The sequence below is a fragment of the Sanguibacter sp. Leaf3 genome, from assembly GCF_001425965.1.
GTDB classification, from domain to species: Bacteria; Actinomycetota; Actinomycetes; order Actinomycetales; family Cellulomonadaceae; genus Sanguibacter; species Sanguibacter inulinus.
This window is the reverse complement of sequence record NZ_LMRH01000001.1, coordinates 1-228,708: the sequence shown is the minus strand read 5'-3', so window position 1 is coordinate 228,708 and position 228,708 is coordinate 1. Positions and strand designations below refer to the sequence as shown.

At 71.8% G+C, this 228,708-nt stretch carries 201 protein-coding genes, 1 tRNA gene and 1 rRNA gene (1 of these 203 only partly in view); 104 read left to right on the top strand and 99 right to left on the bottom strand.

The features are described from left to right. Positions 1-591, bottom strand: partial view of a TrmH family RNA methyltransferase gene (locus ASG53_RS01025; RefSeq protein ID WP_056127272.1) — the 5' portion only. It extends 87 nt beyond the left edge of the window; only the first 591 of its 678 coding nucleotides appear in the window; it begins with the start codon at positions 589-591; its stop codon lies off the left edge, out of view. Then, complete coding sequence (gene purT / locus ASG53_RS01020) at positions 588-1,916, bottom strand: formate-dependent phosphoribosylglycinamide formyltransferase (protein WP_082543692.1); 1,329 nt, start codon at positions 1,914-1,916, stop codon at positions 588-590. Before purT ends, ASG53_RS01025 begins: the two co-directional genes overlap by 4 nt. Positions 1,917-2,087: 171 nt before the next feature. On the opposite strand from purT, the gene ASG53_RS01015 reads away from it, so the two are divergent. Continuing rightward, positions 2,088-2,996, top strand: coding sequence for a VTT domain-containing protein (locus ASG53_RS01015; RefSeq protein ID WP_056127270.1), 909 nt, complete (start codon positions 2,088-2,090; stop codon positions 2,994-2,996). Then, positions 2,996-3,769 (top strand): HAD-IIA family hydrolase, encoded by a 774-nt coding sequence (locus ASG53_RS01010; RefSeq protein WP_056127267.1) that lies wholly within the window; start codon positions 2,996-2,998, stop codon positions 3,767-3,769. Before ASG53_RS01015 ends, ASG53_RS01010 begins: the two co-directional genes overlap by 1 nt. A 223-nt stretch (positions 3,770-3,992) precedes the next feature. Here ASG53_RS01010 and ASG53_RS20660 read toward each other — a convergent pair whose 3' ends face one another. The 4 genes from ASG53_RS20660 to ASG53_RS00985 all read right to left on the bottom strand — a co-directional run bounded on the left by ASG53_RS20660 (position 3,993) and on the right by ASG53_RS00985 (position 9,640). Next, entirely contained in the window at positions 3,993-5,564 is a 1,572-nt protein-coding gene (locus tag ASG53_RS20660; protein ID WP_200945439.1) for an HtaA domain-containing protein, read from the bottom strand. 1,131 nt (positions 5,565-6,695) lie between these two features. Next, the gene (locus tag ASG53_RS00995; protein ID WP_056127259.1) at positions 6,696-7,685 is read right to left on the bottom strand and encodes an HtaA domain-containing protein; all 990 of its coding nucleotides are present in this window, start codon (positions 7,683-7,685) and stop codon (positions 6,696-6,698) included. 358 nt (positions 7,686-8,043) lie between these two features. Then, positions 8,044-8,637: an orotate phosphoribosyltransferase gene (gene pyrE / locus ASG53_RS00990; RefSeq protein ID WP_056127256.1), complete on the bottom strand. Its 594-nt coding sequence runs from the start codon at positions 8,635-8,637 to the stop codon at positions 8,044-8,046. A gap of 253 nt (positions 8,638-8,890) precedes the next feature. Next, a complete protein-coding gene (locus ASG53_RS00985; RefSeq protein WP_056127252.1) occupies positions 8,891-9,640 on the bottom strand; it encodes an SDR family NAD(P)-dependent oxidoreductase in 750 nt (249 codons plus the stop codon). A 106-nt stretch (positions 9,641-9,746) separates the two neighbouring features. On the opposite strand from ASG53_RS00985, the gene ASG53_RS00980 reads away from it, so the two are divergent. Both ASG53_RS00980 and ASG53_RS00975 read left to right on the top strand, forming a co-directional pair. After that, on the top strand, positions 9,747-10,538 hold the full coding sequence (locus ASG53_RS00980) for an exodeoxyribonuclease III (RefSeq protein ID WP_056127249.1): 792 nt from the start codon (positions 9,747-9,749) through the stop codon (positions 10,536-10,538). Between the two features lie 334 nt (positions 10,539-10,872). Beyond that, positions 10,873-13,203 carry a glycoside hydrolase family 3 C-terminal domain-containing protein gene (locus ASG53_RS00975; RefSeq protein WP_056127247.1) on the top strand — a complete coding sequence of 777 codons (2,331 nt, stop codon included), beginning with the start codon at positions 10,873-10,875 and terminating at the stop codon, positions 13,201-13,203. Between the two features lie 217 nt (positions 13,204-13,420). Here the strand turns inward: ASG53_RS00975 and ASG53_RS00970 are convergent, their stop codons facing one another. Continuing rightward, on the bottom strand, positions 13,421-14,077 hold the full coding sequence (locus ASG53_RS00970) for a TetR/AcrR family transcriptional regulator (protein ID WP_056127242.1): 657 nt from the start codon (positions 14,075-14,077) through the stop codon (positions 13,421-13,423). Between the two features lie 166 nt (positions 14,078-14,243). On the opposite strand from ASG53_RS00970, the gene ASG53_RS00965 reads away from it, so the two are divergent. After that, a complete protein-coding gene (locus ASG53_RS00965; protein ID WP_056127240.1) occupies positions 14,244-15,335 on the top strand; it encodes a hypothetical protein in 1,092 nt (363 codons plus the stop codon). A gap of 188 nt (positions 15,336-15,523) precedes the next feature. Here ASG53_RS00965 and clpB read toward each other — a convergent pair whose 3' ends face one another. Next, positions 15,524-18,136, bottom strand: a complete 2,613-nt coding sequence (gene clpB / locus ASG53_RS00960) for an ATP-dependent chaperone ClpB (protein WP_056127237.1) — start codon at positions 18,134-18,136, stop codon at positions 15,524-15,526. 277 nt (positions 18,137-18,413) lie between these two features. On the opposite strand from clpB, the gene ASG53_RS20025 reads away from it, so the two are divergent. Next, positions 18,414-19,649 carry an LppM family (lipo)protein gene (locus ASG53_RS20025; RefSeq protein ID WP_056127234.1) on the top strand — a complete coding sequence of 412 codons (1,236 nt, stop codon included), beginning with the start codon at positions 18,414-18,416 and terminating at the stop codon, positions 19,647-19,649. A gap of 160 nt (positions 19,650-19,809) precedes the next feature. Further along, a complete protein-coding gene (locus tag ASG53_RS00950) occupies positions 19,810-20,832 on the top strand; it encodes an alpha/beta hydrolase (protein ID WP_056127231.1) in 1,023 nt (340 codons plus the stop codon). Between the two features lie 10 nt (positions 20,833-20,842). Here the strand turns inward: ASG53_RS00950 and mnhG are convergent, their stop codons facing one another. The 9 genes from mnhG to ASG53_RS20225 form a co-directional block, all read right to left on the bottom strand. Further along, positions 20,843-21,277 (bottom strand): monovalent cation/H(+) antiporter subunit G, encoded by a 435-nt coding sequence (gene mnhG / locus ASG53_RS00945; RefSeq protein WP_056127228.1) that lies wholly within the window; start codon positions 21,275-21,277, stop codon positions 20,843-20,845. Continuing rightward, positions 21,274-21,741 carry a monovalent cation/H+ antiporter complex subunit F gene (locus tag ASG53_RS19260; RefSeq protein ID WP_082543690.1) on the bottom strand — a complete coding sequence of 156 codons (468 nt, stop codon included), beginning with the start codon at positions 21,739-21,741 and terminating at the stop codon, positions 21,274-21,276. Before ASG53_RS19260 ends, mnhG begins: the two co-directional genes overlap by 4 nt. Next, on the bottom strand, positions 21,738-22,355 hold the full coding sequence (locus ASG53_RS00935) for a Na+/H+ antiporter subunit E (RefSeq protein WP_056127225.1): 618 nt from the start codon (positions 22,353-22,355) through the stop codon (positions 21,738-21,740). The genes ASG53_RS19260 and ASG53_RS00935 overlap by 4 nt, the downstream gene beginning before the upstream one ends. Continuing rightward, a complete protein-coding gene (locus ASG53_RS00930) occupies positions 22,352-23,974 on the bottom strand; it encodes a Na+/H+ antiporter subunit D (protein ID WP_056127222.1) in 1,623 nt (540 codons plus the stop codon). The genes ASG53_RS00935 and ASG53_RS00930 overlap by 4 nt, the downstream gene beginning before the upstream one ends. Beyond that, positions 23,971-24,447, bottom strand: a complete 477-nt coding sequence (locus tag ASG53_RS00925; RefSeq protein WP_056127220.1) for a Na(+)/H(+) antiporter subunit C — start codon at positions 24,445-24,447, stop codon at positions 23,971-23,973. Before ASG53_RS00925 ends, ASG53_RS00930 begins: the two co-directional genes overlap by 4 nt. Further along, positions 24,447-27,599, bottom strand: a complete 3,153-nt coding sequence (locus ASG53_RS00920; RefSeq protein WP_235533781.1) for a Na+/H+ antiporter subunit A — start codon at positions 27,597-27,599, stop codon at positions 24,447-24,449. Before ASG53_RS00920 ends, ASG53_RS00925 begins: the two co-directional genes overlap by 1 nt. Before the next feature lie 314 nt (positions 27,600-27,913). Then, positions 27,914-29,044, bottom strand: a complete 1,131-nt coding sequence (locus tag ASG53_RS00915) for a hypothetical protein (protein WP_056127218.1) — start codon at positions 29,042-29,044, stop codon at positions 27,914-27,916. A 2-nt stretch (positions 29,045-29,046) separates the two neighbouring features. Then, complete coding sequence (dcd, locus tag ASG53_RS00910; RefSeq protein ID WP_056127214.1) at positions 29,047-29,622, bottom strand: dCTP deaminase; 576 nt, start codon at positions 29,620-29,622, stop codon at positions 29,047-29,049. Positions 29,623-29,821: 199 nt separating this feature from the next. Beyond that, positions 29,822-30,469, bottom strand: coding sequence for a TM2 domain-containing protein (locus ASG53_RS20225; protein ID WP_056127212.1), 648 nt, complete (start codon positions 30,467-30,469; stop codon positions 29,822-29,824). A gap of 56 nt (positions 30,470-30,525) precedes the next feature. On the opposite strand from ASG53_RS20225, the gene ASG53_RS00900 reads away from it, so the two are divergent. Continuing rightward, a tRNA-Gly gene (locus ASG53_RS00900) sits at positions 30,526-30,599 on the top strand. Positions 30,600-30,618: 19 nt separating this feature from the next. Here ASG53_RS00900 and ASG53_RS00895 read toward each other — a convergent pair. The 5 genes from ASG53_RS00895 to ASG53_RS00875 form a co-directional block, all read right to left on the bottom strand. After that, positions 30,619-32,628 carry a TerD family protein gene (locus tag ASG53_RS00895; RefSeq protein ID WP_056127208.1) on the bottom strand — a complete coding sequence of 670 codons (2,010 nt, stop codon included), beginning with the start codon at positions 32,626-32,628 and terminating at the stop codon, positions 30,619-30,621. 112 nt (positions 32,629-32,740) lie between these two features. Then, the gene (locus ASG53_RS00890; RefSeq protein ID WP_056127205.1) at positions 32,741-33,334 is read right to left on the bottom strand and encodes a M15 family metallopeptidase; all 594 of its coding nucleotides are present in this window, start codon (positions 33,332-33,334) and stop codon (positions 32,741-32,743) included. A gap of 181 nt (positions 33,335-33,515) precedes the next feature. Beyond that, complete coding sequence (locus ASG53_RS00885; protein ID WP_268793415.1) at positions 33,516-34,640, bottom strand: acyltransferase family protein; 1,125 nt, start codon at positions 34,638-34,640, stop codon at positions 33,516-33,518. Positions 34,641-34,807: 167 nt separating this feature from the next. Continuing rightward, entirely contained in the window at positions 34,808-35,971 is a 1,164-nt protein-coding gene (locus tag ASG53_RS00880) for a pirin family protein (protein WP_056127199.1), read from the bottom strand. A gap of 198 nt (positions 35,972-36,169) precedes the next feature. Continuing rightward, a complete protein-coding gene (locus ASG53_RS00875) occupies positions 36,170-37,066 on the bottom strand; it encodes a hypothetical protein (RefSeq protein ID WP_056127198.1) in 897 nt (298 codons plus the stop codon). A gap of 201 nt (positions 37,067-37,267) precedes the next feature. Here ASG53_RS00875 and ASG53_RS00870 point away from each other — a divergent pair, with 201 nt between their 5' ends. From ASG53_RS00870 to ASG53_RS00860, 3 genes are all read left to right on the top strand, one after another. Next, positions 37,268-37,870 (top strand): TetR/AcrR family transcriptional regulator, encoded by a 603-nt coding sequence (locus tag ASG53_RS00870; protein WP_056127193.1) that lies wholly within the window; start codon positions 37,268-37,270, stop codon positions 37,868-37,870. A gap of 105 nt (positions 37,871-37,975) precedes the next feature. Continuing rightward, positions 37,976-39,100, top strand: coding sequence for a hypothetical protein (locus ASG53_RS00865; protein ID WP_056127190.1), 1,125 nt, complete (start codon positions 37,976-37,978; stop codon positions 39,098-39,100). 129 nt (positions 39,101-39,229) lie between these two features. After that, positions 39,230-39,880: a biliverdin-producing heme oxygenase gene (locus ASG53_RS00860; RefSeq protein WP_056127188.1), complete on the top strand. Its 651-nt coding sequence runs from the start codon at positions 39,230-39,232 to the stop codon at positions 39,878-39,880. A gap of 75 nt (positions 39,881-39,955) precedes the next feature. Here ASG53_RS00860 and ASG53_RS00855 read toward each other — a convergent pair whose 3' ends face one another. Then, a complete protein-coding gene (locus ASG53_RS00855) occupies positions 39,956-40,726 on the bottom strand; it encodes a MerR family transcriptional regulator (RefSeq protein ID WP_056127186.1) in 771 nt (256 codons plus the stop codon). 102 nt (positions 40,727-40,828) lie between these two features. Here ASG53_RS00855 and ASG53_RS00850 point away from each other — a divergent pair, with 102 nt between their 5' ends. Continuing rightward, complete coding sequence (locus ASG53_RS00850; RefSeq protein ID WP_056127183.1) at positions 40,829-41,596, top strand: phosphotransferase; 768 nt, start codon at positions 40,829-40,831, stop codon at positions 41,594-41,596. A gap of 43 nt (positions 41,597-41,639) precedes the next feature. Here the strand turns inward: ASG53_RS00850 and ASG53_RS00845 are convergent, their stop codons facing one another. From ASG53_RS00845 to ASG53_RS00835, 3 genes are all read right to left on the bottom strand, one after another. Continuing rightward, the gene (locus ASG53_RS00845; protein WP_056127181.1) at positions 41,640-42,302 is read right to left on the bottom strand and encodes an HAD hydrolase-like protein; all 663 of its coding nucleotides are present in this window, start codon (positions 42,300-42,302) and stop codon (positions 41,640-41,642) included. A 64-nt stretch (positions 42,303-42,366) separates the two neighbouring features. Next, on the bottom strand, positions 42,367-44,268 hold the full coding sequence (locus ASG53_RS00840; protein ID WP_056127179.1) for an NHL domain-containing thioredoxin family protein: 1,902 nt from the start codon (positions 44,266-44,268) through the stop codon (positions 42,367-42,369). Positions 44,269-44,282: 14 nt separating this feature from the next. Then, the gene (locus tag ASG53_RS00835; protein ID WP_056127175.1) at positions 44,283-45,068 is read right to left on the bottom strand and encodes a helix-turn-helix transcriptional regulator; all 786 of its coding nucleotides are present in this window, start codon (positions 45,066-45,068) and stop codon (positions 44,283-44,285) included. A gap of 83 nt (positions 45,069-45,151) precedes the next feature. Between ASG53_RS00835 and ASG53_RS00830 the strand changes: the two genes are divergently transcribed. The 5 genes from ASG53_RS00830 (at position 45,152) to ASG53_RS00810 (ending at position 48,484) form a co-directional block, all read left to right on the top strand. Beyond that, positions 45,152-45,925 (top strand): alpha/beta fold hydrolase, encoded by a 774-nt coding sequence (locus ASG53_RS00830; protein WP_056127173.1) that lies wholly within the window; start codon positions 45,152-45,154, stop codon positions 45,923-45,925. Between the two features lie 9 nt (positions 45,926-45,934). Next, positions 45,935-46,639 (top strand): DUF3800 domain-containing protein, encoded by a 705-nt coding sequence (locus tag ASG53_RS00825; RefSeq protein WP_056127171.1) that lies wholly within the window; start codon positions 45,935-45,937, stop codon positions 46,637-46,639. A 184-nt stretch (positions 46,640-46,823) separates the two neighbouring features. Then, entirely contained in the window at positions 46,824-47,231 is a 408-nt protein-coding gene (locus ASG53_RS00820; RefSeq protein WP_082543687.1) for a RidA family protein, read from the top strand. Positions 47,232-47,300: 69 nt separating this feature from the next. Next, complete coding sequence (locus tag ASG53_RS00815) at positions 47,301-47,906, top strand: GNAT family N-acetyltransferase (protein WP_056127167.1); 606 nt, start codon at positions 47,301-47,303, stop codon at positions 47,904-47,906. A 272-nt stretch (positions 47,907-48,178) separates the two neighbouring features. Then, complete coding sequence (locus ASG53_RS00810) at positions 48,179-48,484, top strand: hypothetical protein (protein WP_156382620.1); 306 nt, start codon at positions 48,179-48,181, stop codon at positions 48,482-48,484. Positions 48,485-48,558: 74 nt separating this feature from the next. On the opposite strand, the gene ASG53_RS00805 is transcribed toward ASG53_RS00810, so the two are convergent. Both ASG53_RS00805 and ASG53_RS00800 read right to left on the bottom strand, forming a co-directional pair. Then, on the bottom strand, positions 48,559-49,794 hold the full coding sequence (locus ASG53_RS00805) for a sensor histidine kinase (protein WP_056127163.1): 1,236 nt from the start codon (positions 49,792-49,794) through the stop codon (positions 48,559-48,561). Beyond that, on the bottom strand, positions 49,791-50,459 hold the full coding sequence (locus ASG53_RS00800) for a response regulator transcription factor (RefSeq protein ID WP_056127161.1): 669 nt from the start codon (positions 50,457-50,459) through the stop codon (positions 49,791-49,793). Before ASG53_RS00800 ends, ASG53_RS00805 begins: the two co-directional genes overlap by 4 nt. A gap of 254 nt (positions 50,460-50,713) precedes the next feature. On the opposite strand from ASG53_RS00800, the gene ASG53_RS00795 reads away from it, so the two are divergent. The 4 genes from ASG53_RS00795 to ASG53_RS00780 all read left to right on the top strand — a co-directional run bounded on the left by ASG53_RS00795 (position 50,714) and on the right by ASG53_RS00780 (position 54,244). Beyond that, positions 50,714-51,379 (top strand): hypothetical protein, encoded by a 666-nt coding sequence (locus tag ASG53_RS00795; protein ID WP_156382619.1) that lies wholly within the window; start codon positions 50,714-50,716, stop codon positions 51,377-51,379. 83 nt (positions 51,380-51,462) lie between these two features. Continuing rightward, positions 51,463-52,509: a peptidoglycan-binding domain-containing protein gene (locus tag ASG53_RS00790; protein WP_056127157.1), complete on the top strand. Its 1,047-nt coding sequence runs from the start codon at positions 51,463-51,465 to the stop codon at positions 52,507-52,509. After that, entirely contained in the window at positions 52,509-53,180 is a 672-nt protein-coding gene (locus ASG53_RS00785; RefSeq protein ID WP_156382618.1) for an ATP-binding cassette domain-containing protein, read from the top strand. Before ASG53_RS00790 ends, ASG53_RS00785 begins: the two co-directional genes overlap by 1 nt. Next, positions 53,177-54,244 (top strand): hypothetical protein, encoded by a 1,068-nt coding sequence (locus ASG53_RS00780; RefSeq protein ID WP_056127155.1) that lies wholly within the window; start codon positions 53,177-53,179, stop codon positions 54,242-54,244. Before ASG53_RS00785 ends, ASG53_RS00780 begins: the two co-directional genes overlap by 4 nt. Positions 54,245-54,369: 125 nt before the next feature. On the opposite strand, the gene ASG53_RS00775 is transcribed toward ASG53_RS00780, so the two are convergent. After that, the gene (locus ASG53_RS00775; protein ID WP_056127154.1) at positions 54,370-56,460 is read right to left on the bottom strand and encodes an alpha/beta fold hydrolase; all 2,091 of its coding nucleotides are present in this window, start codon (positions 56,458-56,460) and stop codon (positions 54,370-54,372) included. 141 nt (positions 56,461-56,601) lie between these two features. Here ASG53_RS00775 and ASG53_RS00770 point away from each other — a divergent pair, with 141 nt between their 5' ends. Together ASG53_RS00770 and ASG53_RS00765 are read left to right on the top strand one after the other, a co-directional pair. After that, entirely contained in the window at positions 56,602-58,332 is a 1,731-nt protein-coding gene (locus ASG53_RS00770; protein WP_056127152.1) for a sensor histidine kinase, read from the top strand. Beyond that, positions 58,329-59,204 (top strand): aminoglycoside phosphotransferase family protein, encoded by an 876-nt coding sequence (locus ASG53_RS00765; RefSeq protein WP_056127150.1) that lies wholly within the window; start codon positions 58,329-58,331, stop codon positions 59,202-59,204. Before ASG53_RS00770 ends, ASG53_RS00765 begins: the two co-directional genes overlap by 4 nt. A gap of 13 nt (positions 59,205-59,217) precedes the next feature. Here the strand turns inward: ASG53_RS00765 and ASG53_RS00760 are convergent, their stop codons facing one another. Beyond that, positions 59,218-61,344 (bottom strand): bifunctional copper resistance protein CopD/cytochrome c oxidase assembly protein, encoded by a 2,127-nt coding sequence (locus tag ASG53_RS00760; protein WP_056127148.1) that lies wholly within the window; start codon positions 61,342-61,344, stop codon positions 59,218-59,220. A gap of 195 nt (positions 61,345-61,539) precedes the next feature. On the opposite strand from ASG53_RS00760, the gene ASG53_RS00755 reads away from it, so the two are divergent. The 8 genes from ASG53_RS00755 (at position 61,540) to ASG53_RS00720 (ending at position 69,331) form a co-directional block, all read left to right on the top strand. Then, positions 61,540-62,538: an AAA family ATPase gene (locus tag ASG53_RS00755; RefSeq protein WP_056127146.1), complete on the top strand. Its 999-nt coding sequence runs from the start codon at positions 61,540-61,542 to the stop codon at positions 62,536-62,538. 8 nt (positions 62,539-62,546) lie between these two features. After that, positions 62,547-63,446: a DUF58 domain-containing protein gene (locus ASG53_RS00750; protein ID WP_056127145.1), complete on the top strand. Its 900-nt coding sequence runs from the start codon at positions 62,547-62,549 to the stop codon at positions 63,444-63,446. Next, on the top strand, positions 63,433-63,915 hold the full coding sequence (locus ASG53_RS00745; RefSeq protein WP_056127143.1) for a hypothetical protein: 483 nt from the start codon (positions 63,433-63,435) through the stop codon (positions 63,913-63,915). The genes ASG53_RS00750 and ASG53_RS00745 overlap by 14 nt, the downstream gene beginning before the upstream one ends. After that, the gene (locus ASG53_RS00740) at positions 63,912-65,039 is read left to right on the top strand and encodes a VWA domain-containing protein (protein ID WP_156382617.1); all 1,128 of its coding nucleotides are present in this window, start codon (positions 63,912-63,914) and stop codon (positions 65,037-65,039) included. The genes ASG53_RS00745 and ASG53_RS00740 overlap by 4 nt, the downstream gene beginning before the upstream one ends. Further along, the gene (locus ASG53_RS00735) at positions 65,036-66,055 is read left to right on the top strand and encodes a vWA domain-containing protein (RefSeq protein WP_056127139.1); all 1,020 of its coding nucleotides are present in this window, start codon (positions 65,036-65,038) and stop codon (positions 66,053-66,055) included. The genes ASG53_RS00740 and ASG53_RS00735 overlap by 4 nt, the downstream gene beginning before the upstream one ends. After that, the gene (locus ASG53_RS00730) at positions 66,048-67,193 is read left to right on the top strand and encodes a hypothetical protein (RefSeq protein WP_056127137.1); all 1,146 of its coding nucleotides are present in this window, start codon (positions 66,048-66,050) and stop codon (positions 67,191-67,193) included. The genes ASG53_RS00735 and ASG53_RS00730 overlap by 8 nt, the downstream gene beginning before the upstream one ends. Then, entirely contained in the window at positions 67,187-68,602 is a 1,416-nt protein-coding gene (locus ASG53_RS00725; RefSeq protein WP_056127135.1) for a D-arabinono-1,4-lactone oxidase, read from the top strand. Before ASG53_RS00730 ends, ASG53_RS00725 begins: the two co-directional genes overlap by 7 nt. An 87-nt stretch (positions 68,603-68,689) precedes the next feature. Continuing rightward, a complete protein-coding gene (locus tag ASG53_RS00720) occupies positions 68,690-69,331 on the top strand; it encodes an MBL fold metallo-hydrolase (protein ID WP_056127133.1) in 642 nt (213 codons plus the stop codon). Positions 69,332-69,404: 73 nt separating this feature from the next. On the opposite strand, the gene ASG53_RS00715 is transcribed toward ASG53_RS00720, so the two are convergent. Next, the gene (locus tag ASG53_RS00715) at positions 69,405-70,262 is read right to left on the bottom strand and encodes an SDR family oxidoreductase (RefSeq protein WP_056127130.1); all 858 of its coding nucleotides are present in this window, start codon (positions 70,260-70,262) and stop codon (positions 69,405-69,407) included. Between the two features lie 96 nt (positions 70,263-70,358). Continuing rightward, the gene (locus tag ASG53_RS00710) at positions 70,359-71,888 is read right to left on the bottom strand and encodes a SulP family inorganic anion transporter (RefSeq protein ID WP_200945437.1); all 1,530 of its coding nucleotides are present in this window, start codon (positions 71,886-71,888) and stop codon (positions 70,359-70,361) included. A gap of 242 nt (positions 71,889-72,130) precedes the next feature. Here ASG53_RS00710 and ASG53_RS00705 point away from each other — a divergent pair, with 242 nt between their 5' ends. From ASG53_RS00705 to ASG53_RS20485, 3 genes are all read left to right on the top strand, one after another. After that, positions 72,131-72,544, top strand: a complete 414-nt coding sequence (locus ASG53_RS00705; protein WP_056130409.1) for a MerR family transcriptional regulator — start codon at positions 72,131-72,133, stop codon at positions 72,542-72,544. Positions 72,545-72,853: 309 nt separating this feature from the next. Next, positions 72,854-74,356 carry a hypothetical protein gene (locus tag ASG53_RS00700; protein WP_056127128.1) on the top strand — a complete coding sequence of 501 codons (1,503 nt, stop codon included), beginning with the start codon at positions 72,854-72,856 and terminating at the stop codon, positions 74,354-74,356. 89 nt (positions 74,357-74,445) lie between these two features. Continuing rightward, positions 74,446-76,206 carry a hypothetical protein gene (locus tag ASG53_RS20485; protein ID WP_056127126.1) on the top strand — a complete coding sequence of 587 codons (1,761 nt, stop codon included), beginning with the start codon at positions 74,446-74,448 and terminating at the stop codon, positions 76,204-76,206. A 221-nt stretch (positions 76,207-76,427) separates the two neighbouring features. Here ASG53_RS20485 and ASG53_RS00690 read toward each other — a convergent pair whose 3' ends face one another. From ASG53_RS00690 to pdhA, 3 genes are all read right to left on the bottom strand, one after another. Beyond that, on the bottom strand, positions 76,428-77,960 hold the full coding sequence (locus ASG53_RS00690) for a dihydrolipoamide acetyltransferase family protein (RefSeq protein WP_056127125.1): 1,533 nt from the start codon (positions 77,958-77,960) through the stop codon (positions 76,428-76,430). Between the two features lie 125 nt (positions 77,961-78,085). Next, positions 78,086-79,306 carry an alpha-ketoacid dehydrogenase subunit beta gene (locus tag ASG53_RS00685; RefSeq protein ID WP_082543683.1) on the bottom strand — a complete coding sequence of 407 codons (1,221 nt, stop codon included), beginning with the start codon at positions 79,304-79,306 and terminating at the stop codon, positions 78,086-78,088. After that, positions 79,303-80,448, bottom strand: coding sequence for a pyruvate dehydrogenase (acetyl-transferring) E1 component subunit alpha (gene pdhA, locus ASG53_RS00680; protein WP_056130403.1), 1,146 nt, complete (start codon positions 80,446-80,448; stop codon positions 79,303-79,305). Before pdhA ends, ASG53_RS00685 begins: the two co-directional genes overlap by 4 nt. A gap of 460 nt (positions 80,449-80,908) precedes the next feature. Here pdhA and ASG53_RS00675 point away from each other — a divergent pair, with 460 nt between their 5' ends. From ASG53_RS00675 to ASG53_RS00665, 3 genes are read left to right on the top strand one after another with little or no spacing between them, the layout of a single operon-like run. Then, complete coding sequence (locus ASG53_RS00675; RefSeq protein ID WP_082543681.1) at positions 80,909-82,465, top strand: sensor histidine kinase; 1,557 nt, start codon at positions 80,909-80,911, stop codon at positions 82,463-82,465. After that, entirely contained in the window at positions 82,453-83,127 is a 675-nt protein-coding gene (locus tag ASG53_RS00670; RefSeq protein WP_056127122.1) for a response regulator transcription factor, read from the top strand. Before ASG53_RS00675 ends, ASG53_RS00670 begins: the two co-directional genes overlap by 13 nt. Continuing rightward, on the top strand, positions 83,124-84,056 hold the full coding sequence (locus ASG53_RS00665) for a DUF4097 family beta strand repeat-containing protein (RefSeq protein ID WP_056127121.1): 933 nt from the start codon (positions 83,124-83,126) through the stop codon (positions 84,054-84,056). The genes ASG53_RS00670 and ASG53_RS00665 overlap by 4 nt, the downstream gene beginning before the upstream one ends. A 92-nt stretch (positions 84,057-84,148) precedes the next feature. Here the strand turns inward: ASG53_RS00665 and ASG53_RS00660 are convergent, their stop codons facing one another. Beyond that, positions 84,149-84,745: a hypothetical protein gene (locus ASG53_RS00660; protein WP_056127119.1), complete on the bottom strand. Its 597-nt coding sequence runs from the start codon at positions 84,743-84,745 to the stop codon at positions 84,149-84,151. Positions 84,746-85,117: 372 nt separating this feature from the next. Here ASG53_RS00660 and ASG53_RS00655 point away from each other — a divergent pair, with 372 nt between their 5' ends. The 6 genes from ASG53_RS00655 (at position 85,118) to ASG53_RS00630 (ending at position 92,966) form a co-directional block, all read left to right on the top strand. Further along, on the top strand, positions 85,118-85,594 hold the full coding sequence (locus ASG53_RS00655) for an ASCH domain-containing protein (protein WP_056130396.1): 477 nt from the start codon (positions 85,118-85,120) through the stop codon (positions 85,592-85,594). A gap of 171 nt (positions 85,595-85,765) precedes the next feature. Continuing rightward, entirely contained in the window at positions 85,766-86,698 is a 933-nt protein-coding gene (locus ASG53_RS00650; protein WP_082543680.1) for a carbohydrate ABC transporter permease, read from the top strand. Continuing rightward, positions 86,695-87,621, top strand: coding sequence for a carbohydrate ABC transporter permease (locus ASG53_RS00645; RefSeq protein ID WP_056127117.1), 927 nt, complete (start codon positions 86,695-86,697; stop codon positions 87,619-87,621). The genes ASG53_RS00650 and ASG53_RS00645 overlap by 4 nt, the downstream gene beginning before the upstream one ends. A 223-nt stretch (positions 87,622-87,844) precedes the next feature. Then, complete coding sequence (locus ASG53_RS00640) at positions 87,845-89,188, top strand: sugar ABC transporter substrate-binding protein (protein WP_056127115.1); 1,344 nt, start codon at positions 87,845-87,847, stop codon at positions 89,186-89,188. Positions 89,189-89,381: 193 nt separating this feature from the next. Continuing rightward, entirely contained in the window at positions 89,382-92,009 is a 2,628-nt protein-coding gene (locus ASG53_RS20215; protein ID WP_056127113.1) for an FAD-dependent oxidoreductase, read from the top strand. Between the two features lie 12 nt (positions 92,010-92,021). Further along, positions 92,022-92,966 (top strand): LacI family DNA-binding transcriptional regulator, encoded by a 945-nt coding sequence (locus ASG53_RS00630; protein ID WP_235533779.1) that lies wholly within the window; start codon positions 92,022-92,024, stop codon positions 92,964-92,966. A 122-nt stretch (positions 92,967-93,088) separates the two neighbouring features. Here ASG53_RS00630 and ASG53_RS00625 read toward each other — a convergent pair whose 3' ends face one another. Then, positions 93,089-93,982, bottom strand: a complete 894-nt coding sequence (locus ASG53_RS00625) for a DeoR/GlpR family DNA-binding transcription regulator (RefSeq protein WP_056127111.1) — start codon at positions 93,980-93,982, stop codon at positions 93,089-93,091. A gap of 294 nt (positions 93,983-94,276) precedes the next feature. Beyond that, a complete protein-coding gene (gene hisC, locus ASG53_RS00615) occupies positions 94,277-95,380 on the bottom strand; it encodes a histidinol-phosphate transaminase (protein WP_056127107.1) in 1,104 nt (367 codons plus the stop codon). A 320-nt stretch (positions 95,381-95,700) separates the two neighbouring features. Here hisC and ASG53_RS00610 point away from each other — a divergent pair, with 320 nt between their 5' ends. After that, positions 95,701-96,093: a phage holin family protein gene (locus ASG53_RS00610; protein ID WP_056127105.1), complete on the top strand. Its 393-nt coding sequence runs from the start codon at positions 95,701-95,703 to the stop codon at positions 96,091-96,093. Positions 96,094-96,183: 90 nt separating this feature from the next. Here ASG53_RS00610 and ASG53_RS00605 read toward each other — a convergent pair whose 3' ends face one another. After that, complete coding sequence (locus ASG53_RS00605; protein WP_235533777.1) at positions 96,184-97,563, bottom strand: HNH endonuclease signature motif containing protein; 1,380 nt, start codon at positions 97,561-97,563, stop codon at positions 96,184-96,186. A gap of 919 nt (positions 97,564-98,482) precedes the next feature. Between ASG53_RS00605 and purB the strand changes: the two genes are divergently transcribed. The 5 genes from purB to ASG53_RS00580 all read left to right on the top strand — a co-directional run bounded on the left by purB (position 98,483) and on the right by ASG53_RS00580 (position 104,602). Next, positions 98,483-99,949 (top strand): adenylosuccinate lyase, encoded by a 1,467-nt coding sequence (gene purB / locus ASG53_RS00600; RefSeq protein WP_056127101.1) that lies wholly within the window; start codon positions 98,483-98,485, stop codon positions 99,947-99,949. 34 nt (positions 99,950-99,983) lie between these two features. Continuing rightward, positions 99,984-100,814 (top strand): NERD domain-containing protein, encoded by an 831-nt coding sequence (locus tag ASG53_RS00595; RefSeq protein WP_056127098.1) that lies wholly within the window; start codon positions 99,984-99,986, stop codon positions 100,812-100,814. Between the two features lie 514 nt (positions 100,815-101,328). Next, a complete protein-coding gene (locus ASG53_RS00590; protein WP_056127096.1) occupies positions 101,329-102,381 on the top strand; it encodes a trypsin-like serine peptidase in 1,053 nt (350 codons plus the stop codon). Continuing rightward, positions 102,378-103,463, top strand: coding sequence for a hypothetical protein (locus ASG53_RS00585; protein ID WP_056127094.1), 1,086 nt, complete (start codon positions 102,378-102,380; stop codon positions 103,461-103,463). Before ASG53_RS00590 ends, ASG53_RS00585 begins: the two co-directional genes overlap by 4 nt. Next, positions 103,463-104,602: a DUF4333 domain-containing protein gene (locus ASG53_RS00580; RefSeq protein ID WP_156382615.1), complete on the top strand. Its 1,140-nt coding sequence runs from the start codon at positions 103,463-103,465 to the stop codon at positions 104,600-104,602. Before ASG53_RS00585 ends, ASG53_RS00580 begins: the two co-directional genes overlap by 1 nt. A gap of 158 nt (positions 104,603-104,760) precedes the next feature. On the opposite strand, the gene ASG53_RS00575 is transcribed toward ASG53_RS00580, so the two are convergent. Continuing rightward, positions 104,761-106,230: a glutamyl-tRNA reductase gene (locus ASG53_RS00575; RefSeq protein WP_162246119.1), complete on the bottom strand. Its 1,470-nt coding sequence runs from the start codon at positions 106,228-106,230 to the stop codon at positions 104,761-104,763. Positions 106,231-106,292: 62 nt separating this feature from the next. Here ASG53_RS00575 and hemE point away from each other — a divergent pair, with 62 nt between their 5' ends. From hemE to ASG53_RS00525, 10 genes are all read left to right on the top strand, one after another. Continuing rightward, positions 106,293-107,354: a uroporphyrinogen decarboxylase gene (gene hemE / locus ASG53_RS00570; RefSeq protein WP_056127089.1), complete on the top strand. Its 1,062-nt coding sequence runs from the start codon at positions 106,293-106,295 to the stop codon at positions 107,352-107,354. A 22-nt stretch (positions 107,355-107,376) separates the two neighbouring features. Beyond that, positions 107,377-108,867, top strand: coding sequence for a protoporphyrinogen/coproporphyrinogen oxidase (locus ASG53_RS00565; protein WP_056127087.1), 1,491 nt, complete (start codon positions 107,377-107,379; stop codon positions 108,865-108,867). A 163-nt stretch (positions 108,868-109,030) separates the two neighbouring features. After that, complete coding sequence (hemC, locus tag ASG53_RS00560) at positions 109,031-109,969, top strand: hydroxymethylbilane synthase (protein WP_056127086.1); 939 nt, start codon at positions 109,031-109,033, stop codon at positions 109,967-109,969. A gap of 13 nt (positions 109,970-109,982) precedes the next feature. After that, a complete protein-coding gene (locus ASG53_RS00555; RefSeq protein WP_056127083.1) occupies positions 109,983-110,984 on the top strand; it encodes a uroporphyrinogen-III synthase in 1,002 nt (333 codons plus the stop codon). A 45-nt stretch (positions 110,985-111,029) separates the two neighbouring features. Then, on the top strand, positions 111,030-112,013 hold the full coding sequence (gene hemB / locus ASG53_RS00550) for a porphobilinogen synthase (RefSeq protein WP_056127082.1): 984 nt from the start codon (positions 111,030-111,032) through the stop codon (positions 112,011-112,013). A gap of 136 nt (positions 112,014-112,149) precedes the next feature. Continuing rightward, positions 112,150-113,727: a C2 family cysteine protease gene (locus ASG53_RS00545; protein WP_056127080.1), complete on the top strand. Its 1,578-nt coding sequence runs from the start codon at positions 112,150-112,152 to the stop codon at positions 113,725-113,727. Continuing rightward, positions 113,724-114,209 carry a hypothetical protein gene (locus ASG53_RS00540; protein WP_056127078.1) on the top strand — a complete coding sequence of 162 codons (486 nt, stop codon included), beginning with the start codon at positions 113,724-113,726 and terminating at the stop codon, positions 114,207-114,209. The genes ASG53_RS00545 and ASG53_RS00540 overlap by 4 nt, the downstream gene beginning before the upstream one ends. A gap of 161 nt (positions 114,210-114,370) precedes the next feature. After that, complete coding sequence (gene hemL / locus ASG53_RS00535; protein ID WP_056127076.1) at positions 114,371-115,699, top strand: glutamate-1-semialdehyde 2,1-aminomutase; 1,329 nt, start codon at positions 114,371-114,373, stop codon at positions 115,697-115,699. Between the two features lie 136 nt (positions 115,700-115,835). Continuing rightward, entirely contained in the window at positions 115,836-116,672 is an 837-nt protein-coding gene (locus tag ASG53_RS00530) for an ABC transporter ATP-binding protein (RefSeq protein WP_056127074.1), read from the top strand. Next, a complete protein-coding gene (locus ASG53_RS00525) occupies positions 116,654-118,219 on the top strand; it encodes a hypothetical protein (protein WP_056127073.1) in 1,566 nt (521 codons plus the stop codon). The genes ASG53_RS00530 and ASG53_RS00525 overlap by 19 nt, the downstream gene beginning before the upstream one ends. A gap of 174 nt (positions 118,220-118,393) precedes the next feature. On the opposite strand, the gene ASG53_RS00520 is transcribed toward ASG53_RS00525, so the two are convergent. Beyond that, the gene (locus ASG53_RS00520; RefSeq protein ID WP_056130387.1) at positions 118,394-119,200 is read right to left on the bottom strand and encodes an HdeD family acid-resistance protein; all 807 of its coding nucleotides are present in this window, start codon (positions 119,198-119,200) and stop codon (positions 118,394-118,396) included. Between the two features lie 140 nt (positions 119,201-119,340). Next, positions 119,341-119,580 (bottom strand): hypothetical protein, encoded by a 240-nt coding sequence (locus ASG53_RS00515; protein ID WP_056127071.1) that lies wholly within the window; start codon positions 119,578-119,580, stop codon positions 119,341-119,343. Between the two features lie 189 nt (positions 119,581-119,769). Between ASG53_RS00515 and ASG53_RS00510 the strand changes: the two genes are divergently transcribed. The 4 genes from ASG53_RS00510 to ASG53_RS00495 all read left to right on the top strand — a co-directional run bounded on the left by ASG53_RS00510 (position 119,770) and on the right by ASG53_RS00495 (position 125,647). Continuing rightward, the gene (locus ASG53_RS00510) at positions 119,770-120,051 is read left to right on the top strand and encodes a metal-sensitive transcriptional regulator (protein WP_056127069.1); all 282 of its coding nucleotides are present in this window, start codon (positions 119,770-119,772) and stop codon (positions 120,049-120,051) included. A gap of 122 nt (positions 120,052-120,173) precedes the next feature. Continuing rightward, positions 120,174-120,476 carry a heavy-metal-associated domain-containing protein gene (locus tag ASG53_RS00505; RefSeq protein ID WP_056127068.1) on the top strand — a complete coding sequence of 101 codons (303 nt, stop codon included), beginning with the start codon at positions 120,174-120,176 and terminating at the stop codon, positions 120,474-120,476. Between the two features lie 342 nt (positions 120,477-120,818). Further along, the gene (locus ASG53_RS00500; protein WP_056127065.1) at positions 120,819-122,957 is read left to right on the top strand and encodes an MSCRAMM family protein; all 2,139 of its coding nucleotides are present in this window, start codon (positions 120,819-120,821) and stop codon (positions 122,955-122,957) included. Positions 122,958-123,088: 131 nt separating this feature from the next. Then, positions 123,089-125,647, top strand: coding sequence for a heavy metal translocating P-type ATPase (locus ASG53_RS00495; RefSeq protein WP_056127063.1), 2,559 nt, complete (start codon positions 123,089-123,091; stop codon positions 125,645-125,647). A gap of 39 nt (positions 125,648-125,686) precedes the next feature. Here the strand turns inward: ASG53_RS00495 and ASG53_RS00490 are convergent, their stop codons facing one another. Genes ASG53_RS00490 through ASG53_RS00475 form a run of 4 tightly spaced genes read right to left on the bottom strand, consistent with a single transcriptional unit; the run spans position 125,687 to position 128,563 of the window. After that, a complete protein-coding gene (locus tag ASG53_RS00490; RefSeq protein ID WP_056127061.1) occupies positions 125,687-126,463 on the bottom strand; it encodes an ABC transporter permease in 777 nt (258 codons plus the stop codon). Next, entirely contained in the window at positions 126,460-127,542 is a 1,083-nt protein-coding gene (locus ASG53_RS00485; RefSeq protein ID WP_235533775.1) for an ABC transporter ATP-binding protein, read from the bottom strand. The genes ASG53_RS00490 and ASG53_RS00485 overlap by 4 nt, the downstream gene beginning before the upstream one ends. Next, a complete protein-coding gene (locus ASG53_RS00480; protein ID WP_056127059.1) occupies positions 127,539-127,844 on the bottom strand; it encodes a transcriptional regulator in 306 nt (101 codons plus the stop codon). The genes ASG53_RS00485 and ASG53_RS00480 overlap by 4 nt, the downstream gene beginning before the upstream one ends. Next, the gene (locus ASG53_RS00475; RefSeq protein ID WP_056127056.1) at positions 127,841-128,563 is read right to left on the bottom strand and encodes a hypothetical protein; all 723 of its coding nucleotides are present in this window, start codon (positions 128,561-128,563) and stop codon (positions 127,841-127,843) included. Before ASG53_RS00475 ends, ASG53_RS00480 begins: the two co-directional genes overlap by 4 nt. A gap of 189 nt (positions 128,564-128,752) precedes the next feature. On the opposite strand from ASG53_RS00475, the gene ASG53_RS00470 reads away from it, so the two are divergent. Both ASG53_RS00470 and ASG53_RS00465 read left to right on the top strand, forming a co-directional pair. Further along, a complete protein-coding gene (locus tag ASG53_RS00470; RefSeq protein ID WP_056127054.1) occupies positions 128,753-129,145 on the top strand; it encodes a hypothetical protein in 393 nt (130 codons plus the stop codon). 144 nt (positions 129,146-129,289) lie between these two features. Beyond that, positions 129,290-130,126, top strand: coding sequence for a CPBP family intramembrane glutamic endopeptidase (locus ASG53_RS00465; protein ID WP_082543678.1), 837 nt, complete (start codon positions 129,290-129,292; stop codon positions 130,124-130,126). On the opposite strand, the gene ASG53_RS00460 is transcribed toward ASG53_RS00465, so the two are convergent. Further along, positions 130,119-130,697, bottom strand: coding sequence for a TetR/AcrR family transcriptional regulator (locus ASG53_RS00460; RefSeq protein WP_056127052.1), 579 nt, complete (start codon positions 130,695-130,697; stop codon positions 130,119-130,121). The two genes, ASG53_RS00465 and ASG53_RS00460, sit on opposite strands and share 8 nt — an antisense overlap. 276 nt (positions 130,698-130,973) lie before the next feature. Here ASG53_RS00460 and ASG53_RS00455 point away from each other — a divergent pair, with 276 nt between their 5' ends. Next, complete coding sequence (locus ASG53_RS00455) at positions 130,974-131,696, top strand: RibD family protein (RefSeq protein ID WP_056127050.1); 723 nt, start codon at positions 130,974-130,976, stop codon at positions 131,694-131,696. Positions 131,697-131,834: 138 nt separating this feature from the next. On the opposite strand, the gene ASG53_RS00450 is transcribed toward ASG53_RS00455, so the two are convergent. Further along, the gene (locus ASG53_RS00450; RefSeq protein ID WP_056127048.1) at positions 131,835-133,055 is read right to left on the bottom strand and encodes an HdeD family acid-resistance protein; all 1,221 of its coding nucleotides are present in this window, start codon (positions 133,053-133,055) and stop codon (positions 131,835-131,837) included. A gap of 334 nt (positions 133,056-133,389) precedes the next feature. Between ASG53_RS00450 and ASG53_RS00445 the strand changes: the two genes are divergently transcribed. Next, positions 133,390-136,002 carry a lysylphosphatidylglycerol synthase transmembrane domain-containing protein gene (locus ASG53_RS00445; RefSeq protein WP_056127046.1) on the top strand — a complete coding sequence of 871 codons (2,613 nt, stop codon included), beginning with the start codon at positions 133,390-133,392 and terminating at the stop codon, positions 136,000-136,002. 92 nt (positions 136,003-136,094) lie between these two features. Here the strand turns inward: ASG53_RS00445 and ASG53_RS00440 are convergent, their stop codons facing one another. From ASG53_RS00440 to ASG53_RS00425, 4 genes are all read right to left on the bottom strand, one after another. Continuing rightward, positions 136,095-137,606, bottom strand: a complete 1,512-nt coding sequence (locus tag ASG53_RS00440) for a YibE/F family protein (protein ID WP_235533773.1) — start codon at positions 137,604-137,606, stop codon at positions 136,095-136,097. A gap of 136 nt (positions 137,607-137,742) precedes the next feature. Next, positions 137,743-139,200, bottom strand: a complete 1,458-nt coding sequence (locus ASG53_RS00435; RefSeq protein WP_056127044.1) for a sugar porter family MFS transporter — start codon at positions 139,198-139,200, stop codon at positions 137,743-137,745. Next, on the bottom strand, positions 139,197-140,579 hold the full coding sequence (locus ASG53_RS00430) for an anhydro-N-acetylmuramic acid kinase (RefSeq protein ID WP_200945436.1): 1,383 nt from the start codon (positions 140,577-140,579) through the stop codon (positions 139,197-139,199). Before ASG53_RS00430 ends, ASG53_RS00435 begins: the two co-directional genes overlap by 4 nt. A 198-nt stretch (positions 140,580-140,777) precedes the next feature. Then, positions 140,778-141,062 (bottom strand): HU family DNA-binding protein, encoded by a 285-nt coding sequence (locus ASG53_RS00425; protein WP_012868583.1) that lies wholly within the window; start codon positions 141,060-141,062, stop codon positions 140,778-140,780. A gap of 259 nt (positions 141,063-141,321) precedes the next feature. On the opposite strand from ASG53_RS00425, the gene ASG53_RS00420 reads away from it, so the two are divergent. Beyond that, entirely contained in the window at positions 141,322-142,539 is a 1,218-nt protein-coding gene (locus ASG53_RS00420; protein WP_056127042.1) for a class I SAM-dependent methyltransferase, read from the top strand. A gap of 88 nt (positions 142,540-142,627) precedes the next feature. Here the strand turns inward: ASG53_RS00420 and ASG53_RS00415 are convergent, their stop codons facing one another. The 3 genes from ASG53_RS00415 to ASG53_RS00405 are packed head-to-tail and all read right to left on the bottom strand — an operon-like array spanning position 142,628 to position 145,065. Further along, complete coding sequence (locus ASG53_RS00415; protein ID WP_082543676.1) at positions 142,628-143,944, bottom strand: heparan-alpha-glucosaminide N-acetyltransferase domain-containing protein; 1,317 nt, start codon at positions 143,942-143,944, stop codon at positions 142,628-142,630. Next, positions 143,944-144,519 (bottom strand): PIN domain-containing protein, encoded by a 576-nt coding sequence (locus tag ASG53_RS00410; protein ID WP_056127041.1) that lies wholly within the window; start codon positions 144,517-144,519, stop codon positions 143,944-143,946. Before ASG53_RS00410 ends, ASG53_RS00415 begins: the two co-directional genes overlap by 1 nt. 21 nt (positions 144,520-144,540) lie before the next feature. Next, positions 144,541-145,065, bottom strand: coding sequence for a helix-turn-helix domain-containing protein (locus ASG53_RS00405; RefSeq protein ID WP_056130379.1), 525 nt, complete (start codon positions 145,063-145,065; stop codon positions 144,541-144,543). A gap of 273 nt (positions 145,066-145,338) precedes the next feature. On the opposite strand from ASG53_RS00405, the gene ASG53_RS00400 reads away from it, so the two are divergent. After that, complete coding sequence (locus ASG53_RS00400; RefSeq protein ID WP_056127039.1) at positions 145,339-145,995, top strand: NADPH-dependent F420 reductase; 657 nt, start codon at positions 145,339-145,341, stop codon at positions 145,993-145,995. A gap of 35 nt (positions 145,996-146,030) precedes the next feature. Here the strand turns inward: ASG53_RS00400 and ASG53_RS00395 are convergent, their stop codons facing one another. From ASG53_RS00395 to ASG53_RS00375, 5 genes are read right to left on the bottom strand one after another with little or no spacing between them, the layout of a single operon-like run. Further along, a complete protein-coding gene (locus tag ASG53_RS00395) occupies positions 146,031-147,923 on the bottom strand; it encodes an ABC transporter ATP-binding protein (protein WP_056127037.1) in 1,893 nt (630 codons plus the stop codon). Further along, complete coding sequence (locus tag ASG53_RS00390; protein ID WP_056127035.1) at positions 147,916-149,724, bottom strand: ABC transporter transmembrane domain-containing protein; 1,809 nt, start codon at positions 149,722-149,724, stop codon at positions 147,916-147,918. The genes ASG53_RS00395 and ASG53_RS00390 overlap by 8 nt, the downstream gene beginning before the upstream one ends. Continuing rightward, a complete protein-coding gene (locus ASG53_RS00385) occupies positions 149,721-150,884 on the bottom strand; it encodes a FecCD family ABC transporter permease (RefSeq protein WP_082543675.1) in 1,164 nt (387 codons plus the stop codon). Before ASG53_RS00385 ends, ASG53_RS00390 begins: the two co-directional genes overlap by 4 nt. Next, positions 150,881-152,041: a FecCD family ABC transporter permease gene (locus ASG53_RS00380; RefSeq protein WP_235533771.1), complete on the bottom strand. Its 1,161-nt coding sequence runs from the start codon at positions 152,039-152,041 to the stop codon at positions 150,881-150,883. The genes ASG53_RS00385 and ASG53_RS00380 overlap by 4 nt, the downstream gene beginning before the upstream one ends. Then, positions 152,038-153,138, bottom strand: a complete 1,101-nt coding sequence (locus ASG53_RS00375; protein ID WP_056127032.1) for an ABC transporter substrate-binding protein — start codon at positions 153,136-153,138, stop codon at positions 152,038-152,040. The genes ASG53_RS00380 and ASG53_RS00375 overlap by 4 nt, the downstream gene beginning before the upstream one ends. A gap of 188 nt (positions 153,139-153,326) precedes the next feature. Between ASG53_RS00375 and ASG53_RS00370 the strand changes: the two genes are divergently transcribed. Further along, a complete protein-coding gene (locus ASG53_RS00370; protein WP_056127030.1) occupies positions 153,327-153,566 on the top strand; it encodes a hypothetical protein in 240 nt (79 codons plus the stop codon). 40 nt (positions 153,567-153,606) lie between these two features. Here ASG53_RS00370 and ASG53_RS00365 read toward each other — a convergent pair whose 3' ends face one another. From ASG53_RS00365 to ASG53_RS00350, 4 genes are all read right to left on the bottom strand, one after another. Next, positions 153,607-154,449 (bottom strand): AraC family transcriptional regulator, encoded by an 843-nt coding sequence (locus ASG53_RS00365; RefSeq protein ID WP_056127029.1) that lies wholly within the window; start codon positions 154,447-154,449, stop codon positions 153,607-153,609. 150 nt (positions 154,450-154,599) lie between these two features. Next, positions 154,600-155,067, bottom strand: coding sequence for an ATP-binding protein (locus ASG53_RS00360; protein WP_056127027.1), 468 nt, complete (start codon positions 155,065-155,067; stop codon positions 154,600-154,602). A 104-nt stretch (positions 155,068-155,171) separates the two neighbouring features. Then, on the bottom strand, positions 155,172-156,467 hold the full coding sequence (locus ASG53_RS00355; protein WP_056127025.1) for an MFS transporter: 1,296 nt from the start codon (positions 156,465-156,467) through the stop codon (positions 155,172-155,174). Then, a complete protein-coding gene (locus ASG53_RS00350; protein WP_235533769.1) occupies positions 156,464-156,733 on the bottom strand; it encodes a LacI family DNA-binding transcriptional regulator in 270 nt (89 codons plus the stop codon). The genes ASG53_RS00355 and ASG53_RS00350 overlap by 4 nt, the downstream gene beginning before the upstream one ends. 28 nt (positions 156,734-156,761) lie before the next feature. Between ASG53_RS00350 and ASG53_RS00345 the strand changes: the two genes are divergently transcribed. Then, entirely contained in the window at positions 156,762-157,799 is a 1,038-nt protein-coding gene (locus ASG53_RS00345; RefSeq protein WP_056127023.1) for a LacI family DNA-binding transcriptional regulator, read from the top strand. 107 nt (positions 157,800-157,906) lie between these two features. On the opposite strand, the gene ASG53_RS00340 is transcribed toward ASG53_RS00345, so the two are convergent. The 3 genes from ASG53_RS00340 to map form a co-directional block, all read right to left on the bottom strand. Further along, positions 157,907-158,644, bottom strand: coding sequence for a hypothetical protein (locus ASG53_RS00340; protein ID WP_056127021.1), 738 nt, complete (start codon positions 158,642-158,644; stop codon positions 157,907-157,909). 120 nt (positions 158,645-158,764) lie between these two features. Next, positions 158,765-159,262, bottom strand: a complete 498-nt coding sequence (locus ASG53_RS00335) for a DoxX family protein (protein ID WP_156382614.1) — start codon at positions 159,260-159,262, stop codon at positions 158,765-158,767. Between the two features lie 148 nt (positions 159,263-159,410). Further along, complete coding sequence (map, locus tag ASG53_RS00330) at positions 159,411-160,181, bottom strand: type I methionyl aminopeptidase (protein ID WP_056127018.1); 771 nt, start codon at positions 160,179-160,181, stop codon at positions 159,411-159,413. A gap of 79 nt (positions 160,182-160,260) precedes the next feature. On the opposite strand from map, the gene ASG53_RS00325 reads away from it, so the two are divergent. Next, a complete protein-coding gene (locus ASG53_RS00325; RefSeq protein ID WP_056127016.1) occupies positions 160,261-160,542 on the top strand; it encodes a helix-turn-helix domain-containing protein in 282 nt (93 codons plus the stop codon). 64 nt (positions 160,543-160,606) lie between these two features. Here ASG53_RS00325 and rpmF read toward each other — a convergent pair whose 3' ends face one another. The 6 genes from rpmF to rpmB are packed head-to-tail and all read right to left on the bottom strand — an operon-like array spanning position 160,607 to position 161,972. Further along, entirely contained in the window at positions 160,607-160,792 is a 186-nt protein-coding gene (rpmF, locus tag ASG53_RS00320; RefSeq protein WP_056127014.1) for a 50S ribosomal protein L32, read from the bottom strand. After that, positions 160,792-160,914: a type B 50S ribosomal protein L36 gene (gene ykgO, locus ASG53_RS00315; RefSeq protein ID WP_056127013.1), complete on the bottom strand. Its 123-nt coding sequence runs from the start codon at positions 160,912-160,914 to the stop codon at positions 160,792-160,794. The genes rpmF and ykgO overlap by 1 nt, the downstream gene beginning before the upstream one ends. Next, entirely contained in the window at positions 160,911-161,222 is a 312-nt protein-coding gene (locus ASG53_RS00310; RefSeq protein ID WP_056127011.1) for a type B 50S ribosomal protein L31, read from the bottom strand. The genes ykgO and ASG53_RS00310 overlap by 4 nt, the downstream gene beginning before the upstream one ends. A gap of 25 nt (positions 161,223-161,247) precedes the next feature. Beyond that, the gene (gene rpsN / locus ASG53_RS00305; protein WP_056127009.1) at positions 161,248-161,553 is read right to left on the bottom strand and encodes a 30S ribosomal protein S14; all 306 of its coding nucleotides are present in this window, start codon (positions 161,551-161,553) and stop codon (positions 161,248-161,250) included. Position 161,554: 1 nt separating this feature from the next. Continuing rightward, on the bottom strand, positions 161,555-161,725 hold the full coding sequence (gene rpmG / locus ASG53_RS00300) for a 50S ribosomal protein L33 (protein WP_056127007.1): 171 nt from the start codon (positions 161,723-161,725) through the stop codon (positions 161,555-161,557). A gap of 10 nt (positions 161,726-161,735) precedes the next feature. Further along, the gene (gene rpmB, locus ASG53_RS00295; RefSeq protein WP_056127005.1) at positions 161,736-161,972 is read right to left on the bottom strand and encodes a 50S ribosomal protein L28; all 237 of its coding nucleotides are present in this window, start codon (positions 161,970-161,972) and stop codon (positions 161,736-161,738) included. 115 nt (positions 161,973-162,087) lie between these two features. Here rpmB and ASG53_RS00290 point away from each other — a divergent pair, with 115 nt between their 5' ends. The 6 genes from ASG53_RS00290 (at position 162,088) to ASG53_RS00265 (ending at position 172,091) form a co-directional block, all read left to right on the top strand. Continuing rightward, a complete protein-coding gene (locus ASG53_RS00290) occupies positions 162,088-163,197 on the top strand; it encodes a CobW family GTP-binding protein (RefSeq protein WP_056127003.1) in 1,110 nt (369 codons plus the stop codon). Between the two features lie 128 nt (positions 163,198-163,325). Next, positions 163,326-164,030 carry a helix-turn-helix domain-containing protein gene (locus ASG53_RS00285; protein WP_056127001.1) on the top strand — a complete coding sequence of 235 codons (705 nt, stop codon included), beginning with the start codon at positions 163,326-163,328 and terminating at the stop codon, positions 164,028-164,030. Continuing rightward, a complete protein-coding gene (locus ASG53_RS00280) occupies positions 164,027-165,043 on the top strand; it encodes a hypothetical protein (RefSeq protein ID WP_056126999.1) in 1,017 nt (338 codons plus the stop codon). Before ASG53_RS00285 ends, ASG53_RS00280 begins: the two co-directional genes overlap by 4 nt. Before the next feature lie 236 nt (positions 165,044-165,279). Beyond that, entirely contained in the window at positions 165,280-168,132 is a 2,853-nt protein-coding gene (locus ASG53_RS00275) for a DUF7927 domain-containing protein (RefSeq protein WP_056126997.1), read from the top strand. A gap of 145 nt (positions 168,133-168,277) precedes the next feature. Next, positions 168,278-169,252: a glycoside hydrolase family 43 protein gene (locus tag ASG53_RS00270; protein ID WP_056130366.1), complete on the top strand. Its 975-nt coding sequence runs from the start codon at positions 168,278-168,280 to the stop codon at positions 169,250-169,252. A 244-nt stretch (positions 169,253-169,496) separates the two neighbouring features. Next, the gene (locus ASG53_RS00265; protein ID WP_156382613.1) at positions 169,497-172,091 is read left to right on the top strand and encodes a LuxR C-terminal-related transcriptional regulator; all 2,595 of its coding nucleotides are present in this window, start codon (positions 169,497-169,499) and stop codon (positions 172,089-172,091) included. A gap of 108 nt (positions 172,092-172,199) precedes the next feature. Here the strand turns inward: ASG53_RS00265 and ASG53_RS00260 are convergent, their stop codons facing one another. Continuing rightward, positions 172,200-173,198, bottom strand: a complete 999-nt coding sequence (locus ASG53_RS00260; protein ID WP_056126992.1) for a hypothetical protein — start codon at positions 173,196-173,198, stop codon at positions 172,200-172,202. A 209-nt stretch (positions 173,199-173,407) separates the two neighbouring features. Here ASG53_RS00260 and ASG53_RS00255 point away from each other — a divergent pair, with 209 nt between their 5' ends. Next, positions 173,408-179,215 carry a DUF5979 domain-containing protein gene (locus ASG53_RS00255; RefSeq protein WP_156382612.1) on the top strand — a complete coding sequence of 1,936 codons (5,808 nt, stop codon included), beginning with the start codon at positions 173,408-173,410 and terminating at the stop codon, positions 179,213-179,215. Positions 179,216-179,393: 178 nt separating this feature from the next. Further along, positions 179,394-180,236, top strand: a complete 843-nt coding sequence (locus ASG53_RS00250) for an SDR family oxidoreductase (RefSeq protein ID WP_056126987.1) — start codon at positions 179,394-179,396, stop codon at positions 180,234-180,236. A gap of 138 nt (positions 180,237-180,374) precedes the next feature. On the opposite strand, the gene ASG53_RS00245 is transcribed toward ASG53_RS00250, so the two are convergent. The 3 genes from ASG53_RS00245 to ASG53_RS00235 are packed head-to-tail and all read right to left on the bottom strand — an operon-like array spanning position 180,375 to position 185,154. Next, complete coding sequence (locus ASG53_RS00245; RefSeq protein WP_056126986.1) at positions 180,375-181,406, bottom strand: NAD-dependent epimerase/dehydratase family protein; 1,032 nt, start codon at positions 181,404-181,406, stop codon at positions 180,375-180,377. Next, complete coding sequence (locus tag ASG53_RS00240; protein WP_056126984.1) at positions 181,403-184,135, bottom strand: alpha/beta fold hydrolase; 2,733 nt, start codon at positions 184,133-184,135, stop codon at positions 181,403-181,405. The genes ASG53_RS00245 and ASG53_RS00240 overlap by 4 nt, the downstream gene beginning before the upstream one ends. After that, entirely contained in the window at positions 184,132-185,154 is a 1,023-nt protein-coding gene (locus ASG53_RS00235; RefSeq protein WP_056126981.1) for a 3-oxoacyl-ACP synthase III, read from the bottom strand. Before ASG53_RS00235 ends, ASG53_RS00240 begins: the two co-directional genes overlap by 4 nt. Positions 185,155-185,621: 467 nt before the next feature. Between ASG53_RS00235 and ASG53_RS00230 the strand changes: the two genes are divergently transcribed. From ASG53_RS00230 to ASG53_RS00210, 5 genes are all read left to right on the top strand, one after another. Continuing rightward, on the top strand, positions 185,622-187,262 hold the full coding sequence (locus ASG53_RS00230; RefSeq protein WP_056126980.1) for a methyl-accepting chemotaxis protein: 1,641 nt from the start codon (positions 185,622-185,624) through the stop codon (positions 187,260-187,262). 133 nt (positions 187,263-187,395) lie between these two features. After that, the gene (locus ASG53_RS00225; protein WP_056126978.1) at positions 187,396-188,157 is read left to right on the top strand and encodes a MarR family winged helix-turn-helix transcriptional regulator; all 762 of its coding nucleotides are present in this window, start codon (positions 187,396-187,398) and stop codon (positions 188,155-188,157) included. Positions 188,158-188,273: 116 nt separating this feature from the next. Next, positions 188,274-189,032 carry an SDR family NAD(P)-dependent oxidoreductase gene (locus tag ASG53_RS00220; RefSeq protein WP_056126977.1) on the top strand — a complete coding sequence of 253 codons (759 nt, stop codon included), beginning with the start codon at positions 188,274-188,276 and terminating at the stop codon, positions 189,030-189,032. A gap of 139 nt (positions 189,033-189,171) precedes the next feature. Next, entirely contained in the window at positions 189,172-189,438 is a 267-nt protein-coding gene (locus ASG53_RS00215) for a helix-turn-helix transcriptional regulator (RefSeq protein ID WP_056126976.1), read from the top strand. A 62-nt stretch (positions 189,439-189,500) separates the two neighbouring features. Continuing rightward, a complete protein-coding gene (locus ASG53_RS00210) occupies positions 189,501-189,989 on the top strand; it encodes a hypothetical protein (RefSeq protein WP_056126974.1) in 489 nt (162 codons plus the stop codon). Positions 189,990-190,030: 41 nt separating this feature from the next. Here the strand turns inward: ASG53_RS00210 and rsgA are convergent, their stop codons facing one another. Continuing rightward, positions 190,031-191,065: a ribosome small subunit-dependent GTPase A gene (gene rsgA, locus ASG53_RS00205; RefSeq protein ID WP_056126973.1), complete on the bottom strand. Its 1,035-nt coding sequence runs from the start codon at positions 191,063-191,065 to the stop codon at positions 190,031-190,033. A gap of 257 nt (positions 191,066-191,322) precedes the next feature. Here rsgA and ASG53_RS00200 point away from each other — a divergent pair, with 257 nt between their 5' ends. Together ASG53_RS00200 and ASG53_RS20540 are read left to right on the top strand one after the other, a co-directional pair. Next, entirely contained in the window at positions 191,323-191,544 is a 222-nt protein-coding gene (locus ASG53_RS00200) for a hypothetical protein (RefSeq protein ID WP_056126971.1), read from the top strand. Further along, positions 191,534-194,473: a helix-turn-helix transcriptional regulator gene (locus tag ASG53_RS20540; RefSeq protein WP_327286043.1), complete on the top strand. Its 2,940-nt coding sequence runs from the start codon at positions 191,534-191,536 to the stop codon at positions 194,471-194,473. Before ASG53_RS00200 ends, ASG53_RS20540 begins: the two co-directional genes overlap by 11 nt. Positions 194,474-194,583: 110 nt before the next feature. On the opposite strand, the gene ASG53_RS00190 is transcribed toward ASG53_RS20540, so the two are convergent. The 5 genes from ASG53_RS00190 to ASG53_RS00170 form a co-directional block, all read right to left on the bottom strand. Beyond that, entirely contained in the window at positions 194,584-195,522 is a 939-nt protein-coding gene (locus ASG53_RS00190) for a cation diffusion facilitator family transporter (protein ID WP_056126969.1), read from the bottom strand. Further along, positions 195,519-196,199, bottom strand: coding sequence for an ArsR/SmtB family transcription factor (locus ASG53_RS20655; protein ID WP_442983362.1), 681 nt, complete (start codon positions 196,197-196,199; stop codon positions 195,519-195,521). Before ASG53_RS20655 ends, ASG53_RS00190 begins: the two co-directional genes overlap by 4 nt. 42 nt (positions 196,200-196,241) lie before the next feature. Then, positions 196,242-197,528: an MFS transporter gene (locus ASG53_RS00180; protein WP_056126967.1), complete on the bottom strand. Its 1,287-nt coding sequence runs from the start codon at positions 197,526-197,528 to the stop codon at positions 196,242-196,244. Beyond that, positions 197,525-198,133 carry a winged helix-turn-helix domain-containing protein gene (locus tag ASG53_RS00175; protein WP_056126965.1) on the bottom strand — a complete coding sequence of 203 codons (609 nt, stop codon included), beginning with the start codon at positions 198,131-198,133 and terminating at the stop codon, positions 197,525-197,527. The genes ASG53_RS00180 and ASG53_RS00175 overlap by 4 nt, the downstream gene beginning before the upstream one ends. A gap of 85 nt (positions 198,134-198,218) precedes the next feature. Continuing rightward, positions 198,219-198,692, bottom strand: a complete 474-nt coding sequence (locus ASG53_RS00170) for a MarR family winged helix-turn-helix transcriptional regulator (protein ID WP_056126963.1) — start codon at positions 198,690-198,692, stop codon at positions 198,219-198,221. Between the two features lie 63 nt (positions 198,693-198,755). Between ASG53_RS00170 and ASG53_RS00165 the strand changes: the two genes are divergently transcribed. Then, entirely contained in the window at positions 198,756-199,535 is a 780-nt protein-coding gene (locus ASG53_RS00165; RefSeq protein ID WP_056126961.1) for an alpha/beta hydrolase, read from the top strand. A 283-nt stretch (positions 199,536-199,818) separates the two neighbouring features. After that, positions 199,819-200,271 (top strand): redox-sensitive transcriptional activator SoxR, encoded by a 453-nt coding sequence (gene soxR / locus ASG53_RS00160; RefSeq protein WP_056130360.1) that lies wholly within the window; start codon positions 199,819-199,821, stop codon positions 200,269-200,271. A 187-nt stretch (positions 200,272-200,458) separates the two neighbouring features. Here soxR and ASG53_RS00155 read toward each other — a convergent pair whose 3' ends face one another. Further along, positions 200,459-200,977, bottom strand: a complete 519-nt coding sequence (locus tag ASG53_RS00155; RefSeq protein WP_056126959.1) for a hypothetical protein — start codon at positions 200,975-200,977, stop codon at positions 200,459-200,461. Between the two features lie 203 nt (positions 200,978-201,180). Here ASG53_RS00155 and aztD point away from each other — a divergent pair, with 203 nt between their 5' ends. Together aztD and ASG53_RS00145 are read left to right on the top strand one after the other, a co-directional pair. Beyond that, entirely contained in the window at positions 201,181-202,632 is a 1,452-nt protein-coding gene (gene aztD, locus ASG53_RS00150; protein ID WP_056130357.1) for a zinc metallochaperone AztD, read from the top strand. Positions 202,633-202,905: 273 nt separating this feature from the next. Then, positions 202,906-203,784, top strand: coding sequence for a metal ABC transporter substrate-binding protein (locus tag ASG53_RS00145; RefSeq protein WP_056126957.1), 879 nt, complete (start codon positions 202,906-202,908; stop codon positions 203,782-203,784). A gap of 302 nt (positions 203,785-204,086) precedes the next feature. Here the strand turns inward: ASG53_RS00145 and ASG53_RS00140 are convergent, their stop codons facing one another. Together ASG53_RS00140 and ASG53_RS00135 are read right to left on the bottom strand one after the other, a co-directional pair. Next, on the bottom strand, positions 204,087-204,728 hold the full coding sequence (locus tag ASG53_RS00140) for a copper resistance CopC family protein (protein WP_056126955.1): 642 nt from the start codon (positions 204,726-204,728) through the stop codon (positions 204,087-204,089). A 135-nt stretch (positions 204,729-204,863) separates the two neighbouring features. Next, the gene (locus ASG53_RS00135) at positions 204,864-206,807 is read right to left on the bottom strand and encodes a penicillin-binding transpeptidase domain-containing protein (RefSeq protein ID WP_082543672.1); all 1,944 of its coding nucleotides are present in this window, start codon (positions 206,805-206,807) and stop codon (positions 204,864-204,866) included. 176 nt (positions 206,808-206,983) lie between these two features. Between ASG53_RS00135 and ASG53_RS00130 the strand changes: the two genes are divergently transcribed. The 3 genes from ASG53_RS00130 to pip are packed head-to-tail and all read left to right on the top strand — an operon-like array spanning position 206,984 to position 209,573. Further along, positions 206,984-208,144: an ImmA/IrrE family metallo-endopeptidase gene (locus tag ASG53_RS00130; RefSeq protein WP_056126953.1), complete on the top strand. Its 1,161-nt coding sequence runs from the start codon at positions 206,984-206,986 to the stop codon at positions 208,142-208,144. Beyond that, positions 208,144-208,638: a DUF4411 family protein gene (locus ASG53_RS00125; protein WP_082543671.1), complete on the top strand. Its 495-nt coding sequence runs from the start codon at positions 208,144-208,146 to the stop codon at positions 208,636-208,638. Before ASG53_RS00130 ends, ASG53_RS00125 begins: the two co-directional genes overlap by 1 nt. Beyond that, positions 208,635-209,573: a prolyl aminopeptidase gene (gene pip, locus ASG53_RS00120; RefSeq protein ID WP_056126949.1), complete on the top strand. Its 939-nt coding sequence runs from the start codon at positions 208,635-208,637 to the stop codon at positions 209,571-209,573. The genes ASG53_RS00125 and pip overlap by 4 nt, the downstream gene beginning before the upstream one ends. Before the next feature lie 260 nt (positions 209,574-209,833). Here pip and ASG53_RS00115 read toward each other — a convergent pair whose 3' ends face one another. From ASG53_RS00115 to ASG53_RS00095, 5 genes are all read right to left on the bottom strand, one after another. Then, positions 209,834-210,700, bottom strand: a complete 867-nt coding sequence (locus ASG53_RS00115; RefSeq protein WP_056126947.1) for an amino acid ABC transporter permease — start codon at positions 210,698-210,700, stop codon at positions 209,834-209,836. After that, positions 210,697-211,347, bottom strand: a complete 651-nt coding sequence (locus tag ASG53_RS00110) for an amino acid ABC transporter permease (protein WP_056126945.1) — start codon at positions 211,345-211,347, stop codon at positions 210,697-210,699. Before ASG53_RS00110 ends, ASG53_RS00115 begins: the two co-directional genes overlap by 4 nt. Positions 211,348-211,504: 157 nt before the next feature. Beyond that, positions 211,505-212,377, bottom strand: coding sequence for a glutamate ABC transporter substrate-binding protein (locus tag ASG53_RS00105; RefSeq protein WP_056126943.1), 873 nt, complete (start codon positions 212,375-212,377; stop codon positions 211,505-211,507). Positions 212,378-212,526: 149 nt separating this feature from the next. Next, complete coding sequence (locus ASG53_RS00100) at positions 212,527-213,300, bottom strand: amino acid ABC transporter ATP-binding protein (RefSeq protein ID WP_056126940.1); 774 nt, start codon at positions 213,298-213,300, stop codon at positions 212,527-212,529. A gap of 92 nt (positions 213,301-213,392) precedes the next feature. Continuing rightward, entirely contained in the window at positions 213,393-214,274 is an 882-nt protein-coding gene (locus tag ASG53_RS00095) for an NAD-dependent epimerase/dehydratase family protein (RefSeq protein ID WP_082543670.1), read from the bottom strand. A gap of 232 nt (positions 214,275-214,506) precedes the next feature. On the opposite strand from ASG53_RS00095, the gene ASG53_RS00090 reads away from it, so the two are divergent. The 4 genes from ASG53_RS00090 to ASG53_RS00075 all read left to right on the top strand — a co-directional run bounded on the left by ASG53_RS00090 (position 214,507) and on the right by ASG53_RS00075 (position 217,290). Further along, positions 214,507-214,995 (top strand): hypothetical protein, encoded by a 489-nt coding sequence (locus ASG53_RS00090; RefSeq protein ID WP_156382611.1) that lies wholly within the window; start codon positions 214,507-214,509, stop codon positions 214,993-214,995. Between the two features lie 81 nt (positions 214,996-215,076). Further along, complete coding sequence (locus ASG53_RS00085; RefSeq protein WP_056126936.1) at positions 215,077-215,919, top strand: SMP-30/gluconolactonase/LRE family protein; 843 nt, start codon at positions 215,077-215,079, stop codon at positions 215,917-215,919. 91 nt (positions 215,920-216,010) lie between these two features. Then, the gene (locus tag ASG53_RS00080; RefSeq protein ID WP_056126934.1) at positions 216,011-216,487 is read left to right on the top strand and encodes a pyridoxamine 5'-phosphate oxidase family protein; all 477 of its coding nucleotides are present in this window, start codon (positions 216,011-216,013) and stop codon (positions 216,485-216,487) included. A 260-nt stretch (positions 216,488-216,747) separates the two neighbouring features. Further along, positions 216,748-217,290 (top strand): AMP-binding protein, encoded by a 543-nt coding sequence (locus ASG53_RS00075; RefSeq protein WP_056126932.1) that lies wholly within the window; start codon positions 216,748-216,750, stop codon positions 217,288-217,290. A gap of 21 nt (positions 217,291-217,311) precedes the next feature. Here ASG53_RS00075 and ASG53_RS00070 read toward each other — a convergent pair whose 3' ends face one another. Both ASG53_RS00070 and ASG53_RS00065 read right to left on the bottom strand, forming a co-directional pair. Further along, complete coding sequence (locus ASG53_RS00070) at positions 217,312-217,980, bottom strand: response regulator transcription factor (RefSeq protein ID WP_056126930.1); 669 nt, start codon at positions 217,978-217,980, stop codon at positions 217,312-217,314. Further along, positions 217,977-219,320: a sensor histidine kinase gene (locus ASG53_RS00065; RefSeq protein WP_162246118.1), complete on the bottom strand. Its 1,344-nt coding sequence runs from the start codon at positions 219,318-219,320 to the stop codon at positions 217,977-217,979. Before ASG53_RS00065 ends, ASG53_RS00070 begins: the two co-directional genes overlap by 4 nt. A gap of 363 nt (positions 219,321-219,683) precedes the next feature. Between ASG53_RS00065 and ASG53_RS00060 the strand changes: the two genes are divergently transcribed. The 3 genes from ASG53_RS00060 to ASG53_RS00050 are packed head-to-tail and all read left to right on the top strand — an operon-like array spanning position 219,684 to position 221,925. Beyond that, positions 219,684-220,370, top strand: a complete 687-nt coding sequence (locus tag ASG53_RS00060) for a DedA family protein (protein WP_056126927.1) — start codon at positions 219,684-219,686, stop codon at positions 220,368-220,370. Then, on the top strand, positions 220,367-221,326 hold the full coding sequence (locus tag ASG53_RS00055; RefSeq protein ID WP_056126925.1) for a hypothetical protein: 960 nt from the start codon (positions 220,367-220,369) through the stop codon (positions 221,324-221,326). Before ASG53_RS00060 ends, ASG53_RS00055 begins: the two co-directional genes overlap by 4 nt. 44 nt (positions 221,327-221,370) lie before the next feature. Further along, positions 221,371-221,925, top strand: coding sequence for a HEAT repeat domain-containing protein (locus ASG53_RS00050; RefSeq protein ID WP_056126923.1), 555 nt, complete (start codon positions 221,371-221,373; stop codon positions 221,923-221,925). A 16-nt stretch (positions 221,926-221,941) separates the two neighbouring features. Here ASG53_RS00050 and ASG53_RS00045 read toward each other — a convergent pair whose 3' ends face one another. Further along, complete coding sequence (locus ASG53_RS00045) at positions 221,942-222,541, bottom strand: TetR/AcrR family transcriptional regulator (RefSeq protein WP_056126920.1); 600 nt, start codon at positions 222,539-222,541, stop codon at positions 221,942-221,944. Between the two features lie 188 nt (positions 222,542-222,729). Between ASG53_RS00045 and ASG53_RS00040 the strand changes: the two genes are divergently transcribed. Continuing rightward, entirely contained in the window at positions 222,730-223,464 is a 735-nt protein-coding gene (locus ASG53_RS00040; protein WP_056126917.1) for an SDR family oxidoreductase, read from the top strand. Between the two features lie 243 nt (positions 223,465-223,707). Here ASG53_RS00040 and ASG53_RS00035 read toward each other — a convergent pair whose 3' ends face one another. The 3 genes from ASG53_RS00035 to ASG53_RS19695 are packed head-to-tail and all read right to left on the bottom strand — an operon-like array spanning position 223,708 to position 225,951. After that, complete coding sequence (locus ASG53_RS00035; RefSeq protein WP_056126915.1) at positions 223,708-224,565, bottom strand: alpha/beta fold hydrolase; 858 nt, start codon at positions 224,563-224,565, stop codon at positions 223,708-223,710. Continuing rightward, positions 224,562-225,581, bottom strand: a complete 1,020-nt coding sequence (locus ASG53_RS00030; protein WP_056126913.1) for an NADP-dependent oxidoreductase — start codon at positions 225,579-225,581, stop codon at positions 224,562-224,564. The genes ASG53_RS00035 and ASG53_RS00030 overlap by 4 nt, the downstream gene beginning before the upstream one ends. A gap of 55 nt (positions 225,582-225,636) precedes the next feature. Then, positions 225,637-225,951, bottom strand: coding sequence for an alpha/beta fold hydrolase (locus tag ASG53_RS19695; protein WP_200945435.1), 315 nt, complete (start codon positions 225,949-225,951; stop codon positions 225,637-225,639). Between the two features lie 632 nt (positions 225,952-226,583). On the opposite strand from ASG53_RS19695, the gene atpC reads away from it, so the two are divergent. Further along, positions 226,584-226,874: an ATP synthase F1 subunit epsilon gene (gene atpC / locus ASG53_RS00020; RefSeq protein ID WP_056126910.1), complete on the top strand. Its 291-nt coding sequence runs from the start codon at positions 226,584-226,586 to the stop codon at positions 226,872-226,874. Positions 226,875-227,037: 163 nt separating this feature from the next. Beyond that, complete coding sequence (locus ASG53_RS00015; protein ID WP_056126908.1) at positions 227,038-227,391, top strand: TraR/DksA family transcriptional regulator; 354 nt, start codon at positions 227,038-227,040, stop codon at positions 227,389-227,391. A gap of 172 nt (positions 227,392-227,563) precedes the next feature. On the opposite strand, the gene ASG53_RS00010 is transcribed toward ASG53_RS00015, so the two are convergent. Then, entirely contained in the window at positions 227,564-228,385 is an 822-nt protein-coding gene (locus tag ASG53_RS00010; protein ID WP_056130349.1) for an alpha/beta fold hydrolase, read from the bottom strand. 247 nt (positions 228,386-228,632) lie between these two features. After that, positions 228,633-228,708 (bottom strand): 5S ribosomal RNA (gene rrf, locus ASG53_RS00005); the annotation flags it as partial.

Genomic DNA, 228,708 nt, shown 5'->3' with positions numbered 1-228,708 from the left:
CGTGATGTGCAAGATGTCCACGCTCGCCGCCCGCGCCTCGGGCGTGAGCCCAGTGCTCTCCTGGCCGAAGAGCATGACGCACCGCTCGGGGATCGCGTACCGCTCGATCGGGACGGAGCCGGGCACGTTGTCGATCCCGACCACGGGCAGGTCCTCGCTGCGGGCCCACGCGAGGAAGCTCTCGACGTCGGGGTGGTGGCGCACGTGCTGGTAGCGGTCGGTGACCATCGCACCCCGGCGGTTCCACCGGCGGCGCCCGACGATGTGCACCTCCGCGGCCCCGAAGGCGTTCGCCGTGCGGACCACCGACCCGATGTTCAGGTCGTGCCCCCAGTTCTCGATCGCCACGTGCAGCGGGTGGCGCCGGGTGTCGAGCTCGGCCACGACGGCCTCGACGGTCCAGTAGCGGAACTCGTCGACGACGTTGCGGCGGTCGCCCTCGGCGAGCAGCTCGGGGTCGTACCGGGGGTCGAGCCCGCCGTCGGCGGTGCGCGGCCAGGTCTCCGGCCCGCCGGGCCACGGTCCGACCCCGATCTCGTGCTCGGCGACGGCCTGCGGCTCAGCCGCGCCGTCCGACGCCGCACCGGTCACGGGCGGACCTCGACCTGCAGCGCAGCCGCAGCAGCGCGAGCGCGCGCCCTGGCCTCCGCCACGTCAGCCCCGCGGGCGAGCGTGACAGCGACACGACGACGCCCCGAGACGCTGGGCTTGCCGAAGACGCGCACCTGGGCCGTGGGCACGGCAAGAGCCTCGGCGAGCCCTCCGACGACAGGCACACCCTCCCCCTCGGCGAGCACCGCGCACGAGGCCGCGGCCCTCTCGGTGGGGCCACCGGTTCGCAGGACGTCCCCGACAGGCAGCCCGAGGACCGCGCGGGCGTGCAGGGCGAACTCGCTGAGGTCTTGCGAGACGAGGGTGACCAGACCTGTGTCGTGGGGCCTCGGGGACACCTCGGAGAACACCACCTCGTCACCGACCACGAAGAGCTCGACCCCGAAGACCCCGTAGCCGCCGAGGTCGTCGGTCACCGCGCGTGCGACGGCCTGGGCCCGTTCGAGGACGACCGCGGGGACGTCCTGCCCCTGCCAGGACTCGCGGTAGTCGCCGTCGACCTGGGTGTGGCCCACAGGCTCGAGGAAGGTGGTGCCGGCGACGTGGCGGACCGTGAGCAGCGTCAGCTCGTAGTCGAAGTCGACGAAGCCCTCGACGATCACGCGGGCGGCAGCCCCCTCGACGCCCGTCGCCCGACCACCGGTCTGCGCGTAGGCCCAGGCGGCGTCGACGTCGTCGGCCGTGCGGATGACGGACTGCCCCTTGCCCGACGAGCTCATCACCGGCTTGACGACGCACGGCAGCCCGAGCGTCTGCGTCGCGTCACGGAGGTCGTCGAGCGTGTCGACGAACCTGTAGGGCGAGGTGGGCAGCCCCAAGGCCTCTGCCGCGAGCCGCCTGATGCCCTCGCGGTCCATCGTCAGCCGCGTCGCGCGGGCCGTCGGGACCACGACCGTGCCGGCTGCCTCGACCTCGAGCAGCACCTCGGTCGCGATGGCCTCGATCTCCGGGATCACCACGTGCGGGCGGACCTCGGCGACGAGGTCGCGGAGCGCCTGGGGGTCGAGCATGTCGACGACCCTGCTGCTGTGCGCGACCTGCATCGCCGGGGCACCGGCGTAACGGTCGGCCGCGACGACCTCGACCCCGAGGCGCGCCAGCTCGATCGCGACCTCCTTGCCGAGCTCACCCGACCCGAGGAGCAGGACCCGGGTGGCGTCGGGGTGCCCGGCCGGGGCGATGCTCGGGGCGGAGCGCCCGCCGGGAGCCTGCTGCTCTGTCGGGGCCGTGAGGGGCTGAGCGGACTGCGGGCTCGGCGAGGACTGCGGGGACAGCGGGCTCTGCGGTGTCTGAGGTGTCGACATGCCGCCTATCTTGTCGCACCCGGTGCGACGGGTCGCGCCCGCACAGGTGACGACGACACCCCTGACGACGACAGCCCGGCGCGCCTGCCACCCAGCAGCACGATGTGACCATCGCGTGCGGGTCTGCGGCAGCCGGACCTCTCGAGAGGTCCACCCCGTACTCTGGTTCCCGTGATCTCAGCAGACATCCTCGCGTCCGCCGGCGAGCAGGTCGTGGCCCTCGGCCCCGACTGGCTCAACGCCGACAGCCTCATCGCCTCCTTCGGGGGCTATGCCCTCGTCGGGATCTGCCTGGTGATCTTCGTCGAGACCGGGCTCTTGTTCCCGTTCCTCCCCGGCGACTCTCTGCTGTTCACGGCAGGCATGCTCGTGGCGCAGGAGCAGCTCGACTTCCCGCTGTGGCTGCTCTGCATCATGCTGTTCCTCGCTGCCTTCGCCGGTGACCAGTGCTCGTACCTCATCGGCCGGAAGGTCGGGCCGAAGATCTTCAACAAGCCCGACTCGAGGTTCTTCAAGCAGTCGTACATCGAGCAGACGAACGCGTTCTTCGACAAGTACGGCGGCCGCGCGCTGATCCTCGCGCGCTTCGCGCCCTTCGTGCGCACCTACGCCCCCGTCGCCGCAGGCGTCGGCCGGATGCCGTACCGCCACTTCGTCAGCTACAACGTCATCGGCGCCTTCCTGTGGGGCGTCGGGATCACGGTCCTCGGGTACTTCCTCGGGCAGATCAGCTTTGTGCACGACAACATCGAGCTCATCCTCGTGGCCATCGTCTTCGTGTCGGTCCTGCCGATCGTCGTCGAGCTCGGCCGTGGGTGGCTGGGCAACCGCAAGGCCGCCGCGGCTGCTGCGGCGACGGGCCCGGCGACGGCTCCCGAAGGCCTCACCGCTGCGGCCACCGAGCCGACCGCAGACCCCGCTGCGCGGCCCTTCGCCAGCCCGGTGATCGACCCCGTCGCCGGCTCTGTCACCGACCCCGCCGCAGACGCAGCAGCAGGTCCCAGCAGCGGGGTCGTACGATCTGAGGCAGCAGCCTCCGACGCCGTCGAGGGCGCACCCCACGACGACAAGGACCGCTGATGACCCGCACCATCGAGTCCTGGCTGACCGACATGGACGGGGTCCTGGTCCACGAGGGCCACGCGATCCCCGGCGCCGCGGAGTTCATCAAGACCCTGCGCGACAAAGAACGTCCGTTCCTCATCCTCACCAACAACTCGATCTTCACGGCGCGCGACCTCCGTGCACGTCTGTACGCGTCGGGCATCGACGTGCCCGAGACGGCGATCTGGACCTCTGCGCTCGCGACGGCGCAGTTCTTGTCCGACCAGATCCCTGGCGGCAGCGCGTACGCGATCGGCGAGGCCGGGCTGACGACGGCCCTCTACGAGGCCGGCTACACGCTCACCGAGTCCGACCCCGACTACGTGGTCCTCGGCGAGACCCGCACGTACTCCTTCGAGGCGATCACCAAGGCCGTCAGGCTGATCCTCGGCGGGGCGCGCTTCATCTGCACGAACCCCGACGCGACGGGCCCGAGTGCCGAGGGTCCGCTGCCTGCGACAGGTGCTGTCGCCGCGATGATCACCCGCGCCACGGGGCGCGAGCCGTACTTCGTCGGCAAGCCGAACCCGATGATGTTCCGCTCGGCCCTCAACCGGATCGACGCGCACTCGGAGTCGACAGCGATGGTCGGCGACCGCATGGACACGGACGTCGTCGCCGGGATCGAGGCCGGCCTGCACACCTTCCTCGTGCTGACGGGGTCGACCTCGGTCAAGGACGTCGACAGGTATCCGTTCCGCCCGAGCACAGTCGTGGACTCGGTCGCGAACCTCATCGAGAGGGTCTGACCGCCCAGACCCCCAGCACGACCGAGCAGGCCCGCCACCGACGACCGTCGGTGGCGGGCCTGCCTCGTGACGGGCCTATCCCGGCTGGTGGTGGGTCCTGGCCTGACGGCACTGCCCTGGACGCCAGAGGGGCCCGGTCCGCGCTGCTGCGCGTCCCGGGCCCCTGGTCGTCAGCGACGACCGGTCCTGCTCATGGTGAGTGCTCGGCCTGTCAGGCCTCGGCTCAGCCGACCGTCCGTCGGCGGCGTGCGAGGCCGACGGCCCCGACACCCACGGTGAGGGCGAGGAGCGCGGCGAGGGCGGCCGAGACCGACCCGTCGGCTCCGGTGGTGGCGAGCGACCCGGCACCGTTGGCGCCGGACGAGGCGTCGCAGTCGACCTCGGAGCCCAGCGGGAAGCTGAAGCTCACGGGGTCCATGGCGTCACCGGCGACGTAGAAGCCGCCGAAGGCGCTCGCACCGGCCGAGGTGAGCGTCGCGCTCACGCCAGACCACGAGACCGTGCTGCCGGTGGTCGACTTCTTCCCCGCGAGGCCGAGGGACGCGATGGTCACGCCCTTCTGCTCGGAGGCGGTGCCGTTCATGTCCGTCGACGAGACGTCGGCGACGAGCGAGCCCGTCGAGGCGCTGCTCACCTGGACGCGGACGTTGGAGATGGTCAGGTCGAGGATCCCGCCGTGACCGGAGAAGTTCACCGACCCGGGGAAGGCGACGCGTCCCTGGTTCACCTCGGTGTTGAACTTGCCGCTGCCGCCGCCCCAGCCGAAGCTGCTGCCGCTGCTGGTCACGCCGGAGGGCGTGATGGAGCCCTTGGCGATCGGGCCGGTGATGTAGGTGCGGAAGGACTCCTTGACGCCCCAGCTGAGGGTCGCGCCCGAGACCGAGCGGGCGACGCACTGCTGCGCGGCCGTCGGGACGACGGGCGCCTCGACGGTGATCTGCACCTGCGACCTCACACCCGAGGGAGACTCGAGCGAGAGGGTGTGGACGCCGGGGGCGAGGTTCTTCGGGAGGGTGACGGTCGCCGTGGCGGCACCCGAGGCGTCGGCCGTGATGCCCGACGCGAGCAGCTGGCGCTCGGAGTAGACCGCGGCCTCGATGTTCTCGGTGCCGGAGCCGAAGCCCTGACCCGTGAAGGTGACCTCGCCGCCGGGGACGACGGTCGTGACGCTGGCGATCGCGTTGGCGTAGGTGCCGGGAGCGAGCGGGGTGACGACCACGGGAGCGCCGGGGTCGGTGCCGGGCCCGGTACCAGGGTTCTGCCCACCGGGGGTGCTGCCGACGTCCGAGCCGACGGTGAAGGTCACCGGGTCGATGGCGGCACCGGCCGGGTAGAAGTCGGAGAAGGCCGTGGCGCCGGCTGCGGTCAGTGTCGCCTGGGCGTCGGTCCAGGTGGTCGCTCCGCCCGCAGTGGTGGGCGTCGGGAGCGTGAGGGTCGCGAAGTCGACGGCCTGGAGGTCGAGGACCTCGCCGCTGATCTTCTTGCCCTTCGCGTCGACGACCAGGACACCCGAGGTCGGGCCGGTGACCCGGACCGTGGGGTTGCTCAGCGTGAGCTCGAGCGCACCAGCGTGGCCCGTGAAGTGCACGGCACCCGCGTAGCTCGCGGACCCTGTCGTGCGGGCGAGCGCCGACGACGACTGCGGGAAGACGTAGCGCGAGCCGTCAGCCGTGGCCGGCGCGAGGACCGAGATGCCGCCCTTGGCGATCGGGCCGGTGATGTAGCTGCGGAAGGACTCCTTGACGCCCCAGCTGAGCGAGCCCAGGACGACCGGGGTCTCAGGCGTGGTCGGCACCTCGGGGTCGGTCGGCACCGTGGGGACCTCAGGGTCCGTCGGGTCTGTGGGGACCTCGGGGTCGGTCGGGACCTCAGGGTCCGTCGGAGCGGTCGCGAGGGTGACGGGTGCGTAGAGCTCCTGGTCGGCGTTGGTCGTGCCACCGGCTGCGTAGGTGTAGACACCGAGGTTGCCCGACTCGGGCCACCCGGTCGCCTTCTCCTTGACCGTCAGCGTCGTGGTGAAGGTCCCGTCCGGGGCGATCACCGCACGCTGCCCGGCGATGGCCGGCTGGTAGGCCGGGTTGACCAGCGCGAAAGCAGCATCGCTCAGCGCCCACTTCTGGTCACCCGCGACACGCGTGCTCGACGCAGCACCAGCAGAGGGCTTCCACGTGTCGGCGAACTTGCCGAACACCNGCGTCATCCCTTCTCCTTGACCGTCAGCGTCGTGGTGAAGGTCCCGTCCGGGGCGATCACCGCACGCTGMCCGGCGATGGCCGGCTGGTAGGCCGGGTTGACCAGCGCGAARGCAGCATCGCTCAGCGCCCACTTCTGGTCACCCGCGACACGCGTGCTCGACGCAGCACCAGCAGAGGGCTTCCACGTGTCGGCGAACTTGCCGAACACCACGTAGGTCCCCGCAGGGTTGCCCGCCGAGATCGGCGGACGCGCACCCGCAGGAGCCAGGTTCCCGGCCGGGTCGAAGCCCGAACCCTTCACCACGATCGTGTCNGTCCCCGCAGGGTTGCCCGCCGAGATCGGCGGACGCGCACCCGCAGGAGCCAGGTTCCCGGCCGGGTCGAAGCCCGAACCCTTCACCACGATCGTGTCACCCAGCTTCACCGACGACGACGCGAGCGGCGTCGTGCCATCAGCAGCGAACAGGCTCACAGCAGGCTCGAAGACCGGAGCAGGAGGGGCGAGCGTGACGGGTGCGTAGAGCTCCTGGTCAGCGTTGGTCGTGCCACCGGCCGCGTAGGTGTAGACACCGAGGTTGCCCGACTCGGGCCAACCGGTCGCCTTCTCCTTGACCGTCAGCGTCGTGGTGAAGGTCCCGTCCGGGGCGATCACCGCACGCTGACCGGCGATGGCCGGCTGGTAGGCCGGGTTGACCAGCGCGAAGGCAGCATCGCTCAGCGCCCACTTCTGGTCACCCGCGACACGCGTGCTCGACGCAGCACCAGCAGAGGGCTTCCACGTGTCGGCGAACTTGCCGAACACCGGTCCCCGCAGGGTTGCCCGCCGAGATCGGCGGACGCGCACCCGCAGGAGCCAGGTTCCCGGCCGGGTCGAAGCCCGAACCCTTCACCACGATCGTGTCGCCCAGGGCGACCGACGACGACGCGAGCGGCGTCGTGCCGTCAGCAGCGAACAGGCTCACCGCAGGCTCGAAGGTCGCGACCGGAGGGTCGGTCGGCTCGGGCGTGGGCTCGGTGGTCGGCTCTGGGCTCGGCTCTTCGGTGGGCTCAGGCGAGGGCTCAGGCGTCGTCGGCTCAGGGTCTGGCGTCGTCGGCTCGGGCTCCGGCTCGGCCGGAGCCTCCGTGACGACCGAGAAGGTCACGGGGTCGAGCGCGCTGCCGGCAGCGTAGAACCCGGCGAAGGCCTGCGCGCCAGCCGCGGTCAGGGCCGCCGGTGCGGAAACCCACGTCGAGACGTCACCGTCGACCTGCGGAGCAGGGAGTGCGAGCGTGGCCAGCTCGACATCCAGCAGCTCATAGGCCCCACCTGTGTCGAAGCTCTTGCCCCGGGCGTCAGCGACGAGGACACCGGCGGTCGGGGAGTCGACCCGGACCCGGAGGTTCTCGAAGGTCGTGTCGAGGGCTCCGTCGTGCCCTGTGAAGTTCACCGATCCGGCGAAGGTGGTCAGTCCTGTCGAGCCGTCGAAGGTCGTCGCCGTCTGGGCGAAGCCGTAGCTGGTGCCGTTGTTCGTCGCCCCTCCGCCCACAGTCACGGAGCCCTTGGCGATGGGACTGGCGATGTACGAGCGGAAGCTCTCCTTGACCCCCCACGAGAGGGTACCGGCGGCGGGATCTGCCTGGGCCGGCGCGAGGACGCCGACGAGAGACAGCCCGGCGGTGAGCGCCAGCGCTGTCAGGGTGGCGAGTACGCGTCTGACGCGCTGCTCGAGGACGGTGGGCACCGTGGAGCCTCCTGGGGTCGGCGCCTCGCGGCGCGGGGGTACCGGCAAGGTCGCTCGACAGCGACGTGTGCACCCGTGTGGTCCGCACCTTATAAGGAGAGCCTTACCAAAGCAAGCAGAGGCATGCCTAAGTCAAAGGTCCCGGACGCCACCCCTCACCAGGGGCGACGCCGACGAGTGCCGACAAGTGCGGTCGCAAGAGAGAGCGGTACCGGACAGCACGACCCTCGCAGAGATATGAAAAACTCTCAACCACTGTCAGATACCCTGAAGATGACGGAACGTCATAAATCAACCCGTCGCGGCCCGGCCCGACCGCGCTCCTCAGCGCATGGCGCGGCCCGCGGTCGCGTCCGCCCTAGGCGAGACCGAGGTCAGCCAGACCGAAGAGCGAGTGGTAAGGCACCCCGAGCGCCTCGATCTTCTCGCGGGCGCCCGTCGCGCGGTCGACGATCGTCGCGACGCCAACGACCTCGGCCCCCGCTGCACGAGCCGCCTCGATCGCGGCGATGGGCGAGCCGCCCGTCGTGGTCGTGTCCTCGACGACGACCACACGACGGCCGCTGATGTCCGGTCCCTCGATCTGGCGCTGCATGCCGTGGGCCTTCGCGGCTTTGCGGACGACGAAGGCGTCGAGGTCGAGCCCGCGCGACGCCGCGGCGTGCAGCAGGGCTGTCGCGATCGGGTCGGCCCCGAGCGTGAGCCCGCCGACGGCGTCGACCTCGGACGTGCCGAGCCCGGCCTCTTCGAGGGCGTCGAGCATCACGTGCCCGATGAGCGGCGCGGCGCGGTGGTGCAGCGTCACCCGGCGGAGGTCGACGTAGTAGTCAGCCTCCTTGCCTGAGGACAGCGTGACCTTGCCGTGCACGACCGCGAGGGACGTGATGAGGTCGCGGAGCTGCTCGCGGGGGGTGGGGGCGCTGAAAGAGTCGGTGGTCGTCACGCCCGCCACCCTATCGCCAGCCCCAGACCCGGTCGCTCAGCCCGTGCAGCCGAGCACCTCCGGGGGCCGGTGATCAGGGCACAAGGAGGCGAGATCGATCCTTCGGAGCGAGATCGGGCCGCAGGAGGGTCGATCTCGCTCCGAAGCGCCGATCTCGACGGCAGGAGCGCCTAGGTGGTGGACGGACGCCGGGCCGGGCCGGGCTGGGCCGGGCCGGGTCGGGTCGGGCTGCCGCAGCGTCAGCTGGGGCTCCCGGGTCCGCTCAGCGGCCCTCGGCGGCGCGGACGACCGACCGTGGTGCGAGGCGGAGCAGGCCCGCAGCCACCCGGTACCTGATCGACGGCGTCGAGATCACGGCCCCGCGCCGCACGTCGCGCAGCGCGGCGCTCACCACGGCGCCGGCGTCGAGCCAGGCGACCTCCGGGAAGGCCGAGTAGTCGAGCTGGGCGCGCTCGTGGAACTCGGTCCGCGTGAGCCCAGGGCACAGCGCCGTCGCCGTGACGCCGGTCCCGCGCAGGTCGACCGCGAGCCCCTCGGTGAAGGTCCGCACCCACGCCTTGTGCGCCGAGTAGGTGCCGGAGGCCGTGAGCGCCGCGACGGACGAGACGTTGAGGATGGCCCCGCGGCCGCGCGAGCGCATGGACCCTGCCGCGGCCTGCGACAGGACGAGCACCGCACGGACCATGACGTCGAGCGACGCCTCCTGGGCAGCGACGTCCCCGCCGACGAAGGAGTCGTGGACCGCGTACCCCGCGTTGTTGACGAGCAGGCTGACCGGGCTGGTGGTGCTGCGCAGCCGCTCGGCGACCACCTCGGTCTGGTCCCGGTCGGAGAGGTCGGCCCCGAGGACCTCGACACTCACCCCGGCAGCTGACCGGATCTGGTGCGCGAGCGTCTCGAGGCGGTCGGTGTCGCGGGCGACGAGGACGAGGTCGTGGTGCCCTGTCGCGAGCTGCCAGGCGAACTCGACGCCGAGACCGGCGCTCGCGCCGGTGATGAGTGCAGTAGCCATGAGCGCCAGCCTACCGAGGGTGCCCCGAGGGCGTCGCGACCGCCGACCCCGCTCGAGCAGCTCGCCCCTTGCCCCTGTGTCGGCCCAGACGGCTAGCCTGGACCTCATGCGCCTCGCCACCTGGAACATCAACTCGATCCGCGCCCGCGTCGACCGTGCGGTCGCCTTCTTGGAGCGCAGCGGCACCGACGTGCTCGCGCTCCAGGAGACCAAGTGCAAGGACACGCAGTTCCCCTTCGCGGCCTTCGAGGCTGCCGGCTACGAGGTGGCGCACTTCGGCCTCTCGCAGTGGAACGGCGTCGCGATCATCAGCCGGGTGGGGCTCGAGGACGTCTCGCTCGGCTTCCCGGACCAGCCGCAGTTCGGCGAAGAGCCCGTGGTCGAGGCCCGTGCGATCGGAGCGACCTGCTGCGGCGTCCGCGTGTGGAGCCTGTACGTGCCGCACGGTCGGGCGCTCGACAACCCGCACTACGCCTACAAGCTCGACTGGTTGTCGACGCTGCGATCGCACGCTGCGGGCTGGGTCGAGGCAGACCCTGCGGCGAAGATCGCGCTCGTGGGCGACTGGAACGTCGCCCCGCGCGACACCGACGTGTGGGACATGGCGGTCTTCGAGGGTCAGACCCACGTGAGCCAGCCCGAGCGCGACGCCTTCGCGGCCTTCGAGACCGCGGGCTTCACCGAGGTGAGCCGCGAGTTCGTCCCCGAAGACCGCAAGTACACGTACTGGGACTACCAGCAGCTGCGGTTCCCCAAGAACCAGGGCCTGCGGATCGACTTCGCGTACACCTCCCCCGCGCTGACCTCTGCGGTCACGGCTGTCGAGATCGACCGCGACGAGCGCAAGGGCAAGGGCGCGTCCGACCACGTCCCGGTGATCGTCGACATCGCGGACTAGCGCGACCGGGACGAGGGGCGGGGTGCGAGCGCGCACCCCGCCCCTCGTCGTCTCGTCCGAGGCCACCGCCGCCCCCCTCCTTCCGGCGCACGGCGCGCGCACCCCTGCCCTGTCCTGTCTCCCAGCGACCCCAACCAGACGCTGAGATCGGCACCTCGGAGCGAGATCGATCCCCCTGCAGCACGATCTCGCTCCGAGGTATCGATCTCGCTGCTCCTGCCCCCGGCAGGCACACAACACTCCTCCACATCACCTACCAGCCGGTAGGTTTCAGCGCTAGGCTGGCCTGAGCACGCGCCGGAGCGTGCTCCGCCGACACCGAGGGAGTGCTCGCATGACTTCTGCACCAACCACCACCACGGCAGGCCCGCTCGACGTCGAGCGCCTGATCCAGGACCTCACGCTCGAGGAGAAGGCCTCGCTGACCTCAGGCCTGGACTTCTGGCACACCCAGCCCGTCGAGCGCCTCGGCATCGGCTCGGTCATGGTGACCGACGGCCCGCACGGCCTGCGCAAGCAGGACACCTCGGCCGACCACCTGGGCCTCGCCGAGTCCGTCCCGGCCACCTGCTTCCCGACGGCTGCCGCCCTGGGCTCCACCTGGGACGTCGACCTCTTGCGCCGCGTCGGCAGCGCGCTGGGCCGCGAGACCCGCGCGAACGACGTCGCCGTCCTGCTGGGCCCGGGGATCAACATCAAGCGCTCACCGCTGTGCGGCCGCAACTTCGAGTACTTCTCCGAAGACCCCGTCGTCTCGGGCGACCTCGGTGCCGCGCTCATCGAGGGCATCCAGTCCGAGGGTGTCGGCACCTCGCTCAAGCACTTCGCGGTCAACAACCAGGAGACCGACCGCATGCGCGTCTCGGCCGACGTGGACGAGCGCACCCTGCGCGAGATCTACCTCACCGGCTTCGAGCGTGCCGTGACCCGCGCGAAGCCCTGGACCGTCATGTGCGCCTACAACAAGGTGAACGGCACCTACGCCTCCGAGCACCCGTGGCTGCTCACCGAGGTGCTGCGCGACGAGTGGGGCTACGACGGGGTGGTCGTCTCCGACTGGGGCGCCGTCGCCGACCGTGTACCCTCCCTCGCCGCCGGCCTCGACCTGGAGATGCCGAACTCCGGGAACATCGGCGACGCCCAGGTCGTCGAGGCAGTCCGGTCGGGCGCGATGGACGAGGCCGTCCTCGACCAGGCCGTCCGCCGTCTGCTCACCCTGCTCTCCCGCGCGCTCCCGGCTGCCGCAGAACCGTCGTCCTACGACGCCGGCGCCCACCACGCCCTCGCCCGCGAGGCCGCGGCGGCCGGGTCCGTCCTGCTGAAGAACGAACCCGTCGACGGCGCTCCCCTGCTGCCGCTGCGGGCTGCTGACGCCGCTGGTGTGCTCGTCGTCGGCGAGTTCGCCAGGACTCCCCGCTACCAGGGGGCAGGATCGTCGCAGGTCAACCCGACCCGGCTCGACGACGCGCTGACGGCGATCGGCGAGCTCACAGGTGCGGACGTGAGCTTCGCCCCGGGCTTCACGATCGAGGGCGTGACCGAGGGCTCCGACGAGCAGCTGCGCGACGAGGCCGTCGAGGCCGCCAAGACTGCGACGACAGTCGTGGTCTTCCTCGGGCTGCCCGCCGCCGACGAGTCCGAGGGCTACGACCGCGACCACCTCGACCTGCCCGACAGCCAGGTCGCGCTGCTGCAGGCTCTCGCCGAGGTGACCCCGCGCCTCGTGGTGGTGCTCGCCAACGGCTCGGCCGTGGCGCTCTCCGGCTGGGAGCACCTCACCCCTGCCGTCCTCGAGACGTGGCTCGGCGGCCAGGCGGGCGGCGGCGCCGTCGCCGACCTGCTCTTCGGCGCGCAGAGCCCCTCGGGTCGCCTCACCGAGACGATCCCCGTCTCCCTGCGCGACACCCCCGCCTACGGCAGCTTCCCCGGCGAGCTCGGGCACGTGCGCTACGGCGAGGGCGTGCTGGTCGGCTACAGGTACTACGACGCCAAGGGCATGGCGGTCTCGTACCCCTTCGGTCACGGGCTGACCTACACGAGCTTCGAGCACTCGGACGTGACAGCCACGGTCTCCGGAGAGGGCGACGAGGTGACGGTGACGGTCCGCGCGCGGATCACCAACACCGGCGCCGTCCGTGGTGCCGAGGTAGTCCAGGTGTACGTCGGCGACCCCGAGTCTGTGGTCCTGCGGCCCGAGCGCGAGCTCAAGGGATTTGTCAAGGTGGCCCTCGAGCCCGGTGAGTCCCGCGAGGTCGAGGTGGTCCTCGACGCCCGCGACCTCTCGTACTGGCACCCGACGCTGCGCGCCTGGACCCTCGAGGGCGGCGAGTTCCTCGTCTCGGTCGGGGCGTCCTCGCGCGACCTGCGTGCCACGGTGTCCGTCGACGTCACGGCTCCCCCGCTCGCGGCCCCGCTCTCGGACGACTCGACCTTCGGCGAGTGGCTCGACCACCCCGTCGGCGGCGAGCTGCTGCGCGCCGAGCTCGCACGCCCGGAGACCGCTGGCGCCGACGACCAGGGCAACCTAGAGCTCGACGAGACGATGGCCAAGATGCTGCTCGACATGCCGGTGCGGGTGATCGCGAACTTCGCCGGGATGCTCTTCGACCGCGACGGCCTCGCCAGGCTCCTCGACCAGGCGCAGGAGCGCTCGGTCCGCGCCTGACACCCGAGCTCGTCCCCCGGGGCACACGCACCGGGGGACGTGCTGGTGGACGGCTGGGTCAGTCCGCCGAGGCCCACGCTCCCGGGGGACTCGCTGGGTCGGTCTGCCGGGGCACACGCTCCCGGGGGACGTGCTGGTTCGGTCTGCCGGGGCACACGCTCCTGGGGGCGTGCTACGTCAGTCTGCCGGGGCACAGGCTCCCGGGGGACTCGCTGGGTCAGTCACCCGCGCTCCCAGGCCTCTGCGGTTCCACGAGGGGCGGCTCCACGAGGTACAGGGCGAGCGCGTCCTGCATGACGGCGGCCATGTCGACCTGGTCCTCGGAGCCGCGCTCGAGCAGCCACTGGACCTGGAGCCCGTCCATGAGAGCCGTGAGCTGACGGGCGCCCGAGGCCGGGTCGACCGAGGGGCGAAGCGCCCCGGCGGCGCGGAGCGCCTCGAGCTCCCGCGTGAGCAGCGCGATCGTGGTGGTGTACCTGTCGCGGAAGTACCTGTGCGCGGGGTGGTCTGCGGCCGTGGCCTCGGCGGCGAGCGTGGTGAACAGCTCGACGATGCCGGGCCTCTCGGCGTTGCGGCGCACGAGCCTGACGACCGCGTCGAGCAGCGCCGTCCCCGACGCGAGGTCTGCGGCCAGCGCGGAGTCGTCGATCTCGTCCCGGTGCTCGAGGACCGCGGCCAGCAGCACCTCCTTGGTCGGGAAGTGGTGGATCAGGCCGGGGTGCGAGATCCCGACGCGCGACGCGATCTCGCGCAGCGACGCAGACCTGTACCCGACCTCGCCGAACAAGACCATCGCGGCCTCGACGATCTGCACGCGCGTGGCGCGCCCCTTGGCGTACCCCCGCTCGCGGCGCGGCTGTGCAGGTTCTGTCACGGTCTGACCCCATTCCTCGACGGGGCTGCAGTGCCCCCTCCGCGAGCAGGACTCTACAGTCGGACGTCCGACCTGCGATCTCACCTCCCCTGCGGCTCGACCGGCGGCTAGGCTGCCCGTGAGACGACTCCGGCGGTCCGACCGCCCTGAACCTAGGCGGTTGACCATGAGCCACGTTCCTCCTCCCCCACCCGGCGCGGGCGCTCCTGGTCCCGACGACGCCAAGACGCAGAAGCTCGGCGCGCAGCCGGGGTGGGGCGACCAGCAGGGCACGCAGGGCCCCTCGGCGTCCTACGGCCAGCCGGGCCCCGCAGGACAGCCTGGTCAGCAGCCGAGTCAGCCCGGTCAGCCGGGCCAGGCCCAGCAGGGCGAACCCTGGCAGCAGGGCCAGCAGTCTCAGCCCGGTCAGCCGTGGCAGCAGCCCACCCAGCAGTGGGGCCAGCCCGGCGGTCCGCAGCAGCATGGCAGCCCGCAGCAGCCCGCCGGTCCACAGCATGGCCAGCAGCCGGCACAGCAGCCGTGGCAGCAGCAGCCGGGCCAGCAGCCCCAGCAGCCCGGCCAGCAGTGGGGTCAGCCCGGTCAGCAGCCGGGCCAGCAGCAGCCCGCACAGCAGTGGGGTCAGCCTGGCGCACCCGCCCAGCAAGGACCTGGGCAGCACAGCCCCGGGCAGCAAGGCCCGTGGGGTCAGCAGCCCGCGCAGCAGCAGTGGGGCCCGGGCCAGCAGGGCGGCTACCCCGGCCAGCCCGGTCAGCAGAACCCGCAGTGGGGACAGCAGCCCCCGAAGAAGTCGTCGCGCGGCCTCATCATCGGGATCGTCGTCGCGGTGGTCGTGATCGGCCTCGCCGTCGCGGCGTTCTTCCTGTTCTTCTCCGACTCGACGCCCGAGGCCCTCGAGCCCGACGTGTCGTCGAGCACGAGCGCGTCGGTCAGCCAGCTCGTCGTCGGCAACTGCCTCGAAGACGTCTCGGGCAGCGGGTCCGTCGGCGAGGTCGACGTGGTGCCCTGCTCCGACGACCACGGCGCTCAGGTGGTCGGGAGCACGACCTTCACCGACGGTGACTTCCCCGGCCAGGACACGCTCGTCACCCAGACGACGGCGATCTGCTCCCCCGACCTCGTGACGAGCGGCGACGTCCCGGCCGACGACCTCAGCCTCGTCGTGTGGACCCCGAGCGAAGACTCGTGGGCTGACGACGACCGCACAGGTCTGTGCATCGCCGTCGTCGAGGGCGGGCTCTCCGGCAGCCTCCTCGACTGACCCCGCACCACCTCCAGCCGCCCGAGACCGGACGCGCGAGCACAGCAGCACAGCAGCCGCACCGGATGACCGGTGCGGCTGCTGTCGTCTGGCTGGCCCCGCTCCTCGCAGAGCGCTCTCGCAGGAACGCTCTGAGCGAGGCACTCCCGACGGAGCGCTCGTGGTGAGGCGCTCCTGCCGGAGCGCTCCTAGCGGAGCACCTCGACCACCAGGTTCCCCGCGCCGCCCTCGGGCGACTCGGGACGGTCGACGAGGATCCTGTCGCCGTCGGCGATCTCACCCGCGAGGAGCGTCCGTGCGAGCCTGTCGCCGATCTCCCGCTGCACGAGGCGGCGCAGCGGCCGCGCTCCGTAGGCGGGGTCGAAGCCCTCGATCGCGAGCCACTCCCGCGCAGCGTCCGTGACGACCAGCGTGATCCGCCGGTCGACCAGGCGCGCCGCCAGGGCCTCGACCTGGATGTCCACGATCTGCCCGAGCTCGTCGAGGTCGAGCGGGTCGAAGAGCACCACGTCGTCGAGCCTGTTGAGGAACTCCGGCTTGAAGGCGCTCTGCACGGCGGCCATGACCGACGCCCGCTTAGCCCCGTCGTCGAGCAGCGGGTCGACGAGGTACTGCGACCCGAGGTTCGACGTCATCACGAGGATCACGTTGCGGAAGTCCACGGTCCGGCCCTGACCGTCGGTGAGCCGCCCGTCGTCGAGCACCTGGAGCAAGATGTCGAAGACCTCGGGGTGGGCCTTCTCGACCTCGTCGAGGAGCACGACCGAGTACGGACGACGCCGCACGGCCTCGGTCAGCTGACCGCCCTCTTCGTAGCCGACGTAGCCCGGGGGTGCCCCGACGAGGCGCGCGACGGTGTGCTTCTCCGAGTACTCGGACATGTCGATGCGGACCATCGCCCGGGCGTCGTCGAAGAGGAAGTCGGCGAGAGCCTTGGCGAGCTCGGTCTTGCCGACACCCGTCGGGCCGAGGAACATGAACGACCCCGTCGGGCGGTCGGGGTCGGAGACCCCTGCCCGCGCGCGGCGCACAGCGTCGGAGACCGTCGCGACAGCCGCCTTCTGGCCGATGAGCCGCTGCCCGAGGACCTCCTCCATGGACAAGAGCTTCTGGCTCTCGCCCTGGAGCATGCGTCCGGCGGGGATGCCCGTCCAGGCGGAGACCACCTCGGCGATCTCGTCGGCGTCGACCTTGTCCCCGACGAGCGGGGCAGGGCGGTCGACGGTCTCCTCGGCGTGCTCGGCCTTCTCGGCCTCGGCGAGCTCGCGCTCGAGCTGGGGGATGTCGCCGTAGCGCAGCCGCGACGCGGTCTCGAGGTCGGCCTCGCGCTCGGCCTTCTCGGCCTGGGCGTCGAGCTGGGCGAGCCTCTCACGGAGCTCACCGACCCTGTTGAAGCCGCCCTTCTCAGCAGCCCAGCGGGCCGTGAGCGAGGCGAGCTCTTCCTTGCGGTCGGCGAGGGTCGCGCGCAGCACCGACAGACGCTGGCGGGAGGCCTCGTCGTCGGACTTCTCCAGGGCGAGCTCTTCCATCTCGAGGCGTGTCACGGCGCGCTGGAGCACGTCGATCTCGACCGGGGACGAGTCCATCTCCATACGCAGGCGCGCGGCGGCCTCGTCGACGAGGTCGATCGCCTTGTCGGGGAGCTGGCGACCGGTGATGTACCTGTCGGACAGCGCCGCGGCAGCCACGAGCGCGGCGTCGGAGATGGTCACGCGGTGGTGAGCCTCGTAGCGGGACTTGAGCCCGCGCAGGATCGCCACGGTGTCCTCGACCGTCGGCTCGCCGACGAACACCTGCTGGAAGCGGCGCTCGAGGGCGGGGTCCTTCTCGACGTGCTCGCGGTACTCGTCGAGCGTGGTCGCACCGACGAGGCGCAGCTCACCGCGGGCGAGCATGGGCTTGAGCATGTTGCCCGCGTCCATCGCACCCTCGGAGCCACCCCCGGCACCGACGACGGTGTGCAGCTCGTCGATGAAGGTGACGACCTCGCCGTCGGAGCCCTTGATCTCCTCGAGGACAGCCTTGAGGCGCTCTTCGAACTCACCGCGGTACTTGGCACCGGCGACCATCGCCGCGAGGTCGAGCGAGATGAGCCGCTTGCCCTTGAGCGAGTCGGGGACGTCGCCCGCGACGATGCGCTGGGCGAGCCCTTCGACGACCGCGGTCTTGCCGACGCCGGGCTCACCGATGAGCACAGGGTTGTTCTTGGTGCGGCGCGAGAGCACCTGGACCACGCGACGGATCTCGGAGTCGCGGCCGATGACAGGGTCGAGCCGGCCGTCGCGTGCGGCCTCGGTGAGGTCGACGCCGTACTTCTCGAGCGAGTCGTAGGTGCCCTCGGGGTTGGGGCTGGTGACCCGGCGTCCACCGCGGACCACGGGGATCGCTGCGGCGAGCGCCTCACGCGTGGCTCCGGCGCGCTGGAGGATGTCGGCGGCCGGCGAGGGCGCGGCGGCGAGACCGAGCAGCAGGTGCTCGGTCGAGATGTACTCGTCCTGCAGCTCGGCGGCCTCGGTGCGGGCGCGCTGGAGCACGGCGGACATGGCGCCCGAGAGCGTGGGCTCGGCGACCGAGGACCCCGAGAGGGTCGGCAGGGCGACGAGGGCCCGGCGGGCGGCGGCGCCGACGGCCTGGGCGTCCACGCCCGCCTGGGCGAGGAGGCCGGGGGTCGTGCCGGTCTGCTGGGCGAGCAGCGCGTCGAGCAGGTGGACAGGCTCGACCTGCGGGTTGCTGGCAGCCCCTGCGGACTGCACGGCGTTGCCGAGCGCGTCGCGGGAGAGGGTCGTGAGGTTGAGGTCCATGCAAGTCCTCCAAGGTCAGGGAACGGGTCTGTAGACGACAACGCCGCGAAAGTTGAGCGTATTCCACTCAACTCTGCTCCGCCACTGCCGGGAGCAGCTCCAGAACCCTCGAGCGGGTGAACCCGTCGTCCACAGCCCCTCTGCGCTGGGGAGAAGTCCCCGGAAGCCTCAGATCGTGGGGCAGAGAGGCACTCGGCATGCCAGAGTTGGCACCAGTCGAGATCCTCACCCGTCGTCACCCCCCGGTGCGCGACCTGTCCCAAGGAGCCCACCGGCCATGAAACGTCTCACAGCCCTAGCCGCAGGCGCGGTCCTCGCCGTCACACTGACCGGCTGCATGCGTGTGCAGACCGAGATCGTCCTCAACGACGACGACACCATGAACATCCAGATGCTCATGGCCGTCGAGGACGCCACGATCGAGCAGCTCGGCATGTCGGCCGACGACTTCCTCGAGCAGATGGAGACCGAGGCCGGCGACGACCTCATCATGCCGGGCATGGAGAGCGAGGCCTACAAGCAGGACGGCTACACCGGCTACCTCTACACGACCGAGGACGCGCCGCTCGCCGACTTCTCGGACGACGTGCTCTCCTTCACGCGCGAGGGCGACGAGTACGTGGTGACCGGGTCGCTCGACAACGCGGACATGGGCTTCACCGAGGACGACGTCGCGAACTTCGAGAGCCTGGGCATGGGCGAGCCCGACATCACCTTCTCGGTCGAGTTCCCGGGCGAGGTCACCGACTCCAACGGCGTCATCGACGGCAACACGGTCACCTGGACCTACGTCCTCGGCGAGACCCTCGACTTCGACGCGCGCGGCTCGGCCGGCGGCTCCGGCTCGGTCGTCGACCCGTCCGACGACGCCACGGACGACGCGACGGACCCCAGCACCGAGTCCACGCCCGACAGCTCGGACTCCGCGAGCGACGAGCCCGAGGCCGACAGCTCCAGCTCCGACGACGAGGGTGTCAGCTGGCTCCTCTGGGTGGGCATCGGCGTGGGCGTCCTCGCCCTCGCAGGGCTCGCCACGTGGCTGATCCTCCGCAACCGCAAGGGTGGCGGCCAGGGTGGCCCCGGCGGACCCGGTGCGTACGCCGCAGCAGGCGCTCCCGCCTGGGGCCAGCAGCAGGGCCAGCCCGGCCAGCAGCAGTGGGGCCAGCAGCCGCAGCAGCCCGGTCAGCAGGGTCAGCAGTGGGGCCAGCCCCAGCAGCCCGGTCAGCCTGGTCAGCAGCAGTGGGGCCAGCCCGGTCAGGGCCAGCAGCAGCCTGGCCAGCCCGGCCAGCAGTGGGGCCAGCCGGACCAGCAGCAGGGTCAGCAGGGTCAGCAGGGTCAGCCCGGACAGCAGCAGTGGGGTCAGCCCGGACAGGGTCAGCCCCAGCAGCCCGGTCAGCAGCAGTGGGGACAGCAGACGGGCCAGCCTGGCCAGGACCAGACCGGCCAGCAGTGGGGCCAGCCTGGGAAGCCTGGCGAGGAGCCTCCGGCACCCGGGCAGCAGCCCTGGCGCTGACGGCCGCGGTCGCTGACTGCCACCGCAGGCTGACAGCCACGGCCGGCTGACGGCTACAGTCGGCTGACAGCCGCACACAGACGCAGCACCCCCGACGGCGTGCGGCTCCCCTCGACCGAGGGCGAGCCGCACGCCGTCTCTCGTCGACGGAGATGACCCCATGACCGCAGACCTCACCTCGGACAGCCGCTGGGAACCCGACATGCTCGGCGGCTCCTGGCTCGCCCGGACCCTCCGGCTGCGCCCCGACGAGGAGGGCGAGGTGGTCGCCACGCTCGTCGCCGACGGCGCGCGACCGCGGACAGAGCGGGCGGTCCTCTACGTCCACGGCTACGTCGACTACTTCTTCCAGACGCACATGGCCGACGTCCTGGCCGATCACGGGTACACCTTCTACGCTCTCGACCTGCGTCGCTACGGACGCTCGCTGCGTCCGCACCAGACGCCCAACTACGTGACGCGGCTGTCCGACTACGCCGAAGAGCTCGACACCGCGGCACGGATCGTCCGCGACGAGCTCGGCCACGAGGAGCTGGTGGTCCTCGGGCACTCCACGGGCGGGCTCGTGACAGCCCTCTGGGCCGACGCCCGCACGCGCGCAGGTGCGGAGTCGGCGACGAGCACGGGCACGAGCACGACCTCAGCCTCAGCCGTCCAGATCGACGCCCTGGTCCTCAACTCCCCCTGGCTCGACCTCAACGAGCCGTGGTTCTCGCGCGTGGTGGCCACACGGCTGATCGACATGCTCGCTCCGCTCGCCCCGCGCACCCCCGTCGGCGGGCTGGGTCCGCACTACGGCCGGGCGCTGCACAAGGACACCGGCGGCGAGTGGGACTACGACCTCACGCTCAAGCCGCACGAGGGCTTCCCGGCCCGGGCCGGCTGGTTGCGGGCCGTCCGCCGCGGCCACGCGCAGGTGGCCCGGGGGCTCGACATCCGCTGCCCGGTGCTCGTGCTGACGCCGGACGCCTCGGGCGACCCGAAGCGCTGGCACGACGCGATCCTCACGACCGACAGCGTGCTGGACGTGCAGCAGACCGCACGGCTCGCCCCGGGCCTCGGGCGTGACGTCACGCTGGTCACCGTCCCGGGCGCTGCCCACGACCTCAGCCTCTCGCCCGAGCCTGCGCGCAGCCGGTTCTTCGATGAGGTCACCGCCTGGTTGTCCTCGAAGGGCCTCTGACGACCGCTGCTCAGGCCGGGGGTGCCTCGACGTCCCGCTTGTCCTTGCGGGCGGGGTTGTCGAGGCCGTGGTCGTCTTCGCAGCGGACGGGCTTCTCCGGGGCGCGGAAGTGGTCTTCGGTGAGCTCGTCGACGACCAGCAGGTCGTTGCGGACCTTGCCTGTGCGGTAGCCCGCCCGGCCGACCATGTGCGCCGCGACGGGGGCCGTGAGCAGCTGGAACACGATGATGAGCACGAGCATGCCGAGCACCTGCATGTTGCGCACGCGCAGCGCCTCGCCGGTGAGCAGCAGGATCAGCCCGAGGACCTGCGGCTTGGTGCCCGCGTGCATGCGGGCGAGGAGGTCGGGGAACCTCAGCACACCGACCCCGGCCGCGAGGGCGAGGAAGGAACCGGCGATGAGGCAGAAGCCTGCTGCGACGTCGGCGAGGGTCGTCCAGCTCATCGCTCCTCCTTCGGTCCGGTGATGTCTTGCACGGCCTTGGCCGCCTGCGGGATCGAGCCGATGGTCGTGGTGTGCTCGGACCCCTTCGGGTCCTTCGGCTCGATGAGGTCGCGCGGCTCGTCGAGGATCGGGTGGTCCGCGTCGGCCTCGACCCGTGCGGCCTCCTCCTGCGCGATCTCCTCGAGGGTCCGCACACGTCCTTCGCCCTCGGGCTCGACGGCGGCGAAGCGCGCGATGGTCACCGAGCCGACGAAGCCGACGAGCGAGAGGACGATGAGGATCGGCAGGGTGTCGAGCCGCCCGGAGAGGGCCGACTCGAGCACGATCCCTCCGACGAGGGTCGTGACGAACACGTCGAGGGCGACCGTGCGGTCGAGCATGCTCGGTCCGCGCTCGGCACGGATCAGCGCGAGGATCGCGGCTGTCACGAGCATGACACCGCAGATGATGGCGACGACGGTCATGAGGAGGCCTCCGTGGTCGAGCTGGTCTGTGCGGACCGCTCGGCGTCGAGCGCCGCCTGGCCGCGTCGGGTCGTGGCGACACCCGCGCGCGCGAGCTCGTCGTCGGAGGCGAGGGCACGCATGACCCGGGCCTCGAGCTCGAGCGTGTGCTCGCGGACCTTGTCCGCGCCACCGTAGGACTCGATGTCGAGGACGTGCAGGTACAGCATGCCGGTGTTGCGGTGCGCCTCGATGACCAGCGAGCCGGGGACCAGCGAGCTGATCTCCGCCACGAGGGTCAGGTAGAGGTCGGAGGAGCTGCGCAGCTTGACACCGACGACCGCCCCGCGCGGGACCTTCCCGAACCTGAAGGCGTAGAGGCTGACCTCGACCGACGCCACGACGAGCTCCCACAGGAAGCGCAGCAGCAGGACGAGGATGCCGAGCGGCCGGACACGGCCGTGGAAGTCGATGGTCGGCAGCGGCATGAGGACCGTGACGAGCAGCGCGATCCCGAGACCGGCCAAGACGTTGCCCCAGCTGAGCGTGCCCCAGAGCATCACCCAGACGACGGCGAGCCACAGGACCGTGGGCCACTGCTCGGCGATCTTGCGGCGCCTGCGGTGGATCGTCATGAGTCGCCTCCGTCCGTGGTCTCGCTCGAGTCGTCGGCCGGCGTCCCGCTCGGGGACGGGACCGGGGTGTTGTCGATGCCGGGGTTGGGCACCGAGTCTGTCGAGTCCCCCTCGCCGCGGCCGTCAGGGCCGAGGACGGCGTCGATGTACTGGCTGGTGTCCTGCATGGTCGCGGCGGCGCGGTCGGAATAGCTGTAGAGCGGACCGGCGACCACCGTGAGCAGGAGCCCCACACCGACGAGGGCGGCCGTCGGGCCGACCATCGAACCGGGCAGGGTCGCGTCGGGCAGCGGCTCGGGCGGTGTCTGCCAGAAGGCCTTGTTCCACGCCTTGACGATCGCGTAGAGGGTGAGCAGCGACGTGACGACGCTGCCGACCACGAGCGTGTAGGCGAGGGTGGTGCCCTGCGCGACACCGGCCTCGAGCAGCCCGACCTTGCCGAGGAACCCGGAGAGCGGCGGGATCCCCGCGAGGTTCATCGCCGGGATGAAGAAGAGGATCGCGAGGCCCGGCGCGATCTTCGCGAGACCGCCCAGCCTGTCGAGCGAGGTGGACCCGCCTCGGCGCTCGACGAGACCGACGACGAGGAACAGCGTCGTCTGCACGGTGATGTGGTGGGCGACGTAGAAGATCGACGCCCCGAGACCGGCCTGGCTGGCCAGCGCGATGCCGAAGAGCATGTACCCGATGTGGCTGACGAGCGTGAAGGACAGCAGTCGTTTGATGTCGCTCTGCGCCACGGCGCCGAGGATCCCGATGACCATCGTCGCCAGGGCGAGCCACATGAGCAGCGTGTCGAGGCGACCGTCGGTGAACAGCAGCGTCTGGGTGCGCATGATCGCGTAGACGCCCACCTTGGTGAGCAACCCGGCGAAGACCGCGGTGACGGGTGCGGGGGCCGTCGGGTAGGAGTCGGGCAGCCACGCGGACAGCGGGAAGATGGCCGCCTTGATCCCGAAGGCGAGCAGCAGCAGCAGCTGCAGCACGAGGGCCACCCCGGGGTCGATCTCGGGCAGGCGCTGCGCGAGCTGGGCCAGGTTGACCGTGCCCGTCGCGGCGTAGACGAGCGCGATCGCCACGAGGAAGATGATCGACGACAGCAGCGCGACGATCACGTAGATCGACCCGGCGCGGATGCGCTCGCCGGTCCCGCCGAGGGTCAGCAGCACGTAGCTGGCGGCCAGCAGGATCTCGAAGCCGACGTAGAGGTTGAAGAGGTCGCCCGCGAGGAAGGCGTTCGAGACGCCGGCCGCCAGGACCAGGTACGTCGGGTGGTAGATGGAGACCGGGGCGGCCTCGTCCCCGTCGGTGATGCCCTGCCCGAGGGAGTAGAGCAGGACGCACAGCATCACGGTGCTCGACACCGTGAGCATGAGCGAGGAGAGCCTGTCGGCGACGAGGTCGATGCCGACCGGCGCCGCCCAGCCGCCGATGTCGACGACCACGGGACCGGAGTCGGCGAGGAACAGCAGCCCCACCCCGACGGCGACCATGAGCGAGAGGGCGAGCACGGAGATGACCCGCTGCGCGCGGGGGTGCCTGTAGAGCGCGAGCGTCAGACCGGCCGCGAACAGGGGCATGACGACGGGGAGCGGCACGAGCCAGGTGTACTCACTCATGGTGTGCCCCTCTCGGTCTCGTCGCGTGCCTCAGCGGCCTGTTCATCGGCACTCTCGCTGTCTTCCTCGGAGTCGGTGTCGTTGTAGGTCGGGGCGTTCTTGGCGGCGATCCGGACGATGCGCTTGTCCTCGAGGTCGTCCTGCACCTCGTCGTGGCCGTGCAGCTGCCACGAGCGGTACGCCATGGCCAGCACGAAGGCCGTGAGGGCGAGGGTGATGACGATCGCGGTGAGGACCATCGCCTGCGGGAGCGGGTCGCTCATGTCGGCGGGGTCGGTGTCACCGATGATCGGTGCTCCCCCGGCGCGGCCACCGGCCACCAGGAACAGCAGGTTCGCACCGTTGCCGATGAGGATGAACCCGATGAGCACACGGGTGAGGCTGCGCTCGAGGAGCAGGTAGACCCCTGTCGTGAACAGCACGCCGATCGCGAGGACGAGGAGCAGGTTGGGGCTGGTGTCGATGAGGTCCATCAGATCCTCTCCTCGTGCTCGTTGGGACCGCGGGTCTCTGAGCCGTCTCCGGCCGAGCGGGTGACACCGCGCTCGTCGCGGACCCGGTCGGCCGCGCTCTCACGGGTGTGCTCCACGACGCTCGTGCCGGTCCCGACCGAGATGGCCTCGGCCGAGCTCTGCGCGGCGGGCATGGCCAGGTCGATCTGCCGGTCGATCTCGGCTCCCAGGGACCGCAGGACGTCGAGGATGAGACCGATGACCACGAGGAACACCCCGAGGTCGAAGAACAGGGCTGTGACGAGCTTGACGTGCCCGAAGAGCGGCAGCGTGAACTCGACGATCTCGCTCTGCAGCACCCCGCCGCCGAAGATCAGCGAACCGAGGCCGACCCCTGCCGAGAGGAACAGACCGAGGCCGAGCAGCAGACCGGGCTGGACCGGGAGGGCCTCGCCGAGCTCGTAGCGACCGCCGGCGAGGTACCTCACGACGAGCGCGATGCCGACGACGATCCCTGCCGCGAAGCCTCCACCCGGGGCGTTGTGCCCGGCGAAGAGCAGGTAGACCGCGTAGACGATCATCGAGTGGAACAGCAGGCGCGTGACGACCTCGAAGATCACCGAGCGCCGCACCGGCGCGAGGGTCTTGCCTGCCGGCAGCCACACCCGCTGGCGCATGGACTGCGCAGGCGCGGCGGGGGCACCCTTGGCGGGCATGAGGGCGGCGACCTGCGGGCTGGCCTCGGCCTCGGTCTGCGCGGCCCACACCCTGTAGGCGTTGGCGGTGTCTGTCGTGACGTTCTGCGCCCGGAAGATCTCGCCGCCGCGGCGGCTGAGGAACACGAGCGAGGCGACACCCGTCGCCGCCACCAGCAGGACCGAGATCTCGCCCATGGTGTCCCACGCACGGATGTCGACCAGGGTGACGTTGACGATGTTCTTGCCACCGCCGAACTCGTAGGCCTCGTCGGGGAACTTGGTCGAGACGGCCTCGTGGATGCGCGCGCCGGGCACGACGAGCGCGAAGCCCATGACGACGAGCCCGACAGCCACGGCGATGCCGAGGCGGACCCAGCGCGTGATGGCGAGCGGACGGTCGGAGAAGTACGCGGGCAGGCGTCGCAGCACGAGCACCATGACCACGAGGGTGACGGTCTCGACGAGCACCTGCGTGAGCGCGAGGTCCGGCGCGCCGTGCAGCATGAAGAGGAAGGCGACCGAGTAGCCGGCAAAACCGGCGAGCAGCACGGCCTTGAGGCGGCGCCTGGAGCGCGCGGCGAGGATCGACGAGACCACGATGACGAGCACGGGCGCGAGCTGCGCGGCGCTGTCCCAGATCCGTGTCTCGGCAGGCCAGGCGTTCTGCGTGAGCAGCACACCACCCGGTCCGACGACCAGCACGATGAGGATCGCGCCGAGGTAGAAGGGCAGCGAACCGCGCTGGGTCATCGCGGTGACGTCCGCGGCGAGGTCGTCGAGGGCGCGCATCGAGCGGCGGTACGCCTTGTCGGCCTCGAGGGTGCGGGGCATCGCGGCCTGGAACCACTCGACCTGGCGGCGACCCCAGAACATCAGCGCACCGACGCCGAGGATCGCGGCCGTCAGCCCGAAGGCCGGGGTGACGCCTGCCCAGAGGACCAGGTGACCGGCCTCGCCCGTCGGATACGTCTGGGCGTGGGGCTCGAGCAGGTGCTCACCGAAGGTCGGGTTGAGCGCGGTGACCAGACCCAGGACCGCGAGGGTCAGGGCGGGCAGCACGAGCAGGAGGGACTGGCGCTTGATGCTCGCGGGGTCGACCGGCGCGGTCTCGACGGGGTGGCCCTCCGCGTTGACGGGGACGATCGGGATGGCCGGTGCGGACTTCTTGGTCGCGAAGGCTCCCCAGAAGAAGCGCAGGCCGTAGGCGACGGTGAGCATCGAGCCGATCACGACGGCCGCGATGACGAGGATGCCGAGCCACGGCAGCCCCAGCGGCGCCTCGTCGTGCACGAGGGCCTCGAGGGCCGCCTCCTTGGCGACGTAGCCGGCGAAGGGCGGCAGGCCGATCATCGAGGCTGTCGCGAGACCGCCCGCGAGGGCCGTCAGCGGCATGGCTCGGCCGACGCCGGACAGGCGCCGCAGGTCACGGGTGCCCGTCGCGGCGTCGACGATCCCGACGGTGAGGAACAGCGTCGCCTTGAACATGGCGTGGGCGCCGATCATCGCGAGACCGGCGAGCGCGGCGGCGCGCGAGCCGATGCCGACCATGAGGACGATGAGCCCGAGCTGGCTCACGGTGCCGTAGGCGAGGACGAGCTTGAGGTCGTTCTGCCGCAGCGCGCGGTAACCACCGAGCAGCAGCGTGCCGCAGCCGAGCACGACGACGATGACGACCCACACGGTGAGGTGGGAGTACGCCGGCGCGAAGCGCGCGACGAGGTACACACCGGCCTTGACCATCGCTGCGGCGTGCAGGTAGGCGGAGACGGGTGTCGGGGCGGCCATGGCTGCGGGCAGCCAGAAGTGCGTGGGGATGAGGGCTGCCTTCGACGCCGCACCGACGAGCAGGCAGACGACTGCGGCGGTGACCGCTGTGCCCTCGGGCGGGTCGGCGAGCAGGCCCGAGAGGCTGTACCCGGTCGAGGCGCTGTTCCCGAGGATCACGATGCCGACCAGCATCGCGAGCCCACCTGCGGTCGTGACGATGATCGCCTGCATCGCGGCCCGACGGCTCGCCTTGCGGTCGTGGTAATGACCGATGAGCAGGTACGAGAAGACTGTCGTGAGCTCCCAGAACATGAAGAGCAGGAGCATGTCGTCGGCGGTGACGAGACCGACCATCGCACCGGCGAAGGCCGTGAGGACCCCGCCGAACTTGCGCAGGCCCGAGGCCGAGGCGGCGAAGTACGCCGAGCAGTAGACGAGCACCAGCGCACCCACACCGCCGACGAGCAGCAGCATGAGCCAGCCGAGGGTGTCGAGGCGGAACGACAGCTCGACGCCGAGCGCGGGGATCCACTGCACGACCTCGGTCGGGTGGTCGCCGTCCATGACGCGGCTGGTCTGGGTGAGCGCGTAGACAGCGGCCGACGCGGGGGCGAGCGCCATGACGAGGAAGGCCCGGCGGCCCAGCCAGGAGACCAGTGCGGGCGCGGCAAGTGCCATGACGACGTGGGCAACGAGCAAGAGCAGCACGTCCGCTCCGTCCTGTTGTGGGCGGGTGGTCGGTCGGCCCCACGACGCGGGCAGGGCTCGATGGCCAGCGCGCACCCAGGGCAAGGTGGAGTTGTGGGGATCAGTTTACCAAGGCATGGCCTCGAACCGAGCCACCCGTGGCTCCGGTGGACTCCATTCTGGGGTACACAGGGGCTCTGCGCCCGGGCTGGGCGCGGCACCTCGGCGCAGGCCCACCGCGAGACGAGACGAACGCCACGCCGCGGCCCTGAGGACAAGGCGCAGATCTCGACCAGAAGGCGCAGCGGTGCGGACGTTCTCGGGCTAGATGCCCCTCAGACGTCGTCGGGTTCGACGAGGAACTCGTCCTGGTCGACGATCTCGCCGCCGACGGCGACGTGGACCGCCCGGGTGAGGGCTGCGACCACCCCGGCCGCACGGGTCCTGGACACCCTGTGCTCGAAGGACGGGAGCTCGCGCTGCCAGTCCACGAGGTCGTCGGGGGTCCAGCGCACCTGGTAGGCGATCGCACCGTCGACGGCCCACTCGAGGCCGCGCAGGACGAGCGGGAGCTGCTCGACTCCGCTGACCTCGACCGAGACGAGCCCGTCGTCGCCCAGGTCGACCTCGACGGCGTAGGCGGACAGCGTCCGCGGGCCTGTCAGGGCAGCGATGTCTGCGTCTTCGGCGCGGGCGTGCAGGGCCGCGAGCTGCTCGGGCGTGAGTGGTCCGTCAGGCTCGACCGGGACCGTGCCGGCCGTCTGCGGCGGCCCCTGCCAGGGCGTGCCTGTGCTCGCGAGGCGGGCGCTGCCGTCGGCCTGGGCGCACACCGCGAGGGCCGCGTCGGGCGAGAGCCACACGTCGGAGTACACGGTGAGGTCGACCGAGACCGCAGGGTCGGGCACGACGAAGCGGGGCTCCGTGGCACCGAGGTCGAAGCGGACCGCGCCGCAGAGCCGCCGCGCGACCGCGACCAGCCAGGACGCGACCCGGGCCTCTTCACGGATCGGGAAGGCCTCGGAGTAGACGCGCGCCAGGCCGTCCCTGTCGCCGCCGCCCTGGAAGGGTGCAGCACCGCGCTCCCGCGGGCACAGCACCTCGTAGACCATGCCGACAGGTCCGTCGAAGCCGAGTGCCGTACCGTCGTCGCTCGCCGGGGCGTAGGGCCCGGAGATGGTCGTGTGCCGTGAGGTGCGCAGCGTCCCGGGCACGAGCCTGTCGTGCACCTCGCTGCCCCTGCTCCCGCGGCCGGCCTTCGTCTGGACCACCTCGGGCGGTGTCTCCCACCGGGTCGCGGGGAACCTCGACAGGGCGAGGGCCTCGATCTCGGAGGGGTCGACGTCCTCGTCGACCGCCAGCAGGTGACGGACGTAGAGATCGGCGATCGGGTGCTCGCTGCTCCCGGGCAACGGCACCAGCTCGGGTCGCGGGCCGTCCTCGGGGGGCAGGTCCTGCTCGTCGGTCACGCTCAGACCTCGGTGCGGTGGAAGCTCTGCCAGGACCGCGAGGCTGTCGGGCCGCGCTGCCCTTGGTAGCGCGAGCCGTACTGCTCGGAGCCGTAGGGGTGCTCGGCGGGCGAGGACAGCCTGAAGAAGCACAGCTGGCCGATCTTCATGCCGGGCCACAGCAGGATCGGCAGCGTCGCGACGTTGCTCAGCTCGAGGGTGACGTGCCCGGAGAACCCGGGGTCGATGAACCCGGCGGTCGAGTGCGTGAGCAGCCCGAGCCGTCCGAGGGACGACTTGCCCTCGAGGCGCGCCGCGACGTCGTCGGGCAGCGTGACGGCCTCGTAGGTCGAGCCGAGCACGAACTCGCCCGGGTGCAGGATGAAGGACTCACCCTGCTCGACCTCGACGGCACGCGTGAGGTCGGGCTGGTCGGCGGCCGGGTCGATGAAGGGGTACTTGTGGTTGTCGAACAACCTGAAGAACTTGTCGAGGCGGACATCGATGCTCGACGGCTGGATCATCTCCGCCGCGTAGGGGTCGAGCCTGACGCGTCCGAGGTCGAGCTCGGCGCGGATGTCACGGTCTGAGAGCAGCACCCTGCAACGGTAGCCGATCTGACCTGAGGGCTGGCGGCCGTGAGCAGCCCCGACGGCCGCGTCCTGACGAGGCCCGGGGACCGGGTGCTGAGCGACGGATGCCGAGGCCAGACCGGGCCCTGGTTCTGGCTCTCCAGGGCCAGGCCCCTCTGTGGAGTGGTGCTTCCGTGGAGTGGTGCCTCCGTGGTGCGGAAGCTCCTCAGCCGCGCAGCGGTCGACCGCTCGCGTCGCGCGAGTAGCTGCCGGTCTTCGAGACGAGATAGAGGATCCCCTCGATCAGTCCCCAGAGGCTCGTGACCGCCGCGAAGATGCCGAGCGAGAGCACGGTGACCAGCAGCATGATCATCCCGATGCCCGTGTGCCCCGTGTAGAAGCGGTGGATGCCGAAGGCCCCGAGGAAGATCCCGAGGAGCCCCGCGACCACCCGCGACTTCGCGTACGGGTCCTCCTGGACCCACTGCCCGGGGTACGGCTGCGCGGGGTGAGGCTGCGCAGCGTAGGGCTGAGCAGGGTAGGGCTGGCCAGCGGGCGGGTAGCCGCCGGGCGCCTGCGGGTAGCCCGGCTGGTTCTGCGTGTAGCCCGGCTGCTGCGGAGCCTGCGGGGGCGTGTACCCGGACCAGCCGCCACCCTGCTGCCCCTGCGCCCCCGTCTGCCCGGGGTACGGCGAGGCGTACGGCGTCGACGGTGCTGCGGGGGCCGACGGTTTGTCGAGGCTGTAGCCGTACTGCGCCGTCGGGGGCTCCTGCGACGACGGCCCGGAGGCGCCGGCAGGCCGCATCCACTCGGGTCGCTCGTGCTCGGGCACGGGCTCTGACGGGACCGACCCGTAGCCTGAAGAGCTGCTCACTTGTCGTTTGCTCCCGTCGTATGGGTATGATCGTCGTCGCGCGATGGTTGCGCAGTGCGGATGTAGTTCAATGGTAGAACTTCAGCTTCCCAAGCTGATAGCGCGGGTTCGATTCCCGTCATCCGCTCCACAGCAGGTCAAGGCGTGTCTCATCCGTCGACCTCCACCCCGAAGAGCCCGACCAGCTCAGCCAGCCCGGTCTCGTAGCCCTGTCCCACGGCGCGGAACCTCCACGTGTCCCCTCGCCGGTACAGGACGGCCAAGACCATCGACCGCTCGACGGTCCCGGCATCGAGCGTCGACCGGAGCTCCTGAGCCCCGTCGGAACCACGCAGCACGAGCTCGAGAGGGCCGATCTCCCCGAAGGTGACGTCCCCTGAGGTCGCCGCGGCGACGACGACGCGGGTCACCCCCTCCGGCAGCATCTCGAGGTCGACGTCGACGAGCGACTCGTCAGGGATCTCTGCCAGCACCGAGACCGACCCGCTCGGGTGGGACGGGGCGTTGAAGAACACCAGTCCCGAGTCGTCGAGGACCCGCTCGGAGTCGTCGGTGAGGAAGGCGACGACGTCGACCTCCGCTGGTCCGTCGCCGCGGCGGACGCTGAGCGACCACTGCTCGAGGTCAGGGAGGTCGACCACCCCACCTCGGGGAAGGACCGGGACCTCCACGGCTCTCGAGTCCCCGTGAGGCGCGGCGGGGGCCGTCGCGCTGGTCCCGTCGGTCTCGTCCGACGGGGTGACCACGCCGGGAGCGCTGGTCAGACCTCCGGGCACGGCGACGGGCGCTCCCCTGCCGCCCAGTGACGTCACCTCTGGCAGCCCCACCAGAGTCGTCCGCGGGTGCTCCCGTGCTGTCGCGCTCGTGGGGGCCTGTGGCTCGGAAGAGCTCCGAGGCTCTGTCGCCGTCAGCGTCGCCGGGTCGAGGTGGTCGATCGCCGCCATGCTCTCGATACGGGCCCACCGGGGGTCTGACGTCGCGCCCTGGAGCGCGACGACGTCGGTGACGGCGGCCGTGAGGTTCACCGCGGCACGACCGCCCGCTCCCACGACGCGTGCCCTGACGTCCGATGACTCGGCATGCGTCCCACCCACCACCAGGACCCGTCTGCCCGCGAGCAACCCGTCGGGCTCCGGCGTGGAGGTGGGTGCGACAGTTCCGGCGGGTGCAGCACCCGGTGCCACTGCCGGGCGAACTCGTGCTGCTGCGGGACGAGCCACCCTGTCGGCCACGCGGGTGCCGGGTGCGACGCGTGCGACGAGGTCCCGGAACCTGCGCTCGTCGATCACGGGGATCCCGTGCGCACGCGCCGCGGCCAGCTTGCGCGTCCCGGAGCCCGGCTCGTCGCAGACCACGACGGAGGTCCGCGAGCTGGCCGAGTTCATGACGTCCAGACCGGCGTCGCCCGCGATCCGCACGAGCGTCTCTCGTCCTGACGGGGAGGCCCCGGTGAAGACGACCTTCATGCCCTGGACCAACGAGGACGTACCGTCCCAGCGCCCGGGCCACACCCAGTCGCAGGGGGTCCGCGGTGCCGGCGCCGGGCGCACAGGCCCGCCTCCCGGTGCGTCGCCGTCGCAGGCCGTGAGTGGCAGAGGCATGCCCAGGCTGTCGGCCGCGACGAGCGAGTGGCGCAAGATCTCGACGAGCACGCGGACGTCGTCTTCGGCGTCGTGCGCCCGCAGCTGTGCCACACCCCAGTAGGCGGCGACGCTCGCGAGCGTGAGGTTGGGGAGCGGGAGATCGAGCCTGCGGCTCAGCACCAGGGTGCAGAGCCGCTGGGCGACCGAGAGGGGCGCACGTGCACGGTGGGACTCCGCCGACAGGAAGCCCCAGTCGAAGCGCGCGTTGTGCGCGACGAGCACACGACCGCGGACGAGATCGTCGAGCGCGTCGACCACCTCGGGGTACTGCGGTGCCCCGGCGAGCCGTTCCCGGGTGAGCCCGTGGACGTGGACGGGGCCGGGGTCGCACCCCGGGTCGAGGAGGCTGGACCAGGACCGCCCGACGGAGCCGTCAGGCTCGACCTGGGTCACCGCGACCTGGAGCACCCTGTGGTGGTTCGGGCTCAGGCCCGAGGTCTCGACGTCGACGACCGCGTACCCGTGCCTGTACCGGCTCGCGACGCTCGCGGGCAGCAGCCCTCGCTGTGCGGACACACTCATCCTGCATTCCCCCTGCTCGACCTCGGCCAGCACACCGCGCCACGGCCTGTCCGGCCTGGAGACGTCGGTTCGCGACACACCGTACCGTCTGCGCCGGGCACCGAGGCTACTTCCTGAACACCCAGTGCCACGGTTCGCGTGGGGTGTCCTCGACGAAGCCGTAGCGTCCGCCGTTGGCGCGCATCCAGGCCTGGCCTGCGGCGTCGAGGTCGAGGTCTGCGGCGATGCCCCAGCCGTGCGGGCTGGTCCCGGGCTCGGCTGCGAGGCCACCCTGGCTGTAGAGACCCTTGCGCTCGGCGACGTCGACCTGCGCGTCGTAGGAGCGGTACGAGTCGGTGACGCCGATGGTCACGCCGTCCTTGGCGGCGTCGGCGATCACCTGCTCGAGGGCCGTCGCCGCGGGTGCCCACAGCCTGTGCCCCGTCTGCCCGACGCTCGCGAGCGCCTCACGCGGGACGTTGCCGTTGCCGTACGGGAGCAGGTCGGAGGGGACGCCGGAGGTCCACGAGCCCGTCGAGGCCGCGGGGGTGCCCGTCGTCGCTGCCTCGGTCGCCGTGGTCTCGTCGACGGCCTGGGCGAGGACGTCGCCGAAGGTACCCGTGCCCATCGTCCCGGTCGCCGGCTGCGAGGCAGGCGCGAAGGAGCTCATGGTCGCCTGGATCGCAGCCATCCGCTGCGAGATCGCGACGATCCCGTCCACTGGTCTCCTCCTGCTGGTCGCTCGTGCGCACGTCCCGTCGGCTGGGAGTCGTGCGCACGACTCATCGGCCAGGGGTCCGCGGGCATGAGCGGTCTGACGGGAGTCGGCGCTGGCGGTCCGCGGTCTGGTCGCGGCTCCCACCGCGCTCGCGGCTCCCAGCGCGCTCGTGGCTTCCGCCGTCCTAGCGGCTCCCAGCGCGCTCGCGGGCCTCTCGGGGCCGGCTGCCGCTGCCTGCCCTGCGCCGGACCCTGTCCGTCCCCGCGAGCACACCCCACAGACTCAGCCCCAGGACGGCGTACCAGAGCGGCCGGGTGGCCCACCAGGCACCGCTGCCGGGGTCGGGGAAGGGCACGTGCAGGAGCAGCAGGACACCGGTGACGGCCACCATGACGGGCAGGTGCCACAAGAACGCCCGCATCGAGGCGCCGGAGGCGACGTCGAGCACCCGTGCCACCCGCGGCCGCTCGAGCAGCGGCGCGACGACGGGGCGCAGCAGCAGCGCGACGGGGATCTGCACGAGGGTGAGCAGCAGCGGGACCGTCCCGGGCGGGCTGAAGTTCGAGCGTTCCCCCGACAGCCCGATCATCGACTCGGGCCACATCGGCGAGGCGGTGACGGCGACGAGTGCCGCGAAGGCCAGCACGGCCCACCACACGACCGTGGACCTGCGCATCCGTTGGAGCGACCCGTCGGCGTAGGCGAAGCCGACCTGCTGGGCCGTCCCCCACACGAAGAGATAGTTGAAGGTACCGACAGCCGAGCTGTCGGTCGCGATCCGCACGAGCTCGACGACGACCACGGCGACCGACAGCGCGACGACGATCCACCACCCGTAGCGCGCGTGCAGGCGCAGCATCACCGGGGCGACAGCGGCGAGGGCCGCGAAGACGGCGACGAACCACAGCGGCATGACCACCACGACAGCGACGGTCCGGGTGAGCCCCGCCGGGGCACCGAGTGCGAGTGCGATCCCCACGGCGACGGCGACGAGCAGCACGAAGGGGATCAGCGGCAGGAACAGACCGCTGAGCCGCCGCCGCAGGAAGACGCCCCAGAGACGACCGAAGGACGGGGTGCGCCCTGTGCGCGCCGTCTCGCGCTCGACGACGCGCGACCAGCTGGTCGCGTTCGAGAAGCCCCCGACGAAGAAGAACAGCGGGATGAGCACCAAGACCCAGGTGAGGGGCCACATCCAGCGCTCGGTGTTGAGGATGTTGTCGACGGCGAGCCCGCCGTCGTCGTCCCGGCCGATCGCGGCCATCGTCCAGTGGCCGAAGATCACCGCCCCCAGCGCGAGGGTGCGCAGCAGGTCGGCGAAGCGGTCGCGAGGCGCGGGAGACGTCGGGGCGGAGGATGTCTGTGCGGAAGAGGTCAGCGCAGGAGAGCTCGCCGCCGGAGACGTCGGCGCGGGCTCGACCGGTGCTGGCGCAGCCGGGACAGCATCTCGTCCGTGGGGGGCTTCAGGCGTCGTGCTCAGCTCGGGTTCCTCCGGGGTGCGAGGCGCACGTTGGGCAGCACGGGCGCGGGGAGCGGTGCGCCGTCGTAGCCGACGACGGTCCCGAACCTAGCGTCCCGGCCGGTACCCGTCGATGGTGACTCCTGCCCGCCGGCCCCGCCTCGGGCCTCGAGCGTGTCGAGCGTGTCGAGCGTGTCGAGCGTGTCGAGCGTCTCGAGAGTGCCGAGCGTCTCGAGAGTGCCGAGCGTCTCGAGGGTGTCGCGGTCGGCGCGACCGATCTGCCGCTGCCAGTCCGCCCGGGCGGCGACGACCTCGTCGTGGCTGCGCCCGACGAAGTTCCACCACATGACGATCTCCTCGGTCGACGGCCGGCCCCCGACGAGCACGAGCCTGGCGCGACCCGTGGTCGTCAGCACGACCTCGTGCCGGCCGGGGGCGAGGTAGCCGAGGCTGTCGGCGGCGAGGGGGCTCCCGTCGACGGTGACCTCGTCGCCCGAGTCCACGAGGAAGGCGTGCTCGTGCTCGGGGTCGAGGGTGAGCGTGAGGCTGGTCCCCGGGTCGAGGTCGATCTGCGCGCCGACGATCTCGGAGTACGTCGTCGCCGGGGACTCCGTGCGCTCGACGACGCCGAGGCCCGGCTGCGCGGGGAGAGCGCCGAGGAACACCTGCAGCCGGACCCCGTCGACCTGCACGACGGGCAGGTCTTCGTGGTGCTCGAAGGCCGGGGCGACCCCCGCGCTCGCGTGCGGGAGCGCTGTCCACAGCTGGACCCCGTGGAGGGTCGTGGTGGTCCGGGCGTCGGGCGAGTGCTCGGAGTGCGAGATCCCGCGGCCTGCGGTCATGAGGTTGAGCTCGCCGGGCCGCACGAGGCAGGCAGAGCCGACGGAGTCGTGGTGCTCGATCTCGCCGCCGAACAGCCACGTCACGGTCTGCAGACCCGTGTGCGGGTGCGGGGGCACCTGCATCCCCGGGCCTGTGGTCACGTCGTCAGGTCCGAAGTGGTCGAGGAAGCACCAGGCACCGACGAGGCTCCGCGACCGCTGCGGGAGGGTCCGGCGGACGGTCATCGCCCGGGCTCCGCCGAGCGGCACCTCGCGCGGCTCGAGGACCTCGAGAGCCGTCGTCGGGCCAGGGAGGGCGACGCAGGTCTGCTCGTCGGGGGCGCTGTCGAGGTTGCTCACGCTGCGAGGGTATCGGGTGCCGCCCGCGAGGTGTCCTTGCCCAGGTGGAAGGGGTTTCCCACAAGGTTGTCCACAGCCTGTGCACCGCAAACCTCGCATCACCCACAAGCCTGTGGACGCATTCTGTGGATAACTCTCCGGCCTGCGACGACCTCGTCTGCGGGTGGTGCCAGCACCGACCCGGCCGGCACTCTCGCGCTAGACCCCGACGGCAAATCCCGCGTCGTCGAGCACAGTGCCGGCGACGGCCCGCTCGAAGACCGCAGCGACCTTCTCGACCACTGGCGCGATGCGGCTCCGGGCCACCACGTGCACCGAGGACGGGTGGTCCGAGGCCTCGTCCTCCGGGCTCCCGGACCTCCAGCGGACCGCGTAGGCGAAGGGCCCCGAGTCGCGCCACGGCAGCTGGAGCAGAGCCGGCGGGAGGGCGTCGGTGCGGCTGAGGCTGACCTCGACGGTGCCGTCGTAGGGCGTCTGCGTCGTGATCGTCCAGGCGACAGGCCCACCGTCCGTGGGCGCGGACTGCGCGGTGACGACGGCCTGGACCAGGACCGTGCGGACGAGCGCGAGGGCGTGCTGGGGCGGCAACGGGTGCGCGCTGTAGAGCGTGCGGTCGACCGACTGCCCGGCGTCGGGCACGACGGCCTGCGTGCGGCCGCTCTCGAGGACGGCGCCGTGGGCGTGACGCGCGGCGGCAGCCACCCAGGCGAGGACCCGGGCGGCCTCGCGCTCCTGCTCCTCGGGCGTCCCCTCACCCGTCGGCCGCACGACGTATCCCTCCACGTGCCGTGGTGGGAGCACGTAGGTGACGGTGTCTTCGGCGGTGAGCGGGTGGGGTCCTGTGAGCACGTGGCCCGGGGCGAGCCGGAGCGTCCCGGGGGTGGCCTCGGGCTGCGCGGCCATGCCGCGGAACCGGGCGCCGCGCAGCGGCACGACCCGCGAGGTCGCGGTGTCGAGGCTGACGGGCTCGACCAGCCAGTCGGCGTCCGGGAACCACGCCCGGACGAGCGTCATGACGTCGACGTGGGCGGGCACGGCGAGGAGGTGGTCTCCCGTGCGGCTGCCAGGGCCGAGCCTGTCGAGGAGTGCTGTCATGCCCGGACACTACGAGGCGCAGAATGCCGGGAGGTTTCCGGCGTGCAACGGGTCGCGAACGTCTGCCGCAGCTCGGCCGCAGCTCGGACGCAGCTCGGAGGCACGGCTGGCGCACGGACCGTCGTGCCACGTCAGGGGCTGCGCGCAGCCGCGGGATCCCGCCGATGTGCATGTTCTGACACGCCGTGGGATGCTGTCACAATGCCGAAGATCATCGGTGGGTCACTCCACGAGCACCGCGAACAGACACGCCAACGACTCTTCACGGCACTGTCCACCCTCATGTCGGAGCGTGGTTTCGACGCGATCTCCTTCGCCGACATCGCCGCAGCAGCCGGTGTCGGACGGACCGCCGTCTACAACCACTTCTCGGACAAAGAAGCCCTGCTCATGGGGTTCATCACCTTCGAGACCGAGCGCTACGTCGAGACGCTGCGCAGGTCCCTCGAGGACGTCGAGACCCCCGTGCTGCGCCTGCGGACCTACGTCCAGGCGCACGCCCGGCTCAAGCGTGTGTTCCACGTGGCACCAGGACCAGACCTGCGCACCGTGCTGTCCCGCGGCACCCAGCAGCGCCTGCGCGAGCACGCCGTCGTGGTCGAGGAGATCCTGCGGGAGATCCTCGTCGCCGGCATCGCCCGCGGTGACTTCCCCGAACAGGACATCGCGACGACGGTCGCGCTCATCAACGCGTGCCTGTCCGGCCGGCAGATCCCCGAGGAGCAGCCGGCCCGCGACCGCGCGATCCTGGCGACGGAGTCCTTCGTGCTGCGCGCCGTCGGCGTCGAGCCCGCGCACGCCTGAGGACACCGCCGCCCGTCAGCGGGCGCAGCCCGGGCAGGCATCGTCCCTCTCCGACCAGGTTTAATCCGTTGACCGCCGTCGGCGCCCCCGACGAGCATCGTCCGCATGACCTCTCGCCCCGGCTGGACCGTCCGCCCGATCTCGATCCCCGACTCCCTCGACTCCCCCGACGCCTGGGTGCTGCACGGGCTCGTCGCCGTCCAGCGTGAGGTCCACGAGGCGAGCTGGGGGCACGCGGACCTGCACCTCCCGGCCGAGATGCGGCTGGCCGTGATGCGCGACCAGATGCGCACCGAGCGCCTCGGCTTCGTCGCCGTCCGTGACCCTCTGCCCCAGACCCCGGGGCCTGAGGACGTCCTGGGCGTCTCGCTCGTCACCATGGAGCGCACGGGAAACACGCACGCGGCGAGCATGGGTGTCCTGGTCCGTCCGGAGCGGGTGCACGAGGGGATCGGTACGGCCCTCGCCGACGCGACCGAGGCGGCCGTCGCGGCCAAGGGACGCACGACGGTGATCCTCGACATCGAGCACCCGGGCGAGCCGCCCGCGGACGCACCCGACGTGGTCACGCCGCCGACTGGAGCCGGGCGGATCGCCGGAGACGCGGCCGGCGTCGCCTTCGCCCGTGGTCGTGGGTACTCGCTCGAGCAGGGCGAGAGGTTCAGCACGCTGCACCTGCCCCTCCCCGACGACAGCGTGGTCGACACATTCTTGACCGAGTCCCTCGCCGCAGCGGGTGACGACTACGAGACCGTGACGTGGCAGAACACCTGCCCGGAGGACCTCGTCGAGGAGATGGCCGCGCTCGCGACCCTCATGACGACCGCCGTCCCCGTGGCCGGGCTCGACCTGGTCGAGCACGTGTGGACCGTCGAGGAGCTCCGTCAGCAGGAGGCGACCAACCGTGAGGCCGGGCACGACACCCTCGTGACAGCCGTGCGGCACCGTCCGTCGGGCCGTCTCGTGGCGTACAGCGAGATCGCGATGCCCACGCTGTACCGCTGGCTCGCGTTCCAGGACGACACCCTCGTCGACCCGGCTCACCGGGGGCACAGGCTCGGCATGCTCATGAAGGCGAAGAACCTCGTCGAGCTCCGCACGCTGCGCCCCGAGCTCGCCCGGCTGCACACGTGGAACGCCGAGGAGAACCGGCACATGCTCTCGATCAACGAGGCTCTCGGCTTCGAGCCCACAGGCGTGGTCGCGCTGTGGCAGAAGAAGCTGGTCTGAGACGACAGGCTCAGAGGGTAGGCAACCCTAACCTCGATGGGGTACCGTTCCTGACAACGCGTCACCTCGGCCCGCTGGCCGTCGTCGACAGTGCCAGCGCATGCCCGCGTACCCGACCGAGGAGGACACGTGACGATTCTCGCCACCGACCGCCCCACCCTGTCCAGCCGGCTCCGCGAGGGCACCCGTGAAGAGCACGAGAGCGCCGAGAGCTCCGGGTTCATCAGCAGGCTCATGTCCGGCGGCCTGGGCGTCGACGCCTACGTGGGGCTCGCCTCGCAGCAGTTCTTCGTCTACTCGGCCCTCGAGGCGATCGCGGACGACGTGCGCGCCCTCCCGCAGGGCTCGTCGCTGCTCTTCGACGAGCTCACCCGTACCCCGTCGATCGCCCGCGACCTCGAGCACCTGGTCGGCCCCGACTGGCGCGCGATCGTCATGCCGCTGCCCGCCACGGTCCGCTACGTCGAGGCTCTCGAGGCGAGCGCCACCTCGCTCCCCCGCTACGCCGCGCACGCCTACACCCGGTACCTCGGCGACCTGTCCGGCGGGCAGATCATCAAGCGGATGCTCGAGCGCCACTACGGCCTGGGCCCCGAGGGCATCACGTTCTACTCCTTCGAGGAGATCCCGAAGTCCAAGCCCTTCAAGGACGTGTACCGCGAGCGCCTCGACGGCCTCGAGCTCGACGAGGAGCAGCTCGCCGAGGCCGTCGCCGAGGCGAAGGGCGCCTTCCGCCTCAACCAGGACCTCTTCGCAGACCTCGGCGCGCAGCACTGCTGAGGCACGCGTCCCCTGCGCGCTGTCCTCGTCGGAGCTCGTCCAGCCGGCCCTGCCTCTCCAGCCAGCGCCCTCTCGTCAGAGCACCTCGCGCGCGTACGCCGCCATCGCGTCGCGCACGAACACCGCCGTCCCCTCCCCCGCCCAGTCGTAGGCGGCCGTGAAGCGCGGGTCCGCGACGTACATCTCGCCGATCCCGGTGAAGTACTCGGCCGTGACCCCCGACTGACCGGTGGCCGTGGCCGACACCGCCAGCCAGGAGTGCTGGCGGCGGGTCACCGCGCGCACCTCGTCGCTGTCGGGGGCCAGGCCTGCCGCGCGGGCGTCGGCGTAGGCCTGGGCGATCGAGCGCTGCTCGGCGAGGAAAGCCGTCCTCTCGTCCTGGGTCATCCCGGACCACCACGCGTCCCCGGCGCGGTACGCGTCCTTGCCCCATCTCTGCTCGACCTCGCCGCGGTAGGCGGTGTGGTCGAAGCCTGCGAACATGCGTGAGGGCACGAGGGCCTCCTTCGTCGTGAGCGTGTCGATCGTGGTCCGGACGGACCCGATCTGGTCGGTGATCCTGCGCCTCTCGGACTCGAGCCAGGCGAGGTGGGCGCGCAGCGCGTGCGCCTCGTCCTGGTCGGAGTCGAGGGCCTCGGCGATCGCCTGGAGCCCGAGACCGAGGTCGCGGAGCATGAGGATGCGCTGGAGCCTGACGAGCCCCGCAGCGTCGTAGCAGCGGGCGCCGCCGTGCGCTGTCCTGCTCGGCGTAAGCAGACCGATCGCGTCGTAGTGCCGCAGCGTCCTGCTCGTGGTGCCGGTGAGGCGGGCCACCTCCTGGATCGGCCAGTCCCTCTGCGTCGTCATGCCCACGACGCTAGGGCTTGACGCTGCGTCAACGTCAAGCCCTCACCCGCGACACGTCTGCCGGACCCCCGCTGAACGGCGCGAGACTGGCAGACTGGAGCCATGCAGACATCGGGGCGGACGCGGTCACGGCGCCGCTCGCGCCGTGTCGAGTTCGTCGCCGACCCGGTCCTCGGACTGACCGTCCGCAAGCCCGCGACCCGCGCCACCTACGGGGTGCACGCGCTGCTCACCCACCTCACCAACGTCGGCTTCGCGGGTGCACCTCGGTCCTTCGGCGTCGACGAGCAAGAACGTCACGTCCTCGAGTACATCCCGGGGTCGACGGCCGACGAGGACGCGCCCTTCGACCACGCCGAGCTGACCCGCCTCGGCGAGCTCGTGCGGGACCTCCACGACGCCGCAGAGTCCTTCGAGCCGCCGCCGGGCGTGCAGTGGCACGTGACCATCCCGTCGACCAGCACAGAGCTCGTGTGCCACAACGACATCTCGCCGTGGAACCTCGTGCGCGACGGCGAGCGCTGGGTGCTGCTCGACTGGGACGGTGCCGGTCCGGGTTCTCGCGTCGACGAGCTCGCCTCGGTCGGCCAGGCCTTCTTGCCCCTCCAGCCCGACGGCGACCCGCACCGGGACGGCGAGCGCCTGCGCTCCCTCGTCGACGGCTACGGACTGACCGCCGGCCAGCGCCCGAGCCTCGTCCAGGCGGCGGCCGACCACACACGCGGCGTGTACGACCTGCTGGTCGACGGCAGCCGCACGGGCGCGGAGCCGTGGGCCTCCCTCTACGCGGCCGGGCACGCCAAGCACTGGAAGTCGGCGGCGGACTACGTGCTCCGTCACCGGGGCGAGCTGCGGGCAGCGCTGCGCTGAGACGCGCGCTCTCCCCGCAGCAGGCCGCTAGCCTCGCTGCACCTCAGCCCAGCAACAACCCCACCAGCTCCTCAGGCGTCTGCACGACCGCGAGCGGCGCAGCCTCGTCGATCTCTCCAGCAGGCGCATAGCCCCACGCGACGCTCACGGTCTCGATGCCGTGCTGTCGCGCGCCGAGGACGTCGTGCTCGCGGTCGCCGACCATGACGATGCGCTCGAGGGCAGGCAGCCCGCGCTCGGTCGCGGCCATGGTCTCGAGGGCGTGGGCGACGACGTCGGCCTTGGTGCTGCGGGTGCCGTCCATGCTCGCGCCGCACACGGCCTCGAAGAACCCGTCGAGCTCGAAGTGCTCGACGATCTGCCGCGCGAAGATCTCCGGCTTGGACGTCGCCACGCACAGCCGGAGCCCCGCGGCGCGCAGCGCGGTGAGGGCGTCGACGATCCCGGGGTACACGCTGTTGTCGAACATCCCGCCGCGGGTGAAGGCGGACCTGTACGCGGTGATCAGCTCGGGCACGCGCTGGAGCGGCACGCCGTTGCGCACGACGCTCTCCTCGATCGGCGGCCCGACGAACAGCGCGAGGGCCTCCTCGGAGGGGCGCGGGATGTCGAGGGCGTCGTAGGCGTGCTCGATCGAGGCGATGATGCCGGGTGCGGAGTCGGTCAGGGTGCCGTCGAGGTCGACGAGGGCGAGGTCGTAGCGCATGCCTCGATCCTCTCAGGCTGGCGCGAGCCTCACGCGCGCTGGACCTGTCGCCCCGCTACCCCCGCTACCCCCGCAGCGGCAGCGTGAGCACCTCGGGCGTCCCGGCGACCACCCGCACGGGCACCCCCCAGTCCTGCTGGGCCAGGTGGCACGCCGGGTACTCGACGGCCGGGTCGGCGTCGCAGCTGGCCGCCTGCGCGGTGACGTGCAAGACCCCCTCGGCGATCTCGGGGTTGATGCGCAGCGTCCGGACGAGCGGGAGGTCGCGGCCGGCCCCGTCGAGCAGCAGCTCGGGCGGGGTGGACGACACGGTGAGCTGGGTGGACGGCCCGAAGCGGTCGTCGTACTTCTGGCCCGTGGCGGGCGTGAAGATCACGTCGAGGCGGATGTCGCCCGGCGGCACCTCGGTCACGGGGCGCTGCGTGCGGTGGGCACCCGAGTCGAGCACCTGGCCGGCGAGCGACGCCGGGAGCGCGACGCGGGTGAGCCTGTGCGCGGTCGACTCGACCACGACCACGCGCACCTCGTCGCCGTCCACCTGCACGAGGGCGTCGCTCGGCTCGGCGAGGTCGCCGACGAGGGTCGTGACCTCGTCGGTCGCCGGGTCGTAGCGCCGCAGCGCGCCGTTGTAGGTGTCGGTGACGAGCACGGACCCGTCGGGCAGCGCGGCGACGCCGAGCGGGTGCTGGAGCAGCGCCTGCGCGGCGGGACCGTCCCGGTGCCCGAAGTCGAAGAGCCCCTGCCCGACGAGGGAGGTGATGGTCGCAGACCTGTCGTCGGCGACGTCGACACGGCGCAGCGCGGAGGTCTCCGCGTCGGCGAGCCACACCGAGCCGTCGGGGGCGACCGACAGACCCGAGGGCTGCGCGAACCACGCCTGCGCGAGCGGACCGTCGAGCAGCCCCTCGTTCTGGGTCCCGGCGACCTGCTCGACGGTCCCGGCGACGGGGTCGAAGGTCCACAGCGAGTGGTTGCCGGCCATCGCGACGAGGAAGGCCCCGAGCCGCTCCGACCAGACGACGTCCCACGGCGAGGTGAGCCTGTGACGCAGAGCAGGGGTCGCGTCGGGCGCAGCCGACTCGGGGACGACGTTCTCGGCGCCGCCGACCATGAGCTGCTCGCCGGTCCCGGCGACAGTCGTCACGTGCCCGTCGGCGAGCCGCACACCGCGGAGCGCGTGGTTGACGGTGTCGGCGACGAGGACGTCGTACCCGACCTGCTCGCGGAGTCCCTCGGGCACGAGGCAGAGCCCGTTCGGCTCGCTGAAGGCCGCGGCGTCCGGGCCACCGTCGGCCAGTCCGCGCTCGCCCGAGCCGATCCGCCGGACGAGCGTCTCGCCGTCCGCGGCGAGCTCGGCGAGGCTGTGGTGCCCGGCGTCGGCGACGAGCAGGTTGCCAGACTCGAGCGCGATCACCGCGGCGGGGAAGCGCAGCGTCCCCGGGGTCGGCTCGGCCGGCACGTAGGGCCCGGAGCCGCGGTGCAGCGTGCCCTTGGCCGTGTGCTCCTCGACGAGCTCGCGCACCAAGATCTCGAGGGTCGAGGCGTGACCCTCCCCCGCCATGTGCGCGACGACGTACCCCTCGGGGTCGATCACCACGAGGGTCGGCCAGGCGCGCGCCGTGTACGCGGACCACGTGACGAGGTCCGGGTCGTCGAGCACGGGGTGGCGCACCTCGTACCTGTCGACGGCGGCCGCGAGCGCGACGGGGTCGGCCTCGTGGACGAACTTCGGGGAGTGCACCCCGACGATCACGACCTCGTCGCGGTGCGCCTCCTCGAGCTCGCGGAGCTCGTCGAGGACGTGCAGGCAGTTGACGCAGCAGAAGGTCCAGAAGTCGAGGACGACGATCTTGCCGCGCAGGTCCGCGAGGGTGACGTCGGCGCCGCCGGTGTTGAGCCAGCCGCGTCCCACGAGCTCGCTGGCACGGACGCGGGGCAGGCGGGGGCTGGGGGTCGTTGCGCTCACAGGACGATTCTGCCTCAGGAGGCGGGGTGCCTGACGGGCCGTGCGCTCGCCGGTGGCTCGCCGGCCTCCTCGGCGGGGCGCGGCTCGTAGACCTCCGCCGTGAGGTCGGCTCGTTCGACCCTGTCGAGGCGGAACCACCTGACTCCCTCCCGGGTGCGGCACCACGCGATGAGGTACCAGGCCTGCCCGGTGTGGGCGAGCAGGACGGGCTCGACGTGCCTGGAGGTCGCCGTGCCCCCGCTGTCCCGGTACCGCAGGGCGAGGACGCGGTGGCGGGCCAGCGACTGCTCGACCGCGCGCAGGGTCGCGGGGGTGGTGAGAAGCGCGGAGGACGACGCGGTGGCAGAGACGGAGGCCGGGGCGTCCAGGGCTTCCGGCTGTCCGCCGCGCGCCTCGGGCACGCCCGTCCCCCGGTCGACCCACACCCTCGCCGCGAGCGTGGACGCCCGCTCCCGGGCCTGCGGGCCGAGGGCGTCCCAGATCTTGTCCTGCGCCGCCGCCGCGTCGACCGCGAAGGGGCTCCCGGGCGGGAGGGCTGCGAGGGCGATCGCGAGGGCGACGGCCTGCTGGGGTGTGAAGTTCACAGGTGGCAGGGTCGCCGAGGCGTCGAGCACGTAGCCGCCGCCTGGACCGGCCTGTGCCCAGACGGGCAGGCCGGCCTGCTGGAGGGCGGAGACGTCGCGCTTGATCGTGCGCTCGCTGACCTCGAAGAGCCTCGCGAGCCGGGGTCCGGTGGTGCCGGTCCGGCCTGCTCGGCGCAGCTCTTCGGCGACGGCGTAGAGCCGTTCGGTCTTGTCCACGTCTCTCCTCCGGCCTGGAGGCCCAGACGCCTCTCGACAATGGTGACAGACAGGTGTCACCAGACGCTTGCGAGGCTGGTCTCATGACTGATCACGCCTCGCTCCCGCACACGCACCCCGTCCACCCCGTCCACGTCGTCCTCGTCCCCGGTTTCTGGCTCGGGGGGTGGGCCTGGGACGACGTCGTCCCGCACCTGCAGGCCGACGGCCTGACCCCGCACGCCGTGACTCTCCCCGGGCTGGACGACGTCGCGACAGACCGCTCCGGCATCACCCACGACGACCACGTCCGTGCTGTGCTCGACGCCGTGGCGCCGCTCGAGGGCGAGGTGGTGCTCGTCGGGCACAGCGGCGCCGGGGCCGTGGTCCACGAGGTCGTCGACAGGGACCCCTCGCGGATCCGCAGGGTCGTGTACGTGGACTCCGGGCCTCTCGTCGACGGAGCCTCGCTGCGCCCCGGGCTGCCCGAGGAGACCGTCGAGCTGCCGCTGCCCACGTGGGAGGAGCTGGCCGCGGAGGGGTCGAGCGTCGACGGGATCGACGAGGCAGGGCTCGCACAGTTCCGGGCCCGCGCCGTGCCGCACCCGGCAGGTGTCGCGACAGGGACGGTCCACCTCACCGACCCGGCCCGCCTCGACGTCCCCGTCACGGTGATCTGCACGAGCCTGCCGTCGGAGATGCTGCGCCAGATGGCGACCCCCGGCCCGCCCTTCCACACCGAGCTCGGCAGCCTCCAGGCGACCTACGTCGACCTGCCGACGGGGCACTGGCCGATGTTCTCCAAGCCTGCCGAGCTCGCACGGGAGATCGCGACGGCGGCGCGGACCGATATACGGCCTGCCCTGGAAAAGGCGTAGTATGCGCTGATGCTCCTGGGATACGTAGATGAGTCGTATACGTCCAGCTACTTCTACCTAGGGGCTCTCGTCATCAGCTCGGGCGCCCAGGCCAAGGCGATCGAGGACGGTCTGGACCGCCTTGTCGAGGAGTTCCGACGGTCAGGCGCCGCGCCGGTCGCCCCCGACGTCGAGCTGCACGGCAAGGAGATTTTCCACGGCCAGGACGGGTGGGACGGGGTCCCTGTCCGCGCCAGGATCGCCATCTTCAGGCGTGCGATGAAGGTCGTGCGGGAATCAGGTGCCCGATACGTCGTCCGCGGTATGGATTCCGAGCGACACAGGGCTCGGTACGCCACACCGTTCCCACCTCACGAAGTAGTCCTGGCGCATCTCCTCGAGTCCCTCGATGCTCTGGCACAAGACGAGGACGAGCACATCCTCGTGGTGGCGGACGAGATCCACTCCCAAGACCGCCACAGGAGCAACTTCCGGGACTACAGGTCGTGGGGTACGCCCGGCTACAAGAGCCGGAGACTCGACAGAGTCCGAGACACGATCCACTTCGCACCGTCGCACTACTCACGCCTGCTCCAGGCTGCTGACCTCGTGACCTACCTCTACCGCCGGCGCAGGACCCACTCAGAACCTGATGCGAGAGCCCAGGCCGCAACCGACACGGTCTGGGCAGAGATCCAACCTGCGGTCGCAGTCGCCTCGACATGGGTCCCCTGAACGCACGAAGGCCCCATCCGTAGACGGGGCCCAAGGCAGTGCGGGAGGTCTTCCGACGTCCTGCACCTCCAGCGTACTCACGCGAACCTCGATACGCCAGTGGCCTGAGCGACAACGAGGCGGTCGCGTCATCTCACCTGCGAGGATGGCCCCTGACCAGCCAAGATCTACCGAAGGTGGACCCGTGCCCCAGGCAGTGACCCTCGTCCGTTCCAGCACCCTCTCCGACACCGCCGAGTACGCCTACGCGGCGACGGCCCCGGCCGAGGCGCGTCTGATCTTCCTCGCCGGGTCGTGCCCGCTCGAGGCCGACGGCTCGACGGCCGGCGTGGGCGACTACGCGGCGCAGGCCGCGAAGTGCGTCGAGAACATGAAGATCGCCCTCGCAGAAGCAGGGGCGACGATCACCGACGTCATCAGCACCCGTGTCCTGGTGGCGTCGAGCACGCAGGCCGATCTCGTGGCCGCGTGGGAGGTCGTCCGAGATGCGTTCGGCGACCACGACGTCCCGAGCACCCTGCTCGGCGTGACGGTCCTCGGCTACGACGACCAGCTCGTGGAGATCGAGGCCGTCGCGGCCGTCCTCGACTGACCCCGGTGGCACGCCGGGCACCCTCTGCCCGGCGTGCCGCACCCCAGGGCCCTCACGTACGGTGGTCCGGTGAACTCTCCGGCCAGGCGCGCCACGCGCGACGACCTCCCCCGAATAGCCAGCACGCTCGGAGCAGCGTTCAGCGACTACCCCTGGACACGCTGGACGGTCTCCGAGCCCGACCACGAGGCCCGTGTCGCGGAGCTGCAGAGGCTCTACGTCGAGCACGTGGCCCTGCCGCACGGCACCGTGTGGGTCGACGACGAGGTGACCGCCGTCGCAGCGTTCCTCCCGCCCGTCCTGCCTGAGCTGCCCGAGGACGTCATGGAGCGCATCGCCGCGCTCCAGGGCGACGACGGGCTCGCCCGTCAGGCTGCGGCCGACGCCGCTGTCGCGGCCCGCGCCACCGAGATCCCCGAGGACACCCGCGAGGTCTGCTCGCAGGCCTGGGTCCTCGCGACTGTCGGCGTGCACCCGGACCACCGAGGCGCCGGTCTGGGGTCTTCCGTGATCGATGCCGGCCTCGCGGACCTCGAGGAGTCGATGGCCTCGTGCACCCTCCAGACGAGCGATGAGCGCAACGTCGTGTTCTACGAACGCCTCGGTTTTGCGGTCACCAACGTCGTCGAGGTCCCCGGCGGCCCGACGGTGTGGTCGATGCTGCGGGCGAGCTGAGCAGCACCGAAGGACCGAACGCCCGTTCGCCCGGAGGCACTAGACCTTGCCGCATCGTGCTTCAAGGCCAAGCCTGAGAAGTCATCACGCCGGCCGGCATGATTCAGCACTCCCGTCAGAACCTCGTGTGGCGCAGCACCTACGAGGACTGTCCTAGGTGGGCGATTTAATCACCTATGGTCAATACGGCGACTTTCGCCATATTCTCTCTTCATCCCTCGTCACGGGGGTCACCGGCAGGGATAATCCTGCCCAATGTAAGGGGAAAGATCATGAAGGAGTTTGGAAAGAACCACAGACTGGCGGCTCGACTGGCGTCAGGCGTCATTGGGGCGTCGATCCTCGTGGGAGGTATGGCGATCGCCGCGCCAGCGACCGCAGCAGGTACGGGCAAGCTGCACGCCGCATCCGACTACTCGTCGGCATCCACCGCCACCAACAACGGGACGCTCGGGCGTTCCTATGCGCAGCACGGAAGCCGCGTCGCAGGCTGGACGGTGTGGACACTGAGCGGATCCTCGGCCTACGCCGACTCCGGCACGTCTTCCAGCTACGCTGCCGCGGTTGGGTTCCGCTAGCACCAGGACCGTGCGTCGCCAGAGCCCGACGGACCCGCCCGTCAAGCAATACGACCAGGCTCTGGCGTCGCACGTCATGATGAGCAGGCCTGCAACGTCAAACGGACGACCAGACCGTCCACGTATCCCGGCTCGACCACGAGCACCGCGTCGTGAGCCGCAGCAATGCTCTCGACGATCGTCAGACCCAGACCGGTTCCCAGCGTACCGGCGAGACGGGTCTGCCCGCCGCGGTTGAAGGCTTCTGTCAGGCCAGCCACCTCGTCCGTGGAGTACACGGGGCCCGAGTTGCCAACAGCCAGCACCACTTGATCTCCGAGCACGCGGAGCTCGACAGAGATCCATCCGTCGTCGCGATTGTGCTGGACAGCGTTCCGCAGGATGTTGCCCACAGCGATGGTGATCGCCCCTGCACTCACCTCGACGAAGACCGACTCCTCGATCCCCGAGCACTCGACCCGGAGCCCACGGGCCTGCGCGAGGACCTGGATCGCCTCCAGCTCGTCCCGTACGCACATCGCCAGGTCGACGCGGCTCCGCTGATCTGCGTCGAGATGCCGACTCCGCGCGATCAGCAGGAGGGCGGCGATCAGGTCGTCCATCCGTCGGACCGACCGCAGCGCCCTGTGGACGTAGGGCTGAAGGTCGGGCGGCACACGACCTTGGGTCAGAGGAGCCTCGAGCGCGGCGCGCACCGACGTGATCGGCGTCCGCAGCTCGTGAGAGGCGTTGGCGACAAACTGCTCCTGGCTCACGAAGGCTCCTTCGAGCCGCGCGAGCATAGTGTCGACCTGGTCCGCCAAACGGGTGATCTCGTCACGTGGGCCCGTGAGAGCGATGCGCTGTGACAGGTCTCGCTCCGAGATCTGCTCTGCGAGCTGGGCCACGTCGTTGATCTTCCTCGCCGGACTGCGAGTGAGACGCCAGGACAGGGCGGCCGACACGACCGCGAAGACCACGAGGAGGACCAACGTCCACGTGATGTAGCTGTCCATGACGTCGGAGGCGACGAGACGTCCGTAGCTCGACGTCTCGTCGGAGACCTCGACCTGGCAGTCGGAGGTCTCGACGGTCGTGACGCACTCGACCGTGTCCTTCAGGCTCGTAGGGTCCGGCAGGACGACCGGTGCCTCTACATCTACCGGCTCACCGATGCTGACGTCGATCGTGCTGGCGATGCTCTGCGAGAGGATGGCGACCTGGACCGCGATGAGGCATGCTCCCAGGACGATGAAGGTCGCAGCGATCGAGAGCGCCAGCTTCCCCCGGAATCCCCAGAAGGCGCGCCCCAGCCGAGCACCGACCCTCACGCCGGGACCGCGATGTAGTAGCCGCGACCCGGGCTGTGCTCGATCCGGACGGCCTCTCCGAGCTTCTTGCGCAGCGAGTGGATCACGACCCGGACCGCCCCGTGAGTCCGCTCGAAAGGGTTGTCCCAGGCTGTCCTCAAGAGGCGCTCGGTACTGAGCGAGCCGCCGCTCTCCCGCATCAGGGCCTCGAGGACGTCGATCTCTTTGAGCGTCAGGGCGATCGGCAGCCCGTCGACCTCCAACGTGCGTCGTGAGCAGTCCAGCCGCGCGCCCCCGTGGGCGATGATGGACGACGCGGCGTGGTCGCTGCGGCGAGAGAGCGCCCGCAGCCTGGCGACCAGTTCCGGGTATGCGAAGGGCTTGGTGAGGTAGTCATCGGCCCCGAGGTCGAGCCCACCCACCCGGTCGTAGAGCCCGCTCGCCGCCGTGAGCATGAGGATCTTGACCGTCGCGCGCCGAGCCACCAACGCCCGGCAGACGGCGTCGCCGTGCATCCCCGGGAGGTCTCGGTCCAGGATGACGACGTCGTAGGGCCCGTCGAGGGCAGCAGGCAGCGCGAGGGCGCCGTCATGGACGGCGTCGACACGGAACCCGTCGACGCGCAACGCGTCTGTGAGCGTGTCCGCCAGGTCACGGTCGTCTTCGACGAGCAGCAGCCGCGTCATGAACCACACCCTTCCGGCGCAGCAGGTCCGCACCGTCTCAGAGGTCCGTCACGCCCCCTGCCGGGACGGCCCGCACCTGCACCTGCACCTGCACCTGCACCTGCACCTGCACCTGCACGATCGTCGCGCCCCACACGTGAGGCACACGTGAGGAACTATCTCATACCGGGCTAACGCGGCGTTGGGTAGACCTGCCTGTGGCGTCGACCGTGCCGGGACCTCTGGCAGGCGGTGACCAGGGGAAGGACGACGACATGAGGACCACGACAGCCCGGAGACTCAGCGTGATGCTGGCCTCCCTCACCCTGACCGTCTCGGTCCTGGCTGGGTGCGGCGATGACCCGACGGGCGGGGGCACAGGCACGACGGACGAGCAGCCCAGGTCGACCGGCGACGAGGTGCTCGCAGGGAGCATGACCGAGCTGTTCGCCCAGTACCTGGACAGCGACACCGTCTCGGAGTTCGAGCGTGACGTCCTCGAGCGGGCCGCCGAGACCGGGACGATCCCCCAGGCCGACTACGACGAGGCCTTCACCAGGTACCAGCAGTGCGTCTCCGACCTCGGGTACACGGAGACCTGGACAAAGCTGCCCAGCGGCGTCAACCAGGTCACGCCACCTCTGCTCGACTCGCAGGAGGCGGCCGACAGGTACGCCGAGCAGGCGACCGGGTGCGCCACAGGCACCATCATGCTCATCGAGGCCTTGTTCAACCAGCAGCAGGTCAACCCCGACCTGCTCTCAGACTCTCGCGCGGTCGCCGTGAGCTGCCTCCTCGAGGGTGGGATCGTCGACGCGTCGTACACGGTCGATGACCTCGACCGCGACCTCGAGATTCCGCCGGAGGCCAGCTTCGACGTCTCAGACCCCGCCGCCAACGCCTGCCTGTCCTCTGCTGGCTACTCGATCGCCGTGCAGTAGCCAGGGGGCGTGATGATCAAGGGAATCAGCGTGCCGACCGGTCGCGCCTACCTCGGGGCCTGCAGACGAGGGCGGACGACCTCGTGACACGAGACCGTCCCCGTCGTTCCGGGACCTTCTTCACCTTCGCTCTCGTGACGGCCGTCGCTGGCGGCGCTCTCGCGGCGACCCTGCTCGTCACAGACGAGCCGCCCGAGGCTCTCCGCGCAGCCTCGACACCCACCGAGGCCGCCACACAGCTCGTAGAGTTCGACGACCGCCGCAGCGTCGAGGTGTCGCTCGCGGTGTCGGACGAGACACCGTTGACCGTCAGTGCCTCCGGGGTGGTCACGGCGCTGAGCACGAGCGCGGGTGGGACGATCACCTCCGGCTCCTCACCGCTCGAGGTCGCCGGTCTGCCCCTGCTGGCACTGCACACGGGTGTCCCGCTGCACCGCGATCTCTCCCAGGGGATGCGCGGCAGCGACGTCCGGTCCCTCCAGGAAGAGCTCGCGAGACTGGGATATGCCGTCACCCCGGACGGCAGCTACGGTCCGGGGACCTCACGCGCGGTCCGGCAGCTGAAAGAGTCGGTCGGCCTGAGCAGACCGGACAGCACGCTCGCACTCACCGGGGTCGTCTGGCTCCCGGCCGAGTCGGTCACCACGACCGGGTGGGATGCCACCCTGGGCTCGACCCTCGCCGCAGGAGACCCCTGCGGGACCGTCCCCGGGCAGCTCACCGCCGTCACACTGGCCAGCGCGCCGGTCTCGCTGACGCCGGGCGAGCGCACGCTGACGCTCTGGGGGCACAGCACGACGCTTGCCGATCCTGTCCGGGCGACGGCACCGGAGTTCATCGCGGCGATAGCCTCCACGAGCGACTACGCAGGCCTCCAGGGCGAAGAGGAACCCCAGCACCCGGTCGCGACGCTCTCGTTGACCGAGCCGCTCTCCGCACTCAAGGTCCCCCCGACAGCGCTGTTCGCGATCGACGGGGACGACGCATGCATCCAGTCTGTTGACACGCCGATCCGGGTCACGGTCCTGGGGGCTGCGCTCGGGTCGACCCTGGTCGGGCTCGTCGGGGACACCGCGCCACCACCGACGGTGCGCGTCGGCCCGGGGATCACCGCCGCGGGATGTCGGTGATGGCAGGCTCTCGACAGTCGTCCTCCGTCCCGGCGGACCTGCCGGACGCCACGACAGCCCGCCTGAGCGCCGAGTCCCTGGGGCACAGGTTCGCGGGGACGTCCATGCTCTTCACCGACGTGTCGTTCGACCTGCGCCCCGGGGAGGTCCTCGGGGTCTGCGGCCCCTCCGGCTGCGGGAAGTCGACGCTCTTGTCGATCCTGGCGGGCTGGGAGTCCCCCGTCGTCGGCACCCTCATCCGCACGGGGATCACCCGGACGGGGTGGGTCTTCCAGAACCCCTACGGGGTGGCGCGTCGGAGCGCGCTCGACCACGTCACCTTCCCTCTGCTGGCTCGGGGCTACGCCCGACGAGAAGCAGAGTCTGCCGCGGGTGCGACGCTCAGGCTCTTCGGCCTCGACGACGTCGTCGAAAGACCGTTCAGAGCGCTCTCGGGAGGGGAGGCACAACGACTCATGCTGGCTCGGGCCGTCACCGTGGCCCCCGACCTGCTGCTCGTCGACGAGCCGACAGCTCAGCTGGACACCCGCACGGCCCACACCGTCAACGCTGCACTCTCCAACATCGCAGCGAGCGGGTCCATCGTCGTGATCGCCACGCACGACCCGGACACCCGTGCCGCGTGCACCCGGGTGATCGACATGCCGACGTACGCAGACGCTGCGTCATGAGAGCCTCTGCCGTCATCAGCGAGGCGTGGCGCAACCTCCGCTCTGGGACGTCACGAGCCCTCCTCCTGTCCACGCTCCTGGTCGCTGTGACGGTCCTGCTCGGGGTCGCAGACATCGTGACGGTCCGTTCCCTCCAGGAGAAGGCCGGGCAGTACCTGGGCAGCGGCGCAGCCATCCGCACCGTCAGCATCGAGGCGCTCGTCGATCCGCTGAGCTGCGCGGCACTGGGCGACGTGAGCACCGTGCGCGCCACCGGCGCCCTTGCCGGCGCGACGCCGATCACCACCACTGCACTCCCTCGAGCACCCCTGCCAGCGTTCAGCGTCACGCCGTCGTTCGCGGCGGTCCTCGGTCTCGACCCCGCGCAGGCCTCGGGCGTGTGGATCTCCGAGACTCTGGCCCAGACCCTGCATGCAGACCTTGGGACGAACCTGGACACCGCACGAGGTCCGCTGACGATCAGCGGGATCTTCGCCTGGCCCGACGACGGGCGCGACAGCCGCCTCGCCTCTGCGGTCCTCGTCCCCGACGTCACCCAGGAGAGGTTCGACGAGTGCTGGGTGGCGGTCTGGCCGACCTCGGAGGAGACCGACGACCTCCTCCGGTTCGCAGCGGCCCCAGGGGCGCCGGCCGACAGCGCCGTGACGGTGGGGCAGGTCAACCGGAACTTCGGGACGAGCTTCGAAGGACACACCGAGTACCTCGACCGCTCCACGCGGCACATCCTCCCGGTCGGTACCGTCGCAGGGTTCTTCATCGCCGTGACCAGCGTGCGTCTGCGCCGCCTCGAGCACGCCGGGGCACTGCACGCCGGGCAGTCGAGAGCCGCGTCTGCCGCCGTCTGCTTCCTCGAGACTCTCGTGTGGAGCGGAGTCGGCGCTCTGGTCGCAGCGGTCACGCTGCTGCTCACCGCACGCAGCATGTCTGTGGACGGCGGGCTCGTGCCCGCAACGACCGGGCTCCGAGCGGTCTGCGCCGCCGCGGCGAGCGCACTCCTGGGGTCGGCGGCCTCGATCGCCCTCGTCAGGGAGAGCCACCTCTTCAGGTACTTCAAGGACCGGTGACCCGACCTCCCGCGCGAGGACGGTGGGGCTGCCGCGTCTGCGACAGCCCCGCCGTGGTCGAGCACCCGTCCGGAGAGATCTGGCCTGCCTCTCGCGCAGTCGTGGTCATCCAGCGAGAGCCACCCTCACCCCAGCGTCGACGGCAGCTCTCGCTGCTCGCCCAGCACCTTCTCGGCCAGGAAGGCCAGCACGACCTCGTACCAGACGATGGCGTTCTGCGGGGTCAGCACCCAGTGGTTCTCGTCGGGGAAGTACAGGAACCTGTGCTCGGACTCGCCGTTCTCGTCGGCGGGCAGCCCGGACTTCGCGAGGAGCTCGTACCAGAGGCGCAGGCCCTCGCCGATGGGCACGCGGTAGTCCTTGTCGCCGTGGACGACGAGCATGGGCGTGACGATCTTCTCGACCGAGAGGTGCGGGGAGTTCTCGCGCGCCATCTCTTCGGTCATCTCCCGCTCCCAGTAGAAGGAGTGGTCTGTCGTCGGGCCGAACTGGTCGAGGGCCCACAGGCTCGCGTGCGTGACGATCGCCTTGAACCTGTCGGTGTGCCCGGCGACCCAGTTGGCCATGTACCCGCCGAAGGACCCGCCCATCGCGGCCGTGCGGGTCTCGTCGATGTCGTCGCGGGCCTCCGCGACGTCGGTGATCGCCATGAGGTCCGTGTACGGCGCAGCGCCCCAGGCGCCCCACCCGCGCTGGATGAAGTCCTGCCCGTAGCCCGTCGACAGGGCAGGGTCGGGCAGCAAGACGGCGTAGCCCTGGGCTACGAGGATCCACGGGTTCCATCGCCAGCTCCACGCGTTCCACGAGTTGAGCGGGCCGCCGTGGATCCACAGGACGAGAGGTGCGGGGCTGTCGGGCCCGGCGCCCTCGGGCAGCGCGAGGAAGGCGCGGACGCGCGAGCCGTCCTCGACGGTCGTCTCGACCTCGGTGAGCGTCCCGGGGAGCGCCGGGGCCGTCGTCGGGCCCTGGAGCGTCACGGAGGTGACGGGTGCACCGCTCGAGCGGGCCGCAGCGAGGTCGATCGACACGGGGGTCGACGGCTCGAGGTAGCTGACGCGCAGCGCGTAGACGGTCTGGCCATCCGGGGACACCTGGACGTCGGTGAAGGTCGCGTCGTCGGCGGTGACCTGGGTGACGGTCCCGTCGAGGGTCACGTGGAACACCGGGCCGCGGCCGTCGGAGTCGGCTGTGACGAGCAGCCCGCTGCCGTCGGGCAGCCAGGTGACCGACCCGGGCCAGCGGTCCCACCCCGTCGCGAGCGGGCGGACGTCGCCCCCGGCGAGGTCGACGAGGGCGAGCGTGACGCGCGGCGCCTCGTGCCCGGAGCTGCGGCTCTGCTGGACGAAGGCCACAGTGCGGTTGTCGGGCGAGACCTTCGGCCCGTGCGCCTCGGAGGCTCCGTCGTCGACGAGGATCCGGCGGCTGCCGGTGGCGACGTCGACGGCGGCGAGGACAGTCCGCTCGGCGCCGCGCGGCTCGGGGACGTTGATGGTGGTGACGACAGTCGTGCCGTCGGGCGAGAGCACCGCGGAGGTCTCGCGCAGCGCGGTCTTGACGTCGTGGGTGAGGTCGCGGAGCGAGAGCCGCGGGTCCGCGGGAGCGGCAGCGCCGTCGAGCTCGGCGAGGTCTGCGGCGAAGAGGTGCGGGTCGGAGGGGCCGAGGTCGTGGTCCCAGTGCCGGACCGGGTACCCGGTGTGCAGGATCGCCGACACCTTCTTCTTGGAACGGGCGGCGCGCAGCTCGGCGTCGTGCTCTTCGTCGCGTGCCGACGGCAGGACACCTCCGGTGAGCACGACGGTCGACGCGTCGCGCGCGGTCAGCGGGCTGCCCACACCGCCGGCGCGGGAGGCGACGACCCGAGCCTCACCGCACGTGGCGGGCAGCAGCCAGAGGGCTGTCGTCGCGTCGTCGTCGGACTGCGGGTCGGGCCGGCCGGAGGTGAAGAGCAGGTCGCCCGAGGGGGTGAAGATCGCACCGCCCTCGCCCTTCGCGGAACGGGTCAGGCGACGGGCGGGCTGCTGCCCGCTGGGGTCGACCTCCCAGAGCGCTGTCGTGTACGCGGTGCTGTCGGTCGAGAGCGTCGACACCGAGGTGACGAGGCGCGTGCCGTCGTGGGAGAGCACGAGACCGCCGACGCGCGGCAGGGCGACGTACTGGTCGAGGTCCGTGAACGGGGCGGGCTGGTCCGGTGCGTGGTGAGCGTCGTGTGTGGTCACCCGTCGTTCCTATCACGGAGGCCGCCCGAGAGGGGCTGTGAAGTGTCGCCCGCGTCACACCTGGCTGGGATGCCCGTCACGTCCTACACTCCGAGGACAGAACCTCACCAGGGGCTCGCCAAGCGCTCACCAGGGGGCAGCGTGACGGTTGGCAGCACGCACGACGACGTACGGGCGAGGTCTGCGCCGCGACTCTCGGGGCTCGCGGCGCGTCTCGACACCGCAGTCGGCGTCGACCGCCGCCGGACGACGGCGGCATACCAGTCGGGGTTCGCCGTAGCAGTCGTGGTGGTCGCCGCGCTGGTCTTCGCCTTCGACCGCGACCTCTTCGTCAGCGGGACCTTCGTCGCCGGGCTGGTCCTCGCGGCGGTCGCGAGCGCCAGTGCCTTCTCGCCGTGGCTGCCCGACACGACCCTCGGGCTGGCACTGGTCGCAGGGGCGGACTTCGTGGTCGTCGCGCTGCTGTCCTTCGCCCCGGGCCTGCAGTACTCCGTCCTCGAGGTGCTCGTCCTGTTCCCCTCGCTCTGGCTGGCCTTCGAACGCCTGTGGCCAGGGGTCGCCGCCGCGGTGCTGGCGACCCTCGCCGTGGTGGTCGTGCCGGACGTGGTCGACGGTGCGGCGCTCGACCTGAGCTTCTGGTTGCACACCTTCGTGCTGCCCTTCATCGTCGGGGCGGTCGCGGGGGTCGCGGCCCTGCTCACCGAGTACCGCTACAGGCAGGAAGAGCTGCTCGAGCAGGAGCGCGCCCGGCTGACCGAGACGCTCCGGTCGAGCCAGACGACCTCGCTGCTGCTCGAGACCGTCCTCAACACCATCGACACAGGCGTGCTGGTCGTCGACGCCGAGGGTGGTGTGCTCATCACGAACCGCAGGCAGCAAGAGCTCATGGAGCTCGCCCGGCCCCAGACCCCGGACAGCCCCTGGGCCGTCTACGACTCGGACCGGACCACCCTGGTCCCGCCCGAGCGGATGCCCTCAGCCCTGGCGCGCGAGGGCGAGATGGTCACCGCGGCCTTCTTGTGGTTCGGTCACGAGAGGTCGACGCAGCGGGCGCTGCTCGCCACCTCGCAGGCGATCTTCGACGGGGCCGGAGAGGTCTGGGGTGCCGTGGTCGCCAACACCGACATCACCGACCTGGTGTCGGCCATGCAGGTCAAGGACGACTTCGTCTCGACCGTCTCCCACGAGCTCCGCACGCCGCTGACCTCGATCATCGGGTATCTGGAGCTCATCGAGGAGGGGCACGAAGACGGGGAGTACGACCTGCCCGACGAGGTCCACGGGCAGATCGAGGTGGTGGCCCGCAACGCCTCGCGGCTGCTCGCCCTCGTCTCCGACCTGCTCACCACGGCCCAGCACACCTCGGGCACCCTCGCGCTGCGCATGACGGCCGGCCGGCTCGACGAGATCACCCAGCAGTCGGTCGACGGTGTGGCCGACAGGGCGCGGGCCCGCGGGGTCGCGCTGCGCGTCGATGTCCGGCCCACGCCCGAGCAGCTGCTCGACAGGGCACGGATCACCCAGGTCCTGGACAACCTGTTCTCGAACGCCCTCAAGTACACCCCGCGTGGTGGGACCGTCGAGATCGACGTGACCGCCCACAGCGACCACACGTCACTGCGGGTCCGGGACACCGGGATCGGCATGAGCGAGAGCGACGTGAGGTCGCTGTTCGCGAAGTTCTTCCGCGCGGAGTCGGCGCGCAGGGCTGCGATCCCGGGTGTCGGGCTCGGGCTGGTGATCTGCAAGGCGATCGTGGAGGGGCACGGCGGCACGATCGTCGTCGACTCGTCGCTCGGGCAGGGCAGCACCTTCGAGGTGCGGCTCCCGCTCGCAGGTCCCCCGCAGGCCGGTCCTTCGCCGGCAGGATGACGGCCACGTATCTCGACCTGTGGGGCCTCGTCCAGGACGGGCGGCCCGTCGAGACCCCGTCCAGCGTGCTCATGCCTGTCCGCCGCGGCGACGAGCGCGCGATGCTCAAGGTCGCCCACGTCGACGAGGAGCGTCGGGGCGGTGGCGTCATGGCCTGGTGGGCGGGCCGGGGCGCTGTGCGCGTCCTCGAGCACGACGACACCGCCGTGCTGCTCGAGCGCGCCGTCGGCCCGAGGTCGCTCGCGATCCCCGTGGCGACGGGTCTCGGCACGCCCGGGTGGGAGCGCGACGACGCGCACGCGACCGAGGTGCTGTGCGAGGTCGCCCGCACCCTGCACGCCGTCGACGCGGCCGAGCCGGACCGCCCACCGGGTGTCGTCCCGCTCGACCGATGGTTCCGCGACCTGCTGGCGGTCGAGGGCACCCTCCGGGGCTTCCTCCACCGCAGCGCGGTCACCGCGCGGGAGCTGCTGGCCGACCCGTGGGACGAGACCCTCCTGCACGGCGACCTGCACCACGGCAACGTCCTGGACACCGGCACAGTGCAGTCCGCACGGTGGCGCGTGATCGACCCCAAGGGACTCGTCGGCGAGCGCGGCTTCGACTACGCCAACACCGTCTGCAACCCCACGCCCGAGGTCGCGGTGAGCCCCGGGCGCCTCGAGCGTCAGGTCGAGGTGATCTCCGCTGCGGCTGACCTGGACCGCGACCGCCTGCTGCGCTGGGTGGTCGCGTGGACGGGGCTGTCGTACGTCTGGCACACGGGCGAGGGCACAGGGCCTGACGGGCCGAGCCCGAGCGCCACGGCGGTCCTCACGGTCGGTCGCGCCGCCGAGCAGCTGCTCCGAGACGGTCAGCACCCTGCGCGGTGAGCCACCATCCCCGTCAGCGCCCGTCGCGGTCGGCGAGCTTGGCGAGCATCTGGTTGTACTCGTCCATCTCGACGTCGCCGTCACGGTCGACCTTGCGGTCGCGGCGCTTGGCGACACGGTCGTCGTCACGCGACCACGACAGCGCGACGAAGACCGCGAGCAGGACCGTCGGGATCTCGCCGACACCCCAGGCGATGCCACCGCCGGTCTGCTGGTCGGCGATCGCGCTCTCGCCCCACGGGCGCCCCATGAGGCCGAACCACTCGGGCACCATGAGGATCTCGCCGCTCATGAGCGTCACGCCGAAGAAGGCGTGGAAGGCCATGGTCGCGAGCAGCAGCAGGAGCCGCTGCGCGTGCGGCGGGCGCGAGGGCCCCGGGTCGATGCCGATGAGCGCGTTCGCGAAGAAGTAGCCGGCCATCGTGAAGTGCACGGTCATGAGGATGTGCCCGATGTGCGTCGAGAGCGCGTACTCGAAGGCCGGGGTGTAGTAGAAGATCACCATCGACCCTGCGAAGTTCAGCGCGGCGACGATCGGGTGCGCGAAGAACCGTCCGTAGTGCGAGTGGATGATGATCAGCAGCCACTCGCGGGGTCCCCGGGTGCCGTCCTTGCGGGCCGGCAGCGCGCGCAGCGCGAGCGTCATGGGTGCGGCGCTGACCAAGAAGATCGGCACGACCATCGCCAGGACCATGTGCTGGAGCATGTGGGCGCTGAACAGGACCGCGCCGTAGACGACTGGCCCGCCGTTGGTCACCCAGAACATCACGAGCATGCCGACCACCCACGAGAGGGTGCGCCAGACCGACCACGCGTCGCCGCGCCTGCGCAGCCGCAGGACCCAGCGCAGGTAGACGACCAGCCCGGCGACGCACGCGAAGCCGAGCAGCACGTCCCAGCGCCACTCGGTGAACCAGCGCGCGACCGTGGGCTCGGGCGGGAGCTCGTGCCCGGTGATGAGGTAGGCGGGGCTGGGGTCGGTCGGCGGGGCGTTGTCGTCGGGCGGGTTCGTGCCACCGAGAGCCACGGCGACACCGCTCACGGCGCCCATGACGAGCAGCTCGGCGCAGGCCAGGCGCCAGAAGAGACCCGTGGTCTTCGGCGAGGCGGGGGTGGTGTCGGCCGCACGGGCGGCCGTCGTCGCCGTCGCACCGACGGCCGTGACAGCACCGAGGCGTCCGACGACCCACTGCCTGTGCGCCCACCCGAAACCGCCGAGCACCAGGAACAGGGCGGTCTTGGTCAGGACCAGCACCCCGTAGTCGGTGCTCAGCCCGGAGACACCGCCGAGCCGCACCGCGGCGTTGACGAGGCCGGAGAGGGCGACGAGCACGAAGCACCAGGACGCGACCGGCGAGAACCTCGAGACGGTGACCGCGAGCGCCTCGCCGTCGAGAGCCCGGCGCACCCGCAGCAGCGCGATCGAGGCGAGCATGCCGATCCACAGACCGGCCCCGACGAGGTGCATGAACATCGAGGACACGGCCAGCTCGTGGCTGGTCGAGCCTGAGGCGTGCCCCATGAGCGACTGGATGACGAGCGGCACGAGGGCGAGCACGAGGGTCCAGGCAGCGCCTGTCGGTGTGGTGACGAGCAGCGCGAGGACGGCGACGACCGCCACGATGAGCGCGATCGCGAGCAGCGCCCGCCCCGAGGGGATCTGCGTGAGGTACACGCCGAGCTGTTCGCCGAAGCCCTCGGCGGAGAGGGTCAGGCCGACGGTGTTGGCACCTGTGAGCACCACGCGGGCGAGGGCGCAGACCGCCCACACGCCTGCTGCGGCTCCGGCCGTGCTCAGTGCGGTGTCGAGCGGGCGGCCGGGTCGCACGACGAAGACCGCGAGCATCAGGGACCCGAGGGTCACGGCGAGCGACAGCTCGGTGAGGACCGTGGTGAGCGGCAGGCCCCACCGGACGACGGGCCCGGGGTCCTGCAGGAGCTGTGAGGCGAAGGCCGCGGAGAACACCCCGCCGAGGGCGAGGGCGACGATCGCGACGAGCACGGCGAGGGGAAGGGTCCAGGTCAGCGACCTGGGGGCTGCGGGGACCACCTGGGCAGCGTCCTGCGCACCGCGCGAGGAGGTCGGGCGGTGGGTGGAGGGGCGCTGCGCCCGGGTGCGGTCCTGCTGTCCTGCGGTCACGTCTCCAGGGTAGTTCGGGCGGCTGAGAGCGACGGACCGGCGGGAGCCGGTGCTGTGGACGAGGACGCTCCTGCACAGGGTTCGCGCGGCTCCTATGGGTACCTGAGCATGGGGAGCGCGGTCCATCGCGCGGACCCGCCCAGAGCACCTCCCGCTGGCATACTGAAGGCCGCTCCCGACGAAAGGCGTCACCCCATGAGTGCAGGTGAAGGCGGCATCACCCCCGCTGACCTCGACAAGGCCTCGACCCTGCTGCACAGGGTCGCGACGGTCTTCGACCAGAAGGTCGTCGGGCAGGAGTCGCTGCGCACGGCGCTCGTCAGCACGCTCATCACGGGCGGGCACATCTTGCTCGAGTCTGTGCCGGGCCTGGCGAAGACGACGGCGGCCGAGACCCTCGCGGCGTCGGTCGGCGGCAGCTTCCACCGCATCCAGTGCACGCCGGACCTCATGCCGAACGACATCGTCGGCACGCAGATCTACAACTACGGCGAGGGCTCCTTCACCACCCAGCTCGGGCCTGTCCACGCGAACCTCGTGCTGCTCGACGAGATCAACCGGTCGAGCGCGAAGACCCAGTCCGCGATGCTCGAGGCGATGCAGGAGCGCCAGACCTCGATCGGCGGCGTCGAGTACAAGCTGCCCGACCCCTTCATGGTGCTCGCGACGCAGAACCCGATCGAGGAGGAGGGCACCTACGTCCTCCCCGAGGCGCAGATGGACAGGTTCCTCGTCAAGGAGGTCCTCACCTACCCGGCGGCCTCGCACGAGGTCGAGATCCTCGAGCGGGTCGCGTCGGGCCGCCAGAGCGCGCCGATCACCGCCGAGCCCGTCTCCCTCGACGACGTGAGGTTCTTGCAGGGGCTCGTCGACGACGTGTACGTCGACACCTCGATCAAGCGCTACATCGTCGACGTCATCAACACGAGCCGCTGCGGCGGTCCGCGACCGGTCCCCGGGCTCGCGGCCCACGTGCGGGTCGGTGCGAGCCCCCGCGGCAGCATCGCGCTCATGCGCGTCGCGCAGGCGCTCGCCATCCAGTCGGGCCGCAGCTTTGTCATCCCGGACGACGTCAAGGCGACCCGGCACGCCGTCCTGCGCCACCGTCTGGTCCGCACCTTCGACGCCCTCGCGAACAACGTGCAGCCGGAGCAGCTCATCGACGCGATCTTCGACGCAGTCCCGACCCCGTAGGCCCTCTCATGGACTCCACCTCACGGCTCGCGCAGGTCAGGGCGAGGCTCGACCTCCCCCTCGCACGCCGTGCGTCGGGGCTGCTCGAGGGACGCCACCGCTCGATCCTCAAGGGGCACGGGCAGGACTTCGACGACCTCTCGCTCTACACACCGGGCGACGACGTCGGCGACATCGACTGGAAGTCGAGCGCCCGCGCGGGCATCCCGGTGATCCGGCGCTTCGCGCGGCAGTCCAACCTCAACCTGGTGATCGTCGCAGACACCGGCCGCAACATGGCGGCCCTGGCTGCGGGCGGCGAGGAGAAGTCCGAGGTCGCCGTGTTCATGGCGTCTCTCGTGGCGTACCTGGCGCGCGACCGTGGGGACAGGGTCGCGCTCGTCGCGGGCGACGCGGAGCGGCTGGTCCAGCGGCCGCCGCGCTCGAGCACCCAAGAGCTCGAGCTCATGCTGCACGTCCTCGCGGGTGCCTACGACGTGGACGCCCCGGCGAGCGACCTCAACAGGCCGCTCGAGCGGGCGATGAACGCCTTCCAGCGCCGGTCGCTCATGCTCGTCATCACCGACGAGGCGCGGCCCGAGCCTGGCCACGAGCAGCTGCTCCGCCAGCTCCGCGTGCGGCACGAGGTGATGGTGCTCGCGGTGGCCGATGCCTCTGCGCTCACGCTCACCGGAGGCGCGACGAGCAAGCCTGTCCGCGACGTCGACGCCGACCTCCAGCTGCCCCCTTTCCTGCAGCGCCGTCGCGCGCTCCAGGCCTCGGGCGAGCAGGTGGTGCGGGCGCGGCGCGACATGGTCGCCGAGCTGCTGCGCCGCCAGCAGATCCACGGGATGACCGCTACGGGCTCCGACCATGCGGTCGTCCAGCTCATCGACCTGCTGGGGAGGCAGAAGCGTGCCGATCGATGACCTCGTCGGGCCCCAGGCCTTCAGCCCGTGGTGGGCGATCACCGGTGTGCTCGTCATCGCCCTCCTCGCCGCGTGGGTGATCGTCGTCCTCGTGCTCACCCGGCACCGTCCGCCGGCCCCGCAGCCGCAGGACCCGAGCACGGTCCTGTCCCCCGGCGCCGACCCCTTCCGCGACCTGCGGACCACGTACCTCTCGCAGGTGGACGAGGCGAGCCGCGCCTTCCACGCCGGGGAGATCGACGTCCGTGAGCTGCACCTGCGCCTGAGCACGATCGTGCGCGGCTTCGCCGGGAAGCGGCGGGGTGTCGACACGACGGTCATGACCCTGACGGACATCGAGCGGCTCACGGGTGCTGGGAGCCTGGCGACCCTCATCGCGTACTACTACCAGCCCGCGTTCTCCGAGGCCACGACGGCTACGGGCGTGGAGAGCATCGACGGAGCGAGGACGGTGATCACGACGTGGTGAGTGCAGAGGGCATGCTCGCAGACGGGCTGGTCGCCGCGGCGCAGGCGGCCGCAGGGCTGGTCGCCGCGCCCCAGGACCTCGCCGCAGAGTCGGTCACCTCGTCGATCGTGTGGCCCTGGGTGGTCCCGGTCGTGGTCGCCGTCGTCGTGGTGGTCGGCATCGTCGCGTGGTACCTCACGCACCGTCCCCACCCGGTCAAGGACGAAGAGGCCGTCTGGGTCGCGAACTCCGGCTACGTGGAGCACATCCCGCAGATGACCTCGTGGGTGCGCCGCTACAGGGCGCTCCAGTGGGCCGGCGTCGGCGCGGTCCTCGTCGCGGCGGTCGCCGCAGGGTTCCTCGCCGCGCGGCCCGTCGACATCACGACGAGCCAGGGCAAGCTCGCGACCCGCGACATCGTGCTGTGCCTCGACGTGTCCGGCTCGATGATCGAGTACGACCAGCAGGTGGTCGACGTGTTCTCCGAGCTGGTCGACAGCTTCGAGGGTGAGCGGATCGCCCTGTCGATCTTCAACTCGACGTCGCGGACCGTCTTCCCGCTGACCGACGACTACACGCTCGTCCGGGAGCAGCTCGAAGAGGCCAAGGCAGCCCTCGACCCGCGGCTGCTCGAGTCCGACGACATGGAGCTCGTCGACAGGTACCTGCGGCTGACCGCGGGGACCCTGGGCAGCATGGAGGGCTCCTCGCTCATCGGCGACGGCCTCGCGAACTGCTCGCTGCAGTTCGACCAGGAGGACTCCGAGCGGTCCAGGTCGATCATCCTGGCCACGGACAACGACCTGCTCGGCACCCCGATCTACACCCTCCAGCAGGCCGTGGACCTCGCGAGCTCGCGTGACGTGACGGTCAACGGCCTGTACGGGGCGGCCGAGGGAGAGTCCGCGGACAGCCCTCGTGCCAAGGAGTACGGAGAGGCCCTCGAGGGCGCCGGCGGGATGTACTTCTTCAGCGACGACCCGCGCGCCGTCGAGGCGATGGTCGCCGACGTCCAGTCCCAGCAGGCCGTCGACCTCGACGCCGCCCCCGAGATCTCGCAGGCGGACAAGGCCGGGCCGTGGCTCTGGGTCGCGCTCGTCGGTGTGACCCTGCTCGTCCTCGTCCAGTGGAGGTTGCGCGAATGAGCCTGCACCCGCTCCTGCCCGTCGCCGTCCTCCTCGTCGTGGTCCTGCCGCTGCTCGTCGTCACGGCGGTCCTCGCCGTGCGCGGTCTGCGCGCCGGGTCGTCGACGGGCCGCGCCCAGGCCGCCTCGTGGACCGTGAGGTTCTTCCTCGTGCTCGTGGTCGGCGTCATGGGCCTCGGCCCGAGCGTCCCGCGCACCTCGACAGACTCCGCGGCCGCGGCCGTCGACGTGTTCTTCGTCGTGGACCGCACAGGGTCGATGGCCGCCGAGGACTACGACGGCCAGGCCAAGCGCCTCGACGGCGCGAAGGCCGACATCCTCAGCGTCGTCGACGAGATCCCTGGCGCCCGCTACTCGATCATCTCCTTCGACTCCCAGGCGACCCGTCAGCTGCCGCTCACGACCGACACCCGGGCGGTGAGGTCCTGGACCGAGACGACCGACCGGGAGCTCACGTACAGGTCGCGCGGGTCCCTCGTAGACCGCCCGCTCGACGAGCTCGGTCGCGCCCTCCAGGGCTCGGTCGAGCAGCGGCCCGCGAACGTGCGGCTGGTGTTCTTCCTCAGCGACGGCGAGAACACCGCCAAGGGTCAGCGTGCCTCGTACGCCGACCTCGCCCCGCTCGTCGACGGCGGCGCCGTCTTCGGCTACGGCACCGAGGAGGGCGGCCAGATGCGCTCCCTCGACTTCTCGGGGGACGGCGACATCGAAGAGGGCGACTACATCGTCGACTACGCGACAGGGTCCCCGGGCGTCTCGAGGCTCGACCCGGCCGAGCTCCAGGCCGTCGCCGACGAGCTGGGCGTCCCGTACCTGCACCGCACGGCTCCTGGCCCGACGACCGAGGTGACGGCCGGGATCGACCCCGACGTCATCGCGACCGACGGGCGCCGGGCCGTGACGTCCTACCAGCCCCTGCTGTGGCCCTTCGCGGTCGTTCTCACCCTGCTGCTCGGCCTCGAGGTGTGGGGGTCTGGACGGCGCATCGGACGAAAGGTGGGGCTGACGCATGGCTGAGAGCACAGGACCTGAGCAGGCACCCCAGCACCCCGACTGGCCTGCCACAGGCATCAAGCGCACGAAGACGGAGCCCGACCTCCCCACGCACGCCTCCAAGCGGTCTGCGCGCGGGGGTGCTGCCAAGGCCCAGGGAACCGGTGGCGCCGCGACGTCTGCGGCCGAGGCTGCGACGGCCCGCGACCACCTCGCGCACCAGGCCGCCGAGCGTGCCGCCCGCGAGGCTGCCGACGCGAGCCTGCAGGCACGCCGTGCCAGGCTGCGCCGACGCCGGAACCTGCTGCTGTGGTCGTCGCCGCTGATGGTCGTGGCGCTCGTGGTCGTCGGCAAGGCGCTGTCCGTCCCGGTCATCGCCAACGGCGCGAAGGACAGCTTCGACGAGCAGGGCTACGTGGAGGCTGCCGCGGACTACCACCGCCTGCAGACGTGGGACGTGGCCGAGCAGTGGAAGGTGTCCTTCAACGAGGGCACCTCGCTGCTGGCCGCCGGAGACCTCGACCCTGCCGAGACCCTCCTCGACCAGGCGCTGTCCGAGGTCCCTGCGATGCCCGAGGACCTCACCCCGTACTCGGACGCCGAGCTGCGCGAGCTGCCGGCCTGCCTGGTGCGGACCAACCTCGCCGTCCTGCACGAGACGCGCGCCGAGGGCAAGCACACCGACGCCGACGCGCTCGTGGAGGAGATGAAGGAAGAGCAGGAGGCTCTCGACGCCCTCGGTCCTGACGGTCCGACCGACGGGTCGGCCGCCCCCGACCCCGAGCCCTTCCGTCTCGACGCGATCGCCACGTACCTCGAGGCCGAAGAGCTCTACAGGACGGCCAACGCCGTGCGGATCGAGGGCGGGTGCCCCGACGTCGACGAGTCGCGCGAGCGTGCGACGGGCCGGGAGACCGAGGCTCGCGAGAAGCGCGAGGCCCTCGAGAACCCGCCGCCCCCGCAGGATGGTGGCGGCGAGGACGACCAGAGCGACCCGCCCCCGGAGGGCGAGGAGGGCGAGCCGCCCCCGCCGGACCCCGCCGAGCAGGAGCGCCAGGACGAGCTCCAGGAGCGCGCGAAGGACGCCGAGCTCGACAAGCAGCAGCAGGAGGGATACACGGACGACGGCGAGCCCTTCGACGGAGGTACGCCACAATGGTGAGCGTGACCGATGACGTGAGCACACCGACGACCATCCGCTCCAACTGGGCGGGGAACCTCGAGTACAGGGCAGCCCGGCTGCTCCGGCCGACGACCCTCGAGGAGGTGCGCGAGGCCGTCACGGCCGGTGGCCCCGTGCGGGCCGTCGGGTCGAGGCACTGCTTCAACGACATCGCGGACTCGACGGGGACGCACCTGAGCCTCGAGAGCTTCGAGCCCGTCGACGCGAGCACGCTGACCGTCGACACCGACGCCCACGGGGCGACCACGGTCACGGTCTCGGGCGGTGCCCGCTACGGCGACCTCGCGACGGCGCTCTACGCGCACGGCCACGCGGTGCCCAACCTCGCGTCCCTGCCGCACATCAGCGTCGCCGGGGCGATCGCGACCGCGACCCACGGCTCGGGCGTGACCAACCAGGGCCTCGGCGGGGCCGTCGTGGCCCTCGAGATCGTCACCGCGACGGGCGAGGTACTGACGGTCCGGCGAGGCGACGGTGCTGCGGAGACCTCCGGGGACGCAGGATCGGGCGCAGCCGCAGGCTCGGCCGGACCCGCAGAGGTCGATGCCGACGTCGACGACGCCCCCCTGCCCTTCGACGCGGCCGTGGTGCACCTCGGTGCGCTCGGCATCGTCACCCGCGTGACCCTCGCGGTCGAGCCGACCTTCGACGTCCGCCAGGACGTGTTCGTCGACCTCCCGTGGGAGTCCTTCGAGCGTGACGCGGACGCCGTGCTCGGCGCCGCGTACTCGGTGAGCGTCTTCACCACCTGGCGCGACGACGCGATGGACCAGGTGTGGCTCAAGAGCCGCGTCGACGAGATCAAGACCCGCCCCGGGGGCGCGCTGGCCCTCGGCGAAGACTTCCACGGAGCCCGCCGCTCCCCCGTGCCGCTCCACCCGCTGCCGGGGATCTCGGCCGAGAGCTGCACCGAGCAGCTCGGTGTGGCCGGTCCCGCGCACGAGCGCCTGGCCCACTTCAAGATGGACTTCACCCCGAGCAACGGTGACGAGCTCCAGAGCGAGTACATCGTCCCGCGCGAGCACGCCGTGGCAGCCGTCGCGGCCGTGCGTGCCCTGCGCGAGCAGATCGCGCCGCTGCTCCAGGTGACCGAGATCCGCACGATGGCGGCCGACGGCTTCTGGCTCAGCCCGAGCGGCGCGCAGGACTCTGTCGGGATCCACTTCACGTGGCTCCAGAGGCAGCCCGAGGTCGAGGCGCTGCTGCCCGTGATCGAGGCCGCGCTCGCGCCCTTCGACGCCCGCCCGCACTGGGGCAAGCTCTTCACGACAGACGCGGCGCGTCTGGCCGAGCTGTACCCGCGGCTGCCCGAGCTCCGCGCCCTCGCGGCCCGTCTCGACCCCGAGGGTGTGCTGCGCAACGACTACCTGGACCGGGTGCTCGGCTAGACGGCTACGGGTGCGCCGACCGGTTGTCGATCACGGCGCACCGAGCCCCACGTGCCGAGCCCCAGCCCGCGACGTAGCGTGGCTGGCATGGATCTGACGAAGTACGGCCACGCCTGCGTGGTGCTCAGCAAGGACGGGCGCAGGCTCGTCATCGACCCAGGAGCCTTCACCGAGGACGGCGTGATCGGCGACGCGGAGGCCGTGCTCGTGACGCACGAGCATCCCGACCACCTGAGCGTCGAGGCTCTCGACGCCGCGTGGGCTCAGAACCCCGGGCTGCGGGTGTGGACGACGGCTGCAGTCGCAGAAGTCCTCGGCGACCGGGACGGTCGGGTCACAGCCGTCGCCGACGGGGACACGTTCACGGCGGCCGGCTTCGACGTCACCGCCGTCGGCGAGTGGCACGCGGTGATCCACCCCGACGTCCCGCGCATGCAGAACGTGGGCTTCGTGGTCGACGGCACGGTCTTCCACCCGGGCGACGCCTTCACCATGCCCGGCCGCCCGGTCGAGACGCTGCTGACCCCGGCCCACGCGCCGTGGTCCAAGCTGCAGGAGATCATCGACTGGGTGCGGGCAGTGAGCCCGGTCCGGACCGTCTCGGTCCACGACGGCGCGCTCAACGACCGCGGACTCGGTCTGGTCAACCGGATGCTCGGGGCCGACGGTCCTGGTACGGGCGCACAGCACCTGGTGCTCGCCTCGGGCGAGACGGTCAGGCTGACGTAGCAGCAGACGACCCGCGCGGGGAGCGCCCGCGCGGGTCGACTGTGGTCGAGCACCTCGACCGAAGAGCTCCTGCTCAGAACACAGGCTTCCCACCGGTCACGCCGATGACCGTGCCGGACACGTAGCTCGCGTCGGGCGAGGCGAGGAACACGTACGCCCCGGCGAGCTCGCCCGGCTGGCCCATGCGGCCGAGCGGGGTGTCCTGGCCGAAGCTCTTGACCTTCTCCTCGGGCATGGTCGAGGGGATCAGCGGCGTCCAGATCGGTCCTGGCGCCACGGCGTTGACGCGGATGCCCTCAGGCCCGAGGTCGCCCGCGAGGTTGACCACGAGGTTGTTGAGCGCGGCCTTGGTCGAGGCGTAGTCGAGGAGCGCCTCCGAGGGCTGGTACGCCTGGATGGACGTGGTGACGATGATCGACGCACCGCTCTCCAGGTGCGGCCTGGCCGCCTGGATCAGCCACAGCGTCCCGAAGACGTTCGTCTCGTAGACGCGGCGGACCTGCTCGGGCGAGTAGTCCTCGAGCCCGCCCGGCTGGGCCATCTGGTACGCGGCGTTCGCCACGAGCAGGTCGATCCCACCGAGCTCGCGGACGACCTGCTGCACGAGCGCGTCGTTGGCGGCGGGGGTGCGGACGTCGACCTCGACGGCCAGGCCGCGGACACCTTCGGCCTCGACCAGCGCGAGGGTCTGCGCGGCGTCGTCACGCTCTTCGGGCAGGTGGCCGATCGCCACGTCCGCGCCCTCGCGGGCGTAGGCGATGGCGACGGCGCGGCCGATGCCGGAGTCACCGCCGGTGATGAGGGCTCGCTTGCCCTTCAGCCGGCCGTGACCGACGTAGGACGTCTCGCCGTGGTCGGGGGTGGGGTCGAGGGCCGAGGTGGCCCCGGGCCACCGGAGGTCTGTGGTCGTGGGTGTGGTCTCGTCGCTCATGCGTCAACGCTAGGCGCAGGCCCGGAGCCTCGCACGGCGGCCTGTGTGGACGCGGGCGTGGGTGGTCACCGTCGTCTGCGCGCGCACCGCCGCAGATCAGCCCTCGCCGCCGAGCGTCCCCGTGAGCCGCGCGTGCCGGGCTGCCGAGACGTCGTCGAGCCCGCGGATCGTCACGGTCGTGCCGCGGCGGGCGTAGCGGGTGGTGATCGCGTCGAGGGTCGCGACCGTCGACGCGTCCCACACCTGCGCGCCGGAGAGGTCGACGACCACCTCCGACGGGTCGCGGGCGTAGTCGAACCTGGACACGAGGTCGTTGGACGACGCGAAGAACAGTGCCCCGGTGACCGTGTACACGCGGGCACCCGACGCGTCGTCCGAGACGACGACGTCGGTCAGGTGCGCGACCCGGCGGGCGAAGAGCAGCGTCGCGACGAGGACCCCGGTGACGACCCCGATCGCGAGGTTGTGCGTGGCCACGACCACCGCGACGGTGACGACCATGACCGCGGTCTCGCTCTTAGGCATGCGCCGCAGCGTCGAGGGCCGCACGGAGTGCCAGTCGAAGGTGCCGACCGAGACCATCACCATGACGGCGACGAGGGCGGCCATCGGGATCACGGCGACCACGTCGCCGAGGCCGACCACGAGCGCGAGCAGGAACACCCCGGCGAGGAAGGTCGAGATGCGGGTGCGTGCCCCGGAGGCCTTCACGTTGATCATGGTCTGGCCGATCATCGCGCAGCCGCCGATGCCGCCGAAGAACCCGGTGATGACGTTCGCGGCGCCCTGGCCCCACGCCTCGCGGGTCTTGTCGGAGTGGGTGTCGGTGACCTCGTCGACGAGCTTGGCGGTCATGAGCGACTCGAGGAGCCCGACGACGGCCATCCCGAGCGCGTAGGGCGCGATGATCCGCAGCGTCTCGAGGTTCAGCGGGACGTCGGGCAGGAAGAGGGTCGGCAGCGAGTCGGGCAGCGCGCCCTCGTCCCCGACTGTCGGGACGTGGACGGCGAAGACGACCGTCGCGGCTGTCAGCAGCACGATGGTGACGAGCGGCGCGGGGACGGCCGTCGTCAGCCTGGGCAGCAGCACGAGGATCGCGATCGCGGCGAGCACGAGCGGGTAGACGAGCAGCGGGACGTCGACGAGGTGCGGTACCTGCGCGATGACGATGAGGATCGCGAGAGCGTTGACAAAGCCGACCATGACCGAGCGTGGGATGAAGCGCATGAGCCGGGCGACGCCGAGGACCGCGAAGAGCACCTGGACGACCCCGGCGAGGATCACCGTCGCGACGAGGTAGTCGACCCCGTGCTCCCGGGCCACGGGGGCGATGACGAGGGCCACGGCGCCCGTGGCCGCGGAGATCATCGCGGGGCGCCCGCCGAGGAAGGCGATCGAGACGGCCATGGTGAAGGAGGCGAAGAGCCCGAGCCGCGGGTCCACGCCCGCGATGATCGAGAAGGAGATGGCCTCGGGGATGAGCGCGAGCGCGACGACGAGCCCGCCGAGGACCTCGGTGCGCAGGCGGCGCGGCGAGCGCAGCGCGGCGCGGACGGAGTGCGCGGCGTCCGCCTCGGGCGGCGCGGCAGGCCGGGGCGCGGTGGGGTGCTGAGGAAGATCTGGCACGGGGGTCCTCACGGGGTGCTGGGCGCGCGGGCACGAAGCGGGCGGCGAGCGAGGGAAGATGGGTGGTCGGCAGACGACCGACCGACGAGACTCTACCCTAACGTCAGGGTAGAGTCGGCAGACGCCCGGCGAGGGCGACGGCAAGGAGACGACGACTGATGACCGCCCCCGAGGCACACGACGCGGCGCACGAGCAGGGCTCGGCGAGGACGGCGACGCCGACGCCGACGCCGACGCCGACGATGCACATCGGCGCCCTCGCGGAGCGCACCGGCATGTCGCTGCGCACCCTGCGGCACTACGACGAGACCGGTCTGCTCAAGCCGTCGGGTCGTTCGGAGGGCGGCTTCCGCCTCTACACCGACGACGACCTTGCACGCCTCCTCGTCATCCGTCGCATGAAGCCTCTCGGCTTCAGCCTCGACGAGATGGCTGACCTGCTGGAGGTCGTCGACCAGCTCCGCGCCAGCGCAGGAAGCACAGGCAGTGCCGACGGTGCCGACAGCGCCAGCAGTGGCGACAACGCCGCAGACACCCACGGCCCGCTGCGCGCGCGGCTCGACGCCTACGTCGAGTCAGCCCAGGAACGCCGCGCAGAGCTCGCCCGCAAGCTCGACATGGCCGACGAGTTCATCGCGCTGCTGCGCAGCACGTAGGCGGACCGCAGCCCAGCACGACCACCCGGCGAGCGGGTGAAAATCTCGCCAGCGCCCCTTCCCGCGGTCGAGCCGTGCACCGGCGCGTCACCCGGTCGGCGACCACCTGCTCCCGGTCGCTGACCTGCCCGATCGCGCCGCCCCACGCACCCGAGCCGTCTGCCTCGTCCCTCCCTCCGCCCTCACGCATGCCGTGCCCCCCGAGCACCTGCACACTTGTGACGTGGCACACATCACAGACCCGTCGTAGCGTGGGCTGATCACTCCGGGGGGAGAGTCGTCCCTCCGGACTCATCGCTGGAGACGACCATGGCTGCCACGGAACCCCGGGGCGCCACGCACGCACCGGGTGCTGGCGCCAGACGCTGGCTCGGTCGCGGCCTCACGAGCCTCGGGGCCCTCACCGTCGCCGGTGGTCTTGCCGTCGCCCTCTCCTCCTCGGCCCAGGCCGACGAGACGACTCCCCCGGCGGGCCCCGCTCAGGGCCTCCTCGTGCAGGGAGTCGTAGACCTCGGGGCCGGGGTCGGCGATCTCGGAGACGCGCTCGCCGGAGCCGTCGGAGGTATCACCGCACCGGTGACCGACGTGGTGACGGGAGTCGTGCAGGGTGTCGTCGCCCCTGCCGCACCGGCCCCAGCGCCGCAGACCCCACCACCGCCGCCCCCTGCCGCCCCGGCGCCGCCTGTCGCGGCACCCCCGGCAGCTCCGCCTCCCTCATCGCCACCTCCCTCATCCCCACCCACCGTCGAGCAGCCCGTTGCTCCGGTGGTCGACGCCGTGGTCACCCCGGTGACGCAGGTCGTGGCTCCCGTGGTCGGCGCCGTCGTCGAGCCCGTCACGGACCTCGCAGCTCCCGTCGTCGACACGACGGCTCCCGTCGTCGCCACAGTCGTGGACGCGGTGCTGACAGGCGCCGACCCCGTCCTGGACACCGTGCTCACGCCCGTCGGCGAGGCTGTCTCGCCGGTCGTCGAAGACGTCGTCCTCCCCGTCCTGGACCCTGCGGTCGACGTGCTGGCCCCCGTCTCCGGCGCCGTCGGTGCAGTGCTCCCGCCCGTCCTCGCCCCCCTCGTGCCTGTCGTCTCCCCTGTGGTCGGGGCGGTCCTGCCGCCTGTCCTCGGGGTGCTGACACCGGTGCTCGACGTGGTCGCGCCCGTCGCGGCGGTCCTGACCCCCGTGACAGACGTCCTGGTCCCCGTCGTCGACGCGCTGTCACCCGTCGTGACCCCGGTCGTCGACCCGGTGATCGACGTGGTCGGCCCGCTGCCGCCTGTCGTGCTTCCACCGCCGCCTGGTAGCCCAGAGACCCCGCCTGGCTCGGGCACGGGCACGACCCCAGTCGCCGACCCGGAGAGCTCTGGCTCCTCCACGTCCACGACGGTCCCGCCAGCCGCCACAGGTCCTGAAGACACGGCTGACGCAGCAGGCTCATCGGCTATGCCTGCTCTCGGCACAGGTACGCTCTCCGAGCACCGCGTGAGCGGCTCCCCCTTCTCCGCCGACCCCGCCGTCAGCGTCGCGGGCTCCGTCCCGACCGCGATCCCCTCCCCCGCTGTCGGCTCTTCCTCCGGGTCCGCGTCAGCCCCCGCCGCCCCCCGCCTCAGCGAGCCGATTCTCCCGACCCAGCCCGCGGCCCCCACAGCCCCGTCGGCCCCCGGCTCGGCGTCCTCGACGTCACGGGCTCCATGGGCGACCGACGCGATCCTCCCGACCGACCCGACCATGCCGCTGCTCGCGGCGTGGGTCCTCACCGCGGGCGACGTCGCCCCGTGGCAGGACGTGGCACAGGACATCTCCGTAGCACCTGACTGAGCTGGGCCCCGTCGACCCTCGTCGTCGACCACGCCCCGCAGCAGGCCGACCGGTCTGCGCGCACGCTCTCACGTCAGGAACGAGCTCTCATGAACACGTACGTCAAGCGCGCTCTGCGCACCACGCTGCTCGCCAGCGGTCTGGTGCTCGCAGGCACAGCAGCAGCCCACGCAGCAGACACCGACGGCATCGGGAACGGGTCGGAGGTGGTCGCGCCGGTGACAGTCGACGTCGACCTCTCCGGGCTGCCCCTCGGACTCCTGGGCGACGCTTCCAGCACCGTCGTCCAGCCGGCACCTGCGGCGCCACCGCAGACACCGCCGGCAGAGACCGGCCCCGTGGCCGAGCTCCCCGTCCAGGCACCGGCCGAGACGACCCCGGTCGCCGAGCCCGCCCCGGTACCGGCACCTGCACCGGAGACAGACGGCATCCTCAACGGGACGGACGTCGCCGCACCTGTCGACGTGGACGTCGATCTCTCCGGCATCGCCGTGGGCGGCATCGGAGACGCCGAGTCCACCGTCGTGACCCCGGCGCCTGCGCCTGCACCGGCACCGGCACCTGCACCGGCACCGGCACCGGCACCTGAGGCTCCCGCCACCAGCGAGACCGACGGCATCATCAACGGCACCGACGTCGCCGCACCCATCGACGTGGACGTCGACCTCTCCGGCATCGCCGTCGGCGGCATCGGGGACGCCGAGTCCACAGTCGTGACCCCGGCGCCCGCGCCAGCACCTGCACCTGCACCTGCACCTGCACCTGCACCTGAGGCTCCTGCCGCAGGCGAGACCGACGGCGTCCTCAACGGAACCGACGTCACCGCACCCGTCGACGTCGACCTCGACCTCTCCGGACTCGCCCTCGGCGTGATCGGCGACGCCACCAGCACCACCACCAGCGGAACCACCACCACACCGGCAACACCCACCACCCCCGCCACAGGCACCGCCGGACCCACCGACGGCCTCCTCAATGGCACCGACGTCACCGCACCCATCGACGTCGACCTCGACCTCTCCGGCATCGCCATCGGCGTGATCGGCGACGCCACCAGCACCACCACCAGCGGAACCACCACCGGCACACCCACCACCCCCACGACAGGCACCGCCGGACCCACCGACGGCATCCTCAACGGCACCGACGCCATCGCACCCATCGACGTCGACCTCGACCTCTCCGGACTCGCCCTCGGCGTGATCGGCGACGCCACCAGCACCACCACCGGCGGAACCACCACCGGCACACCCACCACCCCGGGCGGCATCTCGACCGGCGGTCTCCTCGACGGCGTGCTGAACGACCTCGGGGTGACTGCTCCGATCTCGCTCGGTGTCGACCTCTCGGGCGTCGCAGTGGGAGTGATCGGCGATGCTGAGAGCACCGTCGTCGTCCCGACAGTCCCGACGACCCCCGTGGACCCGACCGACCCGGTCGACCCGGTCGACCCCACTGACCCGGTCGACCCCACAGGTCCGATCGACCCGACCGACCCCGTCGACCCGACGGACCCCGTCGACCCCACAGGCCCGATCGACCCGACCGACCCCGTCACGCCTGTCGTCCCCGGGACGACGACCGACCCCGTCACCTCCGGTGGTGGCGCAGGTGGTCTGACGACCGCCGGAGCGATGGTCAGCACCACGACCACCGAGGCGACGACGGCCGGCTCGGCCGACCGCGGGTCCGCTCGGACCTCGGCCACCTCGACCCGGTGGATGGCGGAGTCCGCTCCGACCACCCAGCTGGCACACACTGGGACGCAGGCTCCCAGCCTGCTCGCCCTCGTGGCTCTGCTGATCGCCGGTGGCCTCGGCCTCCGTCGCGCAGCGCGCCGCACCGTCTGACCGTCCAGCTCGACTGCGCTGACCCGCACGTACCCCACGAGGTCCACGAGGTCCACGAGGTCCGCGCACCCTGAGGATCACCGCCTCAGGACGCACGACGCCGGAAGCCGGGATGGCTCATCGCCATCCCGGCCTCCGGCGTGTCACGAGACCACGAAGCCGTGCAGTCACGCACCGCCTGCTCGGCCTACAAGACCGCCCTGCCCGCTCGGCCTGCGCCCTCAACCCCAGACGAGCGCCTGCGCCGGCTCCTGCAGCACAGCGGCGACGTCGGACAGCAGCCTCGACGCGAGGGCCCCGTCGACGAGGCGGTGGTCGACGCTCAGCGCGAGCTGGGTGACGTAGCGCTTCTTGATCTTGCCCTTGTGCACCCACGGCTGCTCGCGGATCGCCCCGAAGGCGAGGATCGCGGCCTCGCCCGGGTTGAGGATCGGGGTGCCGGTGTCGATGCCGAACACACCGACGTTCGTGATCGTGATGGTCCCGTCGGACATGTCGGACGGGCTCGTGCGCCCCGCCCGCGCTGTCGCGGTGAGGTCGGCGATCCCCTGGGCGAGCGACTTGAGCCCGAGCCTGTGCGCGTCCTTGATGTTGGGCACGATCAGCCCGCGCGGGGTCGACGCGGCGATCCCGAGGTTCACGTAGTGCTTGTAGACGATCTCCTGCGCGTCCTCGTCCCAGCTCGCGTTGATCTCCGGGTGCCGGTTGATCGCGATCAGCAGCGCCTTCGCGGTGATGAGCAGCGGCGTGACGCGCACGTCGGTGAACTCGCGGTCCTTGCGGAGCCTGTCGAGCAGACGCATCGTCTTGGTGACGTCGAGGGTGTGGAACACGGTGACGTGCGGCGCCGTGAAGGCGCTCGTGACGACGGCCTCAGCCGTGCGCTTGCGGACGCTCTTGACGGGTACCCGGGTCTGGCGTCCGTCGGAGGAAACCTGCCCGGAGGCGAGCCACGGTGCGTCGTCGTCGACGTAGGTCGCGAGGGCGCGCGGCTGAGCCTGCGCGCTGTAGGCGAGGACGTCTTCCCGGGTGACGATGCCACCGGGCCCCGTCGCGGTGACGCTCGACAGGTCGAGGCCGAGGTCCCGGGCGAGCTTGCGCACGGGCGGCTTCGCACGGACGGCGAGCGACCCGGGGCGTGGTGCGACCTGCGAGACCGACCCCACAGACTGCGCGGCGAAGGCCGGCGGCGCGACGGCAGGGCGCGCAGCCGCAGGCTGCGCAGGAGCAGCGGGCCGGGCAGGAGCAGGTGCGGGTGCAGACGGCGCAGCCTGCGAGGCAGACGAGGTCGCACCCTGCCCAGGCGCGCCGGCTCCAGCAGGCTCCGCAGCACGTCGAGCACGACGCGTCGTCCCACCCGTCGCGACGCCGTAGCCGACGAGCACAGCACCAGAACCTTCGCTCGCCTCAGCCGCACCCGCGTCAGACGACCCAGCCCCGGTCTCAGCAGCCCCAGCCCCCTCAGCGCCAGCCTCGCCACCCGAGCCCGCGCTCGGCGCGATCCCGTCGGGGTCGGTGTCCACGACGATGATCGGCACGCCGACCTCGACGACGGTCCCGACCTCGGCGAGGATCTCGGAGACCACGCCAGCGAAGGGCGAGGGGAGCTCGACGAGAGACTTGGCCGTCTCGATCTCGACGATCGTCTGGTTCACGGTGACACGGTCGCCGACAGCGACATGCCACGCGACGATCTCCGCCTCGGTGAGGCCTTCGCCGGCGTCCGGCATGGTGAAGCGCTCAAAGGTGGGCATCTAGGTCCTCCGGCAGTACAGACGAGAAACGGCGGGCGTGCGGGTCGCGCGTGCAGCGCAGACGGGTACAGACGGGTGCGGTCTGGAGCGGGGCGCGGGCGGGTGTCCCCACCCCCGCCTGCGCCTCAGAACGCGAGCGAGCGGTCGACGGCGTCGAGCACCCTGTCGAGGCTCGGCAGGTACTCGTGCTCGATCTTCGCGACGGGGTACGGCGTGTGGAACCCGCCCACCCGCAGCACCGGCGCCTCGAGGTCGTAGAAGCACCGCTCCGTGACTGTCGCGGCGATCTCGGCACCCGTCCCGAGGAAGGTGGGGGCCTCGTGCACGACCACGCAGCGGTGCGTCTTGCGCACCGACTCGACCACCGTATCGGTGTCGAGGGGCGAGATGGAGCGCAGGTCGACCACCTCGATGCTCGTGCCCTCCGACGCGGCGGCCTCGGCGACCTTGAGGGCCGTCGCGACGGTCGGCCCGTAGGCGACCAGGGTGAGGTCGGTCCCAGGACGTGCGACCACGGCCGTGTTGAGCGTCGCGAAGCCGTTGGCCTCGGCCACGGTGACCGGCTCACGCACGGTGATGGACTCGCGCACGGGCTGCTCGTCGGCGTCGCCCTGCCCGCCGGCGCTCTGCTCGTCAGCCGCACCCTGCTGGTCAGCGTCAGCACCCTGCTGCTCCGCAGCGCGTCGCCCGTAGGGTCCGGCGGACAGGTCGACCGCGCCCTTCTCCCAGTACCGGCCCTTGGGCTCGAAGAAGAGCACGGGGTCAGGGCTGGCGATGGCCTCCTGGATCATCGTGTAGGCGTCCTGGGGCGACCCGGGCGAGACCACGCGCAGCCCGGGGGTGTGCGCGAACAGCACCTCGGGGCTCTCCGAGTGGTGCTCGACCGCGCCGATGCCGCCACCGTAGGGCACCCGGACGACGACGGGGACCGTGAGGCGCCCGCGCGACCTGTAGTGCATCTTGGCGAGCTGCGTGGTGATCTGGTCGAAGGCCGGGAAGATGAAACCGTCGAACTGAATCTCGCAGACAGGCCTGTAGCCGCGCAGCGCGAGGCCGATCGCCGTACCGAGGATCCCGGACTCGGCGAGCGGGGTGTCCACGACGCGGTCCGCGCCGAACGAGGCCTGGAGCCCGTCGGTCACGCGGAAGACTCCGCCGAGCGGGCCGATGTCCTCACCCATGAGCAGGACCTTGTCGTCACCGCCGAGGGCGGCGCGCAGACCGGCGTTGATCGCCTTGGCGAAGGGCAGCGTCTGGACGTCGGTGGGGATCGGTGCGGCAGCCTGGGTGCGGCCGGCTGTGCTGCTGATGCTGCTGGTGGTGCTGGTGCTGGTCGGCGTGCTCATCGGTGGCCTCCCTGGTCCGTGAAGGACGACTCGTAGGACTCGAACCAGGCGCTCTCGCGCGAGACCACCTGGTGGTCGGTCGCGTAGACGTGGTCGAACATGGACGCGGCGGCGGGCTTGCCGAGCGCACGGACGCTCACGCGGATCCGCTCGCCGAGGGCCTCGGACTCGGCGTCGAGGGCCGCAGCGGCCTCGTCGTCCCAGGCGCCCTCGGAGACGAGGAGCGCGTGCAGGCGGGCGATCGGGTCGCGGTCGCGCCAGTAGTCCTCTTCGGCGCGGGTGCGGTAGCGGGTGGGGTCGTCGGAGGTGGTGTGAGCACCCATCCTGTAGGTGACGGCCTCGATGAAGGTCGGTCCGCCGCCGCTGCGGGCGCGCTCGAGGGCCTCGGCGGTCACCGCGTAGCAGGCGAGGACGTCGTTGCCGTCGACGCGGACGCTCGGGACGCCGAAGCCGGCACCGCGGCGGTACAGCGGGACGCGCGTCTGGGTCGAGGTCGGGACGGAGATGGCCCACTGGTTGTTCTGGCAGAACAGCACGACGGGGGCGTTGTTGACGGCCGCGAAGCCGAGGGCCTCGCTCACGTCGCCCTGCGAGGTGGCGCCGTCGCCGAAGTACGTGATGACGGCGGTGTCGCGCTCGGGGTCGCCGGTGCCGACGAGCCCGTCGCGCTGGACACCCATCGCGTAGCCGGTCGCGTGGAGGGAGTGCGAGCCGATGACGAGGGTGTAGAGGTGGAAGTTGTGCGCCTCGGAGTCCCAGCCGCCGTGGTCGACCCCGCGGAACAGGCGGAGGATCTGTGCCATGTCGAGGCCGCGGGTGTGCGCGACGCCGTGCTCGCGGTACGACGGGAAGGCGACGTCCTGCGGCGCGAGGGCACGGCCTGAGCCGATCTGCGCGGCCTCCTGGCCGAGGAGCGGCGCGAAGAGCGCGAGCTCGCCCTGGCGCTGGAGGGCCGTGGCCTCGGTGTCGAAACGGCGGACGAGGACCATGTCGCGGTAGAGACCGCGGAGCTCCTCGGGGCCGAGGTGGCTGGTGCGGGCCCTGTAGGGCGCGTTGCGGTCGTCGGCCACGCGGCGGCCGTCGGGGGTGACGAGCTGGACGGGTGCGTCCTCGTCGGTCTGGGAAGCCTCTGTCGGCTGCATCAGGTCGGTCACGCCTTCTCCTCCACGGTCAGTGCACGGGCTGCGAGGCCTGCGCACGGAGTCGGACGACGTCGAGCCAGCCGGCATCGTCTCCCTACCTCTCAGTAGGCTACGCCAGCGTAACTTACGCAAGCGTAGGTTCGTCTCGTGCCGCCTGGACAACGCTCGGCAGCAGGTCTTGTCTGCTTCGGACACTACCGAGCCGCGCACCTGGTGCGGCAGCCGAAGGTCCCCCGGACCGAGGGTGGGGCCAGCCCGACCCTGCGCCCACTGGCCGTCTGCTCACACGCTCGGCAGCCCCGCTGCACCACCGCACCCCTGCACTCACCCGCCTGCACCGAAGCGCCCCGCACCCATCTCCCCGCCTGCCGACCCGCACGGACAGGTGGGCTACCCCTACCCCCGAACGGTGGGGCCACAGGCTGAGGATGCACCCCGCCCAGTCTCTACTCTTGGCCTCATGCCCAGCACAGCGCAGCACCCAGCGTCGGAAGGCCCGCCCGGGTCGCAGCCGGCGACGCCCCCGGAGGCAGACACCGCGACTCCCTGGGCGACAGCCACGGCGGACCCCTCGGCGTCAGCCGCAGAGCCAGCCGCGAAGGTCGACCTCGAGACGTCCCCCGGGACGAGCAGGCTGCAGGACCTGTCGACGGTCGCCCCGGCGCTCGCAGGTGGCACCGCCCTGCTGCGGGCCCCCGTGGACCCCGCGACGTGGCGCGCCGTCGCCCAGGCGAGCATCGGGTTCCCGTGGCTGCTCGTCACAGGCATCCTCTCGACCGTGCTCGCGGCGCTCGGCGTCGGGCTGCTGCCCGTCTTCGGCCTCGGGGCGCTGGTCTTGCTCGTCGTCCTCCCCGCTGCCCGAGGCTTCGCCCGGGTCGAGCGTGGTCGGCTGCTCGCGCAGCTCGGCGTGCTGATCACCCCGGGCCCGGCACGCACCCGTCCCCGGCTCACGTCGTGGCGCGGCCTCGTCGCCGCGACGACCGACAGGGTCGCGTGGGGCGCCGTCGCGTACGCCGCCGTCGCCATGCTGCTGGTCGCGCTCGAGGTCGTCGTCGCGTGGAGCCTGGGCGCTGTGCTCGCGCTGCTGCTGTCCCCGGTGCTGTCGTGGGACGACGGCCCGAGCGTCTCGCAGGTCGCGCTCGTCGCGGCCGGGGTCGTCGGGCCGTGGGTCTGGGCTGTCGCGACGCAGGCGCTGGCCCTCGTGCACGTGCGGCTGGCCCGAGCGCTCCTCGGGCTCTCGAGGGTGTCGGTCGAGGTGCGGCGCGCCGAGGCCGAGGCCGAGCAGGCCCGTGAGGTCGCGGCACGCGCCGAGCAGCGCGCGGACCACCTCGCGACGACCCGCACCCGTGCCGTCGGTGCGGCGGACGACGACAGGCGGCGCATCGAGCGCGACCTGCACGACGGCGCGCAGCAGCGGCTCGTCGCCCTCGGTGTCGAGCTCGGGACGGCGAAGCGTGCCGCGGCGACCGACCCTGACGCGGCGGCGGCCGCCCTCGACCACGCGCACCGCGAGATCAAGGAGACGCTGTCCGAGCTGCGCGACCTCGTCCGGGGCATCCACCCGGCGGTCCTCACCGACCGTGGGCTCGACGCCGCGCTCTCAGCGATCGCCGCACGCCACCCCGTGCCGGTGACAGTCGAGGTGCCCGACCCGGCTGCGCTGTCGGCAGCGAGCCCTGGCGCCCAGGCGGCCGCGTACTTCGTCACGGCCGAGGCGCTCACCAACTCCGCCCGGCACTCGGGCGCGACCCGTGTGCACGTGGTCGCCGGGATCACACGGGTCTCTGGTGGCACCGGTGTCGCTGGCGACACAGCCGCCGCTGGCGCCGCCGGCACCAGCCGAGACGTCCTGCGTCTCGAGGTCGTCGACGACGGTCGCGGCGGCGCGACAGCCTCTCCAGGCGGCGGGCTCGACGGGCTGCGCAGCCGCGTCGAGGCCCTCGACGGCACGTTCAGGCTCGACAGCCCCGCAGGCCGCGGGACCCGCATCATGGTGGAGGTACCGTGCGCATCGTGATCACCGAGGACTCTGTCCTCCTGCTCGACGGCCTCACCCGTCTGCTCGTGGCCGAGGGGCACACCGTCACCGGCTACAGGTCGGCCGACGAGCTCGTCGCCGCCTTCGCACACCTGGGTCCCCACGAGCTGCCCGACGTGCTGGTCACGGACGTGCGGATGCCTCCGACGCACACGGACGAGGGCCTGCGGGCCGCCGTGCACCTGCGCAGCCTGCACCCGGGCCTGCCTGTCCTCGTGCTGTCGCAGTACGTCGAGCAGCGCTACGCGACCGAGCTCTTCGCCGGTGACGTCCGGGCGCTCGGGTACGTCCTCAAGGACCGGGTCGCCGACGTCGACGACTTCCTCGACGCGCTCGGCAGGGTCTCCGGGGGCGGGACGGTGATCGACCCCGAGGTGGTCTCCCAGCTGCTCGCCCGGACCCGGGGCACAGGTGTCGACAGGCTCACAGCGCGCGAGCGCGAGGTCCTCGGTCTCATGGCCGAGGGGCGCTCGAACGGCGCGATCGCCGAGATGCTGGTCGTCGGGACCGCCGCCGTCGAGAAGCACGTCACCTCCATCCTGACCAAGCTCGACCTCGCGCCCGACGCCGACGACCACCGCCGCGTGCTCGCCGTGCTGCGCTGGCTCGAGCACGCACCCACCCGAGGAGCCGGATCATGAGCGCACCCAGCGGACCGCGGAGCCGCCGCGGCCGGACCCTCCTCTGGGTCGGCAGCGCGATCGCCGTCGTGGCGATCGCCCAGGGCGGCTACCAGGCCGCCGACTGGTTGTCGTCCTCGACGACGGTGTCGTCGCAGACCCTGGACGCAGTCCCGACGGTCGAGCTCACCGCCGACGGCGACGTGACGGTCACCGTCGGCAGCACGGACAGCATCGAGGTCGAGCGTCGTGCCAGGACGGGGTTCCAGGACGTCAGCTACGAGGCCGTCGAGTCCGGCGGCACGCTCGCTGTCGAGCACACCTGCCCGCGGTGGTGGAGCAACGGGGTCTGCCAGGCCGACCTCGTCGTCCAGGTGCCTGCGGGTACGGAGGTCGTCGTCCGCACAGGCAGCGGCGCCGTCCGCGTCGAGGGTGTCGAGGGTGACCTGCGCGTCGACAGCGGGGACGGCGACGTGCTCGTCGCCGGCGCCGGCGGGCGCGTCGACGCTCGCACGAGCAGCGGCCGCGTCGAGGTGGACGGAGCAGGCACGGCCGTCGTCGCGCGCAGCGGGGACGGCGACGTGACGGTCCGCGACGCCGGAGGCATCGTGGAGGCGCGGACGAGCAGTGGACGGGTGATCGTCGACGGAGTCAGGGGCGACGCCACGGCCGAGTCGGGCGACGGGGACGTCGAGGCGCGCGAGGTGACGGGCTCCGCGTCGGCGACCACGTCGTCGGGCGCTGTCCGCGTCGGCGGCGTCCGGGGCGACGTGGTCGCCACGTCGGGTGACGGCGAGGTGGTCGTCCGCGGCACCGGGACAGCCGTCGCCCTCGAGATCGGCACGGGTGACGGACGGTCGACCGTCGACGCGCCGACCGACCCGTCCGCCTCACGGACCGTGACGATCCGCTCGAGCAGCGGCGACGTGTCGTACCTCGGCGCGGAGTAGGCGCGGGAGGCGCAGAGCCGGGACGAGTCGCGCGCAGGGCCGCAGCGGAGATCAGATCGCGGCGGCCCTGCGCCCTAGACCGTCCTCGCCTGTCAGCCCTTGGGGGCCCAGGGGTTCTGCTTGCCGTCGCCGGGCTGGTCGGGCGTGCCGTACAGGCCGTCGTTCTGGCCCTGCCACCCGGTGTCGGGCAGACCGTACTGCGGGCCTGGGGTCGCGTAGCCCTGCTGGCCGGGCGTGCTGTAGCCCTGGGACGCGTCGGGCGCGGGGTACTGCGAACCGAAGGGCGAACCGCCCTGCGTGGGGTACCCGCCGGGCTGGATCGCGCCGGCGAAGCGCTGGGTGTCTGCGTAGTCGATCGGGTAGTCGGTGAAGCCGTAGACCGACGGGTCCGGGTAGGGGCTGCCGGTCTCGACCGCGAGCGCCGCACGCGTCCTGGCGAGCTCACGCTCGATCGGCCACTCCTTGAGGGCGAACATGCAGATCATCACGATGTTGACCACGGGCACGAGCATGATGAAGATCCAGGGCCACGGGTAGCCGGCCTTCTTCACGATCCGTGAGTACACGTAGAACACGGCGAAGATGAGCCCGGCGTAGAGGACGACGAGGAGGACGACGAGCCCGACGCCGAGCGCTGCGGCGGCGCCGTCGGAGCTGCGGGCGAAGATCTCTGCCGTCTGCGGGTCCATGCGGTGTCCTCCTGAGGATGTGCTGCCGGCTGCGGTCACCGCCCCTGGGGGGTGGTGCGGCACACGTGAGTGTAGGAAGCGAGTGTAGGGGCTGAGCACCCTCCCGAGGGAGAGGGTGCTCAGTCGTCGGAGGAGGAAAAAGGTCGCCGTCCCGCTGTCCGGCTGGGACGATGCAGCCGCTACCGTGCGCGAGCGAGCAGTCGCACGAGCGAGCAGTCACACGAGCACAGCCCCGCGCCCATCCCCCGGACCACGACCACGACCACGACCACGAACGGAACCACCGTGACCTCCCACCTCCCAGCAGTCGACCCAGCCGCACCCTCTGCCCCCACCCCCGCGGCCCCTGCAGACACCGCTGCCGCGGAGCGGATGTGGGCGGACTACTCCCGCGCCGTGCCGTCGGCCGTCAGCGTGTGCCCGGAGTACACGGTCGAGGGCTTCGGGGACTCTGCGGCGCTGGCCGACGCCCTGCTCGGGCTGGTCCTCTCGGGCCGCAAGCGCGCGACGGCCGAGCTCACCGAAGAGTTCGCGGCGCGCGGCGACGACCTGCCTCGGGTCGGCTCGCACTGGATCGCCTGCGACAGCACGGGGGCGCCGCGCGCTGTCCTGCGCAGCACGGAGCTGCGTCTGGCGACCTTCGACCAGGTGGACGCGGCCTTCGCCTTCGACGAGGGCGAGGACGACAGGTCGCTCGAGTCGTGGCGGGTCGAGCACGAGAAGTACTGGGTCCGCGGGTGCGCTGCGCGAGGCGCTGTGTGGTCACCCGAGCAGGAGATCGTGCTCGAGCGTTTCTCGGTCGTGTGGCCGCCGGAGGTCGCGGAGGCTGCGCGCACGCGCCCGAGCTGAAGCACAGACACGCTCAATCATGTTTACTTGAACAGCATTGCTCACACCTCCGGCGCCCGTTACGCAACCGTGACCCGGGGCGGTTGACGCCCTCGTCGCAGTTCGGGCACTCTGGCCAGGAGTCAAGCCAGAAGCCTCATCGTCGAGGCTCTCCCTCACACGGACGTGAGCATGCGAACTTCACATATAAACACATCAAGCAACACTGTTAAACAGGATGCGACCACGCCTCGACGCCTGAGCGACGGCGTCTTCGCCGTCCTCCTGGTGCTCCCAGGCCTCGCGCTCCTCGGCGCAGTCGTCGTCTACCCGCTGGTCTCAGCCCTCGTCACGGCCTTCTTCAAGCAGAGCCTCGTGGTGCCTGGACGGGAGTTCGTCGGTCTCGACAACATCCGGGCGGTGCTCGACGGCAACTTCTGGCAGATCTTCGGCCAGACGATGGTCTTCACGGTCGGGACCACGGTGGTCCCCTTCGTCATCGGCTTCGGGCTGGCCCTCGCGCTCAACACCCGCATCGCGGGGGCGAAGGTCATGCGGGGGCTCATGCTCATCCCGTGGCTCATCCCCGGGGTCGTCGTCTCCTTCCTGTGGATGTGGATCTTCAACGCCAACTACGGCGTGATGAACGGCGTCCTCGAAGGGCTCGGGGTCATCGACTCCCCGCAGGCCTGGCTCGCTCAGCCCGGGACCGCCATGGGCGCAGTGATCGTCGCGAAGACCTGGCAGAGCTTCCCCTGGATGATGGTCATGCTCCTCGCAGGGCTCCAGACCGTCCCCGGTGAGCTCCACGAGGCCGCCGAGATGGACGGCGCCGGCACGGTCCGACGGTTCTTCTCGATCACCGTCCCGCACATGTCCGGGATCATCGGGCTGGTCCTGCTGCTCGAGTTCATCTGGAACTTCCAGCACTTCGACATCATCTACGTGCTCACCGGCGGTGGCCCCGCAGGCTCGACCCAGACCTTCGCGACTGCCGTCTACGAGACGGCCTTCAAGGGCTACGACCTCGGCCGCGCCGGTGCGCTCGGTCTGCTGTGGATGCTCATCCTGCTCGTGCTCGTCGTCGTCTACATCCGGTTCTCCGAGAAGGGCGAGCAGCGATGAGCGCCGTGTCCCCGACCACCACAGCCGAAGCCCCCGTCGTCACCGGCGACCCCGCACCGCCGGCCTCCCGCCGCGGGCTGACAGGGTCGCTGCGCTCCGAGCGACGCGGCGTGCGCGTCAGCGCCTGGGCCGTCGTCGTCGTCTTCGGCGGCTTCGCGCTGCTCCCGGTCTACTGGTTGCTCGCGACCTCCCTCACCCCGCGCTCCGAGGTGTTCTCGTACCCGCCGCGGCTCTTCCCGTCGACTGTCACCCTCGACGCCTACCGCGCGATCTTCGACAACGCCGCCCTCTTCGGGTATCTCAAGAACAGCATCATCGTCTCGGTCGTCACCGCCCTGCTCAGCGTGGTGGTGTCCGCGTACATGGGGTACTCGTTCTCGAAGTTCCGGTACCGCGGGCGCCGCTCGCTCATGTACCTGGTGCTCTCCTCGCAGATGTTCCCGCAGGCCCTCCTGCTCGTGACGCTCTACAGCGTGTTCAGCGCCTACGGCCTGCTCAACACCTACGCAGCGCTCGTGCTCTCCTTCACGACCTTCACGCTGCCGCTGTGCGTCTGGATGCTCAAGGGGTTCTTCGACACCATCCCCGACGAGCTCGTCGAGGCGGCACGGGTCGACGGGGCGTCGCGGCTGCGGATCATCCACTCGATCGTCCTGCCGCTCGCGGCACCCGGTCTGGTCGCGGCCGGCCTGTTCGCCTTCGTCCGTGGCTGGAACGACTTCATCTTCGCCCTGACCCTCGCCGGACCGGACAAGCAGACGCTGCCGCCCGGCCTGGTCAACACCTTCGTCGGTGAGGCCGCGACGGCGTGGCCCGAGCTCATGGCGGCGTCGCTCGTCGTCTCGCTGCCCGTGTCGATCGCCTTCATCGCGCTGCAGAGGTTCCTCGTCGGCGGTCTGACCGCCGGCGCCGTGAAGGGCTGACGGCTCGCTGGTCGTCCGGCAAGTCGTCACGCACCGCACCCGCACCCGCCCCGCTCTCGCTCTCGCTCTCGCTCTCACAGCACGAGACTCCCGACTCCGTCCACCCCTGTCTCCGCTCAGCCCTGTCTCCACTCAGCCCTGTCTCCACACAGCCCTGTCTCAGTACACCCCGTCTCCGCACGACTCCCTCACCCCCGCGCGACACCCTCACCGAGGAGGACCCATGTCGAACCGCCCCGCCCACCTGCCCCGCACCACCCACCTGCCCAGCACCGACCAGCTGACCCGCCGCAGCATGCTCCGGCTCATGGGGCTCGGCGCCGGCGCCGTGACCCTCGGGAGCCTCGCCGCGTGCGCCCCGTCCGGCGGGACGTCCCCGGCCCCCGCCGCCACGACAGGCGGAGCCGCCGAGGACTTCTCGTTCTCGTCATGGTCCCTGTCCGAGGAGAACCCGAAGCCCGTCATCGAAGGTCTGATGTCGACCTTCGGCGCCGACAAGGGCGTCACCATCTCGCCGGTGTCCTACCCGTACAACGAGTACCTCAACCAGCTGACCCTGCAGACCCGCGGCGGTCAGTTCTCCGGCGCAGCGCAGGTCGACGTCGCGTGGCTCGGCTCGCTCGCGGCGCTCGGCAAGCTGCAAGACCTCTCCGGCCTCGCCGAGGGCCGCGGGTACACCGACGCCGCGCTCGCCGCGAGCCGGTACGACGGCGCGCAGTACGGCCTGCCGTGGACGATCGGGGCGATCGGCCTCGTGACCAACACCGAGCTGCTCGAGAAGGTCGGCATCAGCGAGGTCCCGTCTGGCATCGAGGACTTCGAGGCGGCGCTCCTCGAGCTCAAGGGGATCGGCGGCGGCGTGATCCCGTACGCCGCGTCGACCAAGGTCGCCCAGCTCAAGGACATCCTCATCTGGATGCAGACCTTCGGCAGCCCGCTCGTCGAGGACGGGACCGTGACCATCGGTGACGACGCGAGCGTCGAGGCCGTCACCTGGTACAAGAAGCTCTACGACCAGGGGCTCATCGCCCCGGACGTCGACCGCTTCGACGCCCGTGCGCTCTTCAGCCAGGGCAAGGCCGCGATCTACGACGACGCGATCGTCGGGCGCGGGGCCGTCGTCGCCGACTCCCCCGACCCAGACTTCGAGAGCAAGCTCGCCCCGGCGTCCCGGCCAGTCCTCGCGGCGGGCGACGACCCGCGCGCCTTCGTGTGGGGCCACGCCGTGGTCGTCGTCGACGGGCCCGGCGCGGGCACCGCAGCCGAGTTCGCGCAGTGGATCACCTCCGACACCACGGCGACCACAGGGTTCTTCGACGAGCTCGGCCTGCCACCCACCACGGAGGCGGCGCTCACCTCCGAGACCGTCACGAACGACACCTTCACCAAGGACTTCGGCGACAAGATCACCGCCACCGCGACCACGAACCCGTTCTGGGCCTTCCCGCAGTACGCGCAGGTCGAGGCCGTCATCGCCGAGAAGGTCCAGGCCGTCCTCGTCGGGTCGAGCGACGCCGCGACGGCCATGCGCGAGGCCGGCGAGCAGGCCCAGGCCCTCCTGGGCTGAACCGTCCCGCCCTCCAGGGCTCGGCCGGCCCGGCCCTCCAGAGCTCGGCCGGCCCGGCCCTCCAAGGCTGAGCCGGTCTCGCAGCCCTGCTGCCCTGCGAGCCCCGCCGGTCTGGCTCGCGCCAGCCGGGGGGTCGGTCCGCAGGCCGACCCCCGCCATCTCCCGCACCACGAAGCACCTACGAAGGATCCTCATGCTCAAGCAAGTCGTCGAAGCCGATGTCGTCGTCGTCGGAGGTGGCCTCGCCGGGGTCTGCGCCGCCGTCGCGGCTGCACGCCGGGGGGTCGACGTCGTCCTGATCAACAACCGCCCGGTCCTCGGGGGGAACTCCTCCTCCGAGGTCCGGGTGTGGGTGTGCGGCGCGACGGCGCACGGCAACCAGAGGTGGGCGCGCGAGACCGGGATCATCGGCGAGATGTACGTCGAGAACCAGTTCCGCAACCCCGAGGGGAACCCGGTCTACTGGGACGACGTGGTGCTCGACACCGTCCGCCGGGAGAAGAACATCCGGCTGTTCCTCAACACCGACGTCCGCGACGTCGTGGCCTCTGGTCCCGAGGACGCGCGCCGGGTCGAGACGGTGACGGGCTGGACCATGGGGTCGGAGATCCTCACGACCTTCCGCGCGCCGGTCTTCCTCGACTGCACGGGGGACGGGCTCGTGGGGCACCTCGCCGGGGCGCGGTACAGGCTGGGCAAGGAGGCCCGCTCGGAGTTCGACGAGGAGTGGGCTCCTGACGAGCCCGTCGAGGAGTTCCTCGGCTCGACGCTGCTCTTCTACACCAAGGACCTCGGCTTCCCGGTGAAGTACGTGGCACCGGAGTCGGCCAAGGACATCCGTGACACCCCGATCCCGACGTCGCGGGTGATCCGCAGCGGGGACTCCGGCGCGCACTACTGGTGGGTCGAGTGGGGCGGGGAGCTCGACACCGTGCACGACAACGAGACGATCCGCGACGAGCTGCGCTCGGTGATCCTGGGCATCTGGGACTACATCAAGAACTCCGGGGAGTTCGACGCCGACACCCTCACCCTCGAGTGGGTGGGCAACGTTCCCGGCAAGCGCGAGTACAGGAGGTTCGTCGGCGACTACACGCTGACGCAGAACGACATCGTCGAGCAGACGTCGTTCCCGGACACCGTGGCCTTCGGCGGGTGGTCGATCGACCTGCACCCGGCGGCGGGGATGTACCACGAGGGTTCCGGGGCGGTCCAGAGGTTCTCCGACGGGGTCTTCGAGATCCCGTACAGGTGCCTCTACCCGGCGAGCACCTCGAACCTGCTGGTGGCGGGACGCAACATCTCGGCCACGCACATCGCCTTCGGCGCGAGCCGGGTCATGGCGACCTGCGCGGCCCTCGGCCAGGCAGCCGGGACCGCGGCCGCGCTGTGCGTCGAGCACGCGGTGACCCCGCGCGAGCTGGGGACCCACCACCTCGCCGAGCTGCGCCGCGCGCTGCTGCGCGACGACGCGCCCATCATCGGAGCCGTCAACGACGACCCGGACGACTATGCGCGCTCGGCACGCGTGACGGCGTCGAGCACCCTGACGTCGATCGGCACCGGGCCCGGGCGGTCGTTCGGGGGCGGGGAACGTCGCGACGGAGGCACGGCGCCTGGCGCAGCCCAGGTCCCAGCCCCACCCACCGACCTCGTCGCCGAGAACCGAGCGACACCGCACCCGCTGGTCGACGACCTCGGGATCGTCCTGCCCGTGCACCCCCGGCTCGACAGCATCGACCTGCTGGTGTCGCGGGCGGTGCTCGAACCTGCGGGCGGCGGGGACGCTGTCGGGGGCACACACGCTGTCGCCGGTGCGGCCCCGGTCGACGGCGCGGTCAACCGTGACGATGCGGCGTCTCCCGACACCGCAGCCTCACGTGACACCGCAGCCTCACGGGACAGCGCAGCCTCTCCCGACAGCGCAACCTCCGCCGACTGCACGCCCCCCTCCCCGCTGGTCGTCGAGGTGTGGTCGACCGGCAAGCCCCAGAACGTGGTCCCGTCCCGGCTCGAGGTGACGACCAGCGTCGAGGTCCCGGCCGGTGAGGCACGCTGGGTCCGCGCGCAGCTCGACTACCAGCCCGACTCCCCCGAGACCGCGATCGTCGTCCTGCGCGCCGACCCGTCGATCACCGTGCACCTGACCGATCCTCTGCCGCCCGGTGTCCTCACCCTGGTCCACGGTGCTGCCTCGGACGACCAGAACGTCGAGGTGAGCCAGGCGGAGCTCCTCGTGCAGTGGCCCACCCGGCCGCTGCGCGGACGCTCGGTGTGCTTCGTCGCCCACCCCGAGTCCGAGGCGCTCGCGCCGGAGCGGGCGACCTCGGGCGGCAACAGGCCCTACGCGGGACCCAGCATGTGGGCCTCGGCGCCGATGTCCCCCGGGACGCCCGAGTGGCTGCGCCTCGACTGGGACGAGCCCGTCGAGGTCAGCGAGCTCGTGCTCGTCCTGGACGACGACGTCGACCTCGAGCTCAACACCCTGCACCACCACAGGTCCCCGCACGAGACCATCCCCGAGCTGGTCCGCGACTACCGCGTGGAGGTGCTGACGGCCGACGCGCAGGGCGCGCCGGCTGGCGACCGAGACGAGGCACAGGCACCCGCCACTGCGCCCAGTGGGGCGCCGGCGACAGAGCCCTCGACGGACCTCGCGGACGAGACCTGGACCGTCGTCGCCGACGAGACGGACAACCGCTGGCGACGCCGGGTCCACAGGCTCCAGGCCCCGACGCGGCTGCGCGCGGCGCGGGTGGTCGTGACCGCGACGAACGGGACGCCCCAGGCGCGCGTCGTCGCGCTCAGGGCCCAGGCCTGAGCTGGAGGTACCGTGACCTACCAGACGCGCGACACGAAGGCTCAGACGAGGGGCGGCAGGGTGCAGGAGGACGAGGCGACGACGCCGTCGCGCGGTGCGGCGCTGGCTCGGCGCGACAGGACCGGTCTCGTCGCCCTCGCTGTGCCGGACCTCGAAGAGCCCTACTTCGCCGAGCTCACGGGGCTGCTCGTGCGCCGGGCCGAGGCGCGCGGCCTGTCGATCCTCATCCAGCAGACCGCCGGGGTGCACGAGCGTGAGGTGACCGTCGCGAACGGGGTCGGCCTGCCCCCGACCGACGGGCTCATCCACATCCCGCGGTCTCTGACGGTCGCGGACCTCACGCGACGGACCTCGCCCGGGCCTCTCGTGCTGCTCGGGGAGCACATCGTGTCGAGCCCGTTCTCGCACGTGACCATCGACAACCGGGCGGCGGCGATGGCGGCCACCCTGCACCTCGTCGAGCGCGGGTGTCGCCGTCTAGCTGTCGTGGGGCCGCGGCACACGACCCCGTCCGACGCCGCCGACAGGCGGGTCGCGGGCTTCCGGGACGCCGTCCGGGCCCAGGGGTGGGAGGTCGACTCGGACCTGGTCGGGCCTGTCGGCGCCTTCACCTCGCACGAGGGGCAGCGGGCGATGCGCACGCTGCTGGACGCTCACGAGCCGCCCGACGGTGTGCTCTGCTCGAACGACTCCGTGGCCTTCGGGGTCATGCGGGAGCTGCACGTCCGGGGGTTGCGCGTCCCTGAGGACGTCGCCGTCATCGGCATCGACGACGTGAGCGGCGCCGAGTTCGCGACCCCGTCGCTCAGCTCCGTGGCACCTGACAAGTCGGCGATCGTCGACTCGGCACTCATGCTGCTCGAGCGTCAGATCGCCGCGCCGCCCGCCGCCGACGTCCCGGTCGAGCAGGTGGTCGTCGGATTCACCCTGCGCGCCCGGGAGAGCACGGCGCGGTAGGGACGGCGGGGTCGGGACGGCAGGGTCCAGAAGCGCGGCCGAGGTCACGCTGTGGAGACGGCGAGTTCGCCGAGCGGGCCGTAGCCGGGTGCGCGTTGCTCGGTCAGGTATGTGCAGCCCGGTCAGGTGTGCGCAGGCGCAGCCGGCGACGCGACCCACAGCTCGTTGACGAGCGGGCGCAGGACCTCCGCGTGCTCGTCCTCGAGACCGTCGTCCACGACGACCCTGTCGACGGCGTCGAGGTCGACGACGGTCGTGAGGCCCACCCGCCCCCACCGGGTGTGGTCGGCGACGACGGTGACCGAGCTCCCCGCGCTGATGAAGGCGCGGTTCGTCTCGGCCTCGAGGAGGTTCTTCGTGGTGAAGCCAGCGTGCTGGTCGATCCCGTGGACGCCGATCATCACGACGTCGCAGTGCAGGTGCCCGAGAGACCGGACGGCGACGGGCCCGACGAGCGCGTCGGCAGGGGTCCGGACACCGCCCGTGAGCACGACGGACTGGGCCGCCGAGTCGTCGGCGGCCGAGACCCGCTGGAGCAGGTCGGCGATGCGCAGCGAGTTGGTGACGACGGTGAGGTCCGGCACCCCGACGAGGGCACGGGCGACCGCGAGCGTGGCGGAGCCCGAGGAGAGGCCGACAGCCATCCCCGGTTCGACGAGTGTCGCGACGAGTCCCGCCACGCTGGCCTCGGCGGCGTCCTGCTCGGCCTGGCGGGTCGCGGCTGCCGGGTCACGGCGCGGCCCCTGTTCGCGGTGCGGGCCCGGGTCACGACGCAGTCCAGAGTCGTGGCGCGGCCCCGGGCCGCTCGGGTCGTACGTGCCGAGCCCCGTCGAGCCCCGGGGGGCTGTGGCTCCGCCGTGGACCTTGTCGAGCACACCCTGGCGGGCGAGCGCGTCGAGGTCGCGTCGCACCGTCATGCCCGAAACACCGAGGAGGCTGGCCAGCTCGGCGACAGTCACCGAGCCGCGGCGGGTCACCTCGTCGAGGACACGTGCCCTGCGGTCGTTCACGAGCACGCCAGCATCACCGTCACCCAGTCGTGCGCGGGGACCGTCCACCGCGTCGAGGTCGTCGAGGGATCAGTCTGGCACGGGCCGGCCTGGGGCGACGTCGCCACCACCCGGTGCCCGGCACGACCCCGGTGCCCGCCATGACGCCTGTCCTTGACACGCACCCAGTGCCTGACAGACCTCATCGCTCCTCAGACCTCGGTACCTGACAGCCCTCAGTGCTTCACAGACCTCGGTGCCCGACGCCACCTCAGCACCCGACAGACCTCAGCACCTGACGCCTCAGCACCCGGCACGACCTCAGCGCCAGCCGGCCGCCACCCGCAGGAAGATGTCGGTCGCCTCGTGCTCGCCGACGGACACACGGATACCCTCACCGACGAAGGGCCGGACGATGACACCGGCCGCGGCAGCCTCGGCCGCGCGCTCGGCTGTGCGCTGCCCGAGCTCCATCCAGATGAAGTTCGCCTGCGACTCCGGGAGGTCCCAGCCTTGGTCGCGGAGCCCGTCGGCGAGCCGGGCGCGCTCCGTGACGATGGTGTCGACACGGGCGAGGAGCTCGTCCTTCGCCTCGAGCGACGCCAGGGCGGCCCGCTGGGCGAGGTGCGAGACGCCGAAGGGCGTCGACGCCGAGCGGATGCCGGTCGCGAGGCGGGGGCGCGCGACCGCGTACCCGACGCGCAGACCCGCGAGGCCGTAGGCCTTGGAGAAGGTCCGCAGGACGACGACGTTGGGGTGGGCCGCGAGCGCCGCCGTGCCGTCGACCGGGTCGTCCGAGCGGACGAACTCGAGGTAGGCCTCGTCGACGACCACGAGGACGTCTGTGGGGACCGTGCGGAGGAAGTCGAGGAGCTCGGTCTGGGTGAGCGCTGCGCCCGTCGGGTTGTTCGGCGTGCAGACGAGGACCACGCGGGTCCTGTCTGTCACGGCTGCTGCCATGGCCTGGAGGTCTAGGCGTCCGTGGGCGGCGAGCGGCACGGGGACCCCGGTCCCGCCTGCGACGCTGACGACGATCGGGTATGCCTCGAAGGATCGCCACGGGTAGACGACCTCGTCGCCGGCGTCGACGACAGCCTCGAGGATGTGCGCGAGCACGGCGACCGAGCCGTTCCCCACGACGACCTGCTCGGCCGAGACCGCTCCGTGGTCCTCGAGCGCCTGGGGTGAGAGGTCTGCGGTGAGGTGCTGGGCGAGGGCCTCGGTGAGCTCCGTGGCGAACATGTCCGGGTACCGGTTGACGTCCGACGCCGCGTCGATGATCGCGGCCTGGACCGAGGCGAGCGGCGGGTACGGGTTCTCGTTGGACGAGAGCTTGAACGCTGCTGCGCCGACCGGGACGCGGGCGCCCGGGACGTAGGCGGGGAGGGCGGAGACGGCAGGGCGGAGAGGGACACGTCGAGTCACGCGATCAGTCTCGCACCTCCGTGGTGTCCGTAGGACTAGCACCGCTGTCTGTGTCTGTGTCTGTGTCTGTGTCTGTGTCTGTGGCCGGGCGCCGGGGTCCGGGGAGGCCGCTGGACTCGCACGTGGGCCGGTGCCGGTACCGGGGGCCGCACCTGTGCCTGTCGCCGAGACCGCGCTCACCTGAACCCACTCCCAGGCCCTTGGTCGTGGTCGTGGTCAGCCCCGGTGCTGGCACCGCACCTTCGCTCCTCCCCTAGGTTCGCGCAGAGCTCGCACCACTCATCCTGCGCGATACGTGCCGTTGGTGGGAGGATCTGGACATGAGCTTCTTAGTGAGAGTCCTCGTCAATGCTGTCGCGATCTGGCTGACGACCCTGCTCATGGGGTCCCACTTCGAGATCGTCGGCGGTGAGGGAGCTGGCGGCCGGGTGGTCGTGTTCCTCGTCGTCGCGCTGATCTTCGGAGTCATCAACGCGATCATCAAGCCCATCGTGCAGCTCTTCACGTTCCCGCTGTACATCCTCACGCTGGGCCTCTTCACACTCGTCGTGAACGCGCTCATGGTGCTGCTCACGGGATGGATCACCGACCAGGCCGACTGGGGTCTGCGCGTCGACGGCTTCTGGTGGGCCGTGCTGGCTGCGTTCCTCATCTCCCTCTTCTCGATGATCATCTCCGTCGTCGTGCCGACGAAGGACGAGTCGCGCCGCTAGACGTGAGCGGTCGTGAGTGGTCGGTACCGGTGACGGGCGAGGTGCACCTCGCCCGTCACCGGATCCGTCTGTCAGAACTCGCTCCTTCCGTCAGAACGGGGGAAGGTCTGGGAAGCTGGGCTCGGGTCCCCCCTCGGCTGGGCCCGATCCTGCCCCCAGGTCCAGCTGAGGGCGTGGCTCGACGGAGAGACGAGCCGGTCGCGGGACCGCTGGGTGATCGACGTAGGTCCGACCCGATGGTGACGTCCAGATGACATCGTCAGGGCTCGCGAAGGGGTCCGCCGACCCCGAGTCGCTCGCCGAGACAGACCACGCAGTCTCGTGCTTGATCCGATGATGATGACGGCACAGATGGATGAGGTTCCGGTGATCGGTCTCGCCACCCGTCTGCCACGGGGCGATATGGTCGACATCGCAGCCTTCGGACCGTCGGTTGCACCCCGGGAAGCGGCAGGTCTCGTCTCGAATCCGGAGCCAAGCCTTGAGGTCCGCAGGGACTCTGTAGCTCTCTCGTCCGACGGAGAGGACCACCCCGCTCTCCGGGTGGGTGAGCAGCCGTCTGAAGGAGGGCGCACGCGCTGCCAGTTCCCGGGCCGTCTCTGCATCGATCGGCCCGTAGCCCGCGAGGTGACCGTCCTCCTCCGAGACGCCGAGAAGTGTCATGACGGGGACGGTGACCGCTACGGTCGCGCGGATCCCACGCAGAGACGGTCCCTCGGGCCGGGGCCAAGGCCAGTGCCGGGGCCCGTGCGTGCGGGCATGCAGGTCCGCGGGATCGTCGGCCACCGCGCCTGCACCAGCGCCCGCACCAGCACCAGCACCAGCACCAGCACCAGCACCAGCACCAGCACCAGCACCAGCGATCGTGCTGTCCGCGCATCCCCGCGAGCTCCTCGACTCCCACGCGGAACGTGACGTGCCGTCATCGAGGAGCAGCGCGCTCAGGACATCTGCGCGGAGCTGAGCGAGGGTGCGTTCTTCGTCCGGGCCCTGGAAGCTCGCCGCGATGTCTGTCACGCGGTTGTAGATCGCCGCGGCCTGGACCGCCGGAAGGTACTGGTGGAGCCACATCATCCCGTCGCGTGCAGGCTCGATCTCTACGTGCCTCTCCGCAAGGCGCTCACGGTGACGCTCGATCAGGGGCCGCGGATGGATCCTCTCGCGCTCTCGTCGGGCGAACCTCCGCAGCGCAGCGACAGTCGTGTCCTTGGCTCTGTCGACGAGCGTGACCTCGAGGGCGCGGCAGTCGTCCGGCTCCAGGAGAGTGGTGTTCTCCAGCACCACACCCACATGGGCGTACGAGATGCTCCCGTCTGTCAGCGCGGCGAGCGTCGCCGGGTGGTGGTCGACCAGCACCTGTGCGTCGTGCACCAACGACGCAGTGCTGACCTCAGGAGCCCTGAGGGCACACGAGACCTCGAGCACCACAGACTGGTGCGCATATCTCTGCTGCGCTCGGATGTCGGACATGCGGACTGCGTCAGCAGGATCCACGGGCCCCAGCACGGGGTCGAGAGCAGCCACAGCCCCCACAGCCTCCACCCGCACGGCCTCGATCGCCCGGATCCGGCGTGCCTGGGCGCTCGCGATCGCCCGATCAGCGGCCTCGACCTCGTCGACCAGCGCGTCGAGGACCTGTCGACGCGCCTCACGCCAGGACAGCCCCGAGGCAGCGCGGGCGACAACCGGTGCGCTCGGTACGACCAGGAGAGTGCCGTCTGCAGGGGACGGGCGAGAAAGTCGCTCGCGCGTCGGAGACGGGCGATGAGGTCGCTCGCCGGCCACCATCCGCGGAGAGGGCCGTGCGGCTGACTGTTCCCGAGGGTCAGGCTGCACACGAGGCTCAGGCTGCGCACGACGATCGAGCCGCGCTCGAAGATCCGGCTGCATCCGACGATCAGGCTGCGTCCGGCGTCCAAAGGGACCTGAGCCGCGCGCAGACCCCGTCCCGGACGTTCCCGCGGCCAGCGACGAGCGCTGCACGCGACGGGGCCGTACCTCCAGCCGTGCAGCTGAAGGGAGAAGAGCAGAGCTCGACGACGCCGTCTTCGCAGCGCGACCGTCTCCTCCGGCCACACCACGGCCGGCGTCGGAAGGGCCCACGAGCACGCTGGAGCCGCCGGCGGTGCCGGAGGATCCGTCTGGGTGAGCCTGGCCATCGACACCAGGACTGTTCGTCGAACGCATGTTCGAATCGTACCGGTTGGCGCCGACAGTCGGAAGGGTCCGCTTCGCCCTGTGTGCAACGTTCCCTCGGCAGCCCGGCCACTGCGACGCAATCCTCACTGGGAGGATCCCAAGCAGTCCACAGACCGCCGGAACCGTTCCGTCGTCCACAGGACCGTGGGCACCATGCCCACGACCTGACCGCAGATGGAAGAATGGCGCCATGCCCACCAGCGACCTCTCCTCAGAGCCCACCCGCGCGAGCCTCGCGGACGTCACCCCGGCGATCGCCCTCGGACCGCTCGACGGCCGGTACCGCTCGACGGTCGCCCCGCTCGTCGACCACCTGTCCGAGGCTGCCCTCAACCGCGAGCGCCTCCACGTCGAGGTCGAGTGGCTCGTGGCCCTCACCGACGGCACCGCTGACGGCCCTGTGGTCCCGGGCGCGCCGCGCCTGAGCGACGCCGAGAAGGCCTACCTCCGCGATGTCGTCACGACCTTCTCGGGCGACGGCATCGCCGAGATGGCGGAGATCGAGCGCGAGACAGTGCACGACGTCAAGGCCGTCGAGTACTTCCTCAAGCGTCGCCTCGCGGCAGCGCCGGCCGCTCTCGGCGACGCGACGGTCCTGCCCGGCGTCGGTGAGCTCGTCCACTTCGCGTGCACGAGCGAAGACGTCAACAACCTGTCGTACGCGCTCATGGTGCGTGGGGCGGTCCAGCAGGTCTGGCTCCCCGCCGCAACGGCCCTCGTCGAGCAGATCGCCGAGATGGCCCGCGAGCACGCGAGCGTCCCCATGCTCAGCAGGACGCACGGTCAGCCTGCGACCCCGACGACCGTCGGCAAGGAGCTCGCTGTCCTCGCCCACCGTCTCCGCCGCCAGGTCCGCAGGGTCGAGAGCGCTGAGTACCTCGGCAAGCTCAACGGGGCGACGGGCACCTACGGCGCCCATGTCGTCGCGGTCCCGGGAACAGACTGGCCCACCGTCTCGAAGGCCTTCGTCGAGGGGCTCGGCCTCACCTGGAACCCGCTCACCACGCAGATCGAGAGCCACGACTGGCAGTCGGAGCTCTACGCGGACATCGCCCGCTTCAACCGCATCCTGCACAACCTCGCGACGGACGTCTGGACGTACATCTCGCTCGGGTTCTTCAAGCAGATCCCCGTCCCCGGCGCCACCGGGTCGTCCACCATGCCGCACAAGGTCAACCCGATCCGCTTCGAGAATGCCGAGGCGAACCTCGAGATCTCGTGCGCCCTCCTCGACACCCTCTCCGCGACGCTCGTGACCAGCCGCCTCCAGCGGGACCTCACGGACTCGACGACCCAGCGCAACATCGGACCGGCCTTCGGTCACTCGCTGCTCGCGATCGACAACGTGCGCCGAGGGCTCAAGGCTCTGGCCGTCAACGGCGACCTGCTCGCCGACGACCTCGACGGCAACTGGGAGGTCCTCGGCGAGGCCGTCCAGTCCGCCATGCGCGCCGCGTCGGTCGCCGGGGTCGAGGGGATGGAGAACCCGTACGAGCGGCTCAAGGAGCTGACCCGCGGGCACCGCATCAACGGAGAGGACATGCGGACCTTCGTCGCAGGCCTCGGCCTCCCCGACGACGTCGCGACACGCCTCGCCGCGATGACTCCGGGGTCATACGTCGGTCTCGCCGAGCGGCTGGTCGCCGAGTACCTGTGACCGGCAGGCGAGCAGTCGTGGTGACGGAAGGCCGATGAGCGCTGATCCAGCACAGGGGCCAGCCTCCGAGGACTCCCCGCGCGCGCTCACGCCCGCAGGCGTCCCGGGGCGGAGCGATATCGCGCTGACGCTCGAGCGCCAGCCCGCAGACGACGCACGGGGATCCTTCGGGCGCGTCTTCGGCACGAACCCGATCGCCCCGGCCGCACGCGCAGCCTTCGACCGGGCAACCGGCGCCCGGCGGGTAGCTCGCGTTCTCGACGGATTGGGACCCGACTGGGTCGTGACGCACGCGGTCCCCCTCGACGGTCGCTCACCGGACGCCGACCACGTCGTTGTCGGCCCGCCCGGGGTGCTCGTCGTGACGAGCGAGCACCACCGCGTGAAGAACGTCTTCGTCGCCGGGCACGAGGTCTTCGTCGACCGGGAGAAGACCGACCTCATGGCGCGGGCCGAGAGCTCCGCCGACGTCGCCGGGCGGATGCTGCGGGCGGCGTCGACTGTCGACGCGCCCGTCACCCCCGTGCTCGTCTTCGTCGACCCCAAGCGGCTCGTCGTGCGCGAGAAGCCGGAGCGGACGCGGGTGTTCGCCGACCTCTTCCTCCGACGCAGGCTCAGGCGTCTTCCCGTCACGCTCGCCGGAGAAGACCTCAGAGCGGTCCAGTCTGCAGCAGTCGCCGAGACGACCTGGGGTTCACCTGCTCCGCTCCTGACGGCCGAGCAGCTCCGCCGCTTCGACACCCTCGATCGCACAGCGACGAAGGCGCGGCGCCTCAAGAGCTTCTGGATGTGGGCTGGCGCTGTCGTGACACTCAGCACGGTGCTGCTCATCGTCCAAGGAGTTGCCCTCGGGATCATCGGCTAGGGCCGCCCGGGCAGGCGACCGCTCCCGCACCAGACCGGGAGCGGTCGGCTGCCCACGTGCACGGCACGGCGAGCCCGCCCCCGGCAGCGCCAGCCGCGACCCCAGCCGCTCGTAGATGGGGACTGGTCCCCACGCCCTTACGGCGCCCTCGATCCGCACGATCCTGCGGCCCGTAAGGAGTCGCCCGTCCGGGTGGGCACCACTCCCCCTCGCTCTCCGCTCGTGACAGCGTGGTGAGTGGGATAGTCGAGGCATGTCGCTCCGCAGGCCGCCGCTCACCGGCGGTGAACCGCATGCCACCGGGCCCGCCGCCGCAACCGGACCCGCTGGCCCGACCGAGCCCACCCCTGCGTCCGCCGTCGGGCGCACGGTCAGGCCGGCTGCCGGGCGCACGGTCGGGCCCTCCGCCAGACGCGCGGTCCCGGCCGCACCCGCACCCGCACCCGCACCCGCACCCGCACCCGCACCGACCGTGCCCGCGCCCGCGCCGCGCAACGCCACTGCCCATCGAGCAGTGCTGCGGACCACAGCCCTCGTCGTCCTCGCCGCTGCGCTCGCAGGCTGCGCGACGCAGATCCCCGGAGAAGCCGTCGCCGGGTCCCTGTCACCGCAGATCGGCCCGCCCCTCAAGACCGACACGGTCTCGCTGCGGCACGACTACGAGGACAGCCCGCAAGAGGTCAACGACTACTGGACCGAAGACCGTCGCCGCGACGCCGACACCAAGATCGTCACCCCGGACGACGACCCCGAGAGCCCTGACACCGACGGCGGCACCCGGCCCGACGCCGCGACAGGTGTGGTGGTCGACCCCTCGACAGGCCCCGTGACCGACCCGACCCCCGTCGCGCCTGCGACAGCCGGAGACCCTTTCGACGCGACAGGCCTTGCCGCATCGACCCAGGGCCGCCTCTACGTGACGATCGGCAGCGACGACTACGTCTGCTCCGCCACCGTCGTCAACGCCGCCTCGCAGGACGTCGTCGCGACTGCCGCCCACTGCCTCTGGGACTTCGAGGGCGGGACCGGGTGGGCGACCAACGTGTTCTTCGTCCCCGCCGACGAGGACAACGGCGCCGTCGCGCCCTACGGGTACTGGGCCGCAGAGTCCGCCTACGGTCCTCAGGAGTTCGCCGACAACGCCTCGACCAACTCCCTCGGCATGGTGATCGGCAGCGGCTGGACGCACGACTTCGCCTTCCTCACCATGGCGCCCGACGACGACGGTCGACGCATCCAGGAGGTGACCGGCGGCCAGGGCATCGCCTTCGGCGGGACCGTCGACGACCTGCTCGTCACGGGCTACCCAGCAGCCGCTCCCTTCGACGGCCTGGACCAGCGGTACTGCGCGAGCGACGACTGGTTCGTGCTCCAGCGCGGCGCCTTCGGCATCGAGTGCGCCATGACCCAGGGCGCCTCGGGCGGCGGGTGGCTGTCCGACTACGACACCGTGACAGGAGCCGGCTACCTGGTGGCCACCACCTCGTTCAGGTCGCCCACCGAGCTCGGCGCCATGCCGCTCGGCGAAGACGCGCTCGCGCTGTTCACCGAGGCAGGTGGCCTGTGACTGTCGACCGCGCACGCACCGGAGCCGGGGCCGAGAGCGCCGCCGGCACGAGCGAGAGCACGAGCACGAGCACGAGCACAAGCACCAATCCCAGCGTCCGCGTCCGCGTCCGCGACACAGCCAACACTCCGTCCGCTCGTCCGGGCAGGGCCTCGCGCTCACGCCGACCGCTCGCCGCCGTCGCAGCCGTGGGCGTGCTGCTCGGCCTCGGCGCGTGCTCACCCGAGCCCGTCCGCGGCGAGGCGTTCCCCGACTGGGACGCCGTGGACGTCGCGGCCACCGAGCGCTTCACGGCCCAGATGGACCTGCTCGACTCGCACATCCTCGAGTCCTCCCCCTTCACGACCGGCGAGACGACCGACATCACCGGCGTCACGTACACCCACGCGACCTTCGGCGAGGACACCTCCGCCGGGCAGTCCGTCGTCGCGGTCAGCGGCAACCCCGCGTCGCTCTTCACGCAGCAGAACGACCCGGGGACCGGCCGGACCATCGACATGCTGCACGTCGGCGGTGACTCGTGGGACTACCTCCTCCTCGGCGACGGGCTCGACACCGACATCGACACCCCGTGGGTCAGGTTCCCGACCCTCTACGGGAGCCTCGGGATCCTGGGCGACAACGCCATGTGCTACGTCCTCGGCTTCTCGACGGTCTGCGACGTGCGCGACGCGATCAACGCCACCGAGGCCTCGGACGCCGGACCGAGCATGCGCCGCACCGTCACGAGCTCACGCGACGGAGAGGTCCTCAGCCAGACCGAGGTGACCCTCCAGTCGATCCTCGACGCCGAGATGCTCTCGATGCCGGAGTCGCTCACCGCGATGCTCACCGACACCATGCTCAGCACGCTCGTCCCCGTGAACCTCTGGCAGGACGCCGACGGCGCCCTGCTCAAGATCGAGATGAACGGTGTGGTCCCGGGCGAGGGTGACGTGCCCGACCTCGTGCTCCAGCTCGGTTTTGAGATCACCGGGACCGCGGCCCGCGACGACGTCCCGCCAGCCCCGGAGCTGGACGACGTCACGACGCTCTCGGAGACCGAGCGCGACGACTTCATCAACTCGCTCGGAGATGCCTGATGACAGACCAGCCCACACCTCCCGGCGGTGCCGGAGCCAGCGGAGCAGACAGCGGAGCAGAGCGCGGAGCAGGCGGCGGCAGCGCAGGCATCGGAGCCGGCAGCGGAGCTGTGCCGCCGCGGGTCCCGCGCCGGCTGCAGGCACCGTCGGCGGCGACTGCACCCGGGGCAGCGGCGACGCCATCCGGCGGAGCACCCGGGACAGCAGCACCCCAGGCAGCAGCGCCCCGGACAGCAGTGCCCGCGACGACGACGGCACCTCAGCCCGCAGCGGTCGCGCGTCCGGCCGCACCCGACTACGCCCCCGCGCCGACGGTCCGGAGCGGACTCGGAGGGGCGGGCGGGACCGCGAGCACCTTCGCGACGCCGGCCCTCCGTCCGACTCCGGCCCTCCGCCCGACGCAGCCCCTCCGTCCGACTCCCACCCCGGCGTCGGGCGCCGCGCAGGGCTACCCGGCGCAGGGCTACGGGACACCGCGCGGCAGCAGCCCCTCGTCGGGCTACGGCACACCATCCGCCAGCAACGCCTCGTCGGGTTTCGGCACACCATCCGGCAGCACCCCCTCGTCGGGGTACGGCACACCATCCGCCAGCACCCCCTCGTCGGGGTACGGCACCCCCACCTCGTCGGGCTACGGCACGCCGCCCGGCACCCCCACCTCAGGGGGCTACGGGACCGCACCCGGGCACGCGCCGTCACCGGGCTACGGCCGCCCGTCGCCCTACCAGCCTCCCGTCGGACCGACGTCCGCGCCTACGCCGACATCCACGCCCACGTCCACGTCCACGACGAGCACCGCGACCGCACGGCCGACCCGCCGCCGCACCCTGCGGACTGTCCTGCTCACCGCCGTGCTGACCGCGCTCGTGAGCGTCGGCGCCACGCTCGCGGCGACAGGTGCGTTCGAGCAGACCCCCACCTTCGACGCGTCGGTCGTCTCGCAGGACGTCGCGAAGATCCTCTCCACGCGCTTCGGGCTGAGCGACGTGGACGCCGTCACCTGCCCTGGGTATGTCGACGTCCGGGAAGGGGTCGAGTTCGAGTGCACCTTCGTCTCGGGCGGCGCCCCGGCCTCGGTCCCCGTGCTCGTGCTCAACGACTCGGGCCAGTACAGGGTCGGGGGACCTGTCGACGGGTGAGGATCGCGCCCGGCGCCGTCCCGGCGAAGACCCGGGAGACGGCGAGACCGGGCGGCTACGAGGCTCAGGAGGCGGCCAGGCCCGGTCGATCCCGAGACCACGCCCACGACGAGACCCACGCGGCCGCGAGACCCGGAGGACGGCGACCGAACCCCCGCTCAGCCTGCGGCGAGCCCGTCTCGCGGGCTGTGCCTCGGCTCGGCGACGGGCGTGGCGGGACCGGCACCGGGCACGGCCCGACGGCCGTTCCAGCGCATCGTCAGGACCGTGGCCGTGTCCTCGGCGACCTCTTCGAGGGGCTCGCCGGCCCGTGCGGCATCCCGGATGCGGGTGATGCCGCGGTGCAGCAGCGTCGCGGCGAACCGGCGCAAGGACTTCTCGTGGGCCGCCCTGTCGGCGTCAGTCGTGAACGACCCGGCCGATCGGGCCAGCTCGGCCTCGACCTCGGCGGTGATCCTGTCCCGGAGCCCGACGACCACAGAGTCCGCCGCACGCAGCGTCTCGCCGACGGTGAACTCGGTGACGGCCGCAGCGACGATCTCGCGTGCCGCGCGCACGGGCAGCGACGACGTCGACGGCGCGTGGCTGCGGATCGTCCCGAGGTCCATGAGCAGCACCTGGTCGATGTCGCCGACACCGGGGTCGACGTCGTGGTGCAGCGCGAGGTCGAGCACGACGAGAGGGCGGGCCGTCCCGTCGTCGCCGGCGCGGACGGCCGCGTCGTCGCGGGCCGCCACGACAGCAGCGGTCTCGAGGATGTAGCGCAGGTCAGAGGGGTCGTCGGTCCGCAGGCCCGACCCTGGGGCGGCTGCCTCGCCGGGCCCAGCAGACGGTCGTGCCAGACGGTTGCCACGCCCGGCACCGCTGCACGAGACGACGAGGTCGGCCTCGCCGAGCGCCGTCACGAGGTCCGTCACGGCGTCGACACCGCGGGCCGTCGCGAACTGCTCGGCGCGGCCTGACGCGGAGTACACGGCGATGTCGACGCACCCGCGGGCGCGCAGCGCAGCGACAGTCGCCCCGGCGTAGGCACCGGTCCCGACGATCACCGCGGAGGTCTGGCGCCACGGCGGGATGCTCGCCTCGGCGAGGTCGAGCCCGACCGAGACGACCGAGCGGCCGTCGGCCCCGAGGTGGGTGGTGTGCGCGACGCGCTTGGAGGCGCGCGACGCCGACTGGAAGAGGCGCTCGAGCCGCGGGCTCGTCGTCGACTCGGCGTGCGAGGCATCGAGGGCCCTGCGGACCTGCCCGGCGATCTCCCGCTCGCCGACGACCATCGAGTCGAGACCCGAGGCGACCGTGAAGAGGTGCTGGGTGACACCCTCACCGCTGCGGACCGTGAAGGCGGACCGCGCGGCCTCCTGGCTGACCCCGGACTCCACGGCGATGAGCCGGGCGACCTCGTCGGCAGCGTGGGCAAGATCACGCTCGCTGAGGGTCCCCGGGCTGCCCGGAGCAGCCGCACCGTCGACGAGGTCGAGGTACAGCTCGAACCGGTTGCAGGTCGCGAGCACGACGGCACCGGTGATCATCTCGCAGGTCCGCACGGCCGACGTGCCCATCGAATGCGCGCCTGTTGACAGCTGCTCGAGCGCTTCGAGGTCAAGCTCGTGGTGACTTGCGGTCATCGACATGAGAACCACAGCGATTCGATTTAAACATTTGTCGGTCGGAAAGGCAGAATCGAGGTGTGAATCTCTCCTCAGCGCACCCTCTCGTCGACGGCCGGACGTCCAGCTCCCCACTCGTCCGCGCGCTGCGCGGCGACCGACCCGAGACCACCCCCGTGTGGTTCATGCGGCAGGCCGGTCGCTCCCTCCCCGAGTACCTGGCCGCCCGCGAGGGTGTCGCGATGCTCGACTCCTGCCTGGACCCGGCGCTCGCGAGCGAGATCACGCTCCAGCCGGTGCGCCGCCACAAGGTCGACGCAGGCATCTTCTTCTCGGACATCGTCGTGCCGCTGCGCCTCGCGGAGGTCGACGTCGACATCGCGCCGGGCGTCGGACCGGTCCTCGGCGAGCCCGTGCGCACCCCGGCCGACGTCGACAGGCTCCTCGAGAAGACCCTCACGGACGAGGCCCTCCAGCCGATCCGCGACGCCGTCGGCCTCACCGTCGCCGAGCTGGGCAGCACACCGCTCATCGGCTTCGCCGGAGCGCCCTTCACGCTCGCCGCGTACATGGTCGAGGGGCGCCCGTCGCGCGACCACCTCGGCGCACGCCGCATGATGCACACGGACCCCGAGTCGTGGGCCCGCCTCACCACGTGGGCGGCCGACGTGACAGGCACGTTCCTGCGCGCGCAGGTCCTCGCGGGGACCAGCGCCGCCCAGCTGTTCGACTCCTGGGCGGGCAGCCTGAGCCTCGCGGACTACGTCGCGCACGTCGCGCCGTCGTCGGCCCGAGCGCTCTCGCACGTCAAGGACCTGCCCGTCCCGGTGATCCACTTCGGCACCGGCACGGGGCACCTGCTGCCCGCCATGCGCGACGTGGGCGCCGACGTCGTGGGTGTCGACTACAGGACGCCCCTCGACGAGGCCAACGCCATGCTCGGCGGCACGACGCCGCTCCAGGGCAACATCGACCCCGCGCTGCTCGGCGCGCCGTGGCCGGTCCTCGAGGCGCACGTCCGCGACGTCGTCGAGCGCGGCCGCACGGCTCCTGCGCACGTGGTGAACCTCGGCCACGGGGTCCCGCCCGACACCGACCCGACGGTCCTCACGCGGGTCGTCGAGCTCGTGCACTCCCTCTGAAGCCTGACCACACCTGACGACCATGACCACGAGCCCCTCGCACGACGGCACGCCCTCCCCGGTCCTCGACGCAGTCGTCGTCGGGGGCGGGATCGCAGGGCTCGTGGCCGCCCAGACCCTCGTGACCGAGGGACTCTCGCCCGTCGTCCTCGAGGCCTCGGAGGTCTGCGGCGGGTACCTCGCACGGGCTGACGTGGGACCAAACGGGACTCCTGTCGTGGTCGACTCCGGCGCCGAGTCCTACGCCTCCCGCAGCCAGACGATCGCTGCGCTCGTCGCCGAGCTCGGGCTCGAGGCCGTCGAGCCGAGCGGGTTGTCCGCCTGGGGCTACGTGCCGGAGGGCACCGGCCGGGCACCGGGGCGCCGTCCGCGCGGGCGCGCCTTCCCGCTGCCGAAGGCTGGCGTCCTCGGGATCCCTGGTCACGTGTGGGCCTCGGACACGCGCCGTGCGATCGGCGTCGTCGGGGCGCTCCGCGCCAGCCTGGACCGCGTGCTGCCCGCATCACGCGTCGACGCATCGACGCTCGCCTCGCTCGTGGAGAGCCGTCTCGGCCGGCGCGTGCTCGACAGGCTCGTGACGCCCGTGGCCGGCGGTGTGCACTCGACGGACCCCGCGCTGCTGTCGGTCGACGCTGTCGCCCCGGGGCTCCTGACCGCCTACGAGCGCACAGGGTCGCTGGCGGCAGCAGTCCGGTCGCTGCGCGCGCATGCGCCAGCAGGCTCGGCCGTACGCGGCCTGGTCGGCGGCATGAACCAGCTCGTCGCCGCGCTCGAGACTGCCGTGGAGGCAGGTGGGTCGATCCGCCGCGGCACAGGGGCCCGGCAGCTGCGGAGGACCGGCGACGTGTGGGAGGTCCAGCTCACGACGGGCGAGACGCTGCGCACCGCGCGGATCGTCCTCGCCGTCGGCGGGCACACCGCTGTCGCACTGCTCGGAGACCTCGTCGACACCGCCGGGGCCGCACTGGTCCGCGGGACCGACATCCGGCTCGTCACGCTCGTCCTGCGTGCTCCCGCCCTCGGGGACGCGCCCCGCGGCACCGGCGTCCTGGTCGCACCGGGCTCTGACGTCGTCGCGAAGGGCTCGACCCACGCCTCGGCCAAGTGGCCGTGGCTGCGCCAGAGGCTCGACGCCACGCTCGGGCCGGACGCGCACGTCGTACGGCTCAGCTACGGGCGGGGCGGAGCTGGCCCGGCCGGGGCCGACCTAGACGCAGCGGCCCCGGACGAGACCTTCGTGGCGCAGGCCGTGCTCGACGTCCAGGCGCTCTACGGGGTGCCTGTGACGCCCGGCGACGTGCTGTCGTCGACGGTCACCCGCTGGGACGATGCGCTCTCTCCGCCCACCCCGGAGCACCGGGCACGCACGTCTCGACTGGTCAGCGACGTGGCGGCGCTCCGTGCGGACGGGGCACCCGGGCTCTCAGTCACCGGGGCATGGGTGGCGGGCACCGGGCTCGCCGCGGTGGTCCCTCACGCGCAGGCGGCGGCGCGCTCGCTCGACCTTTCCTGAATCGGTCGGGGAAATACTTAGGGTGCCCTTTCCTGCATATTCTTAGGCAACCCTCTGTGATGCAGAACTGACAGGCTGTCAGAACTATTTTCGAGCGCCCGAACAATTGCCCTGTGACCTCTCTCATTTCGACTCGGCGAGCGAAGGGGAGCACACTGGACGGGTGACAGGACACCCCGCCCTCCGCATCGGCACCCGCAGCAGCCTCCTCGCGCTGACCCAGACCGGGACAGTCGCCGACGACCTGCGCCGGCTGACCGGCCGACCTGTCGAGATCGTGCCGATCACGACGGACGGCGACGTGCTCACAGGCTCGCTCTCCCAGATGGGCGGCACCGGGGTCTTCGTCACCGCGCTGCGCGCAGCGCTCCTCGACGACCGCTGCGACGTGGCTGTGCACTCCCTCAAGGACCTGCCCACGACGGGTGTCCTCGGGCTCCAGCACGTGACACCCGTCCGCCAGGACCCGCGCGACGCCCTGTGCTCGCGCGCCGGCCACAGGCTCGCCGACCTCCCGCACGGCGCCCGCGTCGGGACCGGCTCCCCGCGCCGCGCCGCGCAGCTGCGCCTCGTCCGCCCCGACCTCGATGTCGTCGACATCCGCGGCAACATCGACACCCGCCTCGGCCGGGTGCACCCGGAGACCGGAGACCTCGACGCCGTCGTGCTCGCCGCAGCCGGTCTCAACCGCATCGGCCGTGAGCACGCGATCACCGAGCTCATCTCCGTCGTGGACATGGCACCGGCACCCGGTCAGGGCGCCCTCGCCGTCGAGACCCGGACCACGCTCCTCGAGAGCGACGCCGTGGTCCGCCGCGCCTTCAGCGACCTCGAGGACCCCGCGACCTCGCTGTCGGTCCTCGCCGAGCGCGCGCTGCTCTCGCGCCTCGAGGCCGGGTGCGCGGCCCCCGTGGGGACCCACGCGACGGTCTCCGACGGGCTGCTCTCGCTCCACGCCGTCGTCGCGCGCCCCGACGGCAGCGAGCAGCTGCGTCACCAGCAGTCCGTCGAGGTGGCCGACACGTCGACCGCCGAGGCGATCGCCCTCGGCGAGGCCGTCGCCGACCACTTCCTGTCGCTCGGCGCAGCGTCGTTCATCTGATGAGGTTCATCTGATGAGCGCTGCCGAGGCGAGGGCCGGTCGCGAGGTGACCGGTCTCCAGGAGGCAGCGGCTGCGGGGCGCGACAGCCACGACGACGAGCTCCAGCCCGCCGGCACCCCGACCTCACCCGCGCTCCCGCTCGACGGGTGGAGGGTCCTCATCCCCCGTGCTCCCGGGCGCGGCGCCGGGCTCGCTCGTCTCGTCGAGCAGGCCGGCGGATCGGCCGTCGTCGCGCCGCTCGTCTCGCGCGCTGACATCGGCGACGACGACAGGGCTGTGCTCGACACGGCCGTCGCCGGCCTCCGCGACGGGGACGTCGCCTGGGTCGCTGTGACGAGCGTCAACGCCGTCGACGAGCTCGTCGCGTCTGCGGCGAGGGTCGACGCAGGACCCGGCCGAGAGCCGCTCGCCCGGATCGCGCGCGGCACCCGGTGGGCTGCCGTCGGGCCGGCGACAGCCCGCGCCCTCGCTGCCGTCGGCATCACGGTCGACCTCGTGGCGACCGAGAACTCCGCCGTCGGGCTGCTCGCGGAGTGGCCGGAGGTCGAGCACGAGACCGATGCCGACGCCGACGCCGAGAACGCTCCCGCTCCACGTGTCCTGCTCCCGCTCGGCGACCTCGCCCGACCCACCCTCGAGACGGGGCTGCGCGAGCGCGGCTTCGCGCCCGTGCGCGTCACCACCTACAGGACCGTCTCGCACCCGGCCCCGCCCGAGGTCGTCTCCGCCTGGCGGGACGGCCGGTTCGACGCCGTCGTCCTCACGTCGGGGAGCGTGGCCCGCGAGGTCGCCGAGCAGCTCGGACCGCGGGAGGACGTGAGCGTCGTCGCGATCGGCGAGCCGACCCGGCGCGCGGCTGTCGAGACCGGGCAGCAGGTCGCCGCGGTCGCCCGGACCGCCGACGACGACGGGCTGCTCGCGGCCCTCGTCGAGGCCAGAGGCACCGACAGGACCGACAGCTCGCGCCGGTCCTCGCACGACCTCGGCGACGGCTCAGCGCCCGCCCACCCCTAGACCACCTGACCAGCCCCACCCACCCCTCTCCCCCTGGAGGACCCCATGACCCGCCCCCGCCGCCTGCGCGCCACCCCTGCGCTGCGCGCCCTCGTCGCCGAGACCCGCCTGCACCCCCGCGACCTCGTGCTGCCGCTCTTCGTCAAGGAGGGCATCACCGCCCCCGTCGAGATCACGTCGATGCCGGGCGTGCTGCACCACAGCGAGGAGTCCCTCGCCCAGGCCGTGCGCGAGGCCGCCGACGCCGGGATCGGCGGGGTCATGCTCTTCGGCGTCCCCGAGCACCGCGACGCGACAGGCTCCGGCGCGGACGACCCCGAGGGGATCCTCAACCGCGGCATCCGGATCGCGGTCGAGGCGGCTGCCGGACGGCTCGTCGTCATGGCCGACCTCTGCCTCGACGAGTTCACCGACCACGGACACTGCGGCGTGCTCGACGCGCACGGCGGGGTCGACAACGACGCGACGCTCGAGCGCTACGTCTCCATGGCGATCGCCCAGGCGCAGGCCGGGGCCACCGTGCTCGGGCTCTCCGGGATGATGGACGGCCAGGTCTTCGCCGTGCGCTCCGGGCTCGACCAGTCGACCGCGAACGGCGGCGCCGGGTTCCCCGACACCGCGATCCTCGCGTACTCGGCCAAGTACGCCTCGGCCTTCTACGGACCGTTCCGCGACGCCGTCGAGTCGACGCTCGTCGGAGACCGCCGCACCTACCAGATGGACGCCGCGAACCGTCGCGAGGGTGGGCGCGAGACCGCGCTCGACCTGCTCGAGGGCGCAGACATCGTCATGGTCAAGCCGGCGATGAGCTACCTCGACGTGCTCGCCGACGTCGCCGAGCAGTCCGACGTGCCCGTCGCCGCGTACCAGGTGTCCGGGGAGTACGCGATGATCGAGGCCGCCGCCGCCAACGGCTGGATCGACCGTCGCGGGGCGATCCTCGAGTCGGTCCTCGGCATCAAGCGTGCCGGCGCGGACATCGTCCTCACCTACTGGGCCACCGAGATCGCCGGGTGGCTCGGGGAGTAGTCACCATCGCCCCCACGGCTGCGAACTGCGAGCATGTCGACCATCAGTCGACAGCGGGGGCGTCGCAGGTGACGGCCCCGGAGACGTCGGGGCGCAGGCGACCGCGGTCCGACGTCCATGCAGCCGGGGGGCAGCAGTGGGGGCACAGCACGACGTCGTGACCGCGGACATGGTCCCGCGGCTCGACCTGCAGACGGACGAGCTGCGACAGGTGGTCGCAGAGATGCGCGCGACGGCTGTGACCGCGCGCGACGCGTCGTCACGGGTCCTCACGGGCTGGAAGATGCTCGACTCGAGCTACCAGGCGCCTGAGTCGCCTGCCGTGCTCGCCGTGATGGACGAGGCCGCCGACGGTGCCGTGGACTACGGGAGCATCCTCGACATCGTCTCGGGAGCGCTCGTCGCCTTCGCCGACGACATCGACGTCGCGAAGGCCCAGCTCAAGACGATCGCGGCCGACGTCGCCGACCTGGGCACCGCAGCCCGAGACGTCGACGACTGGCAGGACTCGAGCCGGCTGGTCGCGACCAACGACGGCATCATCAGCCGGATCGCGCAGCTGCAGACCGCGGTCACCGAGGCAGAGCCGCTGTGCACGGCGGCGATCCGCGGTGCGGCGGAGGCACCTCGGACAGACCCGACGACGCAGGCCCGTGACATCATCGCCGACCTCTTCGGCTTCTCGTCCGACCGGCACGTCGACAGGATCGAAGAGCTGCTCGCCGGGGCGGCCGACCCCTACAGCACCGCGATGTACGGCCACCTCGAGCTGCTCCGAGACGGGATGGTCTCCGGGACGTACGACGGCGACGCCGTGTTCGAGGCGTTCCAGCGGCTCACACCGGAGCAGGTGGCGAATCTCGAGCAGTACCTCGGCTCCGTGCACGCCATGGGGCACAGCGACCTCGTCGCCACGTTCTCCAGCCAGCTGCTCGCCGGTCTCGGGACGGAGAGCCAGGTCAGGACGATGATCGACAGCCTCCCGTCGCTCGAGCCGAAGGTCTCGGACGAGGTGACGGGGTGGGTAGCGACGGACCGGGAGAAGATCATGAAGGGGCTCGAGAACGCTCAGTACGAGGACGTGAACCAGGGGGCTGGCCAGGACTGCTGGTTGCTCGCCGGTCTCGGCGCCGCGCTGGTCAGCAGACCACAGCAGATCAAGGACAACATCACCGCGAACGCCAACGGGACGTATACCGTGACCCTCTACCCGGACGGGAAGGCGACGGAGGTGACGGTGAGCGGTGACGTGCCGGTCAATCAACGCGGGAGGGCCTACTACGCGCATCCTGGTCGCGCTCAGGGGCAGGTCAACTGGGTAGGCATCTACGAGAAGGCGGCAGCGCAACTCATCGGTGGAGGTAGCTACGACGGCCTCACAGCTGGTCACCCCGCGTCCGGAATCGAAATCACGACCGGGCGGGACACGGAGACCTACGGTCCCGGGTTCCGCAACACCGGAGACGTCACCGTCGGACAGATCGATGAGATGCTCAAGGCTGGGCGGCCGATCACCTGTCTCACCCAGTTCCGGGGCTCGGACGCAGCAATCCTGTCGTGGCACGTCTACTTCGTCACCGACGTCAACACGGACGGGACGATCGTCCTGCAGAACCCGTGGGGACGCGGCGACGAGACCGGGGTCCAAGACGAGCTGCGCCTCTCCGAGGACCAGTTCAACCAGACCTTTGAGCTAGAGAGCAGCGGCCTGTGAGGCATCCCAGCGCACGCACGCGGAGCCGGACGATCGCCGCCGCCGTTTCCGCCGTCATCGTCATCCTTGGCGTGACCACGGCGATCCTCTACGCCCAGAAGCCCTCTGCCCCGACCGACCCCTCCGTCATTCAGATCACCGGGACCTGCTGCCTAGCCGACGGCCCTCCAGGTGTCGAGGTCGGCACTCCTCTGGAGACACCCAACGGTGCGCTCCTCCGGATCTTCCCCCTCCGCGCCGAGTCCGGGGTGAGAGACGGCGCGGTGTCGCTCACCTACGACCTGGCCGTCTGGACCGAGGACGCGACCTACACCGAGACTCAGACCCGCCTGACCGACACCGACCTCCGCGTCGGCGACACCGCCACCCACGGCCCCGCCACCATCGAGGTCGTCGCCATCCACGACGCCTTCCTCGACCGCAACGACGCCGTCGACCTGCGCGTGACCTTCGACCTCGACCGGATCGACGAGGCGCCGTGAGCACCTGACGTCGCGCTCGCGCAGGGCGAGCGCATCGACACTCTCCACAGCCACAGTCCGATGAGACGTTCTCCACAGGCACCGTCCCGCCTGCCCCGGGATCCGGGGACTCCCGTAGCCTGGAGGTCACGCACACCATCCCCTCCTGGACGGACCTCACGATGCACGACGACGCAGCGAACCACCTGGCCTTCGAGCGCGCACGGCTCGTGCTGCCGGGCGGGGTGAACTCCCCCGTCCGCGCCTACGGCTCGGTCGGCGGGGACCCGCGGTTCGTGTCGTCTGCCTCCGGTCCGTACATCCGCGACGTCACCGGGACCGAGTACGTTGACCTCGTCTGCTCGTGGGGTCCGGCGCTGCTCGGGCACGCCCACCCCGCTGTCGTCGAAGCCGTGCAGGAGGCCGCCGCCCGCGGCCTCTCCTTCGGCGCACCGACGCTCGGCGAGGTCGAGCTCGCCGAGGAGATCCGCCGCCGCGTCCCCGCCGCCGAGCACGTGCGGCTCGTGTCGACGGGCACCGAGGCCACCATGACCGCGGTGCGCCTCGCGCGCGGCGCGACAGGTCGTCCGCTCATCGTGAAGTTCGCCGGCTGCTACCACGGGCACGTCGACTCGCTCCTGGCCGAGGCCGGGTCGGGTGTCGCCAACCAGGCCCTCCCCGGGTCGGCAGGTGTCACCGAGGCGACGGCGTCGGAGACCCTCGTCCTCCCCTACAACGACCTCGAGGCCGTCGAGCAGGCCTTCGCCGAGCGCGGCTCTGAGATCGCCGCCGTGATCACCGAGGCCGCACCGGCCAACATGGGGATCGTCCCGCCGCTGCCCGGCTTCAACGAGGGCCTGCGCCGCATCACCACCGCGCACGGCGCGCTGCTGATCTTCGACGAGGTGCTCACAGGCTTCCGGGTCAGCGCGAGCGGCTGGTGGGGCTACGAGACCTCGACCCTCGGCGCGAGCTACACCCCAGACCTCTTCACCTTCGGCAAGGTCGTCGGCGGCGGCATGCCCGTCGCCGCGATCGGCGGGCCTTCGGTCCTCATGGACCTGCTCGCCCCCCTCGGACCCGTCTACCAGGCGGGCACCCTCTCCGGGAACCCCGTCGCGGTCGCCGCCGGACGGGCGACCCTCGCCGCGGCCGACGCCTCCGTCTACGCGCGCGTCGACGAGGTCTCCACGACCATCGCCGACGCGACCAGCGCCGCGCTGTCCGCCGAGGGCGTCGCGCACCGGGTGCAGCGCTCCGGCAACCTGTTCTCGGTGATGTTCGGCGACCTCGCCCAGGAGGTCGGCACCCGCAGCTACGCGCAGGTCCAGGCCTCCGACACCTTCCGCTACCCGCCGTTCTTCCACGCCATGCTCGACGCGGGCGTCAACCTGCCGCCGTCGGTGTACGAGGCGTGGTTCGTCTCGGCGGCACACGACGACACCGCTGTCGGGCGGATCCTCGACGCGCTGCCTGGCGCAGCGAAGGCGGCGGCAGCGGCGCGACGCTGACGCGAGCGGACCCGTGGAGGGGCAGAGGTCAGCGGTGCGCCGGTCAGGTGCCCACGCCCCGCTGGCCTGCGACGACATCCCGCTTCCACCCGGACGCCCGGGTGAGTCGCCGCAGCCGGACCGCTAGGTTGGACGCATGACCTCGCCGACCGAGCCGCAGGACCCGATCGTCACACCCTCCGTGGCAGACGGTGCCTCAGCCCCACCGCAGGCGTACGGCCCGCCCGCCGTGTCGCTGCGCGGGCTCGTCAAGACCTTCGGTCAGAAGGTCGCCGTCGCGGGGATCTCGCTCGACATCCCCGCAGGGTCCTTCTACGGGCTGGTCGGACCCAACGGTGCCGGCAAGACCACGCTGCTCTCGATGGCCACGGGGCTGCTGCGTCCTGACGCCGGGACCGCGACGGTCTGCGGCGTCGACATGTGGACCGACCCCGTCCAGGCGAAACGACTGCTCGGCGTGCTGCCCGACGGCATGGCGATCTTCGACAGGCTCACCGGCACCCAGCTCGTCACCTACGCCGGACTGCTGCGCGGCATGGACCGCGAGACCGTCGCGAGCCGCACCGCGGACCTCATGGGCGTCCTGGACCTGCGCGAGGCCGCCGACACCCTGGTCGTCGACTACTCGGCCGGCATGACCAAGAAGGTCACTCTCGCCGCCGCGCTCATCCACGCACCGCGCGTCCTCGTCCTCGACGAGCCCTTCGAGGCCGTCGACCCCGTCTCGGCCAGCCACATCCGCGCGATCCTCTCCGACTACGTGGCCAGCGGTGGGACCGTCATCGTGTCCTCGCACGTCATGGACCTCGTCCAGCGGATGTGCGACCACGTCGCCGTGGTCGTCGACGGCCAGGTACGCGCCGCGGGGACCGTCGACGAGGTCCGTGCCGGACGCAGCCTCGAAGAACGCTTCGTCGAGCTCGCCGGCGGACAGCTCAGCGGAGAGGGCCTCTCGTGGTTGCGCAGCTCGTAAGGCTCCGTCTCACCCTCCTCGGAAACCTCCTCAAGCGCTCCGCCTGGCAGATCGTCGGCTTCGCCTTCGCGGCGCTCTACGGTGCCACGGTCCTGCTGACGCTCGTCGCCGGTCTCTTCGCGCTGAGCATCGACGACCCCACGACAGCCCAGACCGTCGTCGTCTCCGGGGGCTCCGTCGCCGTGCTCGGGTGGTGGCTGCTGCCGCTCGTGACCTTCGGCGTCGACTCGACCCTCGATCCTCGCAAGCTCGCGCTGCTCCCGATCTCGCGGCGCGACCTGCTGCTCGGGCTGGCCGCAGCCGGTGTGGTCGGGGTCCCCGGGATCGTCACGCTCCTGGCGTCCGCCGGCAGCCTCGTGGTCTGGCGCGGGTCGGTCGCGGCGCTGCTCGCGGCGGTCCTCGGCGTCGCCCTCGCCGTCGCGACCTGCGTCGTCGGCTCCAGGTCCCTGACCTCGGCGGTCGCGCCGCTGCGCGCCACCCGACGGTTCCGCGAGGTCGCGAGCACCCTGCTCGTCGTGCTCGTGGTCCTCCTGGTCGTCTTCGGCGGCAGGCTGCTCGGCTCCGTCAGCCGCGGCTCGCTCGACTCCGTCGCCGACGTGCTCGCCTGGACCCCGGTCGGTGCCGCGTGGGGCGTGCCCTACGCCATCGCCGGCGGTCAGCCCCTCGTCGCGGTCGCCCGGCTCGTCGTCGCCCTCGTGACCCTCGCGGCGCTCGTGGCCCTCTGGCGGTGGGCCCTCGACAGGACGCTCACCGGCGGCGGGACCACCACGACCACCCGCCGGATGTCAGGCCTCGGGCTGTTCGGGCGCTTCGGCTGGACACCCACGGCTGCCGTCGCCGCACGGTGCCTCACGTACTGGCGCCGCGACCCGCGATACATCGGGTCGCTCGTCGTGCTGCCGCTGTTCCCGGTGTTCCTCGGCCTCGGGACGACAGTCGCCGACCAGACGTGGTGGACGCTCCTCCTGCTCGGCCCGCTCACGGCCTTCTCGATGGGCTGGGCGATCTCCGCAGACGTCTCCTACGACAGCACGGCCTTCTGGCTGCACGTGGTCACCGGTGTGCCCGGCCGCGCAGACCGGCTCGGCCGGGTCGTCGCCGTCTCCGTGATCGCCGTGCCGCTGATGCTCGTGTACCTCGTCGGCTCCGTCTGGTACCTCGACCGCTGGGACACCCTGCCCGCCGCCGCCGGCGTCACGGTCGGCACCTACCTCACGGCTCTCGGCGTCTCGAGCGTGGCCTCCGCACGGTTCGTCTACCCGGTGCCCAAGCACGGTGAGAGCGCCTTCGCGACGCCCCAGGGCGCGACGACGGCCACGTTGCTCGTGCAGACCGCCGGCGCCGCGGTGCTCGCCGCCCTGACGCTCCCGCACGTCGGCCTCGGGATCGCGTCGCTGGTCACGGGGAACGCGGCCCTCGGGTGGGCCACGCTCGTGGTCGGGGTGGCGCTCGGGACCGTGCTGCTCGTCGTCGGTGTGCGGATCGGTTCGCGTGTGTACGACGCCCGGAGCACCGACCTCATGGAGCAGGTCACGGCGCTGGCGTGAGAGGTACGGAGTCTGAGAGACGCGTGGACTGAGAGACAGGGGCGGCTGAGAGGCAGGGCGGCTGGGCGTGGGCTGAGAAGCGGGGAGGGTGCGGCGCGTGGGCTGAGAGGCCGCGCGGGTTGAGAGACCGAGCGGGCTGAGAGGCAGAGCCGGCTGACGAGCGACGCACTCGGCTCAGCGGTCGGCCTCGGCCGACGGGCCGTGCGACGGCTGGTCCGCGGGGTCCGCGAGGTGGCTCGCGACGTGTGACGCCTCGCTCGCTGGAGCCGTCTCGACGGGCGCGCCCGGTGCGCGGTGGGCCCCTGCCGGAGCCCCGGCCCGCTCCTCGGACCTCGCAGTCTCCTCGGACCGCGCGGTCTCCTCGGGCCTCGCCGTCTCCTCGGACCTCGCCGTCGGGCTCGTCTGCGTCCGGGAGTCGACCTCGCGGGCGAGCCTGCGGACCTGGAGGCCGAAGCCGATGAGCAGCACCCCGAGCATGAGCGCGTAGACGCCGAGCACCCAGATGATCGACACGAGCCCGGCCGAGGGGCGGGCGACGACGATCACGCCGAAGATCACCGAGACCAGGCCGGAGACCACGCCCCAGCCCCAGCCGCTCCGCACGACCTTGCGCAAGGACAGCGCGACGACCAGCTGGATCACACCGACGACGACAGCCCAGATCCCGACGGTCCAGACGATCGCGAGGGCCGTGATGGACGGCCACACGACGAGCACCACACCGAAGGCGAGGGTCAGGACCCCCTGGAGGATCCGCAGACCCGCTCCACCTGTCGAGCGGTGCCGGATGCCGTCGACGATCTCGAAGAGCCCGTCGACGATCGCGAAGACCGCGACGACCACGGCGAGCGACACGGCTGTCGAGATGGGCGCGACGAGGGCGACGACGCCGAAGATGACCGCCAAGACCCCTCGGATCACCGTCCAGTACCAGACCTGGCGGGCGACAGAAGCGAAGGTGGGGATGATCGTCTCGGACATGGTCAGCTCCTCGTTCTGAGGGACGAGCACCTGGCGACGGTGCCCTGCTGCTCATCGTGGAGCAGACGGGCCTCGCGCGCCAGTCCCCCGAGGGATGGCGTCTGCGCTGGTCGTGGGGAGACCGGGCCGCTCGCTGCGGCTCAGCGACCGCCGCGGCGCCGCTGGCGCTGCTTCTCGGCGTTGGACGCCGCCCAGCGGAACAGCACGAGCATGACGACGAACCACAGCACGAGGCGGACGACCGGGCTCGCCCCCGGGATGACGAAGCGCAGCCCGATGCTCACGAGCATCGAGAGCGCGAGCGAGATGCCGATCGACGTGCCGGGGCCGACCCGGGTCCCGTCGTCGGTCAGGCCGAAGTACGCCTTGAGGGTCTTCACGCGAGGAAGGCTACTCTGCTGAGACCACCGCCCGGTGCCGGGCGACGCGTTTGCAGAGACCACCGCCCGGTGCCGGGCGAAGAGCACGCCCCATGGTCATCTCATACCCTGCGGGGGTATCATGGTAGGCACGGTCCCCTGGGCACCTCAGCCACGGCGACCGTCATGTCGACGCACGAAGGAGCACCCATGGCCGGATACAGCGGCACCACCGAGGACTACCTCAAGCGACTGCGCCGCATCGAGGGCCAGGTCCGCGGCATCGCGCGGATGGTCGAGGAAGACACCTACTGCATCGACGTGCTGACACAGGTCTCCGCCGTGACCAAGGCCCTCCAGGCCGTGAGCCTCGGGCTCGTCGAAGACCACCTCGGCCACTGCGTCGTGCAGGCCGCACAGTCCTCCGACGAGGAAGGCCAGGCGAAGGTCCGCGAGGCCGCCGACGCGATCGCGCGGCTCGTCCGCAGCTGACAGAGGACCTCCCCGACCGCCAGCGGGACGATCCCCTCACCGCGACGGCCCACCCCACCTCCCGGGACCGCACCACAGCAGTCCCGACCCACGCCCAGACCGCCACCGAACAAGGAGCCACCATGCCGACCATCACCACCCTCGGAGTGCCGGGGATGACCTGCGCCCACTGCGTCTCGTCGGTCACCGAAGAGCTCGAAGGCGTCGACGGAGTCGAGCGCATCAGCGTCGAGCTGCGCAAGGACGCCGTCTCCGAGGTGACGATCTTGTCCCACGAGCCCCTCGACGAGAGCGCGCTGCGCGCGGCCGTCACCGAGGCCGGGTACGAGACCGCCTCGGTCGACGTCGAGGTGGACGGCCTCGCCGCCCAGAGCAAGGAGCAGCACCAGCAGCGCGAAGAGTTCTACGAGGGCGACCCGGCCTGACGCCGGCGTCCCACGTGGTCGCGTGACCACCCGCCCGGTCGTGCACGACGGGCGGCGTCGACGGGTCTGCTCCCCCTGCTGCTGGCGGGAGCAGACCCGTCGTGTCTGCCCGCAGACCTCGGGCCTCGTCGCGTGGAGCGAGACCACGGCCACCCGCTGATCACGGCCTGACCGGACCGTACCAGGCCTCGAGATGCGATCCGCGTCACAGTCGTCGACGATGGTGGGCGGGTGAAGACTCCGCCTGCTGGCCTGGCCGAGCGGATCTCCTCCTGACCACTGATCGCCAGGGGGAGCGCGCCCGCGCAGCCGGACGGCGACGACGCCTCCGGAGGACCGCACATGGCACCGAGTCACCAGCCCGCCCGACAGCCCGCTCCCCGCGCGCGCCGCCGCAGCCCCCGGCTCGTGGCCGTCCTGTCCGCGGCAGCCGTCGCGCTCTCGGGCGGGCTCGTCGCCGGCGGGGTGCTGGCACCGGCATCTGCCGTGACCACCACGGGATGGGCCGACTGGGCGCCGCTCGACGGAGGTCCCGGAAGCTGGTCGACCTCCGTCGCGCCGCTCGCCGGCGGGTTCCCCGGGTCCCAGATGAGCTCGGACTCCCGCGGCGGAGGTGTCGCGGTCATCTCGGGCGCGACGACCTGGCTGAGCGCCGGGACGCCGGTCGGGCAGCGCTACGGCAGCAGCCGCGACGAGCAGTACCTCAACCTCCGGCCCCGGGTCGACTCGTCGACGGGCGCCTCGACGACCACCTACACCTTCGACAGGCCGACCCCGGCGAGCGGCTGGACCTTCGTGCTCGGCGACATCGACGCCGACCAGGTCCAGGTCTCCGCGACAGGAGCCGACGGCCGGCTGCTGACCGCGACCGAGCTCGGGTACCAGGGCGGGTTCAACTACTGCGCCCCCGGCCTCGCGGGCAAGCCCTCGTGCACGGGCGTGGCGACCGACGTCCCCTCCTGGGATGCGACCACCCGCACGCTCACCGGCAACGCCGCCGCGATCGACACCTCGGGCTCGGCGGGATGGTTCGAGCCGTCGGCACCCGTCTCGACGCTGACGCTCACCTTCACCCGGCGCGCCGGGTTCCCCGTCTACCAGACGTGGTTCGCGGCACTCGCCCGAGACGTCAGCGGCGTCGTCAGCGACGTCACCCCTGGCGCCGAGGGCCCGCTCGAGGGCGCGACGCTGACCCTGCTCGGACCGGCGGGCGAGACGCTCGCGACGAGCTTCTCGGGCCCCGACGGCAGCTATTCCTTCGAGGGCTTCACGGCGACCCTCGGCTACCAGGTCGAGCTGGCCGCGCCCGACGGCAGCATCGCCACGAGCCCTGTCCGCCTCCCGGCCGACCTCTCCACGGCCGACGCGAGCGCCGTGGACTTCACGGTCCGCGACATCATCCCGGCCGCCGTCAGCGGGACAGTCCGAGACTCCGACGGGCTCGCTCTCGGAGGTGTCGCCGTGACGGTCGACGGCCCTGGAGGACCGCAGACCGTCGTCACGCGGTCGGACGGCAGCTATCTGGTCGACTCGGTGCCCGTCGGCGACCACGTCGTCACCGTCACCGCCCCCGACGGGTACACGGCGCTGACCCCGCCCCTGACCTTCACGGTCCCGCCCGACTCCCAGACCCCCGTGACCGACCAGGACTTCGTGCTGCAGGCCGCCCCGGAGGTCTCGCTCTCCGGAGCGGTGACGGCCTCCGGCACGGCCGTCCCCGGCGCCCTCGTGACCGCGACGGGCCCCGGCGGCGCGACGCTCCAGACCCTCACCGCCCTCGACGGCGGCTACAGCTTCGGCGACCTCGCCCCGGGTGCGTGGTCGGTGACCGTCGACCCGCCGGCGGGGCACGTCGTCCTCGGGGCCGGCACCCGCGAGGAGACCGTCGGGGGCACCGACGTGACCGACGTCGACTTCGCGCTCGCCGCCCTCGGCGCCGTCAGCGGACAGGTGACCGACGAGGCCGGGACACCGCTCGCCGGCGTCGACCTCCGGGTCGACGGACCCGAGGGCCCGGGGACGCTCACGACCGACGCGTCGGGCGCCTACGCCCTCGACGAGCTGGCACCGGGGACGTACACGGTCAGCGTGGTCCCGCCTGAGGGATACACGGCCGCCGGTCCGGAGAGCGTGACCGTGACCGTGACGGCCGCCGGCGAGGTCTACGCCGACCAGAGCTTCGTGCTCGCTGCGGTGCCGACCCCCGAGCCGACGACCACAGAGCCCACAGCACCTCCGACGGCCGGGCCGACGACCGAGCCGTCGGGCCAGCCGTCCGGCGGGCCGGGTGACCCTGGGACCGGGGCACCGACGACGGCGCCGGGCGCCGTGCCGCCCGGCGGCACCGGGACCGGCGGTGACGGCGGCAGGCTCCCGACGACAGGGTCTGACCCGGCGGCGCCGCTCGCCGTCGCGGCTCTCCTGCTCGTCGTGGGTGCCGGGACGCTGGCTGTCCGGCGGCGGGGGGCTGCGGGTCGCTGACCCTCGGCACGTGCTGAGGTCTCGAGGGGCGATCCTCTGTGGTCCCTCGCGTGACCCAGCACACCTGGACATAGTACCCCCTAGGGGTATGGTGGAGGGAGAGACGCACCCTGCACCACCGAGGAGCTGACATGTCCGGCCCGACGACCGACCACCCGACCCAGGACCACCGCGAGCCCGTCGCGGAGATCGACCTCGCCGTCAGCGGCATGACCTGCGCCTCGTGCGTGGCTCGCGTCGAGAAGCGGCTCAACAGGCTTCCCGGGGTCGTGGCGACGGTCAACCTGCCGCTCGAGTCCGCGCACGTCGTGCTCGACGAGGACGTCGACGAGGCAGAGCTCGTCGCGGCCGTCGCCAAGGCGGGCTACGACGCGCGCGTCACCGGGCGGCGTCGGCTGGGTGGTGACGCAGCACGAACCCCCGCACCAGACGCGCACCGCACAGCGCACACGTCCCACGCTCCTGATGCAGCGCACGCACCCGGCACGTCGCACTCGCCCCACGCAGCGCACGCACCCGAGGCCGCGCACGACCACTCCTCCGCGGAGATGGCGCTGTCGGGCCACTCGATGGCCGAGGGGCACGTGATGGTCGAGGGTGAAGACACCTCGGCACCGACCCCCGACCGTGGCGCAGACCTGCGGCGCAGGCTCGTCGTCTCGACGGTCCTGTCGGTCCCCGTCGTCCTGCTCTCCATGATCCCCGCGCTCCAGGTCGACGGGTGGCAGTGGGTCGTCGCCGTGCTCGCGCTGCCCGTCGTCACCTGGTCGGCCTGGCCCTTCCACAGGGCGGCCTTCCGCGCGGCACGGCACGGTGCGTCGACCATGGACACCCTCGTCTCGGTCGGCGTCGTCGCGGCGACGGCCTGGTCCCTCTGGGCGCTGCTCTTCGGCGGGGCCGGCGAGATCGGCATGCGCATGACGCCGACCCTCTTCCCGGCCGCCGACCACGCGGCCATGACAGGCCCCGAGCTGTACTTCGAGGTGGCCGCCGTCGTCACCACCTTCTTGCTCGCCGGCCGCTACGCCGAGCACAGGTCGCGGCGCCGCGCCGGCGACGCCCTGCGGTCCTTGCTCGCCCTCGGCGCCAAGGAGGTCGTGGTCCTCACGACAGACGACTCAGGTCGCCGCGTCGAGCAGCGCGTCCCTGTCGAGTCCCTGCGCACCGACGACCTCTTCGTCGTGCGACCGGGCGAGAAGGTCGCGACCGACGGGGTCGTCGTCGAGGGCACGAGCGCGATCGACGCGTCGCTGCTCACCGGCGAGCCCGTACCCGTCGACGTCGGCCCGGGCGACCCCGTCACCGGGGCGACGATCAGCACCTCCGGCCACCTCGTCGTCCGCGCGACGCGCGTGGGCGAGGAGACCACCCTCGCGCAGATCAGCCGGCTCGTCTCGGCCGCGCAGACCGGCAAGGCCCCCGTGCAGCGCCTCGCCGACAGGATCTCGGCGGTCTTCGTCCCTGTCGTCTTCGTCGTCGCCCTGGCGACCTTCGCAGCCTGGATGGTCTGGGGTGACTCCACCCAGGCGGCCTTCACAGCCGCTGTCGCGGTCCTCATCATCGCGTGCCCCTGCGCCCTCGGGCTGGCCACCCCTACGGCCCTGCTCGTCGGCACGGGGCGCGGCGCGCAGCTCGGGGTGCTCATCAAGGGCCCGGAGATCCTCGAGTCGACCCGCCGCGTCGACACGGTCGTCCTCGACAAGACCGGGACCGTCACCCAGGGACGCATGGTCGTCGAGCAGGTCGTCGGCGACGACAGCACGCTCCGCCTCGCCGGGGCTGTCGAGGCACTGAGCGAGCACCCGATCGCGCAGGCGATCGCCGCTGCGGCGCAGCAGGAGAAGGCCGGGCCGAGTCCGGACGCCGAGGCCGTCGGCGGTGACGGCCTCGTCGTCGGGTCCGAGCAGGTGCTCGACTTCGTGAGCGCCGCGGGCGGCGGGGTGTCGGGTGTCGTCAGGGTCGCGCACTCCGGGCTCGACCTGTCGCCGCGCGTGCTCGTCGGGCGGCTCTCGTGGCTGGCCGAGCAGGGCATGACGGTCGACGGCGACGACCAGCGTCCGCTGCGTGACGCCGTCGCGGCGGCCGAGAGCAGCGGGGCGACGGCTGTCGTCGCGGCGTGGGACGGAGCGGCCCGCGGGGTCGTCGTGCTCCGCGACCCGGTCAAGGAGTCCTCGGCCCAGGCCGTCGCGGAGCTCAAGGACCTCGGGCTCCGCCCGATCTTGCTGACCGGCGACAACCCCGGTGCGGCGCGCGTCGCCGCCGAGCAGGTGGGGATCGCCGCCGACGACGTCGTCGCGCAGGTGGTCCCGTCGGAGAAGGCCGAGGTCGTCGCCCGGCTGCGGGCCGAGGGCCGGGTCGTCGCGATGGTCGGCGACGGTGTCAACGACGCCGCCGCCCTCGCCGGGGCGGACCTCGGGCTCGCGATGGGCACCGGGACCGACGTCGCGATCGAGGCCAGCGACATCACCCTCGTCCGCGGCGACCTCCGCAGCGCCGCGACAGCGATCCGGCTGTCCCGCCAGACCCTGCGGATCATCCGGCAGAACCTGTTCTGGGCCTTCGCGTACAACGTCGCGGCGATCCCGCTCGCGGCCCTCGGGCTGCTCAACCCGATGATCGCCGGCGCCGCGATGGCCGCGAGCTCGGTGATCGTCGTCGGCAACTCCCTGCGGCTGCGCCGCGCCGGCTGAGCGGGGAGCCGGGACTTCGGGCGTGTGCGCTGACGTTCCTCAGCGGAAGCGGCGACCCTCGTCGCGGCGGTAGGCCCAGACCGTGAGGGCTGCGAAGAGCGCCGTCCACCCGAGGAGCACGGGCCAGGCGCCGGCGTAGACGTCGGATCCGGTGAGGGCGCCGACCAGCAGGTCGCGGCCTGCGCGGGTGGGGGTCGCCTGGGAGACGACGGACAACCAGTCGGGGAAGAACTGCGGTGGCATGAAGAGCCCGCCGGCGAAGGCCAGCGGGAACAGCACGAGCTGCACGACGGGCAGCGCCGCCTTGGCCGGCAGCGAGTAGCCGATCCCCATGCCGAGCAGGACGAAGGGCACCGAGACCACGAGCAGCACCACGACCCCGAGCGCGAGCTGGGCCCACGTGACCGTCGCCGCGGTGAAGAGCCACCCGATGAGCACGAGCGGGACGATCCCGAACAGCGAGAAGATGCCGCCGTTGAGCACCCGGGCGAGCATCCGCGGCGCGGGACCTGCCGGCATCGAGCGCAAGAACGGGTCGAAGGGCAGCGCGCGGTCCTCCGCGACACCCAGGCCGTAGGTGAACAGGCTCGCCGAGCAGATGGCGAAGAGCCCGAGCGACGCGACGGCCATGGTCGACGCCACAGGGTCGTCGGCCACGTAGGGCTGGGGCACCACGAAGAAGAACATCGAGAGCGCGGGGAACAGCAGGTTGCCGAAGACGGCCATCGGCACGCGCACGGTCTCGAGGAACTGGTACTTGAGGTGCAGCCGGGTGAGGTGCGCTGTCGACAGGGTTCGGGGCTGGGTGGTGGTCATCGCTGCTCTCCTCGGGCGGGTGCGGGTGCAGGTCTGACGGCAGGAGCGCCGGTGGGGCTGACTGCGGGGCTACCGGAGGGGCTGCCGGCCGGGGCGGCCACCATCTGCTCGAAGGCTTCTTCGAGGGTCGTCCCGCGCACCTCGAGGCCGTGGAAGTCGATCCCGCTCACGACGAGCTCGCGGACGAAGCCGTCGGCGTCGGGCGTGAACAGCTCGACCCTGTCGCCCGACACCTGCACGCGGGTGACCTGCGGGAAGCGCGCCTCGACGGCGCCTGGCGCCGCGAGACCAGCGCTGTGCAGCACGACGCGCCGCACCCCCACCTGCTCGAGGATCGCGTCCATGGTGTCGTCGGCCCGGACCACGCCCTGGTCGACGACGACCACGCGCTCGGCGAGGGCCTGGACCTCTTCGAGGTAGTGGCTCGTGAGCAGCACCGTCCCACCGCTCGCGTGGTAGTCGCGGATCGCCTGCCAGAGGACCTGGCGGGCGTTGACGTCGAGACCCGTCGTGGGTTCGTCGAGGAGGATCACCGACGGGCGTCCGACGAGGGCGAGGGCCACGGCGAGGCGACGCTTCTGCCCGCCGGACATGCCACCGGTCTGGCGACCTGCGAGCTCGCCCAGCCCAAACTGCTCGAGCAGCTCGGACGTCGGGACCGGGTCCGGGTAGTGCCCGCCGATGTAGTCGACGACCTCGCGGACCTTGAGGGTCGCGGGGAGGCCGGTCTCCTGGGGTGTGAGGCCGAGGGAGGTGCGGGCGGCCGCGTCACGCGGGTCGAGACCGCAGAGCCTGACGGTTCCTGAGTCGGGCTTGCGCTGGCCCGAGACGAGGGAGAGCAGGGTGGACTTCCCGGCGCCGTTCGGGCCGAGGATGCCCACGAGCTCGCCGGGGGCGATCTGCAGGGACACGTCGTCGAGGGCGACCACGGGGCCGAAGCGGCGGGTGACACCGGTGACCTCGATGATCGACGGCGCGGAGCGTGCTGGCTGGGTTGGCGCACCCGGCTGGGCTGGCTGGCGTGGGTGGACAGGCTGCCCCGACTGGCCGTGGGGTGCAGGCTGGGCTGGCTGGCTCATGGTGCGGTCCCTCTCAGGAGTGCGGTCAGAGACGCCGTGTAGGACTCGAAGGCGCGTCGGCCGAGCGGCGTGAGCTCGACGTAGCTGGCGGGCTTGCGGCCCTCGTGGGTCTTGAGGATCGTCACGTACTCCGCGTCCTCGAGCTTGCGCAGGTGGGTCGAGAGGTTCCCGGCGGTCATGTCGAGCAGGTCCTGCAGCCGCGGGAAGGAGATGCGGTCCCCCGGGCTGAGCGCCGCGAGGGTCGCGACCACGCGCAGGCGGGCCTGCGCGTGGATGACGGGGTCGAGGCCGGTCTCGCTCATGCGCCGACCGGTCGCCCGGCCACCGCGAAGCCAGCACCGGCAGAGGGGTCGCGACGGCGGCGCAGGTGCTCGAGCACCATCCCGACGAAGAACCCGCCGCCCCCGAGCACGGCCATGACGAGATAGGTCTGCGGCAGGCCTGCGAAGACCGCCACCGTGGCGACGAGGATGATCCACACGCCGATCGCGTACTGCTGGCGGTCCTGCCAGAACGCCCCGCCCGCCATGTAAAGCACGCCGACGAGCAGGCACGAGCAGGCGTTCGAGGCCACAGCCATGACCTCGGGCCCGGCACCGGCACGCGCGAGCCCGCCGAGCATGACGGACATGGCGACGAACCCGAGGCACCACGTCCATCCGTACATGGCCCCGAAGGACGCCGAGACTCCCTTGATCCCCGCGTTGGCCCGGGTGCTGTGGACGACGGTGAAGACCATCGCCGCGATGATCGCGAGGCCGAAGACCGCGAAGGCCCACCCCGCAGGCAGGGAGAAGCCCTCGGTGACCTGCGGCCGCCCGACGCGGCCCGTGGCCGTGAGGTAGAGCGCGAGGTACCCCAGGAGCCAGGCCGCGCCCCACGCTGCGAAGATCAGCCGGGAGTCGGGCTCCCTGGACCGCACCTTCGCGGTCTGCGCGGCGATGATCCGCAGGCTCTCGGCCGCGTCGAGCGGGGACTCTGCGGGAGCGCCCGAGGGTCGAGACGTGCCGTCGTCGGTCATGGTGACTCCGTCGATGAGGTTTGCGGTACAAAGTACTTTGCCAGTGTGGCACGGCGGGGTGCGGGCGGCAAGACCCGCGGGGCGGCGAGGTCGGGATCAGCAGACCAGGGCCGAGCGCACCGCCGACCGCCCGGCGTGGACGGACAGGCGTGGAGCAGGCTCGTCGCGCTCGGCAGATAGGCTGGCGCGATGCCAGGCCGACGACGCACCTCCCGCCCGCTCTTCGTGACGGTCGCCCTCGGCGCCCTCCTGCTCGTGGGCACTCCGAGCGCCCTGGCGGCCCCAGCACCCGTCGCCGAGAGAGGCGCTGTCAGCATCAGCCCGGTGGGTGTCGCGATCTCCAGCACCGCTCCGACCGCCTCGACCCTCGCCGCCGCACCGGCAGCCGCCCACATCGCAGCCCTCCCCGCCCACACCTCCCCCGAGCCGGGCATCTCTCCCACCGGCCCCACGACACCCGCCGCCGAGGACGACGACTCCGAGGGGATCCCGTGGACCGGGATCGTCGTCGGCGGTGGGCTCGGGCTGCTCGCGGGGATCGGGCTCATGGTCCTGTCGAAGCGTCGCGAGAACCGGGGCTGATCGAGCCACGCCCGGACCCTCGTACCGGCTGTGCCTGCGGGAGCTCCTCCCGGGAGCTACTCCCGGGACCTCCCGCAGGGCTCCTCGCCGGCACCCCGAGCCGCAGCCCAGGCTGCACGCGGCGCGCGGTGCTATAACCGGTCCATGACTGACCAGCCCGACCCGACCGAGCCGACCGGCGCCTCCGCGACAGCCCAGCTCGAACCGCTGACCCGGCACGAGCGCCGACGCATCGGCGTCGAGGTCTGGATCCTGCTCGGGCTGAGCCTCGGGCAGTCCGGGGTCTACGCGATCGTGCGGATCATCGCCCGCCTCACCGCCGACACGGCGCTGCGCGACCAGTCCGCGACCCTCAACGCCAGCCAGTCGGTCCGCCCCTACCTCGACCTCACCTTCCAGATCTTGTCGATCGGGTTCAACCTGGTCCCCGTCGCCCTCGCGCTGTTCTTGCTGTCCGCCCGCGGCCCGGGCACGCTGCGGCGCATCGGCCTCGACCTCACCGGCCCGCTGCGCGACGTGGGCTACGGCGTCGGGCTCGCCGCGGTCATCGGCATCCCGGGCCTCGGGCTCTACGTCGCCGGCAGGGCCCTGGGCATCACCGTCGAGGTGCAGGCCGCCGCCCTCGACTCGACGTGGTGGGCGGTCCCGGTCCTGGTGCTCGCAGCCCTGCAGAACGGCCTGCTCGAGGAGATCATCGTCGTGGCCTACCTCAGCGAACGCCTCGGGGACCTGCGCTGGGGCACCGTGAAGATCATCGTCACGAGCGCGCTGATCCGCGGCTCGTACCACCTGTACCAGGGCATCGGGCCGTTCTTCGGCAACGTCGTCATGGGGATCGTCTTCGCGTGGTTCTACCAGTCACGGTGGGGACGGCGTCGCGTGATGCCGCTCGTCGTGGCCCACACGATCCTCGACATCGTGGCCTTCGTCGGGTACGCGCTGCTGCCCGACGCGTGGCTCAGGGCCCTCGGCGTCAGCTGACCGCTACGGCGGCACCAGCCGCACGGCCCCGACCCGCCTCGAGGATGCCCGCGCACACGTCCTCGACAGCCTGGAGCCTGGCCGCCGGCGGCAGCAGCGGTGGGGCGTCGATGACGAAGATCGCCAGCGCGCCGAGGGTCCCGGTCACGCGCATGGCGCGGTCCGGGTCGGCGAGAGGGTTCTCGATGTCCACCCCGAAGAGCCCGTAGAGCGCCTCGATGGCAGGGCGCAGACCTGCGGCCACCTCGGTCCCGTGCAGGTTCGTCACCCCGGCGATCACGAGGCGGATCCACCCCGGGCGGTCCAGCGACAGCTCGGCGAGGGCACGCAGGCGCGCGCGGTCGTCGCCCGTCACCTCGGTCAGACCGACGGCCTCGCGGACGCACTGCTGGACGGCGGCGTCGAGCAGCCCCTGACGCGAGCCGAAGTGGTAGAGGATCGACGACTTGGCGAGGGAGGTCGCGTCCGCGACGGCCTGGACCGAGAGGTCCCGTGGCCCGAGCGACGCGAGGAGCCCCGCGGCGTTGTCGAGGATCGCCTCGGTCGTCTCCGTCGTCGTCCTGCGTGGCATCGACTCATTTTACGGGCGGACGGAGAACTCGCACGGGGAGCAGCGGCGCTCACCCAGGACCTTCCGGGACATCCGCAGCCGTTCCACGCCTGGCGCCCACCGGCGGGCGCGCACGGTGGTGCAGATCACTGCCATGGGTCACCACGCCGTCCGCGGGGCGCCTCATAGACTGACCATTCTGGTCGATCAAGAGCCAGACTGACCAGACTGGTCGACCACGCTGCAGGGGCGAGCGGTGCGCCTGAGCACGGTCGCCGCACGACACCGGAGACCACCATGCGCGCCGAGCCCTCCGACACCGGGGCCCAGACACCGTCCACGCACTCCCGCACTATCCCCGAGGCTGATGCGTCGCGCGCCGGGGACAGCAAGACCGCCCCGGCCAGCCCCACCCCACAGGCTGCCCCTCGGATGCGCGCTCCGCGCCCGGGAGACGACGCGCGTCCCGGGCGCCCGTTCGTCACCTGGGTCGTCGACCGCGGCACGCCCGCCCCTGACCTCGACGCCCTCCGCTCGGCCGCCGACACCCTCGTCGTGAGCACCTGGGCGGTCCTCGCGCACGACGTGTCGCTCGCCGTCCTCGATCCCGACGGGACGCCGTCTGCACGGCAGCCGCTCCGTGTCGTGCTGGGAACACGCGACCTCGACCCGGGTCTGCCGGTCTTCGACGCACCTGGCCGGACCCTGCACTTCGCGACGCGCGACCCGCACCTCGCGCTGCGGGCGATCGACGACCTCGGCGGTCGGCACGTGCTGCTCGACGGCGGCCCCGCTCTCGCGTCCGAGTTCCTCAGGGCCGGGCTGGTCGACGAGGTCGTCACCCACGTGAGCCCCGAGCTCTCGGTCGGCGGGATCGTGGGGGCCATGGACCTCGGCGTCGGGAACCTGCCCGAGACCTTCGTCCTGCGTGACGTCAGGGTCCTGGGTGACGGCGCGGGCCAGGCCTTGCTGCGGGTCACGCTCGGGCGAGACGCTGGGCTGGTGCCCGACGCAGGCTGACGCCGCGCAGGTTGCGGGGTGACGCCGGGCCAGGCGCGGGGCGGCGCCACGTCAGACGCGGGGCGGCGCCTCGTCAGACGCGTGGCGGCGCCTCGTCAGAGCCGGGCGGTGCCTCGTGAGACGCCGGGCCACGCCTCGTCAGACGCGGGGCGGTGCCTCGGCCTCGGGGCTGTCGCTACCGGTCGCGGAGGTCCCGGGGGTCGAGGTCGTCCGAGGCTGGTCGTCCTCGGTCGCGGCGACGTCGAAGACCTCGTCGTCGGCGGCAGCGGGTGCGGGTGCGGGTGTGGTCGGCGCCTGCGCCTGCGCGCCGCCGTCCCGGTCCGTCCGTGCCGGGATGCGGCCCGAGCCCTGGTCGTCGAGGACGACGGGGTGCGGGGCCTCGACGATCCCGGGGCTGTCGGGGAAGCCCGCCGCGGCGCGCTCGTCGTCGAGCCGACGGTCGTGGGCCTCGGCCGAGGACTCACCGGTGCGGACGGCGCCACCCGTCCCTCCCGTGCTGACAGCCCCGGAAGCCCCAGCACCGTGCTGCTCCTCCGAGCCGTCGGGCAGGTGGATGACCTTGCGGTCGCGCGCTGCACGGTCGCCATCGCGCCCGTGCTCCTTGGCCGCCTGCTTCTCGGCCTTCTTCTCGGCTGAGGCCGCGGCCTTCGCCTCGGCACGCTCTTCGGCGGCCTCACGGGCGGCCACCTGGCGGGCCGCCATCGCGTCGACCACGAGGCTGCGGCCTGTGAGCGCACGGTCGATCTCCTGCGCCACGGACCGGATCGCGAAGACGGACACGATGTGCACGGCTCCGCTGACGAAGGCGTAGATGCCGAACACCACGGTCACGAGCTCGAGGGCAGCCGAGGCGTCCTGCGAGCGCGTGACGAGCAAGAAGCCGAAGAGCGTCGACAGCAGACCGATGGTCAGCAACCACGGCCAGCCGAGGTCACGGTTGCGGACCAGGGCGACAGCACCGGCGATCGCCGCGACACCCAGCACGAGGGTCCAGACCACGAGCAGGTAGAACAGCACGAGCGCCGTGGCCGAGGGCCACACGAGGACCAGCACGGCGAAGACGACGTCGACGGCGCCCTGGACCAACCACCAGCGCCAGCCGATCTGGTCACGGTTGACGAGCCCCTGGACGGCCGCGACCACACCGTCGAGCAGCAGGAACACGCCGAAGAGCATGATGAGGCGGTCGAGGGTGCCGAGAGGCTGCACCATGAGCAGCAGACCGAGGAGCACGAGCAGCAGCCCACGGATCAGCGGCATGATCCACAGCCCGCGTGCCTTGCGCAGCTCGATGCCCTGCGTCCCGCCGTCCGCGCCAGCACCCCCCGGGGTGCTCTTGGTCGCTGTGGTCCGTGCCATGGTGCACCTCGTGAGCTCGTGTGGGTCGACGCCGGGGAGCCGGATCGTCTGCGCGCCACCAGCGGCGCGACGTCTGGCGTCATCGTAGGTCCGCGAGACCCACCACGCTCAAGCAAGGGCACCCGCGACGACTCCCGCACGCAGCGTCGGCAGCAGCAGCACCGAGGGCGGGGCGACGGGCTACCCGGCAGGAGGGACGTGGCACCCGGCGGGACGGTCTGGCCACCTGGCGGGACGCCCTGGGCACCTAGCCGGCCGTGCGTGCGCAACGCCACCACTCTCAGCGGGTGTCCTTCGCGGTGCGGCGCAGGCGCACAGCCCTAGACTCGCAGTCATGCCACCCGAGTCACAGCGCCCACCGACGGTGCACGAGGTCGGCTCCTTCTCTACCGAGCCCGGCGCCACCCCGACGCCCCCCGGGACGTCTGGGAGCGACACCGACGACGCCTACGCGTCGGTCCTCGTCGTCGACACCCCGCTCGCCCGCGTGCGCCAGCCGCGCGACCTCGTGGGCGTGGCGCTCGCCGCCGTCGGCGCGGTCCTCGTGCTGGTCCTCGCGGTCTACGCGCACGCGACGACCGAGGGCGTCCAGGCCGACGTCCAGAACTTCGGCTCTGTGCTCGCCCGGGTGCTCTTCGTGCCCGTCGCGCTGCTCGAGGCGCTCATCATGCTCGGGGTGCCCGTCGCGGTCCTCACCGAGATCGCGATCCGCAAGCAAGGACGCCAGGTCGTCGAGTGCATCGCCGCGCTCGTCACCGGCCTCATGCTCGCCGGGATCGCGACCTGGGCTATCACGACCTGGGGCTCGGACGACCTGCAGATCGGCATGTCAGTGCCGATCCGCGGTGTGTACACGCTCACCATCCCCGGTTTTGTCGCGGGTGTCGGCGGTCTGCTCACGGCGTCGGGCCCCCGGACCCGCCGCCGCACGGTGCGTCTGTCGTGGAACCTGCTGTGGGTCTCGCTGACCGTCGTGCTCGTCACCGGCCAGGTGTCCCTCTCCGGCGTGCTCTTCGCACTCCTGCTCGGACGGCTCTCCGGCATGCTCGTCCGCTACGTGTCCGGGGTCCGCAGCGAGCGCGCCTACGGCACCGACCTGCTCGACGGGGTCCGTCGCGCAGGCTTCGAGCCGACAGCCCTCGTGCGGGTCCGTGACGTGGCCGACGACGACGAGAGCCTCGACCCCGTCGAGCGAGCCTCGGCCGCCGAGATCGCGGCCCGCGCCGCGGCCGAGGGCACCGAGCTCGACCCGGCACCATCATCCGTGGCGATCGCCCGGTACTCCGACAACCGCGTCTACGCCCTGAGCCAGGCCGACGGCCCGCGCCTCGACGTCGTCGTGCTCGACGGCGACCGTCAGGTGATCGGCGTCCTCACCCGCCTCTGGCGCTCGCTGCGGCTGCGCGGTATCGACGGCCGGTCGGCCATCTCGCTGCGCGCCGTCGCCGAGCGCGCGGCGCTGCTCGCCTACGCGGCCCAGGCCGCCGGGGTCCGCTCCCCGCGCCTGCTCGGGCTGGCCGAGGCCGACGACTCGATGCTGCTCATCCAGGAGCACCCGGTCGGCACGATGCCGCTGCGCGACGTCCCGACCGAGAAGCTCACCGACCCCGTCCTGCGCGAGGCCTGGCGCCAGCTCGAGATCGCGCACGCCGCCGGGCTCGCGCACCGCCAGGTCACCGCTGACGTCCTGCTGCTCGGCACGACCGACGACGGCGACCCCGAGGTCTGGTTGACCGGGTGGGAGGCCGGCGACGTCGCGTCCTCGACCCTCGCGCGGCGCATGGACCTCACCCAGCTCATCGCCCTGCTCGCCCTGCGGGTCGGCGCCGAGCGCGCGATGGCCTCGGCCGCCGAGGTGCTCTCGGAGTCCGACATCGAGGCCCTCGGTCCGCTGCTGCAGGTCGTCGCGCTGCCCACGAGCACGCGCGAAGACCTCCGCAAGCACAAAGAGGTCATCACCGAGCTGCGCCAGGCCTTCGTCGACAGGCTGCCCGAGGCCGACGTCGAGCCCGTGAGCCTCGTCCGCTTCGGGGCGCGGACCATCATCACGCTCGTGCTCACCGTCGTCGCGGTGTTCGTGGTGCTGACGACCATCAACTTCGAGGAGATCAAAGAGGCGCTGCTCGACGCCCAGCCGTGGTGGGCCCTCGTGGCCTTCGCCCTCGGCGTGGTCACCTGGGTCGGCAGCGCCGGGACCTTCGTCGCCTTCTCGCCCGTCAAGCTCTCGGTGTTCCGGGCGACTGCGGTGCAGGCCGCGGCGTCCTTCGTGGCGCTCGCCGCCCCGGCCGGGCTCGGGCCCGCAGCCCTCAATCTGCGCATGCTCACCAAGCGCGGCGTCTCGACGTCCCTCGCGCTCGCGACAGTCGCGCTCGTGCAGGTCTCGCAGTTCGTCGTCACCGTGCTGCTGCTCGTCGGGCTCTCCGTCGCGACGGGGGACGGCGGCGTGCTCCGCAGCCTCCCGTCGACCACGATGCTCGCGGCCGTCGCGATCGCCGCGGCCGTCGTCGCGGCTGCCTTCCTCGTCCCGTGGGTGCGGCGCTGGATCGTCGCGAAGCTCGAGCCGATGTACCGCCAGGTGTGGCCCCGCCTGTCGGAGATGCTCGGGCAGCCGTGGCGCATCGCCGCAGGGTTCGCCGGGAACATCGTCATGACCATGGGCTACGTGCTGGCCTTCGACGCGGCGCTCGCCGCCTTCGGGCAGGACGTCGCGCTCGTCGACGTCGCTGTCGTCTACCTCGTCGGCAACACCGCCGGAGCGCTCGTGCCGACCCCGGGTGGGCTCGGCGCGATCGAGTTCGCGCTCATCACCGGCCTCACCGCGACCGCGGGGGTCCCGGCGTCCATCGCGACCCCGGCCGTCGCGCTGTTCCGCGTGGTCACGTACTGGGCGCGCATCCCCATCGGCTGGGTCGCGATGCGGTTCCTGCAGCGCAAGGGCGATCTGTAGGGGCGGGTCGACCGGGGCGTAGTGCGGAGGGTCTCAGGGCTGCCAGGACCAGGCCCCGGACGCGGGTGAGAGTCTGCGCGGAGTGCTGTGTGTTAGCCGTCGCCGTTGGTCCGAGCGGCACGGAGGGCTGCCCGTGTCGCGGGCGACGGAGAGGGATCGTCCGCTGGGACAGCCGAGACGCGTCTGCTCTCCAGCACCTTCTCGCCGGCCCTGCCGTCAAGGGCGCTCCTGCCGACCGGACCGTCACTGGACCAGTCGTCGTGGGGTCCTGCATCGTCCGGCCCCTCCCCTGCGGGTGTCGTGCCCGGGAGCGGGCCGAGGGAGGCGTGGCTGCCGACTGCGAGAGCCGCGATGGCTGTCGTGATGGGGATCGCGAGGACGAGGCCGATCGAGCCGACGAGGGTGCGGACCACCTCGTGGGCGATCTCGCCCGAGGTCAGCGTCTCGCCCAGGCTCATGTCGATGAGGGAGACCATGAGCAGCATCGGCAGGGCCGCGCCGAGGTAGGCGAAGGCGATCGTATAGACGGTCGAGGCGATGTGGTCGCGGCCGATCCGCATGCCCCGCACGAAGAGCTCGCGGCGGTTCATGGTGGGGCTCGCAGCCCGCAGCTCCCACACGGACGAGGCCTGCGTGATGGTCACGTCGTTGAGCACGCCGAGCCCTGCCAGGACGATCCCGCAGACCGCGATCCCCCGGATGTCGACGTCTGGGGCGTAGGCGGGCAGCGCGAGGGCGTACTCGTCGGAGAGGCCGAAGATGTTCGCGGCGTCGACCGCCCACCCCGCGAGGGCAGCGGTGATGACGAGCCCGATCATCGTGCCGAGCATCGCCGCGGACGTGCGAGCCGTGAAGCCGTGGGCGAGGTAGAGCACGATGAACATCACGACGGAGGCCGTCACGAGGGCCACGCCGATCGGGTTGGTCCCCACGAGCAGGGCCGGGAGCGTGAAGAAGACCACCACGCCGAAGGAGATGAGCAGACCGGCGATCGACGCGAGCCCGCGCCAGCCCGCGACGGCGATCACCACGACGAGGTAGGCGGCGGCGAGCAGCCCGATCGGCAGGTCGCGCGTGTAGTCCATGAACACGTACTCGCTGCCCGAGGCCGCAGCCTGCGGGATGTGCAGGATCTTCAGGGTGGAGCCGACGTCGACACCGAGGGCGAGGTAGTCCGGCGGGAACATCACCTGCACCTGCTCGCCGGTGCCGTCGAGCGTCACGGGGACGAGGTTGCCCTCGGACTCCCCCGTCACGACGCCGTAGAGCTTGCCGGCAGTGTCGGCCGTCGTGTCGATCGTCCCGCGCTCGGGGGCACCGTGCGGCCAGAGCAGCACCATGCCGACCACGGTGAGCAGCAGCGCGGGGATCAAGAACGACGCGAGGATCACCCGGACGCGCCGCGAGGAACGCGGCGCGGGACCGTGCCCGTGCGCGTGGACGTGAAGGTCTGGGGTGCGGTCGGCTGCGGCGTGGGTGCCGCCGTCGGTGTTCTTCGACGTCCGCGCGAGGTCGCGTCCGCTGCGGCGGCTCCGGGTGCCGCGCGGCCCTGGGCGCTCAGGCCGAGCCCGGTGCGTCCGGGAATCATTCTCAGGTTGACTCACGGGTCGATCTTGTCAGATGCGAGCCCGGAGCCGAAGACCGCCACGGCAGTCCGCACAGGACCAGCACACGGGGAACGGGCGCAGAGGCTCAGAGAGCCCAGGTCTGAGGAGCCGCCGGGACGCTCGGCCGAGCGGCTCAGGCCGACTGCCCACCGCGGAACCCGGCCTCGAGCTGTTCGAGGGTCCGTCCCTTGGTCTCGGGCACGAAGCGCAGGGCGGGGACGATCATCGCGAGGTTGACGCAGGCGAAGAGCGCGAAGGTCCACGTCCCACCGATCGCCGAGAGCAGGACGGGGAAGGCCAGCGTCACACCGAAGTTGATGGTCCAGTTGGCGAAGGCCGCGAGCCCCAGGCCGATGCCCCGCAGCTTCATCGGGAAGATCTCGGACAGCATGAGCCACGTGACAGGTGAGATCGACCCCTGCTGGAAGCACAAGAAGGTCAGCATGAAGAAGAGCACCACGTAGCTCGCACCCGGCACGTTGCCGACGAGCGCACCGTCGACCTCGTGGAAGAACATGGCGAAGGACAGCCCGACGAGGGCGAGCGAGGCGGTGATGCCCGCCTGCCCCACGAGCAGCATCCGCCGCCGTCGCGCGCGCCCGAGCAAGATCATGCCGACGATCGTCGCCAGGACCGACACCACGCCGTTCGCGATGGTCGCCGTGAGGGCCGCGCTGTCGCCCAGACCCGTGGTCCGCAAGATGGTCGGGGCGTAGTACATGATCGTGTTGACGCCGGTGATCTGCTGGATCACCGCGAGCAGCATGCCGAGCAGCACGAGCCTGCGCACCCACGGCACGGCGAGGTCGCGCAGGGACCCGGCGCTCGTGTCGGCCGTCGCGGTCTGGCGGATCTGCTCCATCTCCGCGTCGACGTCGCCGGCGGCACGGACCCGCCGCAGCACGTCGAGGGCCTCGCCGAAGCGCCCCTTCGAGGCGTACCAGCGCGGGCTCTCGGGGACCAGCAGCATCCCGACCCACAGCGCGACGGCCGGGACCGTGGCGATCGCGAGCATCCAGCGCCACGTGCCGTGCCCGCCCCACACGGCGTCGATCCCGGCGTTCGACACGTAGGCGAGCAGCTGCCCGGTGACGATCATCAGGTCGTTCTGCGTCACGAGACGCCCGCGGCGTCTGGCGGGCGACATCTCCGCGATGTAGACCGGGACCGTCGACGACGCCCCGCCGACCGCGAGACCGAGGACCACGCGGAACACGACCATCGTCGAGACGTCGGGGGCGAGGGCCGTCCCGAGCGACCCGATCGCGAAGACGACCGCGAGGCCGAGCAGGGTCCGGCGGCGTCCGTAGGCGTCGGCCAGGCGGCCGCCCAGCAGGGCCCCGAGCGCAGCGCCGACGAGCAGCGAGCTCGTCACCAGGCCCTCGGTGAAGGGCGTGAGGCCGAGGTCGTCGGACATGAAGAGCAGCGCACCCGAGATCACGCCGGTGTCGTAGCCGAAGAGCAGCCCGCCGAGGGTCGCGATCGTCGCGACGACTGTCAGGTACTTCTCGGGAGGGCGCTTCTGGGACGAGGCAGGGCGGGGCGACGGGGTCTGGGACGACGGCGTGCGGCCCGACGACGGTGCGGTCATCGCTGGTCCTCGGCGAGAGTGCTCGGCACGGAGACGGAGGTGGAGACGGCGGCTGGTGACGCGGTGGCGGGTGACGCGACGGCGGGTCCGGCGGTGGCTGGTGACGCGGCGGCTGGTGACGCGGCGGTACCGGGTGCGGCTGGCTGCGGAGGGGCGCCCACGACGAGGCGCGCGGGTGGGGCCGCGGCCGCCTGCGCAGGCGGCCAGAGGTCACCAGGGGTGATCGACCCCAGCACCCGGGCTCCGCGCGCACCTGTGCAGGACGCGACCGAGGCCGGCACTCCGTGCACGGTGAGGAAGCCGAGGACGGCGAAGGCCAGGGCCTCTTTGGCCTGGGACGGGATCCCGAGGTCGTCGGAGGTGAGCACCTCGACCCCCGGCAGGTGTGCGGCGAGACGGGCCATGAGGACGGGGTTGCGCGTGCCGCCTCCCGAGGCGACGACGCTCGTGGCACCGTGCGCGAGGACCGCGTCGGCCACGGTCCGGGCTGTGAGCTCGGTGAGGGTCGCGACAAGGTCCGCGCCCGGAGACGGCTGGGCAGCGCTCGAGACGGAGGCGCCGTCTGCGGCAGCCCCACCGGCTCCGTGCTCGGCGGCGGCCGTGGCAGTCGTGGCAGCCGCGGCGGCGAAGATCTCGTCCAGGTAGCCGGGGTGGAACAGCTCCTTGCCCGTGGTCTTGGGGGCTGGGCGCGCGTAGTACGGCTCGTCGAGCAGACGCTCGAGCAGGTCCTCGTCGACGGTCCCTGCGGCGGCGAGGGCGCCGTCGCGGTCGAAGGCCTCGGTTCCGCCGGTGAGCCGCACGACGGCGGCGTCCACGAGGGCGTTGGCCGGTCCGGTGTCGAAGGCGACGGGGTCGCGCCCCGCAGCGACGACCGTGACGTTCGCGATGCCGCCGAGATTGAGGGCGGCCGTGACCCCGGGCCTGTCGTGCAGCCAGAGCACGTCGAAGGCGCTCACGAGCGGGGCTCCCTGACCACCGGCGGCGACGTCGCGCGCCCGCAGGTCGGAGACGACGGTGGTGCCCGTGCGCTCGGCGACCCACGCGGGCTGACCGACCTGGAGGGTCCCGGCCACGGCTCCGCCCTCGACCCAGTGGAAGAGCGTCTGGCCGTGCGAGACGACGAGGTTCGCGCTGCCGCCGCAGAGCTCGTCGACCGCGCGCGCGGCGACGTCGGCGAAGGCCTGGCCGATCTGCGTGTCGAGGCGGCAGAGCGCCTCGACGGTCGTCGGCGACGGCGGCAGGGCAGCCACGAGGTCGGCCCGCAGCGCGGGCGGGTAGGCGACCTCGACGGTGCCGAGCGGCTCGAGGTGCACGGTGGCGTCGGCCATCGTCACCCTCGCGGCTGCGGCGTCGATCGAGTCGTGCGAGGTTCCGGACATCAGACCGACGACGATCACAGGGTGCTGCCTCTCGAGGACGTCAGGGCTGGGCGTGCTCGATGGTGCAAGCCAGACAAGACAGGATATACACCGCTCACCCGTGGTCGACCCGGGCACGGCAGAGGCCCGGTGCCGAGGACGTGTCCTCGGCTCCGGGCCTCGTGCTGACGGCCGGGCAGAGCCTGGCCGTCAGGGAGATCACTTGGTGGAGACGGCCTTCTTGAGGAGGCTGCCAGCCGAGATCTTCACGCCGAAGCCAGCGGGGATCGAGATCTCCTCGCCGGTGCGGGGGTTGCGGCCCGTGCGAGCGGCACGCTCGACGCGCTCGACGGAGAGCAGGCCGGTGACCTTGACTGCCTCGCCGGCGGAGAGGGACTCGACGAGAACCTCCTGGAGAGCCGAGAGAGCAGCGTCGGCGTCGGTCTTGGTCAGACCAGACTTGCCAGCGATCGCCGAGACGAGGTCGGTGCGGTTGAGCGACATGCGGATCCCTTCGTCAGTCTGCCCGTGCAGCGGTCGCTGCACGGCACGAGACGTACTGTGCCAGCCTTGCGGCAGGTCTTCGTGGACAACACTAGGGAATCTTCCGGCCCCGTGACGCCATTTCAGGGCTCCAGGTTCCTCTCAACGCTGAAATCGGTGAAGTTTCCGGCCGTCGACGGGCCCCGTGGCGGTCCCGTCAGCCGAAATGCCTGAATGGTGCGACTCTCGTCGCAGGGCTCCGCTCAGGGACACTGGTGGGATGCCAGTGATCTCCGAGCACACCCCACCCGCCGGCGACCCTGCGGCGGGTGCTGGCCCTGACGGCACCGGACGGTTGCTGCTGGACGAGGCAGGCGACGCCGTGCGCGCGGCCCTGGGGGCAGGTCGGGACGTGGTCGTCCTCGACGACACGACTGGGCACCTCGTCCTCGGTGCGTCGCAGGCAGCCGGGGCTGAGGTCGGGGGCGGGGTTGCTGGGGCTGGGGTTGGGGCTACGGAGACCGGGGCTGAGGCCGCACCTGCCGCTGCACCCGGGACCGTCAGGTCCTACCAGGACTCCGTCTCGGCCGAGCAGGTCCTCCTCAAGATGCTCGGGCCCGTCCCCTCCTCGCACCACGTCGTCGTCCACCCGAGTCTTGACGCCTCGCTCCTGAGCGCGGCCGGCGTCGTGCTGCTGCGGCTGCCGAAGAGCCTCGACGCCCTCGAGGAGACGGCCCAGGCGATCGCCCGCTGGGCACCCGACGACGTGGTCGTCTACGCGGGCGGGCCGGTCAAGCACATGACCCGGTCGATGAACGAGGTGCTCGGGCGGTCCTTCGGCGAGGTGCACGCGACGCTCGGGCGCTTCAAGGCCCGGGCGCTCGTCGCCCGTCGACCTCTCGACGCAGCCCGGACGGCGGCGCCGGTCTTCCCCCGCAGTGCGCACCTGGCCGAGCTCGAACTCACCGTCGTCGCGCACGGCGGGGTCTTCGCGGGTGCCCGTCTGGACATCGGGACGCGCGCCCTGCTCGCCGTGCTCGACGAGGCCCACCCCGAGGCACGCGACGCCGTCGACCTCGGGTGCGGGACCGGCGTGCTCGCCACGGCCCTCGCCCGCTCCAGGCCCGGGATCCGGGTCGTCGCCTCCGACCAGTCGGCAGCCGCCGTCGCGTCGGCCCTCGCGACAGCCGCGGCGAACGGTGTCGGGGACCGCGTGAGCGGGCTGCGGGACGACGCGCTCTCGACGCTCCCAGACGGGTCGGCCGACCTCGTCGTCTGCAACCCGCCGTTCCACGCCGGGACGACGCTCGAGACGGACGCCGCACACCGCATGTTCGCGGCGGCCGCTCGCGTGCTGCGGCCCGGCGGCGAGCTGTGGACGGTCTACAACTCGCACCTGCGCCACAAGAGCGCGCTGGCCAGGACCGTCGGACCGACGACCATGGTGCGCCAGGACCCGAAGTTCACGGTGACGCGCTCGGTGCGGCAGGAGCGGTAGGTGCAGTAGGTGCGGCAGGAGGGATAGGTGCCGTAGGTGCGGCAGGAGGGATAGGTGCTGCAGGAGCTGTAGGCGCGGAGAACCGGCCTCAGCGACTCCGGCCGAGCCCGGCGGCCCACGTGCCCGTGCGGCGTGCGGCGGCGCTGACCGCGGTCTCGAGCGGGCCCTTGCGGCCGAGGGTCGCGAGGACCACACCGACCAGGACAGCCCCGGCCGCGTGCACGGCGAAGATCCACGGTCCCAGGTACCACCAGGGGACCTCGGTGAAGCCTCCGGCGCGGACGACAGCCTCGATCATCAGGCCCGTCACCCCGACACCGAGGACGTGGAGCGTGTAGACGGTCAGCGGCGCAGCCCCGGCGGCGCGCAGGGGCTCGAGGAGCCGAAGCGCCCAGCCAGGCAGCGCTCCGGCGATCAGCAGCATCGCCGAGACCACCACGAGCGCGACCCCGACGCCGCGCAGCATGTCGAGCGGCGCGCCCGTGTGCGGGGTCTGGAGGGCGAGCGCCCACCAGCCCGTGTCGAGCGGGGCACCCCAGCCCGACTCCCCCACGAGGAGGTCGACCTGCGGGCCCGTGAAGGACGGATAGGTGGCGAGGGCTGCCGCGCGGCCCGCGGCCTCGTAGACGAGCGTGCTCAGCGTGAGGCTCCCGGCGACCAGCACGACGCCCCAGGCGAGCAGCCGCACCAGCGGCCGACGGTCGGTCCCGGCCTCGCGGGCGGCGAGCAGCACCTTCGCGAGGGCCATGCCGACGAGCACGTAGACCAACCACGTGACGACGGGGTACGTCCCGGTGAGGACGGCGGCACGCAGCGCGACCAGAGGGTCGACGAGCTCGCCCCAGCCGAGGCTCCCACCCTCGCCCTCGACGTCGAGGGCCGCCCGGACCGAGGCGTTGACGACGGGTCCGACGACGGCGAGCAGCCCGGCCCAGGCGAGCAACCAGCCCGGCCGCACCCGCAGGAACGGCACGGCGCACACGAGCGTCACCCCGAAGTACACGAGGACCACGACGACGTTGGCCGGCCCGAGCGCGAGGGTCGCGCCCAGCAGCACGACGAGCAGCCCGCGCGTGGCTGTCGTCCACCGCGCGGCGGCGACCTCGCCGCGCGCGAGGGCCGACCTGGAGGCGAGCACCACGCTCACACCCCCGAGCACCGCGAAGAGGGTCGACGCGTTCCCGTCGACCACCCGCGACACCCACGGCACGTGCCCCGGGTACCCAGAGGGTGGCATGAGGTGCGCGGCCATCATGCCGAGCACGGCGAGGAACCGCGCGAGGTCGATGCCGACGAGGCGGGTGGGGCGCGAGCCGACACCCGTCGGGACAGCGTCGCGCCCAGCACCGGCTGACCCGGGCCGCGCTCCGGGCGCCCGGTCCTCGGGCACCGAGTGCAGCGACATCACCGTGCCCCCTTCAGCACGGCAGCTGCAGCAACCATGCCGTAGCGGTCGCCCAAGATCATGAGCACCTGGTCGACGCTCTGGACCGGGTCCCGCCGTCGGCGCTCAGCCATCTTCACCACCCCTTCGAAGGCTCTCTCCGGGTCGATCTCGACGGTCTCGAGAGCGAAGTCGGCTGGGGACGTGACCTGGACATGGGTCGGCAGCCTGTCGGCGGGGAGATCACGGACGTTCATCGTCACGATCGCCCCAGCCCCGCCGACGACCGCAGCGGCGACGAGGTGCTCGTCATCGCGATCTGGGAGGCCGTAGGTGCCGTCCAGAGGCTCCCACCCAGAGACGCACGCGTCATCGAAGGCCGCGGTCATCTGTTCGACCAGACGCTGGGCGCTCCGATCGGCGTCTGGCATCGATACCCCTCGACCGACGAGCTTCCGGGCCTCGTGCATCTCCAGCTCCTCGAGGATCGCCGACGACCACAAGGGTCGGTAGAGGTTCTCGACGGCAAGACTCAGCAGGAAGTCACGCTGAAGGCTCGGCCAGAGCACGCAGGTGTCGAGGACGGCCGAGAACATGTGTCAGATCATCGCAGGCTTCTACCGGGCGCTCCGACGCCGCTCAGCCACCACCTTGCGCACTTCTCGCATCTGCGCAGCAACCTCCTCAGGGTCGCCCTCGTCAGCCAGGTCGACGGCTGTCGCCTCGAGCATGTCGTACTGCATCCGGCGACGCTTCTCCCTGTACGCCAGCACGTCGCTCAGCAGGACCTGACGCCGTGTCCCCGGGCGCTCCGCAGGGATCTCGCCGGCATCGATGAGACGGACGACGGTCGGACGTGAGACGCCGAGGACCTCAGCCGCCTGCTGGGTCGTCAGGACCGTCGATCTCGGTGCCACGGTGACCGCGCGGCCGGCGCTCAGCGCCTCCGCGACCTGGACGAGAAGCCTGTACATGGGCTCCGGCAGCTCCACCTGGTCGCCTTCACCCTCGTCTACGAGCAGGTACCGCGGAGCGACTGCCGCACCGCGTGAACGCGCGTGCGCCTCGAGAAAGCTGTGCACCTCAGCGAGGTCGCCCTCGTGCCCAGGAAGATAGGTGTGCTCTACGAGCTCTGCAGCCATGGCCTCGTCCTCGCTCTCGCCGTCGAACACAGCGTACGCGCGTTCGCAACGTTCGAGAAAACGCTGCACACGGGTCGGTGCCAGCCGTCAGGAAGACGACGTGATGCGAGGAACCGCTCCTCCGGGATGCTCTCGGCGGCGTGCGGTGTTGGCGCAGAGAGGTGACCGTGAGGTCACCGCCCCAGAGCAGGGCCAGACCGACCACTGCCCGATCAGCACGGCACAGCACCGCCGCGGCACCTCGCCGCGGCCGTCTCGAGAAGGAGCCGCACCATGACAGCCACCGGACTCACCACCATCGGGCTCGTCGGCTCGGGCCACATCGGCAGCCAGCTCGCCCGCCTCGCCGTCGCGCACGGCTACGACGTCGTCGTGAGCAACTCCCGCGGGCCGGAGACCCTCGCCGACCTCGTCGCCGAGCTCGGGCCGCGCGCCCGCGCCGCGACAGCAGCCGAGGCTGCGGAGGCAGGCGACCTCGTGGTCGTCACCGTCCCGCTCAAGGCCTACCGCGACGTCCCCGTCGAGCCCCTCGACGGCAAGGTCGTCATCGACACCAACAACTACTACTTCGAGCGCGACGGCCGCATCCCCGCCCTCGACGAGGGCACCACGACGGTCTCCGCGATGCTCCAGGCGCACCTGCCGGGGTCGAAGGTCGTCAAGGCCTTCAACAACATCACGGCAGCCGACCTCACCGACGACGCCTCGGTCTCCGGGACGCCCGACAGGCGCGCGCTGCCGATCGCCGGTGACGACGACGCGGTCAAGGCCCTCGTCAGCACGCTGCTCGACGAGCTCGGCTTCGACGCCGTCGACGCCGGGTCGCTCGCGGAGAGCTGGCGCTTCGAGCGTGACACCCCCGCCTACGGGGTGCGCATGACGGCCGCCGACGTGCCGGCACGCCTCGCCGAGGCGCAGCGCACGGTCTGACCTGACCTGGTGCGGTGCGGGCCGCCCGCGCCTCCTCAGCGGGGCGCGGGCGTCTCCGCGACGAGCGGCTCAGCAGACGCCTGCCAGAACTCCCTGTAGGCGCCCTCGGCCGCCAGGAGCTCGTCGTGCGTGCCCTGCTGGACCGCCCTCCCGTCGGCGACCACAACGACGAGGTCCGCGGTGACGACCTGCTGGAGCCTGTGCGCCACGAAGATCACCGTCCTGTCACGCCGCAGCGCCGTGACTGCCGCGTCGACGGCTGCGCGGTGCTGCAGGCCGACGTCGGCCGTCGCCTCGTCGAGGATCACCACGTCCGGGTCCGCGAGGATCGCCCGGGCGATCGCCAGCTGCTGGATGCGCCCTTCGTCGAGGGGCGCTGTCCCCGGTGGGGCTGCACCGGCCCCTGGGGTGCTGGGCCCGCCCGCGTCGTCCGCACTCGCGTTCTCGTCGGCACGCTCGCTCTCTGCGACGACCGTCGGCACCGCCCAGTCCGCACCGGCGGAGAGGAGTGCGGCGACGACCTCCTCGTCACCGGCCTCGGGGGCAGCCAGCCGGAGCGAGTCACCGATGCTGCCGCGGAAGGCGTGGAGCTCTTGCGAGACGTAGTACGGCGTCGTCGGGTGGTCGAAGGCGACGGTCCCCGAGATCGGCTCGTGGTGGCCGGCGACCACGCGGGCGATCGTGCTCTTGCCCGCCCCCGAGGTGCCCACCAGGGCGACCGTCGTCCCCGGGTGCACGCGCAGGGTCACGCCGCTGATGCCGCGTCCGGACGTCGGGTAGCGGAAGGTCACGTCCCGCAGCTCGACCCCTGTCGGTCGGCGCTCGCCCCGGGGACGCTGGCGCGAGGTCTCGGCATCTGCTGAGGTCTGCCGGGCCGCGGGGACGTCTGCGGCCGCCTCGATCACGCCGACGAGGCGTGCCAGGCCGATGGCCGCCCGCTGGATGTCGTCGAGACCGAAGATCAGCTGCCCGACAGGTCCGAACAACCTGTGGAACACGAGCGCCGCGGTGGTCACCATCCCCACGCTCACGGAGCCTGCCGAGGACAGCACGAAGCCTGTCGCGAGGATCGCCACGAGACCGAGCGCCTCTCCCCCGTTGATCCACCGGAACAGCCTGTTCCGCAGCCGCACCCCCTCGACCTGCCCGCGGATCGAGTCCTCGGCACGCCGCCGCACCCGGGCGAGCGCCTGGTCCTGCTCCCCGAGGGCCGTCACGGTCTCCATGCCCTCGACAGCCTCCAGGACTGCTTGGCTGCGGGCCGCCTCGCGGACCCTGACCTCGCCGAAGACGACCCTCGACCGCCGCAGGAACGCCCGCGCCCCGACCACGTAGCAGGGGGCGCACGACAGGCCCGCGAGCGCCAGCCACGGGTCGATCGCCGTGAGCGCGCCGACCGAGACCACCACGGCGAAGCCAGCCGACAGCAGGGTCGGGGCGACGTCCCCGCCCGCCTCGGCCACGGCGTCGACGTCGCCGGTGACCCTGGACAGCAGGTCGGAGGTCTCGCCGTCGTCGACCACCCCCACGGGCAGGCGCATGGCCGAGGCGAAGACGTCCTCGCGCAGGCTCGCGAGGACGTCCTGGACGAGGCCCGTCAGCACCCGCGCGCCCGCGAGGGCTGCCCCTGCGGCACCGAGAGCGCCGAGCGCCGCTCCGGCCACCCAGCGCAGGAGCACCGGGAAGCCGGCACCGTCCGTGACGCCGTCGACGATCGCGCCGAGGCAGGCGGGGACCACGAGCCCGGCCGCCGAGGCGAGGAGGAACAGCACCGCGACAGCTGCGGCCCGGCCGCGACGGAGCCGGACCGCGTCGAGCACCACGGCGCGGACCTGGGCGGGTGCGGCGACGGGGAGGGTCGTCGCGAGCGCCCGAGGTCCGGAGGGTGCGGTCTCGGTGGGCTGGGGTGCGGCGGGACGGTCAGCCATGCTCGACGCTCGTCTCTCGGGTCAGGGGGGCGGAGGCGTGACTCGGCTCGAGGTCTACGACCCTGTCGCAGGCACCGAGGAGCACCGGAGAGGTGCTGACCACCACGAGGGTCCGACCCTGGCGGGCGAGAGCCTGGGCGACGCGTGCCTCGGTGACTGTGTCCACAGCAGAGGTCGGCTCGTCGAGGACCAGGACGTCCGCGGCGGTGTGGAGGGCGCGGGCCACGCCGATCCGCTGGCGCTGACCGCCCGAGAGTCGCCTGCCGCCCTCGCCGACCTGGGCGTCCCAGCCTCCGGCTTCGAGGACGGTGTCGTGGAGGGCGGCGGCGTCGACGAGGTCGAGCTCGGGGAGCGCCCCGGCCTCGTGGCCGCTCACGGCCTCGCGGAGCGTGCCGCTCGGGATCGTGTGGCGGTGCGGGAAGGACACCACCCGTCGGCGGTAGTCGAGCGGGTCGAGGTCGAGCGCGTCGACCTGCGTGCCGTCGACGCGGACCGTCACGTCGCCGCGCGCGACCGGGGAGCGGAGACCGAGGACCCTGGAGAGCTCGCGGGCCGAGCCGCTGTCCGGGGGCCTGACACCGAGCATCTCGCCTCGGCGGAGGTGCACTGTGGTGCTGGTGCTGGTGGCACCGGTGCCCGGACCGGTACCCACACCCGTGCGGAACGTGAGCACCACGTCGTCGTCAGGACTGTCATCGACGGCAGCGAAGCCGTCGATGCCACGGACGTCGATGCCACGGCTGTCGACGTCAGGGCTGTCGACGCCTGCCACGCCCTGCAGATCCGAGCGTCGGGTCGCTGTCACCGCCAGGCCCGCGGCGTCGACCAGGTCTTCGGCGTCGACCAGCCGCGCGAGGCGGCGGGCCGAGGCGATCTTGTGGACCCAGCTCGCCGGGAAGGACCCCGCGTACGCCAGGTCGCCCCCGACCAGCTGCGCGAGCCCCAGGACCGTCACGAGCTCACCGACCGAGATCTGCCCGTCGGCGGCGAGCCACGCCGCCGCACCTGCGAGGACCGTGGTCGTCCCGGCGGCGATGGTGGCGCTCACGGCCTCGTACCCGGCGAGCGAGCGGCCGGCCGCCGTCGCGGCGACCCTGGAGGCACCGCTCGCGGCGACGTACCGGCGCACGGCCTCGTCGCGCGCCCCGATGCCCACGAGCACCCTGAACCCACTCATGAAGTCCGCCGCGACGGCCCCGGCCTCGGTCGCGGCGCGCTGCTCGGCGTACCCGCGGCGCTCGATCGGTCGGGAGACCACCCGCATGACCACCAGCGTGAGAAGAGTCGACACCAGGACGACAGCCGTGGCGACGGGCGAGACGGCGAGCATGACCAGGCTCGCACCGACGATCGACGCGAGGGTCGCGCACTGCTGGGCGACCGACCAGGCCACGCCCGCCACACGGTAGGTGTCGGAGGTGACGTAGGTGAGGGTCTCCCCGGGTGTCAGCCTGTGGGCCGAGAGCCGTGGGCGCAGGATCCTGCTGAGCGCGAGGTGGCGCAGCGACTGCTCCCCGTACCCGTAGACGGACACCATGAGCCTGGAGGCCGACTGATAGCTGACCGTGAGGACCAGGAACACCCCGACGAGCGCGCCGAGCCAGACCGCGAGTGCGGCAGGGTCGCCCGGTAGGACGGCGCGGTCGACGGTCGCCCCGATCATCACGGGCACGGCAGCCTCGGCCAGGGCGTGCACGACGAGCAGGGCTGTCGCCGCGGCGAGCGCACCGCCGCGCCCGTCGGCGACGAGGGCAAGACCGAAGAGCCGGCGCGGGGTGGTCACGTCGGGTGCCGGGCTCATGTGCGGTTCCTGTACTGCCGGGCGAGCAGCCAGGCGAGGTAGAGACCGCCGACGGAGACCGTGACCACGCCGACCTGGACGGACAGCAGCTGGGCTGTCGCGTCGGAGACCACCACGAGAGCGGCCCCGGTGAGCATGACCGAGGTGGTCGCCATCGGGGTGCTCGACCGGGTCAGGCGCTGGCAGATCTGCGGGGCGGCGAGGGCGATGAAGGAGATCGGCCCGGCCGCAGCGGTGACCAGGGCGACGAGCATGACCCCGACGATCATCGCGGCGAAGCGGGTCCGTCCCGGGGAGATGCCGAGGGCTGTCGCGGCGTCGTCGCCCATCTCGAGGACGGGGAGCGTGCGGTGGAGCGGCACGGCGACGAGCACAGTCACGCCGAGCACCACCGCGGCCGGGACCAGCTGGTCGAAGCCGAGGGAGGCGAGAGACCCGGCCCCCCAGGTGGCGGCCATCATGGCCTGCTCGACGCTGACCGACACGAGGATCCACGACGTGAGGGAGCCGAGCCCCGCCGAGACGCCGATCCCGACGATGATGAGCCTGAACGAGGACAGCGTCCCCTTGGTCGCGAGGGCGTAGACGAGCAGCGCCGTGACGAGCCCACCGACGATCGCACCGGCAGCCTTGTAGCCGTAGGTGTTGTGCCCCAGGACGATCATCACGAGGGTCACGCCGAACTGGGCCCCGACGCCGAAGCCGATGATGTCCGGGGAGCCGAGGGGATTGCGGGTCAGCGACTGGAAGATCCCGCCCGAGAGCGCGAGGGCCGCGCCGCAGAGCACCGCGAAGAGCACCCGCGGGAGGCGCCACTCGACGACCACCTGCCGGGCGTCGGGGTCCGAGGCCGGGTCGAAGACGGCGCGCAGCACGGCACCGAGGCCGAGGTCGTAGGCACCGATGGTCATGGACGCGACCCCGACGACGAGGATCACGACGACCAGCACGGCGCAGACGACGAGGGTGCGGACCGGGACGAGGAGCCCGAGGCGCCGGGTGTCGAGGCGCAGCAGACGACGGCCGAAGTCGACGGTCGGTAGGTCGGTGGTCGGGAGATTGGTGGTCGGTCTGGCGGACGGCTTGCGGCCGGCGGCCGTGTGATCAGAGGCCGGTCGATCAGCGGCCGTGCGCTCGACGGACTCGTGCGGTGCGCTCACAGCCCGCTCACCTGCTTGCGGCGCACGAGCGCGACGAGGACAGGCGCGCCGAGGAGCCCGGTGACGATGCCGACGCGGAGCTCGCCGGTCGGCAGCACGACACGTCCGAGGACGTCGGCGAGCAGCAGGAAGGTCGGGCCGACGAGCATCGAGTAGAGGAGGACCCAGCGCTGGTCGGGGCCGGTGAACCAGCGCACGGTGTGCGGGATCATGATGCCGACGAAGGCGATCGGGCCGGCCGCCGCGACGCTGGTCCCCGCGAGGAGGGTCACCGCGACGATCACGACGACGCGGGTGGCGGCGACCCGGGTGCCGAGCGACTGGGCGAGGTCGTCGCCGAGGGCCAGGGCGTTGAGGGAGCGGGCCGACACGAGAGCGAGGACGAGCCCCGCGGCGATCAGCGGGAGGGCCCAGAAGAGCTGGTCGATCGTGTGGCCGCCGACGGAGCCGACGCTCCAGAACCTCATCACCTGCAGGGTCGAGCGGTCGTGCAGGACGAGCGCCGTGGTGAAGCCCGTGCACGTCGCGCCGAGGGCGACCCCCGCGAGCGTTAGCTTCATGGGTGTCGCGCCGGAGAGCCCGAAGGACCCGAGGACGTAGACGAGCACGGTGAGAGTGAGCGCCCCGAGCAGCGCGAAGGGCACGTAGGCGCCGGGCGTCGTGAGGCCGAGGACCGCCACGGCGAAGGTCACCGCGAGCGAGGCGCCCGCGTTGACCCCGAGGATGCCCGGGTCGGCGAGAGGGTTGCGCGTGAAGGCCTGGATGAGCGCCCCGCAGACGGCGAGGGCCGCGCCCACGACGACCGCGAGCACGGTCCTGGGGACGCGCAGCTCACGGACCATGAGGTGCAACGGGTCGGCGTCGTCGTAGGAGACGAGGGCGCGCACGACTGTCGTGGGGTCGATCGCGCGGGCCCCGACGGCGAGCGACGTGATCACGGCGAGGACCAGCACCACGGCGGCGACGAGCAGCCCGACGCCGAGCACAGCGGTGCGGCGCTGGACGTGGCTGCGGCGGGCTGCGGGGTCGAGGGCTGCGGGGCCGGGAGCTGCGGGGCCGGCCGTCGCGGTGCCCGTCAGGCTGGTCGAGACAGCGGCACCGCCGCCCGCCCCCGGCTGGGCCGGGGACGGGGACGGTGCGTGCAGACCAGGTGTCACTTGCCCGAGACTGTCGGCTCACCCTGCAGGGCGGCTGCGAGGTCGTCGACGTAGGTGGGCAGCACGTAGTCGAGCGAGAGGACCGTGGGGGCGCTGATCGCCGAGGCGTTCGCCTCGTCGGCGTAGATCACGTACGAGTCGGCCGCGATCGGCTCCCAGCGGGAGACGATCGGGTTCTCGACGGTGTACGTCCCCTCGGAGGCGCTGGCGCCCCACGCCACGAAGAGGTCGGCCTGGACGTCGTAGAGGTTCTCGAGGCTCACGCCCGTGTACCAGTTGTCACCCTCGGCGGTCGAGAGGAACCCGTCCATCGCGGAGGTCGAGGTGAAGCCGAGCGCCTCGGTGATGCGCACGCGGGGGTCGTACTCCAGGTAGACGCCGAGATCCGTCCCGCCCTCGTTGAGGGTGAGGCCCCAGACGAAGGTCTTGCCGTCGAACTCGGGGTGCTCGTCGGCGAGGGCGGCGATGTCACCCTCGGTCTCGGCGACGAGCTCTTCAGCCTTCTCGTCGGCCCACATCGCCTTGCCGACGGTGCGGGTCATGTCCTGCCAGGTGCTCGGGTCCCAGGCGCGCTCGATGTACGGCACCGTCGGGGCGATCTCGGTCAGCCGCTCGTACTCGACGTCGGTGATGCCCGAGTAGAGGCCGAGGATGAGGTCGGGCTCGAGGGCCTTGATGGCCTCGTAGTTCGGGCCGTCGTCGGTGTAGGGGATGATCTCGGGCATCTCGCCGAACTCAGCGGTCACGAACTCTTCGAACCAGGGCTGGAAGCCGCTCTCGCCAGCACCCCAGACCTTCTCGATCCCGACGGGGTTGACCCCGAGGGCCGCCACGATGTCCGGGGTCATCCAGCCGAGCGCGACGATCCGCTCGGGCTTCTCGGCGATGGTCGTCGACCCGTGGGCGTGCTCGACGACGACCCCGTCGGTCGTGGTGGCGGCCGTGGTCGCCGGTGCGTCGGACGACGCGGCGTCGGCACCGGCGGTGCCGCAGCCCGCCAGGGTGACGGCGGCGGCGAGGGCCAGGGCGACGAGCCCGGACCCCCGAGGGGCGTGGCGCCCCTGAGTGGTCTTCGGGCGCGCGAGAGCGTGCAGCATGGTTCTCCTTGCAAAGAGTGGGAGGGTGGCGCGACGTCGAGAGGCGACATCACCGCCGTAGTTAGGTAACCCTCACCTAACAAGGATGATGCTAGGGCGGTCTTGGTGCGCCGAGTGTCGCCAGGCCGACGACTTGTGTCGCGTCTCCGACACAGAGGCACGCCCCCGGAACCGGAAGAGGACAGACGATGGACTCGTGGCCGCTGCCAGCTCAGTGGGCAGTGCTCGTCGTGCTCGCCTGGGCTGTCGCCGCAGGCTCCTGGCGGCAGACGCTCGCGCGAGCACGAGCCGACGGCGCGGAGCCCGCGACGTGGAGCGGGAGGCTCCGGATGGTCGTCAAGGACCTCGGGCTCACCGACTGGGCCTTCGTCGCACTCTTCGCGGCCTTCTTCGTCCCGCTCCTGGTCCGGACCCTGACCGGGGCGTGAGCCCGCCTCACCTGCGACGCGGGCCTCAGCCCGCCCCCCCTCAGCGCCAGTACAGGTGGTGGGCCGGGTCTGCCTGCACGCGGGCGACGTGCTGGCGCGGGGTCAGGCCGAAGTGCTCCTTGAACGCGGCCGAGAAGGCGCTCGTCGTGGCGTAGCCGGACCTGTGCGCGGCGACCCCGACGGGGGTGCCGTCGACGATCAGCCGCGCCGCCTGGGTCAGTCGCACCCCGGTGCGCCACCGGGCGAAGCTCGTGCCGATGTCGCGCTGGAACACCCGCAGCACGGTCCGCTCGTGCAGGCCGTGCGCGTCGAAGAGCTCGCGGGCGCTGCGCGTGTCCCCGGGGTCGGCGAGCACCGCCTGGACGAGGACCGCCACGCGGTCGTCCGTCGGGAGCGGGACCTCGCCCCACCCGTCGGCGGCGGTCTGCGAGGGCTGCTGGAGCATCTCGACGAGCACCGACTGGATCCGGACGCGCAGGCCGTCGTCCATGTCGTCAGACCCGAGGTGCAGCAGCATCTCCTGGACGGCGCGTGGGACCAGGACCCGGGTGATCTCGGTGACGGGCGCGGCCAGCACAGGGTCGGGTAGGTAGGTGTAGCACCCCGTCGAGCCGCGATCGTGGCGGGAGGTGTGCGGCGTGCTCGGCGGGACCCAGATGCCCTGGCCTGGGGCGAGGCGCCAGGCCGCGTCCTGCAGGTAGACCCACACGGTCCCGCGGTAGCACCACGCGAGCATCGCCTCGGGGTGGCTGTGCGGCGAGGCGAGCGGGCGCGAGGCACCCTGGTCGGCGACCACGACGCCCGTGCTCATGAGGTACGGCGGCCTGACGGTCGACGGGTGCACGACCGCCGCGTCCCAGTCGGCCTGACGGTACGAGCTCACGTGCGTCGCCGACGGTCCTGGGGTGCCATCAGACCAACCTAGCGCCAGCGCGTGCTCGCCCGGCGCGCAGTCCGCAGGCGGCGAGCGCGGCGCCGAGCGTGGCGCCGACGATTCGAAGGGGTCGGGGCCGTCGGACGACCTCCGGCCCGGTCAGAGCCGGCTGACGTCCACCTTCTCGACGGGCGCCCGCGCAGCACCGGCCCGCTTGATGAACGTGGCCCACACGTGCTTGCGGCCACCCTCGACGTACCAGCCCGACGACGAGGCGAGGGCGGACGTGAGAGCGAGCCCGAGGCCGCCCTCCTCTGGCTGCTGCGCCAGCACCGGCGAGGTCCCCAGCACGTCGTCGGAGACGTCCACGAGGAACCTCGACGGAGACGCCTGCAGGCTCGCGCACACCGGTGGGCGCGCGTGGATCAGCGCGTTGGACGACAGCTCGCTGCAGACCAGGACCAGCCTGTCGAGCACCTCGGGGGCGTCGGGGTCCCAGTCGCCCGTCGCGATCGCGCGCTCGGCGATCTCCGAGCGCAGCCTGCTGACGTCCGACGGGGACTCGAGGGTCCACTCGTGGACGAGCTCGTAGTGCTGTGGCGGGCGCGCTGCTGGGACGAAGACCATCGGGCGAGACCTCCGGGACACAGTTCGGCTGGGCCTCACGATAATCCCACGGTGTGGCGCCCAGCACACCTCGCCGCACCGGGCTCGGGAGTCGGGGCTCCGGGCTACACCTCGGCCGAACCCTCGGTCGTGCGGCGCCGCGTCGAGAGCACCTGGGCGAAGACCACCACGAAGAGGCCGGAGAGCGGCAGCACGAGCAGCCCGACGCGCAGCGAGCTCGCGTCGGCGACAGCCCCGACGACCGGCGGCGAGGCGAGGAACCCGAGCCGCAGCAACCACGTGACGATGGTCAGCCCGGTGCCCGGCGCGAAGCCTGGCAGCCTGTCGGCGGCGTCCATCGCCGCGGGGATGAGCGTCGCGACCCCGAAGCCCGCCAGCCCGAAGCCGACGATCGTCCCGACCGTGGTCGGCCAGGCGAGCGCGGCACCGGTCCCGACCAGGACGATCGCCCCGCCCGACCGGGCGACGGCACGCTGCCCGAACCTGTCGACGAGCCCGTCGCCCAGCAGCCGACCGACGAACTGCATGCCCTGCAGCGCGATGAACCCGAGGCTCGCGACGAAGGCCGTCGACTCGAAGGTCCCCGAGAGGTAGATCGCGGCCCACGACGAGCCTGCGTCTTCGACGATGCCGCCCGACGCGGCGATGACCGTGAGGGCCAGGAGCGTGCCCCAGCGGAGCACGAAGGAGGGCGAGACACGTGAGGTGGTGCGGTGCTGCTGGTCGGTCGTGGGCTCGAGCGCGCCCACGGCTGCGGCGTCTGCCGCGGTCTCGTCGTCAGGCTCGGGACCGGGCTCGGGGCCGCGCAGCAACCACCTGTAGGCCAGCAGCGCGGCGATGCCGAAGACCACCGAGGAGACGACCATGTGGACCGTGGTCGACAGCCCTGCCTCGGCGAGGGCTGCGCCCATGATGCCGCCGATCACGGCACCCATGCTCCACACGGCGTGGAAGGAGTTGAGGATCGACCGGCCGTACAGCCGCTGGACCCTGAGCCCGTGCGAGTTCTGGGCGACGTCGGTGATCGCGTCCATCGCGCCCGCGACGAAGAGCGCGGCGGCGAGCACGGCCCAGACCGACGCGGCACCGGCCCCCACGAACCCGACGGTCGCCACGAGGGTCGCCCCGACGGCGACGCGGGCCGAGCCGAACCGCCGGATGAGCGCACCTGCCGAGAGCCCTGCGACGAGAGCCCCGAGCGGGAAGGCCGCGACGGCCGCGCCGAAGCCCCCGTTGGAGAGGTCGAGGCCGGCCTTGATCTCGGGGTACCTGGGCAGCAGGTTGGCGAAGAGCGCACCGTTGGTGAAAAAGAGGACGGCGACGGCGACACGTGCGCGTCGGGCCACCTCGGGCACGGGGGGACGGGCGGGGCGGGTCCCGGCGGCGGTGCGTGAGCTCACGGGGTCGACCCTACAGAGGCTGAGCGCTTGAGCCGGGCGAGGTTCTGGGCGCCCACGTCCGGGGTGAAGCCGAGCTCGGCGATGGCGCGCGTGACCTGGGCTCGTGTCCCCGGGTTCACGTGCGTCGAGGAGTTGATGACCCTCGACACCGTCTGGGCCGAGACCCCGGCGGCGGCCGCGACGTCGCGGATCGTCGCCTTCCGTGCCGTCTCGTCGGCCATCATCGTCTCCTCGTCGTCGCGCTGCATCCCACCGTGAACGTTCACGGGACGACGCTAGCACTACCCTGGGGACGTGACCACACCCCGCACGCCGACCATCCTCGACGTCGCGCGCGAGGCCGGGGTGTCCCGCCAGACCGTCACCCGGGCGCTCAACGACATGGCCGACATCGCCCCGGCGACGCGGGAACGCGTCGTCGCAGCCGCGCAGCTCCTCGGCTACAGGCCGAACCGTGCCGCACAGAGCCTCGTCAAGGGGTCGGGGACCACGATCGGGCTGCTCGTCGAGAGCCTGCGCAACCCCTACTACGCCGAGCTCGCCTCCGAGCTGAGCCGGGCGGCCGCGGCCCGCGGGTGGGGGCTCATCTTGTGCGACGTGGGGTACGGGACCGACCGGGACGCCCGGCTCTCACCGCTCCTGCGCCGTGTCGACGCGCTCGTCGGCTGCCTGCCTGCGGGCGCGACGGCCGACGTCGGCGTGCCCTTCGTCTCGATTGACAACCCCGACGAGACCGTCGGCGACGCCACGGTCTGGATCGACCACGAGGCCGGTGTGCGCGCCGCGCTCGCCCACCTCGTCGCGACAGGGCGGAGGTCGATCGCGATGATCGACTCCGGTCCGGAGCCCTCGACCCGCTGCCTCGCCTACAGGGCCTTCCTCACGGAGGCCGGCCTCCCCTGGTCCGAGCAGTCCGAGGTCCGCGTCGAGGAGTCCCACGACGGCGGGATCGCCGCGGCGGCCGAGCTGCTCGACCGGGGCGTCCCGCTCGACGCCGTGCTCGCCTTCAACGACGTGCTCGCGATCGGCGCGATGAAGGAGATGGCGAAGGCCGGGCGGCGTGTGCCGCAGGACGTGGCCGTCGTCGGGATGGACGGCCTCGACGTCGGCGGGCTCGTGACGCCCGAGCTCACGACGGCCGCGACAGACCGCGGGGCGATCGCCGCTGCGGCCTTGGACCTCGTGGATGCTCTGCTGACCGGTGACCGGCCACCGGCGTCGCGCGAGAGGGACATCGGAGGTCCGCGCGGTGCGGCAGCGCCGGGAGCCGGGGCCGGCGGCCGGCCCAGACGGACCGTCGAGCCCTACCTCGTGGCGCGAGGTTCGGCGTAGAGCCTGCAGAGAGCGGGACCCTGCAGAGAGCGGGCGACCAGCAGCCGGTCAGGCACGTCGGATAGACAGGTCTGGGAGGGGACGGCTCGGACGAGTCTCCGGGCAGGTCAGCCCTTGCCCGGTCCGCCGACGAAGCAGCGCTGGGCCGCCGGTCTCACCGCCTCCACGTGGTCGCAGAGCTCAGCTCCGGCGTGCTCGACGTCGTCCACCTCGACAGTGCGAGCAGTCACGGAGAAGAACGCCTCAGGGTCCTCGAAGGCCGACGGGAAGGAGGCCAGGGAGACCCTCGCCTGCCCGAACCTGGGGTCCTCGCGGATCTCCTGGACGATGTCGACCGCCTCGTCGAGGTCCCGGCCTGCCGTTTCCGAGACGACGAGAGTGACGTCGTCGACCTGCAGCGTCACGTCGAGGCGGACACCAGCCTCGGCGGCGGCCAGCGACTGGTCGAAGGCCTTCCGGGCCAGCTGCTCGACCGATCCGCCCTCGGGGTCGACGACCACGGTGAACGTCGCGACCTGGGTGTCCAAAATAGCCATGTCTCCGTCGACCCCCTGGACGTCCGGCCACCCCACCCGTCTCACACCAGACCACCCGGCCGCCTCGCGTGCCAGGTCGGCCGCGAGCTGCCGGTTCTCGAAGGTCTTACCCCAGTCGACCAGGTCGCCTATGCCCTGGACCCGGGCCCAGACGATGTCGTAGAAGACCCCGGGCCGCGGGCGCTCGCTCACGATGATCGTCACGACGACCAGCAGGAGCACGACGGCGGTGATCCGCGGTCCGGTGACCCACCGTCGTCTCGACGGTCGGTCGTCGGTCTCGTGCGGTGCGCCCCCCGGTGTCGTCACGGTCAGAAGCTATCGACCCGATCGGGAGGTCCGGCGGGCACGGCGCGCCGATCCTGTGGACGGCTGCCTGACGCGCCCACCCCGACCGGCGTGCGGTCGTCTATCACCCGGGGAAGACGCTCAGCTCTCGCGAGGTCCCACCGACCGTCCGGCCGCCAGCGCCCAGGCGAGCAGCGGGAGCTGGAAGGGCAGACGGGCCCACGCGACGATCTCGCGGGTACCCGGACGCTCGGCGCCCGAGCGGATGCGGGAACGGCGGGCCTTCAGCGCCGCGGTGATGTTCCCGGGGAACACCGTGACGACGAGCCCGGCCGTCGCGAGCGAGCCGACGCGGCGGGTCGCGGGGTGCACGAGGGACGCCGCGCAGACGAGCTCGGCGACGCCGCTGCCTATGGTCCACGGGCGAGGCCTGCCGAGGGCCTTGGGGATCAGGCGGTCGTAGGGACCCGGCTTCGCGAGGTGCAGCGCGCCGGTCGCGGCGAGCGTCGCCGCGAGAGACAGCGCGGGGAGGTGGCTGGGACCGCGCGGCGCGGCAGCCTGCCCGGCCGCGTCCGAGCGGCTGCGGCGGAGCCGGCGGACGACACGGGCGGCGATGACGAGCTGCAACGGCTTGGGCATGCTCTTCACACTAGGTCGCGTCGGGGCAGCCCGCCGCTCGTGGGACGACACCGCTGCGGGCCGAGGCAGCCGCAGCACTGCCGCACGCTGCCCCGTCCACCGGCACCTGCCAGGGCGGGCTCGTGCTCGCCCCGACCCGCCTGACGTCTTACCGCGGCAGCGTGAGGATCTCCGCGCCGTCCTCGGTGATCGCGACGGTGTGCTCGGTGTGGGCCGTGCGGGCACCTGTCGCGCTGCGCAGAGTCCAGCCGTCGGGGTCGGTCACCAGCACGTCGGTGTCGGCCATGACCCACGGCTCGAGGGCGAGCAGCAGACCGGGTCGCAGCGTGAAGCCGCGGCCGGGACGGCCGGTGTTCACGACGTGCGGGTCCTGGTGCATGGTCGAGCCGATGCCGTGGCCGCCGAACTCGGTGTTCACCGGGTAGCCGGCCGCCTCGAGGACCGTGCCGATCGCGTGGGAGATGTCACCGATGCGTGCGCCGGGGTTCGCGGCGGCGATGCCTGCGGCGAGTGCCCGCTCGGTCGCGTCGATGAGCGCGAGGCTCTCCGCGGGCTGGGTCTGGCCGACGACGAAGCTGATGGCGGCGTCGGCCGCGATGCCGTCGAGCAGGACCGCGAGGTCGAGGGTGAGCAGGTCGCCGTCGGCGAGGGTGTAGTCGTGCGGCAGACCGTGCAGCACGGCGTCGTTGACCGCCGTGCAGATGTAGTGGCCGAAGGGCCCGCGGCCGAAGGACGGCGCGTAGTCGACGTAGCAGGACACGGCACCCGCACCGAGGATCATCTCCTTGGCCCAGCGGTCGATGTCCAGCAGGTTGGTGCCCACCACGGCGCGCCCCTTGAGGGTGTGCAGGATGTGCCCGACGAGGGCGCCGGTCTCCCGCCCCTTGGCGACCTCGGCGGGGGTGAGGATCTCGATCATGGGGTGTCCTTCGTGGGTCGTGGGCGGCGTTCGCCAATAACTATACCGGCCATGTCATCCCGGTATTACTATCGGGACCATGGTCAGACTCCCGCTCACCCCCGACGAGATCGAGCGCGGGCAGCGCCTGGGCGCCCTGCTGCGCCGCGCACGAGGTGAGCGCTCAATGCTCCAGACTGCACTAGACGCGCGCGTCTCGCCCGAGACCCTCCGCAAGATCGAGTCCGGCCGGGTCGCCACCCCGGCCTTCCCGACCATCGCCGCGATCGCCGACGTGCTCGGGCTGTCTCTCGACGAGGTGTGGGCGCAGATCAGGCCGTCGCGCGACGACGCCGACCTGGTCGAGGCCAGGCCGGCGTAGCCGAGCGAGTCAGGTCGGGGGCGAGACCGCACGGCCCGTCAGCACGGCCCGTCAGCACTCCCCGTCAGCGCAGGCGCGCGAGCGTCTCCGGGTCGACGAGGCCGCGGTGCACAGCCTTGACCAGGATCCGCGGGACCTCGACGGTCGCCCCGTCGACCTGGATCGGCACGAGCGCGACAGGCGTGGCCTTCCACTGAGAGCGTCGTGCGCGGGTGTTCGAGCGTGACATCTTCCGCTTCGGGACGGCCATCAGCCCTGCCTGCCCTTCCAGCGCGGGTTCTTCTTGTTGATGACGAAGGTCTTGCCGCGACGCCTGACGACGATCGAGCCGTCCTTGCTCTTGAGCGAGCGCAGCGACGCACGGACCTTCATCGGGCTGCCTCGCCGGGCACGGCGGTCTTCGCGGGCTCGGCCTGCACGGGCTCAGCCTGCGGGGCCGTCTGGCCGTAGCGGCGACGGAACTTCTCGACGCGGCCTGCGGTGTCGACCACGCGGGCGTTGCCCGTGTAGAAGGGGTGGCTCGCGCTCGAGACCTCGACGTCGATGACGGGGTAGGTGTTCCCGTCCTCCCACACGACCGTCGCCGCAGGGGTCGCGGTCGAGCGGGTGAGGAAGGCGAAGTCGGCCGAGGCGTCTCGGTAGACCACGGGGTGGTAGTCGGGGTGGATCCCGGTCTTCATGGTGGTTCTCCTGTGGTGGGGGTGTCTACCAGCTGGACTTGGTGACTCCGGGGAGCTCGCCGCGGTGCGCCATCTCGCGCAGCCTGATACGTGAGAGGCCGAAGACGCGGTGGTACCCGCGGGGTCGGCCGTCGACGACGTCGCGGTTGCGCAGCCGGGTGGCGCTCGCGTCGCGCGGCTGGCGGGCGAGCTCGTCGACCGCGGCGGCCCGCTCGGCGGGCGCCGTGCTGGGTGCGGCGATGACCCGCTTGAGCTCGGCGCGACGCTCGGCGTAGCGCTCCACGACCACGCGACGCTGCTCGTTCTTGGCGACCTTCGAGGTCTTCGCCATGTCAGCGCTCCTCGCGGAAGGGGACGTGCTGGCGGACGACAGGGTCGAACTTGGTCAGCACGAGGCGGTCCGGGCTGGTGCGACGGTTCTTCTTCGTCACGTAGGTGAAGCCGGTACCTGCCGTCGAGCGGAGCTTGATGACGGGCCTGAGGTCTGCGCGCTTGGTTGCCATGGGAGGCCTCCTAGATCTTCTCGCCGCGGGCGAGGATGCGGGCAGCGACGACGTCGATGCCGAGCTTGTCGATGGTCTTGAGCCCGCGGGTGCTGACCCGCAGGGTGACGGTGCGTCCGAGCGAGGGGACCCAGAACCTCTTCTTCTGGATGTTCGGGTTGAACCGACGCTTGGTGCGCACGTGCGAGTGGGAGATCGAGTGCCCGAATCCGGGCTGGGTGCCAAGGACCTGACAGACGGCTGACATGGGTCTTCTTCCGACGGGGGTGGAGCGACCCGGTGACTATACGTATTGATTATCATTATCGTCAAGGCTACGCTCACGGCAGATCGAGAAACCCCACCCCACCCGGAGACCCTCCATGGCACAGATCCCCCTGTCCCTGCTCACCACGATCGACCCCGTCGTCCGCGAGACCGCGATCTTCGCGCTGCTCGTCGACTCCCCGCGGACCGTCGTGCTGCGTCACGACATCCACGCCGCCGAGGGCTACCTGCGCCGCGCGGTCATCACGCAGGGCGGCACGATCGAGGACGAGCGCCACGACCTCGAGCACGCCTGCCTCAGCTGCGCCGTCCGCGAGGACGCCCTCCCGACCTTGCGCAGGCTCGCGACCGACGGCCGCTGGGACGACATCGTGCTCGCTCTGCCCGTCTCGGCCGACTCCCTGCCCGTGAGCATCGCCCTCGACGCCGCCACCCACCCTGGGGCCGAGCTCGACATGGTCCGGCTCGCGACCGTCGCGACGGCGGTCGACGTCGACGAGGCGGAGGAAGACCTGCTCGGCATCGACTCGGTCGCCGAGCGCGGGATCGGGCTCACCGAGGACGACGAGCGCGCTGTCGGCGAGGTCCTCGCCGGGCACCTCGCGCACGCCGACCTCGTGGTCACCGCGAGCTCGGGCAGCACCCACCGGGGGCTCTCCGCCCGCTGCGGCGACGAGCTCGTCGACCACCTGCGCTCCCCCGACTCCCGGCGGATCGACGGCCTGCACGAGCTCAGCGCGCACCGCCTCACCTGCGCCGAGCACGACGCCCTCGCCGCCCAGCGCCGCTGCAACCCCCTGCACGCGCACGCCCACTCGTGGGAGAGCGCGCACGCCTGGAGCCTCGAGCTGCGCTCCGACCGGCCGATGCACCCCGAGCGGCTGCTCGACCGCATCGAAGAGCTCGGCACCGGGCGCGTCCGCAGCCGCGGTGTCTTCTGGCTGCCGAACCGCCCCGACTCGATCTGCCAGTGGGACGGCGCCGGCGGGCAGCTGTACCTGGGGCAGCTCGGCACGTGGGAGCGGCAGGAGCCGCACACCCGGCTCGTGTTCACGGGCGTCGCCCGCGGCGAGCGCGCCAGGCTGCGCAAGGTCTTCGAGGACGTGCTGCTCACGGATGCGGAGCTGGCAGACGGTGGCGCGGCGTGGCTCGGGCGGGAGGACGTGCTCGCTCCGTGGTTGGGGGAACGGTCCGACGTGGGGTGACGGCAAGGAGGCACTGCCGAAGTCATCAGGGAGGCCCCTCCGGGCTCAGGCGCACGCCGAGACGGCGCTGATCTCGTTGCATTCTCCGACCCTTGACACTCATATTCCGATGCTGGACTATGAGTGTCATGCTCAGCGTGACAGAGACGGCAACACGGACAGGCCTCTCGACTCGCCGCGTACGAGCGCTGATCTCCGGCGGGGTCCTGCGGGCGACGAAGGTGGGCGCCGCATACGTCGTCGACGACCGCGATCTCGACGACTTCCTGCGCCGCGAGCGCCCCGCCCACACACGCGCCTTCTCCCCGCGAGTCGCCTGGGCCGCGGCTGCGCTCCTCGACGGGGCGCAGGCTGGCTGGCTACGAGCGGACGAGCGCTCCCGCCTTCGATCCAGACTCACGTCTACGGGAGCCGCACCAGGGACCTGGCAAGCATGGACCGCCCGGCTCGCCCAGACACGCACCACGTTCAGAGCCTCGCCCGCCCAGGTCGAAGCAGTGCTGTCCGCGCCGTCGACAGTCCGATCAGGGCGCTCCGCATCCAACCTCGTCACCGACCCGCTCGTCGGGCTCGCCAGTGCCACCGTCTGGACTCGCACCCTCGACGACGTCGACCATCTCCGACGTCACCTGGGGCTGCTTCGCTCGGACGCAGGGAACGTGACGATCAGCACCCCTCCCCCGATCGGCCTCACCGCGCTGGGCACCGACGGGCACAACGCGTTCCGTCTCGTCGTCGCCCACGACCTCCTGACCGAGGACGACCCCCGCTCGACCTCCGCAGGCACCGCCCTGCTCGACGCCATCACCACATCCCGGGCCATCAGCTCGTGACCACCCCGACGGACGTGCTCGTAGAGATCGTCACGACACTGACGACCTCCGATGGCCACACCGCTCGCGCTCGGCTCGACACCCAGGGCCCTTCGGCCGGTCACCCTGCCGCCCTGGAGAACCTGAACAACCTCCTGCGCCAGCTCCCGGCGCACCACGTAGATCGTCTGCGCCTGCACGACCTGCTCGCCTCGGTAGCACCAGAGACCAGCACAGCCTCCCTGCTCGCCGCCGCCGGTCTCTTGCGCAGCGGGTCCCCGCGATTCCCGCAGATGCCTGGGCCACTCCTCATGCCCGCACTCGACCCCGTGCTGACGGAGACCTTCGCGGTGCTCCAGGCGCTCGGGGAGGCACGCTACCCCTGGACAGTCGTGGGCGGCCTGATGGTGATGACACACTGCGTCCGCCACGACGTCCCGTTCACCCGGGCGACCGGCGACGCCGACATCGCCGTCGGGGTCTTCACCCACCGCCGGGCCCTTCGAGAGCTCACCAGAGACATGACCCGGCTCGGGTTCGTCGACATCACCCCTGCATCTCTGGCAGGGGCAGACCTGTCCTACAGGTGGTCGCGCGACCCCGTCCTGATCGACCTCATCGTCCCCGAACGTGTCAACGACCAAGACACCGTCCCCCTGACTGCCTCCCGCCTGCCCGCAGTCGAGCTTCCCGGTGTCCAGCAGGCTCTCGCCCGCACGCAACGTCTGGATGTCCAGCTCGACGACGGTCGTACCGGACCCGTCAGGGTGCCCGATCTGCTCGGCGCCCTCACCATCAAGTCGACCGCGGCCTTCGCCGACAGGCGGGAACCCGCCCGTCACCTCAGCGACCTCGTCGCTCTCCTCGACGCGCTGGCCGCCTCCGGAGACGTCGTGCGATATGCCGCCGAGATCCGTCACGAGGACCGCCGGCGCATCCAGCGAGGAGCTGATCGTCTGACCACCTCGCACTGGCTCAGATCCGCAGACTCCCCAGCCGCCCGGGACGCGCTCGAGCTCTTGCTCGGCACCTAGCCTCGAGGCTTGCTCACGGGCGCTCACCACCACCTCCCCGCGTGCCGCAGGCATGCCAGGTGAACGTTCGTGACCGCCCCGATGCCCCATGAGCGCATCGCCCACGACGGACAGAGCGGGTGAAAGTCGGCTAGAGCGCGTCACAAGACCGGTGCCCACAGCGTGTCTTCTCCAGAGGGGTCACATGCCAGCCGCGCCGAGGCGCCGGGCCGGCCATACCGCGGGGAGAGCACAGCATGACGAAGAAGGTCCAGAGCCGGACGTCGACCATCCTCGACGAGGTGGTCGTCCGAGGCGGGGCCGCGCGCCCACGCCGTGCAGGGACGAGGCGCGCCCGGCTGAGCGGGCTCCTCTCGGCCGCTGTCGTGCTCGCGCTCCTCCTGGTCTCGACACTCCTGGCCTCCATGCCCTCGCAGGCGGTCGCTGAGACTCCGGAGCTCCTCACAGCCGGACCGGGTGTCCCCGCGCCCGGTGCTGTCGTGTTCCTCGAAGACTTCCAGAACGTCCCCGCAGGGCAGGCCCGGGCCTTCCAGAGCGGTCCCGGCGGCCGTGCGGCCTACGTCTCTGCCTACCCGGGCTACAGCGGGCACACCTACACGGGCTCGCCGGGCTGGACCGACGGCGCCCGGTGCAACGGTGTCATCCTGTCGCAGGCCTCGGCCACGCCTCCGGCCTGGGCGATCACAGGCGCCGCGAGCGCCTCCCCGTACGCCTGCGGGCTCGACGACGGCGTGCAGAGCTGGTCCTTCGTGCGGCTCCTGGCCCTGGCGATGGGGCAGCAGTTCGGCGGCTCGACGGGCAACTTCGTCTACACGTCCTACAGCGAGTGCAACCACACCACGACCGACGGGGGCACCTGCCCCGCGGTCCCCGCAGGTGAGAGGGACGGCGTGCTGTGGCAGACCACCACCCCGATCCCGCTGCCGGGGCCGAACCGGTACATGGCCTTCGGCGTCGACACGGCGGCTCTGTGCGGGGCTGCGTCTCAGAACCCCAGGTACCAGTTCGCCTACAGGGTGCCCGGGGCCCCCACCTGGACCTCGCTCGGTGACCCTGTCGAAGCCTGCAGCACCACGCAGAGCCCGAACACGGAGCACCGCGAGCGCACGTACCCGCTCACCTCCGCCGCGACGGGTGGCATCACGTGGGAGGCCTTCGAGGGCCGCTCCCGCACGGTCGCCCTCAACCGCCTGTCTCCCGACGAGGTGGTCCGGCTGGCCGGAGGCCTGCTCGAGGTCAAGATGTACAACGCGACGACAGCCACGCTGGGCAACGACGGCGCCTTCGACAACGTGCGGGCGCTCGACGCGACCCCCCGGCTCGACAAGGCCTTCACCCCCTCCGTGGTCTCCGACGGCGAGACCTCGACGCTCCGGCTCACCGTCACCAACACCGCCGAGCTGAACGCGAAGACGGGCTGGAACCTCACCGACCGTCTCCCCGACGGTCTGCGTGCCACCGGGGAGAGCAGCACGACCTGCCTCGCATCCTCGGGTGTCGCAGGTTCCACGGCGCAGGTGACAGCCGCAGCAGGTTCCGGGGAGGTGGTGGTCCAGGGTTCCCTGGCAGAGTCTCAGGCCTCGTGCACAGTCGACGTGCAGGTCCAGGCGTGGGACGACGCGCTAGGGACCGGCGTCGGCGTCTACACGAACGGTCCGGAGAACTTCACGCCCGGCGCTGGCACCCCTGCGTGCTGGGACGGCATCACGTACGGCCTGTGCGGGCTGGAGGCCCCGGGCGAGGCGGCGCTGACAGTCCTGCCCGTCGTCGACCTCTCGATCACCAAAGAGGCTGCCGCCACGAGCTACGCAGCGGGTGAGCAGGTCGTCTACACAGTCACGGTGTCGAACGCGGCCTCGACAGCGGCGAGGCCTGTCACGACGGCCCCGGACGTCGCCGTCACCGACCCGGTCCCGGCACGCGTCACAGAGCCGACCTGGACCTGCGCCTCGACGGGAGGAGCGACCTGCGGTGCGGCCGGCGGCACGGGCGACGTCGCCGACACCGTCACCATCCCACCTGGAGGATCGGTGGTCTACGTCGTGACCGGGCGGGTCGCTGCGGACGACCTCGACATGGAGGACATCACCAACGTCGCGCGGGCGACCCCACCCGCGGAGATGCTCCTTCCTCCGACCCCCGGCTCCCCCGCGCCCGCGATCCCGTTCCAGGTGGTCGACCCCGGGTGCTCACCGGGCGAAGGGTGCGAGGCCAGCGTCACGACACCCCGCGCCGAGCTCACAGTCCTCAAGTCTGCCGACCCAGAGTCCGGGCACGCCCTGGGGCAGGACGACGTCGTGACCTACACCCTCACCTTCGACCACTCGGGGACCGACCCCGTCACGGTCGACTGGACGGACGACCTGGGAGGGGTGCTCGACGACGCACGCTTCGGCTCCCTGCTCGACGCGGGCGGGCTGACCGTGACCGGGCCGGAGGACGACCTGCTGAGGATCACCGGCACCATCTCGGCCGACACCCAGGTGGTGTACACAGTCGTGGTGAAGACCGCTGAGCGCAGCGACAACCTGCTCCGCAACGTGGTCGTCGCGGGGTCTCAGCCCCCAGGCCCGGACGACCCGTGCGTGCCCGGTCTGTGCACCGAGCACCCGGTGCGCTACCTCCACGTCGAGAAGCTCAGCGCCGACGGGAGCGTGCGGCTCGGCGGAGCGGAGTTCGTGCTGCGGGCAGACGACGACGGTGCCCCGGGAGCCGAGCTCACCACGCCGGCCCTCACCACCGTCGCCGGTGAGACCGGCCTGTTCGTCAGCGGCGGGATCGAGGCGGGCACCTACTGGCTCGAGGAGACGCACGCACCGGAGGGGCACCAGCTCCTCGCGACCGCCGTCGGGCTCCAGGTCGGCGCCGACGGGGCTGTCACGCTGACCGCACCGTCCGCCCAGGTGCCGAACGTCGCCGTGTCCACGACGGACGGCATCAGCACCCTCTCGGTGACCGACCCCCGCGGGTTCGTCCTGCCGCTGGTCGGGGGCCACGGGAGCGCCGCCACCTGGATCTCCGGCGGCCTGCTCCTGGCGGCCGCGGCGTGCCTCGTGGTCCTGCGCCAGCCCAAGGTCTTGAGGCCGTAGGACGACAGTGGGCGAGCGCAGCCCGGCAGGCAGCACCCACCCGGTCGAGGCCCCGCTCGTGCACCTGATCTGCTCCACACCTCTCTGCCAGGGCTTGTACAGTCGTCCGATCCGCTGCACGACGACGTCCAGAGAAGGATCACGCATGCCCGACGAGCCCTACGCCGACTATCTCCTCACCTACTTCACCGGCGAGGACCACGCCGGTGGTGAGCAGGTGAGGTTCGCCGTGAGCCGCGGCGGCGACCCGCTGCGCTGGGACACCCTGGCAGGGGGCGAGGCCGTCCTCACCTCGGAGCTGGGCACGGGTGGTGTCCGCGACCCCTTCCTCGTGCGCAGGCCGTCGGGCGACGGGTTCTACCTCGTGGCGACCGACCTGCACATCCACCGCAGCCAGGACTGGATGGCCTGCCAGCGCACGGGCAGCAGGTCCCTCGTGGTGTGGGAGTCCCCGGACCTCGTGACCTGGAGCGAGCCGTGGCTCGCCGAGGTCGCCCCGCCGACGGCTGGGAACGTCTGGGCTCCCGAGGTCACCTGGCACGAGGAGACGTCGAGCTACGCGGTGTACTGGGCGTCGATGCTCTACCCGGCCGACGACCCGGAGCACCAGGGCGTCAGCTACAACCGCATGCTCGTCGCCCGGACCACGGACTTCCGCGAGTTCACGCCCGCGCAGGTGTGGGTCGACCCCGGGCACTCGGTCATCGACTCGACCGTGATCGAGCACGAGGGCACCTTCTACAGGTTCAGCAAGGACGAGCGCGAGGCACCCACCCCCGGGCTCGAAGGCAAGTCTGTGCTGCTCGAGCGCTCCGACGACCTGCTGAGCACCGACTGGGAGTACGTCACGGGGGCGATCGGCATGTCGACCGACCCCGAGCTCGGCATCCGTCAGGGCGAGGGACCCACCGTGACCAAGGCGCTCGACCGCGAGCGCTGGTACCTGTTCATCGACGAGTACGGCATGCGCGGCTACATCCCTTTCGAGACCGACGACCTCGACACCGGGACGTGGACCAAGAGCCCCGGCGCGGAGCTGCCCGTCGACCCGCGGCACGGCTCGATCGTGCCGATCACCGCGACCGAGCGGGCGCGGCTCGTGGAGGCCTACGGGGTGTGAGGGTCGGCGGTGGGTGAGGTACGACGGGGTCTCGGGTGCCTCGCGGACGGCGGGGAGCGAGGGACCGCGGACCGCGGGTGCGCAGCGTCCTGGCCGAGGTGTGGGACGCCCGTCGGGCGGGTTGGCCAGGGTCGTCCGGTCTGTCGGGTGAAAGCAGGGTAGCCCTCGTCATACTTCGCGTCGTCGCAGGTCAGGCTTCGTAGGATCGGCAGCCTCCCTGATCTCAGACCTCGAAGGACCCGCCGTGCCCACGAGCAGCGAGCGTCCGCGGTGGAGCAGACCGCCGCGGGTGCCGAGCCATCTCATCCCCAAGCCTGACGTGTACGGCGTCCTCGACGCCGGGAACGCCGTCACCGTCCTGCGCGCCCCGCAGGGCTACGGCAAGTCCGCGCACGTGAGCGAGTGGCTCGAGCGCACGGGGCACCCGGCCGTGTGGATGACGGCGCGGCGCACCGAGGTGGCCGACGACTTCTGGGGTTCTCTGCTCGAGCTCTTGGTGCACGCGGGGGTCGCGCCCAGGGCTGGCAGCGGCATCACGGCAGAGGGCGGCACCGAGGCTGCGCCTGCGCCCGTGTCCCCCGCCGCCGCGGTGCGGGACGCGCTCGCGCGGTGGACCACGCCCTTCGTGCTGGTCGTCGACCACGTCGAGAAGGTCCGCACGGCCCGCGTGGACGCCGACCTCGCCCGGATGGTGCGCGCCTCGCCTGCCGTGCGGCTGGTCCTCTGCAGCCACCTGTCGAGCGACCCCGAGCACCTGGCGCGCCTGGGCATGGACACGGCCTTCGTCGAGGGCCAGTCCCTCGCCCTCACCCCGCGGGAGATCGCACGGCTCGCCGTGTCCCTCGACGCCGTGCTCGCCGACGGGGTCGTCCAGGGGCTGCACGACGACCTCTGGGGGTGGCCCGGTCTGGTCCGTGGTCTGCTCACGGCGTCGATCGGCACGGGCGAGGTGCCCCGGGCCGGCTGGGAGACCCTCGGCCCGTTGTTCGGCAACCGGTCGATCGACGGGTCTCCAGGCTCGCTCTTCGTCGTGGCCACGACTGTCGTCGACGAGCTCACCGTCGACCTCGCCCGGTCGCTCACCGGGAACGAGTCGGCCGAGGCGATCCTCGAGACCCTCGAGGCCAGCGGTCTCGCGCGGTCCAGACCCGGTCCCCAGGGGCGCGTCTGGACGTACATGCCGCTGCTGCGCTCGCTGTCGACCTCCGGGTGGCCGAAGATCAGCTCGCTCGTGACCGACGCGCACAGGCAGGCCTCGCGCGTGCTCGCCGACGACCCGGCCCGCGCCCTGCACCACGCCGTCGCCGCGCAGGACTGGGACCGGGTCGTGGAGGTCGTCGACTCCGGCTGGGTGCGGCTCGTGACGGACGCGCCGACAGCCCTCGGCGAGGCCCTCGAGCAGCTGCCCGCGGAACGCTTCCGGGCGATGCCGCGCCTCCTCATGGTCCGCGACGTGCTGCTGGGGTCACGCAACGACACGATCACGGCGCTGGCCGTCCCCTGGCCCGAGCCGCACGAGGATCTCGACGAGTCGGCGCTGCGGGACGTGGTCGGGGTCGCCGTCGGGCAGATCATCGCGGACCGGCGTGCCCAGCGCTTCGAGGCCGCTGCGGAGACGGCCACCCGGATGGTCGACGCGCTGCGCGACGACCAGGGCCGGTACAGGCCCGGCACCGACGACGTCCTGCCCTTCCTGCTGCTGCACGCGGGTATCGCCCAGCTCGCCGCCGGCAGGCTCGACGCCGCGACAGACGACCTGCTCGCCTGCACCTGGGCTGGGACGGGCGGCGACCTCGAGCTGGTCGCCCGCACCGCGATCGAGACGGTCGCGCTGATCGACGCGGTGCGCGGCTCGAACCAGCGCGCCCACGAGCACCTGGCCGTCGGGGCGACCCTCGCCGAGGCTCCCGAGCACCTCGCGCTCACGATGGACCTCGCCGCCCCGGCCGCCCGGGCCTTCCTCGCGATCGACACCCTCGACCTCGACGCGGCCGAGCGGCACCTCGCAGACCTCCCGGCCCAGGGCACGATCGAGCACCAGCGCCACGCCGCCTGGTACCTCGTCGACCTGGCGCGCGCGATGGTCTGCGCGCTCCGCGGTGACACGGACGGTGCGCTCACCACCCTCGAGAACGCCATGGTCTCGGCGGGTCACCGCCTCGTGGTCCCCTCCTTGGCCCACACGGTCCTCACCTCGACCCTCGCCCGGGTGCTCGCGTGCAGCGGCAACCCGACCCGGGCGACCAACCTCACCGTCGAGCACCCTGGGCTGCGCGGCGACGCCGCCCTGCGGTCCAGGCTCGTCCTCGACGCGGGCGACGCCGTCGGAGCCGTCGAGATCTGCACCACCGCGCTCTGGCGCGAGGCCCCGAGCCCCCGCGAGCGCGTCACCGTGCTGCTCGTCGACATGGAGGCCCGCGACGTCCTCGGCGACGCAGACGGTGCTCGGTCGGCGCTGCGCCGCGCCGTCCAGACCTCCGGACCGGAGCTGCTCCACCCCTATGCGCTGACCGACCGCGCGCTGCTCGAGAGGGTCGCCGCGCAGGTGCCCGAGGCCGCGGAGGTCATGGAGCGGCTGCGGGCCGCGGCTATCCCGGCACGCGTCGCGCAGCGCGTGCCTGTCGTCGAGCTCTCCGAGCGCGAGGTCGCCGTGCTCCACGAGCTTGCGACGGGTGCGCCTGTCGACCTGGTCGCCCAGCAGCTCTTCGTGTCGGTCAACACCGTGAAGAGCCAGCTGCGCTCGCTCTATCGCAAGCTCGGCGTGACGAGCCGCGGCGCGGCCCTCGCCGAGGGCGCCAGGCTGGGGTTCCTCGGTCAGGACCGGGCTGGGGACGCGTAGGACGAGGATTGCGCGGAGCCGCGGGCGACCAGCAGGTCTCGCTGCGGGCCGCTCTCCTCGGGCAGAGGGCTAGGTCCTCGGGCGACGTCTCAGTCCTCGGGTGACGTCTCAGTCCTCGCGGTGCGCGTCCCACCAGTCGAGGACGCGGATGCCGTGCAGCGTGAGCCACCTCGACGGTTCCCCGGCCGGCACGTCGACCTCGAACCACACCCGCCCGGGGTGGCGGCGCTCCTGGGTCCACGTCCCGTCGGGCTGGCGCGCTGCCCGGACCACCTCGACGGCCTCGGCGAGGCGCGGGTCGGGCGGTTCGGCGTCGTGCAGCGACGCCGAGCGAAAGTGGTCGAGGGCGTGGAGCACGCTGTAGAAGGACCTGAACGGGTACGCGAAGCGCGTCACCCACGGGGCGATCGGCTCCCCTGTCGAGAGCCTGCGCAGCAGGTGCCGCTCGAGCAGGTACTCCTCCCCGGCGCGCCGGGCCGCCCGCAGCGAGGCCCCGAGCTCCGGGGGCGTCCCTGGGACGGCTGCCTTCTCGTAGCCCAGCAGCCCCTTGACGGCGTTGAGCGTCGAGTGCACCGAGGACCGCGTGGCCCCGTCGACCCACTCGCAGTTCCAGCCGCCGTCGGCCAGCTGGTGCTCGACGAACCACCGGGCGATCCCCGAGACGTCAGCCCCGAGCCACGCGCCGTTCTCGAGGGTGAAGGCGTTGATGCACACGTCGACCTCGCCGCCCCAGTACGGCAGGTCGTCGTACTCCCAACGGCACACGGCGTCGAGACGCTCAGCGGTCCCGGCGAGGACGTCGGGGTCGAGCCCCCACGCGCGCAGCGACACGAGGGACCAGGTGGTCGCGGTCCACGGCTGCCCGGCGCCCGGGGCCGCCTCAGGTCCCTGGAAGTCGAAGCCCGCCGGGAAGAACGCGCCCCCGGCCCAGCGCCCGTCGTCGTCCTGGAGCGCGAGCAGACGGGCCCCGTAGCCCTCGGTCGCGACGCGCGCCCGCGTGGGTTCCCACACGGCCGGAGGCGCACCGGCGAGGTCGCGCTCGACCTGCCAGCGCAGGGCGGGGTCGGAGTCGAGCAGCCACGGCAGGAGGTCGTCGTCGATCGCCATGCGGGCGACGCTACCCCTCGCCCGTCGCCGCGACGAGGGGGCGGGTGGAGCCGCTGGTCAGGGGGATGACGGGGGTCTCACCCCGGGATTCACCCTGGACCTGAGCGCATCTCAAGGTGGCGCTGGTGCCATGGATCGGTGCCCCGTCCTGAGCGGCACGCCTTGCCTCAGCCGGTCGGCTCGACCGGCGAAAGCCCCCGGAGCACCTCATGCCGCACCCTTCCACGCCCCTGCCCGGACTCTCCGTCCGCCCGACGCAGGACGGGAGGGGGCGACGCCGCGCCCGGACCGTCGCCGTGTCGATCATGCTCGCGCTCGTCGGGCTGACGCTGCCACCCGTGGCGGCCGTCGCGGCCGACGAGCCGGCCGTGAGCCAGACGCTCGCACCGAGCCCCGCACCGGCGCCGGCTCCCTCGACGACCACCGACGAGACGGGGACGGCTCCGGAGGGAGCCGTGGACACGCAGTCGGCCGACGAGCCCGCACCTGCCGCGACCGAGGCCGAGGCCCCGGGAACCACCGAAGGCACCGAGGGCACCGAGGGCACCGACAGCACCGACGCCCCGGCCCAGCGCCAGGGCGCGGTCACCGCTGCGGACCTCCCGACGAGCCAGGTGAACGTCACCAAGACGAACGACGTCGTGGGTGCACTCACCCCCGGCAAGGAGTTCACCTACCAGATCACCGTCAAGTGCTCCGGCCTCACCGTCGACTGCGTCGACGAGACCGTGACCGACGTGCTGCCCGCGGGCCTCGACGTGACGAGCCTGCCGCCCTCGACCCCCTCGCGGACCGTCACCTACGACGAGACGACCCGTGAGCTCACGGTCCAGTTCGTCGACGCGCTGCAGGAGCCCGTCGGCGAGAAGGGCCTGACCGCAGGCTCGGCCGTCAACCTCACGATCGGCATGCGCCTGCCGGCCGACACCACGCTGCTCGACGGCAGCACGGTCTCGAACACCGCTACGGTCGTCGCCGAGAACGCCGAGCCGCACTCCTCGACCTCCGACCTCGTGGTCTCCGTCCCGCGCGTCGTGACACCCGTCGCGACGAAGCGCTGGGACAGCCCCGCCAACGTCGCGGGCACGGGGTCCACGAGCACGATCGTGCTCGGGGTCCGCAACACCTCGTCGACCTCGGCCGAGGTGACCGAGCTGTCCGTCAGCGACAGCACCCCCGCGACCTTCGAGCACTTCGACCTCACCGACGCCACGCTCCTGGCCCTCCCGGCCGGCGCGACCACGGCCCAGCTCTTCGTGGTCGTCGACGGCGCCGAGGTGCCGGCCGGCCAGCTCACGGCCCCCGGTGCCTTCGACCTGCCCGTGGGCGTGGACGCGACCGCCGTCACCGGGGCGCGCATCGCCTTCACCGCAGGCGGGGCCGCGCTCCCCTACGACGCGACCGGCGGGTCTGTCTCCCTCGACATGGTCCTGCGCGACACGCTCCGCTCGACAGGCGAGCCGCTGCGCCCCAGCAGCCGGATCATCGTGGACAACTGCGCTGTCCCCGGCGCCGTCGACGCCGTCGCAGGTCCGTCGGCAGGGACGCAGGTCTGCGCGAGCACGCAGATCCTCCCCGACACCCTCGTCCTCGGCGCGACCAAGGACTACTTCCCCGACACCGACGCCAGCTACACCGAAGACACCGGTGAGCACGCCGTGATCGGCCACGACTCCCCGGTGACCGCGATCGTCTCGATCACCAACCGGTCCCCCTTCAAGATCGCCGAGATCGTCGTCCGCGAGCCGCACAGCGCGCCCGTGGGCTCCCCCGACGCGAGCGAGCTCGAGAAGCTCGACGTCTCGCAGGTGCGCTGGGTGCTGCCGCAGGGCGGCACGAGCGCCCAGGTGCTCGTCACCTACGCCGACGGCACCATGACCGAGCAGACGTACACGGCCGACGGCAGCGCCCCGACCGCGGCGGGCAAGCGCGTCACCGGTGTGACCATCACCTACACGGGCCGCGACGCCGACGGGAACGCCAGCATCGCCGAGGGCGCGACGGCCCGGCTCGGCATCCACGGCACGCTCAACGACCTCGTGACCGACGACGACCTGGCCGACGGCACCAGCCCCTTCGTCCTCAACGTCGCCGGGTACACAGGATCAGCCGGCCGCACCGACAGCACAGGCACCACCTCCGGGACTGTCTCGGGGCACCTCGAGGTCGAGACCGCGAACCCGAGCCTCGGCGGCACCAAGACCGTCGGGCAGACCTCGGTCCCCGAGGACCAGCCGATCCCCTTCACGCTGCGGGTGGTCAACAACGGCAACATCGCCCTCGTCTCCCCGGTCGTCTCCGACCCCCGCACCGAGCCTGACGGCACCCCCGTCGCGGCAGGCAACCCCTTCGACTCGCTCCGCCTCACGAGCGCCTCGGTCGACAAGTCCGCCAGCACCCCCGGGGTGACCATCGAGGTCTACGACCCCGTCACCGCGGCCTGGGGCGCGTACACGGGCGTCGCAGCCGACGTCCTCGAGCGCGCGACAGGCGTCCGCGCCCGGATGGACGGAGAGCTCACGCCCACCAAGGGCTTCACGCTCAACCTGCGCACCGAGCGCCGTCCCGGTGTCCCCGACGGCGTCGTCATCACCAACTGCTACACCCCGACCGCGGGCGGCTACGTCGGCACCGAGGCGTGCTCCCCGCAGATCGAGACCGGCCCGGCCAACGACGCCGGGTCGCTCAACAAGTCGATCGCCCCGGCGACGCTCCCCGAGTGGGTCCCCGGGCTCTCCCAGCAGACCGCGACGGTCACTCTGACGGCGCGCAACACCGGCAACATGAGCATGAAGTCGCTCCAGATGACCGACGAAGACCCCGACTTCTTCGACGCGGTCGACTTCCGCACCTTCACAGGGCTCCGCATGCCGGCCGGCGCGGACCGCGTCCAGGTCGACGCCTTCTCCGGCGGCGCCTGGGTGACAGGCACGCCGCGGACCACGGCGGTCCTGCCGAACGGCGTCAGCGCCGCGTCGGTCACCGGGCTGCGGGCCACCTTCACGTTGACGAGCACCGTCAACGACGGCTACATGCTCACGCCGTGCGAGGACACCATGTGCTCGGGCCGGCTGCTCTTCACGGTCAGCCCGCGCCAGCACCCGCGCAGCGACGCCACGGCTGAGGTCCCCGCGACGCTGACCAACACTGTCAGCGCCAGGTACCACACCTTCCTCAACCCGGTCTCGGGCGACCCCCGCGAGATCGACCCCGTCGACGCGACCCTCGCGCTCGTCGAGGGGACGTCGAGCATGGCGGTCTCCAAGACGCCGAACTCGTCGATCGAGCCGGGTGAGGTGGCCCCCTTCAGGCTCACCGTGCGCAACACCGGCACCTCGAACATCAGCGACCTCGTGGTCAAGGACCTCCTGCCCGTCGGGCTCGAGCTCGACGAGAGCTTCGCCGGCTACGGCGGGCAGCCTTTCAAGGTCGTCGACGTGACGGTCCCCGCAGGGACGCCACCCGTGCCCGCGCCGGTCTTCACCGCGACACCTGACGGCGAGCGCACAGCGGGTCTCGCCTGGGACTTCTCGACCAGCGCCGACGGCCAGCCGTGGGTCCTGGCCCCGAGCGCGCGCCTCACCATCGAGATCCAGGTGCGCCTCGAGCCCGGAGTGACGACCAACCAGGTCATCACCAACACCATGGGGGCGACCGGGACCGGCCCGTCCTTCACCTGCGACGCCGCGTCCCAGACCGACGGCGCCTTCGGCCCCGGCACGTACTGCACGGCGAGCGCCGGTGTGACCGTCAAGGGCGGAGCCGCGTTCAGCGCCCGCAAGTGGGTCGCCGGGACCGTCGACCTCGGCTGGTACAACACCCGGACCAAGACCGCCGTCGCGGTCGGCGGACCGCAGTGCCCGTCGCGCGTCGGCCCCGACGGCGTCGTCTACACGGCCTTCCCGTGCATCGCGCTCGTCAACCCGGGCGACCAGTTCCAGTACCTGCTGCGCCTGGTCAACGCGGGCACCGAGTCCGCGACGAACATGCGGATCGTCGACAGGTTCCCCGTCCAGGGGGACACCGGCGTGATCCTCGACCAGTCCCGCGGGACACAGTGGACGACGCGTCCGACGCTCGCGACCGAGCCCGTGCTCAGCGGCCCCGGCGCGATGACCACCCGGTACACGACCGAGTCCACGATCTGCACCTCCGACCTCGACATGGGTGGGGCGGGCTCCTCCGCGCCACAGTGCGCGGGATCCGAGTGGGCTGCGCCCTTCTCCCCCGACGTCACCGCGGCGTCGATGGACCTCACCTTCGCGACACCGCTCGTGCCGGGTGGCGCCGTCGACATCACCTTCGCGATGACCTCCCCGGTCGACGCGACCGAGGTGGCCAACCCCTCGGTCGCGTGGAACTCCTTCGCGCACGCCGAGACGACCCAGCGCGGCGGGGGCTCGTACGTGCTGCCCTCGACCGAGCCCATCCAGGTGGGTGTCGGCCTGATGTTCGGCAGCCTCGAGATCTCGAAGGAGATCGGTGAGAACCCCTACGGTCTCGCCCTCGACGACGTCGACTTCGGCGTCCGCGTCGTGTGCACGGTCGACCCCGTCGGCGGCGACGTGACCACGGTCCGCGACGAGACGCTCTCGGTCTCCGTCGACACCCCTGTCCGCGTGGACGGCATCCCGTCCGGTGCCGAGTGCGCCGTGTGGGAGACCGACCCTCGCGGCGGCGCCGGGGACGCGACCGAGGCGGACCCCTTCAGGGTCACCATCCCCGCGGACCCGACGAGCACGACGGCTCCCCAGCAGGTGCGGATCACCAACGACTTCTCGACCACGCGCCTCGCGCTCGTCAAGGACGTGGTCGGCAAGGCCGCACCGTACGCGCAGACCACCTACCCCGCTGCCGTGACCTGCACCTACGGCGGCGCGCCCGTCGCGGGCTTCGACCCCCTCCAGGTGACGGTGAGCTCGCTCGAGCCGACCGTCGTCGACGTGCCCTCGGGCGCGGAGTGCTCCGTCCTCGAGACCGACGCCGGCGGAGCCTCGAAGGTCACCTACGGCGAGGACGCGACAGACGACGTCTCCAGGCCGACACCCACGGCCGTCGGCGAGGTCGCGACCCTCGCGATCGTCAACGAGTTCCGGGCAGGCTCCCTCGTCGTCGCGAAGGACTTCACGGGGCCGGGCGCCGACGGGCTGTCGGCTGGGCCGTTCACCTTCTCGGTGGTCTGCTCCCTCGACGGCCGTGCCGACGTCGTCTCGTCCGAGCTGGTCGTCTCCGGTGACGGCTCGGGCACGACGCTCTACTCCGAGCCCCTCGACGGGCTCCCCGTGGGCGCCGAGTGCGTGGTCACCGAGACGGGCACCGGCGGGGCCGACACCGCCCCCGCACCCGTCACGGTGACGATCCCCGACGCTGTCGAGGGCCTCGAGCAGACTGTCGTCGCCGGCTTCACCAACGTGTTCTCGGCCGCGACGCTCGACCTCACCAAGGTCGTCGACGGCGACGCCGCCGACTCCGAGGCCGTGCGTGACGCGGAGTTCACGGTCCTGGTCACCTGCCAGGTCGAGGCCTCTGACGGGACGATCCTCACGATCGGGTCGGCCTCGACGCAGATCCGTGGTGGCGAGACGCTGCGTCTCGTCGACGCCGAGGGCGCCGACCTGCTGCTGCCGAACGGTGCGCACTGCTTCGCCGCGGAGACCGAGACCGGTGGCGCGACGACTGTCACCATCGACGCCGACTCCTACGAGACCGCCGTGGTCGTCGGCACGAGCGACGAGGTGCAGGAGATCGGCCTGACGGTCGTCAACACCTTCACGACGCCGCCCGAGCCCGTCGAGCCGACGGGCCCGACCGACCCGTCGGTCGACCCGTCGACCCCGACAGGACCCGGCTCCACCCCGGGTGACGGAGGCGTCCCGGCTGCCGCGGGCGGCCTTCCCGTGACGGGTGCCGACGTGGTGTGGATCAGCGTCGTCGCGCTGCTGCTCGTCTCTGCGGGCGCCGTGCTCGTGGTCCGTCGCCGCCGCACGGCCGACGCGAGAGGTGAGACGCAGGGCTGACACACCCCCGCCCCCCGCGGAGGCCCGGAAACCGACAGACGTCGGCCTCCGGGCCTTCGTCACGTCCGGGCCTTCGTCACGTCCGGGCCTTCGTCACGTCCGGGCTCCCCGCCGCGACGCGACAGCCACGAGGAGGCAGACTCGACGGAGAAGCCACCAGACCACGAGGAGGAGCCCCATGACCACCATCGCCGTCACCGGCACGACAGGTGCTGTAGGCGGGGCCGTCGCCCACCTGCTCAGCGAGGCCGGCCTCGAGCAGCGTCTTGTCGTCCGCTCGCCCGATCGCGCTCCCCAGATCCCCGGCGCCCACGTCGTCCAGGCGTCCTACGGGGACACCGAGGCCTCCGACGCGGCCCTCGCCGGCGTCGACGTGCTCTTCATGGTCTCCGGGGCCGAGAGCGCCGAGCGCCTCGACCAGCACAGGGCCTTCGTGGACGCCGCCGCCCGCGCCGGTGTCCAGCACGTCGTGTACACGTCCTTCCTCGGGGCGTCGCCGACAGCCGTCTTCACGCTCGCCCGCGACCACTGGTACACCGAAGAGCACATCCGGGCCTCCGGGATGGCGTACACCTTCCTGCGGGACTCGTTCTACCTCGACTTCCTGCCCATGCTCGCGGGCGAGGACGGCGTGATCCGCGGGCCTGCCGGGCAGGGACGTCTCGGGGCTGTCGCCCGCGAAGACGTCGCCCGGGTCGCCGCGGTCGTGCTGCAGGACCCGGCGTCGCACGCCGGCCAGACCTACGAGCTCACGGGCCGCGAGGCCCTGAGCATCCCCGAGGCCATCGAGGTGATCCGCGAGGTGACCGGCCGCGACCTCGCCTACGTCGACGAGACCGTCCCGGAGGCCTACGAGTCGCGGCGCGTCTACGACGCCCCCGACTGGGAGGTCCACGCCTGGGTGTCGACCTACACGGCGATCGCCCAGGGCGAGCTCGCGACGGTCACCGACACCGTCGAGCGGCTCACCGGCCGGCCGCCGCTGACGCTGCGCGAGCTGCTCAGCCAGCAGGCTGGCTGAGCAGCAAGGCGGCGGACTGGCCGGTGAGGTGTGGCGGCGCACTGGCCGGTCAGGTCCGGCGGCGGACTGACCGGCTGGGTGCGCCGTGGAGGCGGGCTGGCCGGACAGCTGCGGAGGGCTCGCGCGGGCGAGCGCCTCTCAGCTGTACGACGCGGCCAGGCGGCGCAGGCCCTCGTCGACCGAGACGGCCGGCTCCCAGCGCAGGTCGCGGCGGGTGCGGCGCTGGTCGAACCAGTGCGCCGTCGACAGCTGCTCGGCGAGGAACCGCGTCATCGGCGGCTCGTCGGCCCCGGGGCGGATCTTCCACCCGGCCTCGACGGCCGAGCCTGCTGCCCGGGCTACCGAGGCCGGGACGCTCCAGCGCGGCGGCTCGACGCCCGCAGCGCGGCAGATCCCCGCGAGGAGCTCGGCGACGGGCCGTGGCTCACCGTTGGTGATGACGTAGGCCTGGCCGTGCACGTCGTCGACGGCGCGCAGGGCCGCGACGATCGCGCTCGCCGCGTTGTCGACGTAGGTCGAGTCGATGAGCGCGGCGCCGTGCCCGAGCAGGGGGAGACGTCCCGCGCGGGCCCGCTCGACGACGCGGGCGACGAGCTGGGTATCCCCGGGGCCCCAGACGAGGTGCGGTCGGACTGCGACGACGCGCATGACCGAGCCCGCGCTCCCTGGCCTGGACCCGTCACCGAGAGCCGCCCCGTCGCGGGCGAGGGCCAACAGCTCGGCGGCGGCCTTCGTGCGGGCGTAGTCACCACGGGCGAGCGCAGGGTCCGCAGGCCCGGCGTCGTCGCCGACGATCGAGTCGCCGTGGTGGGCCACCGACGGCGACGACACGTGCACGACGCGCTGCACCCCGGCGGCCTGCGCGGCGTCGAGCAGCGTCCGGGTGCCACCGACGTTGACCCGCTCGAAGTCGGCAGGGTCACCGGCGAGCGAGACCTTCGCGGCGAGGTGCACCACCGCGTCGACGCCCGCGACGGCACGAGCGACGACCTCCGGGTCGGTGACAGAGCCCAGCACGTCGGTCGCCCCTGGCGTGCGGCTCGGCGTCCGCTGGAGCGTCCGCACGGCGTAGCCGCCCGCGAGCAGCTCGCGGACCACGGCACGGCCGAGGAACCCGCTCGCCCCCGTGACGAGGACGCTCTGGTCGGCTGGCGTCGCGGGCTCGGTCATGGGGTGGTCATCCGTCCTCCGGAGAGCACGTCCTCGGCCCAGGCGGCCAGACGGCTCCGGTCGATCTTCGAGTTGTGGCGCACGTCCGTCGGCAGGTCAGGCACCACGAGGACGGCGGCGAGAGGCTCGGAGACCCGCGCCCTGACGTCGTCGGCGACGTCGTGCGGCGCGAGGCCAGGGCGGCGGGTCCGCTCGACGGTCTCGACGACGGCGACGAGCTGCTGGGTCCCGACGGGCCCGACGCCCACCACACCGGCGCGCGCGACGAGGCTCGACGACTCTGCGGCCTGCTCGGGTGCCACGGGCGTCACCACACCGTCGGCCGTGACGACCACGTGGGCGAGGCGACCCTCGACCCACAGGCGGCCGTCGGCGTCGAGGTGCCCGACGTCGCCGGTCCGGTGCCAGCGCTGACCCTCGGGTGCCGGAGGGCCGTCGACGCGGCGGCTCGCGCGCTCGGTCAACCACAGCCTGTCGTAGCGGTCCTTGACGTGCGGTGCGGCCACGACGATCTCGCCGGTGACGTCAGGGGTGTCGCCGAGCTCGCCGGTCGCCCGGCCCTGCTCGTCGAGCGCGACGACCCGCACCGTCGCCGTCACGACGGGACGTCCGACGCACACGCCGCGCCCGCCGCTCGCCTCGGCGGCGCGGATCTCGTCCGCGGTCACGTCGGTGAGCAGCAGGCCCTCAGTCATGCCGTAGGGCGTGTGGGCCGTCGCAGCGGGCATGAGGCTCTCGGCGGCAGCCAGCAGGCTGCCCGAGACGGGCGCCCCGGCCGAGAGGAAGGTCTGCACCCGGGCGAGCGCCGCACGGTCCTCGTCCGTGAGGTCGCCCGAGGTCGCGACGACGTTCGCGATCGCGGCGGGCGACAAGAACAGCGTGGTCGCGTCGGCTGCCGCGACAGCCGCGGCCGTCGCCTGCGCCGTGAGCGTGCTGGGCGACGTGACGTCCATGTCCGGGGTCACCGAACGGGCACCGAGGGCCGGGCCGAGCAGCGCGAAGGGCGCAAAACCTGCGACGAGGCCCGATCCGGGGCCGATGCCGTAGCGCTCGGCGAGGGCGTCACGGACCGCCGACAGCTGGCCGTGCGCGTAGACGACCCCCTTGGCGGGTCCGGTCGACCCCGAGGTGAAGAGGACCGCTGCGGTGTCCTCGGGCGAGGGCACCGGGGCGAGCTCCGCGAGGGTCGTCCCCTCGAGGGCGCGGGCGCCGAGCGCCGCGACGTCGAGCAGGCTGCGCGTGACGCCGAGGGCCCGCGCTGTCGGCGAGGGAAGCACCGTCGTCGAGATCTTCACGCCGGGCCAGCCGAGGGCGCGGGCGGCCGAGAGCCCCGGGAGCGCGCCGATCACGTAGGACGGGCGGGCGCCGCGGACCGCACGCGTCAGACCACGCAGGCCGAGTCCGGCGTCGGCGACCACGACGACGGCGCCGATGCGCACGCAGGCGTAGAGGACGGCCGTGAGGTCGGCGCCGGGCGGCACGAGGAGGGAGACACGGTCCCCCGGGCGGACACCGAGGGTCAGCAGACCGGCGGCGATCTCGTCGACCCGTCGCGAGAGCAGACGCCAGCTCACGGTGCGCGGTCCGGCACCTGAGGACGGGGCCATCTCGACGAGGACGGTGTCGTCGCTGTCGCGCAGGTCCTCGAGGTTCTGCCACAGGGGTGCGGTGGTCCAGGCTGCGGTCGCGGTGGGAGCCGCGGCGCCAGGAGCAGGGACGCTCGCAGCAGCGCCGTCCACGGGCTCGGCCGCACGCTCCGCGGTGAGGTCTGCGAGCCACGTCAGCACGGCGCCCGCGTAGTCGACCTCTTCGGCGATCATGTGGCCGGCACCCTCGAAGCGGTGCACGTCGAGCTGGGGCAGCCTGTCCATGAGGTCGTCGAGGTAGCGGTCGCTGAAGATCGGGTCGCGCGGGCCCCAGAGCGCGAGGGCGGGGACCGTGAGGCTGCGCAGCCCCTCGGCGATCCTGTCGAGCTCGGCGTGGCTGGGGTGCGTCTCGTCGACGGGGATGTCCGCCACGAAGGCACCGATGCCGCCGCGGCGGTCGGCGCGCAGGTAGGGGGCCATGAAGCCATCGCGGACCTCACGGCTCAGCGCGGGCCGGGCCAGGGCGAGGGTGGTCGCGAGGAACCCGGGGGTGCTGACCGTCGCGCGGCCGAGCACGGGGCCCTGGAGGGTGAGGCGCAGCAGCGCGGGGATCGGGTCGGACTCCGGCTGGTGCACGGCGGTGTTGAGGACCGTCGCCGCGAGCAGGCGCTCCGGGTGGTCGACGGCCCAGCCGAGCGACACGACGCCGCCCCAGTCGTGACCGAGGGTGACGACGGGTCCGTCGAGGCCGAGGGCCGTCGTCAGGGCGTCGAGGTCACGGACGCGCTGCGGCAGGCCGCGCGGGCTGCCCGTGCGCTCGGAGAACCCCATGTCGAGCTGGTCGACGGCCACGACGCGCCACACGTCGCCGCCGGCCTGAGCCTGCTCGGTCGCTGCGGAGAGCAGGCCGCGCCACAGGTAGGACCACGTGGGGTTCCCGTGCACGCAGAGGATGGTGCCGATCGGCTCCGACCCGGACTGCTCGAGGCGCGAGAGGTTGTCCAGGACGTGCCAGGTGCGCCGCGCTCCCTCGCTGTCCGGTGCCTCGACAAGGCGCGACCACGCCGGGTCGAGCCCGTCGAGGGCAGGGGGCAGCACGGCCGCCGACGTGGTGGACGCGGCGGCTGGGAGCGAAGGGTTCACCAGGTGATCTCCATCATCGAGGTGTTGAGGCCCGAGCCGACGCCCATGAGCAGGACCCTGTCGCCGGGGGCGAGGGTCGAGGACTGCTCGGCGAGGGTGATCGGGATGGACGCCGGGCCGACGTTCCCGTACCTCGGGTAGGTGGTCGGGACCTTCGAGCGGTCGAGCTTGGCAGCCTTGACGATCGCGCTCGTGTGGACGTCGGACACCTGGTGCAGCACGTAGCGGTCCATCGCGGACCAGCTCCACGTGTCCTTGGCCTCCTGCCACGCCGCGACGACCAGCTCCATGCCGCCCTTGAGCAGCGCCTTGGTGTCGGTGTACATGCCGTTGACCGAGCCGACGCACACGTCGTGGAACTGGGTCGCGGCTCGCGTCACGCCGCCGAGGATGCGGTGCCCCGAGGGGTGGGAGTCGGCCGGGCCGAGGATCGCCGCAGCAGCGCCGGAGCCGAGCGTGAGGCTCGCGAACTCGTTCATGAAGTCCGAGCGCTTGGTCTCCGGGCGGTTGAGCCGCTCGATGGTGTTGTCGTTGACCTCGTCGGCGTCTTCGCCGTCGATGATCATCGCGTAGCGGATCTGACCCGAGTCGATCATGTGCGCGGCGACGGTCATGCCGTTGATGAAGCCCAGGCACGCGTTCGCGATGTCGAAGTTCATGGCCGACGACGGCAGACCCAGCCCGTTGTGCATGCGCACGGCGACCGAGGGCTCGAGGTGGGGACGGGTCACCGAGGTGTTGATGATCAGCCCGATGTCGGAGGCCGAGATGCCCGCCTCGGCGAGAGCCTTCTCACCCGCGGCGATCGCGGCAGACTCGAAGCTCTGGTCGGCGGCCCAGCGGCGGCGCTCGTGGACCCCCGCGACGCGCTGCAGCAGACCGCGCGGCATGCGCAGGCGCTTGAGCGTCTCGGCGAGACGGTTGTCCATCTCCTCCGAGGTCGTCACGACGTCCGGCACGACCGTCGCGACCGACAGGAGCGCCACGTTCTGGTGCTTCGATGTTGCGTTGCCGTTCACGTTCGCGTTCCTGTCGTTCGTGTGGGCGGGCCACGGGCCGGGATGCTCATCGTGCGTCCGTCGGCCGCGCTCCGCATGTTCGGGGTGGACCGGCCGCGGGCGCGCGAGCACCGCGCACGGTCGTGTCCTGAAGGCCCCGAGCCCCTGGCGGGGTCGACGGGTCCACCCTCTATGATCCACCAGCCGCGCGGCGCAGGCTCCGCGAGCCCAGGTGTCGACCGTCACGATGCCCTGGTTCGAGCCGGTTCTTCACCCTCTGCGCACCAGATCCGCCCGGATGTGCTGTGAGAGAAACACGTCGGCAGACCGGTCGTAGGCCGCTGCGGGTGTGGCGCACGCCACCTCCCAGGCGGTCGGGAACACCCTCTCGGCGGCTCACGCTGCCCCTCGACCGGCCGATGAGAGGCGTATCCGGCCTCGACCGTCCAGGTCGACCCCCGCCGCCGGCCATATCGACGGAGCACCCCATGAACGCCGCTTCACGACGCCCCAGCACCTCGTCCGCGCGGGGCGGCCTCTCTGCCAGGTTCCGCGACCTGGGCGTGCGCACCAAGGTCCTCGCGGCCGTCGGTGTCTCGACAGCCGTCGCCGTGCTCGTCGGCGTGCTGGGTCTGGCGGCGCTGAGCAGCTCGGCCGCGACGACCGAGATGCTCTACGAGGAGAACATCCTCGGCGTCCACTTCTCCGCGGACATGGAGACCGCGATGAGCGACATGCGCCTCAAGGTGCGCGACGTGATGCTCGCGGTCGACGAAGAGTCCAAGCGCGCCAAGCTCGTCGAGCTCGACGAGGCAGAGGCGCGCTTCGACGAGGCGCGCGCGGCGTACGGCGCAACACCGCTCGACGCGAACCGCGAGCTGGTGCTCGACACGCTCGACACCGTGCTCCGCAAGTACCTCAACGACCAGCGGACGGTCATGGCGCCGATCGCACTCTCGGGCAACACCGCCCTGTGGGTCCAGACGAACGAGGACGTCGTCGGCCCGCTCAGCTCGATGATGACGGCCCAGGTCGACGCCCTCATCACGGCGGAGACGGAGCGGTCGGTCGAGGCCGTCGCGAGCGCGCGGTCTGCCTACGAGCAGCAGCGCGTCGTGTCGGTCCTCGTGCTCGTGCTCGGTGCGCTCCTCGCTCTCGGGCTCGGCTGGCTGGTCGCCCGTCAGGTCGCCAGCAGCGCCCGCCGGGTGCAGGACGTCGTCGAGAAGGTCGCTGCGGGCGACCTCACGGGGACGACGGGGATGACCTCCCGCGACGAGCTGGGCCGGATGGGTGCGGCGCTCGACGGCGCGCTGGTGAACCTGCGGTCGGTGATGAGCACCGTCGTGCGGTCCTCCGACTCGGTCGCTGCGGCCTCGGAGCAGCTCTCCGCCAGCTCCCACCAGATCTCGGCCGGTGCTGAGGAGACCTCCGCCCAGGCCGGGGTCGTCTCGGCAGCGGCGCTCCAGGTGTCCGGGAACGTGCAGACCGTCGCGGCCGGCGCCGAGGAGATGGGTGCGTCGATCCGCGAGATCTCGCAGTCGGCCAACGACGCCGCCCGGGTGGCCGCCGAGGCCGTCACCGCGGCCCAGAGCGCGACTGGGTCTGTGGCCAAGCTCGGCACGTCCAGCCAGGAGATCGGCGACGTCGTGCGCGTCATCACGACCATCGCCGAGCAGACCAACCTGCTCGCCCTCAACGCGACCATCGAGGCCGCGCGCGCCGGTGAGGCGGGCAAGGGCTTCGCCGTCGTCGCCTCGGAGGTCAAGGACCTCGCGCAGGAGACGGCCCGGGCCACCGAGTCGATCGGACGCCTGGTCGAGACCATCCAGACCGACACCGCCGGTGCGGTCTCGTCGATCGAGCACATCTCGGGGGTCATCAGCTCGATCAACGACTACCAGCTGACCATCGCCTCAGCCGTCGAGGAGCAGACCGCGACGACCACGGAGATGAGCCGCAACGTGGCCGACGCCGCGACGGGGGCTGGCGAGATCGCCTCGAACATCACCGGGGTCTCGGACGCCGCCGACTCGACCACCCAGGCGCTCGCCCAGACGACCGCCGCGGTCAACGAGCTCGCCCGGATGGCCGCCGAGATGCGCGCCTCGGTCTCGACCTTCACGTACTGACGCAGGACGCAGCCGGGGGGCGTGGCCTCCCGGCTGCGAGCCGTGTGACGGTGGTCCAGGGCAGACTCGGGGACGGATCTCGCCGCTCAGGCGTTGTCCCTGGTAGACCTGCCCGCCGACCGAAGGACCCCGCATGAGCACGCCGACAGTCATCCGCCCCTCCGAGCCCTCGTCGGGGCCCGTCGGACCAGGCGGCGGACCCGGTGGTCACGGACCCGGCGACGGCGGTTCCGTCCGCAGGCCCGACGGCAGCAGCTCCGGCGACGGCGGTTCCGGCCGTCGACCTGGCAGCAGCAGCCCCGCCGGCGGTGGCTCCACCAGCCCGGCCGTCACCGGGGCCGAGCTCGCGGTGATCGCCCGGCGCGAGCTCGTGTCCACGCCCGTCGGCGACCTGGACACAGCGGTCGAGGTCCTCGAGCGCCTCAACAAGCTCCAGGTGCTCGGGACCTTCTTGCAGCGCGGCATGGAGGCGATGACCTCGCTCCGGTCGAGCCAGTTCATGATCCTCAAGGCGATCGAGTGCGAGGTCGACCACCCGCGGCACATCGGGCGCAAGGTCGGCATGGAGACCGGGGCTGTCGAGCTCACCCTCGTGTCCCTGCGCGAGAAGGGCCTCGTGACGACCCGCTCCGACCGCGGACACGTGGTCGCGGCGGCGCTCACCGACACCGGACGCGCGATCCTCACGCAGGCCGAGGCCATGCAGATCCGGGCGACCGACGCGCTCCTGCAGCGCGCCGAGCCCTCCGAGGTGGCCGAGGTCCTCGACCTGCTCGACCGCGCCGTCGAGAGCGTCCACGCGATCATCGGTCTGCGCGACGACGACGAAGACCTCGCGGCGCGGACCGGTGCCACGGGATCACCTCTGCCGGGGCACGGGCCGACCGTCTGCTGACGCGGCCCGGTGAGATCTCGTCTCGTCCGTCACACCGGGAATCCTTACCACCCTGTCGGGGTTGACGCGGGAGAGGGCGAGAACGCCCTGCACACGACTGAGGGAGATGGGCACAGATGTCCGGACAGAGGTTCGACGGCAAGGTAGCGATCGTGACGGGTGGAGGCAGCGGCATCGGTGCCTCGGTCTCCCGCAGGCTGGCTGCCGAGGGTGCCTCCGTGGTCGTCACGGACATCCGTCTGGACGCCGCGCAGGGGATCGTCGACGAGATCGTCGCGGCAGGCGGGACGGCCTCGGCCTTCGCGCAGAACACCGCCAAGCACGAAGACTCCGACGCGGCCGTGCGCTTCGCCGTCGAGACCTACGGCGCGCTCCACCTCGCGGTCAACAACGCCGGCATCGGGGCAGCCCCGCAGAACATCGGCGAGTACGACATCGAGGCCTGGGACCGCGTCCGCGCGGTCGACCTCGACGGCGTGTTCTACGGCCTGCGCTACCAGATCCCGGCGATGGTGACCGCGGGCGGCGGGGCGATCGTCAACATGGGCTCCGTGCTCGGCTCCGTCGGCATCGCGCAGAACGCCGCGTACGTGACGAGCAAGCACGCACTCATCGGACTGACCAAGGTCGCCGCCCTCGAGTACACCGCGCAGGGTGTGCGCACCAACGCCGTCGGCCCCGGCTTCATCGACACCCCGCTGGTCCGCTCCTCGCTCTCCCCCGAGGCCCTGACCGACCTCGAGGAGAAGCACGCGTCGAAGCGCCTCGGGACCGACGACGAGGTCGCCTCGCTCGTCCTGTTCCTGCTGAGCGACGAGGCGTCGTTCATCTCGGGCAGCTACCACCTGGTCGACGGCGGCTACTCGGCAGCCTGACCCGTTGCCGGGCGACCGGCACGCACGCACCACCTGACAGGCCGCCGGCCGACGTCCCACGACGCCGACCGGCGGCCTTCGTCGTACCCTGACGCCGCATCTGTTGCGCATCCACTCCGAGCCGTAGTATTTTTACTACATGCCGAAGCAGAAGAACGACGAGCCGCCGCAGTTCTACACGCGTCTGCCCGTCCTGCGCACCGAGCGCGGCATGAGCCGCAGAGAGCTCGCCGAGGCCGTCGGTGTGCACTACCAGACCATCGGCTACCTCGAGCGGGGCGAGTACAGCCCCAGCCTCGTGCTCGCACTCAAGATCGCCGAAGCCCTCGGCGTCCCGCTCGGGGCAGCATTCTCGCTGACACCGTTCCCGAGCATGGCTGACCAGATCTACAACGAGGGTCGCTGACCCGCTGGCCCGACCCTCGGCACCGACAGACTCCCGCAGACCCGACCGACCCTGGAGACGACATGACACGCTCGACCGCCCGCCAGGAACGCCGCGCCGCCACCCTGGACGACCCCAGCTTCGAAGACCTCCGCACCCCTCGGGCGCGCCGCCTGCTCGCCGCGGCGCTCGTCGCCGTGCTCCTCCTCGAGGGGGCGATGCTGCTCACCGTCGAGATCGTCCCGATGATCGTGTGGATCCCTGTCATGGTGATCCTGGTCTTCGCCCTCGTCATGGCCCTCGGGGCGCTCAAGGCCTCGACCCGAGGGATCGAAGAGCTCTCGCCCGAGGTGCTCGACGAACGTCAGAACGAGATCCGGGGCCTCGTCTTCGCCCGGTCCTACCAGGTGCTCTCCGCGACGTCCCTCGTCGCGCTCCTCGTCCTGCTGACAGCGGCCGCCGGGTGGTGGGACGCCCCGCCCGAAGCCCTCGCCGCTGTCGTGGTCATCGCCTTCCAGCTGGTCATCACCATCCCGACCCTCGTCACGGCGCTGCACCCGAAGGCCGGCTGAGCACAGCGTCGCGCCTGCGCGAGGGCCGCGGTCCGACCGTCTCAGACGGCCGGTCCGCGGCCCTTGGCCGTCATCGCCTCGCGCATGGTCCGGTTCGACTGCCGCCCCCGCGAGCGCAGCGCGCTGCGGTCCTGCGAGGCCTTGCGGGCGCTCTGGTGCGCGATCTCCCGCAGCAGGTGGCGGTAGGACGTGAGCCGTGCCTGCGGGAGCGCACCCTGCTCGACGGCCTCGAGGACCGCGCAGCCCGGCTCGGTCCTGTGCTCGCAGTCGGCGAATCGGCAGGCCGCCGCGAGCTCGACGACGTCCGCGAAGGCCTGCTCCAGCCCCTCCTCGTCGGCGACCAGACCGACCCCGCGGATGCCGGGGGTGTCGACGAGGCACCCGAGCCCGGGCACCTGGACGAGCTCGCGGTGGGTGGTCGTGTGCTTGCCACGACCGTCACCGCGGACGTCGCCCGTCGCGAGCACCTCGTGGCCGGCGAGCGCGTTGACGAGCGTCGACTTCCCGGCCCCTGACGGACCGAGCAGCACGAAGGTGCGCCCCGCAGGCAGGTGGGCACGCAGAGCGTCGAGGCCAGCACCCGTCGCTGCGCTCACGGCGAGCACCTCGGCGCCGGGGACGACCGACGCCACGTCCGCGACCTCTCCGCCGAGGGCGAGGTCCGCCTTGGTGAGCACGACCAGCGGGACGGCGCCCGAGGCCCAGGCGAGGGTGGTCATCCGCTCGACCCTGCGGACGCTGGGCCGGGGGTCCATCGGCTCGACGACGACCACGACGTCGACGTTGGTCGCGAGCAGCTGCTCGTCCGAGGTCGGGCCGGAGTCCTTGCGGCGCAGCTCCGTGCGACGGTCGAGGGCACTCGCCCAGGACCGGCCGTCGGTGAGCACCCAGTCGCCGACGGCGAGCCCGACCGACGGGACGGTCAGCATGCCGTCCTGGGTCGCGACCCTCACGAGGTCGCGCTCGACGCGGACCACGCGCCCGGGCAACACCCCAGGGCCGGCGGCGGGGTGGGCAGCAGCCTCGGAGGCGCGCCAGGCGTCCCAGCCGAGGCTCTCGAGCGTGTCGTCTGTCATGCGCCCCATCGTGACGCGCGGCACAGGCGCGGGGCCAGGTGTTTTCCGCGGGGGACAGCCGTCGGCGTGCCTGCGTCGTCTCGCAGAGCGGCCGGGTGAGCGACCCACCTGAGGTACCTCAGACGCGCCCCCGCACCCCAGCGCCCCGAGACCAGGACCGCTCGACCGATCCGCTAGCACCCCCCTCAGCACGAGTGTGGAGGGCACACAGGGAACGGTGACCGAGCCGCAGACCCGCTGGACGAGGGAGGACCGCCATGAGCTGGCAGACGACAGACCTGACGATCGAGGCGGAGCTCGCCTACCGCCGCGAGAGGCTGACGGCGGAGTTCTCCAGGGCGCGCACCCGTCGTGACGAGCGGCGTGCGCGGCAGGAGGCCGACGGCAGACGGAGATACGGCTGGTCGCTGCGCGCAGCCCTCAGGCCCGCTATCCACAGGCCGAGGGCGACAGGGTGGTCGGCCGTCGGTGAGCGGTGACATGATCGGCGGCGTGCCGCCCTCAGACCCCGTGCCCTTCGTCGCCCGCCAGGACCAGCTCGACAGGTTCGCGGCAGCCGTCGAGCGTGCGCGCGAGGGCGAACCGGGGATCCTGCTCGTGGGCGGGGACGCCGGCGTCGGCAAGACGAGGATGCTCAGCCAGGCAGCGCGGGCTGCCGAGAGCGCCGGGGCTCGCGTCGTGGTCGCGCACTGCGTCGACCTCGGCGAGGTCGGCATCCCGTACCTGCCCTTCGCCGAGGCCGTCGACCAGCTCGCCAGGTCGTCGGACGCCGTGAGGGCTGTGGTCTTCGACCGCCCGGCACTGGCCCGCGCGCTCGGCGGCACACCGCCGACGACCTCGACCGGTGACGCGGGCGAGCGCGGTCAGGTGCTCGAGGGGTTCGCGGCCGCCCTGGCTGCCGGCAGCTCGGCCGAGGCGCCGCTCGTGGTCGTCGTGGAGGACCTCCACTGGGCCGACCCGTCCAGCCGTGACCTCGTGAGGTTCCTCGTCGCACGCCTGCGGTCGGAGCACCTGCTCCTCGTGATGTCCTACCGCACCGACGACATGCACAGGCGCCACCCGGTCCGCTCGCTCCTCGCCGAGCTGCACAGGCACGCCCGGGTCGAGCAGGCCGACCTGCGTCCCTTCTCCCCCGACGAGCTCCGGGACTTCACGACAGCCGTGCTCGGGCGCCCGATGAGCGACGCCGACCTCGCCGAGGTCTTGCGGCGCTCCGAGGGCAACGCCTACTACGCCGAAGAGCTCGTCGAGGCGGGGTCGCTCGGCGGTTCGATGCCCTGGTCGCTGGCCGACGTGCTGCACGCGCGCATCGAACAGCTGGCACCCGCCACCCAGCGCCTCGTGCAGGTCGCGTCGGTGTCTGGGCGCACCGTCTCGCACGAGCTCGTGAGCCAGGTCGTCGCCGCCACGGAGGGACAGCAGACGGCCGACCTCACGGCGAGCCTGCGGGAGGCCGTCGCGCACCACGTGCTCGAGGTCGAGGGCGACACCCTCGCCTTCCGGCACGCGCTCCTCGCCGAGGCTGTCTACGGCGACCTCCTGCCCGGTGAGCGCGTCTCGCTGCACAGGGCGTACCTGACGGCATTCCTCGCCCGGCCCGACCTCGGGCCGGCTGCGCAGGCCGCGCACCACGCGCTGGTCGCCCACGAGCTCCCCCAGGCGCTCGCCCTCTCGCACCAGGCCGCCCGCGCCGCCGGACGCGTCTACGCGCACGCCGAGGAGCAGCGTCACCTCGAGCAGGTCCTCGCCCTCTGGGACGCCGTCGACGATCCTGGAGCGCTCGTCGGGCTGGACGTTGTCGACGTCCTGCTCGAGACGGCGTCGGCGGCCAGCCTCGCCGGCGCCCCCGCACGCGCTCTCCAGCTAGCGACCGACGGCGTCGAGCGAGCAGCCGACGACGCCGTCCGGCAGGCTGGCCTGCGGCACCGTCTCGCGCGGTACCTGCTCGCCGTCGACGACGTCCCGGCCGCGCTCGACCAGACCGGCCAGGCCCTCGACGTGCTCGGCGAAGGTCCCGCCACGCACGACCTCGCTTGGACCCTGGCCGCCCACGCCCGCTCGGCCCTCAACGACGACCTCGACGACCTCGCGCGGGAGTCCGCGGGCCGCGCCGTCACCCTCGCCCGCGAGCTCGGCACCCCGGACGTCGAGGCCGACGCCCTGACCACCCTCGCCGTCCTGGAGGTCGCCGACGTCGAGAGGTCCGAAGAGCTGCTCCTCGCCGCGCGCGAGAGAGCCGTCGCCGCCGACGACCTCGTCTCCGAGCTGCGCTGCTGGTTCAACCTCGCCTCGAACCGCTTCTACGCCGGGCACCTCGACCAGGCGCAGGCGATCGTGACCGACGGGACGGCCCGCGCCGCAGCCACCGGGGCCACCTGGAGCGTCTACGGCGCCGAGCTCCGCTACTTCGGCGAGCTCGTGCGCTACCTGCGAGGTGATCTCACACCCCCGAGCGCGACAGGCGCACCCATCCCTGCCGGGGCCTCTCCCACCCACGTCGCGGTCCGTCTCTACGCCGCGCTGGCCCGGGGCGACGCCGGGGTCGTCGACCTCGGGCTCAGCCTGCGCCCGGAGTGGGACAGGGACCAGCAGGTCGCACTGGTCGCCGGCGGGTGCACTGTCGACGCGCTCACGCAGGACGGCCGGCCCGAGGAGGCTGTCGCCCTCGCGACCGAGCTCGTCGCCTACCTCAGCCGGACGTGGAGCACGCACTTCCTCGGCAGCATCTGGCTCGCGGCCCTCGCCCTCGCCGCTCTCTCCGACCAGGCGGCAGCAGCTCGGACCGCGGGCCGGAGCACCGCAGCACTGGTCGAGCGGGGAGACCAGCTGCGCGACGCAGCCGTCACCGCAGCCGAGCGGGGCCGTCCCCGCGGCGGCAGGCTCGGCCCCGAGGGTCGCGCCTGGTTGGCGCGTGTGCACGCCGAGCACTCCAGGCTCACCGGCGAGAACGACCCGGCTCTGTGGGAGGCCGCCGCTCGTGCCTTCGACTTCGGCTACAGGTACGAGTCGGCCCGCACCCGCTGGCGGTGGGCCGAGGCACTCCTGGACCACGACGACCGGGAGAGGGCGCGGGCCGTCGCCGCCGAGGCCCTCGACGAGGCGTCAGCCACAGGCGCGCTCCCGCTCGTCGAGGCGCTCCACAGCCTCAGCCGGCGGGCCCGGCTGGGCCTGCACGGCGAGCGCGCCGGGACCGGCTCCGTGCTCACCGAGCGGGAGACCGCCGTGCTGCTCCTCGTCGCCGAGGGCCTGTCCAACCGCCAGATCGGCGAGCGGCTGTTCATCTCGACCAAGACCGTGAGCGTGCACGTGTCGAACGTCCTGGCCAAGCTCGGCGTGTCAGGCCGGGCCGAGGCCGTGTCGGTCGCGCACAGGCGCGGGCTGCTCGGCGGGGACGCCGGGGGCGGCTGACCCTCGGTGCAGGCAGGCAGGCTGGCTGGCCAGGCCGACAGGCAGGGAGGCCGGCTGACACCCTCGGCGCAGACCGGCAGGGAGGGAGGCAGGCGGCGACGTCGCTCTCCTCAGGCGTGCACGCCGGCCTCGTGCTCGGCGTGGCTCGGGGGTTCGAGCTGGAAGGTCGAGTGCTCGATGTTCACCTCGAAGTGCCCGGCGACGCACTCCTGGAGCGCGTCGAGGATCCGCGGCACGTGACCGTCGTGGAAGCACTCGTCGTCGACCACCACGTGCGCGGTGAGGACCGGCAGACCCGTCGCGATCTGCGAGGCATGCAGGTCGTGGACACCCCGCACCAGCTCGACACCGAGCAGGTGGTCGCGCACGGCGTCGAGGTCGAGACCTCGCGGCGTCGACTCGAGCAGCACGTCGAGCGCCTCGCGCAGCAGCCTGACCGTCCGCGGGATGATGAGCGCCCCGACGAACAGCGCGGCGACAGCATCGGCACCGCCCCAGCCCGTGGTCGCGATGACGACAGCCGCGACGATCACGGCGACAGAACCGAGGGCGTCGTTGACGACCTCGAGGAAGGCCGCCCGGAGGTTGAGGTTGTCCGAGCGTGCCGAGAGCAGCACCGCGATCGACGCGATGTTCGCCACGAGACCGATCACGCCGAAGACGAGCAGCTCGGTCGAGGGGATCTCGGGCGGGTCGAGCAGCCGCTGGACGGCCTCGACGATCACGTAGACGCCGACGGCCAGCAGCACGGCGGCCTGGCCGAGCGCCGCGAGCACCTCGGCGCGCCGGAAGCCCCAGGTGCGCCGGGCCGTCGGCGCGCGCATCGTCAGGACGCTCGCCACGAGGGCGAGCAGCAGCCCGCCGGCGTCGGTGAGCATGTGGGCGGCGTCGACGAGCAGAGCGAGGCTGCCGGTCCAGATCGCACCGACCACCTCGACGAGCAGGACCGTCGTGGTGATCCCGAAGGCCACCGCGAGGCGACGCCTGTGGCCGCGCGCCTCCTCGACCGTGGTCGGGGCGTGGTCGTGAGAGTGCGAGTGTCCGCTCACGGGATCCTCCTGGCGTCCGGGGTGGTGGTCTCCGGGGCGCTCACGGGCTCCGCAGCGCTCCTGGGCTCCGGCGCGCTCCTGGTGCCTGGCGTGGCGCTGGTACCGGACGCGGTCCTGGTACCGGGCGTGGCCCTGGGACCTGGCGTGGTCGTGACGGTCTGGGGCGTCTCTGCAGCGTGATGGTGCAGCCGCGGGAAGCCCTCGGCGACGTGCTCGGCCTGGTAGATCGCGTCGGTCACGAGCTCGCGGACGTGCTCGTTCGTCAACCTGTAGAACACCCGCGTCCCGTCCTGGCGCGTCGAGACCAGGCGGGCCATCCGCAGCTTCGCGAGGTGCTGGGACACCGCCGACGGCGACTTCCCGACAGCCTGGGCGATGTCGTTGACCGGCAGCTCGCCGCCCCGCAGCGCGAGGACGATGCGCAGCCGGGTCGCGTCGGCGAACATCGCGAAGACCTCGACAGCGAGCTCGACCAGGTGGTCTTCGGTCTGGACCCGGTGGTCGTCGGGCTCGGCGTGGTGGACGCCGGTCTGGCCGCCGGGGTCGTCGGCCTCGGTGCGCCGGTGCCCGGCCTGCACTCCGCGCTCTCCCGGCTCGCCCTCGGCCTCCAGCACCTGGGCGTTCGACACGGGAGCGCCCCCCAGGCCGTGTCCGCTCGTCTGCTTATCTGCGTGCATACGCAGATACTTGCACAGCGCGTCGCCGCCGTCCAGACCGGGCTAGGCAGCAGTCCGCGCGGCCCCCTCGTCGCGCCGCGCAGGCATCCTGTCCATCGACCGCCACGGTGACGGGAAGAACGGGGCGAGCGTGACGAGCACGTAGACCGCGCCGAAGATCGCGAAGCACGCCACCAGCCCGACCTGCTCGACCAGAACCCCCGCCGCGAGCGCGCCGACGGGCATCACGGCCCACGCACCCGCGCTGACAGCCCCCGACACCCTGGCGCGCATGGCCGGCGGGACCTCTTCGAGCAGGACCGTGCCGATGATCGGGTTGAGCGCCCCGGCGGCCAGGCCCGCGAGCGCCGTGACGACCAGGCACCACACGAGCGACGGCTGGAGGGCGAAGACGAGCATCGACGGCCCACCGGCCAGGAGGAACCCCCATGCGAAGGTGGCCCGGCGCGGGAGCCTGCGCCCGACAGCCGAGAACAGCAACGCCCCGACGAAGGCCCCGAGGCCCATCGCACCGACGAGCAGACCGAGGGCCTGCGCCCCGCCGAGGACGCTCTCGGCGTAGACGGGCAGGAGGACGTTGGACCGGGCGACGTCGAGCGCGTTGGTCACCATGACCATGAGCACGACAGCGCGCAGCAGCGGCACCCGCCAGACGACGGCCAGCCCCGCACGCAGGGCCGACCAGTAGCCCTCGTCGGCAGCAGTCTCGGCCTCGGCCCCGGACGTCGGTGCTCCCGCTGCGGCACGCAGCGACCGCGGCACCCCGACGACGACCACGAGCGCGGACAGCCCGAAGGTCGCGGCGTTGACGACGAGCGCCGGGAGGGCGCCGAGCGTCGCGACGAGGAGACCGGCGAGGGGCCCGCCGAGCAGGGTCGCGCTGCGGCTGCCGGCGCCCCACCAGCCCATCGCCCGCTCGAGCGGTACCCCGGCGAGCGCCGCCGCCTCGGGGACCAGCGCTGTCCGCGCGCCCTGCCCCGGGGTGTCGAGCAGCCCTGTCGCGAAGACCAGGACGAGGAGCCCCCAGAGCGGCAGACCGACGGTCGCATGGAGGAGCGGGACCAGCCCGATCGTCAGCCCGCCGACCACGTCCGAGACGATCGAGCTGCGCCTGTAGCCGACCCTGTCGACGAGGACCCCGCCGAAGGCCCCGCCGAGCACGACGGGAACCGTGGTGACGAAAGCCAGGACGCCCGCCATCGACGGGCTGCCCGTCTCCGCGAGGACGTAGAGCGGGAGGGCGACGAGCGTGACGACGTTGCCGCCCGTCGCGAGCACCTGGGCACCGAGCAGCGCGACCAGCGGACCACGCCGCCGGGGTGAGTTCACGGCGCCGCCCGGTAGCTGTGCACGACCACCGCCATCGGGGCCGTCTCGTCGTCCGGGCCCCGCTCTGCTGCGTCGACCCTGTCGCGCCAGCGGGCGAGCACCCCCTCGAGGTCGGCGCGGAGCTCGCGAGCCTCGTCGAGGGTCAGCAGGAGCCTGTCGTCGCCGTACGCCCCGGCAGCGACCCACTCGGGCGGCGTCGCGTCGCGCCTGTCGAGGGCCTCCTCCGCGGAGGCGAGCTGGCTGCGCAAGATCGCGCGCTCGAGCTCACCCGTCGCGTCACGACCGTCGGCGCTGCCCTGGAAGTCCGCAGGCTCCCAGCTCGTGGTGCTCGCCGTGGCAGCCCACCAGCGCTCGCGCCGGTCCCGCGCGAGCTCGGGGACCTCCTCGACAAAACCGTGCTCGACGAGGGTCCGCACGTGGAAGCTCACCGAGCCGGCGGCGGCGCCCGTGGCGCTCGCCAGGGCCCCGACAGTCGACGGGCCGTCCTGCCGGAGCCGTCCGAGGATCCGCATGCGCAACGGGTTCGCGAGCGCCCGGAGGGCACCCACGTCCTGGATCCGGAGCGGGGCCTCGGGGCGGTCCTCAGGGGCAGGTCGCGTCGTCATGACGGCGACGCTATACCTACAAGAAGTCTTGTACAAGAGATCTTGTGCATTGGACCGTCAGCACTCGGCCGCCCGCACCCGACCGCTAGCGCTCGGGCTCGGGCTCGGGCTCGGCCGCAAACCCCCTGTATGCCTCGACCACGCGCCCCAGGTACAGCGCGACGACCCTGCGCTCAGCAGCCGACAGGCCGCCTGCCGCGGCGTCGAGCGCTCCGACCAGAGGGCTCAGCTCGTCCCGCACCCGCTCCTGCGCGCTCTCGGTCGGGACCAGCCTGAAGCGACGCCTGTCGGCCTCGTCCCGGACGCGCTCGACGTGACCGGCTCGCACGAGCCTGTCGACGATCTCGGTCGCCGACGAACGCGTGACGGCGAGCCGCTCCCCCAGCTCGCCAGGACTCAGGTGCGGCCTCGACAGCGAGATGTGCTCGATGGCCGAGGCGTCGGTCGCACTCATCTCCATGCGGCGCGCCAGGGCTGAGCCTGCCTCGCCGATCGCGTCCTGGAGGTCGCGGAGCAGGGCGGCCGAGAGCTCAGGGGGCTCTGCCGGAGGTCGGGTCACCGGCTCACCCTAACGCCCCTCCAGATGGTACGGTAGCCGTACTATCTGTTGAGGAGACCCGCCATGACGACATCACCTGAACCGTCCGCTCCAGGGTGGGTCCGCCGCCACCGGCGGGTCCTCACCATCATCGGGATCAGCGTCGTGGCTCTCCTCGCGATCGCCGTCTCGGCCTTCCTCTGGTGGGCGAACGACACCTACCCGGCCGAGCCGGCAGGCCTCGCGGCCGTGCAGGAGGACCCGCGCGTCGACCTCGACGACCGGGGCGACGTCGTGATCCTGCACCCCACCGGCGAGGACGACGGTCGCGGGCTGGTGTTCCTCTCGGGCGCCAAGGTCGACCCGCAGGCCTACGCGGTGACCTTCCAGGAGGTCGCCGCCGAGGGCACCACCGTCGTGATCGTCAAGCCCTTCCTCAACCTGGCGATCCTCGAGCGGCGCCCGCTCGAGGCCTTCACCGACCTCGTCCCCGAGGTCGGCTCGTGGGCAGTCGGCGGTCACAGCATGGGCGGGGTCAAGGCCTGCAGCTACGCCGAGTCCGGAGAGGCCGACGCCCTCGTGCTGCTCGCCTCCTACTGCTCGGGCGACGCGCTCGCCAGCAGCACCGACCTCGACGTCATCTCCGTCTCGGGCACCCAGGACGGCCTCGCGACACCCGCGAAGATCGACGACTCGCTCGCCGACCTGCCCGCCAGCACCACGGTCGTGCGGATCGACGGTGCGTCGCACGCACAGTTCGGCGACTACGGGGTCCAGCCCGGCGACGGCACGCCGACGATCTCGGACGACGAGGCTCGCGAGAGCATCAGCGAGGCGCTCGTGCCGTTCCTCGACCCGAGCTGAGGCCGAGGGCCCTCGCTGCTCAGGCCGCTCAGGCCGCTCAGGCCGCTCAGGCCGCTCAGGCCGCTCAGGCCGCTCAGGCCAGGATCCTCGCGCGACCTCATCTAGGGTTGAGGTCTACCTGGGAGGGCAGATGACCGACGGACCCGGCCGCGCGGGCGACGAGCGCGGTGGTGCTGAGCGCAGCAGCGAGGATCCCAGCACTATCGAGCCCCGCGCTGATGAGCCCCGCGCTGGCGAGCGCAGCACCGACGACGCCCGCGGCGACGAGCGCGCGCCCGAGCAGCTGCTCTCGATCGGCGAGGTGAGCCGCCGGACCGGGGTCGCCGTCTCCGCCCTGCACTACTACGAGCGGCTGGGCCTCATCGCCTCGACGCGGACGTCAGGCAACCAGCGCCGCTACAGGCGGCACATGCTCCGGCGCATCACCCTCATCACCGTCGGCAAGCGCCTCGGCGTGCCGCTCTCGGACGTCCAGGCCTCGCTGAGGACCGTCCCGCTCGACTCCACGCCGAGCCACGCCGACTGGCAGCGGGCCTCGCGGGAGTGGAAGAAGGGCCTCGAAGAGCGCCGCCGGGCGATCGAGCAGCTCGAGCACGAGCTCACCGGCTGCATCGGCTGCGGCTGCCTGTCGATGAAGGCCTGCTGGCTGCTGAACCCCGAAGACGCCCTCGGCGACGAGGGCGCCGGGGCGCGACGGCTCGACCTGCCCCCGGGGCCGATCACCGTCGAGGCGTAGGGCCGGGCCGTGGCGCAGGCTGGGTCCATCTCCCCCAAAGGCTGAGCACCGTCCAGGCACAGGGCCGAATCGACCTCCCCCGGGGCCGATCACCGTCGAGGCGTAGGGCCCGGTCGATCCCCTGTGACAGCTGGCCGGGCGGCATGAGCCCTGGCACCCCGGGCAAGGTCAGCCCAGCAGAGCAACCTCAGAGACCGTCGCTGATCTGGCGCTTGCGGAGCTCGACCACGAACTCTTCGTCAGGGTCTGCGAGCTCGGTCCCGGGGACGGGCTCCGCGGCGTCGCGCTTGCCGCTCGGCCCCATGCCGACGGCCACGATGCCGGGACGCTCGAAGACGCGTGCGAGCTCGAGACCCTCGGTGAGCAGGCACTCCAGGTCGGGGTTGCCCTCCTCGTCCTCGGGGGCGTTGCCCGTGACCGAGACGAAGAAGGGCGCGCGGTAGACCGCGAGCGCGGCGTGCGAGTCGGCGATGGGGCCGGCGTAGAACCAGCGGTCTTCGTCGGCGACGTCGTCGAAGGAGATGGAGAAGGTGCAGCCGTCGATCTCCCACGCGAAGAACTCGAGGCCTTCGTCGCGGGCGTGCTCCTGGAGCATCCCGCCGTCGCGGTCCTGGGCCCAGGTGCGGAGGGCGTCCTTGAGCTCGTCGACCGTGCCGGCGGCGTCGTCGACCACGAAGAACTGCGTGTCGTAGTGGGAGTCGCTCATGGTGAGACCTCTCGTCCGTCGGTGGGGCAGGGCCTCCCAGCCTGCCCGAGGACCACCCGTCGGGCCACCCGGGGACGTGCACACCACGTGATCAGAACGTAACGATAACCGTTCTCATTCTCTGCTACGCTCTCCCCGAACCCCTCCCGCATCACCGAAAGGAGTGGGCACCTCAGGCCCCGAGCCCTGTGCCCGTCGACCCCATGCGCCCCACCCTCACTGCCTCCCGCACGCCCCGACGCCTCCCCCGGGCCGTCGCGCTCGGCGCTGCGCTGCCCCTCGTCCTGCTGGCCGGCTGCTCGTCCTCCGACGACTCCGCCGACGCCTCGACGGGCAGCGGCTCCGAGCCGACCGAGACCACGACGAGCGCCCCCGCCGTCGAGGCCGCCGGCCTCACCCCCCGCCTCGTCCTCACCTACGACGGCGGCATCCAGGTCCTCGACTCGACCTCGCTCGAGACCATCGACGACTTCGAGCTCGAGGGCTTCAACCGGATCAACCCGGCGGGCGACGGACGCCACGTCCTCGTCTCGACAGCCGGCAAGTTCCAGGTCCTCGACGCCGGCACCTGGGCCGAGCCTCACGGCGACCACGCGCACTACTACACGAGCGCCCCCGCACTGACCGACGTCTCCTTCGCAGCCGAGAAGCCGGGCCACGCAGTCGTCCACGAGGGCCGCACGGCACTCTTCGACGACGGCACCGGCGCCGTGACGGTCTTCGACTCCGCCTCCGTGGCCGACGAGGCCCGCGAGCTGCGCGAGCTCACCACCCCGAGCGCGCACCACGGCGTGGCGGTCGAGCTCAGCGACGGGACGCTCGTCGTCTCCGAGGGCACCGAAGACGCCCGCACAGGCATCCGCGTCCTCGACGCCGAGGGCACCGAGATCGCCGCGAACGACCAGTGCCCTGGCGTGCACGGCGAGGCCGTGGCGTCCGACGAGGCCGTGGTCATCGGCTGCGAGGACGGCGCGCTCGTCACCAAGGACGGCGTCATCAGCAAGGTCACCAGCCCCGACGCCTACGGCCGCATCGGCAACCAGGCCGGCAGCGAGGAGTCGCCCTTCGTGCTCGGCGACTACAAGTCCGACCCCGAGGCCGACCTCGAGCGCCCCACCCGCGTCTCGATCATCGACACCCGCGACGCCTCGATGAAGCTGGTCGACCTGCCCGCGTCCTACACCTTCCGCTCCCTCGGCCGCGGTGACGCCGGCGAGGCCCTGGTGCTCGGCACCGACGGTGCGCTGCACGTCATCGACCCCGAGTCCGGCACCGTGACGCGCTCGATCCCCGTGATCGACGCGTGGGAAGAGTCCGAGACCTGGCAGGACCCGCGCCCGACCCTCTACGTCCAGGACGGCAGCGCGTACATCACCGACCCGGCCACCTCGATGATCCACGCCGTCGACATCGAGACCGGCGAGATCTGGAACAGCGTCGAGCTGACCGTCGTCCCCAACGAGCTCACCGGCGCCTCGGGCGACGTGGAGCACGGTGCCGAGGCCGAGCACGAGCACACCGACGGCGAGCACGCCGAGGGTGAGCACGCGGAGGGTGAGCACGCGGACGAGGCCACCGACGAGCACGACCACGAGCACTCGGACGAGCACTCAGACGAGCACAGCGACGAGCCGACCGAGACCGCGACGAGCTGAGCTGAGCTGAGCTGAGCTGAGGTGAGCTGAGGTGAGGTGAGCTGAGCCACTCTCGGCCGGCCGCGAGCCCCGCACGGGTGACCGGCCACAGCTCCCCGCACCTCCTGCAGACCGGGTCCGCCCGCCGGTGATCACCACCGGCGGGCGCCCCCACGTCTGGCGGTCGGCGCACAGCGAGGCCCAGCCCTCCGGCGACGACGCCTCACCGGAGGCACCCGCTCACCGTCACCGGCCGACCCGCCGCACTCCCCCACGACCTGAGACGAGACCACCATGCGACGCACCCCCGCCGCCCTGGCCGCGACCACGATCGCCGCCCTCACCCTCCTCACCGCCTGCTCCTCCGACGGGTCCGCCGACGACGCCGGCACCGAGGGCACCGTCGAGGTGCTCGCCTCGTTCTACCCGCTCCAGTTCGTCGTCGAGCAGGTCGGCGGGGAGCACGTGAGCGTCTCCAACCTCACCCCTGCTGCGGCCGAGCCGCACGACCTCGAGCTCTCCCCCGCCCAGGTCCGCGGGATCGGGCAGGCCGACCTCGTCGTCTACCTCTCCGGGCTCCAGAGCGCGACCGACGAGGCCGTCGCGGCGCAGTCCCCCGAGCACGTGGTCGACTCCGCCGAGGCAGCAGAGGCCGACGCCGCCGACCCGCACTTCTGGCTCGAGCCCACCCGCCTCTCCCTCGTGGGCGAGGCTGTCGCCGCGGAGCTCAGCGCGATCGACCCCGACAACGCCGCGGACTACACCGCCGGCGCCGAGGCCCTCACGGCGTCCCTCGACGAGCTCGACCAGGAGTTCGCGGACGGCCTCGCCCAGTGCCAGGGCGCGACACTCGTCACGTCGCACGAGGCCTTCGGGTACCTCGCCGACAGGTACGGGCTGGTCCAGGAGGGCATCACCGGCATCAACCCGGACACCGAGCCCTCCCCCAAGCGTCTGCGCGAGGTCCGGACGATCGTCGAGCGCGACGACGTCTCGACCCTCTTCTTCGAACGGGCCGTCGGGCCGAAGGTGACCCAGACACTCGCCGACGACCTCGGTGTCGGGACCGCGCTGCTCGACCCGATCGAGAGCCGGGCAGACGAGTCGTCCGACTACCTCGACATCATGCGCGCCAACCTCGACTCCCTCACGACAGGCCTCACCTGCGGCTGAGAACCGCTGCGGCGAGCCGTGGGAGCGGTGCGGCCCACCGCGGCGAACGGTGGGAGCCGTGCGGCCCACCGCGGCGGTCGGTGGGAGCTGTGTGGCCCACCACCCCGAGCCCACGTCAGCTCCCTCCCGTCCCCCAGCGCCGAGGTCGCACCACCCGCATCCAGGTCGCCTCATCAAGAACGAGGTCGCACGGACACGCCGGATCTGCTCCTCTCGGGGCTGATCTGGCGTGTCTGTGCGACCTCGTGGCACGTGGTGCGACCTCGTCGGGGCCGGGGCGCGAAGTGCCCCGTGCGGTCGGGTCAGGAGTTGTCTTGCAGGGCCGAGCGACGGCGGAAGAGGACGAGGAGCACGAGGCCGGCGATGACCACGACGATGAGTGCGACCGGGATCCAGGACGTGCTCGAGCCGTCGTCGGAGGTACCAGCCGCGGTGGCGGTCGTCGAGTCCTCCGAGGGAGCAGCGTCGGTCGTCGCGGGTGCCGTCGTCTCCTCGGCCGTGGGGGTGGCGGCGTCGGTCGTCGGGTCCTCGGTCGGGGCCACTGCGGCGGGATCGTCGACGACGAACCCGAAGGTCCCGTCGATCGGGTGCCCGTCGGAGGACACGAGGCGCCAGGCCACCTGGTAGCTGTCGTTCGCGACCGCGGGCAGCTCTACGCTCGCGACCCGGTCGGTGATCGTCGGCTCTCCGTCGAACAGCACGGTGCCGTCCGAGGCCGTGATGACCATGCGTGAGCCGATGCTCTGCGGCACGGCGCTGGTCTCGACGGTCACCTGCGTCGGGGCGGTCGTGAGCGTCTCGCCGTCACCGGGTGCGGTCCCGATGACGGTGTCGTGGGCCGACGCGGCCGACGTACCCAGCAGCAGCGCGACGGCTGTGACCAGACCGACGAGGATCGCGCGGGGCGCGGCAGACCTGCGGTGACGGACAGGGGTGGTGGTCATGGTTCTCCTTGCGCCGCAGGCGCGGATCGGGTCCGGGGGGTCACGGACGGCTCTCGTCCGACCCTAACGCCGGGCTCACGGCCCGGGCACGCTGCGCGGCGTCGGCTCAGTCACACCACGGGCACACCAGCCGCCTCAGGCGAGACCGTCGAGGAAGGCCTCGAGCAGCGGGCCGGCCGTCGTCGAGCCGTAGTCGCCCGTCTCGACGAAGACGGCGACCGCGAGGTCCCCCTGGACCGCGATCATCCACGCGTGGTTCGTGCTGCCGTCGCCGTACTGCGCGGTCCCTGTCTTGGCACCGACGGGCTCGCCGGGCACGTCCTGCAGGAACGACCCGCCGCCGTCGGTGACCACGGCCCGCATGAAGGCGCTCAGCTGCGCTGCCTCGTCCGCGGTCAGCGGCGCGGCCGGTGCGTCGGGAAGGTCAGACTCGACGGGCTCGGCATCCTGCGCGAGGAAGGTCGGCCGCACCGTGGTCCCTGCGGCGACGGACGCCGCGACGGTGGCCATCGCCATCGGTGAGGCCTGGACCTGCCCCTGGCCGATCATCGAGGCGGCGTGCTCGGTACCCTCGGCGTCGGCAGGGACCGAGCCTGTGAACACGCCCGGACCAGGCTGCTGGGCGAGTCCGAGACCGAGCGCCTCACCAGCCGAGGCGAGATCAGCCTGCGTGACCTGCCCAGAGGCGTTGATGAGGGCCGTGTTGCAGGAGTTCGCGATCACATCGGTCAAGGGGATCTGACCGATCTTGCCCGCCGGGTAGTCGGGGTAGTTGACGAAGGCGCGACCGTCGACCACGGCCTCGGCCGAGCAGTCGAGCGGCGAGTCGGCGGTCAGGCCGCTGCGCAGCAGCGCGAGCGACGTGACGATCTTGAAGGTCGACCCCGGCGCGTACATGCCCGTGGTCGCGGTCGACACGCCCCCGCCGGCGGTCCCGCTCGCCGAGGCGAGCACCTCGCCCGTCGAGGGACGGATCGCGACGATCGCCGAGGGGACCGTCTGCCCGACGAGGGTGTCCTCCGCGAGCTGCTGGACCCCCACGTCGAGGGTGGTCCGCAAGGGCTCGCCGGGCACAGCGGCCTGGTCGAGCAGGACCCGCGCGCCGCGGGCCTCGCTGACAGCCTCGAGCGCGATGCCGGGCGTGCCGCGCAGCTGCTCGTCGTACTGACGCTGCAGCCCTGACAGACCCGTCACGTCACCCGCGGCGATCGTGCCGGCGGACTCCTCGACGATCTCCGCGGTCGCCTCACCTGCACGGCCGAGCACCGGTGCTGCGAAGTCTCGGGTCGGCGCGAGCGGCAGCGTGGCGTCCACGAGCAGCACGCCCGGGATCGCAGCCATCGCGTCGAAGTCGTAGCTGGGGTCTTCGGTCCGCAGCGTCACGGCGTCGACGAAGGCCTTCTCGCCGGCCGCGGCGACCTTGGCGGCGTAGGCGTCGGCGTCGATCTGCGCGAGACCGGCCAAGGTCCGGGCTGTCGCGTCGAGCTCGGTCGCCTCGACCCGCGTCTTGTCGACGCCGACCCTGCGCACAGGCCGCTCGGTGACGATCGGGGTGTCGCCCGCACCGAGGATGTCGGCGCGCGGCGCCATCGTGCGGCTCAGCTGGAGCGTCTCGTCGGAGACGAGCCCCTCGACCACGAGCGCCGGGTCCCACTGCGACTCCCACGTCTCCTCGAAGACCGCCAGCGGCGCCTCGGTCGAGTACGTCCAGGGGATCCCCGAGACGTCCCAGGTGTGGGCGAAGGTCGCAGTCCCGCTCGTCTTCTCCTCGTCGAGGACCACGTCCGTGACCTCGACGGTGTGCGGGGCGTCCGCGACGGCGGCGACGATCGCGGCGTGAGCCTCGGCGGCCTCCGCGGGGGACGCGTCGCTGAAGGCGACCCCTGTGAAGTCGCCGTCGACCAGGCCTTCGGCGATCTTCGTCGCGAGCGCCTCCGCGTCGTCCTGCGCCGTGTCCTCGGCGCCGCAGGCCGTGAGGCCGCCGACGACGAGCGCGAGAGACAGGGCCGCGGCCCCCAGGGTCCGGGGGCGCGGTCGACGGTGGGCGCGCGAGGAAGACGTGACGTCAGCGGCAGGCATGGTGCTTACCCAACGCGGATCGCGCGGCGATGTCCAGCACGACCCGCAGACCTGTGCAGAACCCACCCGATCTGTGACACCAGGTCAGCAGTCCAGGCAGGGGCTGTGGACAACGCCTCTCATCTTCGGCGCGCCGCTACGATCGAACCTCGAGACTCGCTCAGGAGGGGTGCCAGATGGTCGAACGTGTGGCTGTGAACCCTGAGGTCGTCGCCTGGGCGGCGGATGCAGCATCGGCTGCCGACATCCACCTCGACAGGTTCGCGAAGCTCGAGGACTGGATCGAAGGACTTCTCGACCCCACCTTCGGCCAGCTCCAGGACTTCGCCTCCACCACCCACGTCCCGCTGGGCTACTTCTTCCTGGACCACGTCCCCGAAGAACATCTCCCCGTGACCGACTTCCGTCGCAGAGAGGTCCGGGGTTCAGCACCCAGCAGCGCGCTGCTCGACACGATCGCGATGTGCTCCGAGCGTCAGGACTGGTTCTCCGCCTATCTCGCCCGACTCGGTGCAGATCCTTCGCCTCTTGTCGGGTCGGTGACCACCAGCACCGCCCCGGAGACCGCGGCAGGAGCGATCAGCGACGCCGTCGGCTACGCGGCCGGAGCGCCGTCCGCCACGCAGCAGGACGCCATGCGGCACATGGTCGAGGCCGTCGAGTCCAGCGGGATCATGGTCATGGTCAACAGCCTGGTCGGGAACAACACGCACCGCAGGCTCGACTCTGACGAGTTCCAGGGCTTCACCCTCGTGGACTCCCTCGCGCCGCTGGTCTTCGTCAACGGCTCTGACACCAAGAACGCCCAGGCCTTCACGCTCTTCCACGAGGTGGCGCACGTGGCCCTCGGGATTCCAGGAGTGTCCTCGTCAGCAGGCTCACCGGACCACGACCACGATCTCGCCGAGGTCGAGCGCTGGTGCAACGCCGTCGCCGGTCGCGTGCTCGTCCCGGCAGCCATGATCCCGGCACGGGTCGACCTCTCGAACCCGGAGCCGACGCTCGAGGCGCTGGGACGTCGCTTCCACGTCTCGACTCTCGTGGTCCTGCGACGGCTCTACGACGAGGGCCGGCTCACGTGGGACAGGTTCCGCGGGATCTATCTCGCCGAGGAGGCCCGGCTCCGGGCGATCGCGGTCCGGCGTCTGGACGAGGACAAGAGCTCGGGCGGCAACCCGTACTACGTCTGGCCCTACAGGGTCGGTCGCCGGTTCGCACGCGCAGTCATCGCCGACGCACGTGAGGGCGGGACCCTGTACCGAGACGCCTACAGGTTGCTCAGCACGCGGACGACCAGAGCCTTCGACGGCTTTGCCGCCCATCTCGAGGCGCACTGATGTACATCGTCGACTCGAACATCCTCATCGAGGCGAAGGACCGCTACTACGGCCTCGACTTCGCGCCCGGATTCTGGGAGTGGCTCGTGGAGGCCAGGCACGCTGGGCGGGTCTTCAGCGTGACAGCCGTCCGAGACGAGGTGGAAGGTCGCGGTGACGAGCTGTCCGAGTGGTCCAGGTCCGCAGGCCGCGACCTCTACCTGAGTCCTCGGTCGACTGTCGCCGGCCCACTGACAGAGCTGGCCCGCTGGGCCAACCGGCACGACCGGTACACCGCGAGCGCCGAACGAGAGTTCCTCGCGTCCGCCGACTACACGCTGGTCGCCCAGGCCTGCGACCTCGGGTACACGGTCGTGACGCACGAGACCCCGTCGCCGGACTCGAGGAGACGGATCAAGATCCCCGAGGCCTGCGCTGCGGTCGGTGTGCCGTGCTGCACGCCCTGGCAGGTGCTCCGGACCGAGGGAGCACGACTGGTGAGGCCTGCGGCATGAGCGAGAACCTGACCTCCGGCACCCTCGAGACCGACGACGGGCAGTCCGTCTACTGGGAGTCGTGGGGCGCGACCGACGGGATCCCCGCGCTGTTCTTGCACGGTGGCCCCGGCTCGGGCTTCACGGCCGGGCACCGGCAGCACTTCGACGCGAGCACCCACAGGGTCGTGGCCCTCGACCAGCGCGGGTGCGGCCGCAGCCGCCCGCTCGCGACCGACCCCGAGGCCGACCTCGCGCTGAACACCACGGCGCACCTGATCGCCGACATCGAGGCCCTCCGCGAGCACCTGGGCATCGAGGCGTGGATGGTCGTCGGCGTCTCGTGGGGCACGACCCTCGGGCTCGCGTACGCGCAGGCCCACCCGGACCGGGTGACAGGGCTCGTTCTCGCGGCCGTCACGACGACCACGGCCGCCGAGGTCGGATGGATCACCGAGTCGATGCGCGCGGTGTTCCCGGCCGAGTGGGAGGACTTCGCCGCAGCCTCCGGCAAGCGCGACGGCCAGCGGGTCGTCGACGCGTACAGCGAGAGCCTCGCCGACCCCGACCCTGCGGTCCGTGCGGCGGCGGCACGAGCGTGGTGCACCTGGGAAGACGTCCACGTGTCGCTCGCGAGCGGCGGAGGCACGTCGCCGCGCTACGAGGACGCCGACTTCAGGCTGCTCTTCGCGACGCTGGTGGTCCACTACTGGTCGGCATCGGGCTTCGCAGGGCCAGCAGGCATCCTCGGGGCCATGGACCGCATCGCGCACCTGCCCGGCACGCTGATCCACGGTGCCCTCGACGTCAGCTCGCCGCTCGCGACCGCCTACGACCTGCACAAGGCCTGGCCCGGGAGCGAGCTCGTGGTCGTGAGGTCCGACGGGCACGGCGGGGCGTCGATGGGCGACGAGATCACGCGCGCCGTCGCGAGGCTCAGCGCGGCGCGAGCCTGAGGACGCTGCGGCCCACGAGGCGGGAGGAGCCTCGGCAGTCAGCCCCACGGACGCCGCGCCGGCGACCCACGACACCACGAGGCCGGGCCCGTCACCGTCGTGACGAACCCGGCCGTGGTGGCCGACCGCAGGCGGGGCACCCGCATGCGCAGACCGCTTCGAGGACGCCGCACCGGGTGCGACACCCGCTGCGAGGACATCGCACCGGGTGCGACACCCGCTGCGGGCACGTCGCACCCGGTGCGGCACCCGCTGCTCGGTCAGACCTTGGTCTTGCCCAGGTTCGGCGTGGCCAGACCTGTCGCGACAGGCTTCTGCCCGCGCGAGGACAACCGCTTCTCGATGTACACGGCCAGCCGGGACAGCGTGATGTTCACCGTGAGGTAGACGACCGCCACCACGAGGAACAGCGGCAGGCGTGAGTCGCTCCCGAAGAAGTTGTAGTTCGTCTTCATCGCGTTGAGCAGCTCGGGGTACCCGACGATGAAGCCGAGCGAGCTGTCCTTGAGCAGCACCACGAACTGGCTGATGAGGCTCGGCAGCATGAGCCGGACCACCTGCGGCAGCTGGACGAGCCGCAGGGTCTGCCCACGGGTGAGCCCGATGGCCGTCCCCGCCTCGGCCTGGCCCTTGGGCAGCGCGGCGAGGCCGGCGCGGAGGATCTCGGCGACGATGGCCGCGTTGTAGAGCGTGAGGCCGATGACCACGGCCTGGAAGGACGATAGACCGAAGGCCAGCAGCGCGAACAGCATCATGAGGAGCACGGGCAGTCCGCGCAGGACCTCGATGACGGAGATCGCCACGCCGCGCACCACCCGGATCCCGGAGGTCCGCAAGATCGCCAGGACGAAAGCGAGGACCAGCGCGAGCGGGGCCGCGACGACGGCCGCCTTGAGCGTCGCACCGAGACCTGTGACGACGAGCGACTTCCAGACGTCTTCGGCGTCCTGGCCCTTCGGCGGGTCGGTGAGGACGGCCCAGCGGTCGTCGAAGATGCCGCGGTCGGCCATGCCCTTGACCATCCAGGCGAGCAGACCGAGCAGGATCACCGCGAAGACGATCGAGCCGATCCGCTCGAGGCGACGGGTCTTGGGTCCGGGTGCGTCGTAGAGGACGTTGCCGCTCATCGGCTGAACACCACCTTTCGCTCGATGGCGTTGGCCGCGATCCCAGCAGGGATCGTGATGATGAGGTAGCAGACCGCGATCCCCGTGAGCAGCATGACCACGTCGGCGGGGTTGTCGCGGGCGAGCGCACGGCTCGTCGAGGTCAGCTCGACCACGGCGAAGCCCGCGGCCACCGAGGTGTTCTTGGTCAGCGCTATGAGCACGTTGATGAGCGGCGGCACCACGGTGCGCAGCGCCTGCGGCAGGACCACGAGGCGGAGCGTCTGGACCGTCCCGAGGCCGATCGCGCGAGCGGCCTCGGCCTGCCCGACGGCGACCGAGTTGATGCCCGAGCGCACGGCCTCGCACACGAAGGCCGAGGTGTAGGCGGTGAGCGCGATGATCGCCGGCACCCGGCCGAGCGGCAGGATGAACCCGAGGCTCGGCAGCACGAACACGAAGAAGATGAACACGAGAGTCAGCGGGGTGTTCCGCGCGATCTCGACGTAGGCCCCCGCGAAGGTGCGCAGCGAGCGCAGCGGTGCGACCCGGAACGCGGCCAGGATCGTCCCGAAGACGAGGGAGAGGGCTCCCGACACGACGGCGAGGAACAGGGTGAGCTGGAAGCCCTGCCAGATCCTCGGCAGCTCGTCGACCAGTGCTTGCACGGTCGTCCTCCTTGGTTCACGCGGGTCGTGGGCCGTCGGCCCAGCGCCCGCAGTCGGGTGGTGCGGTGGTCCCGCGAGCCGGGCCGGCCGCCTGAGGTGTCAGGCGACCGGCCCGGGCCGAGGGTCGACGGTCAGACTCCGGTCCGACCGGTGGTGCTCAGTACCGGTCGACGGCCGGGGGCGTCGGGGTGTCGAGTACCTCTCCGGCGGTCGCCTCCCACGCAGCGTCCCAGCGGCCGTCTTCGTAGGCGGCCTCGAGGGTGTCGTTGATGAAGTTGCGGAAGTCGGTGTCGTCCTTCTTCAGGCCGATCCCGTAGGGCTCCTCGGTGAACTGCTCACCGGCGAGCTTGAAGTCGTCCGGGCTCTCCGCGACGTAGCCCGCGAGGATCACGTTGTCGGTCGTCAGCACGTCGACCTGGCCGTTGCGGAGCGGGTCGAGGCAGTCGGTGTACTGCGAGAAGGTCCGCAGCTCGGCGTCGGGGAAGTTCTCCTCGATGTTCTTGGCAGGGGTCGAGCCCTCGGCCGAGCAGACGATCTTGCCGGACAGGTCGGCCTCGCTCTTGATCGAGTCGTCGTCCGCGCGGACCATGAGCGACTGACCGGCGAGGTAGTACGGCCCTGCGAAGTCGATGACCTGCTTGCGGTCGTCGTTGATCGTGTAGGTCGCCACGACGATGTCGACGCGGTCTTCTTCGATGAAGGTCTCGCGGTTGGCCGACACGGTCTCGGTCCACTCGATCTTGTCCGGGGCGATGCCGAGCTCGCCGGCGATGATCTTCGCGATCTCGACGTCGAAGCCCACGGGTGTCCCGTCGGGGCCGACGAGGCCGAAGAGCGGCTGGTCGAACTTGGTCCCGACGGTCATGGTGCCGGCCTCGGCGAGGCGGGCCATCGTGCTGCCCTCGGGGAACTCCGCGGCGTCGACCTCGGCGACGGGCGGGTCTTCTGAGCTGTCGTCTCCGCCGCAGGCTGAGAGCAGCAGGGCAGAGGCAGCGGCGATCGCGAGGAACGCGGTCGGACGGTTGCGCATGGGTTCTCCTTCGTGGCGGGTCGCGACGTCGGTCCGGGACTGCGGTGCGTCCGGACCGTACGGCCGCCCGTCCCAGGGGTACCCGGGACGGGGTGGTCGGTACGGCTGTCGTCAGTGCAGGGTCGGTGCTTGGTGCTAGGTCGTGCTCGTCAGTGGGTGAGGATCTTCGACAGGAACTCCTGGGCACGCTCAGAGCGAGGGTTGGTGAAGAACACCTCGGGCTCGGCCTCTTCGACGATCTGCCCGTCAGCCATGAAGACGACCCTGTCCGCGGCCTTGCGGGCGAAGCCCATCTCGTGGGTGACGACGATCATCGTCATGCCGTCCTTGGCGAGGCCGACCATGACGTCGAGGACCTCGTTGATCATCTCGGGGTCGAGGGCTGAGGTGGGCTCGTCGAAGAGCATCACCTTGGGCTGCATGGCGAGCGCGCGTGCGATGGCCACGCGCTGCTGCTGCCCGCCCGAGAGCTGGGCCGGCATCTTGTGCGCCTGGGACTCGACGCCCACCCGCTCCAGCAGACCCATGGCGAGCTCTTTGGCCTCGCTGCTCTTCATCCCGCGGACCTTGATCGGGCCGAGGGTGACGTTCTCGAGGATCGTCTTGTGCGCGAAGAGGTTGAAGGACTGGAAGACCATCCCGACGTCGGCGCGCAGCTGCGCGAGAGCCTTGCCCTCCTCGGGGAGCCTGTGGCCGTCGAGCTCGATGACACCGTCGTCGATCGTCTCGAGGCGGTTGATCGCCCGGCAGAGCGTGGACTTGCCAGAGCCCGAGGGACCGATGACCACGACCACCTCGCCGCGCGCGACGGAGAGGTCGATGTCCTGGAGCACGTGGAGGTCGCCGAAGTGCTTGTTGACGCCGGCGAGCCTGACCAGCGCCGTCGCCGACCCGCCCTCCGCCTGCTGAGTTGTGTGATCCATCCCACGACGGTAGGTGACGTTTGTTTCGCCCGCCACCGAGATCGTTAACGCTTTCGCAACGAGTCCGTCACGACCAGCCCCTGTCAGCCACCTCAGTCGTCGTGCGGGTCGAGCGCGACGAAGCCGTGCCCGAGGACCCCTTCAGGGCCGTCGTAGGGCTCGACCTCGTCGGCGTAGACCTCGGCGTCGTCCTGCGGGTCGTAGCCGAGGGCCCGCGCGCTCGACAGGTCCCACCAGCCCCGGGTGTTGGCCGAGACCCCGTACGCGATCACCGGACCGTCGACAGGTCCGCGCAGCGCGGCGTCGACGAGCCGGACCGTGTCCGCCGGGCTCAACCAGATGCCGAGGTCGAAGGTGCTCGCGGGCTTGTCGTTGCACATGCCGATGCGCAACGACACGACCTCGACCCCGTACTTGTCCGCGTACAGGCTGCCGAGGGCCTCCATCGCGGCCTTCGAGACCCCGTAGTACGTGTCGGGCCTGGGTGAGACGTCGGTCCGCGCGGTCTCGCCCGTCGGCAAGAACCCGACGGCGTGGTTCGAGCTGGCGAGCACCACGCGCCGGACCCCCGCACGGCGGGCCGCCTCGAGCACGCGATAGGTGCCGTCGATGTTGGTCCGGCGGATCGAGGTCCACGAGTCCTCGCCAGGGATGCCGGCCATGTGCACCACGGCGTCTGCTCCCGCGAAGGCCTCGTCGAGGGCGTCGCGAGAGTCTTCCTCGCCGACGTCGGCCACGAAGGACGGGAGGTCGGGCTCGCCGTCGAGCGGCTCGACGGGCGAGTGGCCGACCAGGCGCAGCGACCAGCCGCGGGCGGGCAGGCCACCGTCGGTCTGGCGCAGATAGGTCCCGATGAGCCCGGAGGCGCCCGAGAGGACGACGGGGCGGTCGGCGCCCTCGGTGCTGACAGGGCTGCCGGTGCTGCCGGTGCTGCCGGTCGCGTCGGGCTGCTCGGTGCGGTCCTGGTCGGCCATGGTGGGTCCTCCACGGGTCGGGATCGAGGTGCGTCTGGCTGTGCCGACCAGTCTTTCCCGGCCCGCGGCTCTGTGCACCCGGTGCCTGTGGACAGGCTCTGCGAGGCTGAGGCCCGCCCCACCCAGTCCGCCCAGACGCCCGGACTCGGGCCAGCGCGACGGCGCTCGAGACGACGCGTCAGACGACCTGAGACCTCGACGACCACCAGCACCCATCACGTAGGGTCGCCGGGTGATGTCCCCAGCCGCACCACGAGCCATCGAGCTGACCTCCCCCTTCGGTTGGTCCGCGAGCGTCGACGTCGCCGGGGTGGTGACTCTGCGCGACCCCGCGGGTCAGCCCCGCGCCACCTACCAGGGCACAGCGAGCAGCTCACCTGCCGCTGCCCTGCCCCGCGGTGGGACGCACACAGTCCGTCTGCCCGACGGGGACGTCGCGCTGCACAACGGAGCCACGAGAGCCACCCGACGTCGCGACCACGACGGCCACCTGGACCTGCACGGGCGCCGCTACCAGTTCCACCACACCTGGGGTTGGAACACCGAGGTCCGCTGCGACGGGGTCCGGGTGGCTCTGCTGCACCGCCGGACGAGCCGGAGGTTCACGGTCCGCACCGACGCCACCCGCGACGAGACCGACATGCTCGCCATGGCGCTCTGCTGGTTCGCGGTCCAGCCGGGCCGTGAGGGCGCCATCGCGGCAGCCTTCCACGGTCTGTGAGGTCGGGTCGGTCGATGAGCGCCCGCGACGTCACGGTGCCACGATGAGACCCCCACCTCGTCCCCGACGGAAGGACCCCACGTGCGCCGTGCAGAGCAGATCACCGACCCGATCACCTACCACGGGGAGGGCCCGGTCTGGTCTCCGTCGTGGGGAGGGCTGCGGTGGGTCGACATGCTCGCCGGGGACCTGCTGACCCTCCGGTCGGACGGGTCGGTCGACCGCCTCCACGTCGGCGACGTCGCGGCCTTCGTCCGTCCGCGCTCGAACGGCGGGTACGTCGTCGCTGTCGAGCGCGGCATCGCCCTCGCCGACGGCCCGGACGACGTCCCGACGCCCCTCGAGCCACTCTGGGACGACCCGAACGTCCGCATGAACGAGGGCGGCTGCGACCCGCACGGCAACCTCTACGCCGGTGGCATGGCCTACGACCAGAAGCCTGGCGGCGCGGGTCTGTACAAGATCACGCCAGAGGGCGACGTGTCGGTGACGCTCGCACAGGTGACGGTCTCGAACGGGCTCGACTTCTCCCCCGAGGGCGACCTCGCGTACTACAACGACACCGCGACAGGCACGACCGACGTCTTCGACGTCGTCGACGGCGAGCTCACGAACCGCCGGGTCTTCGTCAGCTCCGACGGGACCCACCCCGACGGCCTGACCGTCGACTCGGTCGGGAACGTCTGGGTCGCGCTCAACGGCGCCGGACGCGTCCGCTGCTACTCGCCGCGTGGTGAGGTCCTCGAGGAGATCGAGGTCCCCGTGCGCCTCGTGACCGCCCTGACCCTCGGCGGGGAGGACCTCTGCGACCTCTACATCACCACGTCGAAGGAGAACCTCGACGACCCGGAGCCCGAGGCGGGTGCCGTGTTCCACACCCGCGTCGACGTCCCGGGCAAGCCCGTCCTGCCGTACCGGGGGTGAGCCGCGCACGCCCCAGATGCCGACGGCCCCGTCCGGTCGTAGCGTCGGCAGGACACGCCGCCCGGCGGCCCGCTCTCGACGAGGAGACCCCATGACCGAGACCCCAGACGCCCAGAAGATCACCTCGCTGCTCGAAGACTTCCGCTTCGGCATGTTCACGACGATCGACGGCGGCAAGCCCGTCGCCCGGCCCTTCACGATCCAGGAGGTCGAGGACGGCGGCGACCTCTGGTTCCTCGTGTCCAAGCAGTCGTCGGCCGTCCAGCAGCTCGCCGCAGACCCGCGCGCCGGTGTCGCGCTCAGCTCGAACGACAGCTGGGTGTCCCTCACCGGGACCGCCCAGGTGGTCGACTCGCAGGAGCGCGTCGACAGGTACTGGAGCCCGGTGGTCGAGGCGTGGTTCCCGGACGGCAAGGACGACCCGTCGGTCACCGTCCTGAAGTTCTCGGCCGACGGCGGCGAGTACTGGGACACCCCGGGCAGCCGCGTCGCGACGGCGATCGCCTTCGTCAAGGCGAAGGTGACCGGCGAGCCGATCGAGGGCGACACGGGCAAGGTCGACCTCTGACGCCCAGCCTCCCCCTTCGCTGACGGCGTCCGCCCCCGCCCCGGGGGTGGGCGCCGTCTGCGTGGGGCGGGACGTGTCGTCACGACGGGTAGAGCACACCGAGGTGCCCGGCCAGGAGACTGGTCGGGTCGACCGGCGCCTACACCGGAGGGACTAGTCGGTCCACCCCAAGACCGTCCGTCCGGCTGACGACACACGACGGCGCGGACGGCAGGCTGGGAACCAGGACAGACAGCCCGCCCAGCTCTGAGGAGCCCCCCGTGACCGCACACCCCGCACGACGCGACCAGCGTCGCGTGCCTCTGCCCGTCAGCTGGACGTTGCTGGTCCACAGGGCGCGGCTCCTCGCCTCGTACCTCGACCGTTCCGGCGTGCGCCCGGGTGACCGCGTCGCGATCGACATGCCGGCCGGCCCAGCGCTCACGGCCCTCACCTACGCCTGCTGGCAGTCGGGCATGACCGTCGTCGTCTCCGACCCCTCCCTCACGACCGGGCAGCGGATCGACGCCTTCTCCCGCGCGGAGCCCACGGCGCTCGTCTCGACCTCGCCCGGTCTGCGTGCCTCTCGGTCGATCTCGTCGGTCCGCGTCCGGGTGGCCGCCGAGCCGCTGACCGTCGTCGCCCGGGCGGTCCTGCACTCCGGCTGGGACGAGCGCGAGCTCTCCCGTGGCCGGCTCACGGACGGCTCGACCCCGCGGGACGTCCCTGCCGAGGCCGCCGTGGTGGTCGGGCAGGACGCGGACGGTCAGCCGAGCTCCACGTCGTACAGCCAGTCCGAGCTGGTCACCCTCGCCTCGGTCTGAGCGAGCCGCCCGGGCCCTGGTTCAGAGTCGCAGGCGCGGCAGACCGGCGTCGAAGGCGAAGACCACCAGCTGAGCACGGTCACGGGCGGACGTCTTCATCATGGCCCGGTTGACGTGGGTCTTGACCGTCGCGGGGCTGATGAACAGGTGCTGCCCGATCTCCGCGTTCGACAGCCCGCCCGCCACGAGGGACGTGATCTGACGCTCGCGCTCGGTCAGGTCTGCCATGCCGTGGACCGTCACGGCGGGTTCAGGGTCGGGCTCCTGCACGACGCGCTCGATGAGCGCTCGCGTCGCCGCCGGGGAGAGCAGCTGCTCCCCCTCGGCGACAGTCCGGATCGCGTCGATCAGCGCTGCCGGCTCGACCCCCTTGCCGAGGAACCCGCTGGCCCCGGCGCGCAGGGCGGAGACGACGAGCTCGTCGGTCTCGAAGGTCGTGAGGATGAGCACCTTGACCCCGGCGAGGGCGTCGTCGGCGCAGATGCGCCGGGTCGCCTCGATGCCGTCGGTCCCGGGCATGCGGATGTCCATGACGACCACGTCGGCCTGGGCCGAGCGGGCGAGCACGACGGCCTCGGCCCCGTCGGAGGCCTCGCCGACCACCTCGATGCCCGGCACGGAGTCGAGCAGCAGCCGGAAGGTCCCGCGCAGGAGCGCCTGGTCGTCGGCGAGCAGCACCCGGATGGTCATGGACGGTCTCCTTCGTCGGCAGGCTCGGGCGTGACAGAGGTCGTGCCGGTGACGTCGGTCCCTGAGGACGGTGCGACGCTCCCGGGGTCCTCGCTGGCGGTCGTGTGGTCGGTCGCGTCCTCCGACCTCCCCGCCGGGAGGGTGGCGACGACCTCGAACCTGTCGTCCGCGATCTCCCCGACCCGCAGACCGCCCCCAGCCGCGAGGGCCCGCTCGCGCATGCCGATGAGCCCGTGCCCGGTCCCCGGGGCGGCGGTCCGCCGCTCGCCGGCCGCGAGCGCTGCGTTGACCACGCGCAACCGCACACCTGCCTCGCTCCACGCGAGGGACACCTCGACGGGCATGCCGGGTGCGTGCTTCGCCGCGTTGGTCAGGGCTTCCTGGACGATCCTGTAGGCCGCCAGGTCGGCGTGCTGCCCGAGCGTCCCGCGGCGCCCGGACTCCTGGACGGTGACTGGTGTGCCCGTCGACCTGTGGGACTCGACGAGCTCGTCGAGGGCGTCGATCCCGGGGACCGGACGCATCGGACCACCGGGTCCCGTCGCGTCGTCAGGGTCCCGTGCGGGGCTCGCAGCGTCGTACCGGAGCAGACCGATCGTCGCGCGGAGCTCGTCGATCGCGCGGCTCGTGTGCCGGGTGATGTCGCGCAGGGCGTGGGCCGCCGCCTGCGGCTGGGTCTCGAGGAGGTACTCGGCGACACCCGCCTGCGCGTTGACGAGCGTGAGGTTGTGGGCGAGCACGTCGTGCAGCTCGCGGGCGATCCGGAGGCGCTCTTCCATGACGGCCTCCCCGGTCTCGCGCTCGCGACGCCGCAGCTCACGCTCCCGCGCATCACGACGACCGGCCCGCCACGCGCCGAGTGCCGCCGCGGTCACGACGAGGTAGAAGACGACGAGGTCCGTCAGCGCGGTGACGCTCCCGTGGGCGAGCAGGCCGGCGACCATGAGGACGCCGCCTGCTGCGACACCGGCGCCCCACCCCAGGCGGCGCGGCGACCTGGCGGCGACGGTGTACGCGGCGAGCATCGTCCCGAGAGGGACCGGCTGGAAGGCCCCCATCCCCTCGGTGCGTTCGGCGATCCCGTCAGGTACTGCGAGGAACACGAGGATGCAGACCTCGATCGCCACGACGCAGCCCAGCACGAGCACCGGACGCAGCGTCCGGAGGGACAGCACAGCCGTCGACAGCAGGACGAGCACCACGAGCGCTGAGCCAGGCATGGTGGGACTGCCGGTCCGGACGATCGCCGTGGTGAGCATCGCCGCGAGCGCCGCGGCCGTCACGCACCAGGTCGACGCAGTCGGGCGGCTCCGACGGACCGGCGATCCGGGCTGAGGCATGCGGGCACCTCTCGGGTCGTGGGCTGGCGGTCGTCTGTCCGGTCGGGCTCCACTGTGCCAGGTGGGCCCCGGGCCGTCATCGTCCGTGGGTGGTGGTCTGTGTACAGCAGGCGCGGTACACAGGCTGCCAGCAGGCAGCTCCGGGGCGTCGCCGCCCTCCCACCTCAAGAGCTCGACCCTCCAGCCCGCAGCCCGCGGCCCGCGGCCCGCGGCCCGCATCTTCAGGCGAGGTTCAGCAAGTCCCGTCATCATGGTGCAGGTACGGGTCGCCCGACCGCCCGAGACCGTCCCTGGACGCGCTCCCCCACCTCGACCCCCTGCCCCCTCACCGGCGGCACGGGCCGATCTGCAGGAGAACCATCGATGATCACCGCCGCAGCGTCAGACCACGGCTTCACAGGCCTCACAGGGTGGGCCGCAGACCTCTTGCTGTCCGTCGGGGACATCGGCATCGGTCTCCTCGTGCTCGTCGAGGTGGTCGTCCCACCGATCCCGAGCGAGGCGATCCTCCCCTTCGCCGGGTACCTCACGCAGTCGGGGTCGTTGAGCCTCGTCGGGCTCATCGTCTACAGCACGATCGGTGCGTGGCTCGGAGGGCTCGTCTACTACGGCGTCGGCCGCGCCCTCGGCATGGAGCGCGCCGTGCGGCTCGTGGCCGCGACCCGCCTCATCACCCGCGACGACCTCGACCGCGGTGTCACATGGTTCGAGCGCCACGGCCGACCGTCGGTGTTCTTCGGGCGCATGATCCCGGGCGTCAGGTCGGTCATCTCCATCCCCGCGGGCGCCGCCCACATGAACCTCGTGACCTTCAGCATCCTCACCATGCTCGGCAGCGGGCTGTGGAACGGGATGCTCATCGGCGTCGGCGCCGCTCTCGGCTCCGAGCACGAACGCCTCGAGAAGTACCTCGGGTACGTAGACCTCGTCGTCTACGCAGCGCTGGCGCTAGCCGTCGGCGTCCTCGTCTGGCGGCGGGTCCGCGAGGCCCGCAGCGCCCGGTCGACGGCGCAGCCGTCGGTCTCCACCTCTCCGGAAGGACCGTCATGAGCATGTTCTCCAAGCTGACCCGTCTGGCCCAGAAGGGCCTCGCCGCCCAGCAGGGGTCCGCCTCGCGCGGGTCCGGCGCGGCTCCTGGCGCAGGTAAGGCCGGCTGGCAGGACCTCGTCCGGACCGCGGCCGACGCACTGACCGGCGACTCGTCGTCCGGGCGCGACGGCCAGCCGCGCACAGGCTCCGAGCCTGGGTCCCGGCCGGCTGCAGGTGCTCCCGCTGGTCAGCGTCGCACGGCCTCCAGCCCGGGGCGCCCGTCGACGCCCGCAGGCGCAGGGCGGGCCACGACCCACGTCAGCGACGCCGACAAGGCCGCCGTCGCGAGGTACGACTACCTGCTCCAGACGGCCGACCCGCACCAGGTCGAGCAGGTGCACCGCGAGGCCTTCGAACGTCTGACACCTGCGCAGCGGTCGCAGATCGAGGCGCGGATGCAGGCCGAGCTCCCGGCCGGCGAGCAGCCGCGGTCTGCCGGGACCGACGACCTCGCCCGGGCTGCCGCACGCACCGAGGCCCGCCAGCCCGGGACGCTCAAGGGCCTGCTGGCCCGCGCCGGTGGGCGCGGCAGCGGTCCCGCGAGCGGGTCGTCGGGTGGGTCACAGAGCGGCTTCGGCAAGGGCGCCCTGGTCGGTGGTGCCGCGGCTGGGGCTGCCGGGCTCGCGGCCGGCGGGCTTCTCACCGCCGTGGCCGGGGGCGCGGTCCTCAGCTCGGTGGCCGGGCCGCTGCTCGAGCAGGCCGTCGGGGCCGGCATCGACTTCGACGCCCTCGGCAGCGCGGTCGACCTCGACGGGATCGCCAACGGCCTCGAAGGGCTCGGTGGGTTCGACGTCGCGGGCGGTGTCGACGAGCTGACGAACGGTGCAGGTGAGGCGGTCTCGGGCTTCGGCGAGCAGATCAAGGACCTGGGCTCGGGCTTCGGGCTCCCGGGGCTCGACGACCTGCTCGGGCGCTGAGCCCCGACGGCCCCAGACCGGCGCCCGCTAGAGTGGTCGGTGCCATGGACAACAAATTCAGCCCGAACCCTGCCATCCCCCTCGACCTGCCGACCGGCGAGCGCATCGCTGCCGCCGTCGAGCACTACGGCGAGCAGAACGTCGCCCTCAACGCCGTGACGCTCCTGCGTGGGGAGAACGCGGGCAAAGACTTCCTGCTCTACGCGGGAGGACGCCACGGGCTCGGCATCCTCGACGGTGCACCCACGCTGTACTGGCCTGCGCTCTGGGGCGCTCGCGCGCTCCTGCACGTCTGGGACGACTCGGCAGCCCCGGCCGTCATCACCGGTCTGGGAGACCAGGCGTGGCGCGTGCGCGAGATGTGCGCGCGGGTCGTGCTGCTGCGTGACCTCCCGGCGGTCCCTGAGCTGGTCCGCCTGACGACCGACCAGAACGCACGCGTGCGCGCCGCAGCGCTGCGTGCGCTCGCCGCCCAGGGCTCCGCGGAGCACCAGGCCGTCATCGCGCGACGCTTCAGCGACCCGGACAAGTCCGTGCGCCCCGTCGCCCAGCAGGCCCGCGACACCCTTGCCGCGCGTCTGGCCGCAGCCTCCGAGTAGGGCTAGGCCACGCCCCTCAGGGCAGCAGCAGGCGTACGTGCTGCGCGACCCCGTCGAGGATCTCCTCGACGGAGCGGTCCGCGGTGATGGTGGGGGCCATCGCCAAGAACATGATCCCTGAGACGACGGCGGCCCGGGCACGGGCGTCGTCTGTCGTCGTCCTGCCCTCGCGGCCCAGCACGTCGGCGATCGCGGCCTCTGTGCGGGCGTTGAGCTCGAGCGCCTCCCGGTGGTGCGGCTCGTCAGGGTCGCCGAAGACCATCTCGCGCAGGTAGGTGCGCCCGTTGTCGACCTGCTTGCGGTTGCACTCCACGACAGGCCGGACGATCGCCATGACAGCCTCGAGGGGGTCGTCGAGCCCGGCGGCCGCCTCGGTGCCGCGGACCAGCGCGTCGGTGTAGGTCGAGTTCTGGACCAGGAGCAGCAGCTCGCCCTTGTTCTTCGCGTAGAGGAACAGGGTCCCGGTGCCGATGTCGGCGGCGTCGGCAATCTCCTGCGTGGTGACCTCGTCGACCCCGCGCTCGGCGAAGAGCCGGCTCGCGGCGTCCGTGATGCGCCGCAGCTTCTCCTGCTTGTTGCGCTCGCGCCGACCGGGCTGCTGAGGGTCGGGTGACATGGCTGCCGTCCTCCGGGAATAGATGATGATCGCGCTCAGTTATGAGCATAGTCGCTACCGGTTCTGCTCGGAAGCGATCGCCATCTTCCCACGACACCTCGAAGATCCTCGCTCGGCCGCACACCCCTCCCGACACCCCCACCCCGCAGCGCCGACCAGCGCCGGGGTCACCCGAAAGAGAGCTCACCATGCCTGCACTCCACGGAGCAGTCGTCCTCGTCACCGGAGCGAACGGAGGCATCGGGACGCACTTCGTCCACGACGCTCTCGCCCGCGGCGCCAGCAAGGTCTACGCGAGCGCCCGGAACCCCCGCGAGTGGGACGACGAGCGCGTCGTCCCACTCACCCTCGACGTGACTGACGGAGCATCCATCGCGGCAGCCGTCGCGGCAGCACCCGACGTCACGGTGCTGATCAACAACGCCGGCGCGTCGGTGTCCTCCCCCGGGATCCTCAGCCACACCGACGAGGAGATCCGGTCGAACGTCGAGACCAACTTCCTCGGCCCGCTCTTCCTCGCCCGGGCCTTCGCGCCCGTCCTCGTCGCGAACGGGTCCTCCGTGATCGTCGACATCCACTCGGCTCTCGCCTGGTACGCGGTCTCGGGGATCTACAGCGCGACCAAGGCTGCCCTGTGGTCGGCCAGCAACTCGCTGCGGATCGAGCTCGCCCCGCAGGGTGTCCACGTCGTCGGGGTGCACGTCGGCTACGTCGACACCGCGATGGCCGCGCACTCGACCGACCCCAAGCTCGACCCGGCCGACCTCGTCCGCCAGGTCCTCGACGCCGTCGAGGCCGACGAGTACGAGGTCCTCGCCGACCAGACCTCCGTCCAGCTCAAGGCCGCCCTGAGCGCCCCGCTCGAGGCGCTCTACCCGGAGCTGGCGAAGACCACCACAGGCACCGAGCACGCCGAGGCCTGACCGCTCGAGGATGCCGTCGGCACGGAGACGACATCTCCTGCCGGCGGCATCGTCGTGCCCAGACGGTGCCGCCGGCAGGAGGTGTCGACGCTGCTCGCCCTCATGGCGGCATCGGGCACCCCCGGAAGAGCGCTGCGCGCGGCTCGCCGAGGAGAGCGCAGCACGAGGCGCGGCCGGTCGAGAGCACAGCACGAGGCCCGGTCTGCCGCAGGACAGATCGGGCCTCGTGCACGCTCGTCGCACTCAGGGCGCGAGGAACCTCACCGCGACGGGGGCGAACTCTTCGTGGTGCTGGAAGATGCCGCCGTGGCCGGAGCCCGGGTAGATGATCAGCTCGGAGCCAGCGATCCGGCGGTGCAGGTCCTCGGAGAGCACCGAGGGGACCATGCGGTCGTTGTCACCGTTGGCGATGAGCGTCGGCTGGGTGATGACCGACAGGTCCGACGGGGCCGATCGGCCGAACTTCTTGATGGCGCTGAGCTGCGTCTGGAACGCCCTGGTCGAGATCTTCGCGTCCCGGTCGACCGTGCGCTCGCCGAGCCGCTGCACGAAGGCCCTCGCAGCACGCTTGCCTGTCGCGTCCCTGTTGAAGAAGAGGAACTCCTTGGGATCGGAGCGGGTCAGCGTGGCGCGCAGGACGTCGTAGTAGGTGGTGCGCACGACCTTGTCCATGTCCTTGCCGCCCCGGGGACCGGTCCCGGTGAGCACGAGCCTGCGCACGAGCTCGGGGTGCTTGACCACGAGGTCCTGCGCGATCATCCCGCCCATCGAGAACGAGAAGATGTCGATCGTCTCGTGACCGAGGGCCTTGATGAAGGTGTAGGCGTCGTCCGCCGCCTCCTCGATGGTCTTCGGGACGCTCCCCGTGGATGCCCCGACCCCACGTTGGTCGAAGGTGATGACGTGGCGGCCCTGCGCGATCGGGTCCACGATGCGCGGGTCCCAGTTGTCGAGCGTCGCGGCGAGGTGGACGAAGAACACGACGGGGATGCCGCCCTTCGGCCCGAGCTCGCGGTAGGCGTAGGTGACGCCGCCCGCGGTGACGGTCCGGGCCGGGGCCTGCGCGTAGGAGGTGATGACGGGTTCGTCGTGAGAGCTCATGAGTGGTCTCCTGCGGGGTGCGACGGGACCGTGACGACAGCCTTGCCCCGGATGCCGCCCTTCGCCAGCGCGGCGAGCGCCTGCGGGGTCTCGTCGAAGGTCGAGACCTTGCCGACCACGGGGCGCAGGACACCTGAGTCGACGAGGGCGGCGATCTGGCGGAGCTGCTCGCCGCTCGGGCCCATGAAGAGGAACTCGTAGGTGACGCCGAGCTTCTTGGCCTGCTTGCGGACCTTCCGGCTGAGGGCCGTGATCGCCAGGCGCAGCACGGGGTTGAGCCCTGCCTCGCGCGCGAAGGCCGGGTCGGGAGGACCGGAGATGCCGATGGCCTTCCCACCGGGCCGGAGGACGCGCAGCGACTTCTCGAGGTTCTCGCCGCCGAGGCTGTCGAGCACCAGGTCGTATCCGCTCAGCTGGGCCTCGAAGTCCTGCGAGCGGTAGTCGATGACGACGTCGGCGCCGAGCTCCCGCACGAAGTCCGCGTTCGAGGCGCTGGCCGTGGTCGCGACCGTCGCGCCGAGGTGCTTGGCCAGCTGGATCGCGATCGAGCCGACGCCACCGGCGCCGGCGTGGATCAGCACCTTCTGACCAGGCCGGACCGTGCCCTTGACCACGAGCGCCTGCCAGGCGGTGAGCGCGACGAGCGGCAGCGACCCGGCCTCCTCGACGGAGATCGAGGTCGGCGCGAGTGCGAGGTCCTGCTCGGCGACGGCGACACGCTCGGCAAAGGTGCCGATCTGGTCCTTGCCGGGGCGGGCGTAGACCTCGTCGCCCACCGCGAAGCCCCGGACCTCGGAGCCGACACGGACGACGGTCCCCGCGACGTCGTGCCCCAGGATGAGTGGGAACTTGTACGGGAGGATCTGCTTGAACTCACCCTCCCGGATCTTCTCGTCGAGCTGGTTCAGCCCGGCCGCCCGGACCTGGACGAGGACGTCCTGGTCCCCGACGGTGGGCTCGGGGACGTCCGCCTCGTGCAGCGGGCCCTTGTACGACGTGACGACGAACGCTCTCATGATGTCTTCTCCTGGTCGTGGTGCGTGGTGGAGGGGCGACGGAGGTAGTCGAGCATCATGGCGACCACCTGCCGTCCGTGCTGCGCGACGGCGCCGTGGCCGGCGTCGGGGAGGATGTGCACGTCCGTCGAGGGGGCGCCCGGACGGCCACGGCCTGGGCGACCATCCCACCCATCGACTGCCCGAAGAGGTCGACGCGCTCGCAGCCGAGGGCCTCCACGACGGCGACGACGTCGGCAGCCATCGCCTCGATGCTGCCCTGCACCTCGCCCCGTCGACGCGCCGACGCCGCGGTAGCCGACGGCGACGACGTGCCGCTCCTCGGCGAGCCCGTCCACGATGCGCGGGTCCCAGTCGTCGAGGTTCGCACCGAGGTGCGTCAGCGCGACGAGGGGGACGCCGGTCCGTGGTCCGAGCTCACGGTAGACGACGTCAGCACCGGCTGCCGAGACTGTTGACGTCGGGACGTCTACCCATCTCTGTGCTGTCCGCTGCTCTCCCACGTCGCCCTCCTGGGCTCTTCTGGTCGTCGACTGATCCGAGTTCACTCAATACTGAGCGCACTCAGAAAATCTGTCAAGGGAGGGCGTGGGATCTCGACCGGGGATGCCGCCACTCCGACTCACGTCGTCTCCGCGATCCTCCACATCTCCGTGACAGCGACGCTCTCCGAGGGACGGAGCACCGAGGACGTGCTCGCACACATCCGGGCCCAGGTCCGGGTGACGGTCGGACCGCGGACTGGCGAGGCCCTCTACACCCGCTGACGTGCAGGGACCGAGCCGAAGGGCTCACGCGGTCCCAGGTCTGGCTTGGCATGGTGGGGACGACCCCCACCACCAGGCCGCTCCGCACCCTTCAGGGCGCGGAGCGGACCGGAGCCGCGCCCGACGACGGCTCAGAGCGGGGGCACCGCTCCACGAGAGGAACGACCATGCACGCACCGCTCTCCCTACCCGCGCACCCACCGACGGCCGCCGCCCAGACCCCGCAGGCTCGATCATGAGCACCGAAGCCGCAGGTACGTCCCTCCTGCAGGTCACCGTCGTCACCCCTGAGGGCGAGCTCTGGTCCGGCGCAGCGACGGCGGTGACGGTCCCGGCTGCGACCGGGTCCCTCGGCATCCTCCCTCGCCGGCAGCCGCTCGCGACCGAGCTCAGGAATGGCACCGTGACTATCCACACGCCCTCGGGCGACTCCGTGAGCTGCACGGTGACCGGCGGGTTCGTGGTCGTCGACCAGGACGAGGTCACCGTGATCGCCGACGGGGTCGAGACGCCCGCCGAGCGTTGACGCAGTCCTCGCGACGCCCGAGCTGCGACCGAGACTAGGAGCAGACCGGCGTCCCGGACGGGCGCACCTCGGCCGGGTGGGCGGGGCGAGGTGCACCTCGGCTCGGCTCGGTGCGGTGCGGTGCGGGATGCGGCGCGCCTCAGGGCGCGGCAAGGTGGGGGCGATGGACCACACCACAGCGAAGGAGCTCCTGACGGCGCGTCGAGCCGAGCTCGTCCTCGAGCTCGAGCGTGTCGACTCGGACCTCGACTCCGCCCGCTCGGCCAAGACCGACGGCACGGACGACGACGAGCACGACCCCGAAGGCGCGACCACGTCAGCGCAGTGGTCGCACGCCACGGGCATGCGGCGGTCGGTCCTGTCGCAGATCGACGAGGTCGACCTCGCGCTCGCCCGGGTACGACAGGGCACCTATGGGACGTGCACCCGGTGCGGCCGTGACATCACCGATGGGCGCCTCGAGGCGAGGCCGGCGGCTGCTCTCTGCATCAGCTGTGCGCGAGAGCTATCGACCTGAGACAGGCTGCGCCACAGTGGCCTCAGGGCCGCGGTCTCGTCAGACCAGCGTGGCGTCGACGGACGAACGCGGCGCCCACGGACGAGCGTGATCCAGTCAGGTCGCCGCAGGCTCGTCGGATGAGCGCGGTCCCGTCAGGTGGGCACAGGCTCGTCAGACGAGCGCCGTCCCGTCAAACGAGCGCGGGCTCCGGGAGGACCCCGTGGACCACGAGGTGGTTGCGGACCTCGGCGGTCACCTGGTCCGCCAGCTCCTCGAAGAATCCGTGCCTGTATCCGGGGTAGGTCGTGAGGTCAGCGCCGGGGATGTGTTCGGCGAGCCGCTCTGCATTCACGACGGGGGTCATGAGGTCGTCGTCGCCGTGCAGCACTAGCGTCGGTGCGGTGATCTGACCGAGCTCAGCCGAGGCGTCGTGACGTCCGCTCACCCTGAGGTGGGCTCGGGCCTCCGCGCGACTCATCGTGGGATCCCCGAGAAGGTGGCTCCGCTCGGGGGTCCCAGGCCACTGCGGTGTGTAGAAGAGGTCGTGGAGGACCCGGCGCCCCTCGCCCGGTTCCGCGCGGGCGATCGAGAGACGGGTCTCGGTGCTGCGCTCGACAGCCAGCTCTCCGCCGGGGGACGTGCAGGCGAGGATGAGCGCTGACACGAGGCCGGGCCTGCTGATCGCCAGCTTCTGCGCGATGCGTCCGCCCATGGACGTCCCGTAGACAGCCGCGCTGGAGATGTTGAGGTATCCCAGGACGTCTGCGACGTCGTCGGCAAAGGTGTCGGTCGTCCACTCTTCGACAGGCCCACGGCTGCCGCCAGTCCCGCGGTAGTCGATCGTCAGTGTGCTCAGGCTGTCCTCGAAGCGCTCACGCAGACCAGTCCACCACCTGTGGGAGTTTGCCTGGCCCTGCAGGAGGACAAGAGTAGGGGCACCCTTGGGGCCGCCCCGCTGCGCGCGAAGCTCAAAACCGTCACGTGCGAAGACGGTCAGCGTGGTCAGAGTCATCCCACGACCGTAGACCCGCACGCACACCGACATGCCGCTCCAGGGCGTTCCCTTCATCACTCAGGGGCCTATCTGGCGTTCTCTTCGTCACTCTCGGACGCAGACTCCGGGGCCAGGTCGCGAGCGACGAGCGACGAGCGACGAGCGACGAGCGACGAGCGACGAGCGACGAGCGACGAGCGACGAAAAATATCCGGGTACGACAAGAGCCCACCCCTCGAAAGGGGTGGGCTCTTGTTGAATGGTTGTCCGGCGGCGACCTACTCTCCCACACAGTCTCCCGTGCAGTACCATCGGCGCAGAGGGGCTTAGCTTCCGGGTTC

Coding starts and splice junctions, on each gene's coding strand:
- ASG53_RS00985 (WP_056127252.1), bottom strand. CDS start 9,640: ATGGCTACTGCACTCATCACCGGCGCGAGCGCCGGTCTCGGCGTCGAG.
- ASG53_RS00105 (WP_056126943.1), bottom strand. CDS start 212,377: ATGCGCAACCGTCCGACCGCGTTCCTCGCGATCGCCGCTGCCTCTGCC.
- ASG53_RS00690 (WP_056127125.1), bottom strand. CDS start 77,960: ATGCCCACCTTTGAGCGCTTCACCATGCCGGACGCCGGCGAAGGCCTC.
- ASG53_RS00685 (WP_082543683.1), bottom strand. CDS start 79,306: ATGAGCACGCCGACCAGCACCAGCACCACCAGCAGCATCAGCAGCACA.
- ASG53_RS00500 (WP_056127065.1), top strand. CDS start 120,819: ATGGCACCGAGTCACCAGCCCGCCCGACAGCCCGCTCCCCGCGCGCGC.
- ASG53_RS00855 (WP_056127186.1), bottom strand. CDS start 40,726: ATGACGACGCAGAGGGACTGGCCGATCCAGGAGGTGGCCCGCCTCACC.
- ASG53_RS00080 (WP_056126934.1), top strand. CDS start 216,011: ATGACCGAGACCCCAGACGCCCAGAAGATCACCTCGCTGCTCGAAGAC.
- ASG53_RS00845 (WP_056127181.1), bottom strand. CDS start 42,302: ATGCGCTACGACCTCGCCCTCGTCGACCTCGACGGCACCCTGACCGAC.
- ASG53_RS00155 (WP_056126959.1), bottom strand. CDS start 200,977: ATGAGCGACTCCCACTACGACACGCAGTTCTTCGTGGTCGACGACGCC.
- purT (WP_082543692.1), bottom strand. CDS start 1,916: ATGTCGACACCTCAGACACCGCAGAGCCCGCTGTCCCCGCAGTCCTCG.
- ASG53_RS00395 (WP_056127037.1), bottom strand. CDS start 147,923: ATGGCTGACCGTCCCGCCGCACCCCAGCCCACCGAGACCGCACCCTCC.
- map (WP_056127018.1), bottom strand. CDS start 160,181: ATGATCGAGATCCTCACCCCCGCCGAGGTCGCCAAGGGGCGGGAGACC.
- ASG53_RS00485 (WP_235533775.1), bottom strand. CDS start 127,542: ATGAGCCAGCCAGCCCAGCCTGCACCCCACGGCCAGTCGGGGCAGCCT.
- ASG53_RS00950 (WP_056127231.1), top strand. CDS start 19,810: ATGACCGCAGACCTCACCTCGGACAGCCGCTGGGAACCCGACATGCTC.
- ASG53_RS00565 (WP_056127087.1), top strand. CDS start 107,377: ATGACCACGAGCCCCTCGCACGACGGCACGCCCTCCCCGGTCCTCGAC.
- pip (WP_056126949.1), top strand. CDS start 208,635: ATGAGCGAGAACCTGACCTCCGGCACCCTCGAGACCGACGACGGGCAG.
- ASG53_RS00810 (WP_156382620.1), top strand. CDS start 48,179: ATGAAGGAGTTTGGAAAGAACCACAGACTGGCGGCTCGACTGGCGTCA.
- ASG53_RS00870 (WP_056127193.1), top strand. CDS start 37,268: ATGCCGAAGATCATCGGTGGGTCACTCCACGAGCACCGCGAACAGACA.
- ASG53_RS00705 (WP_056130409.1), top strand. CDS start 72,131: ATGCACATCGGCGCCCTCGCGGAGCGCACCGGCATGTCGCTGCGCACC.
- ASG53_RS00765 (WP_056127150.1), top strand. CDS start 58,329: ATGACGGCCACGTATCTCGACCTGTGGGGCCTCGTCCAGGACGGGCGG.
- ASG53_RS00375 (WP_056127032.1), bottom strand. CDS start 153,138: ATGCTGCACGCTCTCGCGCGCCCGAAGACCACTCAGGGGCGCCACGCC.
- ykgO (WP_056127013.1), bottom strand. CDS start 160,914: ATGAAGGTCCGTGCGTCGCTGCGCTCGCTCAAGAGCAAGGACGGCTCG.
- ASG53_RS00055 (WP_056126925.1), top strand. CDS start 220,367: ATGAGCATGTTCTCCAAGCTGACCCGTCTGGCCCAGAAGGGCCTCGCC.
- ASG53_RS00290 (WP_056127003.1), top strand. CDS start 162,088: ATGGCACAGATCCCCCTGTCCCTGCTCACCACGATCGACCCCGTCGTC.
- ASG53_RS00650 (WP_082543680.1), top strand. CDS start 85,766: ATGCGAACTTCACATATAAACACATCAAGCAACACTGTTAAACAGGAT.
- ASG53_RS00125 (WP_082543671.1), top strand. CDS start 208,144: ATGTACATCGTCGACTCGAACATCCTCATCGAGGCGAAGGACCGCTAC.
- clpB (WP_056127237.1), bottom strand. CDS start 18,136: ATGGACCTCAACCTCACGACCCTCTCCCGCGACGCGCTCGGCAACGCC.
- ASG53_RS00715 (WP_056127130.1), bottom strand. CDS start 70,262: ATGAGCGACGAGACCACACCCACGACCACAGACCTCCGGTGGCCCGGG.
- ASG53_RS00275 (WP_056126997.1), top strand. CDS start 165,280: ATGACGAAGAAGGTCCAGAGCCGGACGTCGACCATCCTCGACGAGGTG.
- ASG53_RS00015 (WP_056126908.1), top strand. CDS start 227,038: ATGGACCACACCACAGCGAAGGAGCTCCTGACGGCGCGTCGAGCCGAG.
- ASG53_RS00785 (WP_156382618.1), top strand. CDS start 52,509: ATGGCAGGCTCTCGACAGTCGTCCTCCGTCCCGGCGGACCTGCCGGAC.
- ASG53_RS00975 (WP_056127247.1), top strand. CDS start 10,873: ATGACTTCTGCACCAACCACCACCACGGCAGGCCCGCTCGACGTCGAG.
- ASG53_RS00495 (WP_056127063.1), top strand. CDS start 123,089: ATGTCCGGCCCGACGACCGACCACCCGACCCAGGACCACCGCGAGCCC.
- ASG53_RS00425 (WP_012868583.1), bottom strand. CDS start 141,062: ATGTCGCTCAACCGCACCGACCTCGTCTCGGCGATCGCTGGCAAGTCT.
- ASG53_RS19260 (WP_082543690.1), bottom strand. CDS start 21,741: ATGACCGTCGTCGCCATCATCTGCGGTGTCATGCTCGTGACAGCCGCG.
- ASG53_RS00605 (WP_235533777.1), bottom strand. CDS start 97,563: ATGTCCGACATCCGAGCGCAGCAGAGATATGCGCACCAGTCTGTGGTG.
- ASG53_RS00430 (WP_200945436.1), bottom strand. CDS start 140,579: ATGTCCGGAACCTCGCACGACTCGATCGACGCCGCAGCCGCGAGGGTG.
- ASG53_RS00865 (WP_056127190.1), top strand. CDS start 37,976: ATGACCTCTCGCCCCGGCTGGACCGTCCGCCCGATCTCGATCCCCGAC.
- ASG53_RS00245 (WP_056126986.1), bottom strand. CDS start 181,406: ATGACCGAGCCCGCGACGCCAGCCGACCAGAGCGTCCTCGTCACGGGG.
- ASG53_RS00645 (WP_056127117.1), top strand. CDS start 86,695: ATGAGCGCCGTGTCCCCGACCACCACAGCCGAAGCCCCCGTCGTCACC.
- ASG53_RS20485 (WP_056127126.1), top strand. CDS start 74,446: ATGAACACGTACGTCAAGCGCGCTCTGCGCACCACGCTGCTCGCCAGC.
- ASG53_RS00475 (WP_056127056.1), bottom strand. CDS start 128,563: ATGACCGACGACGGCACGTCTCGACCCTCGGGCGCTCCCGCAGAGTCC.
- ASG53_RS00435 (WP_056127044.1), bottom strand. CDS start 139,200: ATGACCGCACCGTCGTCGGGCCGCACGCCGTCGTCCCAGACCCCGTCG.
- hemB (WP_056127082.1), top strand. CDS start 111,030: ATGACCCGCCCCCGCCGCCTGCGCGCCACCCCTGCGCTGCGCGCCCTC.
- ASG53_RS00140 (WP_056126955.1), bottom strand. CDS start 204,728: ATGACCACCACCCCTGTCCGTCACCGCAGGTCTGCCGCGCCCCGCGCG.
- ASG53_RS00360 (WP_056127027.1), bottom strand. CDS start 155,067: ATGGTCTTCGTCCCAGCAGCGCGCCCGCCACAGCACTACGAGCTCGTC.
- ASG53_RS00720 (WP_056127133.1), top strand. CDS start 68,690: ATGGATCTGACGAAGTACGGCCACGCCTGCGTGGTGCTCAGCAAGGAC.
- ASG53_RS00465 (WP_082543678.1), top strand. CDS start 129,290: ATGACTGACCAGCCCGACCCGACCGAGCCGACCGGCGCCTCCGCGACA.
- ASG53_RS00480 (WP_056127059.1), bottom strand. CDS start 127,844: ATGAGCGAGACCGGCCTCGACCCCGTCATCCACGCGCAGGCCCGCCTG.
- ASG53_RS00510 (WP_056127069.1), top strand. CDS start 119,770: ATGGCCGGATACAGCGGCACCACCGAGGACTACCTCAAGCGACTGCGC.
- ASG53_RS00450 (WP_056127048.1), bottom strand. CDS start 133,055: ATGGCACGGACCACAGCGACCAAGAGCACCCCGGGGGGTGCTGGCGCG.
- ASG53_RS00250 (WP_056126987.1), top strand. CDS start 179,394: ATGACCACCATCGCCGTCACCGGCACGACAGGTGCTGTAGGCGGGGCC.
- aztD (WP_056130357.1), top strand. CDS start 201,181: ATGCGCCCCACCCTCACTGCCTCCCGCACGCCCCGACGCCTCCCCCGG.
- ASG53_RS00260 (WP_056126992.1), bottom strand. CDS start 173,198: ATGGCGATCGACGACGACCTCCTGCCGTGGCTGCTCGACTCCGACCCC.
- ASG53_RS00830 (WP_056127173.1), top strand. CDS start 45,152: ATGACTGATCACGCCTCGCTCCCGCACACGCACCCCGTCCACCCCGTC.
- ASG53_RS00675 (WP_082543681.1), top strand. CDS start 80,909: ATGCCCAGCACAGCGCAGCACCCAGCGTCGGAAGGCCCGCCCGGGTCG.
- ASG53_RS00335 (WP_156382614.1), bottom strand. CDS start 159,262: ATGCCCAAGCCGTTGCAGCTCGTCATCGCCGCCCGTGTCGTCCGCCGG.
- ASG53_RS00325 (WP_056127016.1), top strand. CDS start 160,261: ATGGTCAGACTCCCGCTCACCCCCGACGAGATCGAGCGCGGGCAGCGC.
- ASG53_RS00415 (WP_082543676.1), bottom strand. CDS start 143,944: ATGTCGCTGCACTCGGTGCCCGAGGACCGGGCGCCCGGAGCGCGGCCC.
- ASG53_RS00655 (WP_056130396.1), top strand. CDS start 85,118: ATGTGGGCGGACTACTCCCGCGCCGTGCCGTCGGCCGTCAGCGTGTGC.
- ASG53_RS00660 (WP_056127119.1), bottom strand. CDS start 84,745: ATGGACCCGCAGACGGCAGAGATCTTCGCCCGCAGCTCCGACGGCGCC.
- ASG53_RS00965 (WP_056127240.1), top strand. CDS start 14,244: ATGAGCCACGTTCCTCCTCCCCCACCCGGCGCGGGCGCTCCTGGTCCC.
- ASG53_RS00310 (WP_056127011.1), bottom strand. CDS start 161,222: ATGAAGACCGGGATCCACCCCGACTACCACCCCGTGGTCTACCGAGAC.
- ASG53_RS00470 (WP_056127054.1), top strand. CDS start 128,753: ATGCCAGGCCGACGACGCACCTCCCGCCCGCTCTTCGTGACGGTCGCC.
- ASG53_RS00130 (WP_056126953.1), top strand. CDS start 206,984: ATGGTCGAACGTGTGGCTGTGAACCCTGAGGTCGTCGCCTGGGCGGCG.
- ASG53_RS00165 (WP_056126961.1), top strand. CDS start 198,756: ATGACGACATCACCTGAACCGTCCGCTCCAGGGTGGGTCCGCCGCCAC.
- ASG53_RS00530 (WP_056127074.1), top strand. CDS start 115,836: ATGACCTCGCCGACCGAGCCGCAGGACCCGATCGTCACACCCTCCGTG.
- ASG53_RS00040 (WP_056126917.1), top strand. CDS start 222,730: ATGCCTGCACTCCACGGAGCAGTCGTCCTCGTCACCGGAGCGAACGGA.
- pdhA (WP_056130403.1), bottom strand. CDS start 80,448: ATGCAGCCGACAGAGGCTTCCCAGACCGACGAGGACGCACCCGTCCAG.
- ASG53_RS00010 (WP_056130349.1), bottom strand. CDS start 228,385: ATGACTCTGACCACGCTGACCGTCTTCGCACGTGACGGTTTTGAGCTT.
- ASG53_RS00505 (WP_056127068.1), top strand. CDS start 120,174: ATGCCGACCATCACCACCCTCGGAGTGCCGGGGATGACCTGCGCCCAC.
- mnhG (WP_056127228.1), bottom strand. CDS start 21,277: ATGAGCTGGACGACCCTCGCCGACGTCGCAGCAGGCTTCTGCCTCATC.
- ASG53_RS00420 (WP_056127042.1), top strand. CDS start 141,322: ATGCCAGTGATCTCCGAGCACACCCCACCCGCCGGCGACCCTGCGGCG.
- ASG53_RS00220 (WP_056126977.1), top strand. CDS start 188,274: ATGTCCGGACAGAGGTTCGACGGCAAGGTAGCGATCGTGACGGGTGGA.
- ASG53_RS00070 (WP_056126930.1), bottom strand. CDS start 217,980: ATGACCATCCGGGTGCTGCTCGCCGACGACCAGGCGCTCCTGCGCGGG.
- ASG53_RS00520 (WP_056130387.1), bottom strand. CDS start 119,200: ATGTCCGAGACGATCATCCCCACCTTCGCTTCTGTCGCCCGCCAGGTC.
- ASG53_RS00100 (WP_056126940.1), bottom strand. CDS start 213,300: ATGGATCACACAACTCAGCAGGCGGAGGGCGGGTCGGCGACGGCGCTG.
- ASG53_RS00405 (WP_056130379.1), bottom strand. CDS start 145,065: ATGGCTGCAGAGCTCGTAGAGCACACCTATCTTCCTGGGCACGAGGGC.
- ASG53_RS00755 (WP_056127146.1), top strand. CDS start 61,540: ATGAGTGCAGGTGAAGGCGGCATCACCCCCGCTGACCTCGACAAGGCC.
- ASG53_RS00390 (WP_056127035.1), bottom strand. CDS start 149,724: ATGAGCCCGGCACCCGACGTGACCACCCCGCGCCGGCTCTTCGGTCTT.
- ASG53_RS00030 (WP_056126913.1), bottom strand. CDS start 225,581: ATGAGAGCGTTCGTCGTCACGTCGTACAAGGGCCCGCTGCACGAGGCG.
- rpmF (WP_056127014.1), bottom strand. CDS start 160,792: ATGGCCGTCCCGAAGCGGAAGATGTCACGCTCGAACACCCGCGCACGA.
- ASG53_RS00825 (WP_056127171.1), top strand. CDS start 45,935: ATGCTCCTGGGATACGTAGATGAGTCGTATACGTCCAGCTACTTCTAC.
- ASG53_RS00145 (WP_056126957.1), top strand. CDS start 202,906: ATGCGACGCACCCCCGCCGCCCTGGCCGCGACCACGATCGCCGCCCTC.
- ASG53_RS00575 (WP_162246119.1), bottom strand. CDS start 106,230: ATGACCGCAAGTCACCACGAGCTTGACCTCGAAGCGCTCGAGCAGCTG.
- ASG53_RS00210 (WP_056126974.1), top strand. CDS start 189,501: ATGACACGCTCGACCGCCCGCCAGGAACGCCGCGCCGCCACCCTGGAC.
- ASG53_RS00490 (WP_056127061.1), bottom strand. CDS start 126,463: ATGACCACCACCCAGCCCCGAACCCTGTCGACAGCGCACCTCACCCGG.
- ASG53_RS00700 (WP_056127128.1), top strand. CDS start 72,854: ATGGCTGCCACGGAACCCCGGGGCGCCACGCACGCACCGGGTGCTGGC.
- ASG53_RS00230 (WP_056126980.1), top strand. CDS start 185,622: ATGAACGCCGCTTCACGACGCCCCAGCACCTCGTCCGCGCGGGGCGGC.
- ASG53_RS00215 (WP_056126976.1), top strand. CDS start 189,172: ATGCCGAAGCAGAAGAACGACGAGCCGCCGCAGTTCTACACGCGTCTG.
- ASG53_RS00410 (WP_056127041.1), bottom strand. CDS start 144,519: ATGTTCTCGGCCGTCCTCGACACCTGCGTGCTCTGGCCGAGCCTTCAG.
- ASG53_RS00780 (WP_056127155.1), top strand. CDS start 53,177: ATGAGAGCCTCTGCCGTCATCAGCGAGGCGTGGCGCAACCTCCGCTCT.
- ASG53_RS00115 (WP_056126947.1), bottom strand. CDS start 210,700: ATGAGCGGCAACGTCCTCTACGACGCACCCGGACCCAAGACCCGTCGC.
- ASG53_RS00980 (WP_056127249.1), top strand. CDS start 9,747: ATGCGCCTCGCCACCTGGAACATCAACTCGATCCGCGCCCGCGTCGAC.
- ASG53_RS00730 (WP_056127137.1), top strand. CDS start 66,048: ATGGCTGAGAGCACAGGACCTGAGCAGGCACCCCAGCACCCCGACTGG.
- ASG53_RS00065 (WP_162246118.1), bottom strand. CDS start 219,320: ATGCCTCAGCCCGGATCGCCGGTCCGTCGGAGCCGCCCGACTGCGTCG.
- ASG53_RS20655 (WP_442983362.1), bottom strand. CDS start 196,199: ATGCACGCAGATAAGCAGACGAGCGGACACGGCCTGGGGGGCGCTCCC.
- ASG53_RS00045 (WP_056126920.1), bottom strand. CDS start 222,541: ATGTCACCCGACCCTCAGCAGCCCGGTCGGCGCGAGCGCAACAAGCAG.
- ASG53_RS00255 (WP_156382612.1), top strand. CDS start 173,408: ATGCCGCACCCTTCCACGCCCCTGCCCGGACTCTCCGTCCGCCCGACG.
- ASG53_RS20025 (WP_056127234.1), top strand. CDS start 18,414: ATGAAACGTCTCACAGCCCTAGCCGCAGGCGCGGTCCTCGCCGTCACA.
- ASG53_RS00175 (WP_056126965.1), bottom strand. CDS start 198,133: ATGACGACGCGACCTGCCCCTGAGGACCGCCCCGAGGCCCCGCTCCGG.
- ASG53_RS00095 (WP_082543670.1), bottom strand. CDS start 214,274: ATGGCCGACCAGGACCGCACCGAGCAGCCCGACGCGACCGGCAGCACC.
- rsgA (WP_056126973.1), bottom strand. CDS start 191,065: ATGACAGACGACACGCTCGAGAGCCTCGGCTGGGACGCCTGGCGCGCC.
- ASG53_RS00750 (WP_056127145.1), top strand. CDS start 62,547: ATGGACTCCACCTCACGGCTCGCGCAGGTCAGGGCGAGGCTCGACCTC.
- ASG53_RS00930 (WP_056127222.1), bottom strand. CDS start 23,974: ATGAGTGAGTACACCTGGCTCGTGCCGCTCCCCGTCGTCATGCCCCTG.
- atpC (WP_056126910.1), top strand. CDS start 226,584: ATGAGCACCGAAGCCGCAGGTACGTCCCTCCTGCAGGTCACCGTCGTC.
- rpmG (WP_056127007.1), bottom strand. CDS start 161,725: ATGGCAACCAAGCGCGCAGACCTCAGGCCCGTCATCAAGCTCCGCTCG.
- ASG53_RS00735 (WP_056127139.1), top strand. CDS start 65,036: ATGAGCCTGCACCCGCTCCTGCCCGTCGCCGTCCTCCTCGTCGTGGTC.
- rpmB (WP_056127005.1), bottom strand. CDS start 161,972: ATGTCAGCCGTCTGTCAGGTCCTTGGCACCCAGCCCGGATTCGGGCAC.
- ASG53_RS00460 (WP_056127052.1), bottom strand. CDS start 130,697: ATGCCACGCAGGACGACGACGGAGACGACCGAGGCGATCCTCGACAAC.
- ASG53_RS00640 (WP_056127115.1), top strand. CDS start 87,845: ATGTCGAACCGCCCCGCCCACCTGCCCCGCACCACCCACCTGCCCAGC.
- ASG53_RS00050 (WP_056126923.1), top strand. CDS start 221,371: ATGGACAACAAATTCAGCCCGAACCCTGCCATCCCCCTCGACCTGCCG.
- ASG53_RS00400 (WP_056127039.1), top strand. CDS start 145,339: ATGACAGCCACCGGACTCACCACCATCGGGCTCGTCGGCTCGGGCCAC.
- hemL (WP_056127076.1), top strand. CDS start 114,371: ATGCACGACGACGCAGCGAACCACCTGGCCTTCGAGCGCGCACGGCTC.
- ASG53_RS01010 (WP_056127267.1), top strand. CDS start 2,996: ATGACCCGCACCATCGAGTCCTGGCTGACCGACATGGACGGGGTCCTG.
- ASG53_RS00925 (WP_056127220.1), bottom strand. CDS start 24,447: ATGGACCTCATCGACACCAGCCCCAACCTGCTCCTCGTCCTCGCGATC.
- ASG53_RS00225 (WP_056126978.1), top strand. CDS start 187,396: ATGAGCACGCCGACAGTCATCCGCCCCTCCGAGCCCTCGTCGGGGCCC.
- ASG53_RS00875 (WP_056127198.1), bottom strand. CDS start 37,066: ATGACAGCACTCCTCGACAGGCTCGGCCCTGGCAGCCGCACGGGAGAC.
- ASG53_RS00370 (WP_056127030.1), top strand. CDS start 153,327: ATGGACTCGTGGCCGCTGCCAGCTCAGTGGGCAGTGCTCGTCGTGCTC.
- ASG53_RS00935 (WP_056127225.1), bottom strand. CDS start 22,355: ATGACGATCCACCGCAGGCGCCGCAAGATCGCCGAGCAGTGGCCCACG.
- ASG53_RS00800 (WP_056127161.1), bottom strand. CDS start 50,459: ATGACGCGGCTGCTGCTCGTCGAAGACGACCGTGACCTGGCGGACACG.
- ASG53_RS00555 (WP_056127083.1), top strand. CDS start 109,983: ATGAGCGCTGCCGAGGCGAGGGCCGGTCGCGAGGTGACCGGTCTCCAG.
- ASG53_RS20215 (WP_056127113.1), top strand. CDS start 89,382: ATGCTCAAGCAAGTCGTCGAAGCCGATGTCGTCGTCGTCGGAGGTGGC.
- ASG53_RS00285 (WP_056127001.1), top strand. CDS start 163,326: ATGCTCAGCGTGACAGAGACGGCAACACGGACAGGCCTCTCGACTCGC.
- ASG53_RS00445 (WP_056127046.1), top strand. CDS start 133,390: ATGCCACCCGAGTCACAGCGCCCACCGACGGTGCACGAGGTCGGCTCC.
- ASG53_RS00850 (WP_056127183.1), top strand. CDS start 40,829: ATGCAGACATCGGGGCGGACGCGGTCACGGCGCCGCTCGCGCCGTGTC.
- ASG53_RS00135 (WP_082543672.1), bottom strand. CDS start 206,807: ATGCCTGCCGCTGACGTCACGTCTTCCTCGCGCGCCCACCGTCGACCG.
- ASG53_RS00455 (WP_056127050.1), top strand. CDS start 130,974: ATGCGCGCCGAGCCCTCCGACACCGGGGCCCAGACACCGTCCACGCAC.
- purB (WP_056127101.1), top strand. CDS start 98,483: ATGCCCACCAGCGACCTCTCCTCAGAGCCCACCCGCGCGAGCCTCGCG.
- rpsN (WP_056127009.1), bottom strand. CDS start 161,553: ATGGCGAAGACCTCGAAGGTCGCCAAGAACGAGCAGCGTCGCGTGGTC.
- ASG53_RS00060 (WP_056126927.1), top strand. CDS start 219,684: ATGATCACCGCCGCAGCGTCAGACCACGGCTTCACAGGCCTCACAGGG.
- ASG53_RS00725 (WP_056127135.1), top strand. CDS start 67,187: ATGGTGAGCGTGACCGATGACGTGAGCACACCGACGACCATCCGCTCC.
- ASG53_RS00595 (WP_056127098.1), top strand. CDS start 99,984: ATGAGCGCTGATCCAGCACAGGGGCCAGCCTCCGAGGACTCCCCGCGC.
- ASG53_RS00270 (WP_056130366.1), top strand. CDS start 168,278: ATGCCCGACGAGCCCTACGCCGACTATCTCCTCACCTACTTCACCGGC.
- ASG53_RS00610 (WP_056127105.1), top strand. CDS start 95,701: ATGAGCTTCTTAGTGAGAGTCCTCGTCAATGCTGTCGCGATCTGGCTG.
- ASG53_RS00035 (WP_056126915.1), bottom strand. CDS start 224,565: ATGAGCTCTCACGACGAACCCGTCATCACCTCCTACGCGCAGGCCCCG.
- ASG53_RS00795 (WP_156382619.1), top strand. CDS start 50,714: ATGAGGACCACGACAGCCCGGAGACTCAGCGTGATGCTGGCCTCCCTC.
- ASG53_RS00200 (WP_056126971.1), top strand. CDS start 191,323: ATGAGCTGGCAGACGACAGACCTGACGATCGAGGCGGAGCTCGCCTAC.
- ASG53_RS00665 (WP_056127121.1), top strand. CDS start 83,124: ATGAGCGCACCCAGCGGACCGCGGAGCCGCCGCGGCCGGACCCTCCTC.
- ASG53_RS00580 (WP_156382615.1), top strand. CDS start 103,463: ATGACAGACCAGCCCACACCTCCCGGCGGTGCCGGAGCCAGCGGAGCA.